The 221,670-nt window shown below is 44.9% G+C and carries 263 protein-coding genes, 6 tRNA genes, 1 pseudogene and 1 riboswitch (1 of these 271 cut by a window edge); of the genes and pseudogenes, 114 read left to right on the plus strand and 156 right to left on the minus strand.

What is annotated here, in order from left to right; translation table 11 throughout:
- A protein-coding gene (locus ACIM339_RS00595; RefSeq protein ID WP_015282670.1) for a phosphoenolpyruvate carboxykinase (GTP) crosses the window boundary here: on the plus strand, positions 1–373 show its end. Its footprint begins 1,496 nt before the window's first position; the window shows 373 of its 1,869 coding nt (coding positions 1,497–1,869); its start codon lies beyond the left edge, outside the window; it ends in the stop codon at positions 371–373.
- Between the two features lie 3 nt (positions 374–376).
- On the opposite strand, the gene ACIM339_RS00600 is transcribed toward ACIM339_RS00595, so the two are convergent.
- From ACIM339_RS00600 to ACIM339_RS00675, 16 genes are all read right to left on the minus strand, one after another.
- Positions 377–922 (minus strand): DUF308 domain-containing protein, encoded by a 546-nt coding sequence (locus ACIM339_RS00600; protein ID WP_015282671.1) that lies wholly within the window; start codon positions 920–922, stop codon positions 377–379.
- Positions 906–1,622, minus strand: a complete 717-nt coding sequence (locus tag ACIM339_RS00605; RefSeq protein ID WP_015282672.1) for a glycerophosphodiester phosphodiesterase family protein — start codon at positions 1,620–1,622, stop codon at positions 906–908. The genes ACIM339_RS00600 and ACIM339_RS00605 overlap by 17 nt, the downstream gene beginning before the upstream one ends.
- Before the next feature lie 20 nt (positions 1,623–1,642).
- Positions 1,643–1,930, minus strand: a complete 288-nt coding sequence (locus tag ACIM339_RS00610; protein WP_015282673.1) for a ferritin family protein — start codon at positions 1,928–1,930, stop codon at positions 1,643–1,645.
- A gap of 64 nt (positions 1,931–1,994) precedes the next feature.
- On the minus strand, positions 1,995–2,636 hold the full coding sequence (locus ACIM339_RS00615; protein WP_015282674.1) for a peroxiredoxin: 642 nt from the start codon (positions 2,634–2,636) through the stop codon (positions 1,995–1,997).
- A gap of 25 nt (positions 2,637–2,661) precedes the next feature.
- The gene (locus ACIM339_RS00620) at positions 2,662–2,862 is read right to left on the minus strand and encodes a FaeA/PapI family transcriptional regulator (protein WP_015282675.1); all 201 of its coding nucleotides are present in this window, start codon (positions 2,860–2,862) and stop codon (positions 2,662–2,664) included.
- On the minus strand, positions 2,852–3,358 hold the full coding sequence (locus ACIM339_RS00625; RefSeq protein WP_015282676.1) for an HdeD family acid-resistance protein: 507 nt from the start codon (positions 3,356–3,358) through the stop codon (positions 2,852–2,854). The genes ACIM339_RS00620 and ACIM339_RS00625 overlap by 11 nt, the downstream gene beginning before the upstream one ends.
- A complete protein-coding gene (locus ACIM339_RS00630) occupies positions 3,359–3,706 on the minus strand; it encodes a class II SORL domain-containing protein (protein ID WP_015282677.1) in 348 nt (115 codons plus the stop codon).
- Between the two features lie 15 nt (positions 3,707–3,721).
- Positions 3,722–4,237 (minus strand): ferritin, encoded by a 516-nt coding sequence (locus ACIM339_RS00635; protein ID WP_015282678.1) that lies wholly within the window; start codon positions 4,235–4,237, stop codon positions 3,722–3,724.
- A gap of 13 nt (positions 4,238–4,250) precedes the next feature.
- The gene (locus ACIM339_RS07725; RefSeq protein WP_015282679.1) at positions 4,251–4,847 is read right to left on the minus strand and encodes a rhodanese-like domain-containing protein; all 597 of its coding nucleotides are present in this window, start codon (positions 4,845–4,847) and stop codon (positions 4,251–4,253) included.
- Positions 4,848–4,856: 9 nt separating this feature from the next.
- Entirely contained in the window at positions 4,857–5,363 is a 507-nt protein-coding gene (locus ACIM339_RS00645; RefSeq protein ID WP_015282680.1) for a rubrerythrin family protein, read from the minus strand.
- Between the two features lie 5 nt (positions 5,364–5,368).
- Complete coding sequence (gene katG, locus ACIM339_RS00650) at positions 5,369–7,582, minus strand: catalase/peroxidase HPI (protein ID WP_015282681.1); 2,214 nt, start codon at positions 7,580–7,582, stop codon at positions 5,369–5,371.
- Positions 7,583–7,592: 10 nt separating this feature from the next.
- Positions 7,593–8,081: a ferritin family protein gene (locus ACIM339_RS00655; protein ID WP_015282682.1), complete on the minus strand. Its 489-nt coding sequence runs from the start codon at positions 8,079–8,081 to the stop codon at positions 7,593–7,595.
- Complete coding sequence (gene bcp, locus ACIM339_RS00660) at positions 8,078–8,530, minus strand: thioredoxin-dependent thiol peroxidase (protein ID WP_015282683.1); 453 nt, start codon at positions 8,528–8,530, stop codon at positions 8,078–8,080. Before bcp ends, ACIM339_RS00655 begins: the two co-directional genes overlap by 4 nt.
- On the minus strand, positions 8,527–9,714 hold the full coding sequence (locus tag ACIM339_RS00665) for an FprA family A-type flavoprotein (protein WP_015282684.1): 1,188 nt from the start codon (positions 9,712–9,714) through the stop codon (positions 8,527–8,529). The genes bcp and ACIM339_RS00665 overlap by 4 nt, the downstream gene beginning before the upstream one ends.
- Positions 9,715–9,716: 2 nt before the next feature.
- The gene (gene rd, locus ACIM339_RS00670) at positions 9,717–9,875 is read right to left on the minus strand and encodes a rubredoxin (RefSeq protein ID WP_015282685.1); all 159 of its coding nucleotides are present in this window, start codon (positions 9,873–9,875) and stop codon (positions 9,717–9,719) included.
- Between the two features lie 139 nt (positions 9,876–10,014).
- Entirely contained in the window at positions 10,015–10,524 is a 510-nt protein-coding gene (locus ACIM339_RS00675) for a flavin reductase family protein (RefSeq protein ID WP_015282687.1), read from the minus strand.
- 101 nt (positions 10,525–10,625) lie between these two features.
- Between ACIM339_RS00675 and ACIM339_RS00680 the strand changes: the two genes are divergently transcribed.
- Positions 10,626–11,048, plus strand: a complete 423-nt coding sequence (locus ACIM339_RS00680) for an Lrp/AsnC family transcriptional regulator (RefSeq protein WP_015282688.1) — start codon at positions 10,626–10,628, stop codon at positions 11,046–11,048.
- Positions 11,015–11,785, plus strand: coding sequence for a DNA/RNA nuclease SfsA (gene sfsA / locus ACIM339_RS00685; protein WP_015282689.1), 771 nt, complete (start codon positions 11,015–11,017; stop codon positions 11,783–11,785). Before ACIM339_RS00680 ends, sfsA begins: the two co-directional genes overlap by 34 nt.
- On the opposite strand, the gene ACIM339_RS00690 is transcribed toward sfsA, so the two are convergent.
- Genes ACIM339_RS00690 through ACIM339_RS07860 form a run of 3 tightly spaced genes read right to left on the minus strand, consistent with a single transcriptional unit; the run spans position 11,723 to position 12,671 of the window.
- Positions 11,723–12,058, minus strand: a complete 336-nt coding sequence (locus ACIM339_RS00690; protein ID WP_015282690.1) for a hypothetical protein — start codon at positions 12,056–12,058, stop codon at positions 11,723–11,725. The two genes, sfsA and ACIM339_RS00690, sit on opposite strands and share 63 nt — an antisense overlap.
- A 26-nt stretch (positions 12,059–12,084) precedes the next feature.
- Positions 12,085–12,534, minus strand: coding sequence for an 8-oxo-dGTP diphosphatase (locus tag ACIM339_RS00695; protein ID WP_015282691.1), 450 nt, complete (start codon positions 12,532–12,534; stop codon positions 12,085–12,087).
- Positions 12,531–12,671, minus strand: coding sequence for a hypothetical protein (locus ACIM339_RS07860; RefSeq protein WP_162007664.1), 141 nt, complete (start codon positions 12,669–12,671; stop codon positions 12,531–12,533). Before ACIM339_RS07860 ends, ACIM339_RS00695 begins: the two co-directional genes overlap by 4 nt.
- Positions 12,672–12,785: 114 nt before the next feature.
- Here ACIM339_RS07860 and ftsZ point away from each other — a divergent pair, with 114 nt between their 5' ends.
- From ftsZ to ACIM339_RS07865, 8 genes are read left to right on the plus strand one after another with little or no spacing between them, the layout of a single operon-like run.
- On the plus strand, positions 12,786–13,880 hold the full coding sequence (ftsZ, locus tag ACIM339_RS00700; RefSeq protein ID WP_015282692.1) for a cell division protein FtsZ: 1,095 nt from the start codon (positions 12,786–12,788) through the stop codon (positions 13,878–13,880).
- A 5-nt stretch (positions 13,881–13,885) separates the two neighbouring features.
- Positions 13,886–14,107 (plus strand): protein translocase SEC61 complex subunit gamma, encoded by a 222-nt coding sequence (locus ACIM339_RS00705; protein WP_048103651.1) that lies wholly within the window; start codon positions 13,886–13,888, stop codon positions 14,105–14,107.
- 9 nt (positions 14,108–14,116) lie between these two features.
- Positions 14,117–14,950, plus strand: a complete 834-nt coding sequence (locus ACIM339_RS00710; protein WP_015282694.1) for a transcription elongation factor Spt5 — start codon at positions 14,117–14,119, stop codon at positions 14,948–14,950.
- Positions 14,951–14,952: 2 nt separating this feature from the next.
- Positions 14,953–15,429 carry a 50S ribosomal protein L11 gene (locus ACIM339_RS00715; protein WP_015282695.1) on the plus strand — a complete coding sequence of 159 codons (477 nt, stop codon included), beginning with the start codon at positions 14,953–14,955 and terminating at the stop codon, positions 15,427–15,429.
- Between the two features lie 38 nt (positions 15,430–15,467).
- Positions 15,468–16,109: a 50S ribosomal protein L1 gene (locus tag ACIM339_RS00720; protein WP_015282696.1), complete on the plus strand. Its 642-nt coding sequence runs from the start codon at positions 15,468–15,470 to the stop codon at positions 16,107–16,109.
- A gap of 5 nt (positions 16,110–16,114) precedes the next feature.
- Positions 16,115–17,113 (plus strand): 50S ribosomal protein L10, encoded by a 999-nt coding sequence (locus ACIM339_RS00725; RefSeq protein ID WP_015282697.1) that lies wholly within the window; start codon positions 16,115–16,117, stop codon positions 17,111–17,113.
- Positions 17,114–17,132: 19 nt separating this feature from the next.
- A complete protein-coding gene (gene rpl12p / locus ACIM339_RS00730; RefSeq protein ID WP_015282698.1) occupies positions 17,133–17,450 on the plus strand; it encodes a 50S ribosomal protein P1 in 318 nt (105 codons plus the stop codon).
- Between the two features lie 11 nt (positions 17,451–17,461).
- Positions 17,462–17,614 carry a hypothetical protein gene (locus ACIM339_RS07865; protein WP_015282699.1) on the plus strand — a complete coding sequence of 51 codons (153 nt, stop codon included), beginning with the start codon at positions 17,462–17,464 and terminating at the stop codon, positions 17,612–17,614.
- Here ACIM339_RS07865 and ACIM339_RS00735 read toward each other — a convergent pair.
- From ACIM339_RS00735 to ACIM339_RS00755, 5 genes are all read right to left on the minus strand, one after another.
- Positions 17,611–18,066 carry a DUF1947 domain-containing protein gene (locus ACIM339_RS00735; RefSeq protein WP_015282700.1) on the minus strand — a complete coding sequence of 152 codons (456 nt, stop codon included), beginning with the start codon at positions 18,064–18,066 and terminating at the stop codon, positions 17,611–17,613. The genes ACIM339_RS07865 and ACIM339_RS00735 overlap by 4 nt on opposite strands.
- A complete protein-coding gene (locus ACIM339_RS00740; RefSeq protein WP_015282701.1) occupies positions 18,017–19,807 on the minus strand; it encodes a tetratricopeptide repeat protein in 1,791 nt (596 codons plus the stop codon). Before ACIM339_RS00740 ends, ACIM339_RS00735 begins: the two co-directional genes overlap by 50 nt.
- Positions 19,808–19,897: 90 nt before the next feature.
- Positions 19,898–20,575: a hypothetical protein gene (locus tag ACIM339_RS00745; RefSeq protein ID WP_015282702.1), complete on the minus strand. Its 678-nt coding sequence runs from the start codon at positions 20,573–20,575 to the stop codon at positions 19,898–19,900.
- A 35-nt stretch (positions 20,576–20,610) separates the two neighbouring features.
- The gene (locus tag ACIM339_RS00750; protein ID WP_015282703.1) at positions 20,611–23,010 is read right to left on the minus strand and encodes an AAA family ATPase; all 2,400 of its coding nucleotides are present in this window, start codon (positions 23,008–23,010) and stop codon (positions 20,611–20,613) included.
- Positions 23,007–24,266, minus strand: coding sequence for a DNA repair exonuclease (locus tag ACIM339_RS00755; protein ID WP_015282704.1), 1,260 nt, complete (start codon positions 24,264–24,266; stop codon positions 23,007–23,009). Before ACIM339_RS00755 ends, ACIM339_RS00750 begins: the two co-directional genes overlap by 4 nt.
- 124 nt (positions 24,267–24,390) lie before the next feature.
- On the opposite strand from ACIM339_RS00755, the gene purH reads away from it, so the two are divergent.
- From purH to ACIM339_RS00770, 3 genes are read left to right on the plus strand one after another with little or no spacing between them, the layout of a single operon-like run.
- Complete coding sequence (purH, locus tag ACIM339_RS00760) at positions 24,391–25,863, plus strand: bifunctional phosphoribosylaminoimidazolecarboxamide formyltransferase/IMP cyclohydrolase (protein ID WP_015282705.1); 1,473 nt, start codon at positions 24,391–24,393, stop codon at positions 25,861–25,863.
- Between the two features lie 9 nt (positions 25,864–25,872).
- Positions 25,873–27,033 (plus strand): aconitase X catalytic domain-containing protein, encoded by a 1,161-nt coding sequence (locus tag ACIM339_RS00765; protein WP_015282706.1) that lies wholly within the window; start codon positions 25,873–25,875, stop codon positions 27,031–27,033.
- A complete protein-coding gene (locus tag ACIM339_RS00770) occupies positions 27,030–27,392 on the plus strand; it encodes an aconitase X swivel domain-containing protein (protein ID WP_015282707.1) in 363 nt (120 codons plus the stop codon). Before ACIM339_RS00765 ends, ACIM339_RS00770 begins: the two co-directional genes overlap by 4 nt.
- Here ACIM339_RS00770 and ACIM339_RS00775 read toward each other — a convergent pair whose 3' ends face one another.
- Positions 27,393–30,410 carry a DUF835 domain-containing protein gene (locus tag ACIM339_RS00775; RefSeq protein WP_015282708.1) on the minus strand — a complete coding sequence of 1,006 codons (3,018 nt, stop codon included), beginning with the start codon at positions 30,408–30,410 and terminating at the stop codon, positions 27,393–27,395.
- Between the two features lie 81 nt (positions 30,411–30,491).
- On the opposite strand from ACIM339_RS00775, the gene asnS reads away from it, so the two are divergent.
- A complete protein-coding gene (gene asnS / locus ACIM339_RS00780; protein WP_015282709.1) occupies positions 30,492–31,784 on the plus strand; it encodes an asparagine--tRNA ligase in 1,293 nt (430 codons plus the stop codon).
- A 29-nt stretch (positions 31,785–31,813) separates the two neighbouring features.
- On the opposite strand, the gene ACIM339_RS00785 is transcribed toward asnS, so the two are convergent.
- Genes ACIM339_RS00785 through ACIM339_RS00800 form a run of 4 tightly spaced genes read right to left on the minus strand, consistent with a single transcriptional unit; the run spans position 31,814 to position 37,826 of the window.
- Entirely contained in the window at positions 31,814–32,890 is a 1,077-nt protein-coding gene (locus tag ACIM339_RS00785) for an ABC transporter ATP-binding protein (protein WP_015282710.1), read from the minus strand.
- Positions 32,883–33,932: an ABC transporter ATP-binding protein gene (locus tag ACIM339_RS00790; RefSeq protein WP_015282711.1), complete on the minus strand. Its 1,050-nt coding sequence runs from the start codon at positions 33,930–33,932 to the stop codon at positions 32,883–32,885. The genes ACIM339_RS00785 and ACIM339_RS00790 overlap by 8 nt, the downstream gene beginning before the upstream one ends.
- A gap of 5 nt (positions 33,933–33,937) precedes the next feature.
- On the minus strand, positions 33,938–36,391 hold the full coding sequence (locus tag ACIM339_RS00795; RefSeq protein ID WP_015282712.1) for an ABC transporter permease: 2,454 nt from the start codon (positions 36,389–36,391) through the stop codon (positions 33,938–33,940).
- Positions 36,392–36,404: 13 nt separating this feature from the next.
- The gene (locus ACIM339_RS00800) at positions 36,405–37,826 is read right to left on the minus strand and encodes an ABC transporter permease (RefSeq protein WP_015282713.1); all 1,422 of its coding nucleotides are present in this window, start codon (positions 37,824–37,826) and stop codon (positions 36,405–36,407) included.
- Between the two features lie 108 nt (positions 37,827–37,934).
- Between ACIM339_RS00800 and ACIM339_RS07870 the strand changes: the two genes are divergently transcribed.
- Positions 37,935–38,105, plus strand: a complete 171-nt coding sequence (locus ACIM339_RS07870) for a hypothetical protein (protein WP_162007657.1) — start codon at positions 37,935–37,937, stop codon at positions 38,103–38,105.
- Positions 38,105–38,452 (plus strand): hypothetical protein, encoded by a 348-nt coding sequence (locus ACIM339_RS00805; protein ID WP_015282715.1) that lies wholly within the window; start codon positions 38,105–38,107, stop codon positions 38,450–38,452. Before ACIM339_RS07870 ends, ACIM339_RS00805 begins: the two co-directional genes overlap by 1 nt.
- A gap of 6 nt (positions 38,453–38,458) precedes the next feature.
- Here the strand turns inward: ACIM339_RS00805 and ACIM339_RS00810 are convergent, their stop codons facing one another.
- Positions 38,459–38,974, minus strand: coding sequence for a hypothetical protein (locus tag ACIM339_RS00810; RefSeq protein WP_015282716.1), 516 nt, complete (start codon positions 38,972–38,974; stop codon positions 38,459–38,461).
- A gap of 102 nt (positions 38,975–39,076) precedes the next feature.
- Here ACIM339_RS00810 and ACIM339_RS00815 point away from each other — a divergent pair, with 102 nt between their 5' ends.
- Positions 39,077–39,418: a hypothetical protein gene (locus ACIM339_RS00815; protein ID WP_015282717.1), complete on the plus strand. Its 342-nt coding sequence runs from the start codon at positions 39,077–39,079 to the stop codon at positions 39,416–39,418.
- On the opposite strand, the gene hpt is transcribed toward ACIM339_RS00815, so the two are convergent.
- Entirely contained in the window at positions 39,415–39,972 is a 558-nt protein-coding gene (gene hpt / locus ACIM339_RS00820) for a hypoxanthine/guanine phosphoribosyltransferase (RefSeq protein WP_015282718.1), read from the minus strand. The genes ACIM339_RS00815 and hpt overlap by 4 nt on opposite strands.
- Complete coding sequence (locus tag ACIM339_RS00825) at positions 39,969–40,625, minus strand: phosphoribosyltransferase (protein WP_015282719.1); 657 nt, start codon at positions 40,623–40,625, stop codon at positions 39,969–39,971. The genes hpt and ACIM339_RS00825 overlap by 4 nt, the downstream gene beginning before the upstream one ends.
- Positions 40,626–40,722: 97 nt before the next feature.
- Between ACIM339_RS00825 and ACIM339_RS00830 the strand changes: the two genes are divergently transcribed.
- Together ACIM339_RS00830 and ACIM339_RS00835 are read left to right on the plus strand one after the other, a co-directional pair.
- Positions 40,723–41,799 carry a VIT1/CCC1 transporter family protein gene (locus tag ACIM339_RS00830; protein ID WP_083872005.1) on the plus strand — a complete coding sequence of 359 codons (1,077 nt, stop codon included), beginning with the start codon at positions 40,723–40,725 and terminating at the stop codon, positions 41,797–41,799.
- A gap of 42 nt (positions 41,800–41,841) precedes the next feature.
- A tRNA-Ile gene (locus tag ACIM339_RS00835) sits at positions 41,842–41,960 on the plus strand.
- A 55-nt stretch (positions 41,961–42,015) separates the two neighbouring features.
- Here the strand turns inward: ACIM339_RS00835 and ACIM339_RS00840 are convergent.
- From ACIM339_RS00840 to ACIM339_RS07800, 6 genes are all read right to left on the minus strand, one after another.
- On the minus strand, positions 42,016–42,873 hold the full coding sequence (locus tag ACIM339_RS00840; RefSeq protein ID WP_162007665.1) for a tyrosine-type recombinase/integrase: 858 nt from the start codon (positions 42,871–42,873) through the stop codon (positions 42,016–42,018).
- Positions 42,870–43,280: a hypothetical protein gene (locus ACIM339_RS00845; RefSeq protein WP_015282722.1), complete on the minus strand. Its 411-nt coding sequence runs from the start codon at positions 43,278–43,280 to the stop codon at positions 42,870–42,872. Before ACIM339_RS00845 ends, ACIM339_RS00840 begins: the two co-directional genes overlap by 4 nt.
- Before the next feature lie 94 nt (positions 43,281–43,374).
- Positions 43,375–43,560 carry a hypothetical protein gene (locus tag ACIM339_RS00850; RefSeq protein ID WP_015282724.1) on the minus strand — a complete coding sequence of 62 codons (186 nt, stop codon included), beginning with the start codon at positions 43,558–43,560 and terminating at the stop codon, positions 43,375–43,377.
- Positions 43,557–43,733, minus strand: a complete 177-nt coding sequence (locus ACIM339_RS07875) for a hypothetical protein (protein WP_015282725.1) — start codon at positions 43,731–43,733, stop codon at positions 43,557–43,559. Before ACIM339_RS07875 ends, ACIM339_RS00850 begins: the two co-directional genes overlap by 4 nt.
- Positions 43,730–43,936, minus strand: coding sequence for a hypothetical protein (locus tag ACIM339_RS00855; RefSeq protein WP_015282726.1), 207 nt, complete (start codon positions 43,934–43,936; stop codon positions 43,730–43,732). Before ACIM339_RS00855 ends, ACIM339_RS07875 begins: the two co-directional genes overlap by 4 nt.
- Positions 43,926–44,078, minus strand: a complete 153-nt coding sequence (locus ACIM339_RS07800; protein WP_015282727.1) for an AbrB/MazE/SpoVT family DNA-binding domain-containing protein — start codon at positions 44,076–44,078, stop codon at positions 43,926–43,928. Before ACIM339_RS07800 ends, ACIM339_RS00855 begins: the two co-directional genes overlap by 11 nt.
- A gap of 285 nt (positions 44,079–44,363) precedes the next feature.
- On the opposite strand from ACIM339_RS07800, the gene ACIM339_RS00860 reads away from it, so the two are divergent.
- From ACIM339_RS00860 to ACIM339_RS00870, 3 genes are all read left to right on the plus strand, one after another.
- A complete protein-coding gene (locus ACIM339_RS00860; RefSeq protein ID WP_337954330.1) occupies positions 44,364–44,753 on the plus strand; it encodes a PadR family transcriptional regulator in 390 nt (129 codons plus the stop codon).
- Positions 44,754–44,879: 126 nt separating this feature from the next.
- Complete coding sequence (locus tag ACIM339_RS00865) at positions 44,880–45,704, plus strand: hypothetical protein (protein ID WP_162007666.1); 825 nt, start codon at positions 44,880–44,882, stop codon at positions 45,702–45,704.
- Positions 45,701–45,889 (plus strand): hypothetical protein, encoded by a 189-nt coding sequence (locus ACIM339_RS00870; protein ID WP_015282730.1) that lies wholly within the window; start codon positions 45,701–45,703, stop codon positions 45,887–45,889. Before ACIM339_RS00865 ends, ACIM339_RS00870 begins: the two co-directional genes overlap by 4 nt.
- 174 nt (positions 45,890–46,063) lie before the next feature.
- Here ACIM339_RS00870 and ACIM339_RS00875 read toward each other — a convergent pair whose 3' ends face one another.
- The 28 genes from ACIM339_RS00875 to ACIM339_RS07805 all read right to left on the minus strand — a co-directional run bounded on the left by ACIM339_RS00875 (position 46,064) and on the right by ACIM339_RS07805 (position 61,599).
- A complete protein-coding gene (locus ACIM339_RS00875) occupies positions 46,064–46,654 on the minus strand; it encodes a recombinase family protein (protein WP_015282731.1) in 591 nt (196 codons plus the stop codon).
- A gap of 9 nt (positions 46,655–46,663) precedes the next feature.
- Complete coding sequence (locus ACIM339_RS00880; protein ID WP_048103655.1) at positions 46,664–46,990, minus strand: hypothetical protein; 327 nt, start codon at positions 46,988–46,990, stop codon at positions 46,664–46,666.
- 23 nt (positions 46,991–47,013) lie between these two features.
- Positions 47,014–48,108 carry a hypothetical protein gene (locus tag ACIM339_RS00885; RefSeq protein WP_015282733.1) on the minus strand — a complete coding sequence of 365 codons (1,095 nt, stop codon included), beginning with the start codon at positions 48,106–48,108 and terminating at the stop codon, positions 47,014–47,016.
- On the minus strand, positions 48,105–48,467 hold the full coding sequence (locus ACIM339_RS00890) for a hypothetical protein (protein WP_015282734.1): 363 nt from the start codon (positions 48,465–48,467) through the stop codon (positions 48,105–48,107). The genes ACIM339_RS00885 and ACIM339_RS00890 overlap by 4 nt, the downstream gene beginning before the upstream one ends.
- Positions 48,445–49,272: a hypothetical protein gene (locus ACIM339_RS00895; RefSeq protein WP_015282735.1), complete on the minus strand. Its 828-nt coding sequence runs from the start codon at positions 49,270–49,272 to the stop codon at positions 48,445–48,447. The genes ACIM339_RS00890 and ACIM339_RS00895 overlap by 23 nt, the downstream gene beginning before the upstream one ends.
- The gene (locus ACIM339_RS00900; RefSeq protein ID WP_015282736.1) at positions 49,265–49,639 is read right to left on the minus strand and encodes a hypothetical protein; all 375 of its coding nucleotides are present in this window, start codon (positions 49,637–49,639) and stop codon (positions 49,265–49,267) included. The genes ACIM339_RS00895 and ACIM339_RS00900 overlap by 8 nt, the downstream gene beginning before the upstream one ends.
- Positions 49,636–50,271, minus strand: coding sequence for a hypothetical protein (locus tag ACIM339_RS00905; protein WP_015282737.1), 636 nt, complete (start codon positions 50,269–50,271; stop codon positions 49,636–49,638). The genes ACIM339_RS00900 and ACIM339_RS00905 overlap by 4 nt, the downstream gene beginning before the upstream one ends.
- A 3-nt stretch (positions 50,272–50,274) precedes the next feature.
- The gene (locus ACIM339_RS00910) at positions 50,275–50,622 is read right to left on the minus strand and encodes a hypothetical protein (RefSeq protein WP_015282738.1); all 348 of its coding nucleotides are present in this window, start codon (positions 50,620–50,622) and stop codon (positions 50,275–50,277) included.
- Positions 50,623–50,628: 6 nt separating this feature from the next.
- Positions 50,629–50,790, minus strand: a complete 162-nt coding sequence (locus tag ACIM339_RS07880; protein ID WP_015282739.1) for a hypothetical protein — start codon at positions 50,788–50,790, stop codon at positions 50,629–50,631.
- A gap of 2 nt (positions 50,791–50,792) precedes the next feature.
- Complete coding sequence (locus ACIM339_RS07885; RefSeq protein ID WP_015282740.1) at positions 50,793–50,930, minus strand: hypothetical protein; 138 nt, start codon at positions 50,928–50,930, stop codon at positions 50,793–50,795.
- The gene (locus tag ACIM339_RS00915; RefSeq protein ID WP_015282741.1) at positions 50,927–51,214 is read right to left on the minus strand and encodes a hypothetical protein; all 288 of its coding nucleotides are present in this window, start codon (positions 51,212–51,214) and stop codon (positions 50,927–50,929) included. Before ACIM339_RS00915 ends, ACIM339_RS07885 begins: the two co-directional genes overlap by 4 nt.
- Positions 51,207–52,514: a hypothetical protein gene (locus ACIM339_RS00920; protein WP_015282742.1), complete on the minus strand. Its 1,308-nt coding sequence runs from the start codon at positions 52,512–52,514 to the stop codon at positions 51,207–51,209. The genes ACIM339_RS00915 and ACIM339_RS00920 overlap by 8 nt, the downstream gene beginning before the upstream one ends.
- Positions 52,511–54,031, minus strand: a complete 1,521-nt coding sequence (locus tag ACIM339_RS00925) for a hypothetical protein (RefSeq protein WP_015282743.1) — start codon at positions 54,029–54,031, stop codon at positions 52,511–52,513. Before ACIM339_RS00925 ends, ACIM339_RS00920 begins: the two co-directional genes overlap by 4 nt.
- Positions 54,016–54,312, minus strand: a complete 297-nt coding sequence (locus ACIM339_RS00930; RefSeq protein WP_015282744.1) for a hypothetical protein — start codon at positions 54,310–54,312, stop codon at positions 54,016–54,018. The genes ACIM339_RS00925 and ACIM339_RS00930 overlap by 16 nt, the downstream gene beginning before the upstream one ends.
- Complete coding sequence (locus ACIM339_RS00935) at positions 54,313–54,564, minus strand: hypothetical protein (RefSeq protein ID WP_015282745.1); 252 nt, start codon at positions 54,562–54,564, stop codon at positions 54,313–54,315.
- A gap of 63 nt (positions 54,565–54,627) precedes the next feature.
- Positions 54,628–56,502, minus strand: a complete 1,875-nt coding sequence (locus ACIM339_RS00940) for a hypothetical protein (RefSeq protein WP_015282746.1) — start codon at positions 56,500–56,502, stop codon at positions 54,628–54,630.
- A gap of 10 nt (positions 56,503–56,512) precedes the next feature.
- The gene (locus tag ACIM339_RS00945) at positions 56,513–57,250 is read right to left on the minus strand and encodes a hypothetical protein (RefSeq protein ID WP_015282747.1); all 738 of its coding nucleotides are present in this window, start codon (positions 57,248–57,250) and stop codon (positions 56,513–56,515) included.
- Positions 57,251–57,341: 91 nt separating this feature from the next.
- Positions 57,342–57,596, minus strand: a complete 255-nt coding sequence (locus ACIM339_RS00950) for a hypothetical protein (RefSeq protein ID WP_015282748.1) — start codon at positions 57,594–57,596, stop codon at positions 57,342–57,344.
- A complete protein-coding gene (locus tag ACIM339_RS00955) occupies positions 57,590–57,820 on the minus strand; it encodes a hypothetical protein (protein WP_015282749.1) in 231 nt (76 codons plus the stop codon). Before ACIM339_RS00955 ends, ACIM339_RS00950 begins: the two co-directional genes overlap by 7 nt.
- Complete coding sequence (locus ACIM339_RS00960) at positions 57,817–58,743, minus strand: winged helix-turn-helix domain-containing protein (RefSeq protein ID WP_048103657.1); 927 nt, start codon at positions 58,741–58,743, stop codon at positions 57,817–57,819. Before ACIM339_RS00960 ends, ACIM339_RS00955 begins: the two co-directional genes overlap by 4 nt.
- 87 nt (positions 58,744–58,830) lie before the next feature.
- Positions 58,831–59,139 (minus strand): hypothetical protein, encoded by a 309-nt coding sequence (locus ACIM339_RS00965; protein WP_015282751.1) that lies wholly within the window; start codon positions 59,137–59,139, stop codon positions 58,831–58,833.
- A gap of 173 nt (positions 59,140–59,312) precedes the next feature.
- Entirely contained in the window at positions 59,313–59,522 is a 210-nt protein-coding gene (locus tag ACIM339_RS00970) for a hypothetical protein (protein WP_015282753.1), read from the minus strand.
- Between the two features lie 14 nt (positions 59,523–59,536).
- The gene (locus ACIM339_RS00975; protein ID WP_162007665.1) at positions 59,537–60,394 is read right to left on the minus strand and encodes a tyrosine-type recombinase/integrase; all 858 of its coding nucleotides are present in this window, start codon (positions 60,392–60,394) and stop codon (positions 59,537–59,539) included.
- Positions 60,391–60,801 (minus strand): hypothetical protein, encoded by a 411-nt coding sequence (locus ACIM339_RS00980; RefSeq protein WP_015282722.1) that lies wholly within the window; start codon positions 60,799–60,801, stop codon positions 60,391–60,393. The genes ACIM339_RS00975 and ACIM339_RS00980 overlap by 4 nt, the downstream gene beginning before the upstream one ends.
- Positions 60,802–60,895: 94 nt before the next feature.
- Entirely contained in the window at positions 60,896–61,081 is a 186-nt protein-coding gene (locus ACIM339_RS00985; protein ID WP_015282754.1) for a hypothetical protein, read from the minus strand.
- Positions 61,078–61,254 carry a hypothetical protein gene (locus tag ACIM339_RS07890; protein WP_015282725.1) on the minus strand — a complete coding sequence of 59 codons (177 nt, stop codon included), beginning with the start codon at positions 61,252–61,254 and terminating at the stop codon, positions 61,078–61,080. Before ACIM339_RS07890 ends, ACIM339_RS00985 begins: the two co-directional genes overlap by 4 nt.
- On the minus strand, positions 61,251–61,457 hold the full coding sequence (locus tag ACIM339_RS00990; RefSeq protein WP_015282726.1) for a hypothetical protein: 207 nt from the start codon (positions 61,455–61,457) through the stop codon (positions 61,251–61,253). Before ACIM339_RS00990 ends, ACIM339_RS07890 begins: the two co-directional genes overlap by 4 nt.
- Positions 61,447–61,599: an AbrB/MazE/SpoVT family DNA-binding domain-containing protein gene (locus ACIM339_RS07805; protein WP_015282727.1), complete on the minus strand. Its 153-nt coding sequence runs from the start codon at positions 61,597–61,599 to the stop codon at positions 61,447–61,449. Before ACIM339_RS07805 ends, ACIM339_RS00990 begins: the two co-directional genes overlap by 11 nt.
- Positions 61,600–61,884: 285 nt before the next feature.
- On the opposite strand from ACIM339_RS07805, the gene ACIM339_RS00995 reads away from it, so the two are divergent.
- The 3 genes from ACIM339_RS00995 (at position 61,885) to ACIM339_RS01005 (ending at position 63,410) form a co-directional block, all read left to right on the plus strand.
- Positions 61,885–62,274 (plus strand): PadR family transcriptional regulator, encoded by a 390-nt coding sequence (locus ACIM339_RS00995; RefSeq protein ID WP_337954330.1) that lies wholly within the window; start codon positions 61,885–61,887, stop codon positions 62,272–62,274.
- 126 nt (positions 62,275–62,400) lie between these two features.
- Positions 62,401–63,225, plus strand: coding sequence for a hypothetical protein (locus tag ACIM339_RS01000; RefSeq protein WP_162007666.1), 825 nt, complete (start codon positions 62,401–62,403; stop codon positions 63,223–63,225).
- A complete protein-coding gene (locus tag ACIM339_RS01005; RefSeq protein WP_015282730.1) occupies positions 63,222–63,410 on the plus strand; it encodes a hypothetical protein in 189 nt (62 codons plus the stop codon). Before ACIM339_RS01000 ends, ACIM339_RS01005 begins: the two co-directional genes overlap by 4 nt.
- 174 nt (positions 63,411–63,584) lie before the next feature.
- Here the strand turns inward: ACIM339_RS01005 and ACIM339_RS01010 are convergent, their stop codons facing one another.
- From ACIM339_RS01010 to ACIM339_RS01100, 21 genes are all read right to left on the minus strand, one after another.
- Positions 63,585–64,175, minus strand: coding sequence for a recombinase family protein (locus ACIM339_RS01010; protein ID WP_015282731.1), 591 nt, complete (start codon positions 64,173–64,175; stop codon positions 63,585–63,587).
- Positions 64,176–64,184: 9 nt separating this feature from the next.
- Positions 64,185–64,511 (minus strand): hypothetical protein, encoded by a 327-nt coding sequence (locus ACIM339_RS01015; protein WP_048103655.1) that lies wholly within the window; start codon positions 64,509–64,511, stop codon positions 64,185–64,187.
- A 23-nt stretch (positions 64,512–64,534) separates the two neighbouring features.
- Positions 64,535–65,629, minus strand: coding sequence for a hypothetical protein (locus ACIM339_RS01020; protein WP_015282733.1), 1,095 nt, complete (start codon positions 65,627–65,629; stop codon positions 64,535–64,537).
- Positions 65,626–65,988: a hypothetical protein gene (locus ACIM339_RS01025; protein ID WP_015282734.1), complete on the minus strand. Its 363-nt coding sequence runs from the start codon at positions 65,986–65,988 to the stop codon at positions 65,626–65,628. The genes ACIM339_RS01020 and ACIM339_RS01025 overlap by 4 nt, the downstream gene beginning before the upstream one ends.
- Positions 65,966–66,793, minus strand: coding sequence for a hypothetical protein (locus ACIM339_RS01030; RefSeq protein WP_015282735.1), 828 nt, complete (start codon positions 66,791–66,793; stop codon positions 65,966–65,968). The genes ACIM339_RS01025 and ACIM339_RS01030 overlap by 23 nt, the downstream gene beginning before the upstream one ends.
- Positions 66,786–67,160, minus strand: coding sequence for a hypothetical protein (locus tag ACIM339_RS01035; RefSeq protein WP_015282736.1), 375 nt, complete (start codon positions 67,158–67,160; stop codon positions 66,786–66,788). Before ACIM339_RS01035 ends, ACIM339_RS01030 begins: the two co-directional genes overlap by 8 nt.
- Positions 67,157–67,792, minus strand: coding sequence for a hypothetical protein (locus ACIM339_RS01040; RefSeq protein ID WP_015282737.1), 636 nt, complete (start codon positions 67,790–67,792; stop codon positions 67,157–67,159). The genes ACIM339_RS01035 and ACIM339_RS01040 overlap by 4 nt, the downstream gene beginning before the upstream one ends.
- A 3-nt stretch (positions 67,793–67,795) precedes the next feature.
- Positions 67,796–68,143: a hypothetical protein gene (locus ACIM339_RS01045; protein WP_015282738.1), complete on the minus strand. Its 348-nt coding sequence runs from the start codon at positions 68,141–68,143 to the stop codon at positions 67,796–67,798.
- Between the two features lie 6 nt (positions 68,144–68,149).
- Complete coding sequence (locus ACIM339_RS07895) at positions 68,150–68,311, minus strand: hypothetical protein (protein WP_015282739.1); 162 nt, start codon at positions 68,309–68,311, stop codon at positions 68,150–68,152.
- A gap of 2 nt (positions 68,312–68,313) precedes the next feature.
- Entirely contained in the window at positions 68,314–68,451 is a 138-nt protein-coding gene (locus ACIM339_RS07900; RefSeq protein ID WP_015282740.1) for a hypothetical protein, read from the minus strand.
- Positions 68,448–68,735, minus strand: coding sequence for a hypothetical protein (locus ACIM339_RS01050; RefSeq protein ID WP_015282741.1), 288 nt, complete (start codon positions 68,733–68,735; stop codon positions 68,448–68,450). The genes ACIM339_RS07900 and ACIM339_RS01050 overlap by 4 nt, the downstream gene beginning before the upstream one ends.
- Entirely contained in the window at positions 68,728–70,035 is a 1,308-nt protein-coding gene (locus ACIM339_RS01055) for a hypothetical protein (RefSeq protein ID WP_015282742.1), read from the minus strand. The genes ACIM339_RS01050 and ACIM339_RS01055 overlap by 8 nt, the downstream gene beginning before the upstream one ends.
- A complete protein-coding gene (locus ACIM339_RS01060) occupies positions 70,032–71,552 on the minus strand; it encodes a hypothetical protein (protein WP_015282743.1) in 1,521 nt (506 codons plus the stop codon). The genes ACIM339_RS01055 and ACIM339_RS01060 overlap by 4 nt, the downstream gene beginning before the upstream one ends.
- Positions 71,537–71,833, minus strand: coding sequence for a hypothetical protein (locus ACIM339_RS01065; protein WP_015282744.1), 297 nt, complete (start codon positions 71,831–71,833; stop codon positions 71,537–71,539). The genes ACIM339_RS01060 and ACIM339_RS01065 overlap by 16 nt, the downstream gene beginning before the upstream one ends.
- A complete protein-coding gene (locus ACIM339_RS01070) occupies positions 71,834–72,085 on the minus strand; it encodes a hypothetical protein (protein WP_015282745.1) in 252 nt (83 codons plus the stop codon).
- Between the two features lie 28 nt (positions 72,086–72,113).
- Positions 72,114–74,024 carry a hypothetical protein gene (locus ACIM339_RS01075; protein WP_015282755.1) on the minus strand — a complete coding sequence of 637 codons (1,911 nt, stop codon included), beginning with the start codon at positions 74,022–74,024 and terminating at the stop codon, positions 72,114–72,116.
- A gap of 10 nt (positions 74,025–74,034) precedes the next feature.
- Positions 74,035–74,772: a hypothetical protein gene (locus ACIM339_RS01080; protein ID WP_015282747.1), complete on the minus strand. Its 738-nt coding sequence runs from the start codon at positions 74,770–74,772 to the stop codon at positions 74,035–74,037.
- A gap of 91 nt (positions 74,773–74,863) precedes the next feature.
- Positions 74,864–75,118 carry a hypothetical protein gene (locus ACIM339_RS01085; RefSeq protein ID WP_015282748.1) on the minus strand — a complete coding sequence of 85 codons (255 nt, stop codon included), beginning with the start codon at positions 75,116–75,118 and terminating at the stop codon, positions 74,864–74,866.
- Positions 75,112–75,342, minus strand: a complete 231-nt coding sequence (locus tag ACIM339_RS01090; protein WP_015282749.1) for a hypothetical protein — start codon at positions 75,340–75,342, stop codon at positions 75,112–75,114. The genes ACIM339_RS01085 and ACIM339_RS01090 overlap by 7 nt, the downstream gene beginning before the upstream one ends.
- Entirely contained in the window at positions 75,339–76,265 is a 927-nt protein-coding gene (locus ACIM339_RS01095) for a winged helix-turn-helix domain-containing protein (protein ID WP_048103658.1), read from the minus strand. Before ACIM339_RS01095 ends, ACIM339_RS01090 begins: the two co-directional genes overlap by 4 nt.
- An 87-nt stretch (positions 76,266–76,352) precedes the next feature.
- The gene (locus ACIM339_RS01100; RefSeq protein ID WP_015282751.1) at positions 76,353–76,661 is read right to left on the minus strand and encodes a hypothetical protein; all 309 of its coding nucleotides are present in this window, start codon (positions 76,659–76,661) and stop codon (positions 76,353–76,355) included.
- Between the two features lie 390 nt (positions 76,662–77,051).
- Between ACIM339_RS01100 and ACIM339_RS01105 the strand changes: the two genes are divergently transcribed.
- Genes ACIM339_RS01105 through ACIM339_RS01130 form a run of 6 tightly spaced genes read left to right on the plus strand, consistent with a single transcriptional unit; the run spans position 77,052 to position 81,738 of the window.
- Positions 77,052–77,564, plus strand: coding sequence for a nicotinamide-nucleotide adenylyltransferase (locus ACIM339_RS01105; RefSeq protein ID WP_015282757.1), 513 nt, complete (start codon positions 77,052–77,054; stop codon positions 77,562–77,564).
- Positions 77,561–78,043 (plus strand): CinA family protein, encoded by a 483-nt coding sequence (locus ACIM339_RS01110; RefSeq protein WP_015282758.1) that lies wholly within the window; start codon positions 77,561–77,563, stop codon positions 78,041–78,043. The genes ACIM339_RS01105 and ACIM339_RS01110 overlap by 4 nt, the downstream gene beginning before the upstream one ends.
- A 20-nt stretch (positions 78,044–78,063) precedes the next feature.
- On the plus strand, positions 78,064–78,963 hold the full coding sequence (locus ACIM339_RS01115) for a dihydroorotate dehydrogenase (RefSeq protein ID WP_015282759.1): 900 nt from the start codon (positions 78,064–78,066) through the stop codon (positions 78,961–78,963).
- Positions 78,964–79,719 carry a dihydroorotate dehydrogenase electron transfer subunit gene (locus ACIM339_RS01120; RefSeq protein ID WP_015282760.1) on the plus strand — a complete coding sequence of 252 codons (756 nt, stop codon included), beginning with the start codon at positions 78,964–78,966 and terminating at the stop codon, positions 79,717–79,719. It abuts the gene before it with no gap.
- Entirely contained in the window at positions 79,716–80,411 is a 696-nt protein-coding gene (locus tag ACIM339_RS01125; protein WP_015282761.1) for an ABC transporter ATP-binding protein, read from the plus strand. The genes ACIM339_RS01120 and ACIM339_RS01125 overlap by 4 nt, the downstream gene beginning before the upstream one ends.
- On the plus strand, positions 80,389–81,738 hold the full coding sequence (locus ACIM339_RS01130) for a hypothetical protein (protein WP_015282762.1): 1,350 nt from the start codon (positions 80,389–80,391) through the stop codon (positions 81,736–81,738). The genes ACIM339_RS01125 and ACIM339_RS01130 overlap by 23 nt, the downstream gene beginning before the upstream one ends.
- Here the strand turns inward: ACIM339_RS01130 and ACIM339_RS01135 are convergent.
- Positions 81,735–82,319, minus strand: coding sequence for a hypothetical protein (locus tag ACIM339_RS01135; RefSeq protein WP_015282763.1), 585 nt, complete (start codon positions 82,317–82,319; stop codon positions 81,735–81,737). The two genes, ACIM339_RS01130 and ACIM339_RS01135, sit on opposite strands and share 4 nt — an antisense overlap.
- Positions 82,320–82,424: 105 nt before the next feature.
- On the opposite strand from ACIM339_RS01135, the gene ACIM339_RS01140 reads away from it, so the two are divergent.
- Genes ACIM339_RS01140 through ACIM339_RS01155 form a run of 4 tightly spaced genes read left to right on the plus strand, consistent with a single transcriptional unit; the run spans position 82,425 to position 85,012 of the window.
- Complete coding sequence (locus ACIM339_RS01140; protein ID WP_015282764.1) at positions 82,425–82,889, plus strand: NifB/NifX family molybdenum-iron cluster-binding protein; 465 nt, start codon at positions 82,425–82,427, stop codon at positions 82,887–82,889.
- Positions 82,890–82,902: 13 nt separating this feature from the next.
- Positions 82,903–83,763 (plus strand): P-loop NTPase, encoded by an 861-nt coding sequence (locus ACIM339_RS01145; protein ID WP_015282765.1) that lies wholly within the window; start codon positions 82,903–82,905, stop codon positions 83,761–83,763.
- Positions 83,764–84,645: a P-loop NTPase gene (locus ACIM339_RS01150; RefSeq protein WP_015282766.1), complete on the plus strand. Its 882-nt coding sequence runs from the start codon at positions 83,764–83,766 to the stop codon at positions 84,643–84,645.
- A complete protein-coding gene (locus tag ACIM339_RS01155) occupies positions 84,638–85,012 on the plus strand; it encodes a type II toxin-antitoxin system antitoxin SocA domain-containing protein (RefSeq protein ID WP_015282767.1) in 375 nt (124 codons plus the stop codon). Before ACIM339_RS01150 ends, ACIM339_RS01155 begins: the two co-directional genes overlap by 8 nt.
- Here the strand turns inward: ACIM339_RS01155 and ACIM339_RS01160 are convergent.
- A complete protein-coding gene (locus tag ACIM339_RS01160; protein ID WP_048103940.1) occupies positions 85,009–85,776 on the minus strand; it encodes an exodeoxyribonuclease III in 768 nt (255 codons plus the stop codon). The genes ACIM339_RS01155 and ACIM339_RS01160 overlap by 4 nt on opposite strands.
- A gap of 57 nt (positions 85,777–85,833) precedes the next feature.
- Between ACIM339_RS01160 and ACIM339_RS01165 the strand changes: the two genes are divergently transcribed.
- Positions 85,834–86,838, plus strand: coding sequence for an archaeosine biosynthesis radical SAM protein RaSEA (locus ACIM339_RS01165; RefSeq protein ID WP_015282769.1), 1,005 nt, complete (start codon positions 85,834–85,836; stop codon positions 86,836–86,838).
- Here the strand turns inward: ACIM339_RS01165 and gyrA are convergent.
- Both gyrA and gyrB read right to left on the minus strand, forming a co-directional pair.
- A complete protein-coding gene (gyrA, locus tag ACIM339_RS01170; RefSeq protein ID WP_015282770.1) occupies positions 86,835–89,204 on the minus strand; it encodes a DNA gyrase subunit A in 2,370 nt (789 codons plus the stop codon). The genes ACIM339_RS01165 and gyrA overlap by 4 nt on opposite strands.
- A 9-nt stretch (positions 89,205–89,213) precedes the next feature.
- Positions 89,214–91,145, minus strand: a complete 1,932-nt coding sequence (gene gyrB / locus ACIM339_RS01175; RefSeq protein WP_015282771.1) for a DNA topoisomerase (ATP-hydrolyzing) subunit B — start codon at positions 91,143–91,145, stop codon at positions 89,214–89,216.
- Positions 91,146–91,275: 130 nt separating this feature from the next.
- Between gyrB and ACIM339_RS01180 the strand changes: the two genes are divergently transcribed.
- From ACIM339_RS01180 to ACIM339_RS01200, 5 genes are read left to right on the plus strand one after another with little or no spacing between them, the layout of a single operon-like run.
- Entirely contained in the window at positions 91,276–91,644 is a 369-nt protein-coding gene (locus ACIM339_RS01180; RefSeq protein WP_015282772.1) for a PadR family transcriptional regulator, read from the plus strand.
- The gene (locus ACIM339_RS01185; protein WP_015282773.1) at positions 91,641–92,630 is read left to right on the plus strand and encodes a DUF1648 domain-containing protein; all 990 of its coding nucleotides are present in this window, start codon (positions 91,641–91,643) and stop codon (positions 92,628–92,630) included. The genes ACIM339_RS01180 and ACIM339_RS01185 overlap by 4 nt, the downstream gene beginning before the upstream one ends.
- Entirely contained in the window at positions 92,627–93,103 is a 477-nt protein-coding gene (locus tag ACIM339_RS01190; protein WP_015282774.1) for a hypothetical protein, read from the plus strand. The genes ACIM339_RS01185 and ACIM339_RS01190 overlap by 4 nt, the downstream gene beginning before the upstream one ends.
- The gene (locus ACIM339_RS01195) at positions 93,093–94,010 is read left to right on the plus strand and encodes an ABC transporter ATP-binding protein (RefSeq protein WP_015282775.1); all 918 of its coding nucleotides are present in this window, start codon (positions 93,093–93,095) and stop codon (positions 94,008–94,010) included. Before ACIM339_RS01190 ends, ACIM339_RS01195 begins: the two co-directional genes overlap by 11 nt.
- Positions 94,003–94,812 carry an ABC transporter permease gene (locus tag ACIM339_RS01200; RefSeq protein ID WP_015282776.1) on the plus strand — a complete coding sequence of 270 codons (810 nt, stop codon included), beginning with the start codon at positions 94,003–94,005 and terminating at the stop codon, positions 94,810–94,812. Before ACIM339_RS01195 ends, ACIM339_RS01200 begins: the two co-directional genes overlap by 8 nt.
- Position 94,813: 1 nt before the next feature.
- Here ACIM339_RS01200 and ACIM339_RS01205 read toward each other — a convergent pair whose 3' ends face one another.
- Entirely contained in the window at positions 94,814–96,583 is a 1,770-nt protein-coding gene (locus tag ACIM339_RS01205) for an ATP-dependent DNA ligase (RefSeq protein WP_015282777.1), read from the minus strand.
- Positions 96,584–96,656: 73 nt separating this feature from the next.
- Here ACIM339_RS01205 and ACIM339_RS01210 point away from each other — a divergent pair, with 73 nt between their 5' ends.
- Positions 96,657–97,271 (plus strand): isoprenylcysteine carboxylmethyltransferase family protein, encoded by a 615-nt coding sequence (locus tag ACIM339_RS01210; protein WP_015282778.1) that lies wholly within the window; start codon positions 96,657–96,659, stop codon positions 97,269–97,271.
- Here the strand turns inward: ACIM339_RS01210 and ACIM339_RS01215 are convergent.
- From ACIM339_RS01215 to ACIM339_RS01240, 6 genes are read right to left on the minus strand one after another with little or no spacing between them, the layout of a single operon-like run.
- Positions 97,170–98,951: a proton-conducting transporter membrane subunit gene (locus tag ACIM339_RS01215; protein ID WP_015282779.1), complete on the minus strand. Its 1,782-nt coding sequence runs from the start codon at positions 98,949–98,951 to the stop codon at positions 97,170–97,172. The two genes, ACIM339_RS01210 and ACIM339_RS01215, sit on opposite strands and share 102 nt — an antisense overlap.
- Complete coding sequence (locus ACIM339_RS01220; protein WP_015282780.1) at positions 98,948–99,520, minus strand: NADH-quinone oxidoreductase subunit B family protein; 573 nt, start codon at positions 99,518–99,520, stop codon at positions 98,948–98,950. The genes ACIM339_RS01215 and ACIM339_RS01220 overlap by 4 nt, the downstream gene beginning before the upstream one ends.
- The gene (locus ACIM339_RS01225; RefSeq protein WP_015282781.1) at positions 99,520–100,770 is read right to left on the minus strand and encodes a Ni,Fe-hydrogenase III large subunit; all 1,251 of its coding nucleotides are present in this window, start codon (positions 100,768–100,770) and stop codon (positions 99,520–99,522) included. Before ACIM339_RS01225 ends, ACIM339_RS01220 begins: the two co-directional genes overlap by 1 nt.
- Entirely contained in the window at positions 100,767–102,113 is a 1,347-nt protein-coding gene (locus ACIM339_RS01230) for a proton-conducting transporter membrane subunit (protein ID WP_015282782.1), read from the minus strand. The genes ACIM339_RS01225 and ACIM339_RS01230 overlap by 4 nt, the downstream gene beginning before the upstream one ends.
- Positions 102,114–102,119: 6 nt before the next feature.
- Positions 102,120–102,746: a hydrogenase 4 membrane component (E) gene (locus ACIM339_RS01235; RefSeq protein WP_015282783.1), complete on the minus strand. Its 627-nt coding sequence runs from the start codon at positions 102,744–102,746 to the stop codon at positions 102,120–102,122.
- Positions 102,743–103,702: a respiratory chain complex I subunit 1 family protein gene (locus tag ACIM339_RS01240; RefSeq protein WP_015282784.1), complete on the minus strand. Its 960-nt coding sequence runs from the start codon at positions 103,700–103,702 to the stop codon at positions 102,743–102,745. The genes ACIM339_RS01235 and ACIM339_RS01240 overlap by 4 nt, the downstream gene beginning before the upstream one ends.
- 16 nt (positions 103,703–103,718) lie before the next feature.
- Positions 103,719–103,779: riboswitch (Fluoride riboswitch) on the minus strand.
- Positions 103,780–103,857: 78 nt separating this feature from the next.
- Here ACIM339_RS01240 and ACIM339_RS01245 point away from each other — a divergent pair.
- Together ACIM339_RS01245 and ACIM339_RS01250 are read left to right on the plus strand one after the other, a co-directional pair.
- Complete coding sequence (locus ACIM339_RS01245) at positions 103,858–105,666, plus strand: aldehyde ferredoxin oxidoreductase family protein (RefSeq protein WP_015282785.1); 1,809 nt, start codon at positions 103,858–103,860, stop codon at positions 105,664–105,666.
- 4 nt (positions 105,667–105,670) lie between these two features.
- Positions 105,671–106,012 carry a DUF3783 domain-containing protein gene (locus ACIM339_RS01250; protein ID WP_015282786.1) on the plus strand — a complete coding sequence of 114 codons (342 nt, stop codon included), beginning with the start codon at positions 105,671–105,673 and terminating at the stop codon, positions 106,010–106,012.
- On the opposite strand, the gene ACIM339_RS01255 is transcribed toward ACIM339_RS01250, so the two are convergent.
- A complete protein-coding gene (locus ACIM339_RS01255; RefSeq protein WP_015282787.1) occupies positions 106,005–106,787 on the minus strand; it encodes an MBL fold metallo-hydrolase in 783 nt (260 codons plus the stop codon). The two genes, ACIM339_RS01250 and ACIM339_RS01255, sit on opposite strands and share 8 nt — an antisense overlap.
- A gap of 78 nt (positions 106,788–106,865) precedes the next feature.
- Here ACIM339_RS01255 and ACIM339_RS01260 point away from each other — a divergent pair, with 78 nt between their 5' ends.
- The gene (locus ACIM339_RS01260) at positions 106,866–108,077 is read left to right on the plus strand and encodes an amidohydrolase family protein (protein ID WP_015282788.1); all 1,212 of its coding nucleotides are present in this window, start codon (positions 106,866–106,868) and stop codon (positions 108,075–108,077) included.
- On the opposite strand, the gene fdhF is transcribed toward ACIM339_RS01260, so the two are convergent.
- From fdhF to ACIM339_RS01280, 4 genes are read right to left on the minus strand one after another with little or no spacing between them, the layout of a single operon-like run.
- Entirely contained in the window at positions 108,074–110,692 is a 2,619-nt protein-coding gene (gene fdhF / locus ACIM339_RS01265; protein WP_015282789.1) for a formate dehydrogenase subunit alpha, read from the minus strand. The two genes, ACIM339_RS01260 and fdhF, sit on opposite strands and share 4 nt — an antisense overlap.
- A complete protein-coding gene (locus ACIM339_RS01270) occupies positions 110,689–111,903 on the minus strand; it encodes an NADH-quinone oxidoreductase subunit F (RefSeq protein ID WP_015282790.1) in 1,215 nt (404 codons plus the stop codon). The genes fdhF and ACIM339_RS01270 overlap by 4 nt, the downstream gene beginning before the upstream one ends.
- Positions 111,900–112,349, minus strand: a complete 450-nt coding sequence (locus ACIM339_RS01275) for an NAD(P)H-dependent oxidoreductase subunit E (RefSeq protein WP_015282791.1) — start codon at positions 112,347–112,349, stop codon at positions 111,900–111,902. Before ACIM339_RS01275 ends, ACIM339_RS01270 begins: the two co-directional genes overlap by 4 nt.
- 20 nt (positions 112,350–112,369) lie before the next feature.
- The gene (locus tag ACIM339_RS01280) at positions 112,370–112,909 is read right to left on the minus strand and encodes an NTP transferase domain-containing protein (protein WP_015282792.1); all 540 of its coding nucleotides are present in this window, start codon (positions 112,907–112,909) and stop codon (positions 112,370–112,372) included.
- A gap of 75 nt (positions 112,910–112,984) precedes the next feature.
- Here ACIM339_RS01280 and ACIM339_RS01285 point away from each other — a divergent pair, with 75 nt between their 5' ends.
- Positions 112,985–113,596: a hypothetical protein gene (locus ACIM339_RS01285; protein WP_337954331.1), complete on the plus strand. Its 612-nt coding sequence runs from the start codon at positions 112,985–112,987 to the stop codon at positions 113,594–113,596.
- On the opposite strand, the gene ACIM339_RS01290 is transcribed toward ACIM339_RS01285, so the two are convergent.
- Complete coding sequence (locus ACIM339_RS01290; protein WP_048103946.1) at positions 113,597–114,817, minus strand: translation initiation factor IF-2 subunit gamma; 1,221 nt, start codon at positions 114,815–114,817, stop codon at positions 113,597–113,599.
- A gap of 5 nt (positions 114,818–114,822) precedes the next feature.
- Entirely contained in the window at positions 114,823–115,212 is a 390-nt protein-coding gene (locus ACIM339_RS01295; RefSeq protein WP_015282795.1) for a 30S ribosomal protein S6e, read from the minus strand.
- A 94-nt stretch (positions 115,213–115,306) separates the two neighbouring features.
- On the opposite strand from ACIM339_RS01295, the gene ACIM339_RS01300 reads away from it, so the two are divergent.
- Positions 115,307–115,501 carry a hypothetical protein gene (locus ACIM339_RS01300; RefSeq protein ID WP_015282796.1) on the plus strand — a complete coding sequence of 65 codons (195 nt, stop codon included), beginning with the start codon at positions 115,307–115,309 and terminating at the stop codon, positions 115,499–115,501.
- A 121-nt stretch (positions 115,502–115,622) separates the two neighbouring features.
- Here the strand turns inward: ACIM339_RS01300 and ACIM339_RS01305 are convergent, their stop codons facing one another.
- From ACIM339_RS01305 to ACIM339_RS01315, 3 genes are read right to left on the minus strand one after another with little or no spacing between them, the layout of a single operon-like run.
- Positions 115,623–116,018 (minus strand): hypothetical protein, encoded by a 396-nt coding sequence (locus ACIM339_RS01305; protein WP_015282797.1) that lies wholly within the window; start codon positions 116,016–116,018, stop codon positions 115,623–115,625.
- Between the two features lie 33 nt (positions 116,019–116,051).
- Complete coding sequence (locus ACIM339_RS01310) at positions 116,052–116,780, minus strand: ATPase domain-containing protein (protein WP_015282798.1); 729 nt, start codon at positions 116,778–116,780, stop codon at positions 116,052–116,054.
- Positions 116,777–117,526 carry an RAD55 family ATPase gene (locus ACIM339_RS01315; protein ID WP_015282799.1) on the minus strand — a complete coding sequence of 250 codons (750 nt, stop codon included), beginning with the start codon at positions 117,524–117,526 and terminating at the stop codon, positions 116,777–116,779. The genes ACIM339_RS01310 and ACIM339_RS01315 overlap by 4 nt, the downstream gene beginning before the upstream one ends.
- A 164-nt stretch (positions 117,527–117,690) precedes the next feature.
- On the opposite strand from ACIM339_RS01315, the gene ACIM339_RS01320 reads away from it, so the two are divergent.
- The 3 genes from ACIM339_RS01320 to pheT are packed head-to-tail and all read left to right on the plus strand — an operon-like array spanning position 117,691 to position 120,261.
- The gene (locus tag ACIM339_RS01320) at positions 117,691–118,098 is read left to right on the plus strand and encodes a nucleic acid-binding protein (protein ID WP_015282800.1); all 408 of its coding nucleotides are present in this window, start codon (positions 117,691–117,693) and stop codon (positions 118,096–118,098) included.
- Positions 118,099–118,142: 44 nt separating this feature from the next.
- Positions 118,143–118,610 (plus strand): TIGR00725 family protein, encoded by a 468-nt coding sequence (locus ACIM339_RS01325; RefSeq protein WP_015282801.1) that lies wholly within the window; start codon positions 118,143–118,145, stop codon positions 118,608–118,610.
- 31 nt (positions 118,611–118,641) lie between these two features.
- A complete protein-coding gene (gene pheT, locus ACIM339_RS01330; protein ID WP_015282802.1) occupies positions 118,642–120,261 on the plus strand; it encodes a phenylalanine--tRNA ligase subunit beta in 1,620 nt (539 codons plus the stop codon).
- A 5-nt stretch (positions 120,262–120,266) separates the two neighbouring features.
- Here the strand turns inward: pheT and ACIM339_RS01335 are convergent, their stop codons facing one another.
- Positions 120,267–124,532, minus strand: a complete 4,266-nt coding sequence (locus ACIM339_RS01335) for an ABC transporter substrate-binding protein (RefSeq protein WP_337954332.1) — start codon at positions 124,530–124,532, stop codon at positions 120,267–120,269.
- Positions 124,533–124,716: 184 nt separating this feature from the next.
- On the opposite strand from ACIM339_RS01335, the gene ACIM339_RS01340 reads away from it, so the two are divergent.
- Positions 124,717–125,844: a glycosyltransferase family 4 protein gene (locus ACIM339_RS01340; protein WP_015282804.1), complete on the plus strand. Its 1,128-nt coding sequence runs from the start codon at positions 124,717–124,719 to the stop codon at positions 125,842–125,844.
- Here ACIM339_RS01340 and pyrG read toward each other — a convergent pair.
- Positions 125,839–127,437, minus strand: a complete 1,599-nt coding sequence (gene pyrG, locus ACIM339_RS01345; RefSeq protein ID WP_015282805.1) for a glutamine hydrolyzing CTP synthase — start codon at positions 127,435–127,437, stop codon at positions 125,839–125,841. The two genes, ACIM339_RS01340 and pyrG, sit on opposite strands and share 6 nt — an antisense overlap.
- Before the next feature lie 82 nt (positions 127,438–127,519).
- Between pyrG and ACIM339_RS01350 the strand changes: the two genes are divergently transcribed.
- Positions 127,520–128,251 carry a proteasome assembly chaperone family protein gene (locus tag ACIM339_RS01350; RefSeq protein WP_015282806.1) on the plus strand — a complete coding sequence of 244 codons (732 nt, stop codon included), beginning with the start codon at positions 127,520–127,522 and terminating at the stop codon, positions 128,249–128,251.
- On the opposite strand, the gene rtcA is transcribed toward ACIM339_RS01350, so the two are convergent.
- The 4 genes from rtcA to ACIM339_RS01370 all read right to left on the minus strand — a co-directional run bounded on the left by rtcA (position 128,242) and on the right by ACIM339_RS01370 (position 132,569).
- Positions 128,242–129,216, minus strand: a complete 975-nt coding sequence (rtcA, locus tag ACIM339_RS01355; RefSeq protein ID WP_048103668.1) for an RNA 3'-terminal phosphate cyclase — start codon at positions 129,214–129,216, stop codon at positions 128,242–128,244. The two genes, ACIM339_RS01350 and rtcA, sit on opposite strands and share 10 nt — an antisense overlap.
- 4 nt (positions 129,217–129,220) lie before the next feature.
- A complete protein-coding gene (locus ACIM339_RS01360) occupies positions 129,221–130,093 on the minus strand; it encodes a rhomboid family intramembrane serine protease (RefSeq protein WP_015282808.1) in 873 nt (290 codons plus the stop codon).
- A gap of 24 nt (positions 130,094–130,117) precedes the next feature.
- Positions 130,118–131,398 (minus strand): phosphomethylpyrimidine synthase ThiC, encoded by a 1,281-nt coding sequence (thiC, locus tag ACIM339_RS01365; RefSeq protein WP_201764063.1) that lies wholly within the window; start codon positions 131,396–131,398, stop codon positions 130,118–130,120.
- Positions 131,399–131,459: 61 nt separating this feature from the next.
- Positions 131,460–132,569, minus strand: a complete 1,110-nt coding sequence (locus ACIM339_RS01370; RefSeq protein WP_048103949.1) for a pitrilysin family protein — start codon at positions 132,567–132,569, stop codon at positions 131,460–131,462.
- A gap of 59 nt (positions 132,570–132,628) precedes the next feature.
- On the opposite strand from ACIM339_RS01370, the gene mptA reads away from it, so the two are divergent.
- The 7 genes from mptA to ACIM339_RS01405 all read left to right on the plus strand — a co-directional run bounded on the left by mptA (position 132,629) and on the right by ACIM339_RS01405 (position 141,113).
- A complete protein-coding gene (mptA, locus tag ACIM339_RS01375; protein ID WP_015282811.1) occupies positions 132,629–133,501 on the plus strand; it encodes a GTP cyclohydrolase MptA in 873 nt (290 codons plus the stop codon).
- On the plus strand, positions 133,498–134,166 hold the full coding sequence (locus ACIM339_RS01380; RefSeq protein WP_015282812.1) for an MTAP family purine nucleoside phosphorylase: 669 nt from the start codon (positions 133,498–133,500) through the stop codon (positions 134,164–134,166). Before mptA ends, ACIM339_RS01380 begins: the two co-directional genes overlap by 4 nt.
- 61 nt (positions 134,167–134,227) lie before the next feature.
- Positions 134,228–138,235 (plus strand): Ig-like domain-containing protein, encoded by a 4,008-nt coding sequence (locus tag ACIM339_RS01385; RefSeq protein ID WP_015282813.1) that lies wholly within the window; start codon positions 134,228–134,230, stop codon positions 138,233–138,235.
- 58 nt (positions 138,236–138,293) lie between these two features.
- Positions 138,294–138,413, plus strand: a tRNA-Pro gene (locus ACIM339_RS01390).
- 44 nt (positions 138,414–138,457) lie between these two features.
- On the plus strand, positions 138,458–139,519 hold the full coding sequence (locus ACIM339_RS01395) for a radical SAM protein (RefSeq protein ID WP_015282814.1): 1,062 nt from the start codon (positions 138,458–138,460) through the stop codon (positions 139,517–139,519).
- A 35-nt stretch (positions 139,520–139,554) separates the two neighbouring features.
- On the plus strand, positions 139,555–140,370 hold the full coding sequence (locus ACIM339_RS01400) for a UbiA family prenyltransferase (RefSeq protein ID WP_015282815.1): 816 nt from the start codon (positions 139,555–139,557) through the stop codon (positions 140,368–140,370).
- A gap of 8 nt (positions 140,371–140,378) precedes the next feature.
- Positions 140,379–141,113, plus strand: coding sequence for a geranylgeranylglyceryl/heptaprenylglyceryl phosphate synthase (locus tag ACIM339_RS01405; protein ID WP_015282816.1), 735 nt, complete (start codon positions 140,379–140,381; stop codon positions 141,111–141,113).
- Here ACIM339_RS01405 and ACIM339_RS01410 read toward each other — a convergent pair.
- Positions 141,103–141,366: a hypothetical protein gene (locus ACIM339_RS01410; RefSeq protein ID WP_015282817.1), complete on the minus strand. Its 264-nt coding sequence runs from the start codon at positions 141,364–141,366 to the stop codon at positions 141,103–141,105. The genes ACIM339_RS01405 and ACIM339_RS01410 overlap by 11 nt on opposite strands.
- Before the next feature lie 49 nt (positions 141,367–141,415).
- Here ACIM339_RS01410 and ACIM339_RS01415 point away from each other — a divergent pair.
- From ACIM339_RS01415 to ACIM339_RS01450, 8 genes are all read left to right on the plus strand, one after another.
- Positions 141,416–141,500: transfer RNA gene (locus ACIM339_RS01415), tRNA-Leu, on the plus strand.
- 5 nt (positions 141,501–141,505) lie between these two features.
- On the plus strand, positions 141,506–142,372 hold the full coding sequence (locus ACIM339_RS01420) for an ATP-binding protein (protein WP_015282818.1): 867 nt from the start codon (positions 141,506–141,508) through the stop codon (positions 142,370–142,372).
- Between the two features lie 15 nt (positions 142,373–142,387).
- A complete protein-coding gene (locus tag ACIM339_RS01425) occupies positions 142,388–143,626 on the plus strand; it encodes a UbiD family decarboxylase (protein ID WP_015282819.1) in 1,239 nt (412 codons plus the stop codon).
- Between the two features lie 53 nt (positions 143,627–143,679).
- Positions 143,680–143,970 (plus strand): 50S ribosomal protein L21e, encoded by a 291-nt coding sequence (locus ACIM339_RS01430; protein WP_015282820.1) that lies wholly within the window; start codon positions 143,680–143,682, stop codon positions 143,968–143,970.
- Complete coding sequence (locus ACIM339_RS01435) at positions 143,970–144,284, plus strand: RNA polymerase Rpb4 family protein (protein ID WP_015282821.1); 315 nt, start codon at positions 143,970–143,972, stop codon at positions 144,282–144,284. Before ACIM339_RS01430 ends, ACIM339_RS01435 begins: the two co-directional genes overlap by 1 nt.
- 12 nt (positions 144,285–144,296) lie before the next feature.
- On the plus strand, positions 144,297–144,845 hold the full coding sequence (locus ACIM339_RS01440; protein WP_015282822.1) for a DUF655 domain-containing protein: 549 nt from the start codon (positions 144,297–144,299) through the stop codon (positions 144,843–144,845).
- Between the two features lie 187 nt (positions 144,846–145,032).
- On the plus strand, positions 145,033–145,749 hold the full coding sequence (gene rsmA / locus ACIM339_RS01445; RefSeq protein ID WP_015282823.1) for a 16S rRNA (adenine(1518)-N(6)/adenine(1519)-N(6))-dimethyltransferase RsmA: 717 nt from the start codon (positions 145,033–145,035) through the stop codon (positions 145,747–145,749).
- Positions 145,727–146,806 carry an ATP-NAD kinase family protein gene (locus ACIM339_RS01450; protein WP_015282824.1) on the plus strand — a complete coding sequence of 360 codons (1,080 nt, stop codon included), beginning with the start codon at positions 145,727–145,729 and terminating at the stop codon, positions 146,804–146,806. The genes rsmA and ACIM339_RS01450 overlap by 23 nt, the downstream gene beginning before the upstream one ends.
- Here the strand turns inward: ACIM339_RS01450 and sepF are convergent, their stop codons facing one another.
- On the minus strand, positions 146,807–147,178 hold the full coding sequence (gene sepF, locus ACIM339_RS01455; protein WP_015282825.1) for a cell division protein SepF: 372 nt from the start codon (positions 147,176–147,178) through the stop codon (positions 146,807–146,809). It lies immediately after the preceding gene.
- A 56-nt stretch (positions 147,179–147,234) separates the two neighbouring features.
- Entirely contained in the window at positions 147,235–148,449 is a 1,215-nt protein-coding gene (locus ACIM339_RS01460) for a tRNA (N(6)-L-threonylcarbamoyladenosine(37)-C(2))-methylthiotransferase (protein WP_162007667.1), read from the minus strand.
- A gap of 72 nt (positions 148,450–148,521) precedes the next feature.
- Between ACIM339_RS01460 and ACIM339_RS01465 the strand changes: the two genes are divergently transcribed.
- From ACIM339_RS01465 to ACIM339_RS08035, 7 genes are all read left to right on the plus strand, one after another.
- Positions 148,522–149,103, plus strand: a complete 582-nt coding sequence (locus ACIM339_RS01465) for an L-threonylcarbamoyladenylate synthase (RefSeq protein ID WP_337954333.1) — start codon at positions 148,522–148,524, stop codon at positions 149,101–149,103.
- Positions 149,093–149,956: a type II methionyl aminopeptidase gene (gene map, locus ACIM339_RS01470; protein ID WP_015282828.1), complete on the plus strand. Its 864-nt coding sequence runs from the start codon at positions 149,093–149,095 to the stop codon at positions 149,954–149,956. Before ACIM339_RS01465 ends, map begins: the two co-directional genes overlap by 11 nt.
- A gap of 42 nt (positions 149,957–149,998) precedes the next feature.
- On the plus strand, positions 149,999–150,973 hold the full coding sequence (locus ACIM339_RS01475) for a hypothetical protein (RefSeq protein WP_015282829.1): 975 nt from the start codon (positions 149,999–150,001) through the stop codon (positions 150,971–150,973).
- Positions 150,974–152,473 (plus strand): ATP-binding protein, encoded by a 1,500-nt coding sequence (locus ACIM339_RS01480; RefSeq protein WP_015282830.1) that lies wholly within the window; start codon positions 150,974–150,976, stop codon positions 152,471–152,473.
- 43 nt (positions 152,474–152,516) lie between these two features.
- Positions 152,517–152,637 (plus strand) — tRNA-Ile (locus tag ACIM339_RS01485).
- A 2-nt stretch (positions 152,638–152,639) separates the two neighbouring features.
- A tRNA-Lys gene (locus tag ACIM339_RS01490) sits at positions 152,640–152,713 on the plus strand.
- 150 nt (positions 152,714–152,863) lie between these two features.
- Positions 152,864–153,229, plus strand: coding sequence for a hypothetical protein (locus ACIM339_RS08035; protein ID WP_337954334.1), 366 nt, complete (start codon positions 152,864–152,866; stop codon positions 153,227–153,229).
- Positions 153,230–153,583: 354 nt separating this feature from the next.
- Here the strand turns inward: ACIM339_RS08035 and ACIM339_RS08095 are convergent.
- A pseudogene (locus ACIM339_RS08095) lies at positions 153,584–154,453 on the minus strand (clostripain-related cysteine peptidase); the annotation flags it as partial.
- 99 nt (positions 154,454–154,552) lie between these two features.
- Here ACIM339_RS08095 and ACIM339_RS01510 point away from each other — a divergent pair.
- From ACIM339_RS01510 to ACIM339_RS01535, 6 genes are read left to right on the plus strand one after another with little or no spacing between them, the layout of a single operon-like run.
- The gene (locus ACIM339_RS01510) at positions 154,553–154,960 is read left to right on the plus strand and encodes a hypothetical protein (RefSeq protein WP_015282831.1); all 408 of its coding nucleotides are present in this window, start codon (positions 154,553–154,555) and stop codon (positions 154,958–154,960) included.
- A 51-nt stretch (positions 154,961–155,011) separates the two neighbouring features.
- Entirely contained in the window at positions 155,012–155,701 is a 690-nt protein-coding gene (gene ribB, locus ACIM339_RS01515; protein ID WP_015282832.1) for a 3,4-dihydroxy-2-butanone-4-phosphate synthase, read from the plus strand.
- Positions 155,689–156,138 (plus strand): adenylyltransferase/cytidyltransferase family protein, encoded by a 450-nt coding sequence (locus ACIM339_RS01520; RefSeq protein WP_015282833.1) that lies wholly within the window; start codon positions 155,689–155,691, stop codon positions 156,136–156,138. Before ribB ends, ACIM339_RS01520 begins: the two co-directional genes overlap by 13 nt.
- Positions 156,116–156,604 carry a riboflavin synthase gene (ribC, locus tag ACIM339_RS01525; RefSeq protein WP_015282834.1) on the plus strand — a complete coding sequence of 163 codons (489 nt, stop codon included), beginning with the start codon at positions 156,116–156,118 and terminating at the stop codon, positions 156,602–156,604. Before ACIM339_RS01520 ends, ribC begins: the two co-directional genes overlap by 23 nt.
- A gap of 12 nt (positions 156,605–156,616) precedes the next feature.
- Positions 156,617–157,036: a 6,7-dimethyl-8-ribityllumazine synthase gene (ribH, locus tag ACIM339_RS01530; RefSeq protein ID WP_015282835.1), complete on the plus strand. Its 420-nt coding sequence runs from the start codon at positions 156,617–156,619 to the stop codon at positions 157,034–157,036.
- 39 nt (positions 157,037–157,075) lie between these two features.
- A complete protein-coding gene (locus ACIM339_RS01535) occupies positions 157,076–157,336 on the plus strand; it encodes a hypothetical protein (protein ID WP_015282836.1) in 261 nt (86 codons plus the stop codon).
- Here the strand turns inward: ACIM339_RS01535 and ACIM339_RS01540 are convergent.
- The 3 genes from ACIM339_RS01540 to ACIM339_RS01550 all read right to left on the minus strand — a co-directional run bounded on the left by ACIM339_RS01540 (position 157,333) and on the right by ACIM339_RS01550 (position 160,519).
- On the minus strand, positions 157,333–158,421 hold the full coding sequence (locus ACIM339_RS01540) for a DNA topoisomerase IV subunit A (protein WP_015282837.1): 1,089 nt from the start codon (positions 158,419–158,421) through the stop codon (positions 157,333–157,335). The genes ACIM339_RS01535 and ACIM339_RS01540 overlap by 4 nt on opposite strands.
- Positions 158,418–160,358 carry a DNA topoisomerase VI subunit B gene (locus ACIM339_RS01545; RefSeq protein WP_015282838.1) on the minus strand — a complete coding sequence of 647 codons (1,941 nt, stop codon included), beginning with the start codon at positions 160,356–160,358 and terminating at the stop codon, positions 158,418–158,420. Before ACIM339_RS01545 ends, ACIM339_RS01540 begins: the two co-directional genes overlap by 4 nt.
- A gap of 88 nt (positions 160,359–160,446) precedes the next feature.
- Positions 160,447–160,519: transfer RNA gene (locus ACIM339_RS01550), tRNA-Val, on the minus strand.
- A 77-nt stretch (positions 160,520–160,596) separates the two neighbouring features.
- On the opposite strand from ACIM339_RS01550, the gene ACIM339_RS01555 reads away from it, so the two are divergent.
- From ACIM339_RS01555 to ACIM339_RS01565, 3 genes are read left to right on the plus strand one after another with little or no spacing between them, the layout of a single operon-like run.
- Positions 160,597–161,685 (plus strand): ATP-binding protein, encoded by a 1,089-nt coding sequence (locus tag ACIM339_RS01555; RefSeq protein ID WP_015282839.1) that lies wholly within the window; start codon positions 160,597–160,599, stop codon positions 161,683–161,685.
- 34 nt (positions 161,686–161,719) lie between these two features.
- Entirely contained in the window at positions 161,720–162,970 is a 1,251-nt protein-coding gene (locus ACIM339_RS01560; RefSeq protein ID WP_015282840.1) for an Nre family DNA repair protein, read from the plus strand.
- Complete coding sequence (locus tag ACIM339_RS01565) at positions 162,957–163,688, plus strand: radical SAM protein (RefSeq protein ID WP_015282841.1); 732 nt, start codon at positions 162,957–162,959, stop codon at positions 163,686–163,688. The genes ACIM339_RS01560 and ACIM339_RS01565 overlap by 14 nt, the downstream gene beginning before the upstream one ends.
- Here the strand turns inward: ACIM339_RS01565 and ACIM339_RS01570 are convergent, their stop codons facing one another.
- The gene (locus ACIM339_RS01570; RefSeq protein WP_015282842.1) at positions 163,689–164,693 is read right to left on the minus strand and encodes a sugar phosphate nucleotidyltransferase; all 1,005 of its coding nucleotides are present in this window, start codon (positions 164,691–164,693) and stop codon (positions 163,689–163,691) included.
- 1 nt (position 164,694) lies between these two features.
- Positions 164,695–165,633 carry a radical SAM protein gene (locus tag ACIM339_RS01575; protein WP_015282843.1) on the minus strand — a complete coding sequence of 313 codons (939 nt, stop codon included), beginning with the start codon at positions 165,631–165,633 and terminating at the stop codon, positions 164,695–164,697.
- Between the two features lie 40 nt (positions 165,634–165,673).
- On the opposite strand from ACIM339_RS01575, the gene ACIM339_RS01580 reads away from it, so the two are divergent.
- The 4 genes from ACIM339_RS01580 to ACIM339_RS01595 are packed head-to-tail and all read left to right on the plus strand — an operon-like array spanning position 165,674 to position 169,676.
- Positions 165,674–166,336, plus strand: a complete 663-nt coding sequence (locus tag ACIM339_RS01580; RefSeq protein ID WP_015282844.1) for an HAD-IA family hydrolase — start codon at positions 165,674–165,676, stop codon at positions 166,334–166,336.
- 34 nt (positions 166,337–166,370) lie between these two features.
- Entirely contained in the window at positions 166,371–167,237 is an 867-nt protein-coding gene (locus ACIM339_RS01585; RefSeq protein WP_015282845.1) for a CBS domain-containing protein, read from the plus strand.
- Positions 167,230–168,903, plus strand: a complete 1,674-nt coding sequence (gene glyS, locus ACIM339_RS01590) for a glycine--tRNA ligase (protein WP_015282846.1) — start codon at positions 167,230–167,232, stop codon at positions 168,901–168,903. Before ACIM339_RS01585 ends, glyS begins: the two co-directional genes overlap by 8 nt.
- Positions 168,904–168,935: 32 nt before the next feature.
- On the plus strand, positions 168,936–169,676 hold the full coding sequence (locus ACIM339_RS01595) for an asparagine synthase C-terminal domain-containing protein (protein ID WP_052309849.1): 741 nt from the start codon (positions 168,936–168,938) through the stop codon (positions 169,674–169,676).
- On the opposite strand, the gene ACIM339_RS01600 is transcribed toward ACIM339_RS01595, so the two are convergent.
- Together ACIM339_RS01600 and ACIM339_RS01605 are read right to left on the minus strand one after the other, a co-directional pair.
- Positions 169,671–170,624, minus strand: coding sequence for an NAD-dependent epimerase/dehydratase family protein (locus ACIM339_RS01600; protein ID WP_015282847.1), 954 nt, complete (start codon positions 170,622–170,624; stop codon positions 169,671–169,673). The two genes, ACIM339_RS01595 and ACIM339_RS01600, sit on opposite strands and share 6 nt — an antisense overlap.
- A 256-nt stretch (positions 170,625–170,880) precedes the next feature.
- Positions 170,881–172,059 carry an aminotransferase class I/II-fold pyridoxal phosphate-dependent enzyme gene (locus ACIM339_RS01605; protein ID WP_048103958.1) on the minus strand — a complete coding sequence of 393 codons (1,179 nt, stop codon included), beginning with the start codon at positions 172,057–172,059 and terminating at the stop codon, positions 170,881–170,883.
- A gap of 59 nt (positions 172,060–172,118) precedes the next feature.
- Here ACIM339_RS01605 and ACIM339_RS01610 point away from each other — a divergent pair, with 59 nt between their 5' ends.
- On the plus strand, positions 172,119–172,760 hold the full coding sequence (locus ACIM339_RS01610) for an HAD family hydrolase (RefSeq protein WP_015282849.1): 642 nt from the start codon (positions 172,119–172,121) through the stop codon (positions 172,758–172,760).
- Positions 172,761–172,780: 20 nt separating this feature from the next.
- Positions 172,781–172,957: a hypothetical protein gene (locus ACIM339_RS07960; RefSeq protein ID WP_015282850.1), complete on the plus strand. Its 177-nt coding sequence runs from the start codon at positions 172,781–172,783 to the stop codon at positions 172,955–172,957.
- Here ACIM339_RS07960 and proS read toward each other — a convergent pair.
- Positions 172,951–174,351, minus strand: a complete 1,401-nt coding sequence (gene proS, locus ACIM339_RS01620; protein WP_015282851.1) for a proline--tRNA ligase — start codon at positions 174,349–174,351, stop codon at positions 172,951–172,953. The two genes, ACIM339_RS07960 and proS, sit on opposite strands and share 7 nt — an antisense overlap.
- 75 nt (positions 174,352–174,426) lie before the next feature.
- On the opposite strand from proS, the gene ACIM339_RS01625 reads away from it, so the two are divergent.
- On the plus strand, positions 174,427–175,632 hold the full coding sequence (locus ACIM339_RS01625) for a serpin family protein (protein WP_015282852.1): 1,206 nt from the start codon (positions 174,427–174,429) through the stop codon (positions 175,630–175,632).
- Here the strand turns inward: ACIM339_RS01625 and ACIM339_RS01630 are convergent.
- From ACIM339_RS01630 to ACIM339_RS01645, 4 genes are read right to left on the minus strand one after another with little or no spacing between them, the layout of a single operon-like run.
- Positions 175,624–176,199 carry a ZPR1 zinc finger domain-containing protein gene (locus tag ACIM339_RS01630; RefSeq protein WP_015282853.1) on the minus strand — a complete coding sequence of 192 codons (576 nt, stop codon included), beginning with the start codon at positions 176,197–176,199 and terminating at the stop codon, positions 175,624–175,626. The two genes, ACIM339_RS01625 and ACIM339_RS01630, sit on opposite strands and share 9 nt — an antisense overlap.
- Complete coding sequence (gene fni / locus ACIM339_RS01635; RefSeq protein WP_015282854.1) at positions 176,181–177,194, minus strand: type 2 isopentenyl-diphosphate Delta-isomerase; 1,014 nt, start codon at positions 177,192–177,194, stop codon at positions 176,181–176,183. The genes ACIM339_RS01630 and fni overlap by 19 nt, the downstream gene beginning before the upstream one ends.
- Positions 177,191–177,925 (minus strand): isopentenyl phosphate kinase, encoded by a 735-nt coding sequence (locus ACIM339_RS01640; protein WP_015282855.1) that lies wholly within the window; start codon positions 177,923–177,925, stop codon positions 177,191–177,193. The genes fni and ACIM339_RS01640 overlap by 4 nt, the downstream gene beginning before the upstream one ends.
- A 35-nt stretch (positions 177,926–177,960) precedes the next feature.
- Positions 177,961–178,926: a TIGR00341 family protein gene (locus ACIM339_RS01645; protein WP_015282856.1), complete on the minus strand. Its 966-nt coding sequence runs from the start codon at positions 178,924–178,926 to the stop codon at positions 177,961–177,963.
- A gap of 181 nt (positions 178,927–179,107) precedes the next feature.
- On the opposite strand from ACIM339_RS01645, the gene ACIM339_RS01650 reads away from it, so the two are divergent.
- Genes ACIM339_RS01650 through hutH form a run of 4 tightly spaced genes read left to right on the plus strand, consistent with a single transcriptional unit; the run spans position 179,108 to position 183,948 of the window.
- Entirely contained in the window at positions 179,108–180,478 is a 1,371-nt protein-coding gene (locus ACIM339_RS01650) for a TldD/PmbA family protein (RefSeq protein ID WP_015282857.1), read from the plus strand.
- The gene (locus ACIM339_RS01655; RefSeq protein WP_015282858.1) at positions 180,475–181,806 is read left to right on the plus strand and encodes a TldD/PmbA family protein; all 1,332 of its coding nucleotides are present in this window, start codon (positions 180,475–180,477) and stop codon (positions 181,804–181,806) included. Before ACIM339_RS01650 ends, ACIM339_RS01655 begins: the two co-directional genes overlap by 4 nt.
- Positions 181,803–182,417, plus strand: coding sequence for a hypothetical protein (locus ACIM339_RS01660; RefSeq protein WP_015282859.1), 615 nt, complete (start codon positions 181,803–181,805; stop codon positions 182,415–182,417). Before ACIM339_RS01655 ends, ACIM339_RS01660 begins: the two co-directional genes overlap by 4 nt.
- 31 nt (positions 182,418–182,448) lie before the next feature.
- Complete coding sequence (hutH, locus tag ACIM339_RS01665; RefSeq protein WP_015282860.1) at positions 182,449–183,948, plus strand: histidine ammonia-lyase; 1,500 nt, start codon at positions 182,449–182,451, stop codon at positions 183,946–183,948.
- Here the strand turns inward: hutH and ACIM339_RS01670 are convergent.
- On the minus strand, positions 183,932–184,609 hold the full coding sequence (locus tag ACIM339_RS01670) for a helix-turn-helix domain-containing protein (protein WP_015282861.1): 678 nt from the start codon (positions 184,607–184,609) through the stop codon (positions 183,932–183,934). The two genes, hutH and ACIM339_RS01670, sit on opposite strands and share 17 nt — an antisense overlap.
- A 75-nt stretch (positions 184,610–184,684) precedes the next feature.
- On the opposite strand from ACIM339_RS01670, the gene ACIM339_RS01675 reads away from it, so the two are divergent.
- Genes ACIM339_RS01675 through ACIM339_RS01710 form a run of 8 tightly spaced genes read left to right on the plus strand, consistent with a single transcriptional unit; the run spans position 184,685 to position 191,688 of the window.
- Positions 184,685–185,869 (plus strand): MFS transporter, encoded by a 1,185-nt coding sequence (locus ACIM339_RS01675; protein ID WP_015282862.1) that lies wholly within the window; start codon positions 184,685–184,687, stop codon positions 185,867–185,869.
- A 45-nt stretch (positions 185,870–185,914) separates the two neighbouring features.
- On the plus strand, positions 185,915–186,661 hold the full coding sequence (locus tag ACIM339_RS01680) for an ATPase domain-containing protein (RefSeq protein WP_337954354.1): 747 nt from the start codon (positions 185,915–185,917) through the stop codon (positions 186,659–186,661).
- Between the two features lies 1 nt (position 186,662).
- A complete protein-coding gene (locus ACIM339_RS01685; protein ID WP_015282864.1) occupies positions 186,663–187,238 on the plus strand; it encodes a hypothetical protein in 576 nt (191 codons plus the stop codon).
- On the plus strand, positions 187,235–187,978 hold the full coding sequence (locus ACIM339_RS01690; protein WP_015282865.1) for an ATPase domain-containing protein: 744 nt from the start codon (positions 187,235–187,237) through the stop codon (positions 187,976–187,978). The genes ACIM339_RS01685 and ACIM339_RS01690 overlap by 4 nt, the downstream gene beginning before the upstream one ends.
- 4 nt (positions 187,979–187,982) lie before the next feature.
- Positions 187,983–189,068 (plus strand): DUF763 domain-containing protein, encoded by a 1,086-nt coding sequence (locus tag ACIM339_RS01695; protein ID WP_015282866.1) that lies wholly within the window; start codon positions 187,983–187,985, stop codon positions 189,066–189,068.
- A gap of 39 nt (positions 189,069–189,107) precedes the next feature.
- Positions 189,108–189,953 (plus strand): transketolase, encoded by an 846-nt coding sequence (locus tag ACIM339_RS01700; RefSeq protein ID WP_015282867.1) that lies wholly within the window; start codon positions 189,108–189,110, stop codon positions 189,951–189,953.
- Positions 189,950–190,891, plus strand: coding sequence for a transketolase family protein (locus ACIM339_RS01705; RefSeq protein ID WP_015282868.1), 942 nt, complete (start codon positions 189,950–189,952; stop codon positions 190,889–190,891). The genes ACIM339_RS01700 and ACIM339_RS01705 overlap by 4 nt, the downstream gene beginning before the upstream one ends.
- The gene (locus ACIM339_RS01710) at positions 190,888–191,688 is read left to right on the plus strand and encodes a transaldolase family protein (RefSeq protein WP_015282869.1); all 801 of its coding nucleotides are present in this window, start codon (positions 190,888–190,890) and stop codon (positions 191,686–191,688) included. The genes ACIM339_RS01705 and ACIM339_RS01710 overlap by 4 nt, the downstream gene beginning before the upstream one ends.
- A 3-nt stretch (positions 191,689–191,691) precedes the next feature.
- Here ACIM339_RS01710 and ACIM339_RS01715 read toward each other — a convergent pair whose 3' ends face one another.
- Genes ACIM339_RS01715 through ACIM339_RS08060 form a run of 6 tightly spaced genes read right to left on the minus strand, consistent with a single transcriptional unit; the run spans position 191,692 to position 196,181 of the window.
- Positions 191,692–193,224, minus strand: coding sequence for a polysaccharide biosynthesis C-terminal domain-containing protein (locus tag ACIM339_RS01715; protein WP_015282870.1), 1,533 nt, complete (start codon positions 193,222–193,224; stop codon positions 191,692–191,694).
- A complete protein-coding gene (locus tag ACIM339_RS01720; RefSeq protein WP_015282871.1) occupies positions 193,221–193,994 on the minus strand; it encodes an S-methyl-5'-thioadenosine phosphorylase in 774 nt (257 codons plus the stop codon). The genes ACIM339_RS01715 and ACIM339_RS01720 overlap by 4 nt, the downstream gene beginning before the upstream one ends.
- Positions 193,995–194,047: 53 nt before the next feature.
- Positions 194,048–195,364, minus strand: coding sequence for a sodium:proton antiporter (locus tag ACIM339_RS01725; protein WP_015282872.1), 1,317 nt, complete (start codon positions 195,362–195,364; stop codon positions 194,048–194,050).
- A 55-nt stretch (positions 195,365–195,419) separates the two neighbouring features.
- Entirely contained in the window at positions 195,420–195,674 is a 255-nt protein-coding gene (locus tag ACIM339_RS08050; protein WP_337954336.1) for a hypothetical protein, read from the minus strand.
- A 5-nt stretch (positions 195,675–195,679) separates the two neighbouring features.
- Complete coding sequence (locus ACIM339_RS08055; protein ID WP_337954337.1) at positions 195,680–195,895, minus strand: hypothetical protein; 216 nt, start codon at positions 195,893–195,895, stop codon at positions 195,680–195,682.
- Positions 195,896–195,950: 55 nt separating this feature from the next.
- The gene (locus tag ACIM339_RS08060) at positions 195,951–196,181 is read right to left on the minus strand and encodes a hypothetical protein (protein ID WP_337954338.1); all 231 of its coding nucleotides are present in this window, start codon (positions 196,179–196,181) and stop codon (positions 195,951–195,953) included.
- Between the two features lie 81 nt (positions 196,182–196,262).
- On the opposite strand from ACIM339_RS08060, the gene ACIM339_RS01735 reads away from it, so the two are divergent.
- On the plus strand, positions 196,263–196,811 hold the full coding sequence (locus ACIM339_RS01735; RefSeq protein WP_015282873.1) for a UbiX family flavin prenyltransferase: 549 nt from the start codon (positions 196,263–196,265) through the stop codon (positions 196,809–196,811).
- On the opposite strand, the gene gcvPB is transcribed toward ACIM339_RS01735, so the two are convergent.
- Both gcvPB and gcvPA read right to left on the minus strand, forming a co-directional pair.
- On the minus strand, positions 196,805–198,244 hold the full coding sequence (gene gcvPB, locus ACIM339_RS01740) for an aminomethyl-transferring glycine dehydrogenase subunit GcvPB (protein WP_015282874.1): 1,440 nt from the start codon (positions 198,242–198,244) through the stop codon (positions 196,805–196,807). The genes ACIM339_RS01735 and gcvPB overlap by 7 nt on opposite strands.
- A complete protein-coding gene (gcvPA, locus tag ACIM339_RS01745; protein WP_015282875.1) occupies positions 198,245–199,564 on the minus strand; it encodes an aminomethyl-transferring glycine dehydrogenase subunit GcvPA in 1,320 nt (439 codons plus the stop codon).
- 81 nt (positions 199,565–199,645) lie between these two features.
- Here gcvPA and ACIM339_RS01750 point away from each other — a divergent pair, with 81 nt between their 5' ends.
- The gene (locus ACIM339_RS01750; protein ID WP_337954339.1) at positions 199,646–200,854 is read left to right on the plus strand and encodes an MFS transporter; all 1,209 of its coding nucleotides are present in this window, start codon (positions 199,646–199,648) and stop codon (positions 200,852–200,854) included.
- Here the strand turns inward: ACIM339_RS01750 and ACIM339_RS01755 are convergent.
- Together ACIM339_RS01755 and ACIM339_RS01760 are read right to left on the minus strand one after the other, a co-directional pair.
- Complete coding sequence (locus ACIM339_RS01755; RefSeq protein ID WP_015282877.1) at positions 200,835–201,608, minus strand: carbon-nitrogen hydrolase family protein; 774 nt, start codon at positions 201,606–201,608, stop codon at positions 200,835–200,837. The genes ACIM339_RS01750 and ACIM339_RS01755 overlap by 20 nt on opposite strands.
- Positions 201,605–201,991: a thioesterase family protein gene (locus tag ACIM339_RS01760; protein ID WP_015282878.1), complete on the minus strand. Its 387-nt coding sequence runs from the start codon at positions 201,989–201,991 to the stop codon at positions 201,605–201,607. The genes ACIM339_RS01755 and ACIM339_RS01760 overlap by 4 nt, the downstream gene beginning before the upstream one ends.
- Positions 201,992–202,065: 74 nt before the next feature.
- On the opposite strand from ACIM339_RS01760, the gene ACIM339_RS01765 reads away from it, so the two are divergent.
- Complete coding sequence (locus ACIM339_RS01765; protein WP_015282879.1) at positions 202,066–203,292, plus strand: aconitase/3-isopropylmalate dehydratase large subunit family protein; 1,227 nt, start codon at positions 202,066–202,068, stop codon at positions 203,290–203,292.
- An 8-nt stretch (positions 203,293–203,300) separates the two neighbouring features.
- Here the strand turns inward: ACIM339_RS01765 and ACIM339_RS01770 are convergent, their stop codons facing one another.
- From ACIM339_RS01770 to ACIM339_RS01800, 7 genes are all read right to left on the minus strand, one after another.
- On the minus strand, positions 203,301–203,804 hold the full coding sequence (locus ACIM339_RS01770) for an Lrp/AsnC family transcriptional regulator (RefSeq protein ID WP_015282880.1): 504 nt from the start codon (positions 203,802–203,804) through the stop codon (positions 203,301–203,303).
- Positions 203,805–203,859: 55 nt separating this feature from the next.
- Positions 203,860–205,662, minus strand: coding sequence for a ribosome rescue protein RqcH (gene rqcH, locus ACIM339_RS01775; protein ID WP_337954340.1), 1,803 nt, complete (start codon positions 205,660–205,662; stop codon positions 203,860–203,862).
- A 307-nt stretch (positions 205,663–205,969) separates the two neighbouring features.
- A complete protein-coding gene (locus ACIM339_RS01780; RefSeq protein ID WP_015282882.1) occupies positions 205,970–206,398 on the minus strand; it encodes a hypothetical protein in 429 nt (142 codons plus the stop codon).
- 10 nt (positions 206,399–206,408) lie between these two features.
- Complete coding sequence (locus tag ACIM339_RS01785; RefSeq protein ID WP_015282883.1) at positions 206,409–207,284, minus strand: caspase family protein; 876 nt, start codon at positions 207,282–207,284, stop codon at positions 206,409–206,411.
- Positions 207,253–208,236: a hypothetical protein gene (locus ACIM339_RS01790; protein WP_015282884.1), complete on the minus strand. Its 984-nt coding sequence runs from the start codon at positions 208,234–208,236 to the stop codon at positions 207,253–207,255. The genes ACIM339_RS01785 and ACIM339_RS01790 overlap by 32 nt, the downstream gene beginning before the upstream one ends.
- Before the next feature lie 10 nt (positions 208,237–208,246).
- A complete protein-coding gene (locus ACIM339_RS01795) occupies positions 208,247–208,843 on the minus strand; it encodes a caspase family protein (RefSeq protein ID WP_015282885.1) in 597 nt (198 codons plus the stop codon).
- A gap of 59 nt (positions 208,844–208,902) precedes the next feature.
- Positions 208,903–210,105: a thrombospondin type 3 repeat-containing protein gene (locus ACIM339_RS01800; RefSeq protein ID WP_015282886.1), complete on the minus strand. Its 1,203-nt coding sequence runs from the start codon at positions 210,103–210,105 to the stop codon at positions 208,903–208,905.
- A 178-nt stretch (positions 210,106–210,283) separates the two neighbouring features.
- Between ACIM339_RS01800 and ACIM339_RS01805 the strand changes: the two genes are divergently transcribed.
- Positions 210,284–211,414, plus strand: a complete 1,131-nt coding sequence (locus ACIM339_RS01805) for an NAD(P)/FAD-dependent oxidoreductase (protein ID WP_048103960.1) — start codon at positions 210,284–210,286, stop codon at positions 211,412–211,414.
- Here the strand turns inward: ACIM339_RS01805 and xerA are convergent.
- A complete protein-coding gene (gene xerA / locus ACIM339_RS01810; protein ID WP_015282888.1) occupies positions 211,377–212,231 on the minus strand; it encodes a site-specific tyrosine recombinase/integron integrase in 855 nt (284 codons plus the stop codon). The genes ACIM339_RS01805 and xerA overlap by 38 nt on opposite strands.
- Before the next feature lie 108 nt (positions 212,232–212,339).
- Here xerA and ACIM339_RS01815 point away from each other — a divergent pair, with 108 nt between their 5' ends.
- Genes ACIM339_RS01815 through queC form a run of 3 tightly spaced genes read left to right on the plus strand, consistent with a single transcriptional unit; the run spans position 212,340 to position 214,118 of the window.
- Positions 212,340–212,915, plus strand: coding sequence for a hypothetical protein (locus ACIM339_RS01815; RefSeq protein WP_015282889.1), 576 nt, complete (start codon positions 212,340–212,342; stop codon positions 212,913–212,915).
- A 22-nt stretch (positions 212,916–212,937) separates the two neighbouring features.
- Positions 212,938–213,414 carry a 6-pyruvoyl tetrahydropterin synthase family protein gene (locus ACIM339_RS01820; RefSeq protein WP_015282890.1) on the plus strand — a complete coding sequence of 159 codons (477 nt, stop codon included), beginning with the start codon at positions 212,938–212,940 and terminating at the stop codon, positions 213,412–213,414.
- Entirely contained in the window at positions 213,411–214,118 is a 708-nt protein-coding gene (gene queC / locus ACIM339_RS01825) for a 7-cyano-7-deazaguanine synthase QueC (protein ID WP_015282891.1), read from the plus strand. The genes ACIM339_RS01820 and queC overlap by 4 nt, the downstream gene beginning before the upstream one ends.
- A 92-nt stretch (positions 214,119–214,210) precedes the next feature.
- On the opposite strand, the gene ACIM339_RS01830 is transcribed toward queC, so the two are convergent.
- Genes ACIM339_RS01830 through ACIM339_RS01855 form a run of 7 tightly spaced genes read right to left on the minus strand, consistent with a single transcriptional unit; the run spans position 214,211 to position 219,486 of the window.
- Positions 214,211–214,774, minus strand: a complete 564-nt coding sequence (locus ACIM339_RS01830) for an XTP/dITP diphosphatase (RefSeq protein ID WP_015282893.1) — start codon at positions 214,772–214,774, stop codon at positions 214,211–214,213.
- A complete protein-coding gene (locus ACIM339_RS01835) occupies positions 214,767–216,359 on the minus strand; it encodes a bifunctional N(6)-L-threonylcarbamoyladenine synthase/serine/threonine protein kinase (protein WP_015282894.1) in 1,593 nt (530 codons plus the stop codon). Before ACIM339_RS01835 ends, ACIM339_RS01830 begins: the two co-directional genes overlap by 8 nt.
- Positions 216,360–216,363: 4 nt before the next feature.
- Complete coding sequence (locus ACIM339_RS01840; RefSeq protein WP_048103688.1) at positions 216,364–218,142, minus strand: ATPase domain-containing protein; 1,779 nt, start codon at positions 218,140–218,142, stop codon at positions 216,364–216,366.
- A gap of 2 nt (positions 218,143–218,144) precedes the next feature.
- Positions 218,145–218,363, minus strand: a complete 219-nt coding sequence (locus ACIM339_RS01845) for an LSM domain-containing protein (protein ID WP_015282896.1) — start codon at positions 218,361–218,363, stop codon at positions 218,145–218,147.
- A 44-nt stretch (positions 218,364–218,407) separates the two neighbouring features.
- A complete protein-coding gene (locus tag ACIM339_RS07965; RefSeq protein ID WP_015282897.1) occupies positions 218,408–218,581 on the minus strand; it encodes a hypothetical protein in 174 nt (57 codons plus the stop codon).
- Positions 218,582–218,602: 21 nt separating this feature from the next.
- Entirely contained in the window at positions 218,603–219,208 is a 606-nt protein-coding gene (locus tag ACIM339_RS01850) for an METTL5 family protein (RefSeq protein ID WP_015282898.1), read from the minus strand.
- Positions 219,205–219,486: a hypothetical protein gene (locus tag ACIM339_RS01855; RefSeq protein ID WP_048103962.1), complete on the minus strand. Its 282-nt coding sequence runs from the start codon at positions 219,484–219,486 to the stop codon at positions 219,205–219,207. The genes ACIM339_RS01850 and ACIM339_RS01855 overlap by 4 nt, the downstream gene beginning before the upstream one ends.
- An 83-nt stretch (positions 219,487–219,569) precedes the next feature.
- Here ACIM339_RS01855 and ACIM339_RS01860 point away from each other — a divergent pair, with 83 nt between their 5' ends.
- Genes ACIM339_RS01860 through ACIM339_RS01875 form a run of 4 tightly spaced genes read left to right on the plus strand, consistent with a single transcriptional unit; the run spans position 219,570 to position 221,660 of the window.
- Complete coding sequence (locus ACIM339_RS01860; protein WP_015282900.1) at positions 219,570–220,397, plus strand: radical SAM protein; 828 nt, start codon at positions 219,570–219,572, stop codon at positions 220,395–220,397.
- A 50-nt stretch (positions 220,398–220,447) separates the two neighbouring features.
- Positions 220,448–220,750 carry an Lrp/AsnC family transcriptional regulator gene (locus tag ACIM339_RS01865; protein WP_015282901.1) on the plus strand — a complete coding sequence of 101 codons (303 nt, stop codon included), beginning with the start codon at positions 220,448–220,450 and terminating at the stop codon, positions 220,748–220,750.
- A 10-nt stretch (positions 220,751–220,760) separates the two neighbouring features.
- Positions 220,761–221,033 carry a UPF0147 family protein gene (locus ACIM339_RS01870; RefSeq protein ID WP_015282902.1) on the plus strand — a complete coding sequence of 91 codons (273 nt, stop codon included), beginning with the start codon at positions 220,761–220,763 and terminating at the stop codon, positions 221,031–221,033.
- Positions 221,034–221,045: 12 nt separating this feature from the next.
- Positions 221,046–221,660, plus strand: a complete 615-nt coding sequence (locus tag ACIM339_RS01875; protein ID WP_015282903.1) for a MarC family protein — start codon at positions 221,046–221,048, stop codon at positions 221,658–221,660.
- Positions 221,661–221,670: the final 10 nt, after the last annotated feature.

Below are 221,670 nucleotides of genomic sequence, written 5' to 3' on the forward strand. Positions count from 1 at the left end.
GAAAGACAAGAATGGAAACTATCTCAACAGCAAACTTGACAAAAAAATCTGGCTCAAGTGGATGGACCTTCGCGTGCACGGCGAGGTGGATGCCATTGAGACACCCATAGGATACATACCACACTACGAGGACCTGGAAAGGTTGTTCAAGGAGATATTTGGAAGAGATTACACAAGGGAAGAGTACGAGGAGCAGTTCAAGATTCGCGTGCCCGAACTTCTTAGCAAGATACACCGCATAAGAGAGATCTACGGAAGCATGGACAACATACCAGATGAGCTATTCCAGGAACTGGATGCTGAGGAGAAGAGGCTCATGGAGGCAAAAGAAAAATACGGAGAGTACATCTCTCCATTCAAATTTCTCTCCTGATTTTTAAATGCTCCAATTTCCCCTTCTTATTTTGAGACCGATTACCAAGAAGAGAATTCCATCCACAAACAGAACCAAACCCAGAAACAATCCTATGAAAAACTGGGAAGTTTCCTGCCACCCAACCACTATCCAGAGATCAAGCATAAGACATAGAATGCCCACAAGTATGGCTGCCGACTCCCCCTTCTGAGACCTTATACTCCTTGCCAGCATAAAATTGGTAATAGCAGCCGACAGGAAGAAGAGAGCAGCTATGGCAGTCAATATCTTCAACCCCAGAACAGGGGAGAGTAAACTAATGAGTCCAAGGAACAGCAGAATAAGGGATTTAGTAATGAGAACCTTACTCTCTCCAAGAGTCGTGAAGTAGAGAAAGCCAAAAATCAAACCTGCAGATACAAGGACAAATCCAACGAGGTATATCACTGCCCTAGAGAACAGCCAGGGAAATCCCATGCCAAGCACACCTATGATCAGTAAAAAGATACCTCCGAGTGTGTGGGAATTAAGCCTTTCTTCTATCCGATAATCAAGCTTTGAGACCATGGGTCCTCTCCCTCAATTTAAGCATTTTTTCGACTTCGTCCGTTATGACCATCTCGTACAGCCCTTCAAACACCTCAAGATCCTCAGGTGAATTCGGGGTCCAGAACCCTATTCTAACACCAAAAAGCCTGTAGAAGCGAATGAGAGCCCGGGAGCCAGCCTTTCCAAAACTGGATAATTGGTAAGGTAGATTGAGATAATGGGGCTTGAGGGAGTATATCCACCGGGGAATGGTGTACAGCTTGTTTACGTCTCCTATGAGAATCCCTATCCTGGCCTCTTTACTGAGTTTTCTCAACCTCTTCAATGCCTTTATATTGAACGATGAGAATAGGGTACGCTCCATTGCATCATACTCCTCAACTATTTTTAGGGCTCCCTCAACGGAGCTCTCATCCTTAATCTCCACATTTATTATGGCATACCCCGGGAGTTTCTCATACACCTCCCTCAGAAGGGGTATAGGCTCTCCCTGAATATTGTACCTACCAATCTCTTCCTGAGTAGATTTTTTTACATCAACGTTGACACCTGCCGTTTTTCTCAGGTTTCTATCATGGGATACCTGTATTTCTCCATCCTTTGTGAGCCAGATATCCAGTTCAACTCCATCTGCACCATACTCTATGGCCTTCATAAATGCAAGAAGTGTGTTTGGAGGATACTTTGCAGAGTAGCCTCTGTGACCCAGAATAATCATACACGATTCACCAAAACTGATTATCTCATTTCTTCAACCTCTTCCGCCCCATGCTGAATGGCATCTTCAACTTCTAGATCAAGATCCTTCAAGAGACGTAGAAACTCTCCAAAATGTTCCTTTTCTTCCTGGGCAATGTCCAAGAACACCTTCTTAACAAGCTCGCTCTTAGCCAAAGAGGCCATCTGCTCGTAGAGATTTATGGCATCCAGCTCGGCAATAATACCTATTCTAACAAGTTCCACATCGGGCTGCTCCTTACCCAGAGCCTCCAGTTTCTCAAGATCAAACGGAATTTTAGACAACATTTCACATCCCCTCATAGATATGCACAAACTCACATATAATACTTTCCAAAAAAATAAAAAAAGTTTAGAGGCTCTTGTGGCAGAGCCACCAGTCGTAGCACTCTATCTCGCCCTTCTTCTTTCTCTCCTCTCTGTCCTTTATGGCATCGGTCGTACCTGCAGGCGGAATGATAACATGGTCCTTTATGAGCTCATTCTCAGGCCACTTGTGCGGGAGAGCCACGCCGTTCTTGTCGCTCACCTGCAGAGCTTTCAAGGCACGAAGAATCTCGTCCCAGTCTCTGCCAACCTCTGCAGGATAATACACTATTGCCCTTATTGTACCCTTTGGGTCCACAATGAACACTGCTCTTGCAGTATTGCTTGCTCCGGAAGGAATCATCCCCAGCTTTTCTGCAAGTACACCGCGGTCATCAGCGATTATGGGAAACTCTATCTCCACTCCGAGATTCTCTTTTATCCACTCTGCCCATTTCAGATGCGCAAACACCTGATCAATGCTCAGCCCTATTACCTCTGCACCGAGTTCCCTGAATTTCTCCAATCGTATCTGCATACCATAGAATTCGGTTGTGCACACAGGTGTGAAATCACCCGGGTGCGAGAACAGAACGAACCACTTCCCTGCGAATGCATCAGGCAGCTTCATTGTGCCATGTGTCGTTTTCACTTCCACTTCCGGGAATTTTTCTCCTATCACTACCATTTTTCATCACCTCCTTTGCGCGTGATTACGATGGTGCGTAATAGCACCTTTTAGGGCTCGTAATCTTGCCCTCTTTCTTCAATTTCTTTATTATCTTATCCACTTCCTTCTTATCCACTCCAAGCATGTCCGCTATCTCCTGTGTCTTCAGAGGCTTGCCCGCATCTTTCATCACTTTTAGCACCTCTTCCTCACTCACCATATTCATCACATCCTCATTCTCCATACGCGCTCAACACGAGCATCATTATTCCATCAAGGAATAGTTCAATCCCTATAAACAGTCCAATCAGCCAAGATGAGTTCCCGGGCCAGCCTGCGAATATCAGTATACCAAGTATGAAGGAGATTATCCCTGTGAATAGGGGAGCCCACCAGCCCCTGTACTGGGTTCTGGCTGCAAAGGCCACAATCACTGTAACGATACCCATCAGCAGGAACCATAGCCCAACAATGAACGTCATTGCAGATAGCGAGCTCTGTGGGTACACAAACATAAGTATGCCGAATATCAACAGTACAATACCCACAAGGAAATTCACCCAGCCTCCCTTGAAACCGGCCACTAGGAATATTATTCCACCCAGTACAAGTAGTCCGGCCAGAAGATACAGAACCACCCCTGTGGCAAATTCTGGTGCCAGCATTCCAATTAAACCGAGTATGATTAGGATTATGCCGCCGATTTGGTAGCTTTTCTTGTCCACCGTGACGGTTTCCATTTACTCCACCGACACTTCGTTCTGCCACAGCCCGTGTATGTTGCAGTAGCTCAGAGCCATCAGCTTGCCCTTCTTTCCTGTCTTGAAGTAGAATTTCGCCTTTGGCTCGCTAAGCGGATCGCCATGGTTTGTGAATGCAACCCTGCCAACCAGTATGGGGAACTGCCCGTCCTCCGGCTGGAAATACAATTCAATCCACGCTATGTGGTGCTCAGGCGTGTTTGGATGTGCAATCTCCTTTCCCACGCTCACTTCTACCTCTATCTCCTCGCCGTTCTTCTTGTATTCAATCACGGGCACATGCTTCTCTCCTTTCCAGTCTCCACTCTTTATGGTCTCACTCAACATTTTCAATCACCTCCTTTATTTTTCCTCATTCACGAGAGGAACGTAACTTCTTTTTGCCAATTCGCGGTCAAGCATCAACAAACCCTGACCTTTATCGCCAATCATCTTGAGCATCTGAATGATTTCCTCATCGTTCGCCTCTTCCTCAACCTGCTCGTCCACGTACCACTGCAGAAGATTGAATGTAGCACGATCTTTCTTCTTCTCCGCAAGGTCCACTAAGTTGTTTATGCACTCGGTTATGTGTCTCTCGTGCTTCAGCGTCTCCTCAAACGCATGCAATGGAGAATTCCACTCGTGCGGGGGCTCATTTATGGAGTAGAGCTTCACTCTCCCTCCTCTTTCAATCAAATACCGATAGAATTTCATTGCGTGGTCCATCTCCTCCTGGTACTGCACGTACATCCAGTTTGCGAATCCTCTCAGCCCGATGGACTCAAAGTATCCGGACATGGAGAGGTACAGGTACGCCGAGTACATCTCCTCATTTATCTGCTTGTTTATCGCCTCTTCTATATCCTTATCTATCATCTTTTTCACCTCCTTACCTCAATATCTCGTAAAATTCCTCGTACGGCATCTGTACGAGGTGCGCGGGCATCGTCATGAATGCCCTCTTAAAGTCCTCCTCAAGATGGGATTTATCGTGTATCTCCTTTGATTCCCAGTATGTGAGGATTACATATTTTTCGGGATTTATTTCTAAATCTCTCATCTCCCCCGGAAGCCCGGAGCCAATCGCTGACACGCCGCTAATCTTAAGAAGCTGAGAGCCCAGAAATCCCGGATATCTCTCAGTCTTCTTGCATAGTTCTTTTACTCTCTCTTCAAATTCCTTTTCGTGGCCAGGGCGCACCACAACGAAGTTCATTGCGCACATCACATCCTTTCCTTCCCACTGATATTCTCGCAGTTCATCCTCTGGAATAATCTCTGCTTCCACGCCCATCTTCTCAAGTTTTTCCCTCGCGATCTCAGCCCTGAATTCTGTGTTGCAGTAGAGTTTGAGTTTTTTCTCCTTGCATATCTTCCTTAGGAAAGATTCGTACATCTCAAGGTGCATTATGGGGATGTTTATCGCGCCCTTGATATGGTTCTTCACGAACTCGTGCTGGCTCCGAACATCCACTATTATCTCCATACCTTCACCTCAGAACTTCACGAATTTTTCGCGGGGCGCGTTGCACACGGGACATTTCTCAGGCGGGTCCTCTCCGACGTATGTGTACCCGCACACTGGGCAGATGTATATGCTCTTCTCCTCCATATCCTCCTTGTTCTCCGCCCTTTCCTTTGCCTCACCGTATAATTTTGCGTGTATCTTCTCCGCCTCAATTGCGTAGTGGAACGACATCTCTGCGCCCTTCTCCCCGAAATACTTGGCTAGTTCCAGGTATGCAGGGTACATGTCATCCACCTCAAAACTCTCGCCATCAATTGCGCTCTGCAAATTCTCAGGCGTGCTCTTTATGTATCCCAGATTCCTCGCATGGTTCTTTGCGTGCACGAATTCCGCATAAGCTATCGCCCTGAATAAACGAGCGATGTTCTTCTTTCCCTCTTTCTCTGCAACTTCCGCGAAGATTGAGTATTTCATGTGCGCCATGCTCTCTCCCGCGAAAGCCTCTTCCAAACTCTTCTTAACCATTTTTCTCATAATTTTCACCTCCTTTTTTTACCCATATCTGACATTCCCAATTTCAAATCAAACCTATCTATGTTCATAACTTTATTCCACGCCCTTATGAAATCATGAACAAATTTTTCTTTTGCATCATCGCTGGCGTAAACTTCTGCAATTGCCCTTAGCTCGTCATGATGCCCGAATATTAAATCAACCCTCGTTGCTTTAAATTTCATCTCCCCGCTTTTTCTATCGTAGCCTCCAAAGAGATAACGATGTTCATCCTCTTGTCTCCACTCAATTCCCATATCAAGGAGATTCACGAAGAAATCGTTTGTGAGCACTTCTGGAGAATCTGTGAGAACCCCATATTTTTGATATCTGTAAACAGCTCCGAGTACCCTTAAGCCACCAACAAGAACAACCATTTCAGGCACTGTGAGTGTTAAAAGCTGAGCTTTATCCACCAGGAAGTACTCTGGAGTTGTGTAAATATCGCTTTCATCAAATTCTGCAGGATTTTTGAAGTAGTTCCTGAAGCCATCTGCGAAGGGCTCTATCTCCTTGTAGAATTCCACTTCAACCTGCTCCTGCGTGACATCAACCCTGCCCGGAGTGAATGGAACTCTCACATTGAAACCTGCTTTTCTGGCCGCTTCCTCTATTGCTGCATTCCCTCCGAGAATTATCAGATCTGCAATTGAAACTCTCTTGTTACTTCCCTTTCTCTCCTGCTCCTCATTGAACTCCTGCTGAATATTCTCATAGATGCCAATTATTCTTTTCAAATCCTCTGGATGGTTAACATCCCACTCGTTCATGGGGTAAAGTCTTATTCTCGCCCCGTTTGCTCCGCCTCTTCTGTCAGAATTTCTGTATGTGGAGGCAGATGCCCATGCCGTGTAGACAAGTTGAGAAATGCTCAGACCGGAAGAGATAATCCGTCTCTTCAACTCCTCAATATTCTTCTCGTCAATCAGATCGTAATCCCTTTCGGGAAGAGGATCCTGCCAGACAAACTCCTCTTCGGGAACATAAGGCCCCACATAACATGTTTTCGGCCCCATATCCCTGTGGGTGAGTTTGAACCATGCCCTTGCAAAAGCCTTCTCAAACTCCTGGGGATTTTCAAGAAATCTTCTGGCTATTTTGGAATATATTGGATCATATCTCAACGCCAGATCCGCAGTTAACATTCTTGGTCTGTGCTTTTTGTTCGGGTCATGCGCATCTGGAATTATCTCCGGAGCATCCTTGGCAACCCATTGTGGTTTTCCATCAGGACTCTTTTCAAGTTCCCATTCATAATTGAACATGAATCTCAGATACTGTATACCGAACTTTGTTGGAGTTGTGGACCATGTGAGTTCAAATCCAGATGTGTATGTATCAGAACCCTTGCCACTTCCGTAGCTGAATTCCCAACCAAGCCCCCCAGATTCCAGGGGAGAGGAACTGGGATCAGGCCCAAGATATTTGCTTGACCCAGCACCGTGACATTTTCCAAATGCATGGCCTCCGGCTATTAAAGCAACCGTTTCTTCATCATTCATTCCCATTCTGCTAAAAGCAACCCTTATATCCTTTGCAGATTCCACCGGATCAGGATTGCCCCCGGACCCCGCAGGATTTACATAAATCAACCCCATTTCTGTTGCCGCGTACGGCTTCCTAAGCTTACCCTTCTCAAATCTCTTATCTCCGGTGAGCATCTCTTCTTCTTTTCCCCAGTCCGGGCTCTCATCTGGTTCAAAGATATCCTCACGACCGAGGGAAAAACCTAAAGTTTTCACACCCATATCCTCAAGGGCAACTGTACCTGCAAGAATGATCAAATCCGCCCAGGAAAGCTTTCTTCCGTATTTCTTTTTTATGGGCCAGAGGAGCCTTATGGCCTTATCAAGACCAATATTATCAGGCCAGTTAATCCTCAGAGGAAAGCGAATGCTGCCGTTCCTTGCTCCTCCTCTACCATCGTAAATTCTGTAACTTCCCGAACTGTGCCAGGCAAGACGGACAAAAAGCGGGCCGTAATGTCCGAAATCTGGGGGCCACCAATCCTGCGGAGTTTTCATAAGTTTCTTTAAATCTTCAATAACCGCATCAACATCAAGGTCCTTAACCTCTCTGATGTAATCAAAGTCCATCCCATAGGGATGCTGAGCAGGGCAGTTCTGCCGCAGGATTTTTAAATTCAACCTGTTTGGCCACCAGTCCGTTATCCATCTTTTTCTATATTCTATTTTTTTCATCCTCTTCACCTCAGGGGCCCGCATGCATCATTGGCCAATACTCATCGTAATTTTCAAAATTTTTCAAATTCTCCAATTCTTTGGCAAGGATGTCGTAATGACCCTGCTCCATGTTCGCAAGAATCTGCAGCATTTTTCTGCTCTCATCATCTTCAACTTTGTTTTTAAGGCTCTCGTAGAAATCCTTCGCTGCAAGCTCCGCATTCATCGCATCTTCAATTATCTCGCTGAGCAATCTTTCCTCCGAGGGATCCACCTCTGGCAGAGGCACTGGAGTTTTCTCAGGAACTTCTATTTCCTCATCGGGAAACTTTTGCCTGTAAAACGCTTCCAGATAAGCACGATGCTTGTCCTCCTCTCCCGCCAGAAAGTTCAGGCGGTCTTTCAAAAGTGCGTTCTTGACCCTACTCGCAAGAGTGCGATAAAGCTCTCCACTGTCAATCTCGCTCTTTATTGCAGCGAGCAGCAGGGTTTTTAAATTATACTCTTCTAAATTCATTTTGCCACCTCCTTTAATGTTTTCAATACCTCTTCAACATGACCGGCAACGCGCACCTTCTTCCATTCCTTCACGATATTGCCCTCGAGGTCTATCAGGAAAGTGCTTCTAATCGTGCCGTAATATTCCCTACCATAATTTTTCTTCTTGCCCCACGCGCCGTATTTCTCTATGACCTCATGGCTCTCGTCGCTGAGTAGCAGGATATTTAGTTCGTGCTTGTTTATAAATTTTTCGTGGGATTTGGGCGAGTCCTTGCTTATGCCGATTATAACCGCGTTCAACTTTTCAAATTCCTCCTTATTCTCTGTGAATTCCTTCGCCTCTCTAGTGCATCCGGATGTGTTGTCCTTGGGATAAAAATAAAGAACCACCCACTTTCCTCGGAAATCACGGAGGCAATGCTCCTCTCCCCGATAATCCGGAAGGCAGAAGTCCGGCGCCTTCATTTCAGCACCCCCAGTTCCCTATGCTTCTCGGCAATATTCTTCGCAAATTCATCTATCTTCTCATAATCCTCTTCCTTTGGCAAACCTTTGATTAGGAGTGGATCAAGCAATTCAACCTTCAACGCGCCAAGATTCGCCTTGAGTATGTCCACCGTTCTCCCGCCCCAGCCATAGGAGCCCATTATTCCAATGAACTTGGCCTTGGGTTTTAGAGCATTTATCAAGTAGGCAGCGTAAACAGCATTTGGGTGCGGTCCGGATAGCATCGTTGGTGTTGCCAGAACTATTGTGGTGACATCCACCATATCCATGGCAAACTCTCCCATATCCACAGTTATCAAATTCCTTATCTTTACCTCAACCCCCAATTTGTTGAGCTGATGGGCCAGATAATTTACCATTAATTTTGTGCTGCCATGCATTGATACATAGCCTATGAGAACCTCGTTCTTTGTTTCAGGGGAGATCCATTCCTTGTAGGCATCAATTATGAACTTTGGATCGCTGTATGCGGGTCCGTGGCTCGGTGCAATTATCTTCGGGTCCAAATCCTCAATTTTCTTTATGTTCCTCGCTATTATGTGGCGGAATGGCATCATTATCTCCGCGTAGTATCTCTTCGCCTCATGATAGATGCGGTCGTACTGCTCCGCAAAGGTGTGTGTCGTCGCCGCGTGAGAGCCGAAGAAATCACAGGTAAAGGCAATGCGCTCCTCAACGAGGAATGTGGTCATAGTTTCCGGCCAGTGAACCCATGGCGTCATGTAGAACTTAAGTGTTCTGTCCCCAAGGGAGAGTTCATCACCCTCATTTATTACGAGGAAAACATCATCTTTTAGATGAAGGAGATCCTCCTCAAAGCCCTTGCACTTTGCGTTGGTTACAACCTTCGCATCGGGATACCTTTCAAGAAGCATGGGTATTGAGCCGGAATGATCCTGCTCGGCATGATTGGACACTATGTAGTCAATCCTTTCAACACCCAGATCCCTCAAATTCAAAAGCAATTCATCAACTCTTTCGGGTTCCACTGTGTCAATAAGTACCGTTTTTTCACTGCCCTTAACAAGGTACGAGTTGTAACTCGTACCCTGCGGTGTGGGAACTATCTCATCAAATAGAGTACGTTCCCAGTCAATCGCTCCAACATTGTAAACCCTGTCACTTATCTTTCTCACTGGCATATTCAATCCACCTTCTCAAACATGTCCTTACTTGCTCCACAAACGGGACAGACCCAGTCCTCTGGCAAATCCTCAAAGGGTGTTCCAGCTGGAACATCACTATCGGGATCTCCCACTGCCGGATCATATATGTATCCACACACCATACATCTCCATCTCATTTTTTCACCTCCTTTTCAAATATCTCTCCCATCCATCCCTCATCCAAAGGTACGGGGTGGTAGTCTCGGGCCGGAAAACCGGCCCTCACCGACTGCCCCAAAATATGAGAGATGGGTGTGTCAGCGTGACCCTTCATTCTCACTTGCCTCCTATGTAGGTGGCCGCCTTTTCAGGTGTTTTACCCTTCACCACATTGTGGTAATAATCGTAGGTCATGGGACGCCCCTCCCCCAGTTTCTCCGCGTCCACAACTTCTCCCACAAATAGGGTGTGAGTTCCAACATCAATTGAGTCAACAACCCTGGCCTCTATGTATCCAAGGGAATGATCAAGCACGATTGGAGCACCTGTAACTCCTATCTTGTACCTTGTGTTGTCAAACTTACTTACATCCCTTCCACTTCTGAATCCAAACAGACCTATGAATTTGAATGGAGCCTCTGTGGAGAGTATTGAGACTGAGAACACACCACTGGACTCAATAAACTCATGCGTGAGATTTTCTTTATTTATGCTTATTGCGATTCTTGCAGGTTTTGATGTTATCTGAAAGGCAGTGTTGGCTATCTGCCCGTTCAATTTTCCATCTTTAACTGAGGAAATCACATACATTCCATAGCTCAATTCATGGAGCACCTTCCTATCCATATGGTAGGTAATAGGTTCGAATTATATAAGAGTTTCGTTTGAATTTCAAATCAATTACTTTGAGAAAACTTTAATAAGGAGTTTCCATTTATGTACAAATAATGGATAAAAAAGATTTAAAAATCATAGAATTACTTCAAGAAAATTCAAGAATTTCGTACACAGAGATGGCTAGAATACTTGGAGTTACAGAGACAACAATACGCAAGAGAATTGCAGATATGGAGAAAAAAGGCATAATAAAAAAATATACCATCGAAGTGAACCCTGAGAAATTGGGATACAAGAACGTCACTATTTTGGGTATGGATGTTGAGCCAAAGTACCTTCTCGAGGCGGCTAAAAAACTGGCCGAGATTGAGGAGGCAAAATGGGTTGCCACATCCACAGGGGACCATATGATAATGGCTGAGATATGGACAAAGAACGGAGAAGAACTATTCAATCTCATAACAAAGAAGATCTCAAAAATCAGAGGCGTGAAGGATCTATGCCCTGCGATAATAATGGAAAGGATAAAGTAATTCTAGAAATTGAAGGCGATAATGAGGGCATATTCGTTGAAAGGCCCAATAGGTTCATTTCAATAGTTGAGATAAACGGGCAGAAGGAATATGCGCATGTTCACGATCCCGGCAGACTCAGGGAACTCCTCTACCCAGGCAATGAAGTTCTTCTGAAAAAATATGAAGGGGGTATAAGGAAAACAAAGTGGGAGATACTGGCAGCAAAGAAAGATTCCAAATGGATTTTCGTGAACTCAAAATTTCATCGTCAGATATCAGAGATAATACTGAAAAATGAAAGATTATCTCCCATCGGTGTGATAGAAGACCTGCATCCCGAGGTCAAGGTTGGAAAAAGCAGAATAGATTTTCTTGCCATAAGAGATGGAAAAAAAGTATGGATAGAGATCAAGGGATGCACCCTTGAGAGGAATGGTGTAGCTTTGTTTCCTGATGCCCCAACCGAGCGTGGAAAAAGGCATGTGGAAGAACTGCTCAATATGAAAAAAATGGGAGATGATGCGGTAATTATCTTCTTGATTTTTGTAAATGCCTCCTGTTTCAGACCAAACTACGAGACGGATGAAAAATTCTCCCGTGCACTATACAAAGCTATGGAGCACGGTGTATCTGTTTATCCGCTCCTCCTGAATTACGATGGGAGGGCCATAAAATTTGAAAAACCACTTCAACTATGCAGAGAGCAGGAGATAGAAACTGAAAATGAGGGGGATCACTCCAAGAACTATAACTAGCCAGTTCACCTTCACATATCTATCCACCATTTTTCTGCTTTCAAACTCCATTTTGTAGGTGGAGTACTCTATCTCATTGGGTTGAGGACTCATAATCATACCGTTGTATGGATTGCCCCTTCCTGCATGGGATACCCCAGAGATAAGATAGGATATTCCAAAGAAGAACAGTGAAAATATGAACGCCAGGGCAGGGTCATGTAGGGCCAGTAAAATGAGAGCAAGGGTAAGAATTAACCATATCGCATCCACAACAATCAATACCCGAGGCATACGTATACTATCGTTAAGAAATTATTTTAATTTTTCCAGGCATTCAAACTGAATTTCTGCATAATCTCGCCATCAAACCAGAACTCAGCTTCAAATTTAAGACCGTTCAAAACCACTGGAAGCCAGTATTTATCATCCTCCCACATTTCTTCGTAGGGAATTGAATTTAAAGGGAACCACTTGGGTATGGATTCATCGCTCTCCTGCGGCTCACCCTCTATTGATGCCCTGAAAACGTAAACGAGCCAGTCCTCTCCATTCACATCGTAAAATTTTATTATACCTGCCCTCTCCACCTGAGTTATGGATGCTCCCATTTCCTCCCTGGCTTCTCTCACTGCGCACTCCTCAGGACTTTCATTTCTCTCCAATTTACCGCCCAGACCATTCCATTTTCCCTTCCCGTGACCTCTTTTTTTGTAGTGCAATAGAATCCTTCCATCCCGGATAATGTGGACTATAACCGCTTTGATCATCCCAATACCCTCCTATGCAGACAGGAATCTTCAATCTCAGCATACCTATAGGCAATGGACCTGCCTATTTTAGAGGCTGCACCTGTGATAAGGACCCTCTTTCCCTTGAGAGACAGGATCTCCTCTATTTTCTTCACATGAGAATATAATCTGGAATCTTACTTAAAATTTGCCAGAAACCCAAATTGCGAAGGGCAAAATTTATATTAGCCCTTGCTTTAATCCTCACAGGGATTTAAAAAGGTGATTTTATGAAGTCGCTGGTTAAGGAGGTACTCTCAAAGGTCGATGAGAGGGTTGCAGTGCGTGAAGAGCCAACAATAACCAGTCCCGATGATGAGGAACTTCTGAATTTGTTACAAAAATTGAAAACAAATATAAAGGTCGTTGGTTGTGGAGGAGCCGGAAGCAATACCATAAACCGCATTATGGAAGAGGGAATTGTTGATGTTGAACTCATAGCTGCAAATACGGACGCTCAACATTTGCTTATAACGCATGCGAATCGCAAAATTCTTCTGGGCAGGCGCATAACCAGGGGTCTGGGAGCAGGTGCGTTGCCTCAGGTTGGTGAGGAGGCTGCAAGGGAAGTGGAGGATAGAATCCGTGAGATTCTTCAGGGCGCAGACATCGTTTTCATAACCTGCGGCTTGGGTGGAGGAACGGGTACTGGAAGCGCCCCAGTTGTGGCTCAAATTGCCAAAGAAATAGGCGCACTCACAATTGCAATATGCACCCTACCATTCACCGCCGAGGGAAGAATGAGATTTGAAAATGCTATGTGGGGGCTTGAAAAATTAAAACAGTACGTGGATACCGTTATAACCATTCCAAACGACAAGTTGCTTCAACTGGTGCCCAGATTACCCCTGAACCTTGCCTTTAAGGTTGCCGATGAAATATTGATGCGTTCAATCAAGGGTCTGGCTGAGATGATAACCAAGCCAGGCCTGGTGAATCTGGACTTCAACGATCTCAAGACCATAATGAAGGGTGGCGGTGTTGCAATGATCGGGCTCGGAGAGAGCGACTCCGAGAACAGGGCAGAGGATGCAATAAAGGAGGCACTGAACTCCCCACTCATTGAGGCTGATATAAGCGAAGCAACGGGAGCACTAATAAATGTGGTGGGCGGAGAGAACATGACCGTGAAGGAGGCGGAAAGCGTGGCCGAATACGTGCAGTCCCACATAAGCAAGGGTGCAAGGATCATCTGGGGTGCCTCCATAGATCCTGCGTTGGGTAACACATTGCGTGTTATGGTGGTAATAACGGGAGTGAAATCACCATACATACAGGGCCTTGAGGCCATAGAAAAAAATAAAGAGGTTGACGTTATAAGGTGAAACCCATGGGCATCATTGAAAAAAGTGAAGAGGTTCAGAAGAGCATAGAACACTGGCTGTCTGGGTTCGGCAAGGGCAAGTACTCCAGAATTCTCAAGATGTCCAGAAAGCCCACAAGGGACGAGTACGGAAAGGTTCTGGCCATAACGGGACTGGGCATACTCTTCATTGGAGGAGTCGGATTTGCCCTTTATTACATTTTCCAGATCTGGCTTCACATACCCTGAGGGATTGAAATGATTGAGGTTAGCATAAATACTGAGCTTTTCAGGATCCCTGCAGGAAGGATTGCTGAGATAGTCCTCGTGATCTCCAACAAGGGGGAGAAGAAGGAGAAGGTGACACTTAAAGTAGTATCGGATCTGCATATGCAAGATCCCTCGCTAGAATGGGGCTTGCACATAACGGGCGTGGGAAAAGAGGAAGTAAAACTCCTGATCACCAAGGAGGAAAACAAGGAACTTGAGTACGAAATTGCCATACCCGGGAACAAAAGAAAGGAAATTTACGCAAACATCATAGTGCCCAGAGCCGCTGAGATAGGGGATTCTGGCACCTTCAAATTCCAAGTGCTCTCCCAGGATGGCTCGTGGAGTAGGGAGGTTAAGATAAACGTTGAATCCGCAATTGTTGCCGTTAAGACAACCATAGGCCAGGAGATTAAGGTTGCAAGGGATATTGGATTGAAGGCCCGAATTCATAAATGGGATGATATCTTTGCGGTCCTTGCCCCGTACAACCTTAAGGGCTATGTGTTTGTGGAAACTTCACGTCCGGATAAGGTCCTATCCCTCATAAGGGGAATCAAGGATGCAAAGGGTGTTGTTAGGGGAGAGATGCATCTTGAAGAAATCAAGCACTATCTAACACCCACACCCACGATTCGTCACATATCTGTGGGAGATATCGTTGAACTTGTGGAAGGCCCATTCAAGGGCGAACATGCCAAGGTGATACAGATTGACGAGGCAAAGAATGAAATAACAGTTGAGCTTTTCGAGGCCATGGTGCCAATACCAATAACCGTGAAAGCTGAGGCTGTGCGCCTATTGGAAAAGGAAGGTGAGTAAAAATGGGACAGGTAATTGAAGTTCTGGTTGAAGGCGGTAAGGCGTCTCCCGGACCCCCGCTGGGCCCTGCGCTGGGACCCATGGGTGTTAACATAGCTCAGGTTATAAAGGCAATAAACGAGAAAACAAAGGACTATGCAGGAATGCAGGTTCCTGTGAAAATTGAGGTGGACCCAAAGACCAAGGAATTTACAATAACCATAGGAACACCACCCACATCCGCCCTAATAAAAAAGGAGCTGGGCATAGAAAAAGGTTCGGGAAATGCGAGAACCGAGAAGGTTGGTGATTTGAGTTTGGAGCAGGTAGTTAAAATAGCGAGGATGAAGAAAGATAATTCGCTCTCCTATGATATTAAGGGTGTGGTACTTGAAGTTCTCGGCACATGTGTTTCCATGGGTGTAACCGTGGAAGGCAAGGACCCCAGAGATGTGCAAAAGCTTATAAAGAATAACGAAATCACCCTACCTAACTTGTAGGAGAGCCGTGGGCTCGCTTACTACAAGGAGGTGTTCATTTGCGTGAAAACATAGTTGGCGCTGTAAAAGAGGCCATTGAGAAGTCGAAGGAAAGGAAATTTGTTGAGAGTGTAGACTTGGCGATAAATTTAAAGGATGTTGATCTGAGCATTCCCAAGAACAGGATAAACGAGGAGGTAATTCTCCCACATGGGAGGGGGAAGGAGATCAAAATAGGGGTTTTTGCATCTGGAGAAACCGCACTTAAAGCCAAAGGCTGTGCAGATCTTGTAATCCCTCCAGAGGAGATTGATAAACTTGCAGAAGATAAGAGAAAGGCGAGGAAAATTGCAAATCAGTATGATTTCTTCCTTGCAGAAGCCCCTCTGATGGGAAAGATCGGTAAGAGTTTGGGTATAATTCTAGGTCCCCGTGGCAAGATGCCAAAACCCATTCCTCCTGGAGGAGATCCGTGTCCAATGGTTGAAAGGCTAAAGCACACCGTTAGAATGCGTTCAAAGGATAAGAGAACATTCCATGTGCCGGTTGGGACAAAGAATATGGATGTTGAGAAGATTGCAGACAACATTGAAGAGGTCATAAAGAGGCTTGAAATGAAACTTGAAAGGGGATTGCAGAACATCGACTCCGTGTACGTGAAGACCACCATGGGTCCGGCCGTGAAAATCAAGTTGAGGTGATTTAGATGGCTCACGTTGCACCTTGGAAATATAAGTTCGTGGACCAGTTGGTTCAACTGATGGACAAGTACCCTGTCGTGGGGATAGTCAACATAAACAACATCCCAGCTGCACAGATGCAGAAAATGAGAAGAGATCTGAAGGACAAGGCCGTTTTTATAGTGGGCAAGAACAGGCTCATAAAACTTGCCCTGGAGAAATCTGGAAAGAAGAACATAAAAGAACTGGCCAATTACATAGAGGGGCAAACCGGTATAATATTCACGGATATGAACGCTTTCAAACTGGCAAAATTGCTTGAAAAGACCGAGACAAAGGCTCCCGCCAAGGGCGGAGAGATTGCACCCGAAGATATCATCGTTCACGAGGGTGAAACTCCATTCAAGCCAGGTCCGATGATAAGCGAGTTCCAGAAGGTTGGATTACCCGCAGCGGTTCAGAAGGGAAAGATAGTTATACGCAAGGACACAGTACTGGTGAAGAAGGGAGAAGTTATAAGCAGGGACGTGGCTCAGGTACTTACAAAATTGGAAATCTTCCCCATGACTGTGGGCCTGGACTTGAAGGCTGCATACGAGGATGAAATGGTATTCTCCAAGGAAGTGCTTCACGTTGACACAACGAAGGTCTACGGAGATATTGTCAACGCCATACAGTACGCCACAAATCTGTCTGTAAACGCAGCGTATCCAACAAAACTAACAATGCCAATGATCATAGGAAAGGCTGCAAGAGATGCTTTGAATCTGGCGATAAATGGAGGTATAGTGAACAAATTCACGGCAGAGCACATACTGAGAAAAGCGTATATGGAAATGCTTTCACTTGCATCTGTGCTTGGCGATGGTCTGGATGATGAATTGAAAAACTTAATATCCAATAGGCCTTCTCCCCCTCCAGATAAGGAGGAAAAAGAGAAGAAGAAAGAGGAAGAAAAGAAGGAAGAGGAAGAAGAAAATAAAGAGGAAGAGGCAATAGCGGGCCTTGGAGCCCTGTTCGGATAAGTAGAAAGGAGGTATGAAAATGGAATATGTGTATAGTGCCTTGATCCTGCATTCGCTGGGAAAGGAGATAAATGAAGAAGCAATAGCCAACATAATAAAGGCAGCCGGTGTAGAGCCAGACATGGCAAGGATTAAAGCCCTTGTCTCAGCGCTTAGCGATATAGATATAGACGAGGCGATAAAGAACGCGGCATTTGTACCAGTGGCAGCAGCACCTGCAGCTGCAGCACCCAGTGAGGAAAAAGATGAGAAGAAAGAGGAAGAAAAGAAGGAAGAGGAAGAAGAGGAAAAGAAGGAAGAAGAGGCTATCGCAGGACTCGGCGCACTCTTCGGATAAACGGTGAGTGAATGCAGAAGATCCTCACCTACACCCTTCTTTACTTTATACCAGCGGCTCTGATAGCCTACGGTATATGGCAGAACCTACTGGCACTGATAATAGGGTTAGGATGGATAGGCTCATCCTTCGTGATATTTGAGATATCCAAGGACAAGGACTAATCCATTATTTTGAATATTTTATCACCGTAATAATGAATGTTCTTCACGGCAATTCCGCTTTTTTCTCTGACCATGGAATCTCCGTTGATTAGAGCAATACCAACCGCAATGGGTTTTTTGTATTTTTCATCACGAATGTAAACTGCATCACCCTCCTTGATCCCGAGATCCGCGTCCACTATACCCGCTGCAAAAATATTGGCCCCATTCAGGACATGTCTCACCGCGCCCATGTCCACTGTCACATAATTCTCAGAAGGTGTATTTTCCAATAGAAGAAGTACTGTTGGAAAATACTTATTTTCATACAGAAAATACGCTGGCATACCATTCACCAGGATAATCTCATAATCTCCCTCAACAACCTCATATGTTCCATCCACCCATACGTTCATGGCAAGATTATTTTTTATTTCCCTTACCTTCTTCTTTCTTAGATGATACCTTTTCATTCGTGCTCACCTCCTCAAGCCTTTCAAGGGCCATCTCCGATCCCATACCCGCCGATATCTCAAAACACCTCTTGGCTTCCCTCATCTTCCCAAGTGCAAGATACGCCTCCCCCATAAAGTAATAGGCCTCACGACTTCTTATTCCCTTGAAGATATCTATGGCTTTATCGTATTTTTCCGTATCTAACAGCAAGGCCCCAATTCTCAATTGGAAATCAACATCATTTGGATCCATTTCAAAATGTTCATCTTCCAGTACGTATTTTATGAATTTTCTCTCCCTTTCAAAAACGGACCCATTTATGTTCTTTATAACCTCATAGGCATCCTTAAATTTGCCCATACTCTCCAGAGAGAGACATTTGTAATACGCTACCTCTGCCCTTCCCTTCATATTCAAAATTTCATCGTACCTGCCAAGTTTGAACAGAATTCTCGCCTTAATGCTTTCATCCCCATACCGTAGCGCCTCTTCATACCTGCCCATCTTTATGTAGATTCTTGCTCTATCCTCAGCATTGCCCCTGTTCAAAGCGATTTCGTAGTACTTAACAGACTCTGTAGGGTATCCAAGGAAATCGTATATGTCCCCGATAAGTTCCGGGGCTTTCACAAGGGTTGTATCCCTCTCCATGGCAATTTTCAGAGATTCTATTGCCTCCTCGTACCTTTCAAGTTTGTAAAGTGCAAGTCCCCTCCAGTACCATGTCTCTCCGTAATCCGGATCCAGATCTATGGCATTTTCAAGGCACTCCAAGGCCTCCTCATATTTGCCAAGTTCACAGAGGGCATGGCCCTTGGCATGCCAGGCGTAATCAAATTTTGGATTTATGCTGAGAGCCTTCTCATGGAATGGTATGGAATACTTATGCATATGCATTCTGTCCAGCGCGTTGCCTATGTTATTCCAAGCAATTTCGTAATTTGGATTCACGCTCACGGATTTCATAAAATATGGAATAGATTCCATGTAATGTTTAAGGTTGTAGAGGGCATTGCCCATGTTGTTCCAAGCAATCTCATCCCTTGAATCTATCCTCAGAGCGTGCCAGTAATCCGCCACCGCAGCACTGAGCTGTCCCATGGCGTGGTGTGTGTATCCCCTGTTGTACCATGCCTCCTTATAAGAGGGTTCAATCTCCAATGCACGATCGTAGCATTTTAGAGCCTCTTCGTATAGGCCCAGGGTAAACAGGAGAAATCCCTTGTTGTTCCAGGCCTCAACATTTTCGGGATTCTCTTCCAGGGCTCTATCGTAGAATTCAAGAGCCTTCTCCTTTTCTCCCCTGCCGAAGTAAATGTTGCCAAGAACAACAAAATGTAAGTCCTTCGCTCCTTTTTTCATCAACTCTCTCAAAACCTTTTCGGCAAGGTTATAGTCCTCGGCGTTCACAAGGGCAACGGCAGATAGGTATTGAAAATTCTCATTTTTGAATTTCTTCAACCCTGCTCTAATAACCCTCCTAGCCCTTTTTAAATTACCCATGCGCACATAGAGATTGGCCAGAGAGAGATAAACCTCAGGAAAGGATGGGTTCAAAGATAGAACCTTGAGATAAGAACTTCTTGCCCTTTTATACTCCCCGACGGCATAGTAGGCATTACCCAGATAAAACCATATTTCATAGTTATCTGGATTTTTCTTCAGAGCAATTTCAAGATGAGATATGGCCTCCCTGTAATAGCCCTCCATCATCAACTCCAATGCCCTGTCAATTTCTACATCCTCTCCACTTTTCACAAATCCACCAATGCTTTTCTTCTAATAATATTTTCCATAAACAAAAACATAAAGAGCGGTGAAGACTCAAATATACAAAAAATTGGAAAATTACTTCTGTGCGTGTCTCATTCCCCAAACCTGGCCCTTACGCATGATTTGTATTCCTATTATGAACAGCATATACAGGGAAGAGAGAAGCAAACTCAGATACAGTCCCGGTCCCATAAGATACCTTTCAAACAGTCCGAGGGGAGATTCCTTTACAGCAGATATTGAAAGGGTCGCATTTTCAACGTGGATGGTCACGTTGTATATACCCCGGGGAAGTGATAGGTTGAATTTGTACAGAGTTGAATTTCCTCTCACAGTTCCCTTGACACTGCCTCTCTGGAAGACCGTGCCCGAATCTATGTTCTTAACCACGTAACTTAGATTTTCCTGAGTTTTACCGTTGTATGTGGCTTTGACTTTGAATACAGCGCTCATGTTTGAGGTGGAATAGGGCTCAATAACTGCCTTTAAAGACTCATTTTCAAAATTGCCCTGAGGTACGGCTCCAACATGGTAGGAAAAGGCAAGAAAGAACAAAAGCACACCCAAAATGATGGCAGGTACCCCGTATATCGCACGTTCCTTGGTTCTCCACACCTTCAAAACCTTGAAAATGAGGAAAACTAAAATGGGAGATAATATGGTCAAAATCCAAACGTTCATAGAACCAAATACAACTGCCGTGGAGATTATGAATCCCGCTATGAGTCTGCCATATTTTACCGAGAAATCCATGATGCAGATTAAGTCCAAATGGTATTTAAACTATCCTAAACCCTTCTTATACGCGAGATCCCGTTAACCTTCTCAACATGAAAAACTACATCTGCAAGGTTCATGAGTTCCTTCTCATGGCTCACAATTATCACCTGATCCGTTTCCATTTTATCAAACACATCCTTCAACTTGTAAAGCTGGTCCTTACTGAATCCATCGGTGGGCTCATCCAGTATGAGAAGGTTGGATCTCAGACCCAGAGTCTTCTTCACCATGGTGTTAAGGGCAAGACGATATGCAAGGGCTATGGATGTCCTCTCTCCACCACTTAGAGTGCTTAGAGGCATATCAAACCTCTGGTACCTTATAACTGGTCTAAATTTCTCATCTATCCATGGCTCATAATCGCTCTCCCCTAAAAGTTCGTAAAACCACTCTTCAAAGAGGGATCTAAATTCCTCATTTATGGCAAGAAGCCGCAAGTTCTCAATATCCTTGAGTGCCTCAACAAAATCGCGCCTGAGCCACTCTCCAAATTCTCCCCTAATTCTAAGAAGTTCAAAATCCCTTTCCAGCTCCTCAACAGTCCTTTCCCTTCTCTTGATATCTTCTTTCAACTCCACAACAAACCTCTCCTTTTCCGAGATCTTGGATTTTAGAGAACTTACCCTCTCCCCCGCAGATCTGTAACTCTCCCCTATGCTTCTGTACAGATTTTCATCATAACCCAGAGATTCAATCTCCTCCTGCATCTTCTGAATTTCCCTCTCCAAGGAGGTTATCTTTTCCTCATGCTCACTCATCCTCTTCCTAAGAATTTCCTCGCGCTCAATGCCCTTCTTCAGAGCAGTGTATTCGTTCCAGAGAGCACGAAGGGATTCAACATTCTTTGAAACTCCCTTCAGTTCTATAGAAACTCTTTCCAACTCCTCCCTGCTAAATTGAGGTATGGAACCGCGCATCTTTTCGATTTCTTCCCTGGCCCTTTCTGCCTCCACCAGCTCCATTTTAACGTTCCTGATCCTCTCTCCAAGAGCCGCCAGTTCTCTCTGCAAACTCCTAAGTTCCTCCATTCTCTTTCTTATATCCCTCTGCTCCTTCTTCAACAGGGCCTCTTTTCTCGCCAGGGATGATAGAGTTCTTTTCAGATCTTCAATTTTATCCATGGTCTCTTTTATCAGTTTATTCTTGTGCTCCTCAGTAAGGGGTCTTTTGCATTTCGGGCATACCCCTCCAAGGGATTTTATACTCTCAAGTTCCTCTTCAAGTTCTCCAATCTTTGAAGTTATTGATTGTATCCTGCCCCTAACTGTTGTTCGCTCATCCTCTATTTCCTTATACCTTTCCTCAAGTTCATCAATCTCTGAAATCATCTCCCTCAATCGGCTCTCCCTTTTGGAGAGTTCTGAGATCTCATTTTTCAGGTCTTCAATTTTAGATACCTTCTCCTTCAACGATCTGATACGCTCCATCACCGCCGTGTACTTCACCTCAAGATCCTTGAGTCTCTTGAATTTCTCCTCCAGATCTGCTTTTTTGCTCTCGTATTCTTCATACTCCAGGGCCTTGTTCTCAATTTCCCTTAAACGGGATTTCATTCTTTCAATATCCTCAAGTTCACCTCTCTCGCTTTTCAGAGTATCCCTCAGAGCGTTCAGATTTGCCTCCAAGGATCCAATTCTAACACGCAGAGACTCGTATTTCTTGCGTAGATTCTGAACATTCTCCCACTCCCTTTTCTTCTCCTCCAGTATCTTAATTGCCTCACCATATTCTTCCTTCAATTTCAAAATTTCATCTTCAATGGCCTTAATATCCTCCATCTTTTTCTCAATATCCTCCCTTATACGAGATATTTCCTCAAGTTTGGCCTTTGAGGTGCGTCCATCCATCTGAAGTGTTCTTCCAACCTCCTCCGCGTTATCAACCGCAACTTTGTATTCGTCAAGTTTGAATATCTTGCGTATAACTTCCAGGCGGTCCTCATCACCACCCTCAAGAATCTCCTTCATTGTTTCCTGAGGGGTGTAAATGGCATATTTCACCACCGGCAGGGATTTTCTCCGGGTGCTCTCCACATCCACACCCATAAGACGTAGAACGTAGTTGCGCACCTGGGTGGAGGTCAGTTTGATTTTGCCTTCGGGGGTCAACACGTAGGATTCGGGGTTTACTATTTTGTCTCCCTTTTTCTCAAGGGCACGGTGAATCGTATACGTCTCTCCTTCATGCTCAAACACAACTTCCACGTAACCTCTGGGAGCACCCTTCCTTAGAAGCCGCTCGTAAAATTCCTTGGTTGAATTTCCAAAAAGTGCGAAATCTATAGACATGAGTAACGTGGTCTTACCACTACCTATATCCCCCTCAAATAGAGTTATGCCCTCACCGAGCTCAATGTCCTGATCAACGTAACTTCTTATGTTTGAAAGATGTACCTTTCTTATGATCATGCACCCACCCCATAATCAAAAATCGTTTTACCTGATTTTCTCTTCTCCTCTTCCTCCCTCTCCTCCTCACCACGCTTCTGATTCAAATGGTCCACGACCTCGTAGATCTCAGTGACCAGCCTCTCATAGTAATCATTCTTGTGCATACCCTCAGGCTGTCTCTCTCTGAGAATTTCAAATACCCGTCTCGTGGTTTGCAACCCGTACTTTGAAATCCTTTTGAATACCTCATTCTCAATCTCCTCGGCAGTTTCAGCCACAACATTTAATCTCCTTCTCTCAGCACTACTCAGAGCATAGGTGTTTATAAGAAGATCAAGGGCCCTTTCCTTTATGCGTTCCCTTATGCTGTGAAAATCTATATCTCCAACGGCTCCACTTCTAAGCTTCCCCCTTATCTTCAGAATAATCACCTGCCCATCAAAATCCCCATTGGCAAACTCTTTCAGTTTTTCTTCCAGTTCCCCGGCGCTGAGGCCATCTGCGTTGATTACCTTCTTGTATATCTTACAAACCTCAATAGGTACAAATCTGGGCTTGAAATCTTCAACTATGAAAAAACCACGCTCTTTGAGCATATCAAGATCGTTGTAGGTGGCTCCGAAAAGGGCTCCTGGATAAATAAGAGGACTGCCCTCAATATCACTTTTTATTATTTCGTGAAGATGCCCCGCGGCATAGTAGTCGAAACCGGAGGGTAGCATGGATTTGGGAAGGGCGTATTTATCTGGAATGTAAGAGGGTTTCACCTCGCTTATTGTTGTGTGAAATACAAATATTTTAGGACTTGAAAGGTTTTCAAGATATTCCCTATCAATGTGCTCAAAGTACTCAATTTCCTGGGCAGAACTCAGACCGGACATGCCCACAATGCTGACGCCTGTTTCATCCCTCACAGGATTAAGTCTCAGTTTCCCATTCACAACCTCATAATTCACCACCTTCCTGAACAGTCCAGTTGAAGCAAGGACATCCATAAGAGAGGTGCTCCCGGCAGAAAAGTCATGAGAGCCGTACACCGTGTAAATCCTTATTCCACTCTCAACAGCCTTTTTCATTATTTCAACTGCACGCTGAACTATGCCCATATCCGGAATCGGGTTGTGAAAAAGGTCTCCGGCAATTATTATAAAATCAACCTGCTCCTCAATGCTTTTCATTATGGCCTTCTCAAAGGCACGCACATTCAAATCTCTAAGCACAGGATTCTTACTGAATGCTCCGAGATGGGCATCCGCCATGTGAGCAAACTTCATAGTTCATAAGATATGGCAAGCATATTTAAGGTTATTCACGGAGTAATGTTTTTATTTGCCGAGCAAAAAATTAAAACACCAGGAGCATCGCAAAGGTTATTACCAAATTTCTCATGCTTTAAGCATGCGAGCACTCATAAGCGTATCGGATAAAACTGGGCTTGAGGATTTTGCCATAAAACTCGTGTCTTTGGGTTATGAGATTATATCTACAGGAGGCACCTATGAATTCCTGAGGGAGCATGGCATCCCTGCAATCAAAGTGGAAGAAATAACGGGATTTGGAGAGATGCTCGGAGGACGTGTAAAAACATTGCATCCTGCCATCCATGCTGCAATTCTGGCCAAGAAGAAAGAGGATCTTGAAAAATACGGAATCAAGGGAATTGATATGGTGGTGGTGAACCTCTATCCATTTGAAAAATACAGGAATGCGGAAGAGGAGGATATGATTGAGAACATTGATATAGGAGGTGTGGCTCTCCTCCGCGCTGGTGCGAAAAATTATGAGCGTGTTATTGTGGTTTCATCTCCAAATCAATACGACGAGGTGATAGATCTTCTAAAAGAGGAAAAATTCACACTGGAGAGGAGAAGAGAGTATGCGCTGGAGGCTTTTGCAAGAACTGCAAGTTACGATGCTATGATATACAATGCTCTCTGGAACAAATTCAAGGATGGGCTACCGGAGCATTTCATTTACGCTGCAAAAAAGGATATGGTGCTCAGATACGGGGAAAATCCGCATCAGATGGGCGCGTTTTACATGGATGGCTCCGTTGAATGGAAACAGCTGCACGGCAAGAAATTATCCTTCAACAACATAAGGGATATGAACGCTGCGTGGAACATGGTTATGCAGTTTGAAAAACCTGCTGTGGCGATAATAAAACACGCCAATCCCTGCGGTGCTGCTCTTGGAAAGAATATTAAAGAGGCGTATCTAAAGGCACTGGCAGGCGATCCCATATCGGCATATGGAAGCATAGTTGCATCCAACAGAACGGTGGATGTGGATGCGGCAGAGGAGATGAGAAAACTATTCATTGAAGTGCTCATAGCCCCTGAGTTCGAGCCAGATGCCCTGAAAATTTTAGAAAGAAAGAAAAACATAAGAATAATAAAAATGAGAAAATGGATGAAGGATGGGTACGACATAAAGAGGGTTGATGGAGGGGTGCTCGTGCAAGAATGGGATACGAAGAGATTGGAAAGGGCTGAATGCGTGTCCAACCGGATGCCAACGGAGGAGGAGATGAGGGGTCTGCTTTTTGCCTGGACAATGGTTCGCTTTGTTAAGAGCAACGCCATAGTTTTCGCCAAAGATGAAATGCTCGTGGGAGTTGGGGCAGGGCAGATGAGCAGGGTGGATGCCGTGAAGATAGCGGCTATGAAAGCGGGTGAGAGAGCAAGAGGAGCAGTTATGGCCTCAGATGCGTTTTTCCCGTTCAGGGATGCCATTGATGTTGCCTACGAAGCAGGCGTGACGGCCATAATCCAACCGGGAGGTTCAAAGAGAGACAAAGAGGTTATAGAGGCGGTTAATGAGCACAATATGGCAATGCTCTTCACGGGATTCAGGGTGTTCCTTCACTGAGGTGGGTATATGTATCTTACAAAATATGAGGAGAAAATCCTAGATGGAGAACTGGGAGAAGGTTACGCAAAGATGATGAAAATTCTCGTTAAAATAGGAGAGATCTACGGTGCAGACGGGCTGATTCCCATAAAATCCGCTCAAATCTCAGGTGTGTCCTACAACACCATAGGTGAACACGGGCTTTACTTTCTTAAGTCCCTAGAGGGGGTGAAGGTGAGAGTCCCAGCAACCCTCAATCCTCTGGCCTTTGATGAAAGATATATTGATCTCCTAAAGGTCGATTCTCACATTTACAAAAGGCAGATGGAGATAATAAAGGCCTATGTTGATATGGGCATAAAGCCCACTGCAACTTGCACCCCCTATTACTATGACAACGTTCCAAAATTAGGAGAGCATATAGCCTGGGCCGAGAGTTCCGCTGTGATATACGCCAACTCCATAATAGGCGCAAGAACAAACAGAGAAGGGGCAGTTACAGCATTGGCGGCAGCAATCATCGGGAAAACCCCAAACTATGGATTGCATTTGGACGAGAACAGAAGGGCAACCCATATTGTTGATGTGAAATTCAAGCCCGAGGGTGAGGACTATCCCCTGATAGGGCTGTTCATCGGAGAGAGCGTAAACGGCATTCCCTACCTCAGATTTGCAGGCACAAACGATGATTTCAAACTTATGGGAGCGGCCATGGCAGCATCTGGAAGCATATCAATGTATCACATTGAAAATTTCACTCCAGAATTCAAAAATGCCCTGAGCGATGAGGTCGAGCGAATAGAGGTGGAAAGAGAGGATCTTGATAGAATGAAAAGGGAAGTGGATGTGGAACTTGTGGCCATCGGATGCCCCCATGTATCCCCTTCAGAACTGCGCAGAATTGCAGAATTTGTAAAGGGCAAAAAAAAGAAGAAGAACGTTCAACTCTGGATATTTGTGGCAAGAAGTGTGTGGAATAGACACGAGGATTTAGTTAAATTTATCGAGGAATTTGGGGGCAAGGTAATGGTTGATACCTGCGTGGTTGTGAGCAACGCTGGAAAGATCTACAAAAAAATAGGTACAACATCAGGCAAGGCCGCATTTTATCTGAGCAAGGAAAAATTCGGAGGTGCAAGGGTTATGGTTGCAGACCTATACACACTGCTCAGGAGCGTGGTAGAATGATTCTCAGAGGACGTACAATTCTGGAGGGGAATGTTGAAGGTACTGTGGTAAAATTTGATAAGCCTATCGTGATTTTAGGAGACGTAAACGAGAAAGAAGGTACGATCTTGGGCAAGGAAATCAAGGGAAAGATAGTTGTGTTTCCCAGAGGTGCGGGAAGCACGGTGGGTTCTTACACCATATACGGATTGAAATACTATGGCAACGAGCCCCTTTCATTCATACTCCAAGAAGCAGAGACAATTGTGGCTGCAGGGGCCATTATGGCGAATATACCCACTTTGGACAGGATAGACACTTCAAAAATAAAAGATGGAGATAGGGTCAGAGTTTCTGGAAACATAGTGGAAATCCTGTGACTATCTTATCTCTCCGTCCACATATTTCATTATCTTCTCAAGTTCAAAGCTTTCAATTTCTTCTATGTTGAAAAACATATACGCATTTTTCTCCTTCAACTTCTCCTTTATCCTACGGAGAACTTCCATAAGAGAATCCAGAGGGTTTATGGCCAGAAGCAAATCAAAGCAATCTGCCAGAATTAATTTCCCGCCCTTCTCTATAAATCTAATGATCTCACTTTCAAGTTTATCAATCTCCTTTGGCTTTATACTTTTTCCAAAGGGAACGTAAGAGATCCACAGAGTTTGCACGTTTTTCAGGTCGTACTCCTTTTTGACCTCCTCAGGATTGTCCTTCGTAATGAGCAATTTCTTCTCGCTCAAAATCTCTTCTGGAACACTGTCTATCATTTTTCGCAGATCCCCTATTACCAGATAGAGGTTGCCTCTCTTCATCCTTTTCTCTTTCATCTTCACACGTATGGGTGCACCACAAAGAGGGCAGAACTCATCTTCTTGGGATAATTCCGCACCACAGAATGGGCAGTATTCCCTACCCTTTACCTTCTTTGATTTGAAAGCCGTGGAATAGACATAGTCAATTATCTTTCTGGCCATATTAAGCGGTATTCCGGATATTTCTGCCAACTCTTCGGGTTTGGTCTCCATAAGTTCGTATATGCTCCCGAATCCCAACTTAAACAACAGTTCTGCACGGGACTCATCAATTCCAGGTATGCTCTTAAAAGCCTTGATGACCCATTTCTTGAACAGAGGGTTTATCCCGATGATTATACGATATCCCATAATGGGCCATTCAACAACGTATCCATACTCAGGAATGTAGTACTCGACATTTCTGGCTAGGCACTGTTGCTTGATTTCGTCTTCGTACCCCTTTACCATCTTTATTACATCAGAGTTACCATAAATGTTCACATCAACCAAATCATCAAAATCCATCTCTATATCCTTCCGCATGCTGTTTATCCGCCGCACAATCTCTTTAACCAGCCGGATTCTCCTAGTTGATGCATCTCTCTCGGTGTAAACATACAGTTCCCCATATTTTGATTTTAACTCCTCGTAACCCTCAGGCACCTTTTTCAGGTATCTCACCATCTTTGGGGTGATCTTTATCAGAAAACCCTCCACCCCAAGAGTGTAACCCCCTTTTTCCATGGCATCCATAACTTCCTTCACGTTCTTTCTCCGGAGCAGAAACGATATCTTAGGAGCCCAAGCACGGTATGCTGCACTTATCTCCTCAATATTGGGCTCTATCTCAATTTCCATCTCTTCCCATTCCCTTACAGCGGTCAGGGCAATAATATTCTCAACCCTGAAAATATAGGGTCTAAGATCGTTTATATCGCCTGCATACTCAGACACGAAAACAACTTTCTTAAGGGGCTCTCTCAGGGGTATGTTATTTCTCTCTCTGTATTCCCTGAGAAGGGTTATCACATCCCTCAAAACCTCAACACTCTCAATTTCAGGGTAATCCTCAAAGGATAGAATGATTTGATCAATGCCCAATTTCTCCATCAAAGATGCTGCAAATTTAGGAAGATATGGATAGAGCAGCGTCAGGATATCCTTAATCAATTTCCTGGCCAGTGGATCCTTTCTTTTGAGAGGCACATAAAAATGTGAGATGTCGTGGAGCACATAATTGTAGAATCTGTCAAAGGACTCTTCGATTTTGCCCTTCTCGACCAGTTGTACAATGCTTCTCTTAACCTCTTCGTTCTTCCACAGGGCCCAGTAATCAACATCGGTGTACTCATCACTCTGGCCGTAAATTTCAACGTATCTCACAATATTTTCAACCACCGATTTCAATTTTCTGACCTTCCTCAAATCTTCCTCGTTTATCTTTCCACGCCTCTTCATCAAAAGCACACATTCCTCATCCTCATCTGGTTCATTCATTAAATCATGTGAGAGCAATATGCTGCGGTTAAAGAAATAGCCCCGAGAGAGCCTCAACATACCTTCAATGGCCTTTTGCACCCCCACTCTGCGAATATGCACAAAACTCAGGTCCACAGGATGATGTAATTCATGTACGTATGCACCGACCGCAACAAGTTCAGGTCTGAGCATGAATTTTCTCTCCATTATGCCTCCACACACAGGACAGTCCATGATCTTCTCACCGTACTCAATGTGGCCACAATTTGAGCAGTGTAGCACAGGCAATTTATAAGAACCGCTTGGGGAGGATAACTGAATCTTCACCTCCTCATCCTCTGCAAATAAAACTGGAATTTTCCCCTCCACAAGCACGCTTCCACATTTGGGACACACATGGATGGGCTCAACTCTTTTAAAGGAATAAATAAGCGAATAGGATGGAATTTTGGATTTGAGATGAAGTTCCTCCACATCACCCTTACGTATTATTCTGGAGTTTCCATCACCAAGAATGACATGGGATTTGAAATTGATTTTTTCCAATGTACCCTTTTCTACCTTTTTTATCTTATCCTCTGGAACTTCAAGTTTCTCAATCAAAATATCTCTGAGATGGCCAGGTGCAAGCCATTTCTCATCGGGAAAGGACACAAGAATTAAATCTTCTCCCCCAATAAAAACTCCAACCGCTTCCTCTCCGGATTCAATTTCCCCGATAAAATAGGTCCTCTTGGCAATTCTGATTTTCACGAGATTTATCTTGATTTCCCTTTCAATTATCTTTACCTCATGCGCTTTATAGTACTCATCACACTTCTCACAGTAATAGTTATTCAAATAATGAACCTTCAATTTTTCCATGGTGTAAAGTTCCTTTATTAGGAGGGAAATCTCATCAGTGTATCTGTCTGCATAAATTAACCTAGCATATGGAGCCTTTTCTCTCAACCTTTTAAGATAATTCTCACCTGAGTGAACCACAAAGATTATGGGTTTCTCTTTTCCAAGAATTTCGTAAAACCTGTGGATAAAATTGAAGTGGATAATTTCATCTAATACAGAATAGGATAGTGTATCGTATATTGGATACGAATACAAGCCTCGATTTTTTTCCACGTGAGTATATTCCTATTCCACGATATATATTTATTGGCTCCAGAAAGATAAGTTATAAATAAATAACCCTCATGCAAGTTTATGTTTCACAAGGTGGAAGAGGTACTTTCAGATGATTTCATAGGAAAGGAGGTTAGCCTTCGGGGCTGGATTTACAGGAAGAGGCGCATGGGAAAGATCATTTTCGTGGTTCTCCGAGACTCTTCAGACATAATCCAGTGTGTTGTTGAGAAGAAAAAGATAGGTTCAGAAAAGTTCAAGGAACTTGATAAGGTTGGGGTGGAATCTTCCATAATACTCAGCGGTTCTGTAAGAAAGGAGGCCAGAGCTCCAACAGGATACGAAATTGATGTGAACACCATTGATATCATTGGGCCTTCATACATGTTTCCCATAACCAAGGACAAGAGCGATGATTTCCTCCTTGACAACAGACATCTCTGGCTAAGGAGCAGGGAGATGAACGCCATCCTTAAAATTAGGCACACCGTTTTTGGAGCCATTCATGATTACTTCAGGGAAACAGGGTATTATGAGGTACAGGGCCCCATATTCGTCACTGGTGCTGTGGAAGGGGGATCCACCCTATTTGAGGTTCCTTATTTTGGCAGAAAGGCATACCTCACACAGAGCGCGCAATTCTACCTTGAAACTTTCATATTCTCCCTCGAAAAGGTATATACCATTGCTCCCAGTTTTCGTGCGGAGAAGAGCAGAACGAGGAGACACCTCACAGAGTACTGGCATGCAGAGGCAGAGGCAGCATGGTACCACAACGATGATATGATGAAGGATGAAGAGGAACTCATAGTGCAAATAATTCAGAGAGTTTTGGACGAACGTAGAAGGGAACTTGAATTTCTAAACAGAGACATAAAAATCCTAGAAAACATAGAGAAACCTTTCATTCGTATGAAGTACGGGGAACTCATCGAATTTGCCCAGAATGAAGGAATTGATATTGAGTATGGCGATGATCTTGGAGCGGATGAAGAAACTGCAATAACAGTGAAGTTTGACAAACCTATTTTTGTAACCCACTACCCAGCATCAATAAAACCATTCTATCACAGACCGGATCCTGAAAATCCAGAGGTTGTTCTGTGCCATGACATGCTCGCTCCAGAGGGATACGGAGAGATCATAGGTGGAGGTGAGAGAATCTACAAACTGGATGTGCTTATTCAAAGGATGGAAGAAGAGGGGCTCAATCCTGAGAACTACTACTGGTACGTGGATCTTAGAAAATACGGAAGCGTACCCCATGCGGGATTCGGTCTGGGTGTGGATAGGCTTGTGTGGTGGCTTGCAGGATTATCACACATAAAATACGCCATACCGTATCCCAGAACAATAAGAAGGACAAAACCATAAAAGAAAAAATGATTGGCGTGTAACGCCATTTACTCTGTTTCTTCTTCTATCTTCCCAATTTCATTTGTTTTTTCCAGTTCTGTATCAAATCCCTCGGAGGCAAGTTTCTCTGCAAAATGGCAAGCTACAAAGTGTCCTGGCTCAATCTCCACAAGAGGAGGTTCCTTCACATCGCACAGGCCTTTCTGCGCGTATGGGCAGCGAGGCCAGAATCTGCACCCCGGAGGCAGGTTTATGGGACTTGGAATCTCTCCCTTGATTTCCACACGGCCATGCTTGTGATCTGGATCTGGCACAGGAACAGCAGAAATCAGTGCCTTTGTATATGGATGCATGGGGTTGAAGACCACATCGTCCGAGTTGGCCATTTCAACTATCTTGCCGAGGTACATCACAGCCATCTTATCTGACATGTACCTGGAGACTGCAATATCGTGTGTTATGAACAAGAATGGTATACCGTACCTCTCTCTCAGATCGAGCATAAGGTTCATCACGCCTGCACGGATAGAAACATCGAGCATGGACACGGGCTCATCAGCCACTATGAACTTTGGTCTGAGTACCAGGGCCCTGGCAATGGCAACGCGCTGTCTCTGACCTCCGCTCAACTCGTGAGGAAACCTGTCAAGGTATTCCTCCGCAGGTCTCAATTCTGCATCTTCCAGAGCCTTAATCACCATTTCCACCCTATCATCGTAGGTATCTCCAATACCATGTATAAGCAAGGGTTCCATAACAGTCTTCTGCACAGTAAAGCGAGGATTCAGAGATTCGTAGGGGTCCTGGAATATCATCTGCACGTTTCTCCTGTAATTTTTCAGCTGCTTACCTTTCAGTTTTGCAATATCCTCTCCCTCGAAGAGGATGTTTCCCTCAGTTGGATCCTCAAGTCTTGTGAGAAGTCTGCCCGTGGTGGTCTTACCGCATCCGGATTCTCCCACAAGACCCAGAATTTCTCCACGATGAATATCAAAGTTTATTCCATCAACGGCCTTAACGTATATGGGCTCACCCCAGAACTTGAACATTCCTGCATGCAGTTCAAAGTACTTCTTGAGGTTCCTCACACGGATAATCACTTCACCGTTATTCTCTTCACTCATTTCTCTCACCCCCGCCCAATTCACCATAAAGCTCCTCTGCAAAGTGACACTTGGAATAGTGTCCGGGAGCAACTTCAATCACTGGTGGTTCCTTCTCAAGGCATATATCCTTAGCATAGGGACAGCGAGGTGCAAACCTGCAGCCCTTGGGTGGATTCGCAAGATCAGGTGGAGAACCGGGTATGGCCTTGAGCCTCTTCTTCTCACCCCTTATATTGGGGAACGCATTGAGCAATGCCTCCATGTACGGGTGTGCGGTTTCCTTGAATACCTGCCTTGTAGAACCCGTCTCAACGAGGTGCCCGGCATACATAACAGCCATTTTGTGGGCCATTTCTGCAACCACACTGACATCGTGGGTTATCAGTATCATGGCCACATTTTCCTCCTTCTGCAGCCGGGCCATCTCACCCAGAATCTTATCCTGAGTAACCACATCCAGAGCCGTGGTAGGCTCATCCGCTATTATCAAATCAGGATTCAGAGCAAGGGCCATGGCAATCATAGCCCTCTGTTTCATACCTCCGCTGTACTCATGGGGATAGTTGTCAATTCTATCAACGGGTATACCAACCAATTTGTATAGTTCCTCAACCCTCTTTCTCGCTTCCTGTTCACTCACATTCTTATGGGTGAGAATCGCCTCAATTATCTGATCTCCAACCTTGAAAACAGGGTTAAAGGCATTCATGGCTCCCTGGAATATCATCGAGATTCTGTTCCATCTGTACTTTCTCATCTCAGGATGATACTCAACAATTTTTCTATATCCGGAGAATTTCTTGCTTGGCACTGTACCCACTTGAACCAGATCCTTCCTGTCAAATATTACCTTACTGCCCTCTTTTATGTATGCATTGCTGGCAAGAAGCTGGGTTATTCCGTAGCCAGTCGTGGTCTTACCACATCCGGATTCTCCCACAAGACCCATGGTTTCTCCCTTTTCAAGTTTGAAACTGACACCATCCACAGCGTAGACCCAGCCAGCCTGAATCTTGTAGTGTATCGAAAGGTTCCTAACATCCAACAGTGTTCTCGCCATTTTTATCACCTCTTCCTCAAGCGCGGGTTAAGGATCTCGTCAAACGCCCTGCCAACCAAGTAGAAGCCCAGAGATATGAGTGTTATGGCCAGACCTGGAGGCAAGAGCCACCACCATGCGTACATAACTGCACCCGCCGTTTGGATACTGTAAAGCATCTGTCCCCAAGAAATAGCCTTTGGATCTCCTAGACCAAGGAAGCTCAGTGATGCCTCAGATATAATCGCTCCTGCCACACCGAGGGTCATATAGAGGAACGAGAAAGGAAGTACATTGGGGAATATATGGGAGAGCATGATCCTCGTGTTGCTCGCTCCAGCCACCTTGGCGGCATCCACAAAGGGTCTTGCTTTGAGGGACAGGGTCTGAGCACGTATAACCCTAGCAACTCCGGACCAGCCGAGGGCGGAGATCACCAGGATTATGTTCCATATACTGGGCCCCAGAATGGATGTGAGTATGAGCAATATGGGCAGCACAGGCAATGTAAGCATTATGTCCACAAATCTCATCAGCAGAGTATCTATCAACCCGCCCTTGTAGCCAGAATAGACGCCGTAGAGCGTACCTATCATCACCGAAAAGAATGCGGATAAGATACCAACTATGAATGCAACTCTAGCACCATAGACAAGCCAGGTCCATATATCGTGACCCTTATCATCTGTACCCAGGATGTACCAGTTTCCGCTGGGATAATGGCCAGGGGGCAGAGGCAGAACGCTCTCGCCCTTCAGAATAACCAGTCCCACAGTCTTGGTATCATTGCAATAATAAACCCCATATATATCAAGGGCTGCGGCAGAGGATGAGTACTTGGATCCAGATAGGGTACCCAAATAGGTATAGTAGGTCAACTTGCTTCCAGGTGGATAGGGGAACACTGAAATCTTTCCTGTCTGATTGTTGTAGTACGTAAACTTACCAACACTTAGATATCCCGCCCTTTCGTACTGATTTAGATCAAGAAGGTATAGATCATTATTGCTCGTCAGAAGGAACAGTTCAGAGTTCTCGGGAACATAGTCTATTCTCACTATGGCAGAATCGAGTGGTATGACCCCATTCTTTGTATGGTTGAACGGATACATGTAGAAGGAGTTATCCGAAACACCCTTCTTGAACCTGTAAAGGTAACCCGTGTGCTCGCTCTTCACATAGGTGGATGCGTACACCGTATAATTACCACCAGCATAACTCACAAAGGGAGCAGCCGTGGCAACACCCTTTCCAAGATCCATTGTCCAGGCGTTTTCAATCGTGACATGCCCGGCAGAATCACCCAGAGTATTCATAACATAGATCTTTGGAACACCATTTTCCTGAACAGGGAGGAATATGTAATTCCTACCAAGATCAGGACTGCCCGCATAGAATGATGGTGGCGCCGTTAGGGCAAAATTGAACTCCGTGACCACGATCTTTGGCATGGGCATGATGGGTAGCGTACCAGGAGTCAGGAATGGCATGGGGAAGGTGTGAAGATCAAAACCCTTGTAAACCAGAGTCTTCGTCTGAAGAGGTACAACAAAAACGTTCTGATCCTTCCCCAGATTGGCATTGTAAAGCTGATCATTGAAGAACAGGAAAGGCTTAAAGATTATGCTATCCGTATAGGTGGCGTTGAACACCTTCCTGAAAGATTGCTGGGCTGATGGCATGTAAGAGTCATTGGAGTAAGTATAGTAGTACCAGTAAAGATCAACATTGTGAGCATTTCCGACCGCTATAAATCTGGATGGTACAACCACAGGGGACTTGGAGTACTCAACAGGCACAGTTGTATCTCCTGATGAGGTAACATCCACCGTGAGCCAGGTGGGCTCATAATTGAGAGTTTTAACCAGCATTCTGTGATAGTTGGGATCCTTAAAATTGTACAAATCATAGACGACTAAATGGTGCTGGGTGATGAAAACCAACTCTCCATCCCAGTTTGGATCCTGACCAGTACCGCTGTAATGGTACTGCAGATCAGACGTAGATGGCGAGAGAAATGCCATATCCTGCACAGTCTCAGTGGCAGAAATTCCCGGTATACTCCTCAGAGACAGTGTGAATTTCAAAGGAGTTGTCTCCCATGGTGTTTTTTCAGGCTCTCCAACCCTCTTCGGATTCTGAACAAACACACCCTGAATTGTCCGTCCGTGATTTATTATTATCCAATCCCCTGCTTCCGGAGAAGCGGTATTTAACTGAGTATAACCAACCACCAGTCCGTTTATCTGATCGGTTGTATTGAATGCATAGAGATAGGTTCTTAGAGCATCTTCAGTTGGTGCCTCAAATTGAGGGGTGTATGGAGTAAGTACGGGAGCGAATATGGCCATAATGGCAAATATGAGGATTAAGGATAATCCCACTATACCGTATTTGCTCTGGCTGTATAGTTTCCATCCCTGCTTCAAACTTCTTTTCATGTGCCTTCGCATTTCATCCCATTTTGAAACTTCTACCATCCATCACACCTCCTTATTGAAGCCTCACCCTTGGATCAAGTATACCGTAGAGTATATCGGCGAGAATGTTCCCCAATATGACCAGCAGAGATATTATAAACAACGTTGCACCTGCAAGGAAGAAGTCCTGTCTCATCAGAGCCTGAAGATAGGTGTAACCCACACCGTAATAGGAGAATATCTGCTCCAGTATAACAGCACCACCTATTGCATAGGCAAGAGAGAGAACGAAGGATGTCACTATGGGCAACTCCGCGTTCCTCCTAGCATGCTTATTTCTGACAACCTTCTCAGGCAGACCCTTCGCCTTGGCTGTAAGGATGTAATCCTCCCCCATTGTTTCAAGCATCGAAGTTCTCTGCAGAAGAATCACTCCAGCAATACCCAGAAGCACTATAACCGTTAGAGGTAGGATAAGATGCCATCCATAATCAACAACCACATAAAACGGGTTTCCAGGGCAAATTCCAAGTACGGCGCAGGTAGAACCCGGGCCGGTATCCCCCTGACTTGCAAACTTACCTATTGGCGTCCAGCCCAGGGTGTAGGAGAATATCCACAGGAATATTAAACCCAACCAGAAGGAAGGCATGTTGTAGAAGAATAAACTGGCACCAACAACCGCTCCTTCGGCTGCACCACCTCTTCTCCAAGCAATATACGTTCCCAGAGGCACACCTATGCCGTAGGTTATCAGCGTTCCAAGACCAAACCATAGAAGTGTTCTGGGCACCCTCTGTGCGAGGATCGTGGAGACGTTTTCATTGTAAATTATGGATTTTCCAAAGTTAAAGGTGAACATATCCTTGAGGAAAAACACGTACCTTTCATAGAGAGGTTTGTCCACAACATACAGGTTGAAAACCTTTAAATTCTGTGGAAGCTGCGCATTTTTACCTGGCACCTCAAACAGCACATACACATATTTTTTTGGCAGCACACCAACGGTCTGTATCGATCTACCCAGATTGCTTTGATAAGAGTGCCAGTAGTACTTATACTCTGCAGGAACCCTTTCAGTAGAGGATGTTTTCAGATAAACCTGATTCAAATGTATCTCCGTTGGAGAGCTAACAACGTAAATTCCCGTATTCTTTAAATCCATATTGAGGGTAAAAGACACAGCCCTCGGATGCCGGTTGTAGACCAGCATTGTGTAATAATAGGTGTTGTTTGGATCAGAATTCGGAATCTCTGAGTTCGGAACCAACTTAAAATTTTGAGCTGTAAGAGTGTCAATGTACTTATCCGCAAGTCCAAAAGATACAGCCATATTGGCAACATCCGACGCTTTCAGATTAGGATTTGCATAGAACGGATCAGTCGGGTCGCCAGGCATGGCCTCAAAGAGAGCCCATATAAGACTGGTCACCACGAATACTGTAATCGCTGCTTGAATCAATCTTTTCACCAAGTAAGGACCTAAACCTGCCATTATCGACCACCTACCAGTGGCGGTACAATGTTAATCTTACATTTAAACTTTACTCACTTATTTGAGGGAAATTTTTTATATTACCTCGCGATAGCGGGCTTAGGTGATATGATGGAGGAAATCCTCTGCAACATAGAATTTTTGGAGGAAAACGGCGTTTTTATAGCAAAACTACAGAGTCCTCTGGGAGGGCTGAGGGAGTACAGGGGAGTATCCTTTGAAGAGGTACTGGATCAGGTGATGATAGAACTTCAGCAGGAATTTGAAGGTGTCCTCTGATGTTTTCCCAAGAAGACAGGGAGAAGTTCATAAAATCCGTGGACGAGTACGATTCAGAGTGGATATGGATAGACGTTGTTACCACAATGGGCCCCACAAAATTTGAAAGATACTTCAAGGAGATATTCAAGGGAGATTTTCTTCACCACTGGTCACCCACATACCCGGAGGGATATCTGGAAATAAGGAGCGAGAGAAATATAGTGGTGCACTGGATACTTGGAGAGAAAAATGAGATCATAGCAATATCTCCCCTAGATGATGTGGACTTTGATAAGATAGACGATACCCTCTCAGCCACGATAATACAAAATAGCGTGATAAGAATTTTTTCGGAAAAGTATTGAAAAGATTTAGAATTTCAATGTGTATTCTACCCTGTTTTCCTCAAGGGCTTTCTTTACCTCTCTTATCCCTCCATGCTTCTCAAAAAGTGCCTTCACCATTCCATCTATGAATGGATAGTAGCTCTTCTTGATCTTCGATATCAGAAGCCAGTAGGACTTGGAAGTTATGGTTTTGAAGCCAACGTGGAATATGGGCAAATACTTCCTTATGGCAAGAACCATGGTTTGCATGGTCTTCTTTGGAGGATACCTGCCAATTAGGCCCTTGAAACTGACATTCATGTGCTCCCCAAAGTACTTTCCCATATCCTCAACTTCATTCTCTTCGAGAATCTCAACCGCCGCATCTAAAATTCTTGCAAAATAGAATCCGGGATAGTTCTCTCCTGCCTTGATGTCAGATTCTTTCATAAAAATTACTCTATCTTTATTGACCCTATCCCTCAAAGCGTTTAGACCTTCAATACCCTTCTTTTTGGAAATATAATCCAGCACCATTTTTATGGACGTTCCCTGCACCATTTAAACCACCAAATATATTTTTGGATTAATGAACTTAGAAGTATTTAAATTTTACTTCCCCATGCAGAAATCTACTTATCAAATGATTTCATATATGAAATTATGGTGAAAAATGTTGAGGAGATTTTGAAGGAGAGCGAGAAGATCATGCCATCAGAGGACATGGTTATAGAGGTTATGAGGGACATCATGAAGGATCAGGTCAAGGAATACATAAAGGAGAGAATAGACAAGAATCCTAAGGTAAAAGATGAAATTCATGAGGCAATGATGATGTACCTAAATGCAAAAATAAAGGAACTGGAGGCAACCGCACTTTTGACAAAGGCACTCGGAGAACTTGGAGTGGTATCATTACCCCCAGAAATGAAAAAGGAGTTTGTGGCCAACCTGTACAAGATGTTTCAAAAAGAGATAGATGAAATTTTGGAAAAAACGCTCTAATCCAAAACCTTCACCCTTCCATCCACTATTTCTATGTTCACTATGGTTTTTATTTTATACCCTATTTTCCTCTCCAGGGCTCCTAGGTCCTTGTTCTTGTTCACCACGACCACTATATCACTTATCTCTGCACCTATTCTCCTTATCCCGTTAACAACAGCAGTTATTGTACCCCCCGTGCTGAGGACATCATCCACAAGGAGCACTCTATCCTCAGAGGTTATGGAATTTATGTAAAGTTTACCCCTGGAATAGCCGGTATGCTGCTCTACTTCAACCTCTCCCGGCAAGCCGTATGGACGTTTTCTTATCACCGTCATAGGTTTTGTGAGTTCCATGCTAAGAGCCACACCGATAGGTAAACCCATGGCCTCCACTGCAACAATCTTATCAAAATTATCAATGTCTATAACCTTTATTATCTCATTCACAGCATCCTTGAGAACTGCAGGGTCTATCTCTGGAATCCCATCTGTCAGGGGATGAATGAAATAGGGATAATTGCCCTTCATTATGACAGGAGCATTTCTCAAAGATTCCTTTAGAAGTTTCATTTTATCAACTCCCAGTATCCATCGTTTTTCTCCACAACTCCCCTATTTTTCAGATCTCTGAGCACTTCCCGAATCACGCTCTTCTTCACATTGATTTGAAACTGCTCTTTCAGGGCTTCTTTCACCTCATCAACACTCTTTGGCTCATACAGGGTCTTAGGAATAAGGTTTCTCATATCCTCATAAACGTTCCAGGGAAAGATGAACCAAGTCCACCTGTCCTCGGGTACCTCCTCAGAGTAGTAATCCGGCACGTACTTTGAATGGGTTATATGCAAGAGCGTTGCACTTCTTATTTCTTCCGGATTGTGGGTTGCAATGTGATCCACTGCTAGTCTCAAACTCTGCCCGGTATCCGTTATATCGTCCACCACAAGCACTTTTTTGCCCTCAATGCTTATCTGCAATCCCTGGGCAAGTCGAGCCTTGCCATCAGGAGTGGCGGTCAATCCCCAGTGCTCGGTTTTAACAGCGTAGAGTTCCTTTATATTGAGATAATCTGCCATTAACCTTGCGGGCACAAGACCACCGCGGGCAAGACCTATTACAATTTCAGGGGTATAACCGCTCTTTAGAACCCTTTTAACTATGTCCTTTGACCATCTCTCAATGTCCTTCCAAGAAACCAGCTGACATCTGAATTTCTCAACCATCAGTTTCACCTGCCTTGTAATCTCCTTGAATATTATAAAAATTACGCTTCGCTCAAAAATTAAAAATTTAAATAGGCTCAGATATATGCCTGAGAGGATGAAAAGCATAGATCTCGCAAAGAGGTTCTACGCAAGCGAAATGAAAGATTCCCAGATATACGAATATCTCAGCAGAATAGAAAAGAGAGAGGATATAAAAAAGAAGCTTCACGGACTATCCAACATAGAAAAGAGGCATGCGGAGTTCTGGAAAAGATTTGTAGAGAGCAGGGGAGGAAATGTGCCAAGGATCAAAATAGGTGCCTGGAAAAGGTTTACAATGAAGGTAGCAAGGTACTTGCTCGGTTCTGTATACCTCGTATCCCTCTTTGAAGCAACCGAATCTGCAACCATTGCCACCTATTACGATTTTTACAAAAATGAAAAATTGAGTGAGAATGAGCGTAGAGAACTTGGAAAAATCATTCTTGACGAAATAGAACACGAAAAAATATTTGAAAATGAGAAAAAAGTTCTGCATGCAGAGAACATAAGGGACCTCGTTCTGGGAATGAACGACGGACTGGTGGAACTTCTTGGAGCTGTAACAGGATTATCCGCCGTTTATGTAAACAACCCCTTTCTCGTTGGATTGAGTGGCCTGATCGTCGGAGTGGCCGGTGCTCTATCCATGGCAATTGGTACCTACGTATCGGTGCGTTCACAGAGACAGGTGAACGAGGGTATAAGAAAGCGTCTGAGTATAGTTTTTGCACTATCTAAGGACCGTGCAAGGGAGGAGATAAAGGAGAGACTTGAAGACATGGGACTCTCTGGAAGCGTATCTGATGAGGCGGCAGATTATATCGTAGAGAACGGAGAACCTGAGAACATCATACCTGAGGAGGATTCCAACGAGAGAAGGGCAGCCATTTACACTGGATTTGCCTACATAACTGGGGTGTTCTTTCCTGTCGTGCCATATTTCATAGCCCCAAACTCCCTCATAGCACTTCCTTTCTCCATACTATTTGCAGCGATTGCATTGAGCCTTGTCTCCATGATCATCTCCGTAATGTCAGGCATATCCGTGAAAAAGAAGGTTACCGAAATGGTGGTGCTTGGTCTCGGAGCAGCCGCCCTGTCCTACATATTCGGGTACATAATCAACATATTCTTCGGAGCCTCCATATAGGCAAAAAAGTTTTAAATAGAGAAAAATAATACACACCCGCACGGGGCCGTAGCTTAGCATGGTTGGAGCACCCGGCTGATAGAGCCCCTTTGGAAAAGGTGCTTTACCCCCAAAGGGCTGCAGAGACCGGGAGGTCGCCGGTTCAAATCCGGTCGGCCCCATTTCTTATTTTACCGGTCCCATCCAAATTTGAACTTTTCACATATATCACCTCCTCTATTTTTCCTTTATTTCGTGGGTTTCTACATCATATCCTCCAAATAGGTTATCCTTCTCGTAAATCTGAGATAGAGTTATTGAGCTCAGTAATGACTTGAGATAAATCTGAGTGGTGGATAGCTTTGCATGGCCCAAATACTGCCTTATTGCCTCAAGATCCACACCCTTTAAATAAAGATCCACGGCCCTCCAATGTCGGCAACTGTGAGGATGCAATGGCTTACCCAAGGCCTTCGCTATGGTCCAGAAAATAGTCCCTATGGTCTTTATGTGGATCCTCCCTTGGGATGTGGTGAAAAGTGCATATTTGTCAGATGGAATCCTGTAATATTTGATATAATCATAGGTTAATTTCCATACCTCCTTTGGCATTGGAATTTTCCTAGATACATTCATCTTACTGTCTCTTATGCTGATCCACCTTTCATTAACATCTCCTACATTTAAATTAGCAATCTCGGATCTCCTCAAGGCTAAAAACGCATACCTTACAATTAACTGGTTTCTCCTGGTAATCCCTGGATTAGGCCATTTGAAGTTTAATATGAATTCCATATCTTCCTCCGATGGAATATATATCTCCCTTACGCTACGGGTGGCCCAGGTTTTAAGCTTTATATCCTTACCCAGAAATCTCATATATGCGTTTATCGCCTTTATGTCATGGTTTAATGCAACTTTACCCCTTTGCATCTCCTGATCCATTAGCCATAATGTGAGATCAGTTTTTGAGATGTTGTTAAGATCTATCTGCTGAAAAATCCTCCTCAGTCTACGATCATAATCGTCTATCGTTGCTCGCCGATATCTCTCGTTATACATCCACATCAGAAATTCATCACGGTTATAACTCACTCCCTCACCCCAACATCAGGGCCCGGGGAGTACTTCAGCTCCCCAAGGCCAGACATCCCATCCTCTTCCAGCATCTCAAAAAGATAAGATCTTCCTTCATCGGTTATTCGGTACACCCAGATTACACGCCCGTGATTGCTTGGAACCCCTGACTTCACCACACCAACCTCTTTGAGATAACCTTTCCTTTTCAGTGCCCCGATCACGGCACCCAGCACCTTCTTGTTCACTCCAGGAGGGCAGTACTCTCGTAGGTCATCAGCCGTGATTGTTTCCTTTTCAGATGCGAGTTTCAAGGCAATGATTTTCAGCTGCTCATAAACTGGACGGCCCTCAAAATAGCGTGGCAAAACAAAAGATGCAAACGGATCCTTGTAATCGTCCAGCCGCAGCTGCCCACGCATCATTACTCGTCACCATTAATCTTTTTGCGCATCTCAAAGCACTCTTCAAGCGTTCTGCCGCGGCAGTACTCATCCAAAAACTCCTTCTCTCTCAGCTTCATTCCCCGCTCACCCCTACATCTATCCACTCGCCTGTGAGTGGGTGTAGCATCTTCACATTGCGAAAACGGAGATGCCCGAATCTTCGCCTGAACTCTGTGAGAAAATCCTCGCCAACAACATCAACCTCAGTCCAATAGCCATCTTTTCCGTAACTATTCCAGATTTCACATTTGTATATCATTCCCCGCTCACCTCCGCAAACTCACTCAAAAATTTCTGACCAGATCCAGTTAGATGATCCGTGTAATCAAATGCGATTACTCCCCCACATCTTTTACATCTGTATTCCTTAAATCCCCCGTGAAAACCAATATATTCCCAGTCATTTGCTCCGCAATAGGGGCACTCTCTCATTCACTCACCTCCGCAAACTCGTTCAGCTTCGCCCTGTCGAACACGCCAAGCCGTTCAAGCCTCAGAATCGTGAGCCTCACTATTGTGTGCACGGTCTCATATTCCACATACATCAGATCCGGGCGATGATCCACCTCGTTCACGAAAATGTCATCTATGATCCGCTGCACTATTCCCTCAGGTACGGTAACATCAGGGAGCATCCGCCGCCACCTCCTGCGCTGTGTGGATCACATCTTTGATCTCTATCTTCACAATGTCTCCTGGCTCAATGTTCAAAATCTCTCTCACGTGCTTTGGTATTGCTATCCTCCCTAACTCCTGCACCTTTAACACCAACTCCATTCCTATCACCTTATATTTTACAATTATAAGTAATACTTTTAAAGTATTTAAAAGTTTTTATTTTGCAATTATAAGTTATAAAATTAAATCCTAAATATTATAGTTACATAATTATCAGTTGTGAGTAGTAAGTCATCTTTAAATGAAAAGCATGCGGCAACAATCTTAAAAGAACTATTAAATTCAGATAAGCCAATTTATATCTCATCTCTTCAATCTTTAATTAAAAATTATTATGCTCTACAAAATACCGTTAATAAACTTGCAAACGAAGGTTATATTGAAATGATAGAAACACAATACAAGGGTAGATCTGCAAAAATGGTAAAGCTCACAAAGAAGGGCCGTATTATAGCGGAGAAACTGAAAGAGATTGATGAGATGGCTTCCATGCCTGAAGACGAGCTTGAAGCACAAAGAAAGAGGTTGCACTGGATTGTGGATATCAACACCTACACGGACCACATAACCGCATACGACATTCACGGTGGAAAGAAGGAAATCTTCAACATCTGGCTCAAGCCAAATGGCAAATATCTTACTTTGTATTGCGATTTGTGCCATTCTGATTCCTGCTTTCACATTGATTGGGCCCTCCAGGACCCGGTGATAGGTCCCGAGATAAGAGAGATTGCCAAAAAGAAGGGCCTCAAGATAAAGAATGATGGAGAATAGTATGAGGTGGCTTGAATGGGACTATTTAAAAAAATCGGGAAAAGTATGGGCCGGGCCATAGTCAAGACTGGCAAGGCCACGGCTGCAGCCATAAAGAAGAAAAATCTTCAGAAGCAGGTAAAGCGGATGATTTTAGAGAGATATACCACCAGAGATCTTAAAAAGATGATAAAGGATTATGATCTTGAAGGACCAGAAATGCCCGAAAGAGGATATTACAAAAAGGAAGATTATGTGAACTATGTATACAAACTTTTCAAGTTGAAAGAGGTTATTGAAGATGCAAAAGATAGAAAAATACCAATCAAAGACATTATGGACTATTACATTGAAGAAATGGAGAAAATAGAGGAAGAGGCCCAGATCTCACCGCAGGAGAGTAAAGTTTCAGAGGAGGAAGAAGGAGTTGAGGAAATTGAGTATGAGCCTGAGCAATATGTAGCTCCTGAAAGGGGACAGTACAGGCCTCCACCCACAAGTGAAAAAGTTGAATGGAAATTTGAAGATCCTGATGAAACATTCTTTTATGGACTGTTAAGGGATATTGAGGAGGATTATGCTCCTACTGCTGCAGATACTTCTTTTGTAGATGAAATGGCATTTAAGGAGCATCTAAAAGCATATCTCATATGGAAATACAAAGGACATAGGATTACTTTCCAGCCAAAATCTGTGGATCTAATTATTGATGATAAGTTTGGATTGGAACTGAAATTTGCATATAATCGTTCAACTTTATCAAAGGGATATGAAGAAGTAAAAAGATATAAAAGAAAAGTCAAATATCTGGCAATTGTAATCTTGGATCCTGGGAAATTACCAAGGGATTACTTTAATGAAGTCATTGAAGATTACAAAGATATGGGCGCAGAGGTTATTGTAATAAGAGGAGGTAAAAAAAGAGATTTTAGAAAAAAGAAAGAGATCTGGGCTGCTCAGAGAATAAAATGACCCCCAAGGAACTTTTAGGCTGGATCCTTTTCTCTCTCCTCTTCTGGGGCTTTGGCATATTTGGGGTCTGGCTCTATCTGCACGGAATAGCTGCAGCGCTTGCTCTGGCCATTGCCGCCTTTGCTGGGTGGGCCGTTTACATTTTCATCTTCTTGGTTTTGCCTTTCCTTCAACTTCAAAGTTGAATATCTATATATACATATTACATGGTAAGAGAAAAATCTTCCCCACCACACACCCCACAGCGATAATATAAGAATTTGAAAAGTTGTGTAAAATACGGGATTTGTGAGATAAAAACAGTCATGAACCGTCCGTTTGCTGACAAAAACCCCGGAAAAAGGGCGGAAATTTTTTTCTTATGATTTCCGGTAATACAGGATAGATCTTATTGCACTATCTGGGATTCCTAACTTCTCAGAAATCTCTCTCCTGGAGAATCCTCTTTGTGCCAATCTTCTCACCTTCTCTGCAATCTCATCTGGATACTTGGCCCTTCTCCCTATGTGTTTACCTTCTTTCTTTGCCCTCTCTAGTCCAAGCTTCGTTCTCTCTCCTATACTCTCCCTCTCGTATTGTGCAAACGCAATAAGGATATTTGCAACGAATCTCCCTGCCGAGGTACTCATATCCAAACCTTCTACCACGGAGGAGATCTTGGGACCTACCCGCTCAAGTATTTTCTGAAAATCTATGATTGAACGGGTCAATCTGTCCAGGCGCCATACTAAAAGAATGTCCGCTCCGCCCTCCTCTAAAAAAGTTAAAGCACGCTGGAGCTGCTCTCTGTTCTCTGCACTCTTGCCGCTCTTTGCCTCTTTGAATTCCAAAACCACATCCCAGCCCTTCGCCTTCGCATACGCTCTGCATGCCTCTATCTGTGCCTCTATGCTGTAGCCCTTCCGCTTCTGCTCCTCCGTGCTCACCCTGGCGTAGATGATCGCTTTCATTGGTTCTCACTACGGGTGCGATAGCATCCATGTATACGCAGCCATTCCAAAGAAAAATGCAATGCCAATAAGATGAATTATAATCAGCATTTTCTCTCCTTTTTTCATGAGGCTACCCTCCTTTTTATTTTTTCCTTTCTCTTGTAGATGGCATAATTTACTATCATCAGAAATGTCAAAATCACTCCACCAGTCATCCACCATATCCACATTTTCTCTGTGGATGATGCCGTCAGGGCCGACGCTATATACTGCCCCAAACCAACCGCCTCTATTACTATTATAGCCCCAAATATCCCGAATATAGTACTTATTTTCCATTTCAAATTTTTCCATCCCATATATTCATCACCTCCATTCTATTTATTTTTTTCTACTTCTTCATCCAAGAGCCCAACCAACTTCTTCCAATTCTTGTGTTTTGCCCGTATGCTCCTCTCGCTTAGATTTATGCCCTCTCTCTCCAGGATCAGCTTTATCTCTTTCGTACCCAAACCTTTTTCATATAACCGCCCTATGCGCTCAAGAATGTACCTCTCCTTCTCGCTCTTCACCATCATTAATAATGTATCTTCCTTGGCTCTCTTCGCAGCTTCTAAAAGCCACTGTGGTGGATTGGTCTCATGTATGAATATTTTTGTTCCTTTGCCTGGGACCGGGGCAAATACAAGCCCTTCGTTGATGTTCAGACTTGTACAGATTTTCAAAATCTCCTGCCACCCTTTCGGTAAGTACTGCATTGTATTTGCAAGAAGTTCTGCCGTGGTCCATCGGAACATCTTTATGTCTGCTGTATCTCTCAGCGTGCTCTCAAGTGAACCAGTACGTATCACATTATAGATCACCCATGTGCTCAAGTGCCTGGAGCGCAGGGCTTGAAGGTTCATCTCCACATTCGCATTGCTAAGTGCTTTTTTAGACATGAGCGCCGGGGCTAACTCATTGTAAAGCACGATTTTCTTTCTTCCATCCAGTGGTGGCAAACTGTAATATTTCTTTATGATTATCCTCTCCCCAAGCTCTGGCTTCATCTTTATAATTTGCTCACCAAGTCCATCAACATCTCCATACACGTACATCATTGCATCAGGCATCTTCTCAAGCGCCTGAAGGGATAGGGTCCAGGCGGTAATTGTTTTGCCAGAATGACGGTTCCCGATAATGGCTAAAAGCTGCGGATACTTCAAAAATGCACGCATCAACTCCCCTGGAGATTTTGGAATTATGACAAGGTGTCTATCAGATACTACCCGGTACTTGAACCCATATTTCTCCCTGAATACAACACCAAACAGAACTGCTTTTCTACGATCCAAATCCCCTCGGCGGTAGCCCTCTTCAGATAATAGTATTGCCTTCTTCAGAAAAGGGGAAATATCCTCAGGTAGAAGACGACTCTCACGAAGCCAAAAATCGTATTCTCTCATTTTTTGTGCTACATATGTATAGCTCATACCTTCTCCCCCTCCATGGCTCGTACATCATTCTCTTTTAGCGTGTTGATAACCTGAGCATATGGATCCGTCGGGCGGAGGTCTTCCAGTACCGTCTTCTTGGCCTTGTTCTTTATGATACCCAGGTATTTCTTGAAAGTTCTGAGATCCTTTAGATTCGCATCCTCTGGGATCTCTACTTCAAAGAATTTTGCAACTTCGAGGAGATCGTCTATGTCTCCAGACGGTATGCAGAATTCACTTGTCGGCAGAGAATTCAACTTCTTTATCTCTGTCTGAAACACTATGATGTAATTCTCCAGTAACGCCTCATGCCATTGCTGGTATACGCTCCCTTTACTCCTCTCCACTTCCGCCATCTCCAAGCCACCTCTTTGCTACTGTTAGCATCACCAAAATAAAAATTAGCACACCTACATACCATGGCCAGCTTCGCCCAGCCAAGGGATACCTGTGTATTTGCTCATAATCATATTCTGCAGGATAGCCCTGAAATTGAAAGTGTGCAAGATCTACACTCATTCCATTACGCCATCCGTATTGATCAACAACATCAACGATGAGTATTCCAGTCTTCCAAGATGCAGGTACATTAATTGTTAAATTTGTTACGTTTGTAAATACATCAACAAGGTTCTCCTGTATGCCATCCCACACATAGATTTCAAGCCGGAATGTGGTATTTGGATCTATCTGTCCTGTTTGATTTAAAACCTTGCTCTTGAATATAATCTTTGAGCCATCATTTGAAAAGGTTAATTCGTATGGCAAAGGTGCAGGAACTACTGCAAAATCTTCTTTTATAATCATTGATTTTATGCCATTGTAATCTGTATAAAGTGTGATGTTATAATGCCCTTCAGCCATCGCTGGAAGGTATATTGTATTTTGTCTGCCTGGAGGAATCTGTATTGTTGTCTTATAGGTGTAGTTCACATTGATTCCATTTATCATTATGTATAGCTGTAGATTTCCATAAATCGGTTTGTTGTCATGGAATGGGATGGCAATCACATGAATTGGAGCGCTGACATTCATAATGTACATTGGAGAAACATTGGCACGAAACACCACATAGGACCCGCTGGAGGCATGAATTTGAGGCGAAAAACCTAGGGTTACAGCTAAAAAAATGAGAAGTATTAGGGTGGTTCTCTTACTCATTCTCAATTTTCTCCACCTCGCTGATTTTTGTGACCTCAAGGATGTATATCTTTCCACCAATTTTTATGAGTAAGTTGTTCTGAGGAATGTATGTGAACGTGTACTCTTTTTCCTGCATTCCTTGAAATGCCTCAGCCATCAATGCAAGAAAACTCTTTCTCTGTAAATTCTCATATTTTATTTGCATTGCAAGAATGTACATCAGCCACAGGAAAATCACAGCTCCTATGTAGTTTGGTAAAGAGCCTTGCAAATCTCCAGATATGAGCACGTTCACCACTTCGGCTATTGATACAAATGCAATTGCCATAAGTAATAATGTTGTCCACTTCGATTTCATCAAATACTCCAGAAACTTCTCATTCACTCTTCACCACCTCTACCATGTCTTGCTTTTTCAAGATCTATTAACTCATCTAATGTGAGTGTCGTTTCTTTACGCTCTTTCTCGGCCCTGTACTTCTTTAGTTCTTCGATAAGACTCTCTGCTACACGTTGCCACATTATTTCCTGATTTACCTCTAGATTCTTTGTCTGATACACAACATAAGATCCTTGTGGCGTTCTAGATACCTCTGCTATTACAGTCCACCTTAATCCCCTATTAACTACTTTCTTTTTACTCATTAGATATGTTAATCCATTCACAAGCTTGAAATAGCGTAATCCTCCCTCTTCCCAAGTTCTTACATACAATTTCCGTTCCTTTGTGCTTGGTATCTCAATCACTGGTACTGTGAGCCATCCAACCCAAGCATCGATAAATACGAAGATCAAAAACCACCACATCTGAAAATTAATAGGAGTATGAAGAAATTGGAGTATGAGTAACCATAACTCAAAGTATAAAGCTGAAATTTGCTCTGGCCATAGTAAAACTAGCCAAGATGTTGTTATTAGCAGAGCTATTAAGAAAATGTAGTACCACCAAGAGGTCTTGATTAGCTTTTTCGGTTTTTCTTTGGGTTTTGGCTTGAAAAACCGTGAAATTCTGCCCATTGCTCACCACCCCATGAAAAGCTTTGATATTGCCGCACCAATAATCGCCACTATTAGAATCATTATAATTGCTATCTTGCGTTTTTTGTTCTCTCCAAAGAATGATGTCTTCACTTCTGTTGATTTTGCGGGTATATATCCGACCTTTTTGGCAAATTCATCAAGCTTCTCTGACATTTCCCTTAACTCTTCAGTACTGATTCCTTTTGTCTTCGCCCCTGGAAAATATTTCCAGATCTTCTTAATATACTTCGCCCTCTTCCTCTCATCTTCTTCCTTTCTCTTCTCTTTCTCCTCTATTGCCCGCAGAACTGCATTAACTATCTTCTCAATCTCTACATCTTCAGCCATGACTTATCACCTCCTTAATATCTCCTCTAAAATCGTACCGATCTCTACCTTCAAATCTTCAAAAAATTGTGAAAACTTTATTCTTGAGGGTAAATAGTGCCTTACTGAAAACTTCCTAACTTCCTTGCCACTCTGAACCTTCACCAGTATCTTGATCTCATCTCCCACGACTAATCACCTTCTCCATGCTCACTATGTATCTTCCTTATCTCTTCCAGCAAGGCATCTATTGCCTCCTCTAACGTCGCCCTGCGTAAAACCTTGCCATCCCTGATGTAATACTCTCCGTTTATCTCTAAAACTTTCATAGCTCCATCTCCTTGTACGCCTGCGTGTAAATATCTGCCTCTTCCCGAAGCTGTTTCCTTTCTCTCCTGCTTAGATCCTTCCGCTTTGATGCTGCTCTCGCTCTGTTTGCCGCCAGCACCGTTGCCTGCTTGATCGTCCTCTTCTCTTTTCTCGTCTTTGCCCTCCTGAACATTCTTCTTAAAATGCTCACTGATCTCCTTGCTTTGCTTGGGCTCTCAAGACTTATTATTTCTGCAAGCTTCTTGTGCTTCGCAGGCTTGTAAAATAAACCCTTTCTACTCATGTCTACCACCTCCTGATATTACCATCAAAAATACCAAAACACCCGCGGCTATGATATAGTATTTATAATGCTCCCAGGTGTTTGAAATCGTTTCAAATCCTGCACCACCAAAATTGTACGGTACCCAATTTGCAGGCCTGTCAGTGCTGATGAAGTATGCATATATTACATTATCACTCTCATAATAGCCTCCCCACATCACTATCGTGTTTCCATTTGCACTCTGGAATGCAACAATTTTCATGGGCACTGGTGTAGATCTTATTGATTTATACTGGGAATCATAGAGATCGTATGCATGACTCATATCATTTCTGTAGTTTCCAACAAGTTTGTTTTCCTCATCGAAAATATATACCTCGTTATTGTTTCCAACAACATACGTATAGTTTCCAAAGTGTTTTACAGCATTGAACTGCTCTGTGTCGTTGTACTGCAGGTAAAATATATCTGCACTCAAATCAGACGTTAAAATCTCCAGGAAAGCTTTTATAATGCCATTCGTGCCTATACTGTGCCCAACCAGATATGCCTTTCCAGCACTGAAATCCATCCCAATAAAATGCATTCCATATGTCGTACCTGTGAAACTTTTTATTTTACTGAAATTTTCATCGTACATATCGATGCTCTTTCCTGCGAGATTGATGTAATATGTTGAGTTGTAAAATGCAATGCCGTTTATTCTCTCTGTGAAATTCAATTTTTGTATGAATGCACCAGTCTGCATGTTTACTTCGTACACATAACTCTCAACCTGTGACTCTAAATCTTCATTATAACCCGAGATTGCAACCACGAGATTGTTTCCAAATACAACATGCATTGCATCAATTGCCGTTTGATAGCCACCTCCATACAGCTCTTTTGAAAGTGTTACAGTTTTTATGATGCCAAAATTCCTGTTTGTCTGCCAGATTGTGAAATTGTATATGTCAAAATTCCCATCTGCTGGTAGCGGGCAGGTTATTACCGGATTATTTCCACCTCCCGAGTTAATGTGTGTTTTCACCTGATATCCCGCTATGTAAAAGCTACCATTTTTATAAGTGAAATCAACACCTATGTAGTTTAGCCCTATGTCAAATTTGCGCTTGAACTCATGTGTTGTTGTATTGTACTCGTATATCGATGTGTCAAAAAGAATGTAGATGCTGTTTCCAACTGTTACAACTTCTGAAAATCTGCCCTCATCTGTGTGCACAATCGCATAGGTATCTGTGTTTGCACCGTATGCTGGTGCACCAGCGGGTATTGCTATAATCATCAGAATAAACAATGTAAATGCTGCTCTCTTCATAGTATCCCCCCAGGAGGTTTGAAGGTGAAATAATTACTCAACTGTGCCTGGAGCCAGTCAAATCGTACAAATGATATCGCAACCAACACAAGCCCTATTATTCTGAATAGTGGACTGCGTGACGATAGTAAGAAGAGAAGTCCTATGAGTAAGAGTATTAGATGTGTCGTGTCTTCCCATGGCCACATGAACCACGGGGCGTAGATGGTATATCCTCCACCAGAGGCTTTATCAACGAAATACTGAACTCTCGTTATGTTCCAGTTGCCATCCTTATCCTCTGATATTATGTTCAAATTTATGTTTCCATAATAATTGAGCTGTACTCCCCAGTCTGCAGATCCTCCATTCTTGATTACGAATGGCTTGAAATACGCAACTATAAGATTGGTTGCAGGATCTGGCATCTGATACATATTGTTTCCAAACCATGCTATTACCCAGACCTTGATCTGCGAAGAGTTGTCATCAAACGCCTTTATGTAAAAATGCACCTCAGCACCCTGTTTGAACAATCCGGTACGTGTTACGGTAACTCTTGGTGGATGTACATCGGGCTTGTTGTTATAAACTGTCCATGAGTATGAGCTTAACAATGAGTCTCCATATAATGATGTTATGATCCACACGTAAATTCCTGAAGAGTCATTTTGTGTGAAATTGTACCTGAATGTCTTTGTTACTCCGCTCCATTCTCCAAAATCCTTTATGAGTTTTCCTTCACTGTTTGTAACTTTGCCTTTTTCTACCTCAATTGGAGGAGTTGTGCCTCCATACCACAATGAAACATCCCATTTGCCCTCACTAAGAGATATTTCTATTGAAGTGTAAGGTTGCTCTCCCTCTTTCCATACAGCTGCATCATGCACATTCTTTACACTTGCAACTCCTGATGTGAAGTAACCGTATATCGTTGCAACTTTTTTGTATCCACTAGATGTAACATAGACATAAACATCAATTCCAAATATGCCTGGATAAAACTCAGATGACGATGTTAAAAAACTTGTATTGGAATAATAACCCTGTGCATTCTCAGCAGATCCAGCAGGGGCTGGGGATAGCTGTGACCATCCTGCCGTGATGTTGTAATAATGCACTGTTTTGTTTTCATCTTTCCATAGATCACCAACCCAACTTTTTTCTTGATAGAATATAAATCTTGCATTATGACCGATATCCACCTGATTAGCATACACGTGACCATAATTGAGAAAGAAACTTACACCTACACGCTGATTGTTGTATCCCGCCCAGATTGAGGCAAGGAAATGATACGGCTCATTGACAACCCCACTTTCATATGCATCATTATCTATGAATGTGATGAAGTCCTCTATGTAATCCGTGCCAGCAATATATTTGTAACACGGCTTATAGATGTTATATGTTCCTGGAGTTGGACCCGTGGTTCCGCCGCCATCGATCATTGCATCTGCATTGAAAGAAAAAAGAGGAAGTAGGGAGGTAAGTGTGAGCAGCGAGATTATTGCCAGAATTTTCAGAGCCTTTGCCATTTTTCGTTCCCTCCTTTTCGGTTCGTTTTCTTTCTTGTCTTCTTTTTCCGTTCCACAAGCTTGGGCTCTTTTCCTTCTTTCCAGAGTAATGCAAACCCAACTGCTATTATGAATAACGCAAAGAGATTCGCCGCTATCGCACCTTTAACCCAGTCGCCATTGAACACGTTTACAACCCAGAAATGCAGATAAATGTCCGTTCCAAATGGAAGAATGTAAACTCCAAATCCGAAGAGTATGAATCCAGCAAACGTTAAAATTGCACCTGCTGCCTTGCCCATTTATCCACCTCCTTCAAGATAACGTGCCATTCCTTTCAGCACCTGGGCAAATCCAGATTTAACGTCCACGCCAAAACCTTGCAGGGCAAAAATTGCAAGTAACACTATTATTATCCAGCCCCAAAACGGTATCGCTGCGAGAAACGGCACAAATCTCACAACGAGAAGCTTCATTATCACTGAAACCACGAAGGCTATGAAAAATGCGATCGCAATAAAAATGGTAAAGGCTATGAAGTCCAAAGTAACCACCCCGATATGCCACCCAGAACGGCGGTCGTTAGAAGCAAGAAAGAATAAAGAACGGAAAGCATTTCACCGCCTCCGCCCGACAAGCAGTAGTACGACTACAGCGGCAGCCAGGAGCATCCAGACACGCACAGCATAGCCACCGATTGTTATCTTCGTGTTCAGAATGTTCCAGATTGCGCTTGCATTTCCAGTTGGCATGCCTGCTCCACCTGTGCCGTTCGTTGTACCGTTATTTCCACCCGTACCGTTGTCTCCTCCGCCACCACTGTTATTGCTACTGCTGTTGGATATCACGTTGCTCGTATCTGGTGCGGTAAACGCTGTCGAAGTGTATGCAATATGCCATGTTCCGTCGCTGTTCATGTATGAATATATTATGTTCACCGTGTTGTCATATATCCAGAATGTTGATTTATAAATGCCTGCTGTAGATAATGTGTTGGAATTTGTCTGAACGGGAGTAGAATAGCCAGTCCAGTTCAGGCCGTCATCGCTTTCGAGCCAGAAATTTGCGCGTGGAGTGCCGCCACTGGTGCCAACCTGGCAGAACGTGGCAAGCATGTAATATTTGTTCCCTGCCTTCCTGACTTCCAGATGCCAGAACTGATATGTCGTGTTGTCGTAAGTCACTGTTACAGGTGCACTGGTGCCCACTTTTGTCCAGTGAATTCCATCTGTGGAGGTGTAATATGCAATTACCCGTTGGCCGTTTACATCTGATTGTCCCCACATTCTAAAAACGCCGTTATCGTATATTATCGATTGAGACAGGAGTGAATCAGTTGTCAGAACTAGTTGAGGCTGACTCCAGTGATGAGCGTCTTCACTTGTAATGAGGTAGATGTAAGTTCCATTGGAAGAAGAACCTCTAAAATACAGGTAAAACTGGCCGTTGGCGTATAGTAAATTAGGGTCTGAAAGATAGTTCATGTTCAATTCCGATGGTGTCACGAGCGGATTAGACACGCCGTCCTCTGTCCAGTGTACTAAGTCGTTTGAAAATGCTATGCTCGGATTCTCATACTGATTTTCTGTGTTGGGATATGGTGTGATTGCCATCACGTAGTGGTAACCGGCTGGGCTGTTGTCTGGGAAATACACCACGGAAGGATGTACGAACTGCGTTTGACCGGCAATCGTGGCTGATATTTCTGTTCCGGCACCGATAGTGAAGGGAGAACCAGATATCCAAGATACTGATAATGCATTAGTAGTTTCTCCGCCGTTTCCTCCGCCGCTGGATTGCCCGCCTATTTGGTTCTGCACATCTGTAATTTCATCGCTGGTCAGTACACGATTATACGCCGCTATAAAAGAATAATCCACATCTGATTGGTCGTATGTTCCCGGTGAACAGCCGATATAGAAGGAATAGAGCCCGCTTGTCGCAATAGCGCTGAGATTATTTCTCTCATTGCCGTTCACGGATACGGAGAAGTAGGTGGAAGTTTGTTTTAGAACAATAAAGTATTCTGTATTCACGTTCACTGTTATGTTTGTGTTGTAGCCGGTTGAACCATATCTTACATATAGATTGTTGTCAGTGTAAAAATAGACGGATATTATTATTCCAGATGAGTTTTTGATTTGGAGTGCTGAAATGGTGCTGCCAAGGGATGATGGAAGAGTCGGTATGGAAACATCAAGTATTATTGTGTAATCGGTGGAAAGCGTAGCATTTGTTACCACACGTTGACCAGTATCGAAATGAATGCTATTATTGTTCCATGTGGGCGTTCCCTCAATTTGCCCGTTGTTTCCGTTTCCACTTGCATCGATTATCTCGGTTCCATTCTGCTGCGAACTGCCCTTGTAGAAGTCGTACTCGAAAAGTATATCGCTCTGCGTGATTGCTGCGTGTGCTCCGCCTGCACCGAAGATTGCAAACGCCGAGAACACAAAAAATGAGATGATGAGTAATGCTCCAATCTTGTTCATTGCCACCACCTCAGAGCCAGTGCTGCACAATGTACGCAAAGATCAGAAGCAAGATTCCAAACGCTGCTGAGAATTTCGCAACATCCTCATGTGTCTTCTCCTTCGCAATGTAGATAACTGCACCAACTATCAGCATGAATATCCCAACACCCACAAGCAGCGTGTTCAGAGTCGCATTGTAGAGCGTGATGTTGTTCACATCCATGTTGAAATATGCATAACCCCAGGAGATCACAAAAAGCACGAATCCAAGCAAAACTGCGTACTTTGCCACATCATGGTGCTTTTTGGCACCGAAGAAATAGAGTGGAATACCTACAGCAAGCAAGAATAACGACGTGTACAGCAGATATGAGTTGAACTGCAAATACTGCTTTATGTCTACCGTTCCGCCTCCGCCTGATGTGCTCTCAATTGTGATGTATACCTCTTCACTCTTGTTCGTCTCGTTACCGTTTACAACCGCCGTGACATAATAGTAATATGTGTGCCCTACCGTAACATTCGTGTCTATGTATGTCGTGTTTGTTGTGTTCGCATAATAACTCTCATTCCCTGACGAGTTGCCCCTATATATCTTGTATAATGTTGCATTCGTTACCGGGTTCCATGATAGCGTTACGTTCCCGTTGCTGTATGTTGCTGTTAAGCCTTCTGGAGCCAAGGCATGCACTGCTGGAGAAAACATAAATGCTGCAATCACTAACGCAAGAGCAATAAAAATAAAGCTGAGTATGCTCTTACGCATCCCATCCCTTCTGACATGTGTTCGCATACAGCATGATTATTATGTTTCTCCTTTAAATAAACTTGAAAGTTGAAGGAAACAAGCAGAGCCTTTAAAATACTATGAGAATTTGCAATCTCGATTTTTGACCCCCTCCTCTGCTCTTGTTGGCCCTTGGATAGTCATAGCTCACTATGCCTGAGATGATTAACTTCTCTCTCCTCGTCAGCGGCTCTCCTTTTAGAGCTTCTGCAATTTTGTAAATATCATCTAAACTTATCGTCTCCCGAAGGGTTATCGTTGCAGATAACCTCATCGCTTCCTCAATGATTTTGCGTATCTGTCCGCGCTTGAGCTCTCTCACCATTCTGTGTACACCTCATACATTTTATCTTTCATAGCTCGAATGAATGCCTCAATATCTCCATCCGCTTCCAGCCAGATAAAACGCTTGCCTAACTCTCTTAATGTGCCATACTGTAGAAATTTGACTCTTGTCTTCGTATCATATGCAATGTTTACAATGTCCTCAACCTTTAATTTGTATGACGCAACCGATACCTTCCCATTCCAGAATAAAAGAATCTTCATGCGTATCCCTCCACCTCCTCTAAAATTTCTTCGCTCCTGGATTCCAGGTCCTGCGAAGATTTCTTAACATACTTCTCAGGGTGCAAAATCGCATCTACCACGCTCTTGCTTACCTCCATCGCTACTGTTTCAGCCACTGCCTTTGAAATCTCTACCGCCAGCCCTGGAAATTGTTTTACCTCCTGCTCTATCTCCCTGATCTTCCTCGGCATCTCAAGGTATGTTATCACATCTTCCACATCGTAAAAATGCAACGTGCCCGGCTCTGGCGTGCTGTCTATCGCTCCATGCTCTGTCACCACTACCTGCTTCTTTGATACTTCTTCAGCTACAGGATCTCCCAGGATCTCCCATTTTGGTTTGCCTATCTGTACAGGATCCCCTAACTCATATCCTGCTGCTTCTTCCAGGAGACGCTTTACATTCAGCACCGTCTCAAGCGCCTTGTATGCCGCTCGCCATGGGTCCGGGTCCTCTACTCCAAATCTTATGATTATGTGCTTCGTCGTCTTCTCAACATTCACATTTCCAATCCAGGTGTATTTCCTCACCCATCCCTTTAACGCAACCTCATGATCATACCAGAAATCTGCATCCTTCTTTATCGCCATCTTGAACTGAACATTATGCACCCCTCGCACCCTCGGCATCTTCGCACCTGCCTCACCCCCTGTGATGCTTTTGTAAACTTCCTCCTTCCCCTTCTCTGTGAGCCTGTAATACTTAACATGCTTGAGCGTGAGAGATTGTTGAAATGCCGTTTTCTCTATGTCTAATTCTATTAATCCCATCTCTATCAATTTTTTTATCCTTTGCGAAATTGCACCTTTAGATAATCCTACCTTAAATGCTATTTCTCCAGCATTCATACCTTGCTGGATCATTTTTAAAATCTCATAATTGGAAATTTTTTTACTGGGCATCTTATGCAACACCCCCCATCAATGCCCATGCCCCAAGTTTAGAATAATCTAAACTTCTTCTAAACTTCGAGTTAAAAAAAGAGAAAATCAAGCCTTCACCCCCAGCATCTCAAGCAAGAATGCAATCCTCTGCGGTGTGATCTGATACAATCTCAGATCTATGATATCTTCCCTTGTTAAAATGAAATAAAGCCCTCTCAGATCATCCATTCGTTCTGTGTTAAAAATAGCCCCTGTTATTGTTTTCTCTGTGATTAGTTCTTCTGCGGTCTTGAAATCATCTGTTCTGGAAACTCTCCATACAGCTACGATATACCTGGGTAGATCTGGGAATCCAACAGGGTTCTGGAAAAACGCACGGATCTTCTCCAGTATAACCCTGTTGTCCAGGATCATATTATCCTCGCCTCACCCTCTCCAAATAGTTTAAGAAACTCTACCGCTTCTTGTGGCCCACCATAGAACTTAATGATCTTGTCCCTTACCTCTATGTAAATTACCAATTCTTTCAACCTCCTCACCTTCCAGCATCTTCAAAATAACTACCCAGGGTTTTCTGTTCACCATTATCATATCTCTCCCTCCAAAAGAGCCAATAATTCTCCTTCTGTAGGGATTTTTGCATAACCTTTCTCTGCCCATTCCTCTAAGAGTTTCCTAAGATCTTCATCTCTAAAAATTGTATTTGGGTAAATCCGTTTGTAGTGCCTTAAAATTCTCTCAATCCGGTCGGCCCCATTTCTTATTTTACCGGTCCCATCCAAATTTGAACTTTTCACATATATCACCTCCTCTATTTTTCCTTTATTTCGTGGGTTTCTACATCATATCCTCCAAATAGGTTATCCTTCTCGTAAATCTGAGATAGAGTTATTGAGCTCAGTAATGACTTGAGATAAATCTGAGTGGTGGATAGCTTTGCATGGCCCAAATACTGCCTTATTGCCTCAAGATCCACACCCTTTAAATAAAGATCCACGGCCCTCCAATGTCGGCAACTGTGAGGATGCAATGGCTTACCCAAGGCCTTCGCTATGGTCCAGAAAATAGTCCCTATGGTCTTTATGTGGATCCTCCCTTGGGATGTGGTGAAAAGTGCATATTTGTCAGATGGAATCCTGTAATATTTGATATAATCATAGGTTAATTTCCATACCTCCTTTGGCATTGGAATTTTCCTAGATACATTCATCTTACTGTCTCTTATGCTGATCCACCTTTCATTAACATCTCCTACATTTAAATTAGCAATCTCGGATCTCCTCAAGGCTAAAAACGCATACCTTACAATTAACTGGTTTCTCCTGGTAATCCCTGGATTAGGCCATTTGAAGTTTAATATGAATTCCATATCTTCCTCCGATGGAATATATATCTCCCTTACGCTACGGGTGGCCCAGGTTTTAAGCTTTATATCCTTACCCAGAAATCTCATATATGCGTTTATCGCCTTTATGTCATGGTTTAATGCAACTTTACCCCTTTGCATCTCCTGATCCATTAGCCATAATGTGAGATCAGTTTTTGAGATGTTGTTAAGATCTATCTGCTGAAAAATCCTCCTCAGTCTACGATCATAATCGTCTATCGTTGCTCGCCGATATCTCTCGTTATACATCCACATCAGAAATTCATCACGGTTATAACTCACTCCCTCACCCCAACATCAGGGCCCGGGGAGTACTTCAGCTCCCCAAGGCCAGACATCCCATCCTCTTCCAGCATCTCAAAAAGATAAGATCTTCCTTCATCGGTTATTCGGTACACCCAGATTACACGCCCGTGATTGCTTGGAACCCCTGACTTCACCACACCAACCTCTTTGAGATAACCTTTCCTTTTCAGTGCCCCGATCACGGCACCCAGCACCTTCTTGTTCACTCCAGGAGGGCAGTACTCTCGTAGGTCATCAGCCGTGATTGTTTCCTTTTCAGATGCGAGTTTCAAGGCAATGATTTTCAGCTGCTCATAAACTGGACGGCCCTCAAAATAGCGTGGCAAAACAAAAGATGCAAACGGATCCTTGTAATCGTCCAGCCGCAGCTGCCCACGCATCATTACTCGTCACCATTAATCTTTTTGCGCATCTCAAAGCACTCTTCAAGCGTTCTGCCGCGGCAGTACTCATCCAAAAACTCCTTCTCTCTCAGCTTCATTCCCCGCTCACCCCTGCATCTATCCACTCGCCTGTGAGTGGGTGTAGCATCTTCACATTGCGAAAACGGAGATGCCCGAATCTTCGCCTGAACTCTGTGAGAAAATCCTCGCCAACAACATCAACCTCAGTCCAATAGCCATCTTTTCCGTAACTATTCCAGATTTCACATTTGTATATCATTCCCCGCTCACCTCCGCAAACTCACTCAAAAATTTCTGACCAGATCCAGTTAGATGATCCGTGTAATCAAATGCGATTACTCCCCCACATCTTTTACATCTGTATTCCTTAAATCCCCCGTGAAAACCAATATATTCCCAGTCATTTGCTCCGCAATAGGGGCACTCTCTCACTCACTCACCTCCGCAAACTCGTTCAGCTTCGCCCTGTCGAACACGCCAAGCCGTTCAAGCCTCAGAATCGTGAGCCTCACTATTGTGTGCACGGTCTCATATTCCACATACATCAGATCCGGGCGATGATCCACCTCGTTCACGAAAATGTCATCTATGATCCGCTGCACTATTCCCTCAGGTACGGTAACATCAGGGAGCATCCGCCGCCACCTCCTGCGCTGTGTGGATCACATCTTTGATCTCTATCTTCACAATGTCTCCTGGCTCAATGTTCAAAATCTCTCTCACGTGCTTTGGTATTGCTATCCTCCCTAACTCCTGCACCTTTAACACCAACTCCATTCCTATCACCTTATATTTTACAATTATAAGTAATACTTTTAAAGTATTTAAAAGTTTTTATTTTGCAATTATAAGTTATAAAATTAAATCCTAAATATTATAGTTACATAATTATCAGTTGTGAGTAGTAAGTCATCTTTAAATGAAAAGCATGCGGCAACAATCTTAAAAGAACTATTAAATTCAGATAAGCCAATTTATATCTCATCTCTTCAATCTTTAATTAAAAATTATTATGCTCTACAAAATACCGTTAATAAACTTGCAAACGAAGGTTATATTGAAATGATAGAAACACAATACAAGGGTAGATCTGCAAAAATGGTAAAGCTCACAAAGAAGGGCCGTATTATAGCGGAGAAACTGAAAGAGATTGATGAGATGGCTTCCATGCCTGAAGACGAGCTTGAAGCACAAAGAAAGAGGTTGCACTGGATTGTGGATATCAACACCTACACGGACCACATAACCGCATACGACATTCACGGTGGAAAGAAGGAAATCTTCAACATCTGGCTCAAGCCAAATGGCAAATATCTTACTTTGTATTGCGATTTGTGCCATTCTGATTCCTGCTTTCACATTGATTGGGCCCTCCAGGACCCGGTGATAGGTCCCGAGATAAGAGAGATTGCCAAAAAGAAGGGCCTCAAGATAAAGAATGATGGAGAATAGTATGAGGTGGCTTGAATGGGACTATTTAAAAAAATCGGGAAAAGTATGGGCCGGGCCATAGTCAAGACTGGCAAGGCCACGGCTGCAGCCATAAAGAAGAAAAATCTTCAGAAGCAGGTAAAGCGGATGATTTTAGAGAGATATACCACCAGAGATCTTAAAAAGATGATAAAGGATTATGATCTTGAAGGACCAGAAATGCCCGAAAGAGGATATTACAAAAAGGAAGATTATGTGAACTATGTATACAAACTTTTCAAGTTGAAAGAGGTTATTGAAGATGCAAAAGATAGAAAAATACCAATCAAAGACATTATGGACTATTACATTGAAGAAATGGAGAAAATAGAGGAAGAGGCCCAGATCTCACCGCAGGAGAGTAAAGTTTCAGAGGAGGAAGAAGGAGTTGAGGAAATTGAGTATGAGCCTGAGCAATATGTAGCTCCTGAAAGGGGACAGTACAGGCCTCCACCCACAAGTGAAAAAGTTGAATGGAAATTTGAAGATCCTGATGAAACATTCTTTTATGGACTGTTAAGGGATATTGAGGAGGATTATGCTCCTACTGCTGCAGATACTTCTTTTGTAGATGAAATGGCATTTAAGGAGCATCTAAAAGCATATCTCATATGGAAATACAAAGGACATAGGATTACTTTCCAGCCAAAATCTGTGGATCTAATTATTGATGATAAGTTTGGATTGGAACTGAAATTTGCATATAATCGTTCAACTTTATCAAAGGGATATGAAGAAGTAAAAAGATATAAAAGAAAAGTCAAATATCTGGCAATTGTAATCTTGGATCCTGGGAAATTACCAAGGGATTACTTTAATGAAGTCATTGAAGATTACAAAGATATGGGCGCAGAGGTTATTGTAATAAGAGGAGGTAAAAAAAGAGATTTTAGAAAAAAGAAAGAGATCTGGGCTGCTCAGAGAATAAAATGACCCCCAAGGAACTTTTAGGCTGGATCCTTTTCTCTCTCCTCTTCTGGGGCTTTGGCATATTTGGGGTCTGGCTCTATCTGCACGGAATAGCTGCAGCGCTTGCTCTGGCCATTGCCGCCTTTGCTGGGTGGGCCGTTTACATTTTCATCTTCTTGGTTTTGCCTTTCCTTCAACTTCAAAGTTGAATATCTATATATACATATTACATGGTAAGAGAAAAATCTTCCCCACCACACACCCCACAGCGATAATATAAGAATTTGAAAAGTTGTGTAAAATACGGGATTTGTGAGATAAAAACAGTCATGAACCGTCCGTTTGCTGACAAAAACCCCGGAAAAAGGGCGGAAATTTTTTTCTTATGATTTCCGGTAATACAGGATAGATCTTATTGCACTATCTGGGATTCCTAACTTCTCAGAAATCTCTCTCCTGGAGAATCCTCTTTGTGCCAATCTTCTCACCTTCTCTGCAATCTCATCTGGATACTTGGCCCTTCTCCCTATGTGTTTACCTTCTTTCTTTGCCCTCTCTAGTCCAAGCTTCGTTCTCTCTCCTATACTCTCCCTCTCGTATTGTGCAAACGCAATAAGGATATTTGCAACGAATCTCCCTGCCGAGGTACTCATATCCAAACCTTCTACCACGGAGGAGATCTTGGGACCTACCCGCTCAAGTATTTTCTGAAAATCTATGATTGAACGGGTCAATCTGTCCAGGCGCCATACTAAAAGAATGTCCGCTCCGCCCTCCTCTAAAAAAGTTAAAGCACGCTGGAGCTGCTCTCTGTTCTCTGCACTCTTGCCGCTCTTTGCCTCTTTGAATTCCAAAACCACATCCCAGCCCTTCGCCTTCGCATACGCTCTGCATGCCTCTATCTGTGCCTCTATGCTGTAGCCCTTCCGCTTCTGCTCCTCCGTGCTCACCCTGGCGTAGATGATCGCTTTCATTGGTTCTCACTACGGGTGCGATAGCATCCATGTATACGCAGCCATTCCAAAGAAAAATGCAATGCCAATAAGATGAATTATAATCAGCATTTTCTCTCCTTTTTTCATGAGGCTACCCTCCTTTTTATTTTTTCCTTTCTCTTGTAGATGGCATAATTTACTATCATCAGAAATGTCAAAATCACTCCACCAGTCATCCACCATATCCACATTTTCTCTGTGGATGATGCCGTCAGGGCCGACGCTATATACTGCCCCAAACCAACCGCCTCTATTACTATTATAGCCCCAAATATCCCGAATATAGTACTTATTTTCCATTTCAAATTTTTCCATCCCATATATTCATCACCTCCATTCTATTTATTTTTTTCTACTTCTTCATCCAAGAGCCCAACCAACTTCTTCCAATTCTTGTGTTTTGCCCGTATGCTCCTCTCGCTTAGATTTATGCCCTCTCTCTCCAGGATCAGCTTTATCTCTTTCGTACCCAAACCTTTTTCATATAACCGCCCTATGCGCTCAAGAATGTACCTCTCCTTCTCGCTCTTCACCATCATTAATAATGTATCTTCCTTGGCTCTCTTCGCAGCTTCTAAAAGCCACTGTGGTGGATTGGTCTCATGTATGAATATTTTTGTTCCTTTGCCTGGGACCGGGGCAAATACAAGCCCTTCGTTGATGTTCAGACTTGTACAGATTTTCAAAATCTCCTGCCACCCTTTCGGTAAGTACTGCATTGTATTTGCAAGAAGTTCTGCCGTGGTCCATCGGAACATCTTTATGTCTGCTGTATCTCTCAGCGTGCTCTCAAGTGAACCAGTACGTATCACATTATAGATCACCCATGTGCTCAAGTGCCTGGAGCGCAGGGCTTGAAGGTTCATCTCCACATTCGCATTGCTAAGTGCTTTTTTAGACATGAGCGCCGGGGCTAACTCATTGTAAAGCACGATTTTCTTTCTTCCATCCAGTGGTGGCAAACTGTAATATTTCTTTATGATTATCCTCTCCCCAAGCTCTGGCTTCATCTTTATAATTTGCTCACCAAGTCCATCAACATCTCCATACACGTACATCATTGCATCAGGCATCTTCTCAAGCGCCTGAAGGGATAGGGTCCAGGCGGTAATTGTTTTGCCAGAATGACGGTTCCCGATAATGGCTAAAAGCTGCGGATACTTCAAAAATGCACGCATCAACTCCCCTGGAGATTTTGGAATTATGACAAGGTGTCTATCAGATACTACCCGGTACTTGAACCCATATTTCTCCCTGAATACAACACCAAACAGAACTGCTTTTCTACGATCCAAATCCCCTCGGCGGTAGCCCTCTTCAGATAATAGTATTGCCTTCTTCAGAAAAGGGGAAATATCCTCAGGTAGAAGACGACTCTCACGAAGCCAAAAATCGTATTCTCTCATTTTTTGTGCTACATATGTATAGCTCATACCTTCTCCCCCTCCATGGCTCGTACATCATTCTCTTTTAGCGTGTTGATAACCTGAGCATATGGATCCGTCGGGCGGAGGTCTTCCAGTACCGTCTTCTTGGCCTTGTTCTTTATGATACCCAGGTATTTCTTGAAAGTTCTGAGATCCTTTAGATTCGCATCCTCTGGGATCTCTACTTCAAAGAATTTTGCAACTTCGAGGAGATCGTCTATGTCTCCAGACGGTATGCAGAATTCACTTGTCGGCAGAGAATTCAACTTCTTTATCTCTGTCTGAAACACTATGATGTAATTCTCCAGTAACGCCTCATGCCATTGCTGGTATACGCTCCCTTTACTCCTCTCCACTTCCGCCATCTCCAAGCCACCTCTTTGCTACTGTTAGCATCACCAAAATAAAAATTAGCACACCTACATACCATGGCCAGCTTCGCCCAGCCAAGGGATACCTGTGTATTTGCTCATAATCATATTCTGCAGGATAGCCCTGAAATTGAAAGTGTGCAAGATCTACACTCATTCCATTACGCCATCCGTATTGATCAACAACATCAACGATGAGTATTCCAGTCTTCCAAGATGCAGGTACATTAATTGTTAAATTTGTTACGTTTGTAAATACATCAACAAGGTTCTCCTGTATGCCATCCCACACATAGATTTCAAGCCGGAATGTGGTATTTGGATCTATCTGTCCTGTTTGATTTAAAACCTTGCTCTTGAATATAATCTTTGAGCCATCATTTGAAAAGGTTAATTCGTATGGCAAAGGTGCAGGAACTACTGCAAAATCTTCTTTTATAATCATTGATTTTATGCCATTGTAATCTGTATAAAGTGTGATGTTATAATGCCCTTCAGCCATCGCTGGAAGGTATATTGTATTTTGTCTGCCTGGAGGAATCTGTATTGTTGTCTTATAGGTGTAGTTCACATTGATTCCATTTATCATTATGTATAGCTGTAGATTTCCATAAATCGGTTTGTTGTCATGGAATGGGATGGCAATCACATGAATTGGAGCGCTGACATTCATAATGTACATTGGAGAAACATTGGCACGAAACACCACATAGGACCCGCTGGAGGCATGAATTTGAGGCGAAAAACCTAGGGTTACAGCTAAAAAAATGAGAAGTATTAGGGTGGTTCTCTTACTCATTCTCAATTTTCTCCACCTCGCTGATTTTTGTGACCTCAAGGATGTATATCTTTCCACCAATTTTTATGAGTAAGTTGTTCTGAGGAATGTATGTGAACGTGTACTCTTTTTCCTGCATTCCTTGAAATGCCTCAGCCATCAATGCAAGAAAACTCTTTCTCTGTAAATTCTCATATTTTATTTGCATTGCAAGAATGTACATCAGCCACAGGAAAATCACAGCTCCTATGTAGTTTGGTAAAGAGCCTTGCAAATCTCCAGATATGAGCACGTTCACCACTTCGGCTATTGATACAAATGCAATTGCCATAAGTAATAATGTTGTCCACTTCGATTTCATCAAATACTCCAGAAACTTCTCATTCACTCTTCACCACCTCTACCATGTCTTGCTTTTTCAAGATCTATTAACTCATCTAATGTGAGTGTCGTTTCTTTACGCTCTTTCTCGGCCCTGTACTTCTTTAGTTCTTCGATAAGACTCTCTGCTACACGTTGCCACATTATTTCCTGATTTACCTCTAGATTCTTTGTCTGATACACAACATAAGATCCTTGTGGCGTTCTAGATACCTCTGCTATTACAGTCCACCTTAATCCCCTATTAACTACTTTCTTTTTACTCATTAGATATGTTAATCCATTCACAAGCTTGAAATAGCGTAATCCTCCCTCTTCCCAAGTTCTTACATACAATTTCCGTTCCTTTGTGCTTGGTATCTCAATCACTGGTACTGTGAGCCATCCAACCCAAGCATCGATAAATACGAAGATCAAAAACCACCACATCTGAAAATTAATAGGAGTATGAAGAAATTGGAGTATGAGTAACCATAACTCAAAGTATAAAGCTGAAATTTGCTCTGGCCATAGTAAAACTAGCCAAGATGTTGTTATTAGCAGAGCTATTAAGAAAATGTAGTACCACCAAGAGGTCTTGATTAGCTTTTTCGGTTTTTCTTTGGGTTTTGGCTTGAAAAACCGTGAAATTCTGCCCATTGCTCACCACCCCATGAAAAGCTTTGATATTGCCGCACCAATAATCGCCACTATTAGAATCATTATAATTGCTATCTTGCGTTTTTTGTTCTCTCCAAAGAATGATGTCTTCACTTCTGTTGATTTTGCGGGTATATATCCGACCTTTTTGGCAAATTCATCAAGCTTCTCTGACATTTCCCTTAACTCTTCAGTACTGATTCCTTTTGTCTTCGCCCCTGGAAAATATTTCCAGATCTTCTTAATATACTTCGCCCTCTTCCTCTCATCTTCTTCCTTTCTCTTCTCTTTCTCCTCTATTGCCCGCAGAACTGCATTAACTATCTTCTCAATCTCTACATCTTCAGCCATGACTTATCACCTCCTTAATATCTCCTCTAAAATCGTACCGATCTCTACCTTCAAATCTTCAAAAAATTGTGAAAACTTTATTCTTGAGGGTAAATAGTGCCTTACTGAAAACTTCCTAACTTCCTTGCCACTCTGAACCTTCACCAGTATCTTGATCTCATCTCCCACGACTAATCACCTTCTCCATGCTCACTATGTATCTTCCTTATCTCTTCCAGCAAGGCATCTATTGCCTCCTCTAACGTCGCCCTGCGTAAAACCTTGCCATCCCTGATGTAATACTCTCCGTTTATCTCTAAAACTTTCATAGCTCCATCTCCTTGTACGCCTGCGTGTAAATATCTGCCTCTTCCCGAAGCTGTTTCCTTTCTCTCCTGCTTAGATCCTTCCGCTTTGATGCTGCTCTCGCTCTGTTTGCCGCCAGCACCGTTGCCTGCTTGATCGTCCTCTTCTCTTTTCTCGTCTTTGCCCTCCTGAACATTCTTCTTAAAATGCTCACTGATCTCCTTGCTTTGCTTGGGCTCTCAAGACTTATTATTTCTGCAAGCTTCTTGTGCTTCGCAGGCTTGTAAAATAAACCCTTTCTACTCATGTCTACCACCTCCTGATATTACCATCAAAAATACCAAAACACCCGCGGCTATGATATAGTATTTATAATGCTCCCAGGTGTTTGAAATCGTTTCAAATCCTGCACCACCAAAATTGTACGGTACCCAATTTGCAGGCCTGTCAGTGCTGATGAAGTATGCATATATTACATTATCACTCTCATAATAGCCTCCCCACATCACTATCGTGTTTCCATTTGCACTCTGGAATGCAACAATTTTCATGGGCACTGGTGTAGATCTTATTGATTTATACTGGGAATCATAGAGATCGTATGCATGACTCATATCATTTCTGTAGTTTCCAACAAGTTTGTTTTCCTCATCGAAAATATATACCTCGTTATTGTTTCCAACAACATACGTATAGTTTCCAAAGTGTTTTACAGCATTGAACTGCTCTGTGTCGTTGTACTGCAGGTAAAATATATCTGCACTCAAATCAGACGTTAAAATCTCCAGGAAAGCTTTTATAATGCCATTCGTGCCTATACTGTGCCCAACCAGATATGCCTTTCCAGCACTGAAATCCATCCCAATAAAATGCATTCCATATGTCGTACCTGTGAAACTTTTTATTTTACTGAAATTTTCATCGTACATATCGATGCTCTTTCCTGCGAGATTGATGTAATATGTTGAGTTGTAAAATGCAATGCCGTTTATTCTCTCTGTGAAATTCAATTTTTGTATGAATGCACCAGTCTGCATGTTTACTTCGTACACATAACTCTCAACCTGTGACTCTAAATCTTCATTATAACCCGAGATTGCAACCACGAGATTGTTTCCAAATACAACATGCATTGCATCAATTGCCGTTTGATAGCCACCTCCATACAGCTCTTTTGAAAGTGTTACAGTTTTTATGATGCCAAAATTCCTGTTTGTCTGCCAGATTGTGAAATTGTATATGTCAAAATTCCCATCTGCTGGTAGCGGGCAGGTTATTACCGGATTATTTCCACCTCCCGAGTTAATGTGTGTTTTCACCTGATATCCCGCTATGTAAAAGCTACCATTTTTATAAGTGAAATCAACACCTATGTAGTTTAGCCCTATGTCAAATTTGCGCTTGAACTCATGTGTTGTTGTATTGTACTCGTATATCGATGTGTCAAAAAGAATGTAGATGCTGTTTCCAACTGTTACAACTTCTGAAAATCTGCCCTCATCTGTGTGCACAATCGCATAGGTATCTGTGTTTGCACCGTATGCTGGTGCACCAGCGGGTATTGCTATAATCATCAGAATAAACAATGTAAATGCTGCTCTCTTCATAGTATCCCCCCAGGAGGTTTGAAGGTGAAATAATTACTCAACTGTGCCTGGAGCCAGTCAAATCGTACAAATGATATCGCAACCAACACAAGCCCTATTATTCTGAATAGTGGACTGCGTGACGATAGTAAGAAGAGAAGTCCTATGAGTAAGAGTATTAGATGTGTCGTGTCTTCCCATGGCCACATGAACCACGGGGCGTAGATGGTATATCCTCCACCAGAGGCTTTATCAACGAAATACTGAACTCTCGTTATGTTCCAGTTGCCATCCTTATCCTCTGATATTATGTTCAAATTTATGTTTCCATAATAATTGAGCTGTACTCCCCAGTCTGCAGATCCTCCATTCTTGATTACGAATGGCTTGAAATACGCAACTATAAGATTGGTTGCAGGATCTGGCATCTGATACATATTGTTTCCAAACCATGCTATTACCCAGACCTTGATCTGCGAAGAGTTGTCATCAAACGCCTTTATGTAAAAATGCACCTCAGCACCCTGTTTGAACAATCCGGTACGTGTTACGGTAACTCTTGGTGGATGTACATCGGGCTTGTTGTTATAAACTGTCCATGAGTATGAGCTTAACAATGAGTCTCCATATAATGATGTTATGATCCACACGTAAATTCCTGAAGAGTCATTTTGTGTGAAATTGTACCTGAATGTCTTTGTTACTCCGCTCCATTCTCCAAAATCCTTTATGAGTTTTCCTTCACTGTTTGTAACTTTGCCTTTTTCTACCTCAATTGGAGGAGTTGTGCCTCCATACCACAATGAAACATCCCATTTGCCCTCACTAAGAGATATTTCTATTGAAGTGTAAGGTTGCTCTCCCTCTTTCCATACAGCTGCATCATGCACATTCTTTACACTTGCAACTCCTGATGTGAAGTAACCGTATATCGTTGCAACTTTTTTGTATCCACTAGATGTAACATAGACATAAACATCAATTCCAAATATGCCTGGATAAAACTCAGATGACGATGTTAAAAAACTTGTATTGGAATAATAACCCTGTGCATTCTCAGCAGATCCAGCAGGGGCTGGGGATAGCTGTGACCATCCTGCCGTGATGTTGTAATAATGCACTGTTTTGTTTTCATCTTTCCATAGATCACCAACCCAACTTTTTTCTTGATAGAATATAAATCTTGCATTATGACCGATATCCACCTGATTAGCATACACGTGACCATAATTGAGAAAGAAACTTACACCTACACGCTGATTGTTGTATCCCGCCCAGATTGAGGCAAGGAAATGATACGGCTCATTGACAACCCCACTTTCATATGCATCATTATCTATGAATGTGATGAAGTCCTCTATGTAATCCGTGCCAGCAATATATTTGTAACACGGCTTATAGATGTTATATGTTCCTGGAGTTGGACCCGTGGTTCCGCCGCCATCGATCATTGCATCTGCATTGAAAGAAAAAAGAGGAAGTAGGGAGGTAAGTGTGAGCAGCGAGATTATTGCCAGAATTTTCAGAGCCTTTGCCATTTTTCGTTCCCTCCTTTTCGGTTCGTTTTCTTTCTTGTCTTCTTTTTCCGTTCCACAAGCTTGGGCTCTTTTCCTTCTTTCCAGAGTAATGCAAACCCAACTGCTATTATGAATAACGCAAAGAGATTCGCCGCTATCGCACCTTTAACCCAGTCGCCATTGAACACGTTTACAACCCAGAAATGCAGATAAATGTCCGTTCCAAATGGAAGAATGTAAACTCCAAATCCGAAGAGTATGAATCCAGCAAACGTTAAAATTGCACCTGCTGCCTTGCCCATTTATCCACCTCCTTCAAGATAACGTGCCATTCCTTTCAGCACCTGGGCAAATCCAGATTTAACGTCCACGCCAAAACCTTGCAGGGCAAAAATTGCAAGTAACACTATTATTATCCAGCCCCAAAACGGTATCGCTGCGAGAAACGGCACAAATCTCACAACGAGAAGCTTCATTATCACTGAAACCACGAAGGCTATGAAAAATGCGATCGCAATAAAAATGGTAAAGGCTATGAAGTCCAAAGTAACCACCCCGATATGCCACCCAGAACGGCGGTCGTTAGAAGCAAGAAAGAATAAAGAACGGAAAGCATTTCACCGCCTCCGCCCGACAAGCAGTAGTACGACTACAGCGGCAGCCAGGAGCATCCAGACACGCACAGCATAGCCACCGATTGTTATCTTCGTGTTCAGAATGTTCCAGATTGCGCTTGCTATTTCCAGTTGGCATGCCTGCTCCACCTGTGCCGTTCGTTGTACCGTTATTTCCACCCGTACCGTTGTCTCCTCCGCCACCACTGTTATTGCTACTGCTGTTGGATATCACGTTGCTCGTATCTGGTGCGGTAAACGCTGTCGAAGTGTATGCAATATGCCATGTTCCGTCGCTGTTCATGTATGAATATATTATGTTCACCGTGTTGTCATATATCCAGAATGTTGATTTATAAATGCCTGCTGTAGATAATGTGTTGGAATTTGTCTGAACGGGAGTAGAATAGCCAGTCCAGTTCAGGCCGTCATCGCTTTCGAGCCAGAAATTTGCGCGTGGAGTGCCGCCACTGGTGCCAACCTGGCAGAACGTGGCAAGCATGTAATATTTGTTCCCTGCCTTCCTGACTTCCAGATGCCAGAACTGATATGTCGTGTTGTCGTAAGTCACTGTTACAGGTGCACTGGTGCCCACTTTTGTCCAGTGAATTCCATCTGTGGAGGTGTAATATGCAATTACCCGTTGGCCGTTTACATCTGATTGTCCCCACATTCTAAAAACGCCGTTATCGTATATTATCGATTGAGACAGGAGTGAATCAGTTGTCAGAACTAGTTGAGGCTGACTCCAGTGATGAGCGTCTTCACTTGTAATGAGGTAGATGTAAGTTCCATTGGAAGAAGAACCTCTAAAATACAGGTAAAACTGGCCGTTGGCGTATAGTAAATTAGGGTCTGAAAGATAGTTCATGTTCAATTCCGATGGTGTCACGAGCGGATTAGACACGCCGTCCTCTGTCCAGTGTACTAAGTCGTTTGAAAATGCTATGCTCGGATTCTCATACTGATTTTCTGTGTTGGGATATGGTGTGATTGCCATCACGTAGTGGTAACCGGCTGGGCTGTTGTCTGGGAAATACACCACGGAAGGATGTACGAACTGCGTTTGACCGGCAATCGTGGCTGATATTTCTGTTCCGGCACCGATAGTGAAGGGAGAACCAGATATCCAAGATACTGATAATGCATTAGTAGTTTCTCCGCCGTTTCCTCCGCCGCTGGATTGCCCGCCTATTTGGTTCTGCACATCTGTAATTTCATCGCTGGTCAGTACACGATTATACGCCGCTATAAAAGAATAATCCACATCTGATTGGTCGTATGTTCCCGGTGAACAGCCGATATAGAAGGAATAGAGCCCGCTTGTCGCAATAGCGCTGAGATTATTTCTCTCATTGCCGTTCACGGATACGGAGAAGTAGGTGGAAGTTTGTTTTAGAACAATAAAGTATTCTGTATTCACGTTCACTGTTATGTTTGTGTTGTAGCCGGTTGAACCATATCTTACATATAGATTGTTGTCAGTGTAAAAATAGACGGATATTATTATTCCAGATGAGTTTTTGATTTGGAGTGCTGAAATGGTGCTGCCAAGGGATGATGGAAGAGTCGGTATGGAAACATCAAGTATTATTGTGTAATCGGTGGAAAGCGTAGCATTTGTTACCACACGTTGACCAGTATCGAAATGAATGCTATTATTGTTCCATGTGGGCGTTCCCTCAATTTGCCCGTTGTTTCCGTTTCCACTTGCATCGATTATCTCGGTTCCATTCTGCTGCGAACTGCCCTTGTAGAAGTCGTACTCGAAAAGTATATCGCTCTGCGTGATTGCTGCGTGTGCTCCGCCTGCACCGAAGATTGCAAACGCCGAGAACACAAAAAATGAGATGATGAGTAATGCTCCAATCTTGTTCATTGCCACCACCTCAGAGCCAGTGCTGCACAATGTACGCAAAGATCAGAAGCAAGATTCCAAACGCTGCTGAGAATTTCGCAACATCCTCATGTGTCTTCTCCTTCGCAATGTAGATAACTGCACCAACTATCAGCATGAATATCCCAACACCCACAAGCAGCGTGTTCAGAGTCGCATTGTAGAGCGTGATGTTGTTCACATCCATGTTGAAATATGCATAACCCCAGGAGATCACAAAAAGCACGAATCCAAGCAAAACTGCGTACTTTGCCACATCATGGTGCTTTTTGGCACCGAAGAAATAGAGTGGAATACCTACAGCAAGCAAGAATAACGACGTGTACAGCAGATATGAGTTGAACTGCAAATACTGCTTTATGTCTACCGTTCCGCCTCCGCCTGATGTGCTCTCAATTGTGATGTATACCTCTTCACTCTTGTTCGTCTCGTTACCGTTTACAACCGCCGTGACATAATAGTAATATGTGTGCCCTACCGTAACATTCGTGTCTATGTATGTCGTGTTTGTTGTGTTCGCATAATAACTCTCATTCCCTGACGAGTTGCCCCTATATATCTTGTATAATGTTGCATTCGTTACCGGGTTCCATGATAGCGTTACGTTCCCGTTGCTGTATGTTGCTGTTAAGCCTTCTGGAGCCAAGGCATGCACTGCTGGAGAAAACATAAATGCTGCAATCACTAACGCAAGAGCAATAAAAATAAAGCTGAGTATGCTCTTACGCATCCCATCCCTTCTGACATGTGTTCGCATACAGCATGATTATTATGTTTCTCCTTTAAATAAACTTGAAAGTTGAAGGAAACAAGCAGAGCCTTTAAAATACTATGAGAATTTGCAATCTCGATTTTTGACCCCCTCCTCTGCTCTTGTTGGCCCTTGGATAGTCATAGCTCACTATGCCTGAGATGATTAACTTCTCTCTCCTCGTCAGCGGCTCTCCTTTTAGAGCTTCTGCAATTTTGTAAATATCATCTAAACTTATCGTCTCCCGAAGGGTTATCGTTGCAGATAACCTCATCGCTTCCTCAATGATTTTGCGTATCTGTCCGCGCTTGAGCTCTCTCACCATTCTGTGTACACCTCATACATTTTATCTTTCATAGCTCGAATGAATGCCTCAATATCTCCATCCGCTTCCAGCCAGATAAAACGCTTGCCTAACTCTCTTAATGTGCCATACTGTAGAAATTTGACTCTTGTCTTCGTATCATATGCAATGTTTACAATGTCCTCAACCTTTAATTTGTATGACGCAACCGATACCTTCCCATTCCAGAATAAAAGAATCTTCATGCGTATCCCTCCACCTCCTCTAAAATTTCTTCGCTCCTGGATTCCAGGTCCTGCGAAGATTTCTTAACATACTTCTCAGGGTGCAAAATCGCATCTACCACGCTCTTGCTTACCTCCATCGCTACTGTTTCAGCCACTGCCTTTGAAATCTCTACCGCCAGCCCTGGAAATTGTTTTACCTCCTGCTCTATCTCCCTGATCTTCCTCGGCATCTCAAGGTATGTTATCACATCTTCCACATCGTAAAAATGCAACGTGCCCGGCTCTGGCGTGCTGTCTATCGCTCCATGCTCTGTCACCACTACCTGCTTCTTTGATACTTCTTCAGCTACAGGATCTCCCAGGATCTCCCATTTTGGTTTGCCTATCTGTACAGGATCCCCTAACTCATATCCTGCTGCTTCTTCCAGGAGACGCTTTACATTCAGCACCGTCTCAAGCGCCTTGTATGCCGCTCGCCATGGGTCCGGGTCCTCTACTCCAAATCTTATGATTATGTGCTTCGTCGTCTTCTCAACATTCACATTTCCAATCCAGGTGTATTTCCTCACCCATCCCTTTAACGCAACCTCATGATCATACCAGAAATCTGCATCCTTCTTTATCGCCATCTTGAACTGAACATTATGCACCCCTCGCACCCTCGGCATCTTCGCACCTGCCTCACCCCCTGTGATGCTTTTGTAAACTCCCTCCTTCCCCTTCTCTGTGAGCCTGTAATACTTAACATGCTTGAGCGTGAGAGATTGTTGAAATGCCGTTTTCTCTATGTCTAATTCTATTAATCCCATCTCTATCAATTTTTTTATCCTTTGCGAAATTGCACCTTTAGATAATCCTACCTTAAATGCTATTTCTCCAGCATTCATACCTTGCTGGATCATTTTTAAAATCTCATAATTGGAAATTTTTTTACTGGGCATCTTATGCAACACCCCCCATCAATGCCCATGCCCCAAGTTTAGAATAATCTAAACTTCTTCTAAACTTCGAGTTAAAAAAAGAGAAAATCAAGCCTTCACCCCCAGCATCTCAAGCAAGAATGCAATCCTCTGCGGTGTGATCTGATACAATCTCAGATCTATGATATCTTCCCTTGTTAAAATGAAATAAAGCCCTCTCAGATCATCCATTCGTTCTGTGTTAAAAATAGCCCCTGTTATTGTTTTCTCTGTGATTAGTTCTTCTGCGGTCTTGAAATCATCTGTTCTGGAAACTCTCCATACAGCTACGATATACCTGGGTAGATCTGGGAATCCAACAGGGTTCTGGAAAAACGCACGGATCTTCTCCAGTATAACCCTGTTGTCCAGGATCATATTATCCTCGCCTCACCCTCTCCAAATAGTTTAAGAAACTCTACCGCTTCTTGTGGCCCACCATAGAACTTAATGATCTTGTCCCTTACCTCTATGTAAATTACCAATTCTTTCAACCTCCTCACCTTCCAGCATCTTCAAAATAACTACCCAGGGTTTTCTGTTCACCATTATCATATCTCTCCCTCCAAAAGAGCCAATAATTCTCCTTCTGTAGGGATTTTTGCATAACCTTTCTCTGCCCATTCCTCTAAGAGTTTCCTAAGATCTTCATCTCTAAAAATTGTATTTGGGTAAATCCGTTTGTAGTGCCTTAAAATTCTCTCAATCCGGTCGGCCCCACTTCCAATTTTCCAAAATATTTATCTCAAATAAGGAAATTAGCAAATCATGCGCGCGCTAATAATCGGAAGATTTCAGCCCTTTCATCTTGGACATCTTGAAGTCATAAAATACATAATCACAAAGTACACAGATGTTATTGTGGGCATAGGCAGTGCCCAGTACTCTCACACGCTGGAAAATCCATTCACTGCGGGAGAGAGACATCTTATGATCTCCAGAAGTTTGGAATCTGAGGGAATACACAATTACTACCTTGTTCCCATTGAGGATCTGCATCGCAACTCAATATGGGTAGCTCACGTGGAGAGTATCGCACCTCCCTTTGATGTGGTATTTGCAAACAACCCCCTCATAAAGAGATTATTTGAAGAGAGGGGATACAAGATAGAGGCACCACCCTTCTATGACAGAAAAAGATACTCTGCCAGAGAGATCAGAAGGAGAATAATCCATGGAGAGCCATGGGAGCACCTCGTACCAAAGTCTGTGGCAGAAACGATAAAGGAAATAGACGGAGTGGGAAGATTGCGCGAACTTGCAAAGAGTGATGAAGAATGAATGCTGCAGAGCTTGGAAATTTGTTGCAAAGATGGGGCTTCAAACTTGCAACTGCAGAATCTTGCACCGGAGGGCTCCTTACCAGCAAACTCACAGATGTGCCCGGATCTTCAAACTACTTCGTTGGGGGAGTGATAGCGTACAGCAACCAGGTAAAAATCAAAATTCTGAACGTGAAAAAAGAGACCATAGAAAAATACGGAGCCGTGAGCAAAGAATGTGCTGAGGAAATGGTGAAAGGCGTAACGGAAATATTTGGAGTGGATGTCGGCATATCCACCACAGGCATTGCGGGTCCCACAGGAGGTACAGAGGAAAAACCTGTCGGGCTTGTGTACATGGGCTTTAAGATACTAGATGATGTGTGGGTTGAGAGATACGTCTTCAAGGGAAGCAGGATTGAGATAAAGACACAGATCGCAGAAAAGGCCATTGAAATTCTGCAGATGAAATTGAATCCTCGAAATGATTTAATATAAATTAACCCTTAATCTTCCATATGCTTGAAACGAGCGTGGGAACACTAAGATTTAAAAATCCATTGATTCTCGCATCTGGGATACTTGATGAAAGTGGCGACACGATGCTGCGTATCGCAAAAATTGGCGCAGGGGGGATTGTGACAAAATCAGTAGGAATGGAGCCAAGAAAGGGATATGAGAACCCTGTGGTTTACGAACTTCCATATGGACTTCTGAACGCCATGGGCCTTCCAAACCCGGGCATAGAAAATTTCAGAGATGAAATTGCCAAGGCAAAGAATGGAGGTGTGCCCATTATTGGAAGCGTATTTGGGGCTACAGTTGAAGATTTTGTTTACCTTGGGAAGAAAATGCAGGAATACGGTGCTGATGCCCTGGAACTGAATCTATCCTGCCCCCATGCAAAGGGGTACGGTATGGAGGTGGGCACCGACTTGGAACTTGTAAGCGAGATAGTGGAGGAGCTGAAAAAAAATCTGAAAATTCCCGTGTGGGCAAAATTAACACCCAACACCGAGTCCATAGTAAAAATAGCAAAGGCTGCCGAGAATGCCGATGCTCTGGTTCTCATAAACACCGTAAAGGCAATGGCCATTGATGTTGATGCAAAGATGCCCGTACTTAAAAATATCTTCGGAGGTTTATCCGGACCTGCAATAAAACCGATTGGAGTACGTGCAGTTTACGAAGTGGCGGCTGAGATTGAAAAGCCCATAGTTGGAGTTGGAGGTATAACCAATGGTAGAGACGCTCTGGAATACATAATGGCCGGAGCCTCTGCCGTGGAAATAGGCACAGCCATATACCTCAGAGGTATTGAAGTTTTCAAGAGTGTGGCGCGTGAAATTGAGGATTGGATGAGAAAAAATGGATATGAAAGGATAGAGGAACTTGTTGGTTTGGCTCAGGTGAGATAGATGTACAGGGTGGCAAAAATTGAAAATATAGTGGACGAAACGCCAACCATAAAAACATTCTTTCTAACGGACGATTCATATCCCGAACCCGGGCAATTCTACATGCTCTGGATTCCTGGAGTGGATGAGTTTCCCATGAGCATATCCTACACTGGCAAAATAAAGGGATTCACGGTGAAGAGAATTGGTGCAGGCACCACCGCCATGCACTCTTTAAAAGAAGGGGATAAACTCTGGCTCAGGGGACCCTACGGGCATGGATTTAAAATTGAAAGAGGTAGGGCACTGGTGGTTGGTGGCGGCTCGGGAATGGCAACACTCGCCCCGCTAATTGAAAAACTTGAAGATCCAGATGTTGTGATAGCTGCGAGAACGAAAAATGAGTTGCTCTTCACAGATAGGTTCAGCGAAGCGAATGTGCACCTGGCCACAGATGATGGCAGTGCGGGTTATAGGGGATTTGCCACGGAACTGGCAGAAAAACTGCTCCAAAAGGAAGATTACAAAATCATATACACCTGCGGCCCAGAGCAAATGATGGTGGGAATGATTGAACTGGCGAAAAGATACAGCGTGGATATTCAGGCCTCCCTGGAAAGACTTATGAAGTGTGGAATAGGCATTTGCGATTCATGCAGCGTTAACGGATACAGGGTATGTGTTGATGGCCCTGTGTTCCAAAGGGATGTTTTGCTTTCCATGTCCGATCTGGGAAAGTACAAGAGGGATGAATCTGGAAGAAGGGTTCCACTATGATCGTCGTGAAAAATCTGCACAAGTGGTACGGCAAGAAGCACGTACTGAAGGGATTGAACCTAAACATTAAAAATGGAGAGATCTTCGGACTTCTGGGACCGAATGGAGCTGGCAAAACCACCCTAATAAAGATCCTCACGGGCCAGACAAAGGGAAGGGGATACGTGAGGGTTGCAGGTGTAGATCCCATAAAAGACCCCATAAAGGTAAGAGAGATCTCGGGCATTGTGCCTGAAAACGAGAGCGTACCAAATTACCTAACGGTGGAAGAGTACCTTTACTTCATATCAAATCTCAGAAGTATGGAAAAATCAGTGGTAAACTCAACAATTAAAAAATTCGAATTGGAAAACTACAGGAAGGTTGTATGCAGGGATCTCTCAAAGGGAACAAAGCAAAGACTGATGATAGCAGCGGCCTTTATGCACAGACCAAAGATACTCTTTCTTGATGAGCCGTTCATCAACCTGGACCCCATATATCAGAGAAAGATGAGAGAGCTCATCGTGGATTATTCAAAGAAAGGAAACACCGTGTTTATGGCCACCCACATAATTGAGGTTGCAGAGAAGATGTGCGATAGGATAGGCATAATAAAGGATGGGAAGATAATAAAAATTCTTGAGAGAGGAGAGAGTGTTGAGGATATATTTCTGAGGGAATTTGAAAATGCTCCGATTTTATCTGATTGAAGAGTATCGCAGGCATGCCTCAATAGCGAAAAAATACTCACTGCTTGTATTTCCAATCTACATAGCATTTTTTGTTGCAATTGGTGCTTCATTCATAGATGATGTTTTCGCCATATTCCCCTACAGAAGATTCATACTCATAACAATGCTGAGCACGTTCATCTACGGGCTGGGTGTGAGTTCATTTGAATTTCTGGGCAGGGGACAGGAAAAAGCATCTCTGAGCAGCGTATGTGCCCACCTCCCCCTCTCTTACAGAAAAAACTACCTTTATATCTTTTTGAGGGATATAATTTACTACACCATTCTATTTCTTCTACCCACCTATATTGGGCTCCTCGTCTCCACTCCATTCTCAAAAATTGGGATAGCAAGGATAACCATATTCACAATATCCATTCTGCTCTCAATGCTTCTTGGATATTCCGCGGGGTATCTCACATTTGCAATATGGCACAGAAATAGGAAAATCTACTACGGTACAATGGGATTCATACTTGCATACCTCATTCTCGCCATGCTTCAAATAATTCCATTCCCTCCCGCAATGTTTCAGATTACAAAACAGGTTTACGGGCTTTTTGTGTCCCTCATCACCTTCCTCGCACTAAGCATAATGGCCTATGTTCTCACACCCACTGAAATTAAGGATACAAAAAGAACAAGGACCCTGGCACTTCAGACGTACCACAGGGTATTCAAAAATATTATAGTAGCCAAGGAAATGGAGGACGTGATCCGTGGAGGTATAGTGGTCAAATCTCTGTTCACATACTTTTTCCCAATGCTTCTTCTCCTAATTTTCGTGAGGATAATAAATATGAGTATGGGCAGGGAAGTTTACAACCCGATGAGCATGTCCGTAATGCTCTCCATATTCTCAGCAGTAATCTACAGCTGGCTCACCATACTGGAAGATTTTGAATACTATGCCATTCTTCCAATCAAGCCATCAGACATTGTTAAAACCCACATAAAGGTGTACCTGCTCCTGATCACGCTCATATCCATCCCGATCATAATTGCATTCAATATAAACTCCATGGATCTCCTACCCTGGAGCCTTGGACTCTTCTACCTAAACAGCCTCTATCTTCTCTCCATAACCGCATACATTGCCGGTCCAAAGATCACGAGTTTGCTATTCAACCCGGGCATAGTCATAAGGTTCAGCATATACAGCATAGTGCCGGGAATGATTCTGGTAATTGCAACCTTTGAAAAAACCCTTTACTCAACGGTTGCCGTCCTAATAACCGCAGGGGTAATGATGGCAATAACAATAGTAAACTTCAAAAGAATTGAAAAAAAGTGGATTTATTTTTAGAGTTTCTCCTTTTCGCTCAATTTGTTAAACACAAAGTACAGAACAAACACTGAGAGTATGAGAACCGTTATTACTATGTACCCTCCGTACTCGGTCCAGAAACTTTTTTCATTTGCCCCGGGATGACTATCTGCAAATCCTGGGAATGTACCTTTCTCCAATTCCACGATATTTGAGTAGCCATCATGATCAGAATCAATGTTCGCAGTTTTGTTCATCGCCATATTCACAACCTCAAAGATATTATTTTTGAACTCCTCGTAGGTAGCAGTTTCCATCGCCTTCACAAAATCAAGTCCGTAGGGGTTCAGCCCCTTTAGAGACTTATCAAAAAATATGTACTTGGACCGATCAGGATGCTGCTCCCAATTATATCCGTTTATTCTACCCTCAAGATATGGAAGAATTGAAGTGCTCCACATCTTCCCAGTGATATCAGCAACTTTACCATCGGAAAATATAAGGGTTATCGTAGGAAACGGACTTTTTTCGTTTCCCGTCTTGGCAGGACCCGCTCCAAAGGCAGCACCCATTGAAGCAAGCAGCAAGAACAACACTGCAATTGATATCAACTTCCTCATATGAAGGGTGAAAAGGTGCTCACTATTTAAAATTTTTCGGAATTGCACAAAAATATCCAATAAGGTTTATAAACTTCTCCCATATCTCCCTTTCGGTGAGCCGAAATGAAAATATGTGTAGCGTCAGAATCAAGAGGCGGACTTGAAGACACGGTAAGCATGCAGTTCGGTAGATGCCCGACCTTCACATTGGTTGAGGTGGAGGGCAATGAAATAAAGAATGTTTACGTTATTCCAAATCCCGGAGCATCTGCAGCAAGTGGGGCGGGAATGCTTGCAGGTCAAGCTGTTGTCAATGAAGGATGTAAGGTCATAATCGCAGGTGCCATAGGACCAAACTCTGCCCAGGTCCTATCCATGGGCGGTGTGGATATGCGCACATCAAACCCCATACCCATAGGAGAGGCTATAAAACTCTATCTCTCTGGACAGTTACCTCCAGCCCAGATGATGGGAGGACCGGGCATGGGCCCAGGAGGAGGAATGGGTCGGGGCCGTGGTATGGGCCGCGGTCGCGGCATGGGCAGAGGAAGAGGAATGGGAGGAGGATACGGTAGAGGCGGCTGGTAAAGGGGCGAAAAATATGAAACTCACCGTGACCGGCGGCAAGGGAGGCACGGGGAAGAGTACCGTGGCCACAAACCTTGCCCTTCTGCTCTCCAAGAAGCATCATGTGGTTTTCGTGGATGCAGACGTTGAATGTCCCAACGATTACATACTTCTCTCCGCAAAACTGGAGAACGAGGAGAAGGTACACCTTTTCAAACCAAAATTTGACTACAAAAAGTGCACAAAGTGCGGCATATGCGTTGAAAACTGTGCAGAGAACGCACTATTGCAGTTCAAGGAGGGATATCCATTCCTGATGCCATCCCTGTGCTCAGGATGCCGCACATGCCAGTTGATGTGTCCGGAAGAAGGTGCGATTCTTGATGATGAGCGGCTCGTTGGATACACGTACCACACAAAAATAAGCGAGAATCTTGAACTTCTAACTGGTATGCTGGAGGAGGGGGAAGAGAGATCGTATCCCACGGTGCTTGCCGTGCGCCAGAGGGCCATGAAGATCCCTGCAGATATTTACCTGTTTGACACCATGCCGGGTACAGGAAACCATGTCGCTGCGGCAATTGAAGACTCAAACATCGTTATAACAGTCACAGAACCCACACCTCTGGGCAAGCACGATTTGGAGATGATTCTGAAACTCCTCAGAAAACTCGGATTGAAGGCATGGGTTGTTGTGAACCGCAGCGATATGGGAAATGTGAGCCAAGAGGATATACTCAAAAAATACGATGCGGAAATAATAGCAGAAATACCCATGATGGAAGAAATAGTAAAGAGTTACGTTTCAGGTGTGCCTGTGGTTGAAAAATACCCAGAAAGCGAGGCTGCAAAAATTTTTGAAAATATAGCAAAGCGCGTTGAGGAGGTGCTCTGAATGGAAATCGTGATAGCAAGTGGGAAGGGGGGCGTTGGAAAGAGCACCCTTACAGGATCACTGATCTCCTTGCTCAGCAGGGATTTTAAAATAGCATCTGTGGATGCGGATGCGGAGGCTCCCAATCTGAACATAGTGCTTCATGTGGATAAGTGGGACAATGAAAGAGAAGTGATATCTGCGAAAACCGCCACCATAACGGATAAGTGCATAAACTGCGGTCTCTGCGATAACATTTGCATATATGAGGCCATATACATTCAGAATGGTATGCACAGAATAAAGGAATACCTGTGTGAGGGATGCGCTGCCTGCAAAGCGGTTTGTCCCGTTGAGGATGCCATAACAATAAGCGATGCTGTATCCGGATGGATCAGAACCGCAAACACACCCTATGGACCACTTGTATCTGCAGAACTTGACGTTGGAAAACCCAACAGTGGAAAACTAGTTACTGAGGAGAAGAATATAGCCAAACAGTGGGTTAAAGAGGGAAAGGCTGAGCATATCATCGTAGATTCTGCCGCAGGAATAGGATGTCAGGTCATAGCCTCCTTGAGCGGGGCAAACAAAGCAATACTCATAGCCGAACCAACTCCTTCAAGTTTAAGCGATTTAAAGCGCGTGTTCTGGCTCACCCAGCATTTTAGAATAGAATCATATCTGGTTATAAACAAAGATGGGATAAATCCAGGGTTCAAGGGACTTGAGAATTTTGCAGAGGAGAATGATGTCCCCATTCTGGGACGTATACCCTACGATTCAAGCATTCCAAAATCCTTAAGTGCAATGAGACCACTGGTTGAGTTCATGCCAGACTCGCCTGCAAGTAAGGAGATCATGCGCATTGCCGAAGAGGTGAGGGGGTGGCTCAATGATTGAAAAGGACATAATTGCCTATCTTCTGAAGGAGTGCGGCGGACTGCATCCCTTTCACCTGAGTCGTATAATCGCACTCCTTGATATGGAATATCTTAAAGAGAAAGGTAAAAAATTGACCACCCTGGATTATCAGAAGAGCCAATACGGAATTTACAGCGAGAAACTGCCAAAACTCATAGAGGAACTTCCCGTTGAGAAGGTGAAGGCACAGCCATACGGATACCTTGTGCTAAAGGAAGATGTGCCTCTGAACCTTCCTGATGATGTGCGGGAGAAAATAGAGAAAGTTCTGGATGAGGTTTGCGATTTGAGCGATTCTGAACTTAACGCAAAGGTTTTGACCTCCCCATATTACGAGAAACTCTAAATTTCCAGTATCATCGCTATGGGTGCATGGTCCGATCCGTAGACATCGCTCATGATCCAAGATTTCTTCACATGGGGAACCAGATCTTTGCTCACAACAAAGTAATCCACACGCCATCCTATGTTGCGGGCACGGGCGTTGAACCTGTAGGTCCACCAGGTATAGTGCCCTCCTTCCTTGGTAAACATCCTGAATGTGTCCACATAACCATCATTTAAAAACTCATCCATCCATGCACGTTCCTCAGGGGTGAATCCAGCGTTCTTCTCATTCTGCTTTGGATTCGCTAAGTCAATTTCCTTGTGGGCAACGTTGAAATCCCCACAGAGCACCACAGGCTTGCTTCTCCGCAGTTCATTTAGATAGGCGTGGATCTTCCTGTCAAATTCTATCTTGAAATCCAAGCGGGTGAGGCCATGCTGGGAATTTGGAAAATACGCATTCACAAGGTAGAACCTCTCGTACTCCGCAGTTATAACCCTGCCCTCAGAGTCAAATCTCTCGTCCCCGATGCCAAAACTCACACTCTCAGGCTCGATCTTAGTGAACAATGCAGTTCCCGCATAGCCCTTCCTCCTTGCAGGATTGAAAAATTTGCGGTATCCCTCGTAATAGCGTACCTCCAATGGGATGTCATCCTCCCTGGCCTTTATCTCCTGAAGGGCAAGAATATCGGGGTTGTACTTCTCAAGAAACTTCAGAAAACCGTTGCGCACTGCAGCACGAATCCCGTTCACATTCCAGGACATAAGCAGGAGCTCCATGGACATGGATAATCTTCCCGTAAATAAGTTTTTATGCCTTCTCCCAATCATCATTCAATGGAAGATCTGCAGAAAATGATAAGGGAGATAAGGAAAAAAGCAAAAAGAAGGGAGAAAAGTGGGTTGATCGCTTCCTGGACCGAGAAAGATAGATTGAATGGAAAGGTGGTGGATTCCTTCGTTATCATACTTCGAACCCGTGGATGCCGCTGGGCCTATCACTCTGGATGCTCCATGTGCGGCTACTTCAACGATACAAACCCGAGGATGAAGGAGGAAGACCTGCTCAAGCAGGTGGAGGAGGCTAAAAATAAGTACAATGGTGAACCGCTCGTAAAGGTATTTACCTCCGGCTCATTTCTGGACGATTGGGAGGTCCCTCCAAATGCGCAAAATGCACTGTACGATGCTTTCTCATCAGCAAAAAGAATCATAGTGGAGAGCAGGCCGGAATATGTGACGGAAGAGAGGGTAAGGGAGGTAGGAGAGAGGAGAAACGTAATGGTTGCCCTTGGACTGGAGAGTGCAAACAACGAAACTCTTGAGAGAAGAATAAACAAGGGATTCACCGTTGAGGATTATGTACGCGCTGCTGAACTTCTCAGGAAGCACGAGGTGCCCGTGAAAACATACGTGCTTCTAAAGCCTCCGTTCATGACCGAGAGGCAGGCCATTGAGGAGGCCATATATTCCGTTGAATTTGCATCAAGATACTCGGAAATCGTGTCGGTGAACCCCATGAATATTCAAAATTACACGCTTGTTGAGTATCTTTGGAGAAGGGGAGAGTACCGCGCCCCCTGGCTCTGGAGCGTTGTGGAGGTTCTGAAGAGAACCTCCAGTTTGGGGGTAGATGTTGTTTCATACCCCACCGCGGGTGGCAAGGTGCGTGGTGCTCACAACTGCGGGAAATGCGATGCCAGGGTGCTTGAAGCCATAGAGAATTACTCTCTCACCCAGGACATTTCCCACCTTGAAAATCTAAACTGCACATGCAGGGAACGGTGGAAGAAAATAGTGGAGTACGAGGACTATCTCTGGGATTACACGTATAACTCCTAGGAGATCTTGGCCGCATTTACAACCTCATCCCCGTTTTCCAGCTTTATGAGTCTCACTCCACGGGCCGTCCTTCCTAGAACGGACATTTGGGAAACTGGTATTCTTATGCTCTTGCCCTCCCTTGTGAGAAGCAGAATCTCCTCCGTGTCTCCCACAAGCATGCTCTTAACCACGAACGCTCCCCTTGTGTTTATGTTTTTCACTCCGTAGCCCCCTCGTTTTATCAGGCGGTACTCATTCACATTTGTTCTCTTTCCATATCCGCTGCTGAGAATCGTTAGCACAAAATGTCCATTCAAGGTGGTGCCTGCTGATATAACTTCATCTCCTTCCCTGAGCATTATACCCCTTACGCCCCGGGCGGTGCGACCCATGGAACGGACGTCATCCTCCCTGAACCTTATGGCCATTCCAAACTTTGTGAATAGAAATACATCCTCACTGCCGCTGGTGATGAGCACATCTACAAGTTCATCATCCTCATCGAAGGTTATGGCCCTTATGCCCAAACTTCTGGGATGTGAGAAGTACTCAAGGGGTGTGCGCTTCACCACGCCATTCTTGGTTACGAAAAATAGGTATCCATGGAAATCGGACACCGATAGCATCCTGACTACCTCGCTTCCCAGTTTTGGAAGGACGTTGATTATAGCCCTGCCTCTGCTCCTCCGAGAGCCCTCCGGCACGTTGTAGGCCTTGAGCCAGTAAACACGTCCATTTCTGGTGAAGAACAGGAGGTAATCGTGCAAATTGGCCTTCACTATGTCCCTGGGCAAATCTCCCTCTCCGTAATTTATGATCAATCCCTTGCCTCCACGCCCCTGGGGACGGTACTCTTCAGGGCTCATTCTCCTGATGTATCCCTTCTCCGTCAATATGATTATAGCAGGTTTGTTGGGTATCAAATCCTCAATATCCCTACGCTCTATGGCTTCCCTCAAGATCTCGGTTTTTCTCTCATCCCCGTAGTTCTTCTTTATCTCCAGGAGTTCGTCCCTTATAACTCCGTACCTCTTTTCCTCGTGGGCAAGCAGGTCCTCCATTCGGGCTATATCCTCCTCAAGTTTTCTGTTCTCCTCTCTAAGCGCCGCTATCTCCATACTCGTGAGTTTCTGCAATCTCATCTCAAGAATAGCCTTTGCCTGCAAATCGGAGAATCCCATGGAAATAAGATTCTCCATAGCTTCCTTCACGTTTCTGGATGCCTTTATGGTTGCTATCACCTCATCGATCATTTCAAGGGCCCTCACGAGACCCTCTATTATGTGCTTCCTCTCCCTTGCCCTTTTCAACTGGTAATTCAATTTTCTCACAAGCACATCCATCCTGTGCTTCAGATACTCTTGCAGCAATTCCTTGAGATTGAGCACCCTGGGGACTCCATTCACAAGGACGAGATTGATTATGCCGTAGGTAACCTCAAGATCCGTGTGCTCCAGAAGCTGGTTGACCACTATTTCTGGATTTGTATCCCTCTTCACCTTTATTACGATCCTTATGCCGTCCCTATCACTTTCATCCTTCAGATCCGATATGCCTCGAATCTTATCCTCCCGCACCAGAGATGCTATTTTCTTGAGAAGATTGCTCTTGTTAACCTCATAGGGAATCTCGCGAACTATGATTTTATCCCCCTCTATCTCATACTTGGCCCTTATCCTTATTTTACCCTTGCCCTTGGTATAGGCATCCACAAGGCCACCGTATCCTATAATCTGCCCACCTGTGGGAAAATCTGGGCCGCTGACATAATTTAGCAACTCACCAACATCCGCATCGGGATTGTCAATAAGGTACACGAGAGCATCAACGACCTCGCCGAGATTGTGGGGTGGCATATTTGTGGCCATTCCAACGGCTATGCCCGAGGAACCGTTTATTAGGAGATTTGGAATCCTTGCGGGAAGAACAACTGGCTCCTTGAGCGATCCATCAAAATTTGGCATGAAATCAACGGTGTCCATATCAATGTCCCTAAGCATTTCCTCTGCGATTCTGGATAATCTTGCCTCAGTGTATCGCATAGCCGCAGGGGCATCGCCGTCAATGCTCCCGAAGTTGCCCTGGCCATCCACGAGAACATAACGCATTGAGAAATCCTGGGCCATCCTTGCAAGGGTATTGTATATAGCCTGATCCCCGTGGGGGTGGTACTTACCCATAACCTCTCCCACTATCCTGGCGCTCTTCTTGTAGGGTTTGTTGTGCATCAAACCCAGCTCGTACATCCCGTAGAGAATGCGTCGGTGCACGGGCTTCAGACCGTCACGCACATCAGGAATGGCACGGGATACTATGACACTCATGGCGTAATCCATATAGGAGTTCTTCATCTCCTCATCAATTGAAACTTCAAAAATACGCATCATACCACCTCATATATCAATGTTCATTACCTCCCTGGCATGCTCAATTATGAACTCCCTCCTTGGTTCAACAGCCTCCCCCATAAGAATGGAAAACAGCCGGTCTGCCTCGGCAGCATCTTCTATCGTAACACGAATTAGCCTTCTCTTTTCGGGATCCATTGTTGTTTCCCACAACTGCTGGGGATTCATCTCTCCAAGACCCTTGAACCTCTGCACGGAGGCGTTGGGATACTTTTTCAGCATCTCCTCCTTCTCCTCATCGCTGTATACATAGTAAATCTCCTTACCCCTCTGTATGCGGTAAAGAGGTGCCTGGGCAATGTAAACATGCCCCCTCTCTATGAGCTCGGGCATATAACGGTAGAAGAAGGTCAGAAGGAGAGTGCGTATGTGTGCACCGTCCACATCTGCATCGGTCATAATGATGATTTTATGATACCGAAGTTTTGAGTAATCAAAATCCTCACGCACACCCGTGCCTATGGCCGATATCAGGGCACGGATCTCATTGTTCTTAAAAACCTTATCTATGCGTGCCTTCTCCACGTTGAGGATCTTTCCCCGCAGAGGCAAAATAGCCTGGAAGTGCCTGTCCCGGGCCTGTTTCGCCGAGCCACCTGCCGAATCACCCTCCACTATGAAGAGTTCAGCCTCCTCAGGATCCTCGGATGTGCAATCTGCCAGCTTACCCGGAAGATCTAGGGACTCAAGATAATTCTTCCTCCTTGCAAGTTCCCGTGCCTTTCTGGCTGCAATTCTAGCCCTGGCCGCTGCTATGGCCTTAGTAACTATGTTTGTGGCCACATCCGGATGCTCCTCAAAGTAAGTGCTCAGAATCCTGTTGACTACGGAGAACACCACCCCCTTGACCTCGCTGTTGCCCAGCTTTGCCTTGGTTTGCCCCTCAAACTGTGGATTTGGATGCTTTACATGTATAACTGCAGTAAGTCCTTCACGCACATCTTCACCCTGAAGGCTCATGTCCTTTAGCATACCCTTTCCCTTGGCGAAATCGTTTATGGCCTTGGTTAAAGCGCTTCTGAATCCAGAAACATGGGTTCCTCCCTCCACGGTATTTATGGTATTCACAAAGGCGATGAGGTTCTCCGATGTGCTATCGTTGTACTGCAATGCGAATTCCACAATTATGCCATCCTGCTCATCCATGCCATAAATAACATCTTTATGAAGGGAATTGTAGCCCTCATTTAGAAATTTGACAAACTCCACAATTCCGCCTTCGTAATGGAAAACCTCATGCTTTCCTGTACGCTCGTCCTCAAGTTCTATTTCAACTCCCCTGTTTAAAAACGCCAGATCCCTCAGTTTTTTCTTCACAATGCCGTACTTGAACTCCGTGGTTTCGAAGATCTCAGGATCGGGCTTGAATCTCACATATGTGCCCCTGGGATATTTGAAGTGCTCCTCATGGCCAGCCTCATACCATCTTACCTGGCCGTTCACAAACTCGCCCACAACATGCACATCGCACTGGGGCTTACCCCTCACATACCATTGAAAATAGATCTTTTCATCCCTTTTCACATATACCTTTAACCACTCGGAGAGGAAATTCACCACATGGATGCCAACCCCATGCAACCCTCCTGTGATACGATAGGCCTTTTTATCGAATTTTGCACCTGCATGAAGCACGGTCATCACGATCTCAAGGGCGCTCTTTCCCTTCTCAGGATGTATGTCCACAGGAATTCCACGGCCATCATCCTCAACGCTCACACTTCCATCCCCGTGTAGAATAACGCTTATCCTCTTGCAGTATCCCGCCAGGGCCTCGTCAATACTGTTGTCCACAACCTCGTAAATCAGATGGTGCAAGCCACGCTCATCTGTGCTCCCTATATACATTCCAGGCCTCTTTCGAACAGCCTGAGAGTCCTCCAAAATTTGAATTGCCTTTGCATCATACTTACTCATTTTATCCACCACTGAAACTATGATTTCCATATAGCAACAAGGTATAAAATTCCTTTCCTGTGCAACAAGATGCTTTGATTTCACACCAAAAAATTAATATATCATCGTTATATACATAACATCGTTAGGTATGGTGATTCCCGTGGAGGCCCCCAGAGAGAAGATAAACAGGGAGATGCGCTCCGGGCTCTATGCCCTGCTCATCCTGAAAGCCATAGATGATCTGGGCGAGAGTTACGGGTATGAGATCGTAAAGCACATTGAAAATAGGAGCGGGGGAATGATAAAAATAAAGGATGCAACAATTTACCCCATACTGCGATACTTTTCCAAGAAAGGCATTCTGGAATCCTTCTGGACTGAGCCATCCTTGGGCATTCCTCGCAAATACTACAGGTTGACTCCACAGGGCAAAAAATTGCTAGGGGAACTTCTTGAGGATTATGAAAGACTGAGAAAGCAAGCAGATGCCCTACTTTATGGAGGTGAGAAAAAATGAATGTGGTGATCACATTTATAAATACGGTGTATTTAATTCTTGCACTTTTGCAACTATTCCTCGCACCTAGACTCGGGCCAAACCCATACTTTGGACTGAAAATAGGATACACATTTTCAAGCAGGGAGGTCTGGGAAAAGAGCAACCGCTTTGTGGGGGCTTTAACTCTTCTCCACGCCATCTCGCTCACTCCCTTTTCATTCCTGAGTTTTTCCTATTTCATCTATTATCTCATCGCGTTTATCGTACCTATACTCTTCATTTCCATAGCAGGCGTGGTATACGCAGCACATAAACTTGAGGAATTGAATGTGATCGAGAAGGAATCCACCGAGCCAATTAAGCCATTTGAAGCAGGATTCCTGCGGAAGCACCTGGGCCTCATTCTGTTTTTCATCTTGCTATTCATAATGCTCGTAACTTACAATTCTCTACCAGAAACCATAGCGGTGCATTTCAATTTGAAAGGTAAACCAGATGGCTGGGCGAGCAAGGAAGATTTCTTCCTCCTCTACACAATCTTTGCGCTGATTTACCTTTCATTCGTTTATCTCATAATTTACCTGGGCAAGAGGTATCCCATAATAGTGCACTCCGGAAAGATGAAAATCGGCCGGGATACGGTTTTCAAGAGTTCAATACTTGCGATGAACCTTACCATTCTGATTTTAATTTTCGTATACATCGGAATATACATAACAAATGTCAGGCATTCAAGCACCATAATAAATTTGGTGGTGATTTTATCCATTCTCCTGGCATTTGTACCCATAGGCTACATAATTTACAGATGGAAAAAATTCAAAAAAGGAGGAAACAATATGAAAATGCTCAAATGCCCCAAATGCGGGTATGTGTTCAAGGCGCCCAAAATGGATAGAAAGAGCATTGGCTACGGATTCACTTTTCCCGGGCTTGGAGTTATAAAATGTCCAAAATGTGGATATATCGCACCGAGGAGAGAGTTTGAGGAGGTGAAAGAATGAAGAAAGGAACGAGTTTGGTGGTAATAGGCGCGATTCTAATAATCGCGGCCATAGGCATATATGCACTCACAACAGCAAACATTGGTCTTGAGGTTACGCAGATTGAGCCACACGGCGAAAAAATTATCGAGTACAATCTTACCGCAGGTAACTACACGCTTATAATAAAAACAAGTGGGAAAATACACTACTCATTTTACAACTCCACCGGTATTATTATTCAGGGAAATACAACCAGCGATGCAGTGAAAAACTTGAATCTTTCCAAGGGCTCATACACTCTTAAAATAGAGAACTTATCGAACAATACTACTGCCGTAACATTGGGTCTGAAATCACAGGGGTCCCTGATGTCCCTCGGTCTGCAGGTGCTTGGAAGTGGAGGCATCTGCCTCACAGGAATAATAATCGTATTTGTGGGAGTGTGGCTCATACTGAGAGAGAAGAGGAAAGGTGAAACGAATGTACCTTGAAGCCATAAACCTGACCAAAAAATACGGTAATTTCTATGCACTGAAAAACCTGAATCTGAGAGTTGAGGGTGGAAAATGCATTGGCTATCTAGGCCCCAATGGTGCAGGCAAGACAACCACACTAAAGCTGTTCACAAATCTTCTGCGACCAACATCTGGAGAGACAATAATAGACGGGTACAGCGTGCAGAGGAACATGAAAAAAGCGCTGAAAGATGTGGGCACGCTGATTGAAACTCCGGGGTTCTATCCATATCTCACACCCGTTGAGATTCTATCCATGATATGCGATATCCGCGGTGCAGACAAGGGAGAAATAAAGCACACCCTTGAAACGGTTAAACTCTACCGATGGAGAAACAAGCGTGTTGGCAAGTTTTCAAAGGGGATGAAACAGCGTTTGGCTATGGCCACTGCCCTAGTTACAAATCCTTCCATACTCATACTTGATGAGCCAACAACGGGGATGGACCCACAGGGAATGGCAGAAATAAGAAACATAATAAAATCCCTGAAAAGGGAGGGAAAACTGATTTTCATGTCCTCACATCTCTTACCGGAGGTTACGGAGGTCTGCGATGAGGTGGCAATGATAAATCGTGGAACTTTGCGACTCTACGACTCAATTGATAGGGTGACAAAAAAATTCTCGTCCAACTCCGTGGTTATTGAGCTGATGGAGCCTGTTAAGAACCCCCGAGAAATAGAGGATATACGGAATGTGAAAGCCGTGATGATGATAACCCCTCAAAAATTGAGAATACACTTCACAGGCAATGCTGCTGAGCAGTACGAGATACTCAGAGAGATGATTTCAAGAGGTTACAAAGTGATAAGTTACAGAAGTGAAACACTGGCGCTCGAGAAGGCATATCTCAAATTGATAGGAGGTGAGAGGAATGAATGACCTGCTCCAAATGCTCACAATAACAAGGTATCAGTTCAAAAATTACATACGCTCAAAAAGGTTGCTGACCCTATTCATGATAACCCTTGCAATAGCCATCCTGTATTTGGTGGTTGTACAGATTTACATAAATCCAGAATATATGGAGATAAAGGTCTTCACAAAGAACTGGGTTTCTCCAATAACCTATCTAATTATCTTGGCCGCCCTGTTCTTCGGAGGAGATGCCATTGCAGGTGAGTATCAATCAAAAACCGGCTATTTTCTGCTTCCAAATCCCATAAGGAGGGAATCAATACTGTGGGGAAAGTACATTGCATCCTTTATGGCATCTGCAATAGTTATGCTAACCTACTGGATAATACTCATTGCTGATGTTTACTACTACTATGGAAAACTTCCAGATGCACTATGGTACTCTTTTGCCCTTTCATTCCTGTTCTTACTGAGCCTGCTAGCCCTTACCTACCTGTTTTCATCCATGCTAAAAACAGGCACCGTGGCCATAGTTCTTGTGGCGATCATATATTTCTTCGTGTTCAGCATAGTGGACACCATCTCAATGCTGACCGGCCATGAGCCCTGGTACTCAATAACCTATGGAGCCTCAATACTCACCCTGGTATTTCAGGGTAATTACATCGGAGATTATCCAACGAAACAGATAATTCAGGCAGGACCACATTTCACAGTTACGATATTCAACCCCACAATTGCAGAGGGAATTGAGATTATGGTGGCATACTTCATAATCTCAGCAATACTTGCAACGGTAATCTTTCACTACAGAGAAATGAAATGAATTACCCCATTTTCTTTATCTGATTTCTGTACATTTCCACCAGTTCCTTGGTGGTCGTGGCCTCCTCCGGACTCTTATCATCCCTCCATCTACCCGTGAAGCGTGGGAACCTTATGGCAAGACCCGAACCCTTCTCCACAACATCCCTGGCACATGTGTGAGTGGGACTGAGAGTTATCTCTGCGCCTATAACCTCAAGCACTACCTTGGGTACGAACCAGTAATCTGCATCCATCTTACTCCAAACTCGGGGATGTCTCTTCTCAATCTTCAACTCTTCAAATTTCTTTGGAAGGTGGGCAAGTTGTTCATCTGTGAATCCACTTCCCAACTTGCATACAGTCTCAAACCTATCCTTTTCGGGATTGTAGGCAGCCATGAGCAAAGCGCCGTAGGTGCCCTTTCTACGTCCCTTACCCGCAAACGCACCAACGACCACAAGATCAACGGTATCTCCCATCTCCACCTTGTAATCCTTCTTGTACTTTATCCAAAGAAACTCCCTCGCCCCTGCACGGTATATGCTTTCCTCTCCTACATTCTTCGCCACAAGTCCCTCACAGCCATCCTCTATGGCGTGGTTGAAGAAATCCTTTATTTCGGAAATATCAGAGGATACAATACGGTGTGCAAATTTAACACGGTCAGTGGGCTGAATTACTCTCTCAAGAATTTTTCTGCGCTCGGGATACGGTTTCTGCGTGAGATCCTCTCCATCAAGATAGAGCACATCAAAGAGAAAGAGCACAACAGGGTAATCCTCCATCGCCTTCTCAATACCGTATTTCCTTCCGCGCCTGTGAGATACTACCTGAAATGGGAGCAATTCCCCTGTGTTTATATCCACAGGGACAGCTTCTCCATCAAATATACCCTCCTCACCCTTAAAGGCCTCCTTAAGTGCTTCCACAACATCCGGAAACTGTGAGGTGAGATTCTCAAGTCTGCGGGAGTAAAGCCAGATTTTCTTCCCCACATGACCCTGAATGCGCATCCCGTCGTATTTATACTCAAAAGCGGCGCGACCTCCCATCTTTGCGAGAATCTCTTCCAGAGAGGGCAATCGCTCGGCAAGCATCGCGCGAATGGGTATGCCCAGCTGAATTTTTATTCCCTTAACCCCTTCAATGCCCTCAACGGCAAGTTTTTTGGCTATGAACCCAAGATCTGGATGTATGTTGTAAGCCCTCTCAACGAAACTTCTCAGTTCCTTACTCCCGCCAAAGGCTATGGACAGGGCATCAAGAATTGTCATATCCGCAATGCCAAGTCTCAACTTACCCTCCACAGTGCGCACTATATACCTGGCTTCAAGGGGACTTGCAAGGTTCAGAAGTTCGGCGAGAAGCTGGATCTTGCGATCCTGGGAACCCTCACCTTCAGCCCGTGCTATTTTTTCAAAATTTTCATATACCTTCTCAACCGTGAGTTTTTTCTCCTCCTCAAAGGAGAAGAGCGTGGTCTGTCTTTTCTTCTTTATGGCCTCCTCTGCAACGATGCCCAAATCACCGTACCTTCTAAGCATATCTTTCATGGCATTTTCCCTTATTCCCGTGGACTTGGATATGGCCTTTATCGCAAGTTTTTCCGCAAGTCCCAGTTCCACACCAAGATAATCGGCATAGAGCTTTCCCTGGGTCAGATATATGACCCTATCAATTATCTCAGGAGGCGTGGATTGGAAAAGCTGAACGAGGTAATCTGTCATCTCAAGACGTTTTGTTGTGCCCTCTACCTTCTCGTAGGTCTCGGCTATGAGCCTGTATTCCATATTTGCATCTATATCTTCGTGATTTAAGAATTTATCGCAAAAATATTTACCTCTTTATGCAATACTTCGCACCATGGGCTTTGCCTGGAAATTCGGATTCTGGTTCTCCTCGTGGGTGAGCATAATCGTCATAGGTTATTTCTCCCCTCCCCTGCTCAACCTTGGACCTTTCAAATATGTTTTAATTGGGCTGGGCACATTTCTCATACTCTACGGTCTGCTTCTCAACGCCATAGCTGGACGCACCCTGAAAAAATACGGTCATTTTGAAATAAGAAAGGGGATAAAAAAGCCAGATAAACTGGTTACCGTGGGCATTTACTCCTGCATGCGCCATCCTGCCCAGTTCGGCTCAATACTCTTCGGCATAGGCATATCCCTCCTCACGATCAAAACCCTTGCAGTTCTGTACGCAGGATGGATTTCATTCTTCACACTTTACTTCATACTTGCGATTGAAGAGCGAGAGACCTTGATGGAGTTTGATGAGGAGTACTGCGAATTCTTGAAGAGAAGAAAACCCTTCTCCTTCTCTCTCAAATGCCTGAAAAAGGGGATTGAGTACCTGAAAAAAAGGGAGCACAATTCAGATAACTGTGAGAATAATGTAGAAAAGAAGGGCGAGAAGTATGTAAAGCACGTATCTTCTATCGTTTCCGGGCATCAGGGCACGCTGAAACCTCCGTGATGCAGTAATCGTAACATTTGCCAAAAACTGGTATGTGCTTACAAACACGTCCCCATAGTTCATCCTTCTATCAGTTCTGAAGAGCCATTTTTGGGTTAGCAGTAGTATTGAAGAATGCCCTCTGGTGGGATACTCCTCATTTTTCAGCCCACCACTCCAAGGCTTCACAACGCGGGATTTCTTCATTGGAACTCGCATGAGTATGTAGACCGATAGAAACACTATCACAATGAACAGGAAGAGAAACGTTGGAGAGAGCACACCAAATCCTTTACCGGACACTATGAGATAGCCCCTGGGAATTCCAAACAATCCACCCAGAAATTTATTCACAGACACATTCGTTATGAGTTCTATTGCGGGAGAGGCTGCTTTGAAAACCATTTGTGGGAGAAGGCCAATAAGAAGGAGAGTAAAGGACCCAAGAGCAAGGCCAATGTCAGAGAGTTCCCATCCAACCCGTTCCCTTCTCTCAACCCCGTGCACGATGAACTTGCTCATCGCAATGGTGCTTATTCCTGCAGTCAGGGCTATCAGAGCACCAACAGATACGGTGAGCACCCTGAGCCATAAATCTGAAAAATAAAAGGATTGGAACATGGATTCTATGGCGCTCCACTCTGCGATAAATCCGGGAAGCGGAGGAACGCCAGCCAGGGATATTGCAGCCAGATACCCGGCAATTGCTCCTACGGGCGTTAATTTGTACCTTCCTCCCAGAAACTCACCACTCCTCTCCAGTTTTCCTGCCACCATAAAGAGAAGAGATTTTGCCATTGTATGGGCAAATGCAAAGAACATAACGCTTAGAAGCATGAATGCGGCTACCAGATGCTGACCTCCTTGAAAAGTTATTATGAATGCGCCAACGAGCGCTATGAGAACACCATCATTTTCCACCGTACTGTAAGCGGGCAGTTTCTTTACATGGTCGCATATTGCAGCGTAGAACACTCCGATGAGAGAGCTCAAACCCCCTAAAATCAGGAGAACTGCCCCTATCCAGAAATCTGGAACTGCCACACCCAAAAACCTGATAAGTCCGTACAGACCCATCAGAGTCATTACAGCACTCAGCTGGGCAGACATATTCGCCGGGGCTCTTGCATGGGCCTCCGGAAGCCAGATGTGGACAGGTACTGCAGCCATCTTTATTATAAACCCAAGAGCCATCAGAAAATACACAGCATCCCACGTGTTAGAGCCCCACGTTTCAAACACCACACTTCCAGCCTGGAAGGAGGCAATGGCAAATGAGGAAAATATAAAGATAAAACTCAATTCCCCGAATGCAATGAACATATAAGCGGCCCTACGAGAGTTTTTGTGAGAGTAGAGTGAGAGAAACGATGCAACTGTCATACCCTCCCACCCAACAAGGAAAGTTATGGCATCTCTAGCAAGTAAGATTAGAAGCATCATACCCGTTGTGAATGCGAATGAGGATGCCAGCAATCCATCTTCAATCTCGTATTTTAAGGAGAAGAGAGATATGGTAAGCCAAGCAAGGGACGACAGCAAGATGAAATAAAACTGGATTGCTCCAACATCCATATCCCAGTAGAGCAGGAAAAGGGTGAAGGCTGATACAGATGCAACTATTCCATAGGATAACCTCCTAAATCTGATGCCAATAACTCCTGCTATAAGATAAAGGAGCACGAGAATTAAGGGATTCATTCTTTCCACCTCCCTGCAATACCAAGAAGCACCTTTAAAATTTCAATGGGCTGAGGAGGACAGCCAGATAACCTTGCACCCACAGGCACTATATCCTCAACCTTTTTACCAAGGGCCCCATTTGCGCATGCTCCAACAGATACCACCATTTTCGGTTCTGGCATGAGTTCGTAGGCCTCCCTAAGCACCGGGACCATTTCTTCCGTGGGTGTTCCAAGAACGAGCATTACGTCAGCATGCTTTGGTGTAGGCGTGAAGAAAAATCCAAGACGGTGAATATCGTAATGGGGCGAGGTGAGGAGAGATACCTCCCGATTGCAGGCGGAACACGAGCCAACATCCATCACAAATAAATGAAGGGATCTTCCCAGATTGATTTCGGAAAAAATTTCAATTTTCTCGTCATTTTCCGCCATATCACACAGGCCACATTCCAAACAGGAGAGCTCATTCATACCAAAGGGACACTTACCTGTATCCACAGGCCTGATGGATCTGGGAGCATCGAACTCACCGTAGGGGAACTCTGTGGTCAAAACACCCTTTTTCAGACCTCTCAGCATCCACATCAGAGCCACCTCCCATGGGAACCGGCATCCGCAAAGTAGGCACCGAAACTGTCAAGGGCAAATGGAAAATCTGTGAAAACATTGCCCACAATACCCACGGAAAATGCATGGTAGAGGGGGAGAGATGCAGGTCTTAGCATGAATTCTCTAACTATCCCGTCCTCCACACTCACGGCCATAAAAGCATCACCTGGAGGTGCCTCCACAACACCGTACTTGAATCCATCTCTCGGTTCAATCCTGCATTTACCCCACTCGGCACTCTCCAGATACGACAGGGATTCTTCTACCTCCTGTACACGAACCATGAGCCGGGCAAGCGCGTCTCCATCACCCTCCAATTTCGGATGGTGCCATCCATAGATTTCTCTGAAAATTCCTATTTTTCTTGCATCCCTTGCAATTCCAGCTGCACGGGCAGGGATACCTCCAAGATCATTTTTAAGAGCATCATCACGATTCAAAGTGCATGTTGTGTGAAGCCTGTCCACAAATATGCGAGAATCAAGCAGTTCCTCACTCAAATCTGTGAATTCCTGATGGATATTCCCAATTCTCCTGTGAAAATTCGGATACTCTCCAGGGCCATGCCTGAGAAATCCCATCCCGTACCTGTGGCCCAGCACTCTCTGGTTTATGCGAAGAAGCTCCTCCGTCATTGCGGCCAGATGTGCACTTGCAACCTTCTGAGAAGCATCTCCAGCAAGTTTGTGCATGACCCATATGTGGTTGTGCACCCTCTCCAGCTCCATGGCCATGGTCATATAATTCACACATCCCTCATCAGGCTCGGAGGATAATACCGAAAAGAGAGATGCATAGGATACCGAGAACTGCCCCACAAATCTCTCAACATAAACGAGTGCCTCTGAAACTTTTTTGTTTATTACCAATGCACCCAAATTTCTCCTTTTGAAGACCAAATAGGGAGCAAGGGCATTTATTCTCTCACCACAAGTGCTAATTTTAAACGCCCCTGCCTCTCCGAGGCCTCCTGCGGCAGGCCCATAAATCAGGGTCTTGGAACATGGAAGGGAATCGGAAACTGAATAATTACCCGTGTACGCCCTGGTTATGGGCCTCCTTACATACAATTCCTCAGGAATGGAATTCCATACCGTAAAACGAATCTCGCCTGTATCGTAACTCAACCAAACGTAGAGGTTCTGTTCATTTCCCTCAAATATGGAGATAAGTGCCCACTTCCCATTCACATCAATGGGATTCACCATTTCAAAATCCCCACTCACATTGACCACCCCTCAATCCAGAAGTAGAGTATGAAAGAGATGGCAATTATGGCCAGGGCCCCTGCAAAGGGCACCACAGAATGTGCCAGATCCACCTCAATGCCATCATTTTCCCTGGTGAAGAGAATACGGAGAGCATGGTAATTGAGGGAGAGGAAAGATAAAATTATACCACCGAGAAGGACGACAAATGCGTATATGTGGGATGATAATCCCATAACTATACCAAACTCCCCAAAAAACATGGGAAATGGCGGAGCGCCCGTGACAGTCATGGCACCAACAACCGTTGAAAAGGCAATCAGTGGGGAGGCCCCGAGATTTTTTATACCCCCAATCTCCTGATAACCCATCCTCTTAAGCACTCCTGCAATGAAGAATAGAACGGACTTCCCAAGGGCATGGGCAACGAAGAGGATGAGCACATAATACATAACACCGGGAGAGAAATAGCTCAAGGCTATGCCAACTGTCGCAATGCCCATAACATCCATACTGGAGTATGCGAGCAGTCTTTTGAGACGCACTTGGGATAGCATTAGAAATGCGGCAATCCAGAGTGTGAGAATACCTATTGCAAGGGTGAGGTAAAACAGGAAAATGGAGTGCAGAACATTGAAAATCCTATAATAGACAATCAATGCTGATGGTAAGAGTGAGCCTGAGAGCATGGCACTCACAGGTGATGGGGCTGTGCCATGGGCGTCCGGAAGCCAGGTGTGGACCGGAAATAGTCCTGCCTTGGCCCCAAAACCCAACAGTGCCAGAACTCCAATGAGTTTAACCGCAGTGTTTACATGGGCATCAACCCAGATGAACCCTCCCGTGGCCCAGCCAAACAGGACAACGGATAGAAGAGCCATCCCAAGACCTGCAGATGCTATCAGAATGTATCTCCAGGCACTCTCCACATGGCTCTTGCCCCTTTCCACAAGTATCAGTGCAGCGCTCACAATTGTGGAGGCTTCAAGCCAGAACCACGCGTAGCCTATATTTGGCGAGGAAACTGCCAGAACCATTGTAAGGGCAAACAGGGCAAGCAGTGCCCAGTAATAATGCTCAGGAAGGTAAAACCTCCTTATATCCTTCAGACAAACCAATGAATGGAGCACAGCGAGAAGATATGTGAGGGAGATCACAAGTATCATACCAAGAGATAATGTATCCAAATAAAAGCAGGAGCATTGAATTGCACCATTTGAAAAAATAATCAGGGAGAACGCAAACACCAAACCTGCACCCACAACATTGGCAATCATTCCCACAATTTTCTTTGGTATTAGGGATAGAAGAACGGTTAAAGAGAGGGGGATGATTATTCCATAAACAAAATACCCTATCATTTTAACTCACCCCGAAAGTTCGTCAATTTCAAGTGGTCCATATTCCTTCTCAGCCCCAAGTATCACTGCCAGAAGCACCGCGCCTATTATATCCAGAAGCACTCCAACCTCAAGCAGAAAACTCATGGGTGCGAGAATCAAACCCATATAGAGAAGCGCGTTTTCCTCCACAATATAACCGGAGATCTGGGCTATGGCATTTTTACGCATAACAATTATGAGAAGTCCGAGAAGAAGGAGAACAAATGGTATGGCGGCATTCCATGTTCCCAGAGTTGTGTAGATGGCCCTATAAAACAGAAGTCCCGTCAGAGCAAGAATTATCCCAACCACAAGAGTGTGTTTTGCCTTTGTTTCAAGTTCCCTATGCTTCCACACAGGATCCCTTTTCAAATCCTTTATGAGTATCTCCGGTACAACATAACCTCGAAAGATGAATGTCAGGGCAGAGAGAGCAATAATTGCGTAATCTCCAAGATAAACACCAAACGCGAGAATCAGAAATCCGAGAAGTATAGATTGCGCCTGAAGATGCCTAATCAAACTGTGTATGAAATTTTCTGATATTATAACAAAGCCGTAGAGGAGTATAAGCACACCGATAAAATCAATAATTGAGGTGAAGAGAATCATTTGGGCACACCTCCCACAAGGAACAATGATATGACTGCAAGAAGTGCCATCAGATAGGAGAAGGTGAGATAATCAATGATCTTAAAAAGCCGGATTTTAGCCACGCTCATCTCCACAACAACCATCGCGAATATGACAATGAGCATCTTCACGAAAAGGAGAGCCGTTCCCCATATGACGTTCCATGGGGTGAGGGAAAGAGGAATCAGCCATGGTATTGCAAAAACGTTGATGAACACAGAAAAGAGAATGAACTGTTTCATATATGCACCCCATGACTTAAGGGCATAGAGGGGGCCTGTGTATTCAAGCCCCATTCCCTGTCCAATCATCCCGAGTTCACCCATTCCATGACTCTCAATTGGCAGTTTTCCGGTGTCAAAAAGAAGGAGGAGAAAGAATGCAGCTATGAGCAGTATGTGTGTCGTGGAGAGCATCCAAGAGGGGCTGTTTCTCAAAACCTCGTTTGTGACAAATGGATTGTTTGTACCTGTTATGAGAGCAACACCAAAAAACACTGTTATTAGCACGGGCTCTGCAAAGGCACCAAAATTCACGCCTCTCGTAGACCCTATGCCCGTATAATACGACCCGGTTTTTTCAGCACCTATTATCGAGAAAAATGAGGCAAATCCAAATATGAAGGCACCTCCCAAAAAGTCCACGGTTGGAGCAAACCAGGAGGGTGTGCCGAATACTATGGGTACCACCCAGGGAAGGATGAGGTACGCGGTGAAAGCTAAAATAGGAGCAACTGTAAATAGTGAACCTGCATCCTCGGGTATGAGGGTCTCCTTTCTGAAGAACTTTGCCAGATCATAGTATGGCTGAAATATGCTCATACCCCTTCTAGATTCAAATCTTGCCTCCACTCTTTTCATTATACCGACCATTAGAGGAGAGAGCAGAAGAACCACAAACATCTGAACTGCTCCGATTATTATCTGGGGGATCATTGGCGTTCACCTCTTCTCACGAAAAGGCGTCATCAGCCATGCTGGCACTTGGGGTGGACGCCATCACCCGAGCACAGGTGCATCTGCTTCCCATATTTATAGGTTTGCATTGACCTGCAAAAATATTTAATATCTGGCAATCATCTCAAAACCCGATGATTACCGGAAAAATTCTTCGGATCAATCTTGACACTCAAAGTGTGGGAGAGGAAGTATTACCAGAGGAGGTGCTGAAAAAATACCCTGGAGGAAAGGCCCTGGGATACTACATCTTCGCAAGAGAGGTCCCTCCGAACATAGAGCCTTTTTACAGAGAGAACAAGATTCTATTCGTCCCGGGACTTCTCAGCGGTCTGGCCCCAGGAGCAAGCAAGGTGGCTGTAATATCAAAATCTCCTGAAACGAATCTGATACACGACAGCTATGCAGGAGATAGATTCGGTCCATTTCTGCACCGGTGGGGCTACGCTGCCATGATAATAGAGGGAAGAGCAAAAAGCCCGGTTTACATCACTGTGGGCGATAACGTGGACATACTCCCTGCAGATTTTCTTTGGGGTAAGGGAGTATACGAAGTATCCGATGAAATATGGAAAAGACATGGGGATGGGGCCATTGCAGCCATAGGTCCCGCAGGAGAGAATCTGGTTCGATTTGCAAACATAATGTTTGACACAGAGCGCTCAGCTGGAAGGGGGGGTCTCGGAGCCGTCATGGGTTCAAAAAATCTCAAGGCGATTTTCATCAAACCCATGGGCGTTGAGAATATGAAAATTGAAATTTCAAAAAGGGATGAATGGGACAAAACTCGCTCAGAACTCTATCAAAAACTTGATGAAAGTGCCTCTCCCTCACTGAAGATATATGGAACAACAAACTCACTTGTGCTCTCCGGAAAGAGGGGAATGAGCCCTGCCTACAACTTCTCAAAGCCCTACATTCCCGAGGAACTGGCAAGAAAACTCGGAGGCGATGAGGCGAAAAAATACGAGATAGAGCCGGAGAGATTTGTGCACGGCAAATCCTGCCCCGTAAAATGTGCAAGATACATAGAGTTGGAGTATAACGGGAAAAAATTCAGAGTGAAACCGGAGTACGAGAGCATCGGTATGCTTGGCGCAGCCACAGGGGTTTTTAATTTCCCAGATGTGGCATATCTCATTCACCTTGCCAATGATCTGGGTCTGGATGCAATTGCCGCTGGCAACACCATAGGATGGTTGTTTGAACTGGTTGAACGTGGCCTCGTGGGAAGCGATGAAATAGGCGTACCTGTCAAAGGATTCGGCGATGCCCAGGCGGAAGAGAATCTGCTTCGGATGATAGCCTATCGCAGAGGATTCGGAGCCATCCTCGCGGAGGGAGTGAAAAGAGCCGGAGAGATACTGAACAGGGGGCAGAGACACGCTGTTCATGTAAAGGGCTTGGAATCTCCAGCGTGGGATCCCCGCGGGTTGCGCACCTATGGGCTCAGCTATGCAACCGCAGATGTTGGTGCATCCCATCTTAGGGGCTGGCCATATCCACGCAGTTTGCCCAATGACGGCCCTGCCAAGGAACTCGTTGCAAACCTGATTCAATCAAGGGATAAGGACGCACTCTTCGATACCCTGGGCCTATGCAAGTTTGTACCGTGGGAAAAGGAGGACATAGAGAGCATACTCTCAACCCTTCAATTTTCGGGCGATTTGAAAAACGTTGGATGGAGAACAGAGTGCATATCCAGAGTTTACGCCATTGCATCAGGCTTGATTCCCGAAAAAGATGACACAATTCCACCGAGGTGGTGGGAAAAAGAAGAAGATGGACCTGCAAGGGGAAATGCGGCTTTCATGAATCATGAGGATTTCATAGAGGCACGCAGGGAATTCTACCGTCTCAGAGGCTGGGATGAGAATGGAGTACCAAAAAAGGAGACACTTAAGATCCTTGGAATTGAGGAGTTTTCATCATTTTTAAGGTGATAAAATGCTCCTGCTCATAGGTTTTGAAAGTGAAGAGATAGAAAAGATCAAGGGAATTTTCGAGGACGTGATCACCGTCTCAAGGGATATGGAAGACGTAAAACTCAGGGAAATAATAGAACAAAGGAAGGAGGGAAGTGGAGAGATCCTGGGGCAGCAGAGAATAGTCATAATGCACGATATACCAAAGGAAAAAATCGGTTCAACAATAAAGGGCATAAGGTCCATAATCGGGGAACACATAATATTTGCCACCTCCACGCCCACCTCCCTCCAATGGAAAATAGCGGACCTTGTGGAAGAACTCCTGGAGGAGGACAGATACTTCAGGTCCCGCTCTAAATGATCTCAATATCCCTTCCTATTTCAACAACCATCCCATCATCTGCTGCTATGGTCCTTACACCAGTTTCCTTCCATATCCAGTCAGCCTGAAAATCAGGGTTTTCCTCAATCATCTTTAGTCCAAAATGGGTCAAAATTGCGATTTCCGGCTTGATTGCCGCAACCAGTTTGGCGGCTTCCTTTGTGCTCAGATGATATGGTATCTTTGCCCCCAGGGGCCTGGTAACAGGAAGTATCAAAACCCTTGCATTCCTATGGGTTCTGGCAAGAGAATCGCTGTAATCGGTATCCGCCAAATAGGAAACTATCCCATGGGAAGTTTCTATCTTGAAGCCTATTGTGGTTGGATCATTATGATACGACTTTGTGGCCCGAATCTTTATACCCCTGTACCTCACTACATTGCCCGGAGAGAGAGAAGCGACCTTTTCCACGAGGCCCATATGGTACTTGGAAATGGCGGGATCGTAGATATCATATCCCTCAATCACGCTCTTTGACCCCACAAGAAGTCCCTTTTTCTTGGTACCCCCATTGGTTATTGCCTCAATAAGCACCTCCGCATCTGTGTAATGATCCGTGTGGGCATGGGATACGGCAATGATATCCGTTTTCGTAGGATTGACCTTGAACCTGTGCATTTGAACAAGTGCACCGGGTCCGGGGTCAATGTGGATTTTTATACCATCATCTAAGTAAACCCCTCCAGTGGCTCGAATCTGGTATATGGTGGTGAACCGCCCGCCGCCAGTTCCTAGAAAAGTTATTCTGGTCACTATGCAGGCTAATACTCTAATAGGATTTAATTTTTGGTGTGGACAAAAACATATTTAGTATGCAAATGATTACAGAGTATGAGCATTCTCATACGCGATGCGTGGATTATCACTCAGAATGCGCGCAGGGAGATAATTAAAGGGGACGTTTATATTGAAGATAACAGGATCTCCGATGTTGGAAGGATCAACCTGGAAGCAGACATTATAATCGATGGAAAAAATAAGATAGTTATGCCCGGGCTGATAAACACGCACACCCACATACCAATGACCGATCTCAGAGGGCTTGCTGACGATGTTGATCTGGAGGAATTCCTAAAGAGGATGTGGGCCCTGGAATCCAAGAGAACAAGAGAGGATCTTCGTCATGGTGCTGCACTTGGCATAGATGAGATGCTCCGCACGGGAACAACCACCTTTGTTGATATGTACTCCGATGAGGATGTGGTGGCGGAGGTTGCCAGAGAGAAGGGAATACGTGCATTTCTGGGCTGGGCAGTTGTGGATGAGGATATTACCACCCAGATGGGTTCTCCACTAAAAAACGCTGAAAATTTTGTACAGGAGTATGCCAAGGACGATTTGATAACTCCCATGGTTGCTCCCCATGGTGTGTACACATGCTCTGAAGAGACCCTACTTAAAGCAAAGGAAATTGCCGATAGATACGATACGCTCATAACAATGCATGTTGCTGAAACAAGAAAGGAGGTCTATGAGCACCGCAAAAAAACTGGATTCAGGCCAGTGGAATATCTCGATAAAATTGGATTTCTCTCCCCCCGTCTGATAGCAGTGCATCTTGTGTGGCTAACCCTCAACGAAATAAGAATGCTTGCAAGAAATGGGGTTAAAGCATCCCACAATCCAACGAGCAACATGAAACTTGGAAATGGTGGCTCAATGCCCCTTGTGGAGATGATTAATGAAGGAATAACAATAACCCTCGGGACAGATAGTACCGTGAGCAACAACAACCTTGACATGTTTGAGGTTATGAAATTCGCCGCACTCCTGCACAAGAATGAGAGATGGAATGCCAGCGTGACAAACGCGCAGATGATTCTTGATTTCGCCACGGTAAATGCTGCCAAGTCACTGGGATTAAATACAGGGAGTGTAGAAGCAGGAAAATTGGCCGATATTGTGATTCTGGATGCATCAGAGCCCAACGCCAGACCACTTAGAAAGGAGACCCTGGTGAGCAATGTTGTTTATTCGATTTCTGGGCTCAATGTTGAATACACAATAGTGAACGGAAAAATAGTGTGGAAAAAAGAGAACTAGCACTTTTTCAATCTCACCGCCGCAACCTTCAGTTCTGGAATCTTCGCCTCCGGGTCCAGCGCATCTGTGGTGAGGATATTCGCAGCGCTCTCTGCAAAGTGGAATGGAATGAAGACAACGCCCTTCTTTATCCCCGAAATCTTCGCCTTGACCCTTATTGCACCGCGCCGGGATTCTACCTCCACGCAATCACCGTTATTTATTCTGAGAGATTTTGCATCCTCTGGATTTATTTCCACGAAAGCCTCTGGCATCAGAACGTTGAATCCCTCTATCTTCCTCGTGAGTGTGCCGGTGTGGAAGTGCTCGTACGTCCTTCCTGTGGTTAGAACGAACGGATACTCATCATCCGTTTCCTCGGCTGGGGGCCTGTGGTCGTAAGGTGAGAATTTTGCAAGGCCGTTGGCTCTCGGAAATCTGGAGACATGTAGAATTTTGGTGCCTGGATGCTCCTCGCTTGGACAGGGCCATTGAATTCCGATGTTTTCAATTCTTTCGTAGGTTATGCCCCCGTACTGCGGTACCACACTTCTTATCTCTTCAAAAATATCCCGTGGCGAGGAATAATTCCAATTCGCACCCATTCTCTTCGCAATCTCCGTGATTATCCACCAGTCCGGCTTCGCCTCGCCCGGAGGTTCTACAACCTTCTTCAGCAATTGCACCCTTCTCTCCGTGTTGGTGAAAGTGCCCTCCTTCTCCAAGGACGCGGTTGCGGGAAGCACCACGTCCGCAAGCTGCGCCGTCTCGCTCATAAACAAATCCTGCACCACGAGGAACTCCAAGCTTTTTAGGGCTTTTAGCACATGCTTCTGGTCCGGGTCGCTCACCGCCGGGTTCTCGCCCATTATGTACATCGCCCTTATTTCTTTCCCTGCAGCATGCATCATCTCAATAACGGTCAATCCCGGATCTCTGGGAATCTTCACACCCCACGCCCGTTCAAACCTCTCAACATCCCTTGATTTCAGATTCACGTACCCCGGAAGGAGATTTGGCAGCGCACCCATGTCTCCTGCGCCTTGCACATTGTTCTGACCACGAAGAGGATTCACGCCGGTGCCTTCCTTTCCAACATTCCCGGTGAGAAGAGCGAGATTTGCAAGGGAAGCGACATTAGCCGTGCCAGACGTGTGCTGCGTTATGCCCATCGCGTAGATTATGGAGGAGCGGTGCGTTGCGTATAAAATTGCGGCGCGAATTATCTCCTCTGCTGGCACACCTGTGATGCGCTCCACATACTCAGGGGTGTACTTCTCAACCACCCTCTTCAGATTTTCAAAGCCCTCCGTTCTGTTCTTGACGAATTCCTCATCAAATAGGCCATAATGGATTATGACATGCATCATCCCGTTGAGCAACGCAACATCCGTGCCGGGACGATGCGAGAGCCTCACAGTTGCGTACCTTTTAAGTTCAATGTCCCGCGGGTCCGCCACTATCAGTTTGGCTCCATTCTTCACAGCTCTCTTTATCATCGTGCCGATCACAGGATGCGCATGCGTGGTGTTTGAGCCAATAACAAAGAAAACCTCCGCCTTGCTGAGGTCTTCAATGCTGTTGGTCATTGCCCCTGCGCCGAATACCTTCATCAGGCCCGTGACGGTGGAAGCATGGCACAATCTTGCGCAATGGTCCACGTTGTTAGTACCGATCACGGAGCGCATAAATTTCTGGAACAGGTAATTCTCTTCGTTGGTGCATTTTGCAGAGGATAGTCCGGCTATGCTGTTTGCTCCGTACTTCTCTCTGATTTCTTTAAATCTCTTTGCTATGTAATCCAGCACCTCGTCCCAAGTTACCTCAACGAATCTTCCATTCCTCTTTATCATCGGATTCTTCAATCTCTCCTCACTGTGCACAAACTCCCAGCCAAAACGGCCCTTGATGCAATCATCACCGCGATTCACTCCCTCAGGATTTCCCCGGGCGTATATGATGCGATTATCCCACACATAATAATCAATCATGCATCCAACACCGCAGTAAGGGCAAACTGTGGTTATTTTCTCGTTCCCCATATCCCATGTTTTCTCTTTCAGCGCACCCGTGGGGCATGCATCAATGCACGCGCCGCAGAAGGCACAGCCAGCGTCCTGCAATGATTGCCCGTATCCAGCGAGAATTCTTATCTCAGCACCCCTTCCTTCGCGAATAAGAACGTTATTCGCTTTGATTTCAGAGCAAGCCTGAACGCATCTGAAGCACGACACGCACGCATCCGGATTGAAGGATATGAAAGGATTTTCAGGCCATTCTTCCCTCTTTTTCTCTCCTTTGGCCACAATGCCGTATCTCTGCATCAACTCCCCCAAGTCGCCACCTGCCTCGTGCTCCTCGGCGAGCATCTCAAGTATGGTTCTACGAGCATCCTCTACCTCTGGAGCATGCGTCTCAATGACCATTCCCTCCGCAACCCTGGTGGCGCATGCTCGCGGATAGGAGATGCGATTGTTCATTGTCACTTTCACCACGCAGAGCCCGCAAGAGCCAATGGGATGCCCATCCTCCATAATGCACAGAGTTGGAATATCCACTCCGTTATCGCGAGCAACTTGCAGTATGGTTTTCTCACCCTGAAGATAAATCTCACGACCGTTGAGCGTGATTTTCATTTAATCACCTCCATGAGCTCCTCGCTAAAATAGCGCATAGCCGATTCGTAGGCGAGCATTGCGCTGGTGCCAAGGGGACATAGCGAGGCGATTTTCATTGCACGCGCAGTCATATTTAATTTCTCAATGTCCTCCTTCGTGCCCTCTCCTCTCACAATCTTTTCAATTATTCCCCTCATTCTCCTCGTTCCGTAGCGGCAGGGGAAACACTGCCCGCAGGACTCGTGCTCAAAGAATCTTGCAATGTTCAGAAGAACATTCCAGAGATTTACCTCGTGGTTGAACACGATGATATCACCAGTGCCGAGGGATATGCCACGCTGCCTCGCATCCTCAAAGCAGAGTTTCATGCCCAGAAAAGAGGAATCAACTATGAATCCCGCCGCACCTCCCCCTAGCATTATCCCCTTGAGTTCTCCATCCACGCCTCCTGCCCTTTCAATCATCTCACCCAGAGTTATCTTTCCTAGTATTTCCTCGTAAACCCCTGCATTTTTGATGAATCCACTCACACTGAAGAGTTTGGGTCCTGAGCAGTACTTCGTGCCCATCTTCGCATAATTCTCCGCTCCAATGTTGATTATAATCGGAATGTTTGCAAGGGTTTCCACATTGTTGATCAGGGTTGGCTTGCCCCAGAGCCCTCTCTGAGCGGGATACGGCGGCTTGATTCTCGGAAATCCTCTCTTTCCCTCAATGCTCTCCATGAGCGCGGTTTCCTCGCCGCAAACATAGGATCCTGCGCCTAAAACGAGTTCAATGTCAAAGGAGAAGTTGGAGCCGTATATGTTCTCGCCAAGCATGCCGTTGCGCCGGAGCTCATCCAGTATTCTCTCTATCTTCCTAGCCAGATCCCGATACTCGTACCGTATGTAGAAAAATCCTCTTGATGCGCCTATGGCGTACGCGGAGATGATCATGCCCTCTATTATCTGGTACGGATTTTGCTCCATAAGAACTCTATCTTTGAATGTGCCCGGCTCGCCTTCATCTGCGTTGGCGATTATGTACTTTGGCGTTGCACCAACCTGCGAGACGAATCTCATCTTCAGCCCCGTGGGAAACGCCGCGCCTCCACGACCTACGAGAGAGGATTTATCAATCATATCTACTATCTCACTCTGCTTCATCTCAAGCGCGCTGCGCAGCGCTGAGAATCCGTCGTCCGCCATGTATGATTTCAGATCCGGAAGGTTGCGCAGGAGCATCATTCTTCATACCTCCTCAGAATCTCAATCGCCTTCTCAGGGGTCAAATTTCCGTAAGAATGCTCGTCCACAAGCATCGCTGACGGACCGTCGCAGCGGCCGATGCACTCCACTACCTCAAGGCGAAATTTTCCATCGCTCGTTGTTTCACCATTTTTTATCCCGTATCTCTCCTCTATTGCCTTTATTATCTCCTCCGAGCCCTTCAGATTGCAAACTATGCCGTTGCAGACCCGAATAACATGCTTAGCAGGCGTGAAGCGGAAGAATGAATAAAATGAGACTACATCGTATATTTCGCCGGGCTTCTTTCCCATTTCCTCAGCTATGAGCTCCATTGCCTCCTCCGGAATGTAGCCGAACTCGTCCTGAACATCGTGCAGAATTGCCAGAAGTTTTGCATCCCTTTGAGAATGCTTTTGAATAATTTCCCTGATAATCTGTTGCATGGCATGATATTGGAATCTTTTTATTTATCTTTTGCCGCAAGAATTCTCCTTAGCAGTTCCATATCCCTCCTAGTGTTCACATTGAAAAACGTTTCCTCGGGCATTTTTTCTGCGGGGACAAAGTTTACATAGGGACAGTTTTGCAGTCCGAGGGTCAAACTCCTGGCACCTTCCAAGCATTTGATAGCAGAGCGTGCATAGTATGCGTGCAGAGGTTCAAGATAATCGTTGCTCCACCTCGGAACCACGCTCGTGTGCCCATAATTTTTCAAGAGGAGTTTCACCGCCTCCATTCTCACCAGTGGCATATCTCCGCCAAATAAAAGAAATGAATCATCCATTTTTAGGAGTGAAACAACGGATTCTATGATCCATGAGGACTCATCGTGCAGAACGGGAACATCCAAGTCCAGGGGGATTTTTGAGTAAACAACCACATCCAATCCCATGTTTTGCAGGTTATCCACCACAAGATCTATGAGTCTCTTCCCATAAATAACCTTCATAGTGTGCTTTCCGGGAAGTCTCCTTGAGAGCCCAACAAGAACGTATGCACGCACATGGTTGCAATACCCTCTCCCCTATTATTATTTTCCTTGCGTGAATATGCAAGGACAAAACCTATTTATAGGGTGTTGCAAATCACATCTCAGATTTTCATGGGTAAGAAGATTGTGGAGAAGCCTCTCAAGGACCTCATAATCGAAATCTTGGGCAAGGATGGAAGGTCAATAAACGACCTTTCCAAGGAGCTGGAAAAGAGGGGAATAAAAAAGCACAGATTGATTCTAACGGGCTATCTCCAGGCCATGGCTGATTTAGGAATTCTGAAAGAGAGGTATATCAAGCCAGCAAAGGTTTACAGCGTGCAGCAGAACAGTAGGAGAACCATCTACGAAATAGTTGGAAACAAGGTAAAGGAGATAAACGAGGAAGAGGCCCCGGATATAGCACTTTACATTCTGTACAAACTTTTCAACAGGCCGATTTTTATGAGGGAGATTGAGAAATGCAATGTGGGCATACCCCAGTACAGGGAAAAAATTGTGGGTGCGGAGAGGAAAAGGGCACTTGAGATCCTCTTATCACAGGGATTTCATGTCCCCAGAAACAATTCCGCATACCTCCCTACAAAAGATTTCAACAGCGAATTCATCCAAGTACTGAGCGAATTGGTTATAGATGGATACGACTTGAAACATCTTGTCAACAGAGAGAAAAAACAAACAAAATTGGATTACGACTGATCACTTTATTATTCCGTAACCTATAAGACGCCATCTGTTCATTATTCTTCTTCCAATGGCTATTCTCTGCCCCTTTTCTGCCACCGCCGGGTACTTTAGTCTTATTTCAATTTCATCTCCACGGGCACTTGTCACAAGCCCAACGGTTGCAAGGGTTCCAATGTTGAGCATGAGAAGTTCGTTGGTCTTTATCCTCTCAACCTTTCTCTCCTCCCTGGAACCCACAACACGCTCCAAGAGGTGCACATCCATTGTTATTGTTTCAAGTACCGGAGGCAATGTTCCCGGTTTCCCGGCCATTCGTCCTATGAGTCCATCATTCTTGGTTATGGAGGGATCAAGTTTTGTACCTATGCCAACAAGTCCCCCCGGCTTGATCTCATCCCATGCGCCACCACCAGCCATGAGGGATACGATCTCTGTACGAATCGGTTCCCAGCCAACCTTGTTTCCCTTCATAACGTAGAAGCCAGGAAGGATCTCTATCTCATCACCAACCCTGAACTTACCTTGGATGAGAGAGCCACCTATTACCCCTCCCACCAGGTCTTTGGGCCTTGTTCCAGGCTTGTTGACATCAAAACTCCTGGCGATGTAGAGCCTCGGTGGCTTGGATGGGTCAAATTTTGGTGTGGGGATATGCTTCTCTATGGCCTCTATGAGCACATCAATATTTGCATCATGGTGTGCACTTACCGGTATTATGGGTGCATCCTCAGCAACCGTACCCTTAACGAATTCCTTTATTTCCCTATAATTCTCCCTTGCACGGGAGTCATCAACAAGATCAATCTTGTTCTGCACGATTATTATATTCTTCACACCCACTATGTCCAAGGCCATTAGATGCTCCTTGGTCTGTGGTTGTGGACATTTCTGATTGGCGGCTATAACCAACAGGGCACCATTCATTATGGCAGCTCCGCTTAGCATGGTTGCCATAAGCGTTTCATGGCCGGGCGCATCAACGAAGGAAACCACGCGAAGCAAATCTGCTCCATCTGGGCACTTGCTGGGGGAGGATACGTAGCATCGAGGTGGTTCCACACCTCTGCATTTGTAAAAGGCAGCATCTGCATAGCCAAGTTTTATTGTGATACCCCTCCGCATCTCCTCGCTGTGCGTATCCGTCCACTTACCGGTGATGGCCTTAGTCAGTGTAGTCTTGCCATGATCCACATGCCCAACCATTCCGATATTGACCTCTGGCTGCCTTGGCATTCGGCTCATGCTTCACCTTCCTTTATTGCCTCTTCTATTGGTTTGGGACCGTACTGCACGATTTTCATATTTATCTGCACAATATCCGCGGATATGGTATTACCTCGCACCATCTTCTTCTTTCTCATACCAGGACGAGTGGGGTGGAATCCTATACCTCCCTTTAAAAGCAATTTCTTCCGGCGAGCTCCCTGGAGGTTCTTTCTCATTGGAAATCCGTCCTTATCCGTACCTCCTGTTATCACGAGTTTGTAACCGGGCAAATCAACAAAAACCCCATCAATTTCCTGACCAATACGCTTCCCTATCAGGGAATTGGCCTTTGTCCCGCTAATTTCCTTCTGATACGATTTTCCCGTCTTGGTGTCATTTATCACTACCTTGAAATTTGCCATTTAGCCTCACCTATCGTGCATAATGGGAACTTTTATTTTAAAGTTATTGTGTGATAAGGCAAAGGTTATTATATTTGAAAAATTTTGAAGGAGTATGGCACAGAAAACATGTGATGTTGTTGGGTGTGATGAGGAGGCTGTAAAAACAGTGGCACGCAAAAAGGCAGAAAAGGTATTCTCGCTGAAGGGAGGAAAGAGCACCAAGGTGCATCTCTGCAAGGCTCATTACAAGGAATTTAAGAAGAAAACCAAGAAAGATAGGGAATTGGAGAGAATTGGATGGGTGTGATTCTTATTTTTGGCTTACTGAAATATGCTCTCATGTGCGGTCACTGAGGTATCATACGGCAGCCACAATCTGGAATGTGTTTGAAGGATTTAGAAGGAAAGAGGGAATTGTAGAGCATATGTCACTTCTTGTACCTGAATACGTATCTAACAGGCACACGCAATCTCTTCCCTGTCCAGTAGGGACATCTCGTGCATCTAAATCCTATTATAACCCTGGAGCCATCAAGCGTGGAATTTGAAATTTTAACCATCTTTGACCCGCAAACAGGACAATTTTCAAAACTTTCAACCTCCTTATCCGTGAGTCTGTACCTTATCTCAATTCCCACATGACCGCTGTTGAGGGCTATAATTCTCATTCTTCTTCCACTCAACCTGTAATTTTTATTTTTTCTTTCAAGGTGCCTCATAACCTCCCTGTGAAGTTCCGCCTGTGACTCAACCACGCCCCTCATATGAAGGATTTTCAATATGATTTTCTCAACTTCCTCCTCTTCAGGTATCTCATAGGCCATTGGAAGATTATAAATTTGAAGGTATATAAAACTTCATCTTAAAACAAACACGCCATCCTCTGTAATATACATTCTCTTGGCCCTGGCATCGTAACCTGAGCCACGCATTTTCAGAACCTTAACATATCTTTCCTCACCTGCTGATGTTGATCTCTTTTCAAGTTGAATCACCCCGGAACTCAGGAGAATTTCGGCCCTAAGGTCCATCTTATCAGATGCTGTTATAAGTGTTGTTGCCCCCGTACCCTGTAAAAAGGAGAACAGCCTGTGGATACTGAGCAGCATCCTAGCCTCATCCACGGAGAAATTCTTGAATACCGTGAGAGAATCAAGAACTATCCTATCTATCTTGCCCTTCTTCAACTCACCACCTATTTTTATTATGAGCCCCTCAACACTGAGCCCTCCTTTTTCCATTTTTTCCTTCTCTTCATAGGCAGACCTTATTTCACCCTTGGCGGTGATATCCTTTATTGTAGGAGCCTTTGAGTAAAGTGATTCCATGGGTACTGCATCCATAACACGCAATCTGCTGAGATTCCATCCAAATCCAAGCATTATACGCTGCAGAACCACGGATGGATGCCTGTCAACCGAGACCAAAAGACAGTTTTCTCCATTGTTTAGACCCTCAAGGAGAAAGCGCGATGCAAGAACGGTTTTCCCCGTGCCCGTATCCCCTATGAGGAGATATGTGTTTCCCGGTAGAAGGCCCCCCTCCAGCATTTTATCAAGACCTGCAACTCCAAACTTAACCCTCATTTCTTACCCCTCCTGGTAAATTTCACATAGAATTTATCCTCTACCGAGAAACCATTCTTGGTGAGAACCAGCGGGATTTTATCTATGGCATACCCTACAGTACTCTTCTCAATCGTCAACTCAAACTCCCGATTAACGGAGTTTATGAAAAACACAGAGTCCATCACTGGCTTAGAGGAGATGAGCTTATCGTAACTCTCGGCGGTGACCAAAATGGCACTTCTTGAACTCTCCTCAAGAAAATTCAGAAAGGTGTGAACACCGGAATCAGGGTTTATACCCCTCATGTAAAAATATCGAAGTGATGTTATGGAATCAACAACGATTCTGTCAAACTTCACGCGGTCAAACACATTTTTCAAGGTTGCTCGGAGAGAGAGAACATCCGCCTCAAAAACCTTCTTTCCCTTCTCCGTATCCCTCATTTTTGAGGGCCTCGTTATGGGTGTTACCTCTCTAACGGGCTTCACCTCCGCCTTCCCGGAAACAATGGGTACCGCATCAAAGATGTAAACCTCATCAAGGAACAGGTCAAAATCCTCAAAATTCTTCTTAACCACCCATGTAGGTTGATCGAGAGATATGTAGAGCACATTCTCGCCTCTCCTTGCTCCGGCGGCAAGGTACTGCATCGCAAAAATCGTTTTCCCTGAACCGGGGGGCCCGTAAATCATATTGAGAGATTCGTCCCTTATTCCCGGTATGAACGTATCCAGGTTGTTCACTCCCAAAGGCACTGTTTTCATTCTGTTTTGCAAATTGAAAACAGATATTTAATAACTTCTCCCATCTTTGCCGTGACAAGGCATGGCAATACAAAAAATTCAAAATTTTGTACGAAGTTTTTTATACAAGCACCATTTAGTGTGGCTGAGCCCAAGGGGCTCTAAGGAAAAAGGAAGTGTAGAAAATGGAAGAATTAACCAAAATAAAGGACTTGAACCCAAATGCCAAGAGAGTGAATGTTTTGGCAAAGGTTCTGCATAAGGGAGAGCCAAAGGAGATAAATACCAAGTATGGAGAAACCAAGCATGTGACCGAAGCTATTGTGGGAGATGAGACAGGCACCATAATCATGTCCCTCTGGAACGAGCAGGCAGACCTTGTGGATGAGGGAGAGACCATATACGTGGACAACGGATACATATCCCTCGTGCGTGGTCACATGCGCCTGAATGTTGGAAAGTATGGGAGCATAAAAAAGAGCGAAGAGGAGATTGGAGAGGTAAATGAGAGCTTGGATATGAGTGCCGAAGAGCATGAGAGACAGTTCAATAACAGAAGGTACAATAACCGGAGAAACTACAACAGATGGTAAATCCATCTGCAAACCCTTTTATTTTACCTCTTCTTTATGTTTTTATGTTGCCTGTTATCGGGGTGATAGGCGGTTCATCCTGCAATGAGGAGATATGTGATCTCGCCTACAGGGTCGGATTTCTTGTTGCCAAAAACAACTGTGTTCTGGCCTCAGGTGGGCTTGGAGGGGTAATGCTCCATGCCTCCAGAGGTGCAAAGGATGCAGGTGGATTGACCATGGGAATACTCCCATGGGGAAAGGAAGAGGCAAATGAGTACGTAGATATTGCAATACCCACCCACTACGGCCTTGCAAGAAATCATATTCTCGTTAGGGCAAGCGATGTGCTGATAGCCATCGACGGATATATAGGGACCCTGAGCGAAATCTCCTTTGCCCTCAACGAGGGAAAAACCGTTGTGGCCCTGAAATCCTGGAAAATTGATGAAGACAAAATAACGAGGGGAAAATACATTGAGGCGAGGAACCCTGAAGAAGCGGTGAAACTTGCCCTGAGGGAAATAAGGTAAAGTTTTTTTACAACCCTACATTTTACTCCCTATGCCCGTTATAAGATTGGAGAGAGGAGAACTCAGAAGATTTGGAATAGATGAAGAGCGTTTGATCAAAGAGGTTTCCATGCTCGGAGCGGATTTGAAAGATTACGATTCCAACGAAATAAGGGTGGAATTCTTTCCAGATAGGCCGGATCTTTACACCGTGGAAGGTGTGGTGCGTGCATTAAGGGGGTTCTGGGGCATTGAGAGGGGCGCTCCAAAATACTCCTCCAAACGCTCGGATGTGAAATTGTTTGTTGATGAGAAAATGAGAGAGATAAGACCCTACATCGTGGGTGCTGTGATAAAAAATGTGTCCGTGGATGACCTTATGATCAAGAGCATGATGGATTTTCAGGAGAAGTTGCACATCACCGTTGGAAGAAAAAGGAAAAAACTGGCCATAGGATTGCATGATTTTGACAAGGTGAAGCCACCCTTCAGGTACGTTCCGAAGGCAAAAGATTTCAAATTCAGGCCTCTGGGCTTCAAGAGAGAGATGACCCTTGAAGAGATTCTGAAAGAACATCCAAAGGGAATAGAATACGCACACATCCTGGATGGATTGGATGAATATCCGATAATCTTGGACTCAGAGAACCATGTTCTTTCGTTTCCCCCCATAATAAATGGAACACTTACCCAGATCACCGAGGAAACGGAAAATATCTTCATAGACATCACGGGCACGGATATGAACACCCTGCTCTCAGTGCTCAACATTATCACTTGCTCCCTTGCGGACAGAGGAGCATCCGTGGAATCTGTAGAGATCATATACCCAGAGCATTCATTTTACACACCCAAATTGGAATACTCAAAAATAAGGGTCAGTAAGGATTACGCAAAAAAAATTCTGGGCATTGATCTGGGAGATGACCAAATAAAGGAAGCGCTTGAAAAAATGAGATACGATGTTGAGATCTCAGGAAACAACATTGAGGCTACAGTTCCACCGTACAGAATGGACATACTTCACCCAGTTGACGTGGTGGAGGACATAGCCAAGGGCTACGGTTACACCAACTTTGAACTATCCCTGCCCACAAAGGAGAAGATCGGCAGCACAAGAAGCGAATTAAGGGAGAAAATACAGAGAATTATGAACGGACTGGGTTTCTTCGAAGTTACAACCCTCACGATAACCTCTCCAAGGATGCAGTACGATATGATGCTGATACCCCCTGAGAGTTTCGTGGAAATCGAGAACCCAATAACGGAGGAAGGCACCATTCTGAGAAGTTGGCTCATACCCTCCCTTATGGAAATACTCAGAAAGAATAGGCACAGGGATTTACCCCAGAAAATATTCGAGATAGGATACGTGGTAAAAGAGAGAAAAGAACTTCACCTGGCTTTTCTCCACATAGATTCTGAGGCCAGTTTCACGCTGTCCAAATCCTACACAGAGGCAATTTTGAGAGACTTGGAAATGGGTAAGTACGAGATCAAAGAGCACGATCACGGAAGTTTCATAGGTGGAAGGTGCGCATCAATACTCGTTGACAGAGAGGAAATAGGGTTTTTTGGAGAACTTCATCCACAGGTACTTGAAAACTTCCAACTTGGATATCCAGTCATTGCAATGGAAATAAATCTTTCAAAAATAAAAGAAAAGTTGTAAGAGGATTACTCCTCTGTGTTTTCCTCCTCTTCGGAGGTCTCTTCCTCTATCTCTTCTTCGGGCTCTTCTTCGGACTCTTCTTCACTGATTTCTTCGGGCTCTTCCTCTGTTTCTTCGGTCTCTTCCTCAGTAACCGCTGACTTTGCACCGCTCTTCTTGCCTGCCACGTACATCACTATTGCAATGATTAGCATTATGATAAACAGTGCAAGCCACACGTACTGCATTGTAACCGCGTTGTTCTTCTCACTCTTCAGATTCGCTATTGTTTCATTTGCATTCTTGAGATTCTGGTTGAGCGTGTTCACCTTGTTCTGCAGATTCTGTATCTCATTGCTCTGCTGGGAGATCTGCTGATTGAGCTTGTTGATCTCCTGGGCTATCTCAAGGGTGTTGTTGTACTTGCCCGCCACCTCAACGCCGAAGTAGAGTTTGGCTCCGTTCTTTGCAGATACCTCGAATATGTAGTGGGCTGGAAGCATGAGATCCGGTGCAGTATAGTTGAACATCACAATACCCATAGCATTTGTTGTGAGTGTGGCCTTTGCAACACTACCTGCAGGTGCAGAGAGCGTTACCGGCACACCGGAAAGTGGCTTACCCTCGATACCGCCAACCAACTGCACTCTTATTGTACCCGTACCCTTGTAAGGTATTATTCCTGTGGTTGAACCACCTGCAAGGACCTTGAAGCAGTCGAACACCGCAAGTTTTGACATCTCAGATGTCTTGCTGAGGAATGGTATGTAGTACTCATAGTTGAGGTTCATTGCATGGGTTGGAGAGGAGAGCATAAGCGATACCGTCACTATACTATCCGCAATTGTAGGCTGTATGGTTATGTTGAACTGGGCAATACCCTGAGAGTTGGTCACTGCACTCGTACTGTTCTTGTAAGTACCAAGGCTCCAACTTGCGGATACGGTAACTCCTGCAAGAGGTCCGTTCATATCCACAACCTTAACGGTCATCATTGTGGTGTTGAGCGTATCGCTGAGATAGAACTCATTGACCATTATGCTGGAAATACCCATTATGGGTGCCCTCTGGAGTATGAAGCCATCCTTTACTCCGAACAGGTACGGGAAGTCAAATCCAAGACCTGTGTATATTGCATTGGACCCATAGCCATAGGCATCAATCCATCCACTTACGTATATGGGTGCATCTGCCCTCAGCACACTCGCGTTTAGAGTGTATGAGAACTGACCATTGGCATCCGTGTAGCCCCCTATGACACTCTGGGCAGCCCACCATACGTATGTACCGGCGTTGTTGGCCCAGTCAGCACCCATACCGTAATCTGTACCAAACACGGCCATGAACGCAAGCACGTTGGCTGCAGGTGTGCCATTGGCATAGTAAACGGTCATTGTAACCTGCACCTGATCGCCATTCTTGGCGGTGATCTTGTTGAGTTGCATATCCATTGCGTACATTCCAGTCCAAGCACCAATGTATGGATCGAATCCTGTGGCGTTACCCACATAAACCTGAACACTGTCGTAGGCCATGTAGGTATCCAGAGTGTAAGCCTTTATTATCACAGGTATGTTGGCATTCTCGGTTGCAGTAAGAGTGAAGGTTGCCTCACCATTGCTGTCAGTGGTCTTCTGGGTTGCATCCCACTGCACACCCCACGCAGGATTCAACTGCTGTCCATACCAGTTGGGATCCGTTGCATTGGAATAGTAGGCAGCCACAAGCACCTTATGGTTGGCAACAGGGTTGCCATTGATATCCACAACCTTAACGGTTATCTGGCTACTCTGACCCTTGGTGATTCCATAACTGCTCACATGGGTTATTTCAACCTTGTACCAGTCGCTTCCATGGCTCTGGATTGGTATGAAGAGCGCGGCTGTCTGAAGGTTCTGCAGGATCGTGTTGTTCACATTTATCTTAGCCTTTATTATATCAACCATGTTGATGTTCCTCACATTTGACGGTGCCGTGTAATTGAAGGTTACTATACCATTGCTGTTTGTAATACCATATCCCGGGCTGATTGAACCGGCAGTTTCCTCGGGCAAGAGCGTTACGTTCACACCGGAGAGTGGATGTCCGTAAAGATCGGTTACCTTTGCAGTTATGGTTGCGCTCGCACCAGGAGTGAGTATATCCTTATTTGAACTCAATGAAAGTTTAGCCACATTCTTGGGCAGATAGACCATAACCTCATGGGATCCTGTGAAGTTATAACTGTGCCCATTCATCTTAACTGAGAACGAGTAGGTCAGGGTTATGGGCATATTGTACTGCTGGAACTTTAGAGGCACACTGAACATGAATCCTCCGGAAGCGCCTGTGGTTCCGTTGGCCCACACACCATTGGATGCATGGATTGCAACATCGACACCCTTTATTGGCAGACCATTTGCATCTGTCACGTAGAATGCACCATTTATGCTCTGCCCAGCATAGGCAACGTTAGGCACGTACATGTGCGGCACCACACCGGTAAGACCGGTTCCGGTCACGTTTGTTGTGGGCCCGCTTGGTACCTGGCCACCGCCACCGCCGGATGCCTTAGGTGGATGCAGCACACCGAGGCTGAATCCATTCCATATGGTACCGTAGGCGGCAACCCATCCCTGCCACATATCCTTCCTGTAAGCCATGATGTTCTTTCTGTAGTACAGGGTATCGTATGGCAAATCGTGCACAAGTATACCTTCCACTTCCTTGACCTTGTTGATCCTATCCTGGGTGTTCATATCAACTTCTATTTCCTTGAGCAACTTATCAACCTTGGGGTTGCTGTATCCAGGAGTGTTGTCTCCCACAGGTGCAGCATTCCAACTGGCGAAGAAGTCCGGCAGGTAGGTCTCAGGGAATGCACCAACAGCCCAGCCAAGGATGTACATATCAAAACTGACCTGCACGAATGCCTTGCTGACTATCGTATCGAAATCAGTCGGGATACTCTGTACATTGAGTTTGACCTTCTGGAGATTGCTCTGTATCATTATACCTGCTTCGGCTCTGATTGGGTCATAATCCTTTGGAGGCGTGAGTATGGTTTCCTTTATTGGACTTCCATCGGGCATATGTCTCCAGCCATCGGATCCGACCTTGTAACCTGCCTTGTCAAGTACCTGCTGGGCAGCATTCAGATCGAAGGGTGGTGGAATTGCGGATGTGTTGACATACGCACCGGATGTGATGGATATTGGCACGGTACCCTTGGTACCATAACCCTGCATAAGAGTTGTAACGATGTAGTCCTTATCAATACAGTAAGCAACCGCCTGCCTGAAGGCCAGATCATTCATGGGCGCCTTCCTCATGTTGAAGGCGAGATAGAAGAATCCCTGATCATCCACAATTTTTGAACCTATATTTGGATCGGTCTTCAACTGGTTGTAATAACCTGGCGGTATGGACCAGTCAATGTACTGCACATCTCCCCTCTTCAGGGCGAGCACCGCAGTATCAAGGGTGTTGTAAATTCTGAATGTTATTGTCTTGACGTACTGGGGATACCAGGGCCACTCCTTACCTCTCCATGGGGTGTACATACCCTTGCCCCAGTAATGGGGATACACTTCAATCTTGACGTAGTTACCTGGCTTCCATTCAACAAACTTGAATGGGCCTGTACCCATCGTAGCTCCGGGAGCACTCCAACTTGTATCCAGAGTCATATCATTGCTTCCACCGGGACCCGCTGCAACGAGATGGTTCTTCCAGATATGCTCAGGTATCAGAGTGTTACCCAGAGTAATCTGATAGAACAGAGGATAAGGGGTATACAGATGGAACACGACCGTATACTTATCCTTTGCAACAACACCAACGTAGGAGGTCCCGTTTCCATCCCAGCGAGGCCACTTGGCAGTTGGCCAGATGAGGCACTGCAGGCTGGTCTTGTACAGAGAGTTCCAGGCAAGTGTCTGGTAACTGAAAACAACATCCTTTGCGGTCAGAGGTGTGCCATCCTGGAATGTCACATTATGCCTCAACTCCACCGTTATGTTCAAACCATCAGGAGTGGTTGCCATAGCGCTCTTTGCAATCACGGGGTAAGGAATCAGGTCAGGCGTGTAAGAGTACAAACTCTCAAATGCCCACCCAAGTGCATCTGACTTCCAAACAGTGTTTGTTGTTGGATCAAATATATCCAGGTTTGAAATATCATTCTGGAAAGCAACTATGAGGTTACCGTTGGTATCTGCCCTTGTCTGTGGGACAGCAGCACTGGCTCCCCACGAAAGTACTGAAAAGCCACTGAGCACCATCACTGTTAGCACTATTGTCACTAACAACATTTTTTTCATACTTCTTTCGTTCATCTTTTCATCCTCCCTAACTTTCTACACTCCACCTATTGGATTATAGAGGAGTGCACTGGTCAGCCCCTCTATGGAAATTTTCCTATATAAATTTTTTGAAAATCCGGAATTTAAATGTTTCTCTGGGAAATATTAAAACCTTTAAACCCATGCGTCCTAGATGAAATTCGTCCATGTCACAGATATTGCTCTGCCCCACATTGGAGGCGTGGAATTGGTGGTTGCAAGGTACTCCACCATGCAGAGAGGAGATGGGCATGAAAGCCACGTGATAACAACAACCCTACCCGGAACACGAAAATTTGATAAAATTGACGGTGTAGCATACCACAGGTTATCAAAAATTGGAATGTCCACAGCAATTCTGCACAAAATAAAGAAGATAGAGCCAGATTTGATACACACCCACTCCTACATCGCCGCTCCCGTACTTTCGTATCTGCACAAAATAGACCCAAGTGTCCCCATAATAAGGCACATTCACGACGTGTACATAGGAAAATACGAAGAGTATTCTGGCTGGGAGGGTTCAAAACTCTACGAGAATTTTGAAAAGTACATAATCAAACTACCCTACACCGCCTACATCACCCCCAGTCAGTACACGAAGGGTAAACTTGTGGAAATTGGAATAGAGAAGGATAGAATCCACGTGGTGCATCCGGGAGTTGATATAGACAAATTCGGAAGGAGCGATGGGAGATATGCGAGAAAGAAGCACAAAATCCCTGAAAACGCCAAAATAATAGGATTTGTTGGAAGATTGAGCACCGGGAAGGGGCCCCAGTACCTCATAGAGTCTGCCAAAGGTTTGAAAAACACATACATAATTTTAGTCGGGCCCAACCCGAATCCAAGGACCTCGGGAATACTTGGAATAGAGGATGTGCTCCGCAAAATGGTGAAAAAATATGGGATGGAAGACCGCGTTATATTTGCCGGCAAGGTTCAGGATTTTGAAATACCCCTTTATTACGATTCCTTCGACGTATTCTGTCTGCCCAGCATATCCGAGGGATTTGGGATGAGCATAGCCGAGGCACTGGCAGCAGGCAAACCTGTTGTTTCTTTCAGAACAACGGCGATACCGGAGATAGTAAAACACGGACACAACGGATTGCTGGCAGAGCCAAAAAACGTGGAGGATCTGAGGGAGAAACTGCAAACCCTCCTTGAAGATGAGGACCTTTACCAGAAATTAAAAAAGAACTCGAGGGACTCAGTTAAGATTTACACCTGGGAAAACTCCTACAAAAAATTGATGGAAGTGTACAAACTGTACTTATGACCTTTTCTTGTACTCCAAAGCCGCCTTAGCAAGTGCCAGATGCAGTGGTGAGGGCTTTAGGGGTCTCGATTTGAACTCAGGATGGAACTGGGAGCCCATAAAAAACGGGTGTCCTTTCAACTCGAATATCTCCATTCTTATCCCGCTCTCATCTCTGCCGCTGAAATGCAGTCCGTGCTTTTCAAATTCTTCAATGTAATCGGGATTGACTTCGTACCTGTGACGATGCCTTTCGTATATTTCAGTTGTTCCGTAAATGCTGTGGGCCATGCTTCCCTTTTCGATAATTATCTTCTGGGCACCCAAACGCATAGTACCCCCAAGTTTATCCACACCCCTCTGCTCAGGAAGCAAATCTATCACCGGGTACTCCGTCCTTGCAAGTTCAGTGCTATTCGCATCTTCATAGCCGAGCACATGTCTTGCAAATTCTATTGTGGCAAGCTGGAAACCGAAGCACACACCCAGAAAAGGTATCCCGTTTTCCCTCGCATACTGGGCAGCCATAACCTTTCCCTCCGTACCCCTGGGTCCAAATCCTCCCGGTATAAGGATACCATCCACTCCATCAAGAAGTTTGGTGCCTTCATCCTCCAAATCCTCACTATCTATCCACTTTAGATTTATCTTTAAGCGAAGGAATGAGGCTACATGGGTGAAGGATTCTTTATGACTGATGTAGGAATCCTTTAAATGGACATACTTGCCAACTATTGCAATGGTTATCTCATCCCTTGGGTTGAAAAGCCTATCAAGGTATTTCTTCCATTCCTTCCATCTCGGTGTTCGGCCCCTGATCTGCATCTTTCCGAGTATGTACTCACCAACACCCTGCTCCTCAAAAATAAGGGGCACTTCATATATGGAGCGTGCATCCGGAGCACTTATAACCGCCTCATAGGGCACATCGCAGAATAGGGATATTTTCCGCCTCGTCTCCTCACTAAGCGGTTCCCTGGACCTTCCAACGATCATATCTGGCTGGATACCCAAGGAGCGCAACTCCTTCACGCTGTGCTGGGTGGGCTTCGTTTTTTGCTCACCAACAACACTAACCACCGGAACAAGGGTTGTATGGACGAAGAACACATTCCTCTCCCCCTCCTCCATCCGAAGCTGTCTCATGGCTTCAAGGAATGGCATACTCTCAATATCCCCAACCGTACCTCCAACCTCTATCAGTACAACATCTGCCATGGTTTGCATTGCAATTTTCTTTATTCTTCTCTTTATTTCCTCAGTTATGTGGGGAATTATTTGAACCGTGCTGCCAAGGTACTCCCCCTTCCGCTCCCTCTCAATAACGGTGAGGTAAACCTTGCCTGTGGTGATATTATGATCCGATGTTAAATTTGTATCCAAAAAACGCTCGTAATTCCCCAGATCAAGATCAACCTCGCCCCCGTCATCCAGCACGAAAACCTCTCCGTGCTGATAGGGATTCATCGTGCCAGCATCGTAGTTCAAATAAGGGTCTATCTTTATGGCAGTGACCTTCAAACCCCGCGCCTGAAGAATCTTGCCCAGAGAACTGGTTGTTATACCCTTCCCAAGCCCAGAGATCACTCCGCCCGTCACAACAATGTACTTCATGTAAATCCCAAATACCCTCTCCCTATGTTAATGTTGCGATTTGGCAGCAAAATATTTTATCCAATTCTTCATATACACATCCATGGACCTGCAGATCTACGAACTTAAGAAAATCAATCTTCGGGATGGAATAGTGATTGATGGCTTTCCCTCAGTTGGGCTTGTGAGTTCAATCGTTGCAAATTACGTGATTGATGCCCTAAATTTGGAGCAGATTGCAATCGTGGATAGCACATACTTTCCATCTGTGGCCCTTATTAGAGATGGAGTTCCCCTGAGCCCTGTTAGGATTTACGGCGGCGAGGTCAAGGAAGACCTAAAAATAGCTGTCTTCATATCCGAATTTCAAATACCAACTTCAATTCTCAAACCCCTGGCCACTCTGATGCTTGACTGGGCAGATGAGCAGAAAATATCCACCGTGATAACTCCCGAGGGGCTCATACAGGAGGAGAGGAAGGAGAATGTGGATGTCTACGCAGTTACAAGCACATCCTATGCGCGTAAGAAATTGCCTGATAACGTTTTGAATTTTGAGGAGGGAGTAATAACGGGCGTGAGCGGTGTGCTCCTCACAGAGGGAAAGAAGAGAGGGACGGATGTTATTGCCCTGCTTGCAGAGGCACACCCCAATTATCCGGATGCCAGGGCAGCCGCAAAAATCGTGGAAGTTCTAAACGAGATAATGGGAACGATCAAAATAGATCCCAAACCCCTTTACGAGGAGGCTGAAAAAATAGAGAAGAACCTCTCACACATAAGGGAGCAGGCAGAGAGGGTGAAAAAGGTGCCCAAGGACTACATTTACGCATGAATGCATATGGTATTTTCCTTTATTTCCACCCTTCCACCAAACTGCTGCACCACCCAGGCATTTGTGTGTATGTGTCCCGTTATTTCCCTGACCACATACGCGGCTTCCCCGGCTAAAAATCCAAATGGAATGAGATGGTCCCCCATATTCACATCAACGGTGGCTTTTGATTGCATCTCCCTATGAAATTTTTCAAGGGCTGAGTATGCAACCCTCTCCGCCGGCAAGCCTCTTCTGCAAAGATGATCTCCCGCAATGATCGTGTTTTTGTATCTTGCCAAAAGCACCAGACCGCATCCCGTGCTTGGTCCACTCGCTATATCTTCCACCATTTTGAAGCCCTTAAGTTTTTCTCTCATTCTCTCAACCACATGCATTGGCAAATTCCTCATGTTCAAATGGGCCTCTTTTTCCACAAAAGCGCCTCTTTCAAGGATATGCAGTGGCTTCAGCTTAGATGGTTCAACAAGAACCTCAACAACTCCCCCACCTCTGGGATAGTAGCCACGCTCCATTACATTGATCTCCACACTTGCGCCCATCTCATTCATAAAGGGCTGAAGAACAAAGCGATAGTAATCAATGGGTGGAGAGAAGGGCACATCGGTGCCTCCCCTTAACCTGAGAATTATGGGCGAATCTGCAAAAATTGCGGGGAAGAGTGTTGTTTGAAGAATGAGTGTGATGCTTCCAGCCGTGCCCACATCCACCTCGTAGGTGCCTCCCCTCAATGCTCCGGGAGAAAATTTTATTCTTGTAGATCCAACCCTTGCCCCTTCAACCCTGGCACTGCTCATTCGGGCAAGCAATTTTATGCCCCACAGATGCTGCGGTCTCAATCCCGGATTCCTTCTCTTTGCCCTTATGTTGTAAATCTCAACCTCCACACCTGTGATCGCTGACAACGCCACAGCTGTACGAAGAATCTGGCCACCCCCCTCACCATAGGAACCATCAATTATCATAGAATCACCTGAAAACCTTAAACCTTCTCCCACCGGCCTTGACATACTTCCCATCCATTTGCGCATCCCCGTACTTTTTGCGGAAAAACTCAAGAATCCAAGAGTTGCGTACTATCTCGTCCTGCTCCTCTCTTATCCTACTGCATACCCTTTTCAGATCATCAGTATCTGCCAGTTTATCAAAAAGAGCGTAATCAACCTTTCTTGAGTTTGTACCGGAACCCACCGTTCGCAAAGATATGCGATTTCTAATGGCATAGGCAAAAACAGCGCCCGTAACGGCTCCTATAACATGGGCACCATGGGCAACATTGTCGTTCACCCAGAAAAGCGTGGCTATAAACTCCACAGCCATAAAGGCTAAAACAGCGTATTTTACCTTAACTCTGGGCATAAGAATGGGGCCAAGAAACATCGTAATTTCATCATTGGGATAGAGAATCAGAAAAGCACCCATTATGCCAAATATGGCTCCAGAGGCCCCTATGAGGAAGGAGTTGATATGGTAGAAGTAAAGAAATGAGGAATAACCAATGTTGGCAACCACACCAGAAACGAGAAATATGGATGTAAATCTGAAACTTCCAATTCTGCGCTCAAAGGGATATCCCACAAGAAAGAAGATGAGAATGTTGAAAAATATGTGACCGGGATTCAAACTATGAACGTATATGGCGGTGAACGTTCCAACATCAAACACTCCGGATTTGCAGGCGAATTCCATGAAATATGAGAGAATGTTGCCTGTGGAATAGGCATAGAGTTCAATCAGGTAAACCAGCACGAAGGATATGGAGAGAAACATGACTGCATTTTTGCGAAATGCAAGAAGCGTGAACACGATTATTACTGCAAGGGTCAATATTTCCAGAAGCACGTGCCTTTATCTCATACCTGCTTATTATTCTTTCTCCTCAAGGTACTGCCTGAGCAATTTTATGGCACACAGCTCACCGCACATGGTGCACACCTGAGGACTGTTTGGATACCTTTCCTTGCGAATCTTTATGGCATTCTCCTTATCTATGCTCAGATTCAGCTGCTCATCCCATCTAAGTTTGCCGCGGGCCACGGACATGCGATAATCCCAATCATATTCATCCTCAAATCTTGTTAAATTCACAGCATGCGCTGCTATTCTCGTTGCTATAACACCCAGTTTGACTTCCTCTTCGTTGGGCAGTGCGAGATGCTCCGCAGGGGTCACATAGCAAAGGAAATCTGCGCCTGCTCTGGCCGCAATAGCTCCTCCTATGGCTGCGGTTATGTGATCGTAGCCGGATGCGATATCCGTTACGAGTGGACCAAGGACATAGAAGGGTGCGTTATCCGTGGCAACTTTTGCCATCTTCACATTCGCCTCAATCTGGTCAATTGGAATGTGCCCAGGACCTTCAACCATAGCCTGCACTCCATATTCTCTTGCCTTCTTCACCAGTTTTCCGATGGTGTAGAGTTCGTGAATCTGCAGAAAATCTGTGGCATCCGGCAATCCGCCGGGACGCAGTCCATCTCCCAAGCTTATTGTGGCATCGTATTCCGCCAGAAGTTCAAGGAGATAATCGTAGTTCTCGTAGAATGGGTTCTCCCTTCCATGATGAAGGATCCATGCAGCGTGGAAGGTCCCTCCTCGTGAAACTGTTCCAACCACACGGGGATTCTTTTTCATCTTCTCAACAGCCTCTCTTGTCACACCAACATGAATTGTCAGGAAATCCACACCGTCCTTGAGGTGGGTCTCAACGGCACGGAACATATCGTCTTCGGTCATTTCCACTATGGCTTTTTTCTTCTCAAGCATATCCCATGCCGCCTGATATATGGGCACCGTGCCTATTACAATGGGCACAGCACCCATTATTTTTCTGCGAATCTCATTCAAATTGCCCCCCGTGCTTAGGTCCATGATGGTATCCGCCCCGTACTTCTTCGCAATCTTAGCCTTGCGAATCTCGGCATCAACATCCACAATGTCCATTGATGTACCAATATTGGCATTGACCTTCACGCGAAGTCCTGAGCCAACGCCAACGGGCTCCACATCGTGATTTGAATTTTTTAAAATCACAACATAACCCCTGGCAACATTTCTCCTTATCTTTTCCGCATCAACCCCTTCCTTCTTCGCCACATATTTCATCTCATCGGTTATTATTCCATTCTTCGCATCCCTCATCTGCATGGATGTCACCGATAGTGCATAGTGGCCACATAGATAAGTGTTTCTCATCAAATTTGGGCAATCATCTAACCACTACGCTCCTTAGATTCTCCATATCCAGCAAAGTTGATGCGTAATCCCTCAAATCCTTAATTTCCAAATCTTCCAAACGCTCCCAAATTCCCTCAAAACCTCCAAAATTCAATTGAGGATCCACGCCTAAGAGGTGCATTAAAGAATTCACACTCCCGGCCCTCTCCAGAATTTCAAGCTTTGCAATCTTTTTTGCAGTTTCAAGATCCTCGGGCGATATGCGCAGATTTTCAAGAAATTTCGCGAATTTTTCTACAATTCTCCCATAATCCCTATCGTTGGCCCCAATGTAGAGGAAAAATCCTCCACTTCCATACCACTCACAGCGAGATTCAACCATATACGCATCCCTGTGAAAGGCATGCCAGAATTTGGATGTTGGATAGTTTCCAAGAATGAACGAAAGCAAGAATGCCCTTAGATCATACACTTCAAATGGGAAGGCAAAAACCATCTCGGCATTTTCTATTCCTCTTTCAAGTACAATCTCCCTATCCAGATAATTTATACTCCTCCTCACTGGAATTTCCCCTCCCCGAGGTATATCAATCTCCACATCAAGGGGTGAGGAAATCAGAAGCACCGCATTTGAGGAGGAATAATATTTGGCATGCCATTCTTTCAGCTCCTCAATTCCCAATCCCTCCAAACTCTCCACGGTTCCCATACTCTTTCTGAAATCCCATTGAAAAATCAGATTTTTTGCCCACTGGTATGCAAGCTCCCAGGGTGTGAAATCGCTTTCCTTAACAATAGCAGGCATTATCTTGCTTTTCTTCTCCTCTCTCACCTTATCCTCCGGAAAGGATGGCTTGAAGACAATGGATAGTAGGAGATCCAAAATTTCTTCCGCATTCTCAGAGAGGGAGTTGAAAAAGAATATGGTCCTGTCCGGCAAGGTCTCCCCATTCAGCATTACCCCGAACCTTCCACTTTCATTATCCGGTTCTGGATGCATTTCATTTCCTAGAAATATAGCATGCTCAAGGAAATGAGATAGGCCTTCCATACCCGGCGGCTCATGGCTCCAGCCCACATTTACACTGAGCAATGCCTTGAAGATTCCGGTGCGGGTGGTTTTGATGTGATAAATTTTCATACACCCTATGATGAACGGGCTCATAAAAATCTTTTTATCCTCGAGCACAATCTTCGAGTATGTATCCCGATGTTCAGGGCCTGAAGCCGGAGAAGAGGTACAAGATCACCCGTGTTGGAGTAAAGAACGTTGTAAAACCCATATTCGTTAGGAGAGATGATCAAACAATAACCCTGGTCACAACAATTGACATATTCGTGGATTTACCTCCTTCTAAAAAGGGCTCAGATATGTCCAGAAACATAGAGGTTATTTCAGAAATCGTGGAGGAGAGCATTGCAAAGCCATGCACCGGCATAGAGAACCTGGCCAGCAGGATGGTGAAGAAGGTAAAAGAGAAGCATGAGTACTCCACATACGCCGAGGTGAATCTGCAGGCAGAGTATTTCCTTGAAAGGCACACTCCCCTCGGAAGGAAGACAATTGAGAGATACAGACTCATTGGAAGGGCAACAATGGATGATGAAGGAATTAAAAAAATGATTGGGGTGGAAGTTGTAGGTATGACCGCATGCCCATGCGCTATGGAAACAGTGCGTGCAATTTTAAAGGAGAAATATGGAGAAAATATCCCACAGAATATTCCCGTTCCCACTCATAATCAGAGGAACATCGCCACGGTTATGCTGGAAGTTCCGGAGGGGTATGAGATTGAGGCAAACGATCTCATAGACATCATAGAAGGCTCAATGTCCTCACCCACCTACGAAATTCTAAAGAGAAGAGATGAGGGGGAGGTTGTGATAAAAGCCCATGAGAACCCCCGGTTCGTGGAGGATGTGGTTCGTGAAATTCTCCACAGAATTCTCAAAAGATATAGAGAACTGCCGGATGAGACCATGATAATAGTTAGAAGCGAAAGTGAGGAGAGCATACACAAACACAATGCCTTCGCAGAACGCATAACCACGTTAGGGGAGTTGAGAGAATGATTGGGATCATCGGGGGCAGCGGGCTATACGGGGGAATTAGTGGGCTGGAAGGAAAAAAGGTGGAGGTTAACACTCCCTACGGGGATGTGAAGGTTATACTCGGAGAAAACTTCGTGTTTGTGTCCCGCCATGGAAATCCCCCAAAACCACCGCACAGGGTGAACTACCATGCAAACATAATGGCATTCAAAAAATTGAATGTGGAGAAAATTCTCGCAATAAGTTCCGTGGGATCCCTAAGAGATGATATTCCACCCGGGACCCTGATGCTACCAGATGACCTCCTGGATTTCACAGGCAGGGTTTGGACCTACCACAATGATAGCCCCGTGCACATTAATATGTACGAGCCATTTTGCCCGGAGTTGAGGAATGAAGTTTCAAAAATAGAAGGTGTGAAGATAGGAGGTACATACGCCACAATGAAGGGCCCTCAGTTTGAAACTAGAGCCGAGGAAAGAATGCTCAAGATTTTGGGTGCGGATGTGGTTGGTATGACCGTGGCTCCGGAGTCAAAACTTGCCAAGGAATTGGAAATATGCTACCAGCCTCTCTGCATTGTTGTTAATTACGTGGGAGGCGAAACCTCCCATGAGGGAACTTTAAAAAGTATGGCCATCTACGAAGCGAAAATAGAAAACATTCTCGAAAGAATTTTAAAATAACCTTTGCACAGTTACGAAAAAAATATTAATAATAATTATCATACACCCGTGGGTGCTACATATGAAAAAAGCGCTGGTAGTATTAATAATGATAGGGATTTTATTGCTAAGCAGTGTTTCAGTGATGGCCAGTGTGACGCAGGCCCAGTCCACACATCAGAAACTCTTCAAACCCATAGATGAGCCACTTGCGTTGCAGTGGCATTATCTCAATCCTCAGGATGCCAAGAGGATGATCGAGAGAGCAAAGCAGATAGAAAACTTCGAAAGCATACAGGTGGTTGATGGACATTTTACCGGGTTCAAACCCTCAACACCAAGAGCGATAGATTCTGCAATTGGAAAAATGCAGGTAGTCACCGCGGTGGCTGCTCCAAGAAGTTTGCCAACCCATGTTGATCTATCCAAAGATCCAAGATTTCCCGCTGTGGGTAATCAGGGTCAGCAGGGTTCCTGTGCAGCATGGGCTGTCACATACTACAATGAAGGCTGGCTTCAGGCATACGTGCATAACTGGACCGATGCCCATACGGGTTACAACAAGCATCATCTAATGAGCCCGGCATGGACCTACAACAAGGTCAATGGTGGAACCGATCAGGGTTCGGGCTTTGTAACAAATATGCTCGTTCTTTGGAAACTTGGTGGTGCATCCATGTACACCATGCCCTACAACGACCACGATTATACCTCCTGGGGAGACGAAGCGGCATGGAGGGAAGCCCCCCAGTACAGAATCGCCGATGGTTATATGATAGATGTTGAAAATGTCACAAACACCTCCGCAGGAACACAGACACCACCCACTCCCCAGCAGGTTGAAAATCTCACAAATACAATAAAGACCCTTATCTCAGAGGGTTATCCTGTGAATTTTGCAATTGATGCTGATGAATACACCAACATTTTCAACAACGGAGGGAATTTCATAATTTCCTACAGTGAATACGATGCCAACGGCACTCCAAACCATGCCCAGACAATAGTGGGTTATAACGATTCAATAACAGACAATGGAGATAAAGGGGCATTCAAGGTTGTGAACTCCTGGGGCACCGGTTGGGGCGCAAGTGGGTATTACTGGATAACCTACAAGGCACTGTACAAAATACTTATGATGGGTCAGGGCTGGCCAGACTTGTACTTCATGGTTCCAAGGCATCACTATGAGCCAAAATTGCTGGCCGTATGGACCCTTGATCCAAACCACAGAGGTACGAGGATAACTCCCATAGATCTTGGAATTGGATCACCTTCCCATCCCATACAGATAGAGAATTCCGTGTTTGGAAACATAACCTCCTACAACGGAGGAGACCTGCCGTTCCCCACATTTCTGGCTGTGGATCTTACCGATTTCATGGGAAATGTGAGTATGAATTCCACCAACGAGTTCTTCCTCTACGCACACAGGTGGAGCAAGGAGATGGTCATAACATCGTTCCACATAGAATATTACAAGAACGTGTATATCCCGGGTGAGCCCTACGAAGTTTCTCCCAACTCCCCGGATGTACCTGCAACCCAGAGCAGTAGCCAAGCTGCAATAGTGAGGGCGTATCTCAGACCAATTCAATCCTTCCATGCGATAAAAATAAACTCAAATGCAGATTTCACTCCAGCAAATGGGGTTATTGGTGGAAATGGAACACAGAGTAATCCCTACGTGATAGCATGGTGGGATATAAACGCGAATGGCTCAAAATATGCCATATATATCGGAAATACAACGGCCTACTTCGTCATAGCCCATAGCTACATACACAACGCATCCAGTGCTGGCATATATCTGTACAACACAACAAACGGGTATATTATGGAGAATAAACTGTACGATAATTACTATGGCATAAAGTTCACCGAATCCTACGAAAATACCCTTGCATCAAACCAGTTTATGAACAACACCCATCCGATGTACATATCCTACTCCTCAAATCCACAGTACTACAAACAGACCATTTATCCAAATAACACGGTTATGGGCAAACCTATGTACTACATTACAGGTAAGGATATCACCTTAAAGAACCTGGATGTTGGATACATTGGAATCTATCAGTCAACAAACATAACCCTCACAAACATAACCCTGAATGGAACAGACGAAATATTCATAGAGGATTCCTCCCACGTAAGTCTCCTGCACAGCCTCATAAAAAATGCCAGATGGGGTGTTTCCATAAGGTACTCCAAGGATGTGACCATATTTGCAAATTATTTCAACTACAACGAGTATGGTGTTCAGGCCTACAAGACAAGCTACAGCACCATAAACAACAACACATTCACAGGAAACTACTACGGAGTCAAACTGGTTTACTCTCACAACATAACTGTGTATCACAACAACTTTGTATCAAATATGCACCAGGCCTACGATAACCAGAACAATACCTGGTCCCTTGCGCCACCCATTGGTGGTAACTTCTGGAGCGATTATAACGGAACAGATGCAGATCATAATGGATTCGGAGATACTCCTTACACAATTCCCGGAGGAAGTGCCAAGGATTACTATCCGCTTATGAAAGCCTGGGATAACGTACCTCCAAAGGTCACAATCAGTAATCCTCCCAATGGTAAGATCTTTGGAACATCATCGGTAACCGTATACTGGAACGGCACAGATAACATAGGAATAGCGTATTATGAGGTTAGAATTGACAGCAGCCAGTGGGTCAAGGTCTCAAATACTACAACCCATTACACGTTCCAGAATCTACAGGATGGGAAGCACACGGCCTATGTTGTGGCCTATGATTTCTCAGATAACAATGCAACAGCAGAGGTGACCTTTGATGTTGATACCACTCCTCCAACGATCACCATAGTATCTCCCGCACAGAATTCATACGTGAATACGAGCAACGTTATAGTGAAATGGACCTACAAGGATCAGAATCAGGTAGGATTCATGGTGGCCGTTGATAACAACCTGCCCCAGTCCGTGGGAAGTGCAACCCAGTTCACAGCCAATGGACTCAGGGACGGCTCTCACAAGGTAACTGTTATAGGAATAGATGCTGCAGGAAATAAGAATACCGCGGTGGTAAGTTTCACAATAGACACAATCAAGCCCACAGTGATGTGGAACATGAGCATTTCAAATGGTGCCTGGATAAATCAAAAATCCCTTACACTAAGGTGGATAGCCAGCGATAATGTGGCGGTTAACTACACGGAGATCCTCGTTGACAATGGCAACTGGATAAATGTGGGAAATGTTATGTCCTACACCCTTACAAACCTGACGGATGGTTCCCACACCGTGTTGCTTAGAGTTTACGATATGGCTGGAAATTACAACGAAACATCATTCAGTTTCAATATAGATACGATCGCACCAAATGTTACAATAATAAGCCCTGAGAGCAATGCAATTACAAACGAAAGCACCGTGAACGTACAGTGGAAGGGTTCTGACAATATCGGAATCGCATATTACGAGATAAAAGTGGATAACGGCCAGTGGAAGAAGGTTGGCAACGTAACCTCATACACACTTAATCTGCAGGATGGACAGCACACAATATACATCAAAGCCGTGGACAAGGCGGGCAACTACAAGGTTACCGAGGTAAAGGTCACGGTGGATACCCAACCTCCAACCGTTCAGATAACAACCCCATCAGCCAACTCCAACATAACTGCAAAGTACGTGGTAGTTTCGTGGAGTGGAAGCGACAACATAGGAATCGCCTATTATGAAGTGAAGATTGACAATGGCACATGGACAAAGGTTGGACTCAACACGAGTTACAATTTCACCTCCCTTAAAGAGGGGTCCCACACTGTTTACGTGAAGGCCGTGGATAAGGCAGGCAACAGTCAGACCACTTCAGTAACGTTCAACGTCAAGCCAGCTTCCTCGGGATTAAACTTCGGTGGACCAACAGGAGTTATCATTGGAATATCCATACTGATCATAATCATAATAATAGTGATCATAGCAATCGCAGTAACGAAGAGCAAGGCAAAATCAAAGAGAGAGCCAGCGACAAAAGAGGATAGAGAAGAAATTGAAGAAAAAACAGAAGAGAACGAAGAAGAGGTAACGGAGGAATAAACTCTCTCCACTTTTTTTCTAAAACTTTATTACCTTTTTTGTAATTTCCCTTCTTGCTGGGGCCGTGGGGTAGCTTGGCATCCTTCCGGCTTCGGGTGTGAAGGGGCACCAAGGTTCCCCTTTCAAAACCCCTCCTCCGGAAGAGCCGGAGACTCGAGTTCAAATCTCGGCGGCCCCACTGAACCAACATTTTTTTATAAAATACACATTCTACCCACAACTATGATAATCCTCCCCAACGGATCTGCAACGAACAAGCCAGTGGTACAGGGATGCAAACTCTGCGAAGAAGGAGCAAAGATGGTTCTTTTCGTGACAGGCATATGCCATGCTGGCTGCTTCTACTGCCCATTGAGCACGGGAAAAATGAACAGAGATGTTATATTCGCTGACGAGATGCCAGTGCACAGCGACGAGGATGTTCTTTTAGAAGCACGCCTTATTGATGCAAAAGGCACAGGAATCACCGGCGGGGATCCCATGGAAGTGGTGGATCGCGTGGTGCATTGCATTCATCTCCTCAAGGAGAATTTCGGCAAGGAGCATCACATACATCTCTACACGGCCTCGGGGAGCAAAGAAAAGATAGAGAAACTGGCATTCGCAGGTCTGGATGAGATTCGCTTTCATCCCCCACCGCAATTATGGGACAGGTTGCAAGGTTCAATTTATGAAAAGCGTATTGATTGGGCTATAAACACAGGTATAGATGTGGGCATTGAAGTTCCCGTGCTTCCTGACATGCGCGAAGCTTTGATATCCCTTGTTAAATTTGCCAACGATAAAGGAATCTTCGTGAATCTCAACGAACTTGAGTTTTCAGAGACTAATTATCTCGAACTCAATGCCCGGGGCTATGTACCAAAAAACGATGTATCCTCAGCCGTAAAGGGGAGTGAGGAACTCGCCTATGAAATCGTGAGGATGGACTGGGACATCGTGGTGCATTACTGCTCCTCTTCATTCAAGGATGGTGTGCAGATGCGCCGCCGCCTGATGCGTAGAGCAAGAAACATAAAGAGAGATTATGAAGAATTAACAGAGGATGCCACACTTATTCTCGGCATAATTGAAGGTGAAAATCTAGAAGAGATTTACCGCTTCCTTCGGGAGAATTTTGAAGTGCCGGAAAATCTAATGGAGATCAATCAGAAAAGAAATAGATTGGAAATCTCGCCATACATCCTTGAGGAAATTGCTCCCGATATTCCCTGGGATGCCTACGAGGTGGAGGAGTATCCCACATGGGATCGCCTGCAGGTAGAAAAAATAAAGCTGAATTGAGAAAGCCTTATAATCCATAACCCCTATTTTCCCCCGTGAATGCCTACATAAGATTGATGCGCCCGATCAACTGCGTCATGGCCTCCGTGGCAATAATAATGGTGGCCATAATACTGAAGGGTACCGGATTTATTAATTACTGGCGAGAAATCGGGCTAGGCATGCTGGTGCTTTTCTTTTCAGTAGCCGGAGGGAATGCCTTGAACGATTACTATGACAGGGAGGTTGACCTGATCAACCATCCTGAGAGGCCAATACCATCCGGTAGAATATCACCAAAGAATGCACTTTATTTCGGAACTTTTATGTTTGCCCTCGCCCTGGTTTTTTCTGCCCTTATCAATCTCTGGACCCTGTTGATAGCAATTCTGGCCGAGATTTCCATGTATCTCTACGAATCCAAACTCAAGAACCAGGGGTTGAGCGGGAACGTGACAATAAGCATTCTGGTTGGACTCATATTCGTATTTGGAGGGGCTATTTTCAGGGACGTTGTGAGAATCACCATATTCGCACTGATGGCATTTTCCTCCAATCTCGGAAGAGAGATAGTGAAGGATGTTGAGGATATGGAGGGAGACATAAACAGATACACGCTTCCAAAAAAGGTTGGCAGAAGAACAGCCTCTTTCATGGCTCTTGTATTCTTCGTCCTTGCAGTACTTCTCAGCCCTCTGCCATACATCTGTCTAGGCATGAGTTTGTATTACCTCATCACCGTGCTTATATCAGACGCAATTTTCATATATGCAGCAATCATACAATTCAGGGACCCTCATAAAGGGCAGAAAAATGCCAAACTGGCAATGATAGTTGGACTGATTGCATACATGCTTGGAGGTTTGACGTAGGTGAGAAGATGAATGTGCTTGATTACATAATGAACAGAATAGGCGAAAAGATGCATATGACCCTTATAGACCCGGCAGAGCAGAGCCCGGATGAGGCGGCAAGAATTGCCCACGAGGCCTACGAAGGGGGTACAGACGCAATAATGATAGGAGGATCAACACACATAAAACCCGAGGACGTGGACAAAACAGTAATAAGAATAAAGGAAAAGGTGCCTCTACCTGTGATCCTCTTCCCAGGGGGGGCGCACATGATATCCAGGTACGCCGACGCAATATACTTTATGAGCCTTCTGAATTCCACAAGCATAGAATTCCTGGTAAGGCAACAGGTACTTGGAGCACCAATAATAAAGAAACTTGGCATAGAACCAATTCCCATGGGATACATAATCGTGGAGCCAGGAATGACCGTTGGAAAGGTGGGAAAGGCAGAACTGATAAAAAGAGATCGCCCAGAGGATGCTGCAGCATACGCCCTCGCCGCCCAGTACTTCGGCATGAAACTCGTTTACCTGGAGGCGGGGAGTGGTGCTCCGGAACCAGTTCCTCCTTCCATGATAAGGGCTGTAAAGGAGACCATAGACATACCCCTCATAGTTGGGGGAGGAATAAGAAAAGAGGAGGATGCGAGAAAAATAGTCAGTGCTGGTGCTGACATAATAGTCACGGGCACCCTGGTTGAAGAGGTTGAAGATATAAAGGGGGCCATATCCAGAATAGTCAGGGCTATTAAACTCTGATTCTTCCCATAATTTTTTTGGTCTTCTTCACGGTGCCTGAGGTGGCATAGGTAACGAAGCCATTCTTCCATAGTAGGCGTAGGATTTCGTCCTTGTACCAGTGCCTGCACCTGAGAATCGCAAAATTCTCATCGTAATACACAATTTTTGCCTTTTCATCTATTTTCCTTATATCGTTTATGAACCTTCTGAGCCTCGCATCATTTCTGAGCAGGATGTACCTTCTTCTCCCAACCCTATCCTTCACAACCACGGCCCAAGTAGGAAAAGGATTTATATAATTTCTTCCCTTCTCTCGCTGGGCGGGGGTTCTCGAGCTTGGCCAAAGGGGCCGGACTTAAGATCCGGTGGCGCAGGCCTTCGTGGGTTCAAATCCCACCCCCCGCATTATTATGCGCTGCAAGATATGTGGAGGAGATGCGGAAGTTTATGCATTCGGCATGCCCCTGTGTCGTGAGGATTTCAACCGCCTTTTTGAGAGGAGAGTAGAGAAGGTTATGAAAAGATACAACACAGGGGGAAAGATCGCACTGGCACTGAGTGGCGGAAAGGATAGTATGGTTCTGCTGCACTATTTTGCCAAGAAGGATTATGATTTTTTCGGATACTTCATAAATCTTGGCATAGGTGAGTATTCGCAGAGAATGGAGAAAATCGTGCGAGATGCTGCAAAAATGTATGGCGTGGACCTAATAATTACAAATTTGCAGGAGGAATACGGGTTTGGGATCTCAGATATTCGTCGCAAGCCCTGCTCCGCCTGCGGCACGGTGAAGAGGTACCTCATGAATCGGGTGCCCCGGGAGAATGGAGCAAGCGTCGTGGCCACGGGCCATAATATGGACGATTTTCTTGATTTCTTCTTCAAGAACACCCTCTCGAAAAATTATATGTGGAATAGGAATATGGTACCCTATCTTCCAGCGGAGCATCCCAAACTTCTGCCCAAAATCAGGCCCCTTTACCTCTTGGGAGATAGGGAAATTGAAATTTATGCAAGAATGAACGATGTCCCTTACTCTCCAGAGAAGTGCCCGCTGGCAAAGTTCTCAGGCTGGAAGGATATTTTCTACGATATAGAAACGAGGAAGAAGAATTTCAGGTATCAGATGATCCTCAGTGTGTGGCGTATGGCAGAATTTTTCCCCAAGGAGGAAAGAGAACTGCAGGAGTGCAGTGTTTGTGGCGAGCCCAGCAGCGGAGAGGTGTGTGCCTTCTGCAAGTTGCGTGCAAGATATGGCAAGGATTATAAGATTTAAATGCATCATACCATTATGCTTGGAGACTACATTGAGCTGTTTGGAGATGTGCTAATATTCAAGGGATTGTCCCTAGATGAAGTGGCTGAAAAAATGAAGGAGGAGAGAAAAAAAATTCTTCTGTTTGAGGATGTGAACGGCTACGATGCCGTGGCAAATCTCTGGAGTGAGAGGTGGAGATTTGAAGTAATCTTCAATATAGAACTCATACCACTAATGCTTGAAAGCATCGCGAACCCGAAGAATTATGAAATTGGGGATTTTGATATGCAAAGTGAGGATTTCTCGCTTTTGGACTTTCCATTCCCAAAATATTACCCTGGGGATGGTGGAAGGTACATAACCTCTGCCATAGTTTTTTCTGAACATAACGGCAAGAGAAACGCCTCGTTCCACAGGATGATGATTCTTGATGAAAAGCGCGTAGCCATAAGGCTTGTGGAGAGAGACCTTTACAGGATGCATAGGGATGCCGTGGAGCATGGGGAGGAATTGAAAATTGCCGTGAGCATAGGAAACGAACCGAATGTGCTTTTAGCGGCAGCCACATCCGTGGACTACGATAAAGATGAGATGGAGATAGCATCCGCCATAAAGAGCATCGCAACGGGAAAGAGAGAGAAGATGATGCGGTTGCCTGGAGGCATACTTGTACCCCACAACTCCGAGATCGTGCTTGAAGGCAGAATAACAGATGAATATGTGAACGAGGGGCCATTCGTGGATATCACTGGCACCTACGACATGGTGCGCAAGCAGCCTGTGGTGGTGTTTGATAAATTCTACCACCGTGGCGCTCCAATCTTCCATCTCCTTTTATCAGGGGGGTACGAGCATTATAACCTCATGGGCATACCCCGCGAGCCCACAATATACAGGGAAATAAAGAATTCAGGTGTAGATGTTTTAGATGTTTACCTCACACCCGGAGGGTGCTCATGGCTTCATGCGGTTGTGAAAATAAGGAAGAGGTGCGAGGAGGATGGAAAAAGAGCCATAGAAGCTGCTTTTAAAGGGCACAGAAGTTTAAAGCACGTGGTGATTGTAGACGAGGACATAGATATAAGAAATCCTGAGGATGTTGAATTTGCCATAGCCACCAGGTTTCAGGGGGATAAGGATTTGCTCATATTCGAGAATGTGCGCGGAAGCTCTCTGGATCCCAGTGCATATGGAAAGAATCATATGACCACGAAAATTGGTGTGGATGCTACGATGCCTATAAACGGCAGGGAGAAGTTCATAAGAGTTTGAGGAAAACTTATATATGGCATATCTTTTATACCCAACTCAATAGGGTGATAAAGATGAAGATGTCACACGGTCCAAGGGCAAGGTCGCGCAAAAAGTTGAGGAAGAAAGTTAGAGAGAGAGGTATGGCTCCAATTCGCAGGTACCTTGCTAAATTTGAGATAGGAGAAAAGGCAGCCATAGTTATAGATCCCTCTGTGCATCATGGTTTTCCCCATCACAGGTTCCACGGTTATACGGGAGAGATTGTAGGCCTCCAGGGCCGTGCCTACAAGGTTAGGATAAGAGATGGAGGCAAGTACAAGACGCTTATCGTGCATCCCGTGCATCTCAGGAAGGTGAAGTAATGGTAAAATACCTCACCCTTTCTGAGGTGAAGAAACTACTTACTGAAGAAAACGAGAAGAGGGATTTAAATTCTCTTCAAAAATCTGCTCTGGCACATGCAGAAACTTTTGCAAAGTTGAGCCCAGAGGATGCCCGAAAACTTGTGGAAGAACTCATGCAATTGGATTTTGTTGACGAAAAGCATGCTGTCAAAATAGCGGATATACTGCCCATTCATCCAGATCAGGTAAGGGTCCTTTACACAAAGGAGAAAATTGTTCTTCCTCCAGAGGATGTGAAGAAGATTCTGGATATTGTGGCCCGATACAGATAAGGGGGGTTTGATTTGGAAGATTATGCATACATTCTGGATTATTTACCACAGGGTAGGCCCGAGGAAAAGAGCTTCAAGCGCACTCCTCTGGCCATAGCAGTGGGTGAGAGTGAATTCAAATTATTCGAACTCATTCCCAAGCCAAACGTTTCAATAATAATTGGGGAGAGAGTCTATATAGGTAAGGATATGACGAAGAGGGAAAAGATAGAGCATGTGAAAAGACGCATTGCCTATACCGAGTTGACCCACGCGGCAGAGAGCGAACTGCCATACGTGCTTGAGGAAATTGTGAAAAACAGAGAGCAAGATTTCATCAAATTTTTCAACGAGGCACATCCCATAACAACACGCCTGCATATGCTCGAACTCCTCCCGGGATTGGGCAAGAAAACGATGTGGGCCATATTGGAAGAGAGAAAGAAGGGTCCATTCAAGGATTTTGAGGATCTGCGCAATCGCGTTAAATTAACTCATCATCCTGTGAAGCTCATAGTGAATCGCATAATCTACGAGTTGCAGCACAGGCACGAGAAGTACAAGATCTTCGTGGCCAGATGATTACAACCCAATAAGGTATCCATGGGCGATTCTATTCTCCATTCCTTTGGGAACATCTTCATCGTTTCTTGCTTCAAACATTAAATTTATTATTTTCCTGGGCTTGAGGCAAAGAGATCATACATTTAAAACACTAAAAAATGTTTTTACCGCTTCTTTTTAATACCCCAAACCCATAACGATTAAAATGCCCCGCTACAGTCAGAATTTCCTCATAAACGGAAGGATTGCGGATTTCATTGTGGAACATGCAAACCTCACACCTCAAGATATAGTGCTTGAAATAGGCCCAGGCAGGGGCATTCTCACTGAGCGTTTGCTCAAAAAGAGCAGGGTTGTTGCAGTTGAAATAGATCCAGAACTCTACGATGCACTGAATCTTATATTTTCAGATGAGATAAAATCTGGAAAATTGCAGATTATCCTAGGAGATGCTCTAAAGGTCAACTTCCCTGCATTCACAAAGGTCATAGCCAACATTCCTTACCACATCTCCTCACCTCTAATATTCAAAATATTAGAATACGAATTTGAAGAGGGAATAATAATGGTGCAGAAAGAGTTTGCAGAGCGTCTTGTTGCCAGGAAGGGAAGTAAAAAGTACGGCAGGCTGAGCGTCATGATGTACTACCACGGAAGTGCAGAGATTCTGAAGGTGGTGAAAAGGGGCAATTTCAGGCCAGTGCCCAAGGTTGATTCGGCAGTGGTGCGCATAAAAAAGGAGAACAGGTTCTGTGCAGATCCACAAATTCTGGACTGTGTAGTTAAAAAAATATTCAGCCAGAGAAGAAAAAAGATAAAGAATATTCTGGGAGACGTGCCCTATGGAGAGATGCGAGCAGAGGAACTAAGCCCGGAGGAAATATGCGAGGTGGCAAATTATGCGCATAGGTTTTGTGATTAATCCCATAGCGGGAATGGGTGGCAGGGTTGCCCTCAAGGGTACGGATGGAGTGGTTGAGGAAGCAATCAGAAGAGGGGCAAAAAAAATCGCGCCAATGAAAGCGGAATTATTTCTAAAAAATCTAAAAAGCAATCCAGAGTTTCTGGCTCCATCGAGGGAGATGGGCGAGTTTGCATTGAAAACACACAAATTCGTGTACAGGGTGATTTACAAAGCCCCAGAAAAAACCAGCGCCAAAGATACAAAAAATACCGTCAGAATTTTTCTTGAGCAAAAAGTGGATCTTATAGTTTTCGTGGGAGGAGATGGCACAGCGAGGGATGTTGCAAGCGTTGTGGATAAAAAAGTTCCAATAATTGGAGTTCCCTCAGGAGTTAAGATGTACTCTTCAGTATTCGCAGTATCACCTCGGGATGCAGCGAGATTGGTTGATCTATTTGAAGAGGGCATGACCAAATTGAAAGATGCAGAAATTCTTGACATTGATGAGCATGCGTACAGAAACAATGTTCTATCCATAAGATTATTCGGATACGCCAAGGTACCCTATGTACCGGAACTTGTGCAGAACAGCAAAAGTGAGTACTACGGAGAAGAGGAGGACGAGGACAAAAAAAGCATAGCAGAATTCATCATAGAGAATATGGAAAAAGATACCCTCTACCTGCTGGGTGCCGGCACTACTGTGGCAAAAATTGCAGAGGTTATGGGACTTAAGAAAACCATTCTGGGCGTGGACGCGCTCTACAATGGGAAGATTATAGCTATGGATCTTGGCGAAATGGAGATCCTCAAACTTCTGGATAAATATCCCAAGGCAAAAATTATAATCACTCCAATTGGCTCCCAGGGATTCATCTTCGGAAGGGGAAACCAGCAGTTCAGCGAGAGAGTCCTTGAAAGAATAGGAAAGGAGAACATAATTACCATAGCCACCCCTACGAAAATGAAGGACCTGAAGAAACTCAGGATGGATCTGGAAAACAAGTCAAAATTCACAGGCTACTACAAAGTTCTTGTGGGCTATGGAAAATATAAATTGGTAAAGGTGGAATGATTATCCAGTACCTCGAATCTTCTGCCTGCTTATTTTTATTCCTCCAGGGGTAATCATAAGGTAGTTCTTGCCAATGCCTGCAACGTCTCCGCCAACATCCTTGGCAATGCTCTTCAGCTCGCTTATTATGCGGCGTAGAGTTAGATCATCGTTGGCTATGGAAGCATAATCCAGAATAAGGATATCCCCATTATAAACAAAATCAGACAGATGCCTCAAATCCTCGTACCTGTAAATCTCAGCCACCCTGACCATTGGACCGGTAGTGGATATATCGATCCCAGTATCGTACTCATTCAAATCAATATACTTTCTCGGCTCTGGAGCCCCGAATCCCTCTGGTTTTAACTTCCTCTTTAGAAAACTCGGCATTTTAAACCACCTCTATATTGGGGTAAGAATTTCAAGTAATAAAAATTTTTCCGTAATTAATTTAACCTCTCGACAATTTTACCCTTCAGATGGGCCTTCTCAAAACCCGAGATTTTCAGAAGGTAGAATCCGCCAATTTCAGCATCTTTAACTACTATCGGAAGATAATTTGAACTTCGGGCAAGGAAATTGCCCCTCTTGCCCCTTGATGGTACTACCACTTCCATTTCCCTATCCACATAGGATTTCATCCTCTCCTCCATATTTCTGAGATGTAAATCCGTTACTCTCTGGCTCCACTCCTTCACCTTGTTCGTACTCGGTCTCTTCCACCCGTACGCGGGGGTTTTTGGCCTCGGAGAGAAGCGGGTTATGTTGAGGATATCAGGCTTAAGTCTCTGGATCATATCCAGCGTGTTTGCAAACGTCTCGTCGGTCTCTCCCGGAAAGCCCACGATAACATCTGTGGATATCGTAATATCAGGAATTTTTTTGCGAAACTCCCCAATTATTCTTTCAAAATCCTCGGCAGTGTAACCCCGATTCATTCTCCTCAGAATTCTATCATCTCCGCTCTGCACGGGGATGTGAAGAAATTTGTAAACCTTAGAAGATTTGTAAGATTCAATGAGTTCGTCTATAATTTCAAGGGTTTCCCTAGGTTCCATCATACCTATGCGCACATAAAATCTACCATCCAAGGAGGTTATGAGATTTACCAGTTCTGCAAGATTGGTGCCAATATCCCTCCCGTAGGCTGCGGTGTCCTGTGCGCTGAGGCGTATTTCCACCGCACCCATATTTAGGGCATCCTTAACTCTGGATATTATCCATTCCACAGGCCTGCTCTTTATGTGTCCCCGGGCAATCTTGGTTATGCAGTATGTGCATTTACCTAGGCAACCGTTGGCTATGGGTATGGTGGCCACCGCATCCCAGAGAAAAACCTGATCCATAGGAGATTTTCTCAGGTCCAGCATCTCATGGGCACGTTCAAATTCCCAAGTGGTTATTGGGATTAAACCATCCTCCAGAAGTTCCCTGCGGGCGGAGGGAAGACATCCATAAACAACAATATCCTTCCCGTATCTTCTCAGCTCCTTTATTCTCCTCAGCATCCTGTTCTCAGTGTGCTCTATGACAACGCATGTGCCTATCACAATTTTATCCGCATCCTCGGGCCTGGATACTATCTCTCCCATGGCTTGTGCAAGCATATGGGTCTCCGCTATGTTCTGCGAACATCCGTAGGCCTCTACGTACACTTTCACAGAGATGCAATGGAGTATGGGATAAAAAACTTCCGTGGTCAAGTTTTTAATACTGCAATTCATTATTTCATCGTGATACTACCCTGCAGGAAGGAAAGTGTGGATAGAATAGCCGAGCATGCTAGGCAGGAGCCAGTAGTTATGCCCACGGATACCCTCTATGGGCTGTGCATGAGCATATACGGAGATGTGAATAAGATTTACAGGCTCAAAGGGAGAAGTTTTAAGAAGAAGATTCCCGTGGGAGTTGCCAGAGTTGAGATGATGCGTGAGGTTGCTGAATTGACGCCACAGGCCGAGAAACTGGTGAGGGCATTCATGCCGGGACCCTTGACCCTCGTTCTCAAGAATAAGGGTATAGATTGGCTCGACGATACCGTGGCTGTGCGCATACCTGCCCATACCCTGACAATTTACCTCATGGAGAAGATCGGCCCCATAACGCTCACAAGCGCCAATTTGAGTGGAGAGAATGCACCCGAGAGTATTGAGGATACGATGAAACTGGATGTGCAGTACCGTGTAGATTGCGGAAAACTCATGGGTAAACCATCCACCATAGTGAGCCTTGTGGATGGGGTTAAGTTGATAAGGGAGGGTGCAATACCTTTTTCGGCAATCCTAAAAGTTCTCGGTGAGAAGTATGAACATTAAAAAATATATTGAGGCGGGGAAGATAGGAAAGGAGGCACGGGAGTACGGCAAAGAGCTGATAAGGGAGGGCATTTCCTATTATGAGGTTGCAGAGAAAGTGGAGAGATACATAAGGGATGCTGGTGCAAAGCCCGCATTTCCCGTCAATTTATCCGTGAACTTCATGGCTGCCCACTACTCACCTGTGAGGGGAGATAATAAATATTTCAAAAAGGGAGATCTGGTGAAACTTGATCTGGGAGCACATATAGACGGGCACATATCCGACACTGCAGTCACCGTGGAAGTCGGTACAAATAAATGGGAAGAGCTGATAGAGGCTTCGGCCGAGGCCCTGAAAAACGCAATAAAGAGCATAAGGCCCGGGATAAGGGTATCTGAAATAGGAAGGATCATAGAGGAAACCATAAGTTTCTACGGTTACAGACCAATAAAAAACCTCACAGGCCATGGCTTGGATGTTTACGATTTACATCATGGCCTGAGCATACCCAACTACGATGATGGAAGCACTGCTACCCTGAACCCGGGGATGGCCTTTGCCATAGAACCTTTTGCCACAAATGGACGTGGATATGTGCGTAACGGGCCTGGGGGAAACATATACATATTCCAGAAAACCTCGAAATTGAAAGAGCCCTATGCGAGCATGTTTGAGGAGTTTCGTACATTGCCCTTCGCAGCAAGATGGTGCGAGAAATACGAAAATTACGAGGGCATCCTTAAAAAAGGTTCATTCCTTGGCGTACTGTATCATTTTCCAATTCTGCAGGAGAGAAAAAAGGCGATGGTTGCCCAGACCGAGCATACAATACTCCTCACATCAGACCAGGTGATAGTAACAACGAGATGATTCGGCAAAAAGGTTATAAACACCAAAGTTCATCGTTGGCACATGCTTGAAATACTCTCAAGGATTGGCATAAGAAATGAACCAGAAGATTATGGAGAGCCCGCAATAAAGGGTGCAACCCCTGTAAAATTCTCGGCCAAGAACTTTCATCCCTTAAAAGAGGTAAGGCACATAAAAATAGGATTTGTGGATGGGGGCAACAATGCGATTTACCTCGCTCCAGGTCAGTCCATACACCTTGTCCGCCTGTACTATTCCATATTTGAAGGTGTGAAGAAAATTGAATTCGGGAGGTACACATTCATAGTTGATGTGAATTTCATGGTTGAAGATGATAAATATGTGGTGAAGATATACAGCGTTGAATCCTCATCCCTTCTTCCCCAGGAGATCGTGCTCGGTGCAAATGAAATAGATGAGAGAGACAAGATAAAGGCAATAGGCGCATACATAAGGAGGATTGGCGAATGGATCCTGCTTGGCAGAATAATGGAGAAATGCGATATCCTCGTCAGAGACGGTTCGCTTCAAACCGGAGCCACCAGGGAGTACGAGTACGCCAACAGAGTATTTAAAGATAAAACCATCGTGGGATTCTCAAAAACCTGCTCCCTCCTCACCACCAGGGGATACTCGCTCATGGCCTCAATCCATCATCTATCAAAAAAGATGAACATTCAGGCCCCATGGTACTATCATCCCATAGCCAGGGGCATAACCACAATAAAGGGGGATATGTTCGCCGTTAAACTGCATCCCTTCAGCGATTACGTTTTCCGTGTGGAGGTTTATCCTGAGGAAGAAGCTCCATTAGCCCTGGGAGCTCTGGTACCCATGGCAAACGACCCCACATTCCTGGGATATCCCTACGGACTCATTGATGCGGATATAAACGCGAGAATTGGAGATGATGAGGCAAAAATGTATTCACAGATCCTTTACAACTATGCGGACGAATTCACGCGTATGCAGGCAAATGCGCTCAACGCGCACGATATAATTAGCGAGGTGAAGTAGATGGTTGGACAGATCATTGGAGGAAGTTATGGAGAAATATGGATCAGACAAAAGCATGGAGAGAGGATAGAACTTGGAGATCTTCTCGTTGCTGACGATATCCTGCTTCAGGTTGTAGACCTGGAGTATGGAAGTCTGCTTGAGCACAGGGATCTGGCAAGAATGAGCGGCATGCAACTTGAGGGCTACGGCTCAACTGAAATCCACGAGAAGGAGGTGAGAAACTACATTCTCGTGAGAGCCAAGCCTGTGTTTGATTTGAAAAAGAGAAGCATACCAAAGCACCTGCCAGAATTTTTCCACGTGCTTAGAAGGGCTTCCGAGAACGATTTTAAATTCTTAGATATGCCCAAAAATCCACTCTATTTGGGAAGGATAAGAAGTGGCTCAAAGGTGCTCAATGTACCCGTTTATGTTGACGGAAAAAGTGTGCTCACCCACCACATTCTCATCCCCGCAACCACTGGACGGGGAAAGAGCAATCTCGTGAAGGTTATCCTCTGGAATTTGGTGGGCAAGGGTTACGCCGGCATACTGGTTCTGGACGCTCACAACGAGTACTACTCCTACACGAGCGGAGGAAAGAGGTACGGACTGAGAGAGCATCCTGAAGCGAGAGAAAATGTCGTTTACTACTCAATAAATCCACCTCTGGGTGAGAGGGCCCTGAGAATCAGTATAAAGTTGGTAAAACCCTGGCACCTAAGGGAGATTGTGGAGTTTACTCCTGCACAGGAGGATGCACTCTATCTGCTTTACCAGAGGGGTGGAAGGGAGTGGGTAGAATTCCTTTTCTCTGATGAGAGAATCGAGGGTATGAGCGATACAACGAGGGCCGTTTTGCAAAGAAAGGTAAAGGTGGCCCTTGAAATAGATGTTAACGAGAATGGTGAAATGTACGAGAGGGGAAAGATATTCTCAATAAGGGAGGGAGAGAGCACTATAAAGGACATATGCGACTATCTTGAGCAAGGAAAAATAGTGATTATTGACACATCCTCACTCTCTCAGAACCTCGAACTTCTGATCTCAGGAATGATAATGAACGAAGTGTTCACAAGGTACAAGCGCTACAAGGAGGGAGGAGAAATAGAGGATAAGCCCGTGATCTCCGTGATAATCGAGGAGGCCCCACGTGTTTTGGGTGAGGGAAAGAGCAACATATTTGGCACCATAGCAAGGGAGGGAAGGAAATTCAAGATAGGTATTGTTGCAATCACTCAGTTGTCCTCAGTAATACCACGCGAGATCTTGGCAAATATGAACACGAAGATTATTCTTGGCAATGAAATGGCTTCAGAGAGGAAGGCCATAATAGGTTCTGCAGCCCAAGATTTAAGCAAGGACGATAAGATGATAGCCTCACTGGACAAGGGTGAGGCTATAGTGAGCAGCATATTCACAAAATTCGCAGTGCCAATAAAAATTGATAGATTCGAAGATATAGTTGACAGGGAGAGAAAGAGTAAAAACAGGAGAAACATAGTGTTCTTCGGATAAAGCGAAAATTTTAAAATCATGTATGATTTATGCCCCTTGCCTTGGGGCTGTAGCTTAGCCAGGTTAGAGCGCCCGGCTCATAAAAGCCCCTTTGAAAAGCGGCTTTACCCGTAAAGGGGCATTGAGAAACCGGGCGGTCGCAGGTTCGAATCCTGCCAGCCCCACTGGGCCAGTAGCTTAGCTAGGTAGAGCGCGGGACTCTTAATCCCGTGGTCGGGGGTTCGAATCCCTCCTGGCCCGCTTCTTCCAGAGTATTACCGTAATAACAGATACTATCATAATGCCTGCCCATAGTACCGTGTAGGGGAAAAAGAGGGGGGAGAATGAATTTATGGAAACGCAGAATGTATCGTTGCCCCTCAGGGATTCTGGCCTTATAAAGTATGTATCGTGGAAGGAACCATAGGTAACCTTAAAAATCATCGGGCTCTGGAAATTTATCTCAGTGGGATAATGCAGGAAGAACACAACTCCTGTGCCATTCTGCACGGCGCTGTAACTCCTGTTGTTTATTTCAAGCACTATTTTTGCCCCATTTGCAACATAGCCATTTATGTAAAAAACCACCTTGACCTTCACAATTTTCGTGCAGTTCACGGAAAATGTCCTTACCCACGCAACGTAGCCCCCATCGTAGCCATAAAGGTAAACATGGTAGGCTCCATAGGTGAGGTTAAGCGTAAAATTTCCGTATGGGGGGAGAATTGTATGATTGTAAACACCGCCTCCAGATACAACATATATTTCCACAAATGAAGTATTGGCCTCGTATGATATTTGCAGTTTGCTTCCGTTAAGGGAGTATCTTGCCGTGCCATTCTCTCTCCCGACCACATAGGGATTAAAGAGCAAATCCAGGAATCTGGGCCAGTAGGTATGTCTGGCAAAATCCAGACTGCGATAGGATTCCGCCACACTAAAAGTGGGAAAATATATGCCAATTCCGTGGGATTCGTTCGCCCAAATCCCATTCACAGGATGCGGGCAGTTCCATACCCTGTAATAGGAGATGTTATCAAGCCATCGCATTGTATCCTCTGCGAATTTATCAATCTTGTAATCGGGAATCTTGGCAAGATTTTTCGCAAAACTGTAAAGATCCATATCAGAGTAAAGTTCATACCTCTCGGCATTTCGGGAGGCATTAAGAATCTCGGCATAATAGTAGGGGGTTACAGAAAGCATGCTCTTAAGATCATCATTGAATACCCCTATGAACGATTCAAATCGTGTCATATTAACAGCAACCATTGTCGTGGATAGTCCCTTCCTTGAGAAGTACTCCTCTGACCATCTGTACATCGCATCCACCACATTTCTGGCCGCTTGAGATGGTGTTTCGTTGCTCATATTCTCCAGAATCATGCCGTAGGGCCAGCCACTTGCAGGCTCATCCTTTTCCGAAGCGATAACGTAATGTGTGAGATTCCTGAGGGCGTAAAAATTCTCCATGATCCCCATTCTACAGGCATCAAAACCTATCACATCCAGCATTCTGTTTCTTTCTCTCTCAACATAACCTATCGCATCCCTCATCTCCCCAAGAGTGAGCCAATCACCATGATCCTCACATACACCACCGTAAAAATGGCCATGATCCCAAAGATCAAGAAAATAATGCTTGGCAGGATAATGGTCCATTGTCCAGTTCAGAAAATATAGGAGTGTTTGGGGGGAACCCATATCCACCTCCCCCAGTTTCTCCATAACCTTTATCTGCCCACGCTGAATGTAATAAATGGCCGAATCCCCGTATTTTATAGAGTCGTACATGACCACGATATTCAGATTCGCATTTGAACCCACAGACATCATCGCTCCAAGGTTGTCCAGAGCAAATGAGTGAAGAGAGTTATCTGCATCCATATAAACCATAAAGGTCCAGTTGGGCAGGTGGTTCTCCTGGGAATGGGAGAAATTCGGAGTAAGGGATAATAGCACGAGAAGGAGTAATACCATGGCAAGGATGCGAAACTTCATTGATTGACATAAGTGAAATTCTATATTTATTACTTCTCCCCAAAATTGATGAAAATCATTTTATAGGTGGAATGGCATCTACTTCACGAGGGGACAAATATGGAAGATTTTGAAAACCAAAATAAGGGTAGTGAACAGTACTATACCCAGCCATTGCCACCGGAAGCACAGAGTATAAAGGACCTTGTGAGAATAACAGGAATCATAGCACTTATCTTCGGAATAATAAATCTCATATGGGGCATACCAGGACTCATCGTGCTAGTTGGCATTACAGGAATAATCTTTGGAATCGTGGATCTGCTGATATGGAGCAATTGCAAGAAAATAAACGAACTTGTGGATCAGCGTAAATACAGGGAGGCAAAGGATAAGACATTGATATGGATGGTGTTGGGCTTCATATTTGGTGGTCTGGTGCCAGGAATTCTGCTCCTCCTGGCTTACATCAAATACGACAATTTAATCCGGGTATCAGAGCAGACAATTCCGCCGCCACCACAGTAATATTTCTCCTTTTACTTATTTTTGAGTTATAAACGACACATTTTTAATAAAATGAGTTATGCTGTACCTGTGATAGAGAGAGCGATAAATGCACTGAAAAAGGGCGGGTTCGTTCTGATTTACGATGAGGATGGGCGTGAGGAGGAGACGGATATAGTTGTTGCGTCTCAATTCATCACTCCCGCAAAGGTGAGATTTATGCGCCGTCAGGGTGGAGGCCTTATATGCACAACCCTGCCCAGAGAATACGCGGATATTCTTGGACTCCCCTACCTGCATGAGATCTTTGAAAAAAGCGGATTTGAAATATTCAAGTATCTCACCCCCAGGGTGAAATACGATAAGATGCCTTCATTTTCCATAACAATCAACCATAGAGAGAACTTCACAGGAATTCCTGACAAGGATAGGGCTAAGACAATCAGGGAATTCGCCCTATTTCTGGAAAAACTCAAATTTATGGGCAATCCCATTGAGGAGTTTGGCAAGGAGTTCATATCCCCAGGACATGTGCACTTGCTCATAGCATCCAGCCTCCGGGAAAGACATGGCCACACGGAGCTATCAACCACTCTGATGCAGATTGCTGGACTCATTCCCTCAGCGACCATAGTTGAAACATTGGGAGACGATGACAACTCTCTGAGCAAGAGGGATGCAAAAAAATTTGCAGAGGAACACAATATACCTTTCATAGAGGGCAAAGATATTCTGGAGGCCTGGGAGAGATGGTCAGAGTGATGGCTTCAGGCGTGTTCGATATCCTGCACCCCGGACATGTGCTGTTCCTGCAAGAGGCGAAGAAATTGGGAGACGAACTCGTAGTTGTGGTCGCCAGGGACTCCACGGCAAAAAAGTTCAAGCACAAACCAATTATGCCAGAGGAGGTTCGCAGATTTCTGGTTGAGTCCCTGAAACCTGTTGATCGTGCTGTTCTTGGCCATGAGGACGATATGTACAAGACCGTGGAGGAGATAAAACCGGATATAATCGTTCTTGGCTACGATCAGAAATTCAGCGAGGAGGAAATAGAAGAGGAGTGCTGGAAGAGGGGACTTGATGTAAAAGTGGTAAGGCTGAAAAAGTACGGGGATAGCGATTTGAACGGAACGAGAAAGATAATATACAAAATCGTTGAGAGGAGCGATGAACTCTATGCGAAAAATAGGAATCGTTGATACCACATTTGCCCGATACGATATGGGCTCCGCAGCGGAGGATGAACTTCGCAAAATGGGAACAGGATTCAAGATAATAAGACGCACTGTTCCTGGAGTGAAGGATCTTCCAGTGGCTGCAAAGAAACTCATAGAGGAGGACGGATGTGAAATTGTCATAGCCCTTGGGATGCCAGGACCAAAACCCATTGACAAGCAGTGCGCCCACGAGGCCTCTCTGGGGCTGATTTACGCTCAATTGATGACAAACACACACATAATTGAGGTGTTCGTGCACGAGGATGAGGCAAAGGACGAAAGGGAACTGGCCTGGCTTGCTGAACGCCGTGCCAGGGAGCACGCCCAAAATGCCTACTGGATGCTTTTCAATCCCGAGAAATTGAGGAAGATGGCCGGCACAGGCCAGAGGCAGGGGTTTGAAGATGCAGGCCCAATTAAAGGTGCAAAATCTGGAATGAGACATTAGGAGGTGAAAGAAGTGGAAAAAATAAATCTGGGAATTGTTGTGAGCGAGTACAACTACGATATAACCATGATGATGCTTGAAAGGGCCAAGGAGCACGCGGAATTCTTGGGAGCGGAGGTGAAATACATCCTGAAGGCTCCCGGGACATTCGATATTCCTCTTCTGGTAAGAAAATTGCTTGAAAAAGAAGATGTGGATGCCGTTATCACACTTGGAGCTGTGATAGAAGGGGAAACAGAGCATGACGAGATAGTGATGCAGAACGCGGCAAGAAAAATTGAGGATCTTAGTGTGGAGTTTGGCAAGCCTGTGACCCTTGGCATATCCGGTCCGGGAGAGTCCAGACTCCAGGCAGAGGCAAGGATAGAGAAGGCAAGAGATGCCGTGGAGGCAGCTGTAAAACTCGTTAAGCGTCTCAGGGAAGTTGGATGAGAAAAATTTATATTCCTTTTTTCCATATTATTCGTTGAGATGAAGGTGCGGGATCTGAACTTGCTTCAGGACATTGTTCAGCATTGGGATGGTGAGATTGTAGTGGATGCCTATGATTTGCAAGGCACATCTGGAATAGCAGTGCTTTCCCTTGTAAAGGAGAACAGAATCGAGAAATCAATAAAATTTGAAGGAAATCCATCAGAACTTATCCTGCTTTTCACAGAAATTCTAAGAAAGAACATAAACAAGGTGGTGAGAGAACAAAGGGATGAAATTGTGGATTTCAAGGGCAGTTAACTCATTACACCCAACTCGGTGAGCTTCTCAGGTAGATAGGTATCCGTAACATAGTCCAGGCCGTACTTTGCCAGGCTCTGCTGCTCGGCCTTCTTCTTTATTTTGAGCATCAATTTTATCTCCTCGGTCCAGAAGGGCGTCTGAAACCTTGGATCTTTCAACTCCGATTCCAGAGCTGCTATGTCACGGTCATTCAATTTATCCGTGGGAAGATCATAATTCAGAATGTCGCTGGCGGTTATCCCCACAAACTCCGCGGTGGGGGTGGCAAGATACTCGCTTATATGCGCCGTCTTTATCGCTCCGTAGGCAATGGAGGCGAATATCCTAAAGGACCATGGATCTCCATCTGTAAAGATCACCACGGGCAATCCAAGTTCCTCATTCATCCTCTTCAGCAATCTTCTCGTGCTCCTTGCTGGCTGGCCCTTAATGTGCACCAAAATTGCACGGGCCTTCTCATCGAAGCCGTTCTCAACAAGACGATCGAACATACCACCTGTTTCTATGCCTATGACAAAATCGGCATCCACATCCACGAATCTTAATTTGTCATTCTCCACATTGTAGGGTATTAAATATCCGCTGTCGCCAACATCATCACGGCAATTAATTCGCATGGGCTTTCCCTTACGGTTTATCTCCTCAATCGTTATATTCCCAATTATGCTGGCACCATCCTCCTCGGGGCGAAGTTTGAAATCCTCCCGCATGAAACCCGTTATGACCTCAAGGTCCTCTGCGAGTTTGTTGCTCTCATCCTGTGAGTGGAACTTCGCCAAGCCCCATCCTTCAGATATGTAGTACATCTCCCTCAGTGTGGAGGATTTCTTATCCCTGATCATCTCCTTGATGAATTCCATAACGTAGAGGGTGCGGAGGAGCATGTAAGCACCATCCAGTTTCTTAGCGCTCCTGGTAATTTTTGCCCCTCCATACTTCCACACCCCGTATCTTGAGTTGAAAACTATGTTATTCCTGTTCCTGGCTGCAAGTTTCATCTTTGGAATTTCTCCTCTGGCAAGATCCTCGTATATCTCCTCGGCAATGCGATAAAGCCTTTCCAGGGCCTCCTGACTACTCATTCTCTCACCTCTTCCTCAAATTCATCCTCTAGATCCTCCTCTTCAACATCATCTTCTTCAACGATTTCCTCAATCTCGCTTAACTTTATGTTCCAGTCTCCTGGCAAGGGCTCAGCACCTATCACAATATTTGGATTTATGCCATCCACATAGTAATTTGTCTCCCCGTACCTATCGGCATCCTCCAGCACAAAGTAGAGATGTCTGTATGATACGGGTGCGATGTTCACCTCCCATTTCACATAATCTTCCTCCGCAATTCCATCGGTATCTACAAGATTTCCCAGTGGATAGTCCCCATAAAGGGTGAAGTGCAAAGCCCTAGAAGTGTAGTTGGCCACCTTAACATTCACCCTTATCCTTGCATCCTCCTTCACAATCTCCTCGTCTATCCAGACAACATTCATTATCTTTGATATCACAGGCTCCAGTTTAGGCACGGGCTTCTCCACAATTTCCGCGCTTTTTCTGGCTATCTCAGGCAGGATCTTTGTGACGAGGAAGAACTTCTCGGTCATCTTGCTCTTGCGTTGCTTTTTCACATTGTACAGGCGAAGCTGCCTGCCGAGAGCCTTTAGGGCGAGTTCAATCTCCTCCCTTATCTCGGGTACCTCGGCTATGGCCTCCTTGGCCTCTGATGTGAATGGAACCCGCGTGGATGCCACATGCACGAGAATTATGGCAGGTCCGACGGGAATGCCCTGCCCACCCCTCTGCTCAAGTCCATATCTACGCCAGTCCACGCTGCCTATGGCCTTGGTTATCACATCGGCACCCTGCTGGTAGAGTAGGGGAACCCTGTTTGCAAATCTCAATATTCGTACGGGCTGATCTTTTGGCAACTCTCCCCCATAAACCATACCCGCCTCCACAATGAAGGGATTTCCGCTGTAAACCTTGGGTTCCCTTGTCACTGGCTGGGCGTAGAAACTCGGTCTGAGGGATCCAAGAACATTTTTAAGGCCTTTCTTTATGAGCGTCTCGCCTATGGGTGAGAGGCAATCTGTGGGCGGAGCCATGAGCTTTACCTTACGAAATGCATCAAGAAGTCTCTTGGCTTCCTCTATGCTTAGCTCCTGGGGCCTCATCTCCCCGTAAAGATATGCCTTCTTGCATATCTCCTCCGCAACCTTTGGACTCACCCTGCTGAATTCGGTGGTTAGAAATGATGTAAGGCGATAGGCCTTGGTGTTCCTGGCCATGTTGAGCAATTCTCCCAATTCAATACCATGGGGATGCGGTTTTATCTCCCTTGTTGGAGGTGGCAACTTATCCGTGGCACGCTTAAAAATTGTCCTCTTTCCATCAGGCTCCACGAAAGTTATCTGGGCGTGGGGATTGACAATTGCAGTTTGCTGCAGATATTCATAAACGCTCTGCTTGCCACGAACATATCTCGCCCTTATAACAACTTCTATCCTCGTTCCATGCTCCCTATCCCATAGGAGGGGGCTCTCCTTTATTATGCGAGGGGCATTTTTCTTGGTATCTATGGACAGGATCACCTCGTAGGCAACCTCCTCCTCCGAAATCTTGGAGACCACACGGGCTGGCTTGCCGGTTGTGAGTTGACCGTAGAGCACAACGGCGCTTATGCCTATGCCCTGCTGCCCCCTTGATTGCCTTATGGCATGAAATCTTGAGCCGTAAAGGAGCTTGCCGAAAACGAGGGGTATGTTTCTGCGTATTATTCCGGGCCCATTATCCTCCACAACTATCCTGTATTCATCTCTTCCCATCTGATCAATTTCCACATAAATATCAGGAAGAATCTGCGCTTCCTCGCAGGCATCTAAAGCGTTATCAACAGCCTCCTTCACGCTCACAACAAGAGCCTTGGTCAAGGAGTCAAAGCCCAGAATCTGCTTGTTCTTCTCAAAAAATTCGGCTACGCTTATTTCTCTCTGCTTCCTCGCCATTTTGTGTGCAATACCCATAGCGCATCCCATTGCCAATATGCATACACATTTAAATTATTTCTCCACAACAAACAGGAAAAATCTGGATATGGGGCAAAGCCTCCAGTGGGCCCGCCCGGGTTCGAACCGGGGACCTTCGCCTTGTAAGGGCGACGTCATAACCACTAGACCACGGGCCCCTATAAGGCAATAGGAAAAGCCTTTATAATCTTTTCTGAGGGGCAATTTTAAAAAGGATGAGTACAATCACTGTACAATGCCCTTGAAACTAACAGTACCCCAGAAAATACTGGTTCATCTTTACGCTTACGGAAAGTACGGGGATAGGTACGAGTACCCTGTGGAGATGACCCAACAGGGAATTGCAAATGGCATTGGCATATCCGTGACCCACGTGCCCAGAAACATAAAAAAACTCATTGAAGAAGGGCTCGTTGAATCTAAGAAGGGGCATGTTAAGGGCAAGAAAAAGAGGGTCAGCATTTACTTTTTAACCTCCAGAGGAATCATAAGGGCCCAGGAGATCATAAAAAATCTGGATAAAGAGAAAATTGAGGCTCAGGGAAAATACATGAGCATAGGGGAGGTGAGGGAACTAACGGGAAAAAGCACGATGGAGATAATAAGGGCCATTGAAAGGGGAGAGAAAATAAGACTGGGGACGGATAAAAGAGTTGTATTCTTCGAGGAGGATTTTAAATACGAGAGATTTGTGGATAGGGAAGAAGAACTCCGGATAATGAAGGAATGGTACAGCAATGGCAGGGTTCTGAGCATCGTGGGTCCTAGAGGCATAGGAAAAACAGCACTGGTTAAGGAATTCATAAATCGTGCGGATATATACATCGGGATTGTGTGGCTCAAACTCTACGACGGTAGAACCTGGAAATCCATAAGGGAGTTATTCCAGCATCTCTTTGGAAGGGACAAAGTTCTGGATTGCCTTAGGAACTCTCCCATTCTTCTAATTTTCGACAATTACCACATGGTGGACGATGATTTTGTGGAGGCCATGCGAGCACTTATAGATGAGGACATAGGTGAGAGCAGGATAATCGTAACCATGCCTTCAGCCACACCCTTCTACAACAGATTCTACTCATTGAGGGATGTTCAGGATGGAAAGGTTGTTGAGATAAACCTGGGAGCCCTTGACTATGAGGATGCGAGGAAGCTCCTTCCAGATGTAAGGGAGGATTCCTTCAAACGCATATATCAGCTGACCAACGGAAATACCAGGCTTCTGGTTATGCTTGCAAAGGGCACATTGAGAGCGGGCAGCAGCGTGCCCCTGACTGCGGAGACTATACACATGCTAAACTACCTTGCAGAGCAGAAAAATTGAAAAGTTTTAAATTTGACCGTTTAGATTTCTCCATGTGAAGAAGAGAGAGAACCTTGTGGAACAACTTGCAAAAAAAGGGATATGTGCAGTGTGTAAGGGCACAAAGATGCTCTGTGGCAAGAGTGAGTGCCCGCTTCTGGTAAGATACTACTCCATGCTCAAAACAAAAAAGAATCTGAAAAAGGATATCTACGGCTCTTCTCCCCCAGGAGTGTTCGTCGGAAGGTACGGGTATCCAAAGGTCAACGTTGGGCCACTTGTACCTCCCGAAATAGGAGATACGGAATACATGGATATGCCCCAATTCTGGATAGATATGAGCGTTAAGGAATTTGCAGAGATGAGAACATCCCTAGTGAGGGGCATGAAAAAGATTAATGTGAACGAAGCAAAGGATCCATCCTATTTTCTCCTGTCTCTGCAGGAACTTAGCATGGCCGATAGGCATGTGGATTCCGAAGTTTCGTTTGAGAAGGTACCTCAGGGACGCGTGTTGGTGGGAAGCGAGGTGCAGCCCTTCGGTCCTGCGGGAAAATTGAAGAGATTGGAGCACGACAATGTGAAGGTGAACTCAAAATTGGAGAGGGTTTACTACGATGAGATTCCGGCTAAAGATGCAGTTATAGAACTCTACAAAGAGGGACTGAATGTTTCTCTGATTCAGAGAGCTTTCAGCATGGGCACAATGGGTATAGAGAGAAAAATCGTGCCCACCAGATGGAGCATAACGGCGGTGGATGATACCCTCTCAAAGGAACTCGTGAATAAGGTCAAAGGGTTCCCCATAATAGAGCAACCTCTTGCTTTCAAATCCTACAAAATGGGAAACCTATTCCTCGTTATTTTCCTGCCCCGCCCCTGGAGTTACGAACTTGTGGAAGCGTGGTATCCAGGAACCCTTTGGAACCCCTATGGAAAAAGGACGTTCATGGTATCAAGCCACGAATTCTATGGGGGAAGAAGGAAGTATGCGGAGATTGGAGGTTGCTACTACGCCGCACGCCTTGCAGTATCCGAGAAATTGGTTGAGATGAAAAGGCAGGCCGAGGTCATAGTTCTGCGTGAGGCACAGCCGGATTACATCATGCCTGTTGGAGTGTGGCATGTGCGTGAAAATGTGAGAAATGCAATGCGCAGCGAGCCCTTAAAATTCGATACGGAGATGGAAGCGGTGAATTACGCCCTATCCCAGTTCCACATACGGAGGGATGCATGGTTTAAGGGTTCCACCCTCCTGCAGAGATTTGCATACCAGAGGAGGCTTGAGGACTTTGAAGTACATTGAGATCCATGTAAAGCATGCCCTTTCAAAATCAAAACTCAAAAACACAGATTACGCCCTCAATCCGTACAGGGGGTGTGAGCACAGGTGTGTGTACTGCTACGCCCCATACGTGCTCCACATACCCCTTGAAGAGTGGAACAGCACGGTTTACGTTAAGAGGAACCTGCCCACAGTACTGGATAAGGAATTAAGGAGAAAAAAGGGACATGTTGAGGTGGGCACAGTCACCGATGCCTATCAACCGGCGGAGCGAAGGTACGAAATAACGAGAATGTCCCTTGAGGTTCTAAAAAAGCACAATGCCAACATATCCATACTCACAAAATCCTCGCTTATACTTAGAGATAAAGACATCCTGGAAAATATGAACGCGGAAATAGGGGTGACCATAACAACTCCCGTTGATGCTCTGCGAAAGAAAATTGAGCCCTACGCATCGCCTGTGGACGAGAGAATGCAGGTTCTTGAGGAGTTCGCAGGGAGAAACATAACCTACGCCTTCATAGGGCCAATATTTCCCAGACTTCTGATTCCTTACCTCAAGGAATTACTGGCCCTTCTTAGAAAAATCGGTGTTGATTATGTTATCTTTGACAGATTCAGGATGAAAAAGGGAATGCATGTACCGGATTTTTTAATGTACGGAGAGGATGATCTGAAAATAAAAATAAACAGGATTGCAAAAAACTCTGGGTTGAAATACTATTTCGGGTGGTGATCATCGGTCGTATTGGTCCTCAACGCGCACAGTATCCTCAGGATGGGGCGTGGAATACTCGTAGAGAAGCATGTTCTCCGCTGCAACTATCCTGTGCTTCTTTCCCGGAGGTATGCGCAGAACGTCTCCTTCACGCACAACATGTTTCTCCCCCTCTATCTCTATGTACCCGCTTCCGTACTTGATGTGCATTGTCTCATCCTTCCTTGGATGGTAATGCAGGGATGTACTGTACCCCTTGCGAAGGTAGAGTTCCTTCACCATGTACTTGTCCGTGAGAATGACAACCTTCTCGTAGCCCCAAGGCTTGTCCTCACGGTTCTTGTACTCGGCACGTACCCTTTCAAGATCCTTCAGACTATCCACACTCTGCCAGAAAACATTGTCCTCCCTGAAAACGTAGGCACGGCGCATTTCGGCAAGAAGAGGAAACACCGTACGCTCAACCGCCTTATCCGTATACTCCCTCTCAAAATAGGGATAGGCCTCCTTCTTTATGTAGTACAATCCAGCGTTTATGTAATAATCAAGAAGGGGTTTTTCCCTGAAGGATAGGATCAGATCGTCCTTGAAATCTATAACCCCATAGGGAGAGCGCATTCTCGTAACCGCTATGGTGAGCAGTGCATTTTCATTGCGCTCTGCACTCTCAATCATCTCTCTTATGTTGAAATCAGCCACCACGTCCCCGTTCCTGACCACAGAGTCATCATCCATGTTTGAAAAAGCATTTGCAAGGGCCCATAGCGTACCGCGGGGCTCATCCTCCACAAGGTAATGAATGCGCATGCCTTTCCACTCCTCGCCATACCTCTCCCTTATTCGATCCCACAGATACCCCACAAGGAGATAAACCTCATCCACACCCGCATACTTCAAATCAAGAATCTGCTTATCCAGAATCGTGTAATTTTCCTTTATCTCTACGAGAGGTTTTGGCACGTAATCAGTTATGGGCTTCAGTCTCTTTCCGTATCCTCCGGCAAGTATCACACCTACAACCATACTATCGCCTCATGTATCCCTTTATCGTGCTCCATGCATATTTTCCAAGGTTAAAAACATTGTTGAAATTTGAGGTCTCAGCATGGAGATAGAGCATGCAACTTCTTTTACACGCATACATTGTTTTCCTTGCCCTTTTAGCCTCATCTGAAAGGAGTATACTCTCCAGATCCTTCTCCAGCAAATTACCAACCTTCCAGCCAATCACGCTGCACGGATAAACTATATCCCCATTTGCCTCTATCATCACGGAAAATGACTTGCAGGTATAGGTCCTTAACAGGCTATCTATGAAAGCGTCGCTCGTTACAATCGTGCTTCCAAACTCCTTTTTCAGTTTCAGGAGTTCATCGTGTATTTCCCTCTTGTCAGGGCTCAAATTTTCGGCCCCTGGAAGGTAAACCGCTGGCATGAGAAGTATCCTTGCACCTGCCTCATGGGCCCTTTCAACCTTCCAGCGTATGGCCTTCACATCGTTCCTCGTAACCACGGTTTGCACCGTTATTTTTATGCGCGATGTATACCTAGGAAGTTCGTCAAAGAGGTACAGATTGTTGTGACCCTCATCAATGGATATGTGGAGAAAATCAAGGTACTTGGCAAACTCCTCAAGGGGCAATTTGTGAAGAAGGGTACCGTTTGTGGTCATGAACAGGTAGAATGAGCGGTCATGGGCGTACTTCACTATGTCCAGAATGTCCCTGCGCAATGTTGGCTCTCCACCCTCAAGGCTCAAAACTGTAACCGTGCTATCGGCAAGTCTGTCAATTATCCTGAAAATATCCTTCGTGGGCAAATCGGGAGTTCTATCACGCCAAACATTGCAGAATGGACACTGCATATTGCATCTGTGGGTAACCTTGAATGATCCGTACACGGGCCTGTCGTAATCAAGATAGGATTTCAGGAACCATTTTATCGCCCTCAAATTGCGATTCACCTTGGGAGATAAATTTTAATGTATAAGGTATTTTTCCTCTATGCTCATTGTAAGTTTTGACTGCTACGGTACCATAATTGATTGGGAGAGGGGAATAGTTAACACCATAAGAAAGGTCTTCCCAAATTCGCATCTTAGCTATGCACAAATCCTGAATATGTACGCGGAAATAGAGTCAAAACTGGAGAAACACTACAGACCCTACAGAGAGATACTGAGGGATGTTATGATTGAATTTGCAAATTCGCTGAACAGGGAGATTTCCTCAGAAGAGGAACTTGCCCTGGTGAAAAGTTTACCCAAATGGCCTGCATTTGATGATTCAAGGAATGCGCTTAGGAGGATAAAGAACCTGGCAAAAATAGCAATAATATCCAACGTGGACAATGATCTCATCGCCAAGACCATTGAAAACCTGGGGGTGAAATTTGATTTTGTCATAACAGCAGAGATGGTGGGCGCGTACAAGCCCTCACTCAGTGTCTTTAAATATGCCCAGAGGGTCTTCAACGTTACAAGAAACGAATGGCTCCATGCGGCACAGAGCGTTTACCACGACATTGCCCCATGCAGGAAACTGGGAATAAAAACGGCACTCATAAAGCGCAGGGGTCACGGAGCCACCCCAAAGGCAAAAGGTGATGGAGATCTCTCCTTCAACGATCTCTCGGAGTTGGCTGATTTTTTAGAGCGTCTCAAATAAGTTTATGTACGAGTAATTTTTTAGGTAGGTGGTGATGGGTTTGAAAGAAAAGGTCAGGGACATTATGTCAAGAAATCCAGTATGTGTCAAGGCACCTGGAACTAAGAAGGATGTGCTTCGCACCCTGGTGAGGTACAACATAACGGGCGTGCCCGTCGTGAATGAGGAGGGAAAACTTCTTGGTATAGTTTCCCGCAGAGACATATTTGAAAATCCGGGGGAGGAGCAGGTTGCGCTTCTTATGAGGAGGGATGTGCCCACCGTTAGTGAGGATGACACCATTGAATACGCTGCATCGGTCATGCTGAGATACGGAAGGAGGCACATAGTTGTTGTTGATGAGGAGAGAAATGTAATAGGAATACTCACACCCCAGGACTTCCTCAGTGTTGTGGAAGAGCGCAGAATATCAGAACCCGTGGAGAAATACATCACCAAGCCATGTTTCCCCCTGCACAAATGCACCCCACTGCCCGTTGTGTTCTGCGCCATGAGCCTTTCCTCACTTCCCGCTTTCCCCGTGGTGGACGACGACGGGAAACTCATAGGAATAGTCACCGACAGGGATCTGTTTGAGAAGGCCGAGGTTGATAAGAGCGTGGCAATTTCGGAACTGGGACTCGGGGACGATGAAGATTCCTGGAACTGGGAAGGATTAAGAAATGTGATCAAACTCTTCTACATGGAGGAGAAGGTCAATCTTCCAAAGATTCCGGTTGAAGAGGTCATGATCAAGAACCCCGTATCCATATTCTCAAAATCTCCCGCATGGGAGGCAGCAAGAATAATGCGCAAAAACAATTTCTCCCAGCTACCTGTGAGAAATACGCACGATGACCTGATCGCCATGATCTTCGACAGTGATCTGGTTGCATCCCTCGTGGGTGTGAATTATGAGTGATGTGCGAGTTAGCATAATGGAAATTGCCAAGCGGAGGGGTTTTTACTGGAAGGCCTACGAGATATACGGAGGACTGAGCGGCTTCTACGATTATGGACCCCTTGGAGCACTCATCAAGGAGAACCTGCTCCGCCTGTGGAGGAAGGAATTTGTCATCAAGGACGGACTACTCATGCTTGATGGGCCTAATATTGGGCCAGAACTGATGTACATTGCCTCAGGTCACGCGGAGAAGTTCACGGATTATATGGTTACTTGCAAGAAATGCGGCCATTCGTTCAGGGCGGACGAACTTTTGAAAGGAATAGTTGAAAACCCGGAAAAACTTGACGAGAAGGGGCTGAAGAGAGCGATAAAGGAGAACAACGTGCGCTGCCCCGATTGCGGTGGAGAGCTAACTGACCCTGAAAGATTTCACCTGATGTTCCCCACAAAGGTGGGACTGGATAAAAACGCCTTTTTACGCCCAGAAACCGCACAGGGGATATTTGTGAATTTCTCCATAATGTATCGTCTCAACAGAGAAAAATTGCCATTTGGAGTTGCCCAGATCGGAAAGGGGTTTAGGAACGAAATAAGCCCGCGTCAGGGACTCTTGAGGTTGAGAGAGTTCAACATGGCCGAAATTGAACTTTTTGTTGACCCATACGAAATCACATTGCCTGGAGAAATAGATGATGTTGAGATTTCACTTCTCACCAGAGATGGAGAGAATTTAAGAGTTAAGGTTAAAGAAGCCATTGAAAAACAGATTATGAGCCCATACATTGCGTACTATATGGGGAAAATTTTGAATTTTCTCAATAAACTGGGTATAGATCTCAAGCGTGTTAGATTCAGGCAGCATTTCAAAGAGGAACTTGCCCACTACGCCAGGGATACCTGGGATTGCGAGATTCTCCTCTCATCTGGATGGACTGAGGTAATAGGCATTGCCGATCGCGGAGATTACGATTTGCGCAGGCATATGACCTACTCAGGAAGGGATTTGACAGCCCTGCGCAGATTCAAAGAGCCAAAAAAGATAAAAATAAAAAAACTCAGGCCCAGAATGGAGATCCTGGGCCCCATGTTCAAGGGCGAGGCAAAGAAGATCGCTGAGATCATAGAGGAAATGGAGTTCACCGACGGAAACCTGGAAGTGGATCTCAACGGAAGAAGGGTAAAAATACCGCAGGATGCCTACGAGGTCGTGATCGAAGAGGAGACGATAGGTGGTGAGAGGTTCATTCCCAACGTTATTGAACCCTCATTTGGAATTGATAGGCTTATTTACTCCCTTCTTGAGCATGCCTACTACGAGCGGGAGGATTCTGGATACAAGGTGCTGAGACTCAAACCCATAATTGCACCTCTCAAGGTCGGTGTCTTTCCCCTTATGGCAAAGGACAACCTGGACGATGTGGCAAGGGAGATACTTACAATTTTGAGAAGTGGCGGCATAAACTCCTACTACGACGATTCGGGCTCCATAGGACGAAGATACGCCCGCGCAGACGAAATAGGGGTGCCCTTCTGCATAACCGTGGACTATCAAACATTGAAGGACAGGACAGTGACGGTCAGAGAAAGGGATAGTGCAGAGCAGAAGAGAATCCCCATAGAAAAACTGCCAGAGATCATAAAGCAGCTTGTTGAGGAGCAGGTGAAATTCTCGGAGATATGAATTTATAAATATCGCCTCGCCTTTTCAAATTTATGGAAGATTTTGCCAGGGTTCTGGCTTCACTTCTTGGAGACGTGGAGTGCAGGGAGAATTCGGCCATAGCGTTCTCAGGTGGGTTGGACAGCGGCATACTGGCGTATATTTTAAAAGACTGCAAACCGAATCTTTACACCGTTGGAGTTGAGGGTTCCAAAGACTTTGAAAATGCAAAAACCGCTGCAAATGTCCTTAACATGCCTCTGAAATTGATTGAAATTGATGAGTATGATCTCATTGAAGGCATATTATTTCTGAAGAGAATTGAGCCAGATATAAGTGCCGTGGAAATTTCATTCGAACTGCCACTTTACTTCGTATGCACAAATGCTGATGAGCGCATTATTTACACAGGTCAGGGAAGTGATGAGTTGTTTGGAGGTTACCACAAATACCTGGAGCATGGGGAACTGATGAAGGATGATATAAAAACTCTGCTGGAAAAAACCAGACCAAGGGAGATAAGGATGGCCACGTTGCTGAGCAAGGAACTCATAACTCCATATCTGGATTCGCGAATCATAGAGTTCTCCGAAAACATACCCATGGATATGAAAATAAGAAACGGCACGAGAAAATGGATACTCAGAGAAGCCGCAAAAATTCTAGGTGTGCCCAAGGAGATAGTGGAGAGGGAGAAAAAGGCGGCACAGTACGGCTCAGGTATATGGAAAATGATGAAGATGATGGCAAAAAAGAGAGGTGAGAGTGTGGAGGAATTAGTAAAATCCCTATAATTCCACTCCCATCTTTTTGCTCAGGTTCTCAATTATATCCTTAACCATTGCCTCCATATCATAATCGGGCTTCCAGTTCCATTCCTCCCTTGCAGTAGAATCGTCCAGACTTCTTGGCCAAGAATCTGCTATCTTCTGCCTGTAATCGGGCCTGTATTCTACCTCAAAATCAGGGACGTACTTTCTTATCTCCTCCACTAAATCCTTGGGGGCAAAGCTCATGGCCTGCACATTGAAATCTGTGCGATGCCTTAGATTCTCACTTGGAGCGTCTGCCAGCATGGTAATGGCCTTGATTGCATCTGGCATGTACATCATTGGAAGCACAGTATCCTCCCTAAGGAAGCATACATACTTCTCCCCCCTCAGGGCATAATGGAAAATTTCAACTGCATAATCGGTTGTGCCTCCACCGGGCATAGCGTTCCAGCTTATTATTCCTGGATAGCGCACACCGCGAACATCAAGCCCGTACTTCTCCCAGTAATAGAGACCCAGAAGTTCCCCTGTGACCTTGCTTATACCATACATTGTCCTTGGTCTGAGAACCGTGTCATTGGGTGTGTTATCCTTCGGAGTCTCGGGTCCGAAGGCAGCTATGGAGCTGGGAACCATTATGCGCTCGAGGGAATACTCTCTGCCTGCCTCAAGAATATTATACAGGCCTATTATATTGACCTTGAATGCCAGTTGCGGATTCTGCTCTCCCTTGGCAGATAGGATGGCCGCGAGGTGGTAAATCGTGTCTATATCCTCTTTCTCTATCACCCTGTCAAGCATTTTTCTATCCATTATGTCAAGTTTTACAAAGGGGCTAAGATCTTCCAGATTTTCAGGTTCCCTTATATCCGCCACAATAACATTATCTCTGCCATACTTTTTCCTGAGAAATGGAACCAGAGAGGAGCCAATTTGCCCTAAGCCACCGGTCACGAGAATCCTTCTCATTTTTATTCACCGATGGGGTATAGATCAATTAGAATTAAACATTTCGTCTTTTCCACAGGGCAAGCAGGAATACTGCAAATAAGAAGATTGAGCAGGGTTCTTAAGAGGCTTGTAATCCGTATTGTTTCCATCCTGATCGAAAATCTAACTATACTGACCCATATATATCCGGCGTGGAATGTATGAGAAAATTAGCACAGAAATCAGAAGAATGGCAAATTTTTTCACATAAAAAAATGAAAAAAGGCATATTAATTTATATCAACCCAAGTTTCTTACCGGCACGCTCGTAGGCGTTGAGAGCGTAATCAAGATCCTCCTTCGTGTGGCCTGCACTCACCTGATTTCTTATTCTCTCCAATCCCCTTGGAACCATCGGGAACACTATGGGTAGAGCAAACACGCCATCCTCGAAGAGCATATGAGCGAGATCCTTGGCCTTCTTGGAATCGCGCACCATCACCGGTACAATGGGTGTCTGGCTCTTCCAGGTGTCAAATCCCAGACTCTCAAGTTCCTTCTTGAAGTAGTTGCGATTGTCCCACAGGCGCTGCACGCGATCCTTCTCCTGCATCACAATTTCCAGGGATTTTATGTTTGCCGCGGTAACCGCAGGTGGGTAAGCAGCACTGAGAAGCCACGTGCGTGCGGTGTTGTAAACGTATTCAATAACATATTCCTCTCCCGCCAGCATACCTCCCATGGAGCCAAGAGCCTTTGAGAATGTACCCATCTGAAAATCAATCTTCTTCTGCACTCCGAAATGGTGTCCTATGCCACGACCCTCTCCAAGAACACCCTCGCCGTGGGAATCATCCACGTAGGTCATGGCCCCATACTCATCCGCGAGCTTCACAATCTCATCCATGGGAGCTATATCTCCATCCATGCTGAACACTCCATCTGTCACAACTAAAATGTGCTCATACTTGTCATGCACCTGCCTCAACTTATCCTCCAGGTCTCCCATGTCAAGGTGCTTGTATATCACCTTATCCGCTCTGGATAGGCGTATGCCATCAATTATGCTCCCGTGATTGAGTTCATCGCTCACAACCACATCTCCCTTACCCACAATTTTGGCAAGGGTTCCAGCATTGGTTGCAAATCCCGTCTGAAACGCCAGACCCGCAGCAGTCTCCTTGAACTCGGCGATTTTTTTGTGCAGTTTTTCCTGCAAATCGGTATAGCCGGCAATGCTCCAGTCACTTCCAGCACCCCAGCCGTACTTCTCTATGGCTTCCTTGGCAGCCTCCTTGAGCCTTGGATCATTGGCCAGATCAAGATAATTGTTTGAGGCAAGCATCACGGCCTCTTTTCCTTCAACAACCACCCTGTGCGTGGATGGCCCAAAAAGACGCAAAAGTTCCCAGGTCTCACCACGCTCTTTCATCTCCTCCAGCATTTTTTTGAGATGCAAAGTTTTCTCACTCATAATATCACCCGTAATGAAAAAGGCAACAAGAAATAAAAACCTTCTCCCCATGCTCAAGTATGCCATGCCTCATCTTTGATGTGGATGATACCCTCGTGGAATACGTGGACTTTGATATGAGAGAGTGGTACGAGTTCATAGCGAGGCCCGTGGCTGAGAGGCATGGAATTCCGTTATCCTTTGATACATGGAAGAAGATAATTGAGGGTGAGGTGAGCAGGAGATACAGTGAAAATTACGGAGTGGAGGCATCGGTCTTCTGGAGAGAGGTGGACGAAAGGAATCTGGAGTACAGAAAAGAGATGCTTTATGAGGGAAGATTGAGAGCCTACCCAGATACGGATGTTTTGAAATCCCTGGAGGGTAAGAAGTGCGCCTGGAGCGTTTCAAGTGAGGAGTGTATAAAATTTGTGCTATCAACTTTCAACCTCCTTGATTACTTTGATTTCATCATCGGAAAGGATTACAAAAACTACGCCTACATAGACGAGTTAAAACCCTCACCAAGATTCATAGAGATAATAAAAGAGAAACTGCACTGTGAGAGATGCATGGTCATAGGGGATGGAGAGAAAGAAATGCTTGCCGCCAGGAGGGCAGGTTGTGTGGCTGTACACATAAGCAGAAACGGAAGGAAGTGCAGGTACGCGGATTTAACCATAACCTCTATTAAAGAACTGCTGAATAAAAACTTTTTATAGTGCCTTATCTTCCCATTCTTATGGTTCGCTGGCTATGGATCCTCAGCTGGATGCTACTGACGATTGGTGTGGTGTTCTACTTCTCATGGTCCTTCCTGTACGATGCCTGGACGGATTTGGGGGTGTATTCCCTCAGTGTATCCCTAATAGTGTTTGGGATACTGGGTACACTTCTGGCAAAGGTTGAAAATCAGTAAGGTTTGGCAATGTAGACCATTTTATCCGTTTCTCTTCCACAAACTATGCATTTTCCTGGCTCGTGATTCTCCAGAGATATGCCTATTATTTTCTTCTCAGTGTCATCCTCCATCCTGTGCCCACATTCCTCAGAACCGCACCAGTAAACCATGGATACTTCCTCATTCTCTTTTATTTCCTCAAGAGTATCCACCCTTTTTATCCTGCCCATCATCTCCTTTTCAGCCCTATCTCGCATATCCCTCTGTATGCTCTGCAGGAGTTCTGAAATTTTATCAATATATTCCTCCCTCATCACACTCAATTTTTCCCTGGTATCTCTCCTCACAAGAACAACCTGACCCCTCTCCATATCTCTTGGACCAATTTCAAGGCGCAGAGGCACGCCTTTCAATTCCCAGTCGTAGAACTTATAGCCGGGGGTGTAATTATCCCTGTCGTCCAGATGCACACGGAAAAATCCGCGCAATTCCTCCTCTATTTTTCTGGCCTCCTCCAGCACATCCTCCTTTTTCTTTGTGACTATGGGAACGATAACTACCTGGATTGGAGCGATCTCCGGAGGCAGAACAAGGCCCCTATCATCTCCGTGGATACCCACTATCGCTCCTATAAGCCTCTCACTCATTCCAAAGGTGGTCTGATGCACGAAATCATGGGTTCCATCCTCCTTCAGATACTCTATTCCATAGGCCCTTGAGAAGTTCTGAAAATACTGATGTATGGTTGCAATCTGCAATGTGCGGCCTGAAGGCATAATGGTCTCAGCCCCAATGGAATACGCCGCTCCTGGAAACTTGTCCCAATCGGTTTTGCGAACAAGCAAATAAGGGAGTGCAAGTTTCTCCGCTATTTTTTTCCATATCTCAATGTTGTCCCTTATCTGCTCCTCGGATTCCTCCGCAGTGGCATGGGCTGTATGGGACTCAAAGAAGTGCACCTCGCGAACGCGTATGAATGTCCTAGTTTGCTTTGTCTCATACCTGAAAACATTCACAATTTGAAATATGCGTAGCGGTAGATCCGCATGGCTGCGAATCCACAGGGAGAACATTGGATACATGGCCGTCTCACTTGTGGGCCTCACTACGAGTTTGACATCCAGTGGTGTTAGGCCCCCGTGGGTAACCCAGTAAACCTCATTTTCAAAGCCCGCAATGTGCTCAGCCTCCTTCTTGAACTCCGTTTCTGGAATAAGGAGGGGAAAGTAAACCTCCTGATGCCTATGCTCTGTAAAGATCCTGCGAAAGTACTCATCTATATTTCTCATAAGTTGCCAGCCGTAGGGAAGCCAGACATGCATGCCCTTCACGGGATACCTCTTATCCACAAGCCTCGAGGCCTCTATTACCTCGTTGTACCACTCGCTGAAATTCTCCTTTGGAAACTCCATATGGCGAGAAAAGTATGGGTTTATTTAAAAATTCTCATTAAAAACATTCAAATAGGAGCAAGGGTAGTGTGAATCATGGCCCCCGAGAAATTTGCCGCTTCACTCCTAACTCTCCTATTCCTCGCTGCGGGCATAGGGGCATCAATTTTTCGTCCAGAAAACACGCAGGAATATGGACATTCTCCCCCAAGAAATGTGGAGGTTATTGCAAATATAAGCACAACCTTTGCCTTAAAATTATTCAACGAATTTAGTGGAGAAAACATCGTTTTCTCACCTCTAAGCATATGGATAGCCCTGGCCATGGCCTATGAAGGAGCGGGGGGCGAGACTGCCATGGATATGCAGAAGGTGCTGGGCTATCCTGAAAATAGAACGGTATTGCACGAGAGCATAGGGTACTTGCTTCACAATCTGTGCGACAATACCCAATACACCCTCAAAATTGCAAATTCAATATGGCCAAGCATCCAGTATCCCATAAACGAAAGTTACATTTCACTCATAAAGAAGTATTACGATGCCTACGAGCAGAATTTGAATTATGAGTATGCAGAACTGGCGAGGAAAACAATAAATTCATGGGTGGAAAATTACACAGAGGGAAAGATAAAAGAGGTGATTCCCGAGGGAGGGTTGAGCCCTTTCACCATACTTGTGCTTGTAAATGCCATATACCTCAAAGCGATATGGACGCAGAAATTTGACCCAAATAGGACATACGATGATTATTTTTACACCCCCGGTGGTAAGGTTAAGGTACCTATGATGCACACACAGGGAAATTTTGAGTATGTAGAGGATAACAGCTTTCAGGTTCTGAAACTTCCGTACAGGGGAAACAGGCTTTCAATGCTAATCATTCTACCAAAAAGCAGGAGCACAAATATTCACTTAAGCGTGGATAAAATAAGGGAATGGAGAGAGAAAATGAAAGTGCATAGAGTGAAGGTAATTCTACCCAGATTTAAGATCACCTCACACTTCAATTTGAAGAAAGTACTTCAAAGATTAGGGCTCAGAAACGCATTCACCAAGGATGTAAATTTTCAGGGCATAGGAAAAGGCGTTTACATAAACAATGTGTTTCACAAGGCATATATAAGAGTGGGTGAAAATGGTACGGAGGCGGCCGCTGCCACTGCGGTGGGCGTAGGCGCCACAGCGTACCTTCCCTACGAGTATGAATTCAGAGCGGATCATCCATTTGTGTTCCTTATTCAAGACGATGTCACCGGTGCGATCCTGTTTATGGGGGAGGTCGCAGATCCTTCATCTTAAATCCTTTAAGTCCAATGTAAACTCTCCAAGTTTTAGATTCCTGACCTCATCCTCGCTCAGTTTTCTCTTTTCCGTTTTATCGCTTATTATTGCACTGTTGCCCAGGGGATCCTGAATGATCAGTGTGGCCTCCATTCTCCCATGCCTTATGTATCCTATCTTTCTGAGAAGAGCAAGAATGTCCCCCTTCTTTTCGGGTGTGTCGTGAAGGAGTTGCACAAGGATATCAACGAAGCGATTCAAAACACCTTCAACATTGGTTATGAAAGCCTCCGATAAGGGCCCGGGTTCCAGTTTTGCACCGATCTCAGGTATTATCACGGTTCCCGATGTTGAGCGTACCACCTTTATGTAAAGGTCCCCCTCCCCCTTTATTTTCACCTTGTACTCCATGGGCTCGTGAACTTCCAGCATCATCACATCCGCGTGGCGAAATCCACAACTCTTACATACTATCGTAGTTTGAAGACATTTACCAAAATGGGGTAAATCAAGTTCTTCCGCCCTGTAAAGGAGGGTTTTCTTTCCGCATATGGGGCATGGAGAATCTATAATCGTTTCAACCATAGGGCCAGTTCACCCCTTACCACATATTCCGCATTTTTCATATCCGCTACACCTGAGAATCCTGAGAGGAATATTGCTATGCGCATCTCTTTCACTACTCTTTTCAATACTTCAATCACATCTTTATGGGACTTCATGGCTGGCTTGAGAAGTATCCTTGCAATGCCAACCACGCTGGCACCAAGGGCTAGGGCCTTGGCAGCATCAAGTCCGTTTCTTATTCCCCCACTTCCTATCAATGGCATATCCAGATCTCTTAAAATGTGGAGAGAATAGGGTGCTGGCAGTCCCCAGTCCCAGAACAACTGGCCCTCGTCACCACCACGATAGTATTCCACGGCTGCAAAACTTGTACCACTCACCCCGCTGACATCTATCGCCTTAAATCCAGCATTTTTGAAGAACTCACTAGCGATTCTGCTTATCCCTGCCCCGGTTTCCTTGGCTATAAGCGGATACCTTTTCGCAAGATTTTTCAGTTTGTCCTTCAACCCAGAAACCTTCGTATCTCCCTCAGGCTGAATGGCCTCCTGAAGGTAGTTGAAATGTATGTCCATGGCATGGGCATCTATCATCTCCATGGCCCTTCTTATCTCCTCCTCACCGTAGCCAAGGGCAAATTGAGGAGCACCCAGATTCCCTATGCGAAGTGGAACCTCGTACTTGGTAATTATGGAATATGTATCCTCCAGTTCTTTATTCTCTATGGCAGCCCTCTGGGAGCCCACCGCCATACCTATGCCCAGTTCCTCAGCCGCCTTTGCAAGGTTCTCGTTTATCACCTTCGCGATTCTGTGACCTCCTGTCATAGCATCTATTATTATTGGATAATTCAGTTTCCTCCCCAGAAAATTCACATCTAAGCGAATATCCTCAAGATCCACCCTTGGTATGGTTTCATGCTTGAGCAGTACATCGTCCCAGTAATTGTGATGGGCCACAACATCTTTATCTGCGCATATTTTTATGTGCTCCAGTTTGCGATCCTCTATCATTCCACCACCGTCCCTACAAAATCTTCATCATTTAAAACATTCTCTATCCTCTCGGGATGAAATCCATTAAGCACATATACCCTGCTGTACCTCGCAATTTTCCTCATGATGGATATTTTGTAGGCAACCCCTCCAGTAACATCATCCACCTTTATGATCGTCTCTACCTTGCTATCCCTCCTCAGCACCTCTATGAGTTCTGCTCCCTGTTCTGAGGGATCCCTATCGTATATGCCGTCCACATCTGTGAGGAATATAACCTTCTCGGGCCTGAATTCTCTGGCAAGTTGAAGCATCAGGTAATCTCCAGAGCATATGTTTATACCCTGCGAAGAATCAAGGATTATATCCCCGTAGGTAACGGGCACCAAACCCAGAGAGAGGAATCTCTCAAATATGTGGAGATCCATTTCCTCTCCGAAAATATGGAAGGAATGGGGCGCAATGGATACGGCAGGAATGTCATTCTCTATCAAAATTTCTATGATCCTCAGATTAAGATCCTCCATATCCCTTCCTATCTCTGCAAATCCCATGGTCTTTTCCTCTGAGAATCCCTCCGTTATCCCGTATTTCTTTGCCAGAGGATGACCAAAGGAACCTCCACCATGCACAATTATCAAATCCTCCTTTGGAAGATATTTGACTATCCTCTCCATCACATCTTCCCGGAACCTTCTGTAAACCCTCTTATCTGTTATCACGCTTCCCCCCATCTTCACCAGGAGCATGGAAAGAAAAAGGCTTGGGAATAAATAATCTTTTCCTAAATTGTGATGGCCAGAAGCACAAGAATTGCCAGCAGAACTGTCAAGGTGAGATAAGTCCTTCTTCTCATTTTCCTTGCCCGGGCCTTTTCGTAGTATCTGCGGGGTTCTATGCGCAGGACTATGATTGCAATGAGTCCCCCAGCCACCAGGCCAACTATGTTCTCCATACTCAAAATCAATGGTCTCAGCAGATAATCCATATACAGTGCCAGGGCTATACCGGAGACAACCATGGGAGGCAAAATGGCGGCGGCTATTGCAATACCGGCAATGCTTTCGGATAATCCCTTGGCGTAGGCGAAAACCGCGGCAAATCCAAGGAGAAGGGCCATAATGATGTATATTGGATTTGTATCGAACCTCAGAAGGATCTCCGTGGTGAGTGAGAGGTGCATGAAGGCGGAGATTGTCAGGGTTGCTATGGAAGAGGTTATGAGCACGAGGATGAGCATTATGGTGAGATTTGCTATGCTCAAAAATGCATCCTTTTCTCTTCCCACAGAGGTATTTATGACAAAACTGTAAATTGGACCCAGGAGAGGTGATAGAAGCATGGCACCTATGATAATGGGCACATTGTTGAGGAACAGGCCTATGAGGGCTATCAGACCCGCTATTATAGTGAGCAGGGTTTTCCCAAAATCAATCTTTGCATATTTTTTGGAGGATGCCAAAAGTTCTTCCACTGTTGCTCTCTCAGAGCCTGCTTTTCTCTCCTTTCTCTTGAGGGATGAGGAGATGATGAAATCCGGTGAAGATACCTCTATCACACTATCCTTATGCCTCAAATCCACAGAGTTCTCAAGTTTGGGAATTAACTTATCCAGCAGGGCATCATTCACGTATATGTCCACCCGGACCAGGTCATTCTCCAACAACTCAACATTGTAAATAAAATCCCCCGCAGCATTTCTTACCCTGTCCATTTCAGATTTCTGGGCTATGACCGTTACACGCTTCACCTTTGAATATGAAAGTGGTGAATATTAAGATTTGCGTTCCAACCAATGATATTCCAGTTTTACCCACAATTCACACTCCCAACGATTCCCCAAAAATTTTTTCACCCCACCACAAATTAAAAGGTTTTCTGCGGGAAAATAATTTATAGAATTCGGGGATATCCATCAGTCAGGTGATTGGATGGATTTAGAGGGCATAATGGCATGGGCCGAAAAGAATGTGAAGGCAGAATATGTAGAAATCAGGGGTGAAGAGTTATCAAAATTGAGCATTGAACTGAAGGATGGCGTTTTCCCAACATTCACCTCATCAAAATCCTCTGGCTTTGGAGTTAGAGTTCTCGCAAACGGAGCCTGGGGGTTCTCATCCACTAATAAATTTGAGCAACTGAAGGATGCGGTTGAGGATGCATACAGGATGGCGAAGGCCTCTGCCTTTGGCAGGCACGAAAAAATCAAACTGGCCGATATTGAAATTGTACAGGATGTTGTCCGCTCAAAGATGAAAATCAAGCCAAAAGATGTGGACATTGAGGAGAAGGTCAGAAGAATGAAAGATCTGGAAAGATGCATAAAAGAGGCTCCCGAAGTTGCATCCACCCACATTCGATACCAGGATGCTTCGGGAACAAAAATTCTCTACACCTCTGAGGGAACTAGAATTGTTTGGGATATGGACTATGTGTGGCAGTACATATGGCTCACGGGAAAAAACGAGAGGGGAATGGCAGCCGCCAGAGACGAGGTGGGCAGTATTGATAGGGGCTGGGAACTGTTTGAGGAGGAGAACAACGAGGAGATCGCAAAAAGGATACTCAAAAAATTGAGGGGACAACTAAACGGAGTACCTGCAAAACGCGGAGAGTTTCCCGTGGTTGCGGGACCCATAATAGTGGGAATAATAGCCCACGAGGCCCTTGGACATCTTGCAGAGGCCGACCTCACAATAAACTCTCCCTTCAGGGACTTGATAGGGAAGCAGATAGCACCTGAATTTGTAAGCATGAGTGATAGAATCGTGGAAAACGGGTTTGGAAACAACCTCTACGATGATGAGGGCACGAGGGTCAGGGATGTTCACATAATAAAGAACGGAGTACTCAATGAGATCATGCTTAATCGCGAGTATGCCGCAAAATTCGGAATGAGACCAAATGGCCATGCAAGGGCTGAGAACTACACTGTACCCCCAATAATCAGGATGAGAAACACCGTATTTGAGAGGGGGGATATGAGTCTTGAAGAACTTTTTGAAGGCATAAAATTCGGCTATTACCTCGTGGATTTCCGGGGTGGGCAGGCTGAGATGAATTCCTCATTTCAGGTGGGTGTACAGGAGGGCTATGTGATACGCAATGGAGAGATTGCAGAGAGCATAAGGGATACCTCCATAAGCGGCATAGCCATAGAGGCATTGAGGCAGATAACCGGAGTTGGAAAGGATTTCGGGCTTGAGATGGGGCGCTGCGGAAAGGGTCAGACTGCCTATGTAAGCAGCGGAGGACCCCATATGAGATTTGATCGTGGCATAGTGGTAGGTGGTCAGCAATGAATCTCATAAGGTATGGTGAGAAGTTCTTTGATGAGATTGAGATTGCAACCTACAGAAAGAAGGAAACCTCCGTGGACATTGAACTCAATCAGGTATCTTTATCATCCACAAGCGATAGAACCATAACCGTGATTAGGGGTATTAAGGATAAACGGGTGGGCATATACATAGTGGATAGCAACGATGAAAATGAGATAAAGCGGGGCATAGAGATGGCATCAAAGAGCGCCAGGATGAACGAGCCTGACGAGAGGTGGGTTAGCCTGCCCGGGGAGCAAAAATACGCCAATGTGAAAATTGAGGTCAGCGATGAACTAAAAAATCTGAGCCCAGATATTCTGGTAAATATGGCCAATGAAGCAATAAAGGAGATAAAAACGAGGGATGAAAACGCCATGGTGGCTGGGGGTGCCGCAGGAAGTTTTTGGTCCGAAAACAGAATAATGAACTCCCGGGGAGTGGATGTGCTTCAGGAATTCGGAGGCACGTTCTTCTACCTCTACGCCATAGGCAGAAAGGATGGTGTGGTCACCCCAGGGATCATGGAGTTTGATGTTCGCAGGGATACAAATATTTCCACTGATTCTGTGGTGAATTCCATACTTGAGAGACTTAAATACGCCTACAGGGTTGTAAAAACAGAGGATGGAACGAATGATGTTATGCTTGAGCCTCTGGCACTTGCAGAACTGATATACTTCGCCCTTTTGCCAGCCCTAAACGGTGAAAAAAAGGTAAAGGGCACTTCCCCTCTGGCAAATATGGTTAACGAGAAGATTTTGCATGAGAAGATAAACATGGTGGATGACCCATGGCACCCCCTCAGCACATCTCCAGTCATAGCGGATGATGAGGGTGTGGCCTCAAGGAAAAATGTGATGTTCCAGAACGGTGTTTTCAAGGGATTCCTCTGGGACAATTACTGGGGAAATGTTAGCGGTGAGGGAAGTACCGGGAATGGAATAAGAAGTCTGGTAACCGGCGGGATAAGCATAGGTGCTCACAACCTCGTAATAGAAGCAGGAAATATATCAAGGGAGGATTTACTCAGCGATATGAAAAATGGTCTGATTGTGTCAGGGTTCCAGGGTGCGCATTCGAGCAACCCAGATACGGGGGATTTCAGCGTGGTGGCAAATCCCGCATTCAGGGTTGAATATGGAAAAATAGTGGGCTCCACAGTGTTCATGATGTCAGGTAACATTTACAACCTTTTGAAGAACGTGAAGGATATTTCCAGCACTCAGAAAAACATAGTGATGATGGGTAATGGAACAATGCCGGATATACTGTTTGAGAATGTGAAAATCGCACCGGTGAGCAAATGATGAGAAAAATCATTCCAATAATTATGATATCCGCAATCCTTCTATCAATCTTCGCCACCATCGCCCAGGGAGAGTACCCCCATTTCAAAATAAATTCTCCAAAGATAACGGATAAGTTTGTGGACTACGATATTTCAGAGGTATACTCCAATGTAAACGAAAAGAATGTGACCATAACGATGGTTGTGTGGGGGATGATCAATGTTGTTCCAGAAAGGGGGTATCTCAAGGAATACGATGTGAATATCACAGACAATTTTGGAAACTACGTCCACTGCTTCCTCGCCACAGAAAATGGCTCAAAGGCCATGGGTTACATAATGGTGAACAGAAAACCGCATATTGTGGATTACACAATAAACACCTCTGCTCTGACGTGGAGTATCCCGAAGGGCTATTTCCAGAACTTGACGGGTAATATAACCGTGAATGCCTACGCGGGAATTGCAGATCTCTCAAAGGAAAAATTCATATTTCTGGACCACGCAGAGTACCCCACACCCCCTCAAAAAGAGGAAACTGTACCCCTTGAACTCTATCTTTTGACTGGTGCTACGATATTTGCGGTGATCGTGGCCGTTGCTCTTGCAATAAAGAGATTCAGAAAATAAAAATTTTAATCCTTCGGCGCATTCTCCAACCATGCTTGAAATAAACGGGGAGAATCTGACAGTGGAAGATGTTGTTAGGGTTGCCAGATTTGGAGAGAGAGTCAAGATTTCTGAATCTTCAATACGAAAGGTTAAGCGTTCAAGGGATGTTGTCGAGAGAATATTGAAAGAAGAGCGTGTTGTATACGGGATAAACACAGGACTTGGAGAACTCGTGAATGTGAGAATTCCCAAGAAAGATCTGAAAAATCTGCAGATAAACCTCATAAGAAGCCATTCTTCAGGTGTTGGAGACTTCCTCTCTGAGGAAGTAGTCAGAGCTGCAATGCTTATCCGAGCCAACAGTCTTTTGAAGGGGTTCTCTGGAGTTAGACTGGAGATAATTGAAACTCTGATCTCCATGCTAAACTCTGGGGTTACCCCCCTCGTTCCAAAATTCGGAAGCGTTGGTGCAAGCGGGGATCTTGCCCCCCTGGCCCATGTGGCTCTGGTCATGATCGGTGAAGGGTACGCAAAGTTCCAGGGGGAGATTATGGATGGAAAGATGGCCATGGAGAAGGCGGGAATAAAACCCGTTGAAATTCAAGAGCGTGAGGGTCTCGCACTTCTGAACGGTACCGCGATGATGGCAGCCCACGCTGCAATTGCAGTTTACGACTCATACAATATAATGAAGAACGCCCTCATAAGCGCAGCCATGAGTTTTGAGGCACTTAAGGCCACGGATGGGGCTCTGGATGAAAGGATAATGAGAGCAAGACCACACCCCGGGCAGATCAGGATCGCCAAGATACTCCGGGAGCTACTGAAAGACAGCGAGATCGTTGAAAGGGCAAGAGCAGAAAAGGTTCAAGATGCCTATACCCTGCGCTGCACGCCCCAGGTTTATGGAGCAATTCTGGATACTCTAAACCACGTCAGGGATGTTGTGGAGAGGGAGATAAATTCAGCAACGGACAATCCACTAATATTCGACGAGCCCATTTCCGGAGGAAATTTCCACGGCGAGCCCATTGCCCTAGCCATGGATTTTCTGGCAATAGCGTTGACTGACATGGGCAATATGATCGAGAGACGCATCGCCAGACTTGTGGATTCCAAGTTGAGCAATCTCCCACCGTTCCTAATTGAAAACAGCGGCACAAACTCAGGGCTGATGATACCCCAGTACACTGCAGCCGCCCTATGCAATCGCAATAAAATTCTTTCGTATCCTGCAAGCGCAGATAGCATACCAACCAGCGCCAATCAGGAGGACCACGTGAGCATGGGAATGAACTCTGCCATAAAATTGAGGGAAATTGTGGATAACGTGAAGTACATAGTTGCCATTGAGTACCTTTGCGCAAATCAGGCTCTCCACATTGGAGGCTTTTCCGCTCCAGCCATCCAGAGGGCAATGAGGGCACTTGGAGTTGAGAAATTTGAAGTGGATACCGTGTATTCCCCAATCATAGAAAGAATAAAGAGAAAAATTGACAGCGAGGAAATTGTGAGGAGCGTGGAGGAAAAAATCAACTTATCTCTCTGAGCCTCTTTTCTATCTCCTTCACCTCCAGATAGGTAACCGCCAGGGGGATCTCCTCCATGGTCGCCAGTTTGACGGCGAGTTCATCCACCTTTCCAGGCCTCACGTAGACAACAGCGCTTGGTTTTAGAGGATGAGCACGGATTGCAATCATGGGAGAGCGCCCGTAATGCACCCCTGTGAATATCAGAGCCCTATCAATGCTCCATCCGTAAACCCTGAGATAGTCAAAAGAGTTGTAATGTAGTATGGCCTTCAAACTGTCCAAGATGGTGTATCCATAAATAGGGCGTTTTGCCTCCAGTTCAGAATTCACAACCTCAGCCTCAATCATGTTAAAAAAATCATTCACGCCTATTTCGTAGGGGAATTCGCGAATATCTATTATCGCCTCCTCTCCGTAGGTGCTTGAGAGTTCCTTTATTTTTACCCCTCCCCTTGATTCGTCAATTTCAATAAGGGCATTTACAAACTTGCGAACCATAACCACACCCGGAGACTTGCGGCGGCCAGATTCATAATCGCTTATCACAGAAGAAGATATCCCCAGATATTTCGCCAGCTCCTGCTGGGATATTCCAAACATCTCCCTCCACTTACGCATGGTTGCACCAGGCCTGGGAGAGAGCACAATCTCTCCGGCAATTTTCTCTCGAAGGTCCATAATAATCCATGCACCTATGAAATTTAAATCTTCTTCACAGAAAGGATAAATAATGGCATATGCATGCACATGCAAATGAATTACCTTAAAAATCTGCACTCAGATCTACGGACGATTCTCAGGGGCAATATTGGAGTTCTGTTCACTACATGGATCTTGCTCAACTTTGGTCACAGTCTGGTCATGAGATTCAACGGTATCTACTTCTCCGCATTGGGGGCAAGCAATGTTATCCTCGGACTGATGGGCGCTCTCACCTTCGGGATGATGGCCCTGCTCCAGATTCCGGGAGGGTATCTTGCAGATGCCTTTGGGAGGAGAAAGGTCATCGTGATATTCACGAGTATAATGGCATTTTCAATGCTCATATTTGCACTGGCACCCTCCTGGCAATGGATTTTGGTCGGGATCATCATTTCAAATGTGGCCCTTCTTTACCAGCCGGCTCTTTTCTCTATGATGATGGATTCTCTGCCCTCACATCGCCGAGCGGAGGGTTTTGCAATCACAAATATCTCCATGATACCCGGCATATTTGGACCTATAATTGGGGGAGCGTTGATCTACACCTACGGTACGGTACCAGGTATGAGAATTGGATACATCGTGCTATTCATCATCTCCGTAATAGCAGCCCTCCTTCGAATAAAACTGAAGGAGACAATAAAACCAAATAAAAACAGGGAGAAATTCATTGAGAGTTTCAGAATTCTTAAAAAACTGGGAAGAGGGGCAAAGGGAGTTTTGCTCATAAATATGATTACATCCGCTGCAGGTGGCATGGTCGGATACTTCGTTGTGAAATACGCCTATGGATACACCTCCTCGCTCATCTACGGAATTGCCATGGCAATGATAACTGTTATCATTGTGCTTGTTGGCATACCGATTGGAAGGAGAGCTGATTCTCGTGGTAAAGAGAGGTTCTACATGCTGGGCGAATTAATGGCAGCAGCGGCACTTATAGTGTTCATAGTTCCCTCCACATTTGCCCTGTTCACCTACGCAATTCTCATAGGTCTATCACAAGCGTTCAGCCAGCCGGCGAGCAATGGACTAATAGCGGATTATGTGAACATAGAAAATCGGGGAAGGTACACTGGCGTTTTCCTATTCCTCTCATACATATCCGCCATGGTTTTAAGCGCCATAGGAGGATACATATACCAGATCACCCCGTGGTTGTTATTTGCATTGTCGGGGATGCTTTATCTCCTTGGAGGAATCCTGGCATTTCTTCTGCTCGTGAGAAATAGATAACCGTTTAGAAAATTAGATATAGGAATGAGAGTTTACTATTTGGTAATGATAACAGGTAGGGAGAGGTGTAAGACCGGAATCGAAGGTTTAGATAACGTGCTAAACGGGGGGATTCCGAGGGGCAATACCATACTTGTAACCGGATCTTGCGGGACAGGAAAAACCACCTTGAGTTTGGAATTCCTTGTGAGGGGCGCACTTATGGGTGAACGCTCAATGTACATATCAGTCACAGAAGTACCGGAAAAACTCATTGAAAATATGCGTACATACGAATTCTTTGACATGCGTCTTATTGAGGAAAAGAAACTCATATTCGTGGACCTCCAGGAGATATACGTCAAACTTGGACTTGAAAAACTTGAGTTCACCCTTGAGGATGTGAACATTCTCGCATCACAGATAGTGAAAATGGTAAAGGAACTCGGAATAAAGAGACTGGTGATAGATTCAATAACATCCATATGTTACCGCCTCACCTCCAAGGAGCAGATAAGAGAGTTCATACTCCAACTTGGAAAGGACCTATCCGATATGGGATGCACCACACTTCTTGTATCAGAACTTCTTCCATCCTCAGCAGGCTATTCCCAGTACGGTGTGGAGGAGGCAATTGCGGATGGCATAATATTCATGGGCAACCTTGAGAGACGCGGAGATCTGCTTCGCACAATACAGGTAATAAAGATGAGGGGCACAACCCATTCCCGCGCAAAATACGTGCTTGATTTAACTTCCATAGGGATACTTCTTGCTCCCCTCTTGAAGGGAGGCAGTGTGGAGGTGCGTTGAGATGAGTATTACTTCAAGCATAGTTGACAAACTTGACGAACTCCCACCGGCGTCATCCCTCGCCCTTTACGTTAGCGTTAACACATATTTTGATGCCCTTCGCGCCATAGTTGATATATTTGCCACAAAGCACGATCTCTATGTGTTTTACATATCCTCCACCATGCCATCCAAGAACATAGTCGGCCTACTTGAAATTCTTGGTGTTGATACGTCCCGCATATTCTTCGTTGATACCATATCCCACCTGATGGCCAATGCCGGTGAGATGAGCGATCGGTTCCTATACATTGAAAGCCCAACAATGCTTGAAAATGTTATGCTCAAGATAGATTACCTGCACAGAAAATACGGTGACAAGAAGGCAATTGTCGTTCTCGACTCTGTAAATTCAATGGCAATACACAACGATTTGAAGATCCTGAGCGAGTTCTTGCACATATTTGTAACATCCCTGAGAAGTTGGGAATCCTACATGGTCATAATATCCATGAAGGAGCAGAATACCCAAGACATTGTGAGTATGATGAATCTAATATGTGATGATGCCTTTGATGCTGGAGGGGAGGGCAGATGAACGGATATGAGACCACAAGCATAGGAATAAGCACTCTTGACCGGGCCCTCATGGGTGGTGTTCCCAGGGGATACACAATCCTGCTCTACGGCTCCCCCGGATCCGGTACGGAACTATTTGCCAAGCAGTTTGCAGCCTCTGGCGCTGCCAAGGAAAACGTGATTTACTTCACGACCATTGAAAGGGATGAAGACATAATTGCAACCATGAAAGAATTTGGCTGGGATACGAATATAAAGATCATAAACATTGGAGTGGAGTACTACCACAAGGTCCTGGAAAAAGAACTGATCATAAGCAAGTACCGGGAGGAGGGAATTCCCATAAACGAGATCTTCAAGCCTGCAAGAAAGAGAGAGGAAAAGGAGGTAAACTTCCTGACCAAGGTGACCTACGAGATTTCAAAACTCAAACCTCCATTTCGAATAGTTATAGATTCTCTGGACTTCTTCCTGAACAGGTATGATAAGACCAAGGTGATCTCCTCACTTAGAACCATAAAGGCCCATGCCCAGTACTATGGGGGTGTGGTTCTCATAACCATGCTCACCCCTGGAAGCAAGGGTACCGTGTACGGAGGAATCGAGGAGATCGTTGACGTGATACTTGAGATGGAGATGAAGAGAGGAGATGAAGGATTTGAAAAATACCTGCTGATAAAGAAGGTGCGCAACCATCCTGAGAAAGTGGGTATATTCAAATACGATGTGAATGAGCAGGGAATAGTGCTTCTGAAGTGAGGAAATGGAGAGGAGTGGATTTGCCAACTTGCCCCTTCATCCAGGCCACGCACCCAGATGGCTTTTTGGCAGGATGGTCAATTTATCTAAAGAGATTGTGAGCATCATTGCTCTGGAGTATGGCACCGAGGAGGTACTGCGTAGATTTGCTGACCCCTACTGGTTTCAGGCATTCTCCTGCGTGATCGGATTTGACTGGCACTCTTCAGGCACAACAACAGTAACCATGGGTGCTTTGAAACAGGCGTTGAGAGTGGAGGATGGCCTCGTGGTGGTAGGTGGCAAGGGCCGGATATCAAGAAGCACGCCACTGGAAATTGAAAAATTTGGATATGAGATGGGACTTTCATCCCAGAAAATTGAAGAGATAAAGTACGCAAGCAAAATGGCGGCCAAGGTTGATAATACAGTGCTTCAGGATGGCTATCCACTTTACCATCACACGATGCTTCTGGACGAGCATGGAAACTGGGTGGTTATACAGCAGGGCATGAATTCAAAGAAAAAGTACGCGAGGCGCTATCACTGGCTCCACGGAATAAACAGTTATGTAAACGAACCTCGTACGGGAATAATTGCAGATTCAATAGAGGCACAGGTACTTGATATGAGCGCAAGGGTGAGCGAGGAAGCCAGAAAAATATCCGTGGATGTGGTGCGGGATAACCCAAAAAAGATAAGGAACATGATAGCTGATGCAAGTACCAAGGGACAAAAAACGCTGGACGAGTTTTCAAATGTAAAGGTGCTAACAATGCCCTGGCACATAAATTGGAATACCCTGTTCAAAGCATACGAGATTCAACCCAAAAATTACGAAGAACTCATCGGAATTAAGGGTATAGGTCCATCCACAGTTCGCGCTCTTGCTTACATAGCAGAGATCATATACGGTGCGGAAGTTTCATGGAAAGATCCTGTAAAATACTCCTTTGCCCTGGGAGGTAAGGATGGTGTACCGAAGCCCGTGGACAGAAAGACATACGATAATAGCATAGAGATCCTGCAGATGAGCATAGAGGAGGCATCCCTGGGCAGGAAGGAGAAGTTGGAGATGCTGAGAAGGTTGAGGAGGTTTGTTCCACCTTAGGCGAAAATTATAATTAACCGAGCGGAAATACCCTAAACAATGACAAAAATTTCTGATGAGGAGATAAGGAAACTCAAGTTAAAGGCAAATGAAATTCGCACATGGAGCATAAAGATGATTTACGCCGCGCAATCGGGACATCCCGGGGGCGCGCTAAGCGCCGCGGACATTTTAGCAGTGCTGTACTTCCACGAGATGCGTGTTGATCCGAACAACCCGGAGTGGGAAGATAGGGACAGATTCGTGCTGAGCAAGGGACATGCATCCGCAGCCTATTATGCGGCCCTCGCAATGCGAGGATTCTTCCCGGAGGATGAGTTGCTAAAATTCAGGCGCGTGGATTCGTTTTTACAGGGGCATCCCTCGCTGATGGTTCCCGGAGTGGACATGTGCACCGGCTCGCTGGGGCAGGGATTGAGCGCCGCCATTGGCATGGCCCTCGCCGCAAAGATGGATGGAAAAGATTATCGGGTTTACGCGATTTTGGGCGATGGGGAGATTGAGGAGGGCAACATCTGGGAGGCCGCGATGACTGCCGCAACACGAAAATTGGACAATCTGGTTGCAATAGTGGATCGCAATAAAATACAGCTGGACGATTTCACAGATACAATGGTTGCCCTTGATCCGCTGGAGGAGAAGTGGCGCGGGTTCGGATGGAGAGTAATATCCATTAACGGTCATGATATGGTGCAGATAATCCGCGCCCTGGATGAAGCGAGAGGCACGAAGGGCAGACCCACGGTGATAATTGCGCACACCGTTAAAGGCAAGGGCGTGAGCTATATGGAGAACACTGCAAAGTACCACGGCAAGCCTCCGCAGAGCGAGGAAGAGTATGAGATGGCACTTAAAGAGCTTAATGATGAGAGGCGAAGAATATGAACTGGGAATACGAGTCTCCGAGAAAAGCTTACGGAACCACGCTGGTTGAACTTGGAAAGGAGAGAGAGGATATAGTGGTCATGGATGCTGATTTGAGCACCTCTACCAAAACGGCGATGTTCGGCAAGGAATTTCCTGATAGATTCTTCAATGTGGGGTTGCAGGAGCAGAACATGATGGGCATAGCCGCCGGTCTGGCGAGAAGTGGAAAAACGGTATTTGCATCATCATTTGCAGTTTTTGCAACCGGTCGTGCCTATGATCAGATAAGGCAGAGCATCGCGTACCCGAAGCTGAACGTGAAGATTGTTGCGACGCATGGCGGCGTGACGGTGGGAGAGGACGGAGCATCGCATCAGATGATTGAGGATATAGGCTTGATGAGAGGTCTTCCAAACATGCGTGTCATTGTGCCTGTGGATTCGAACGAGGTGCGCAGCGTAATAAGATTCGTTGCCTCGAAGCCGGGACCATTCTATGTTCGGCTCACAAGAACAGCATTGCCCAATCTCACAGATGGAGAATTTGAGTTTGGAAGGGCTCGCGTTATGAGAGATGGGGAGGATGCAACGATAATTGCCACGGGTATTGAGGTATCCTATTCTCTTCTAGCCGCAGAAATCCTCAAAAAGAATGGTCTGGATGTACGTGTAATCAACATAAGCACCATTAAGCCAATAGATGTTGATACGATAGTGAAGGCAGCAAAAGAAACAGGAATGATAATGACCGTGGAGGATCACAATATTTACAACGGTCTTGGCTCAGCGGTTGCAGAGGTGCTCGTTGAGAATTACCCAGTGCCCATGAGAAGACACGGAATGATGGATGTGTTTGGAAGAAGCGGGAAATGGAACGCCCTCCTCGAATATTACGGAATGGATGATAGGGGAATAGCAAGGGAGATGCTCTCCTTCCTGAAGGAGGTGAAAGGATGAAGATATTCATAGATACTGCAAGTTTGAAGGAGATAAAAGAGGCTATTTCCTGGGGTATAGTGGATGGTGTGACCACGAATCCATCGCTTATTCGCAAGGCGGTGGAAAACGAGGCAAGGGGGAAATCGCTTGATAGTTACATCGTGGAGATTCTCAAGGTTGCGGGTCCAGATCGCCCGGTTAGCCTGGAAGTAATGGGACTCACGGCTGAGGATATGATTCGTGAGGCAGAAATTCTTTACGATAAGTTCAACTCCGTTGCAGGCAATGTTGTCATCAAGGTTCCCATCAACACCTATAGCGGGCATTACGAGGGACTCAAGACGATAAAGGCACTGAGCGAGGAAGGAATTCCTGTTAATTGCACGCTCATAATGACTCCCGAGCAGGCGCTCCTGGCAGCGAAAGCCGGAGCTAAGTATGTTAGTCCGTTTGCAGGGCGCATTGATGACTTTCTCAGGGTTAAAAAGGGCCTCAAGCCGGGTGTGGATTTCCAGAAGGGCGATTACTATCCCTGGGATGGCACTGGTGTAGACGACAATGGAATAAGGAGTGGGTCAGACCTCGTTGAAAAAGTTGTGGTTATCCTGGACCACTACAACTATGACACGGAGGTAATCGCCTCAAGCATACGCAACACCCGACAGGTTCGAGAGGTGGCGATGATTGGTGCGCATATAGCGACCATCCCCTTCAAGGTTCTGGAATCAATGCTCTTGCATCCGAAGACTGAGGAAGGAGTGAAGAAGTTCAGTGAGGATGCGGAAAAAGCAGGTTACGAAGAGGTTTTCAAGTAAATTTTAAGTTTTATCCCTTTTTAGATCTATATTGAACATTCTGAGCACAAAATCTATTTCCTCTCTACCAAATTCTCTGAGGAGATAAAGAATTCCAACATATATCATAGCAAATAGTATGAAAGAGCCAACCACAGAGTACCACGAGAGAAGAGGCACATGAGTTTTGATGATAAATATAACAAATGCAGCCACACCTCCAGCCAGAAGATGCATTAGAATATACTTTTCATATTTTACCCCGAGGATTTTATATGCTTTGTACCTGAGAAATACAAACCCTATTAGAAAAGAGAGAAGAGTCGCCAGAGCTGCTCCGGTGCTTCTCAATCCAAAAAGGGGAATACCCATTATGGATTTGGGGATAAACAGGGTGTTGAGAACGACATTCACAGATGCTTGAATAATGCCAACCTTCATCACCTCATGGGGCCGGTTTGCAGAGGTGAGTAAGGATCCATACGGTCCATTTATAACTCCAAGATATGCATATATCATCAGGATAATTAGTGGAGTGGAATATGGGATAAGAGATGAGCGAAATATATTCAAAATCTCTGGGGCCATGGCCACTGTGAACATAACAAATGGTACGGAGATCAGGGATAGATAGCGCTCTGCCTTTGAAGTGATATTGAAAAACTGATAATGATTGCTGCTCTCATAATAGGAAGATTGAGCTGGATAAAGGAAAAATGATACGGATCCTCCCAAATATGTAACAAAAAGTGCAAGTTTCTGCACGGAGAAATAGCCTCCTACCTCCGCACTATTCCAGAAAAACTGAAGCATGGTTCTGTCTGTATAGGCCTGTATAGTGCCAACAACTCCGAGGAGGGCAAGTGGTATTGCAAAGAGAATATACTCCTTCACCAAAGAGTAATGGGGTCTTTTTACAGACATGCCGTCGCCAACGGCCCAACCAATATATATGAGAAGGTTAAAAAACACCCCCATCAAATATGCATATGTAAATAGCACACCAATGTATCCTATTGGAATCACGGAATTAATCTTGTAATACACGGCAAATATTATTATTAAAATATCCTGCACCAGAACCTGCACGAATAAAGGCACAACGGATTTTCTTGCATCAAGTTTGGTCCGGTAAGTTGTTCTAAAAATATTGGCCAAGGAAGAAAGAAGCATACCGAGAATAGCTATATACACGGCCTTCTCAAGATAAGGAGACTCAAATTTATAACCGAAAAAATTACCCATAACGTAGAATCCACCGAAGGATACAACCAGGAAGATCAATCCAAGAAATCCTTTTATGAGTATATATGCCCCCATACATTCCTCTTTCTCCTTCTTCTGGGTTACCTTCTTCACATGGGCGGAATCTACTCCCAAAGATGAGATGATACTTAATATTCCGGCTATTCCCAAGGCTGAACCATAAATACCCCAGGCATACTGGCCCACAAATCTCAGGGCAAAGAAGAGGGTGATGTAACCCAAAACTCCACCAAAAACGTTGTAAGATAAAAGAAAAAGCGACTTCCTTGCGATTCCCGTATGCTCGCTCATATCTCCGCCCCTTTCAGGGCATCCTTACAGGGGCAGTTTCGCTCATCGGGAATTCTGGGTATGCCCTCTTCCAGTATTTTCTTCACCTTTTCCTCGTTCTCCTTCATCACATGCATCACTTCCTCCGTTGTCACTGGCTTCTCAGCCCATACATCGTAATCAGTTATTGTAGATATGTTCACATAGCACATCTCTAACTCACGAGCAAGCTGCACCTCAGGAACAAGCGTCATGCCAATGATATCTGCAAATTGCTTGAACATTCTGCTCTCAGCCCTGGTTGAAAATCTGGGACCCTCTATGCACACATAGGTACCCTTATCATGCACAGGATAGCCAAGACTCCTTGCCACATCTATGAATATTTTCCGCAACTCTGGGCAGAACGGATCGGCCATACTTATGTGCACAACCTTTGGGCCATCATAGAACGTGTATTCTCGCTTCTTCGTGAAATCTATGTACTGGTCCGTTATGACTATATCCCCGGGCCTGTAATCCTCACGTAGAGAGCCCACAGCACTTATTCCTATTACACGCTCAACACCCAAAGAATAGAGGGCATAGATATTGGCCCTGTAGTTAACCTTATGTGGTGGGATGTAATGTCCCTTTCCGTGTCTTGGCAAAAAGGCAACTTCCACACCATTTATCTCACCAATCTCAACATTCCCCGAGGATGGGCCATAGGGAGTGTGTATCTTCACGCTCTTCTTTGGAGTGAAAACACCGTATACGCCAGAACCACCGATTATACCAATCTTCGGCATGGTATCACCCAGGAGAGTATATGCTCAAAAGATAAAAAAATAATGGATTTAAATCAGGATTTCTGAGGCTTTGCAGAGCCATCGCTAGCCAGAAGTTTCTTTTTGAGGAATGGAACCCACAGAGTTTCTATAATCACCGTCACAAGCACTGTTATCACCGTTGCGCTGAGAATGATCTCGCCCCAGTGAATCATCTGGGGATTGTTGTACCTCAGTCCAAGCGCCAGAGGCAAACCTGCAAGGGCTGAGGGAACCACACCTCTTGGTCCTTCAAGGGCTATGAACAATGTTTTCTTCCACTTCCACTTGGGGAGTATGAGCAGAGTGGCCACAGGCCTTGCCACAAACACTATTATGAGTGCCAGTATTGTGCCGTAAAGGAGAATGCTCGGAGTTATGACACTCAACTTCAAGCTTGCTCCGAGAAGTATGAAGATGAATATAGTACCCAGCATGGCAAGTACATCGTTAAAATGCATGTGCCACCTTATGGCATGAGATATCTCAGGACTGGTGTCATGGAAGAAGTCATCATAATTCCCAAGCAGTATTCCAATAACGGTGGCCACAAGAAATCCGGAGGCATTCAGAGCCTCACCCAGAACAAAACCACCGAAGGCCAGGGTTATGGCCAGAATCTCAACATAGGGGGATTTTCTCAGTTTTACCTTCTTTATACCCTCATATCCAGCGTACGCAATTACAACACCCAGAAATATGGACATTCCAACTTGATAGAGGAAATAGATAATTGCGGCAGGATAAAGAGTAACATATGTGGCAAGTTGCTCAACAATATGCGCGCTTGGAGCCTGGGGCATAACAAAAACCAGAGCCACAGAGGTCAGTACTATGCCCAGGGGATCGTTAAATATGGATTCCGTAACTATTACCGTCTCTATATTCTTGTCAACATGATGCTGCTTGAAAAGTGGGATCAGAGTTGCCGGATCCGTTGCAGAGATTATGGACCCGAAAAGAAAACCAACGGCAAAGGGCAGATGGAAGATCATTGAGAAGGCAAAGGCAGCAATTAAAGCGGTTATGAGAAGACCAAGAGTATCAAGTATGGCTATTGTGGTAAAGTTCTTAACAAGAAGTGAGCGCCAGAGGTGATATCCCTCTGCAAATAAAATCATAAAGAGGCCAAAAACTCTGGCATACTCAAACATCCCCAGAGCCAGTTTTCTGTCAATCAGACCGAACACCGGTCCGGCAAGTATACCGAAGATTATGAGAATAGGGATGTATGAAACGTGCGTTCTTCTACTTATGAGCAGAGCAACAATTCCCAGTATGAGCACAACCAACACCACATAGGCCACAACATCCACCGTGGAATGCAACACCAGTGATATATTGAAATTCATCTTTCATCACCTACCTAAGGTGATGACATTCCCATATATAGGTATTACTAAGGCCCTACGCACTCATGTGACCATTTTCTCCTCCATCTACCCCATTCACTCTCTCCACTACCTCCCTATGCTCCCTATCTCCCCTCTTTCCCTTGATTCTACGCAACAGTTCCTTTATCGTTTCCTCTGGTCTATAGCATATGAGTTCGTCACCGGGCATGAGTTGCACCTCACCTCTTGGAGCGCCCATGTACCTCTCCCCACCCCTCACTTTCCTTATTATTCCGAGAACCAGGACACTCTCTTCGTTTAATCTCAAATCCTTCAACTTCTTATTTGCGAGCCACGAGTTTCTTCGTATCTTCGGATGGTGTAACCCTTGGACAGGCCCAGGAGGAGCTCATAATCATAGGGGTGAATTTTTGTGAATTTTCTCAGGGTTCTTTTTATTATGTATCTCAATCCTCTGGCAATCACCTTTGATCTGGCAAAGAGAAGTAGCAAGATCAGAGCGATTGCAAGGTAAATCAAACTATCCACAATGCCCGGGTATTTTTTCCCACAAAGCTCAGGAAGAGCATGGCCATCGCAGATGTTATTCCCGCACTACCCACAAACTCAATATGAGAATTATTTTTCTCCTTACAGGATGGGACATAACATACTCAGACTCGCCGGTGGTAAACCCCACGTCCGTGTAGGCACTCTGTGCCTGAAATGTGGCTACCTCCCTGGATAATCCTGTCATCTCCAATGCAACGGCACCAAATCTAACGAAGATTATTGAGAATAGAATAACAATGAGCAGAGATATGAGCGCTATCAACCCAAATCACCCTACACACATAACAGTGAGGATAATTAAATTTTGCTGAAAGTTTATTAAGGTTTAAGATGATATGCCCCTATGCGCGTGATTATCGGCATAACAGGGGCCTCCGGAGCCATTGTGGGGATAAAACTTCTGCAAAATCTCAATGCTGAAAAGTATCTGATAATCTCAGAGAATGCAAAAAAGATAATAGAGTACGAGACCTTCTACCCTCTGGACTATGTGAAATCTCTTGCCACAAAAATTTACGATAATTCCAGTATGAATGAGGACATAGCCTCCGGAACAACCAAATTTGACGCCCTTGTGATAGCCCCATGCTCCACCAGTACCCTCTCAAAAATTGCCTCAGGCATTGCAGATAACCTTATAACCCGGGTTGCATCGGTTGCCCTGAAGGAGGGGAGAAAAATAGTTCTTGTTCCCAGGGAAACTCCCCTAAGTCCAATAGTTCTTGAAAATATGCTCAAACTCTCAAAATTGGGTGTTGTTATCCTTCCCCCCGTGCCGGCATTCTACCTCAAACCAAAAAATATTGAGGATGTGGTGAACTACATAGTTGGCAAGATCCTTGACTCTCTGGGAGCTGAGCATGGGCTCTACGAGCCCTACTCCCCTCAGTAATCCAACCTATCCTTCATCTCCACATACATTTTCCATGTAAGCACGGGTTTTCTGTTGGCTAGAACATCATCCACACGCCCTATGGCTGCATTATGTGGAGCATCCTCAAGAACTTTTGGATTTTCCTCCGATTCCCTGGCTATGCGTATCAGAACATCCGCAAATCTATCAAGATTATCCTTTGTCTCCGTCTCCGTGGGCTCGATCATCAGTGCCTCGTTCACTATGAGGGGGAAGTATATAGTTGGAGCATGTATGCCAAAATCAAGGAGCCTCTTTGCAACATCAAGGGCCCGAGCGTTTTTCGGTCTAACAACAAATTCATGCTTCCTCAAACTCTTGTGCGGAAGAATGTAATGCTCTTTTATCCGCTCCTTGAGATAGTTTGAGTTGACCACCGCACGTATCGCTGCATTTTTTAGTCCTTCTCCACCCAGATGCTTTATGTATGCCCATGCCTTGACAATGACTCCAAAGTTTCCGTAGAAGGAGCGAACCTTGCCTATGCTATGCTTCACATCGTAGTCGAGATAATATTTTGAACCGTCATAGCGAACGATGGGCACAGGAAGGAAATCCACAAGTTCTCCACGAACACCCACAGGCCCACTTCCGGGGCCACCACCACCATGAGGTGTGCTGAATGTCTTGTGCAAATTGAGATGCACTATGTCAAAGCCCATGAGTCCTGGAGAGGTTATGCCCATTATTGCGTTAAGATTTGCACCGTCGTAATAAAGCAGGGCTCCGTTTTTGTGCATTATCCTTGCTATTTCCAGAATATTCTCCTCAAATATGCCCAAGGTGTTTGGGTTAGTTACCATGAATGCTGCCGTTGTATCATCCGTGGCAGCCTCCAAGGCCTCAATGTCCACCATACCTTCCTCGTTTGAAGGAATTTCAACAACATTGAATCCCGCCATAGCGGCACTTGCTGGATTTGTTCCATGCGCTGAATCTGGAATCAGAACATTGCGCCTCTTCTCCAACTCCCCGCGCAATTCATGATAGGCACGCACAATTAGCATGCCTGTGAACTCCCCGTGAGCGCCTGCGGCAGGCTGAAGGGTAAACTCATCCATATCGGTTATCTTCTTAAGCATCTCCTGCAACTCGTACATTATCTGCAATGCCCCCTGCACGGTGCTCTCGTGCTGGTAGGGATGCAGGTATGCGAACCATCTTGCGATCTCCTCATTTAGACGAGGATTGTATTTCATTGTGCATGAGCCTAGGGGGTATGTGTTTATATCCACACCGTAGTTCATCTGCGAGAGACGGGTATAGTGCCGAACCATCTCATACTCCGGTATGTTGGGAATTCTCAGTTTCTCCCTCCGTATGCTCTCAGGTAGATCAAGGGAGATTTCCCTCTCTTTCTCACTCCGCATCTCGCACAAAAGCGGCTCGTCGTACCTTGCCTGCCTGTACATTCAGACCACCTCCTTCAACGCATATACCAGTTTATCCATATCCTTCTCCGTGTGCATTTCGGTGGTTGCAAGAAGCATCGCGTTGCCAATGCCCCTGAAGCATCTTTCGTTTATTGGATATCCTCCATGCACACCCTTTTCAAGCAATTTCTCGTTGATTCTGTGGGGATTATCGGGTAAATCCAGGAGGAACTCGTTGAAATGCAGGGAATTGAAATGTGGAGCGGAGAATCCTGCAATTTTCAACTTATCCATCAATTTTCTCGCATTATCCATATTCTTCCTTGCCAGGGCCCTTAGGCCATTAGAGCCCAGATAGGCAAGGTAAAGGGTGCTGAGCAATGCGCAGAGAGCCTCGTTGGAACATATGTTGCTGGTGGCCTTTCCCCTGCGAATGTGCTGCTCCCTGGTCTGAAGGGTCATTGTGAAGGCCCTCCTTCCATTCCTATCCCTCGTCATGCCTATTAGCCTGCCAGGCATCTTGCGCACATATTTCATCTTCGTGGCGAATATCCCCAATAGCGGGCCTCCAAAGCTTATAGGATTGCCGAGAATCTGGCCCTCTCCCACAACTATATCCGCACCATACTCTCCCGGAGGTTTGAGAATACCGAGGCTTATGGGATTCACGCCCACAATGAATACCCTGTCCCCTATGACCTCCTTAACCCTCAGTGCATTCTCATCTATCACCCCGAAGAAATTGGGATTCTCCACATAAACTGCAGATACATCATCGCTCATCATCTCCCCCAGAGAATCAAGATCAACCATGCCCCTTTCGTTGAGCGGATACTTTACTATTTTCATACCCAATCCAACTATGTAATTCTTCAGCACACTCTCCTTCTCCCAGTGCAGATTCTCTGGAACGAGAATGTTCCTTTTGCGATTTATCCTGTAGGCCATCCTTGCAGCCTCACCCAAGGATGTGGAAGCATCGTACATCGAGGAATTGGCAACCTCCATGCCGGTGAGTTCCGCCATGAGGCTTTGGTATTCAAATAGAACCTGGAGCATTCCTTGGGATACCTCCGCCTGGTAAGGGGTATAGGAGGTGAGAAATTCCCCCCTTGAAGCAAGAGCCAGTATCACAGGTGGAATGTAATGAAAGTAAACGCCTGCACCCAGAAAATTGGGCATGTGGAAGAAATCCTTGTTCCTCTCCGCAATTTCTTTTGCATACCTGTAGAGTTCATACTCTTCCATACCCTCTATATCTATGCCATCCTTTCTGGCCTCCTCTGGAATGTCCTCAAAGAGAGCCTCCCAAGAATCAAGGCCCATATACTTTAGCATCTCCTCAATATCCCTATCCATGAAAATGGGAATTGCTTAACCTACCATAAATATTTCTTTTTGTGGGGCAAAGGTAAAATAAGAGGGCTCAATAAATCCTTTGTGAGCGTTGAAGGAATGAAAAGGGTCCTGAGCAACGGCGATTTTTTGAAACTCTGGATCGGTCAGGTGGTTTCAAACATTGGAGATGAGGTTGCATTTATAGGCCTTGCGGCCCTCATAGTTTTCAGGTGGAATGGCACCGCCACGGATGTTTCCCTGTTCTTCATCTTTGCCTCTCTCCCGGTTCTCATTTTTGGACCTATCGCTGGAGTTTTTGTTGATAGGTGGAAGAGAAAAACCACCATGATCTGGGCCGATATAATTCGCAGCGTGATAGCCCTGGGCTTCATATTCTCCACCCAACTGTGGCATCTCCTAATCCTAATTTTTCTCCTCTCAACAGTGTCAAGGTTCTTCTATCCTGCCAGAAATGCACTCATACCAAACATCGTCAATGAGGAGAAACTAATTGAGGCAAATTCCCTATCTCAGATGACATACATGCTTGCAGTTGTCATAGGCCCTGGCCTGGGTGCAGCCTTGGTAGCCCTCCTTGGTTACACAACCACATTCATTTTTGATTCCGCATCCTATCTGTTTTCAGCCCTTATGATATTCCTCATAGGGCATAAGGAAAGGATTGTGAGGGGAGGAAAAAAGGCCCTTAACGAGATGGTTGAGGGATTCAAATACATGGCAAAAAATAGAATAGTTAGACTCCTCGTGACCCTATTCGGGCTAATAATGCTGGTGGTAGGTGGGCTCAATGTGATTTACACCCTCTACATAAGGGATGTTTTGCACATGAACATTGTGGGCCTGGGAATTTTGGAGACCTCATTCGGTATCGGTGCGATTATTGGTTCCATTCTCGTCGGATTCGTAGCGGGGAAAATGAAGAATGTCCACATGATCGGCGTGGGAGTGATCCTGATAGGATTTTTAATCTCTCTTATGGCAGCACTTCCATTTTTCCTCATGGCTTTGCTGGTGGCCTTTGGAATAGGGGCAATGAACTCACTGCTCTCAAGCCCATCCAATGCCATACTTCAGAAGGCCATTGAAGACAAGTACAGGGGCAAGGTCTTCGGTGCCCAGGGTGCCGTAATTCAGGGTGCGGCCCTGATCTCCATGGGTATGATGGGCCTCCTGATCTCCATTTTCGGAATTATCAATATACTCATATTCTCCGGGATATATGTCACTGCCATAGGAACATATCTGCTCCTAAACAAAAAGGCGGAAAAACTCATGGATATTGTGGATTGAAAAACTCAATTTTAGTATCCCTGAGCGTTGGCCTCAGTCTTCTTGCAATATCAATTTCATCCAAATCCACATCCACAATGCCTATGCTCTCTTCAAAATATGGGGCTTTGTAGAGCAACTTTCCCCTGGGAGAGTAGAGCATTGAGCCACCCCAGAACTCCATGGTGCGCTGCAATCCAGCCCAGTTCACATAGGTGAAGAAAACCGTGTCCTCTATGGCCCTTGCAGGGATTATGTCCTCAAACATGGCCCTAGAGGTTATGGGGCTTGCGGATATGTTCACTATTATATTCGCTCCTTGGAGTGCCTGAATCTTCGCCACCTCAGGGAAGAATGCATCGTAGCAAATCTGAACGCCGATCTTTCCAAATTTCGTATCGATCACCATGGGCTCTGAGCCTGATTTGAAGTACAGTTTCTCCTCAAATGGACCAAAATTTGGAAGATAAATCTTCCTGGCCACATCCACATCTCCATCGTGCACAATGGCTGCAGAGTTGTATATGTGATCATCCTTCTCAGGAAATCCAAATATTATGATCCTATCCTCGGATGCCTCTCTGATTTTTGAGAAGATTTCATCATCCACGCCCAGGGCACTTTCAACAATCCTATCGCGGATGAGGTATCCCGTAAGGTACAATTCTGGAAATATGTAAATATCAGCCCTATTTGAGTTTACAATTTTCAGCAATCTGCTCAAATTCTTTCGCGTATCAAATTCTGGCCTCATCTGGGCAAGGAGAATCTTCATCCCATCATCTCCCTGATGTTGGCCTCAAATTTCTCCTTGTTCACCACATACCTGTAATGCTTGCCCTCTGCAATCTTGCCCGTGGAATCCCAAGCCTCAACCTCAAATTCCAGTTTTGGCCCTTCAACTTTTATCAGTTTCGCCCATGCTTTCACATGATCTCCGATGGGTGTGGCCTTCATGTGCTTTATGCATATTCCCGTACCCACAGTTGTGTGGGCATCATCGAGATAGCCTGCCACGCACCTCAAAGCCGCAATTTCCAGGGTTTGAACAAGGGACGGAGTGGAGAAGACGAGCACATTCAGTCCTATCTGCCTCGCCGTAAGTTCCTCCGTAACCTCAATTTCGTACTCGTATTCCACATTCTCAGGTATTTCCATAGGGGGGCATGGATTTGAAGATTAAAAACATTTAACAGCAAAAGTATTATTTATTCGCCTTCCATTTTCCAACCATGCCAACCATAGTTGAGAAAATTTTACAGGCGCACACTGAGGAGAAGGTTGAGCCGGGAAAAATCGTGTGGATTGACCTTGATATCATAACTGCCAGGGAGTTCGGCGGTCCAAATGTTGTGAAGCATCTTCGCAAGCACTTCTCCGGAAATTATGTGGCAAAACCCCAGAGCACTTTCTTCACCTTTGATTTGAGCGTACCTGCCAAAACCCTGAAATATGCCCTTGCCCAGGACATTTGCAGAAAATTTGCCAAGGAGGCGGGCATAAGGGTGTTTGACATAAATCAGGGGATCGGAACACATGTGCTCATAGATAGGGGAGTTGTGAAACCAGGAATGACTGCAGTGGGCACTGATTCACATTACAACATCCTTGGTGCTGTGGGTGTCTTTGGCCAGGGAATGGGCGATAAAGACATAGCCTTCGCCTTCAAAACTGGCAAAACATGGTTTGAGGTACCGAACACCATGAAAATCGTGGTTGAGGGAAAATACTCCTGGCCAGCCGTGGCAAGGGACCTCACCTTCGCGGTTATGAGGGAACTAGGTCCAGCAGGGGCTCTGGGAAGAGCTATAGAGTATTATGGTGGGGCAATTGATGCGCTGAGCATTGATGGCCGCATAACTCTGGCATCCCAGACAACTGAAATGGGTGGAATAGTGGGATTTACACCCATGGATACAAAGTTGAAGGCATTTTACGATGCAAAGGGCATGGATTTCAAGCCCATTCAAGCGGATAAGGATGCAGAGTATGTGGAGGAGGTGCACATAGATGTGAACAATCTCGAGCCGCTCATGGCCGCACCTCCAAACCCCTGCAATGTTAAGCCATTGAGTGAGTTTGAAGGCATGGAAATTGATGGTGCGTTTATAGGCTCATGCACCAATGGCCGATATGAGGATCTCGTGGCGGCCGCAAAGGTTCTGAAAGGAAAGAAGGTGAAGGTTCCTCTCACCATAACCCCAACCACCAGAGAAATCTGGCTAAGACTGATGAGAGAAGGGATATGGGAGATATTCGCAGAGGCTGGAGCTGTGCTCACAAATCCCGGATGCGGTGGATGTGCGGAGGGTATGGCTGGACTCATTGGAGATGAAGTTTACCTAAGCACCACAAATCGTAATTACCCAGGAAAGCAGGGGCCTGGCAAATTGTACCTCGTATCTCCTGTCATAGCAGCGGCCAGCGCCGTGGCTGGAAAGGTCACCATACCAAAATAATGAGAAATTCAGAGTCCGACCCATTCGCAGGGTCTGTAAGCCTTGGAAACCACATGGGTCACCGTTGATATAACTCCCTCCATCTTTAATTTTCTATCTGTGAACTCCTGCAACTCCTTCATGCTCAAAAACAGGCATTCGCACAGCAAATCGTACTCTCCAAGAATCCTGTATAGGGTTATCAGTCTGTTCTCCTTCATGAGCTCCTCCGCAAGTTCATCGATATGCCTCTTATCCACCTTTATGTAAACGAAGGCCTTTATGCTGTTCTCAACCGCATGACAGTCCACAAGGGCCGCATAACCCTTTATTATTCCCTTCTCCTCCAAAATCTTTATTCTGCGTCTCACCGTTGCCTCGCTAACTCCCAGATTCTTGGCAAGTTCAAGATTCGATATCCTGGCATTCTCCCTTAGGGCACAGAGGATTGATAGATCAAGATCATCCACGGGCACAAGCGTTCTATCAAGCGATTTCCATCTTGCTATCAAATTGCATCTTAATGGCTCCATGATACCACCTTTCGTAAAGATAATAACGCTTTTCGTATTTAAATTTTTCAATTCATTAATCCGAGTTTATGATTTTTAAATTTTTGACCTCAACAACCCTGATTTTTCCTGGAGGAAGCAAACGAAGGGCCTCATCTACGGAAACACCAAATTCGGAGGATACCTTCTTGGCAAAATCGTTCTTCTTCAAATCTCCCGGCTCTATTATCGCGTATCTCTCACTCTTTGCAGATACCGATGATACGGGACCGCACATGAGAATCTTAACCCCCTGATACTCAATCTCACCCACAGCCAGACGCAAAGGAACCTTGTGGATGTAATTTCTCCTGCCATGTACAACCCAGGCACCGCGGGCAACGTACTCTCCGCTCTCTCCCATCTTGCTAACTTGCGAAGGATAGACCCAGTACGCGCTGAGATTTCCAAATCCCGCATTCCAGGCCTTGCTCATACTCACAGCAAACTGGGCCGCCTCGTAAAGGGTTTTCTCTCCTATCTCCTTCCCTTCGGATTTGATCACCACACTCGGAGCGCCATGGATATCGGCATGCATGTAAAGGTCCTTATCACCCAGATGCTTTTTTACAACCTCCTCATTGGTCTTGGCATCCCTTCCTGCAATCACCAGTATGTCCTCTGAGCTTATGAACCACCTGTACTTCTCAAACCAGAACCTGCGCCTAGATTTTCTTATCTCCCTCTTTTTCTTCTCTTCCATTTTCTTGACACTCTTGAGTTCCTCCTTCGCCTTTTCAAGGGCCTGCTGGGCCCCCTTTATCTTTTCCCTCATCTTCTTTGCCTTCTCGTAGTACAGGCTCGCATTTTCACCAACACTTTTGTCAACGCGGAGTTCAACAGGAACGCCTTCAATATCAAGCACCATGGTCTTTCCCCTTGCCCTGTAGGAAATCTCAGCCCCCTTAGCCTCACTCAAGGCACGCTCAACATCCCCAAAATGTGCGTATATCAGCTCACCAATCTTCCTACTTCTTTCCTCTTCCCGTGTGAATTTTTCGATGGTTTCCTCAATCTCCCTTATCCTGCGCTTTATCCTCAGAACCTCGGGGCTCTCAACAGCACGCTCGCTCTTCAGATAGTTCACAAGGGCCTCGTTGAAAGTGTCAAATCTCGCTATGGAAGACGGGTACATCTTAAGCGGAATGGGTGAGAAGAAATCCTCATAGAGAAATCCCCCTTCAAAATTGAAGAGTTCCAATATGGCCATTTTGAGATTTTCGCACTCAGATTTTTCAAGGGTTCTGGCACTCTTTTCCACATCGGCACGCAGGCATGCCTCCTCCGCGTACCTTCCGAGGTTGAATCTCCTCGCCACGGTCCTAACAACATCGTACTTTGAATTCTCAATCTCATCACACAGGAGATCGATATCCCGAAGGGGATGCAGTGCCTGTGGAGGTGGTGTGTAATTCTCGTCCCGCATAACCCTGCGATGCCTCCACTCTCTCTCCACAAAGGCCCTCTCAATTATTCCGTCCTTCACAACAACAACATTTCCATCGCCAAAAAGTTCCAGAACCAGTTGATAACCATCCTGGGTTTCAAAAACAACTATCCTATCAAAATTCAACTGGTAAAATCGGAGTATCTTCCTTCCCGAAAACCTCTTGCGCAGGAACATGACGAACATGCTCGGCTCCATGGGTGTCTCCCTGCCCTGAAAAAATATCCAGCCCCGTAGATTCACATAAAGCGGACGGGTCTCACCCTTGTAAATTTTAAAAAGAAACTCCCTCTCACCCACCTGATATATTTTCTTGAAGAATCCACCCTCTATCTTCTCTCTATTCTCCTCAATCCACGCATGAATGTCCAGGGAGAGCATTGCATCCTTCACACTGGCAAAATGGATTCATACCTAAATAATTTTAGCTCAAAACCATAAGGATGTTAAAAAGTACAAAATGCTGATAAGGCTATTCAGTTAGAGGTAAATAAAACTCTCCATCTGTCCAACTCTCCTCATCACTCCTTGCAGCACTTATCAATATTCTGTTATCACCGTAGAGATGGAAAATCATAGTGCTTGTAGAACGCTTGATTAACTATAATGAGCAATTGAACCATTCAAATCTTCTCATCAACCATATAATAAAGAGTATAAACCATATTAATATGATTGAGGATAGCCCATGTATAAGCATTTAATTTCGGGCATCCCAAACTTTCTTTATAAATAAAAGAGAGATGTAAAGATAGGGTGTAAATATCAAAAGAAGCAACCATATTATATTCATTACCATTGGAGAGGTATTATTTAGATTACTATCTACTGCGGGAGCAAACACGCCAACAGAGAAGGCATAAATAGAATAAAGAACAAAGTATACACTATACCCTATCAATAAAATACCACTTGTTTTTTCCTTGGTGTTTGTGTCTGATGCGTAAAAGCAGAAGCCCATAATATACAAAATGGATATATTTATAAACCAAAATATTAAGATGCCATTTGAAAATTCGATGATACATAACGAATAATAGGCAAAACACCAATCCAAGAAATAAATTAAAAATAAAAAAGATGCTGCAAGAGTTGCTACAATGTACCACCTATATTTTTCTGCAATCATTTTCATCCCTCTATAAGTATATTTTTTCTGGATTTGATCCGCTATGGACAATCATGGGATAAGAGTAATGCTCATCATAATACTCCCCGTTATTGTGTTCTGCATAGTCTCCTTTCTGGTACATATATGATATTGATTTGGGATCGCCTATATTACCCATACTCAATATAAAACCATTATATGTTGGGAAGAACAACTGACCATTTTCATATAACTTTTTCATTCTTCCCTGATAAATAAAGGCAAAATGCTCATAAGGAGTTTGAAGCCATATGCCAAAGACCTGAAATGCATCCTCTGTCCACGCCTCATGCGTACTATCCGCCGCACTTATCAGTATCCTGTTCTCTCCGGAGAGATGCGACTTCATTGTACCGCTGTAGCAGGCTTGATTTACAACGATCAGAACTGCGTACTTCCTATTAGCATTGTTACCAAATGTTGTGTTTATATAATTCCCAAAGTCAGAATAAGATACACTCTCTCCCTGCCATCCAGGATGGCCCTCTGATGTCTGGGCATCAGCATTGCTTCTTATTCCAAATCCTCCCGGTCCACCATGGGTAACAATTGTAATGAACAAAGAATCATGTACTGTGATCTTTGATGCTATATCATCCAGCGCATCTTTAATGTCGTATTTATTGGGAACATCCCACATCGCCTCTCCGTCAACTATGCTCTCCGTGGTTTTATCATGTCCTCTCCAGCCCCAGCTACCATCATATTTGGGATACCACCTTGATGACATAAGATATACATTGTCTGGAGAGTAGTGGTAATCGTTCACCAATTTATTGTACATTGCCTTTCCGTCGTTCCAGAAAGCTGGCACACGCGAATACCTATGCACATCATACAGAAAATACCAATCCTGGTTCTCCATTATTCCATCCCCCCACGGGCACTATATGCCAGTTGAATTGTTGATCTTCCACATAAACAATGTTGAACGGAGATATGCCTTTGTAAGAGAAATATGCATTTATATTTAACTTAATCTCAAAAATGTGCGCTTTGGTGGCATTCACATATGAGAATTCAAAATCTCCTTCAACGGAAGATTCAGGAATTTGATGCATTTCTCTATGGGGTATTGCGTATATGATGTAATTTTCCGTTATGATTCTTAATTCTTCATCTTCAGAATATTCAGCACCTCTTATGATGAAAAGTACATAGAGATATTGCTCATCGTACTTTAAAGCGAGAGTGATATTCACTGGGCCATTGGTTATAGGTGCATATGGCCCACCATTTTTCCAGGATTGATTGTAAATATTTGCGTCGTTCCATTCTTCAGGATCTACTTTTCCGTCAATAACAGGCGCCTTTTTTGCGTGGCTTGCTTTTAACGGTGATAGTGCTTCCATACTTACGATGTTTGAATCTGTTGTCTCGTATGGAAGTTTTGGATGATATGGATTGTTTGCACTCTTGTATCGGGCAAACAACTCAAATTTTCCAGTAGGTAGTTTTAAAATCTTCTTACCATTTTTCACATTCTGGAAAGAATAGAGGTTATCCGTATGCGTCCAGTTTTTCTCGGGTGAGAGAGGTAATGCAGTGCAGTTGGAAGGGGGCCTGTATAATTCCAAAGTGGTACCATTTGGGTACTGGAGGATGTATGTATATGCCACATTGGGCATAGGAATTGACTTGTTTCCTTTGTTGAATATTGTAATGGTAACATTAAAATTTGTCTGATTGACAAGAATGCGTATCTCCAGATCTCTTTTTTCATTGGGAATTTCTGATGTGGTGATTTCATAGTAGGATAGGACGCCCACCAAAAGAAGAAGAATTACTATACTTATTGCTATCATGCCCTTTTTCATTCTCCTCACCTCACAGATAGGTATGGGCAGCTAAGTATCCGTCACTACTCTCTTCATGTGGGTTATATGACTCATCACCGTACCATGAACCAGAATATCCATTATCAGGATTATCTTCTAATAGGGCATGCTGGTGAGTGGATAGCTCATTATATGCCCTATACGCCGCATAATAATAAGCTTCCTCAAAAGATACAAACCCATCTCCATTCCCATGAGAGTCTGTAGTATATGGATCTCCATCGGGGTTTGGTAAATCGCCATATCCTAATAAACCATCTCTAAATAATTCACCCCAACCATTGTCCTCCTCAACGTATTTAGTGGATGTCAATATTACTCTATTCTCTCTACTTAAATAAGAGATAATTCCTCCACTAAAACAAGGATGGAAAGCCAATACCATTCTCTTTGCCGTTATGTTGTCCACAAGTTCCGCTATTTTCTTAAACGAAATAGTTATTGTATTATGGTAATCAATTAAAAAAGAGTGTTCTGGAGGAGAAACACCATGTCCAACCCAAAACAAGAATAAAAAATCATGAGTAGTCATCTTCCTCGATAGGGTATTGAATGCTGAAGTGATATTATCTAGCGTTGTATTCATATCTACTTTCTCCCTTCCCGCATCCCCGTATCCAAGATAATATATATATTATATATATATTATATATTCTCATCTTTATAACCTATATTAACTAAGTAGTTATAAATACTATCACAAAGATTTTGATACCACTTTTTATTTAATTGGGCAGGATCTCCATATATTATAACCGCGTATCTTTTATTGTAGTTCCTTGGCTCTTGCCATCCACCATAGTATATTCCATAAACAACTTCATAATAATCACTCATCTCATCCCCATCCGAGTCCCATGCATACGCATAGGTCCCATAGTACCCAATCTCCTGCTTATCTGTTAGGCCATCATTGTCCGTATCCTCATCCCTCGGATTCGTGCCATGTTCATATTCTTCCTTATCATTCACTCCATCATTGTCCGTATCCACAAAATGAGGATCTGAAGTGACGAGAATGTGATGCCAATTATCGCCCGAGGTGCATACCCATATGTACCATCCTGCCTCTTCCAGGGAATCTGATAATCCATCTCCATCTGTATCGTCATTGCTTCCTCCACCGCCACCATGGTCTATCACAGGCGGGTTGTAATCCATAACCTGTGCATCTCCATAATCCTTCTCATCTCCCACTATATCCATATTCACATCTTCATACACGCTTATCTTCAATTCTCTGAACCTGAACTTGCTCCGCTCCCAGTTCAGCCCGAATAAAATATCTCCATCTCTCCACACCTTCACCATATCCTGCCCATCCTCAAATTTTCTCTCTCCTCGCACAGTGCCATTATAAATCCCCGTTCTACCGTGCCCCTCCCTGTAAGGCACCCTCGTATAGCCCGTTCCATTATCTATGACCTCAAACCAGTTGCTCCCTATGCCCTCGTATCTCCACACTACCCTGTACTCAACACTCCTGTTGAAATGCAGGGTGAAAAGTGGATATAAAGGTGCACCTTCCTTAACCACGCTTCTCTGATAATACTCCAGAGTACCGCGAACTTCTATTTTTCCTCTATGCACAAATCCTATAGAAAGCACATGCCACCCGTTGTGGATGCTGCTCTCCATAAATCTCTTCTCAAATCCCATCTCTCTCCATCCTTTCCCGCTCTTTATCTCCACCACGGGATAGACCCTCTCTACCAATGTTCTGTGCGTATGGATCTCTTTTATTACAGCATAATTTCTCTTTATCTTAACCATTATGTCCCCGTTGCTAAACACCTTGCCCACAAAATACCCATGCATGTCCTCTGAATTCCTTGAGTCTTTACCCATTACCCCCCACTCCGCTCAGAAGGATGAGCATTACTACACCTGCTATTATTAATCCTTTAAACATATTTATCCCCTCAACCACATGCACCTTATTTGTGGTATTTAAATGTTATGTGAAAAATACCAGGATCACATAAAGAGACCTAAAATTATTTTACAATGCTTCCTATCCAGAAGAGTGTACGATGTGATAATCGTTGGAGCAGGGCCCATCGGTCTGTTCATAGGAAAGGAGTTATCCTCCATGGGCTACGATACCCTGATTCTTGAGGAGCACAGTGAGATAGGAAATCCGTGCCACTGCTCCGGCCTGTTTTCCTGGCACATATTTGACATGGTTGGCAAGATAGGAATCCTGCACGAAGCAAAGTACGCCACCATCCACGCTCCGGATGGAAGTACCCTGAGCATCGGAGATGGAAGAACCCAGGGATATGTGGTTGACAGGGTTAAATTTGACAGGGAGATGGCAAAGAGAGCGGTTGAAAAGGGTGCAGAAATTCACCTGAAGGAGAGGGTGCTCCATGTGAATTATCCTGTAGTAAAAACAAGAAAAAACGAGTACAGGGCAAACATAATTGTTGGGGCGGATGGAATAAACAGCGTGGTTCGTAAAAAAATTGGTGTGAGGTTGCGAAAAATTCTGGGTGCAGCCCAGGTTATAGCCAGGTATCCTGTTGATAACCTAGAAAAGGTGGATATATACCTTGGTTCAAAGGTGGCACCTGGATTCTTCGCCTGGAAAATTCCACTATTTGACAATCTGGTTAAAATAGGCCTCGCAAGTTATGGAAACTCGTGGATGTATTTGAAATCTCTTCTCAAGAGAATGAATGCAAGAGCGTTATCCATCTCAGGAGGGGGAATACCCATTGGTACCGTTGAGAGAACATACAGCAAGGGTATGCTCATAGTTGGCGATGCAGCTGGCCATGTGAAGGCAACAAGCGGGGGTGGAGTGTATCCTGGACTTATGGCGGCCAGATGTGCTGTGAAAATTATTGATAAGGCACTATCCATTGGAGACTACTCATCCTCTATCCTCAGCGAATACGAAAACTGCTGGAAAAAAACCATAGGAAAGGAGTTGAAAAATGCTCTTTACCTCCACAGGATATACAGAAAAATAAGGGATGAGGACTTCAACAGGATAATAAAGGATCTGAACGAGCAGAGGATAATTGAGGTGATAAACGAGTACGGAGATATTGATTACCCCTCCCGTGTAGCGACAAGGGTCCTCAGAAGAAAACCCTCCTTGCTCAAATACCTCAGTATTCCTGCAAGACCCTATCGTAAACAGATTTGAGGGTTGCATCGTCCACATGGGTGTAAATCTGCGTGGTGGCCACACTGCTGTGCCCAAGGAACTGCTGTATGAACCTTATGTCCACACCTCTGCGAAGCATTGTGGTTGCAAGTGTGTGGCGAAGAACATGGGGGGTGACTTCCTTCTTTATACCCGCCTTCTTGGCGTATCTTTTAACAATTCTAAACACCTGGGAGCGGGATATTCTCTCACTCTTACGTGAGGAAAAAAGGTAAACCATATCATCATCCCGGGTAAGCAGATAATCCTGAAGAGCTTCAATCACGCGGGAACTAACAACAACAATCCTGTCCTTATCCCCTTTTCCAGAGCGAACGTATATTATGCGCTCATCAAAATCCACATCCTCAAATCTCAAATTGCAAAGTTCACTGACCCTGAGCCCGGAATAGGCGAGAAGTGAGATTATGGCGTAATCTCTGGGATTCTCTCTGGAGGCTTCAATCAACCTCTTTGCTTCCTCCTCCGTCAGATACTTGGGCATCTGCCTTGGCCTCTTTGGAGCGGTGAGTTTGCTGGCCGTATCCAGATCTCTGTACTTGAAATAGGCCCTTATGGCCTTCACCGCCAGATAGAGGGAGTTCTTGCTGTAATGCCTTCTTGTGGATAGGTACATCTTGTACCTGTTCAAATCCCCAAGAGTTATCTCCTCGGTCCTCTTTCCAATATGGAGAAGCATATCGCGCACAAAATGCACGTACTCCTTAACGGTGTTCTCACTCCTCTTCTCCCCCCTTAAGTACTGGGCAAATTTTTTGACCTCGCTGTCAACATAATTTCTAAATTTGTCAGACATTAGTCATACTAAGAAGACATGATATTTAAAACTTTTGCAAATAATTTCATCACACTGTGAGAATCAATCCAAAAATTAGATATAAAAAGAAGCACTAATAAAAGTGAGATGGAAAAGCTCATAGCCCAAGCACAGGTTTACTACATCGTTGGATACGGAAGGGACAGATCGTTATATGATGATAAAAAATGGATACTGGGGAGAATTTATTTAACAAACAAGAGAATTCTTTTCAAAAAACTTGACAGGTTCATAGAGGTGAAGTACGACGAAATAGTATCCCTTGCAGAGAGGGACAAATATCCACGCATATCTCCACCCATGGGCTGGTCAAGGGCAAATATTCTTGAAATAAAGCACTACGAATTTGGAGATAAGAGGCACATACTGACATCACTCATATCTGCAAGTTTTGATGTTACACTGAAACTCAGGGCCATACTCACAAAGATGATAGGAGAGAAAACTGTTGAAATTACCGAAAAACACAAGAAAATCCTCCTTCTCCTCTATACAGGAATGAAGGACAATATTCTGATCAGCTATCTCCTGGACATGGAAGTTGGGGATATCGAAAAAATAATAGAGGACCTTAAATTCATGGGACTCCTGTCTTCAGATCTGCTATTGACAGCAGAGGGAACAAAAATTGTGAACAAGATTAAAGCGGGAGAAAAATTATAAATCCATAACCGCATTGGGAAGTATGATGCTTGAAATAGATGGCTGGAAAGTTGGGCTTAAATTCTCCGCCTCCCATTTCATACCCTCTCATCACAAATGCTCCCGCATACACGGGCATGATTACGGGGTGAGAATAAGAATATTCGGAGAGACGGAGGGGGGAATTCTATACGATTTCGTGGACTTGAAGAGAGAGGTACGCAGTATATGCGATGAACTGGATCACAGGCTCCTGCTCCCAAGGGATACAAGATACATAGAGCACAAAATAATTGGAGATACTGTTGAAGTCTCGTTTGAAGGAAAAAAATATGCATTTCCAATAGACGAAATTGCCTTCCTGGACATACCCCTAATAACAGCGGAAGAACTTGCAATATACTTCTCAAAACTCATATCTAACCGGATAAACTTTCCAGAAAATGTTAAGGGTATTGAGGTGTGCGTTGATGAAGGACCTGGTCAGGGTGCATGTCACTATGTGGAGGTGAACCTATGAGAGCCGTTGTGCTACTCTCTGGCGGTTTAGATTCATCAACCGTGCTCGCAATGGCCCTTGATATGGGGTACGAAGTGCATGCATTATCCTTTGACTATGGACAGAGACATTCAAGAGAGCTGGAGAGCGCAAGGAAAATCGCAGAATATTACAACGTTCCCCACAAAATTCTCAAAATTGATCTCAGACAGATAGGAGGAAGTGCCCTGACGGATGACATTGAAGTTCCATCTAGAAGCGTGGAGGATATAGAGAAGGAAATTCCAATAACATATGTGCCCGCACGAAACACAATTTTACTTTCCTACGCCCTCGCCTATGCAGAGGTAATAGAGGCAGATGCCATATTCTACGGGGCAAATGCCATCGATTATTCAGGATATCCAGATTGCAGACCCGAATACGTGGAGGCTTTTGAAAAGTGTGCAAATCTTGGTACGAAGAGGGGAGTCACTGGAAAGCCAATAAAAATAATCGCCCCAATAATCCATATGACCAAGGCAGAAATAATAAAGAAGGGCATGGAACTTGGGGTGCCCTACGAACTAACATGGTCCTGCTACAGGGGAGGAGAGAAGGCCTGCGGGAGATGCGATTCATGCCTTCTCCGGCTGAAGGGTTTTATGGAGGCTGGCTACGAGGACCCACTTGAGTACGAGAATTACCCCGAGTTCTACCTTGAATATATCAGGAGGAAAAGATGATCATCGGAAACTGCTACATCTGCGGTGCACCTGCAACACATGTATGCAAGATGTGCGGAAGGCCCGTTTGTGAGGAGCACTACGTTGCAAGTTCAGGGCTCTGCATCAACTGTGCCAGGGGCAAATCTATCAAAAAATGAACTCACCTTTCTTATGGCCTTGCCTCTGTGAGATATCCTGTTCTTTTCATCTGTGCTCATTTCCGCGAAGGTTTTATCGTATGCCTCTGGAACGAATATGGGATCGTATCCAAATCCATTGGTACCGCGGGGTTTCTCGGCAATATAGCCATGGCAAAGGCCAACAAATTTGAAATTCTCACCGGCAATGTGCACCCCTATAACGGTCTTGAATGTGGCCCTTCTATCCCCAACTCCTTCCATCAATTTGAGAATCCCTTCGTTTCCAAGTGTGCGAAAAACATAGGCAGAATACACCCCGGGAAAATCATTGAGGGCATGTATAAACAATCCAGAATCGTCAATTATGAAATTCCCATCTATTTTATCCGCAAGGTAATTGAGAGCAAAATCAACTACCTCTTCAAGTCTATCGGCCTGAATCTCCGGGTACTCCATATTGAGCATTTCAAGCGATGGAATTATTTTTTTCATCTCCTGATACTTGTGCACGTTGTGGGTTATTATTTTAAACATACCTTCGCCTCCCCTTAATCTCTTCCACCTGCCTCAGGATCTCGGTGCCCATCAACTCACGGTAGCGAGAGAAGAAATCTTCCAGGAGATCTTTGTGGACAAAATGTGCGGCTCTGAAGGTCTCTTCAAACATCTCCAGATCAACGGCCATATCCTCCAGGGTCACATCTTGCTCAGCCATACTCCAGTCTATGATGACAATATCTCCATCTGAAAGTATCATGTTTCCTGTGGTGAAATCCCCATGGGAGAATCCTGCACTGTGAATCCTCGCGGCAGTTTCAGCCACTCTAACTATTATTTTTCTTGCATCCTCTTCGGGCATATCGTTGAGCACATCTGCCAAGGTTGCACCATCTATTTCTTCCATAACAATTTCGTAATCGTCCAGATCATAAATCACAGGACTCCTCACACCGTGCCTCTTCAACTCGTGCATCATCCTTGCCTCTTTTCTTGTACGCATTTTCCTTATTCTCCCATCAAGAGGCGCTATACGATAGCCCTTGGATGGCCTTATTTTCCTCACAACCCCGCGCTCAAAGAATTTCTCACGGGAGATTGTTGCCTCAGCCCCAGGTGCCTCAACATATTCCCTCCTGTGCCTCTTAACTTCCCAGGGAATCTGCACCGCATCCGTGCGGAATTTCTGTATTACCTGAGTTTCTCCAATATCCATTGAAACTCCATGCTTCAGAAAAAGCAAGCCCAAATAGGCGATCATTGCCCCGTTATCTGTACAAAATTCTCCAGAGGGTACGTAGAGACGGGCATCGCGCTCCTCTGCCATAACTCTAAGCATATCCTGAAGACGTTTGTTTCTTGCCACTCCTCCAGCCAAGAGAATTTCATCCTTTCGAAGATGGGTGAGTGCCCTCTCCGTTACCTCCGTGAGCATGGCAAAAACCGTTTCTTGCACACTGTAAGCAATATCCTCTTTCCTTTCCTCACCCAGTTTGTTAATTGCAGCTGTGAGAATACCTGAGAAGGCCATGTCCATACCCTTAACAGAATAGGGCAGCGGAATGTACTTTTCTCCCTGGAGGGCAAGTTTTTCCAATCTGGGCCCACCGGGGAATGGTACACCCATTTCTCTCGCAAGTTTGTCAAGCATATTTCCAACGCCAATATCCAGGGTTTCCCCAAACACCCTGTACCTCCCTGAAGCGTAGGATATAACCTGGGTGTTTCCACCGGATACGTAGAGCATAACTGGATCCTCTGCACCTGTGGTGAACCTGCCTATCTCAAGATGTGCTATGCAGTGATTCACACCCACTATGGGCACCTTTAACTTCAAACTCATTACACGGGCTGCAGTGGCCACTGTACGCAGGCAAGGACCAAGACCCGGACCCTGAGAGAATGCCACACCATCTACATCCTCAGGAGATATACCTGCAACATTGAAAGCCTCTTCAAGAATTTTTGGAAGGTACTGCACATGGTGGTTCGCCGCCTCTCTGGGGTGAATACCACCCTCTGGAGGTCTGTACATGTGGGATACATTGGCGAGAACCTTATCCTCTGTGACAATACCAACACCAACTGTGTGCGCCGTACCTTCAATCCCAAGGACTATCAAAATATCACCTTATGTGCCCGAGAGTAAACGAACCAAGGGTTATGCCACTCTTGCTGGCCGTAACCTCTATCCAGTTCCTGCTTTGCACCTCGGTTATACCATGCACGGTGAGGTATATTTTGTGCGCCTCTATCTTGAACTCTATCATACCATCCATCGTGTATCCAACCATCTGAATCTCATTCTCGCTGTGCAATCCCTTCTCAAGAAGGTAGAGTGAAACGGCATTGTCCCTCTTTCTCTTTGTTGTGAATGGCTGTAAAAACCGCAGGAGCGCCTGAGGATCGAGATAGGCCATCACCGTGGAGAGACTGCGAAATGCAAGCCTGTAGTATTTGCTCTTTTCCTTTATCTTCTTTACAATATCATCCACAGCACGCATTATACCATCCACATCGTTCTGAGAATCCAGATACACGACCCCCTCTATTTCAGTGGTATCTCCTATACTCCTGGAATACGCATCTATGTAGTACACGAGTCCCAACTTCTCGTACTGCTCGTAGGTTGGTAGAACGTAACTCATATCCTCACGAATCCCATCAACGGTGATATCCGTGAGAATCCATATGGCGGGAATACCCTTACGAAGGCCCTCCGCTATAAATGAATACACGAGCACCTCCTTGCTGCTGTAGGGAGGCCCATAAATTAGAACATTGGAGCCCATGGGAAATCCTCCGTAAAGGAGATCATCAAGACGCCTTGTACCGGTGCGAACCTTTCTCTCCCGGATTTCTATCTTAACCTCTTCCTCGGCAAGGGCAACCTCCTCCTCTGCAAGACCCTTTAATTTTGCCTCTATTTCCTTCTCCTTCATACGCAGGTACTTCTCCTTGGCCCTCAACTCCTCCTCCTTCCTTTGAATTTCCTCCTGAAGATCCTCCAATCGGCGCTTTAACATTATCTCATCCATATTTCCTATCTCATTCTTTATCATCTGAAGCTGCTTTAGTTGCGCTTCAATTTTTTTCTCCCTGTAAAGAAGATCCTCCTCCCTTCTTATAAGCTCTTCCTCCTTATACTTGAGCATCTCCTGAAGTTTTTTCATCTCGTCCTCCTTTATCTTGATTTCCGCCTTTAAATCTCCAAGTTGCTTTTCCTTATCCGCCAGTGCCCTGGAAAGCTCATCTATCTTCTCCACAAGTCCCTCCACATTACCCTCCTTGATGGTCTTTTTAAGATCTTCAACTTCCTCTGGAGACAGGGCAGTGACAGGAGTTCTCTCCAACTCAAGCATTTTCCTCTTCTTTTCAGTTTCAAGTCTTATTATCTCCTCCCTGAGTTCAATTTCTTTTTTCTTCAATTCCCTTATATCCTCAGGTAGGGGCTTCAAAGCCTCTTTTTTTAACTCTTCAATCTCATTCCTGAGAGCCTCAATCTCCTTCTCCAACTCCTCCCTCTTTGCAAATTCCACATCTAGAAGGCTCTTCAGTTTTATATTTTCCTCAATAAGTTTATCAACATCCACATTGCCAGATGAGGTTTTTTTCGCCTCCTCCACCCTGGCTTTAACTTCCCGGGCCTCCTCACCACGGCCCTTCTCCTCCATAAAACCGAAGAAACTTTCCTCATCACCCTGAAGCCATTTATCAAGCATGTTACGATCTTCCTCAATAACCTTAAGATCGTCACCCAGCAACCAACTTTTCAAAAGGATTTCATTCTTTAATTCCTCGTACTCCTTCCTGGTGTACTTCCTACCGCAGGATCTACAGGTAAGGGTTTCTTCCTCTATTATCCCCCCGCAGTGGGGACAGATAACTTCAATTTTCTCGGTCATTCTCATCCTATTAGGGACATACGAACTACGTTATTTCCCCTGAGAATCACCGTGCCCAACCTGCGGGTCATCTCCTCTGTCTTTTCCTCCGTGTCCATAAGGACCATGTTCATGTAATCATCGAAACCCACAAGTTTGCCCTCAAGCACCCTGTTGTCCTTCAAAAGCAGAGATATCCTCTTGTTCATGAAATTTTCAAGCATTTTCAAAGGCATTGTCATTTTTAATCACCTCCTACCCAATGAGCACCCCCATATAAATTTTTTTAGGTGTAATTGTATAGATCCTCTTCATCCTCATCCACATTCTCCATAAGGACCTGTAAGAGACTGCGGATGAGTTCCTTCATCTCGCTGACCTCCCTCCTCAAAGCCTTTACCTCATTTTCAAGTTTGGCAACGTCTTCAGGCTTGGGCCCTGGCTCCTTAATTGAATCCATAAATTGCCAATATGTAATCCCCTATTTAAATTCTCCTACGGATATTCTGTAAAGCACCATATCAATGTAAACCCTATCGCGCGTATGAAAGCGAAACGTCCGGGGTATTGGAAATTTGTAAATCTTCTTATGTGTTATTTTCCCCCCAAATTCCTCAACTTTCTCCTCTACGAAACTGGCCGTTACAGCATTGTGCAGGGTGTAAACCACACTGGCAACTTCCATGGCCTTTCTGAGAAATGGGAGATCTGCATGCTTTCTTTGTGAGCCGAATGGGGGGTTCTGTATCACCACGTGCACATGCATATCAAAATTTTCAACATCATCATTAACAATTTGAAAATCGCATTTGAATTTTTCAGCATTTTTCCTAAGTATCACAACAGCCTCCGGATCAATTTCCACGGCATAAACCACGCCCCCGAGAAGACAGGCACCTATGGAAAATATGCCCGTACCTGCACCAAAATCTGCTACTTTCCTTCCCCCAATATCACCAAGGGAATGGGCAAAAAAAAGGATATCTGATGCTATGGGAGCGGGAGTGAAATACTGCTCAAAAAAGGCCTTGGGATTCGTGTATTTATCCACGCCCTCAAGCAGAATTTCAAGTTTTTTCTTTTTCATTGAGTTGCCACTGCCCTTACAAGGCGATGTGCGAGTTCAGAGGCATGGGTCGCCGATATTCCCCTGTTTTTCAGTTCCTCTGCGACCTTCTTCATTGCCCTGCGCCACTTCCACGTTGATTTGCTGTACCTTGCCTCCACGAGAATTCTCACAATTTCCTTATCAACCTCTATGCCATATTTCTCCCTCAATTTCAATTGCCAGAGCGGGATCAGCACGTAGGGCACGTACACCCTATCAACGTAAGTTTGGCCTGCAACCCTGTACCTTCTACCCATCAACTTTTCCAATACCCTATTGAGATAAATAATTTTTGCCATTGCACCAAAATGCATATTTACTCCCTCGCAATTGTCGAAATGTGTACATATATTACCCTGGAAACAGATTTCCTTCGCTCTCCGTGACGGGAAAATTCTGCACACTGCACTGCAAGCACTGCAGCGGAAAGTATCTAGAGCATATGGTACCCGTTGAGACTCCAGAGAAATTGCTGAAATTTGTTAAGGATAAAGAAAAAAGTATTAACGGTTTCCTTCTGAGCGGTGGCTCCATGCCCAACGGAAAGGTGCCTCTCAGAAGGTTCAAGGATGCGGTGAGGTGGATCACTGAAAACACTGATCTTCTGGTTAACGTGCACACCGGAATAATTGACAGAGAGGACATAAACTACCTTGAAGAGATGAATCCACACCACATATCCTTTGACGTTGTGGGCTCAACGGAAACCATAAGAGAAGTTCTGGGATTAAACAGAACCGAGGAGGACTATTTCTATGCACTTGAAATGCTCGATGATTCATCACTCAATTACTCACCCCACATCATCATAGGGCTCAATTTTGGAAGGGTGGAATGGGAATACGCAACCGTGGATTTTATTGCCCATTTGAAAAGGTTCTCAAATCTCGTGCTCATAGTTCTCATTCCCACAAAGGGCACACCGATGGAGAATGTAGAGATAAGAGAGGAGGAAGCAATTGATGTGCTCAGATATGCGGCAAAAAAGATCAATCCCGGAAAAATTGTGTTGGGATGCATGCGTCCAAGAAAATTCGTAAATCTGGAACGGGAGGCAGTTGATCTGAATTTCAAGGGTATAGTTATTCCATCCCTCAAAACAATGAGGTACATGAGAGGCAAGGACATAGAGGTGAGACCTATGGAAACATGCTGCGTTTTCCCCTAAGTCGGGAAAATATAAATATGTGAAAGGATATTAAGACCGAGGTGATTTCCATGGAAGATGACTCAATAATGAGTGCTTATTACAGCAATCAGATTGTAACCGCACTTATTGGGGTTAAGGTTGACACAAAGAGTATTGAGGATTTCGCAAACGAGGCAAGGGAATTTACCAATGTGGAAGATGTTTTTCTCGTCACGGGGGAGTATGATATTATCGTGAAGGTGAAATTCCCCTCCTACGGAGAGTTAAAGGATTTCATTGTGAACAAACTCTCCAAACTTGATGGTGTTATGAAGACTGAAACCATGATGGTTGTGAACACCTACAAGGAGAGAGGAATAAAATTTGAATGAGGTGATAAATATGAGCGAAAAAGATAAACTTTACCAGGAGATAGTTGGTATGCTGGAGGAGTTGAGTGAAGATACCTCGCTCCCAAGGAATATAAGGAAGGGTATTTCAAATGCAAAGGATATTCTCACCAAGAATGGCCAGGCATTGGATGTGCGCATTGCAAGCGCCATATTCGCACTTGATGAAATCGCAAACGATCCAAACATACCCGTTCACGGTAGAACCATGGTGTATATGATAATGGGCAAACTGGAAACCCTCTCCAAGGAGATTTCGTCATAATAGGGAGAAATTATGGATTTGAATACCTTCCTTCACATTTTCATACCCCTATTTGCTGTTATAGACCCCTTCGCTGCCCTTCCACTTTACATGTCTCTTACAGCAGGACTCAGCGAGGGGCAGAGGAGGAAAATAGTAAAGGAGGCTTCCATCACAGCCATAGTTCTCCTAATATTCTTTGAATACCTGGGCATATACATCCTTGATTTCATGGGAATATCCATTGAAGCCCTTATGATTGCAGGGGGTCTTCTAATGCTCATGGTGAGTATTGAAATGGTAAAGGAGGGAGATAAGCCCAGAAGCACGAACAAGAAAACCGCACTCCACGAGGAGACTGGAGATGTGGGTATTGTACCCCTGGGAACACCCATGCTCGCCGGTCCTGGCGCCATATCCCTCGTAATAATTCTTATGGGAAAGTATCCAGGTGAGAGTGTATCAATTGCAGTATCCATAATATCCATAGTACTTCTAACCTCACTGATATTTCTGGGTGCAAATTACATTTCAAGAATAATGGGAGAGAAGGGTGCCAGGGCATTTACCCGTGTGATGGGACTTCTTGTGGCCGCTTTTGCCGTGCAGTACATTCTTGATGGAATAGCACAGTACTTTGGAATATAGCCCAGGGGAG

Source organism: Aciduliprofundum sp. MAR08-339, from assembly GCF_000327505.1.
GTDB lineage: Archaea > Thermoplasmatota > Thermoplasmata > Thermoplasmatales > Aciduliprofundaceae > Aciduliprofundum.

What these genes read in the sequence shown, in the direction of transcription:
- ACIM339_RS07725 (WP_015282679.1), bottom strand. Translation starts at nt 4,847, where the DNA reads ATGGAGATAATAGTGGATGTTCGGAGCCAGCACGAGTTCGTGAAGAAC.
- ACIM339_RS00940 (WP_015282746.1), bottom strand. Translation starts at nt 56,502, where the DNA reads ATGAACAAGATTGGAGCATTACTCATCATCTCATTTTTTGTGTTCTCG.
- ACIM339_RS01115 (WP_015282759.1), top strand. Translation starts at nt 78,064, where the DNA reads ATGCTTGAAACGAGCGTGGGAACACTAAGATTTAAAAATCCATTGATT.
- ACIM339_RS01370 (WP_048103949.1), bottom strand. Translation starts at nt 132,569, where the DNA reads ATGAAAATTTATCACATCAAAACCACCCGCACCGGAATCTTCAAGGCA.
- rsmA (WP_015282823.1), top strand. Translation starts at nt 145,033, where the DNA reads ATGCCCCGCTACAGTCAGAATTTCCTCATAAACGGAAGGATTGCGGAT.
- ACIM339_RS01220 (WP_015282780.1), bottom strand. Translation starts at nt 99,520, where the DNA reads ATGTGGATGCTGAGAGGTCTGAAAAAGGGTGTTTTGACCACAGAGTTC.
- ACIM339_RS01840 (WP_048103688.1), bottom strand. Translation starts at nt 218,142, where the DNA reads ATGACCGAGAAAATTGAAGTTATCTGTCCCCACTGCGGGGGGATAATA.
- ACIM339_RS01075 (WP_015282755.1), bottom strand. Translation starts at nt 74,024, where the DNA reads ATGAACAAGATTGGAGCATTACTCATCATCTCATTTTTTGTGTTCTCG.
- ACIM339_RS00790 (WP_015282711.1), bottom strand. Translation starts at nt 33,932, where the DNA reads ATGGCGAGAACACTGTTGGATGTTAGGAACCTTTCGATACACTACAAG.
- ACIM339_RS01705 (WP_015282868.1), top strand. Translation starts at nt 189,950, where the DNA reads ATGAACTGGGAATACGAGTCTCCGAGAAAAGCTTACGGAACCACGCTG.
- ACIM339_RS07875 (WP_015282725.1), bottom strand. Translation starts at nt 43,733, where the DNA reads ATGAGAGAGTGCCCCTATTGCGGAGCAAATGACTGGGAATATATTGGT.
- ACIM339_RS00735 (WP_015282700.1), bottom strand. Translation starts at nt 18,066, where the DNA reads ATGAAAAGGTATCATCTAAGAAAGAAGAAGGTAAGGGAAATAAAAAAT.
- ACIM339_RS01425 (WP_015282819.1), top strand. Translation starts at nt 142,388, where the DNA reads ATGCTTGGAGACTACATTGAGCTGTTTGGAGATGTGCTAATATTCAAG.
- sepF (WP_015282825.1), bottom strand. Translation starts at nt 147,178, where the DNA reads ATGCCGAGTTTTCTAAAGAGGAAGTTAAAACCAGAGGGATTCGGGGCT.
- ACIM339_RS01755 (WP_015282877.1), bottom strand. Translation starts at nt 201,608, where the DNA reads ATGAAGATTCTCCTTGCCCAGATGAGGCCAGAATTTGATACGCGAAAG.
- ACIM339_RS01325 (WP_015282801.1), top strand. Translation starts at nt 118,143, where the DNA reads ATGTTGCCTGTTATCGGGGTGATAGGCGGTTCATCCTGCAATGAGGAG.
- ACIM339_RS01605 (WP_048103958.1), bottom strand. Translation starts at nt 172,059, where the DNA reads ATGAGTGAGAAAACTTTGCATCTCAAAAAAATGCTGGAGGAGATGAAA.
- ACIM339_RS00785 (WP_015282710.1), bottom strand. Translation starts at nt 32,890, where the DNA reads ATGAGTGAAGAGAATAACGGTGAAGTGATTATCCGTGTGAGGAACCTC.
- ACIM339_RS01105 (WP_015282757.1), top strand. Translation starts at nt 77,052, where the DNA reads ATGCGCGCGCTAATAATCGGAAGATTTCAGCCCTTTCATCTTGGACAT.
- ACIM339_RS00600 (WP_015282671.1), bottom strand. Translation starts at nt 922, where the DNA reads ATGGTCTCAAAGCTTGATTATCGGATAGAAGAAAGGCTTAATTCCCAC.
- fni (WP_015282854.1), bottom strand. Translation starts at nt 177,194, where the DNA reads ATGATAGAGGATCGCAAACTGGAGCACATAAAAATATGCGCAGATAAA.
- sfsA (WP_015282689.1), top strand. Translation starts at nt 11,015, where the DNA reads ATGCCCTGCGATAATAATGGAAAGGATAAAGTAATTCTAGAAATTGAA.
- ACIM339_RS01535 (WP_015282836.1), top strand. Translation starts at nt 157,076, where the DNA reads ATGAAGGTGCGGGATCTGAACTTGCTTCAGGACATTGTTCAGCATTGG.
- ACIM339_RS01290 (WP_048103946.1), bottom strand. Translation starts at nt 114,817, where the DNA reads ATGCCAAGGCAGCCAGAGGTCAATATCGGAATGGTTGGGCATGTGGAT.
- ACIM339_RS01340 (WP_015282804.1), top strand. Translation starts at nt 124,717, where the DNA reads ATGAAATTCGTCCATGTCACAGATATTGCTCTGCCCCACATTGGAGGC.
- ACIM339_RS01420 (WP_015282818.1), top strand. Translation starts at nt 141,506, where the DNA reads ATGCGCTGCAAGATATGTGGAGGAGATGCGGAAGTTTATGCATTCGGC.
- ACIM339_RS01450 (WP_015282824.1), top strand. Translation starts at nt 145,727, where the DNA reads ATGCGCATAGGTTTTGTGATTAATCCCATAGCGGGAATGGGTGGCAGG.
- ACIM339_RS00910 (WP_015282738.1), bottom strand. Translation starts at nt 50,622, where the DNA reads ATGGCTGAAGATGTAGAGATTGAGAAGATAGTTAATGCAGTTCTGCGG.
- ACIM339_RS01090 (WP_015282749.1), bottom strand. Translation starts at nt 75,342, where the DNA reads ATGAAGATTCTTTTATTCTGGAATGGGAAGGTATCGGTTGCGTCATAC.
- ACIM339_RS01140 (WP_015282764.1), top strand. Translation starts at nt 82,425, where the DNA reads ATGAAAATATGTGTAGCGTCAGAATCAAGAGGCGGACTTGAAGACACG.
- rd (WP_015282685.1), bottom strand. Translation starts at nt 9,875, where the DNA reads ATGAGATGGAGATGTATGGTGTGTGGATACATATATGATCCGGCAGTG.
- thiC (WP_201764063.1), bottom strand. Translation starts at nt 131,398, where the DNA reads ATGCAGATGAGGGATGCGAAGAATGGAATAATAACCGATGAGATGAAA.
- rtcA (WP_048103668.1), bottom strand. Translation starts at nt 129,216, where the DNA reads ATGATAATTGATGGTTCCTATGGTGAGGGGGGTGGCCAGATTCTTCGT.
- ACIM339_RS01210 (WP_015282778.1), top strand. Translation starts at nt 96,657, where the DNA reads ATGGGCTTTGCCTGGAAATTCGGATTCTGGTTCTCCTCGTGGGTGAGC.
- ACIM339_RS00635 (WP_015282678.1), bottom strand. Translation starts at nt 4,237, where the DNA reads ATGATAGATAAGGATATAGAAGAGGCGATAAACAAGCAGATAAATGAG.
- ACIM339_RS01520 (WP_015282833.1), top strand. Translation starts at nt 155,689, where the DNA reads ATGGTCAGAGTGATGGCTTCAGGCGTGTTCGATATCCTGCACCCCGGA.
- glyS (WP_015282846.1), top strand. Translation starts at nt 167,230, where the DNA reads ATGAGTGATGTGCGAGTTAGCATAATGGAAATTGCCAAGCGGAGGGGT.
- ACIM339_RS01600 (WP_015282847.1), bottom strand. Translation starts at nt 170,624, where the DNA reads ATGAGAAGGATTCTCGTGACCGGTGGCTTAGGGCAAATTGGCTCCTCT.
- ACIM339_RS01165 (WP_015282769.1), top strand. Translation starts at nt 85,834, where the DNA reads ATGGAAGATCTGCAGAAAATGATAAGGGAGATAAGGAAAAAAGCAAAA.
- ACIM339_RS00880 (WP_048103655.1), bottom strand. Translation starts at nt 46,990, where the DNA reads ATGGAAAAATTTGAAATGGAAAATAAGTACTATATTCGGGATATTTGG.
- ACIM339_RS00985 (WP_015282754.1), bottom strand. Translation starts at nt 61,081, where the DNA reads ATGATATACAAATGTGAAATCTGGAATAGTTACGGAAAAGATGGCTAT.
- ACIM339_RS00825 (WP_015282719.1), bottom strand. Translation starts at nt 40,625, where the DNA reads ATGGTTGAGAAATTCAGATGTCAGCTGGTTTCTTGGAAGGACATTGAG.
- ACIM339_RS01385 (WP_015282813.1), top strand. Translation starts at nt 134,228, where the DNA reads ATGAAAAAAGCGCTGGTAGTATTAATAATGATAGGGATTTTATTGCTA.
- ACIM339_RS00645 (WP_015282680.1), bottom strand. Translation starts at nt 5,363, where the DNA reads ATGAGAAAAATGGTTAAGAAGAGTTTGGAAGAGGCTTTCGCGGGAGAG.
- ACIM339_RS01435 (WP_015282821.1), top strand. Translation starts at nt 143,970, where the DNA reads ATGGTAAAATACCTCACCCTTTCTGAGGTGAAGAAACTACTTACTGAA.
- ftsZ (WP_015282692.1), top strand. Translation starts at nt 12,786, where the DNA reads ATGAAGTCGCTGGTTAAGGAGGTACTCTCAAAGGTCGATGAGAGGGTT.
- ACIM339_RS01670 (WP_015282861.1), bottom strand. Translation starts at nt 184,609, where the DNA reads ATGGACCTTCGAGAGAAAATTGCCGGAGAGATTGTGCTCTCTCCCAGG.
- ACIM339_RS01120 (WP_015282760.1), top strand. Translation starts at nt 78,964, where the DNA reads ATGTACAGGGTGGCAAAAATTGAAAATATAGTGGACGAAACGCCAACC.
- ACIM339_RS00755 (WP_015282704.1), bottom strand. Translation starts at nt 24,266, where the DNA reads ATGAAGTTTGCTCACATGGCGGATGCCCATCTCGGAGCATTCAGTAAG.
- ACIM339_RS01555 (WP_015282839.1), top strand. Translation starts at nt 160,597, where the DNA reads ATGCCCTTGAAACTAACAGTACCCCAGAAAATACTGGTTCATCTTTAC.
- ACIM339_RS01185 (WP_015282773.1), top strand. Translation starts at nt 91,641, where the DNA reads ATGAATGTGGTGATCACATTTATAAATACGGTGTATTTAATTCTTGCA.
- ACIM339_RS01180 (WP_015282772.1), top strand. Translation starts at nt 91,276, where the DNA reads ATGGTGATTCCCGTGGAGGCCCCCAGAGAGAAGATAAACAGGGAGATG.
- xerA (WP_015282888.1), bottom strand. Translation starts at nt 212,231, where the DNA reads ATGTCTGACAAATTTAGAAATTATGTTGACAGCGAGGTCAAAAAATTT.
- ACIM339_RS01820 (WP_015282890.1), top strand. Translation starts at nt 212,938, where the DNA reads ATGATGCTTGAAATAGATGGCTGGAAAGTTGGGCTTAAATTCTCCGCC.
- ACIM339_RS01350 (WP_015282806.1), top strand. Translation starts at nt 127,520, where the DNA reads ATGGACCTGCAGATCTACGAACTTAAGAAAATCAATCTTCGGGATGGA.
- ACIM339_RS01135 (WP_015282763.1), bottom strand. Translation starts at nt 82,319, where the DNA reads ATGAGGAAGTTGATATCAATTGCAGTGTTGTTCTTGCTGCTTGCTTCA.
- ACIM339_RS01195 (WP_015282775.1), top strand. Translation starts at nt 93,093, where the DNA reads ATGTACCTTGAAGCCATAAACCTGACCAAAAAATACGGTAATTTCTAT.
- ACIM339_RS01815 (WP_015282889.1), top strand. Translation starts at nt 212,340, where the DNA reads ATGGAAAAGCTCATAGCCCAAGCACAGGTTTACTACATCGTTGGATAC.
- ACIM339_RS01725 (WP_015282872.1), bottom strand. Translation starts at nt 195,364, where the DNA reads ATGAATTTCAATATATCACTGGTGTTGCATTCCACGGTGGATGTTGTG.
- ACIM339_RS00710 (WP_015282694.1), top strand. Translation starts at nt 14,117, where the DNA reads ATGATTGAGGTTAGCATAAATACTGAGCTTTTCAGGATCCCTGCAGGA.
- ACIM339_RS00915 (WP_015282741.1), bottom strand. Translation starts at nt 51,214, where the DNA reads ATGAGTAGAAAGGGTTTATTTTACAAGCCTGCGAAGCACAAGAAGCTT.
- ACIM339_RS01030 (WP_015282735.1), bottom strand. Translation starts at nt 66,793, where the DNA reads ATGAGTAAGAGAACCACCCTAATACTTCTCATTTTTTTAGCTGTAACC.
- ACIM339_RS01200 (WP_015282776.1), top strand. Translation starts at nt 94,003, where the DNA reads ATGAATGACCTGCTCCAAATGCTCACAATAACAAGGTATCAGTTCAAA.
- ACIM339_RS01335 (WP_337954332.1), bottom strand. Translation starts at nt 124,532, where the DNA reads ATGTTGTTAGTGACAATAGTGCTAACAGTGATGGTGCTCAGTGGCTTT.
- ACIM339_RS01300 (WP_015282796.1), top strand. Translation starts at nt 115,307, where the DNA reads ATGGCACAGAAAACATGTGATGTTGTTGGGTGTGATGAGGAGGCTGTA.
- ACIM339_RS01155 (WP_015282767.1), top strand. Translation starts at nt 84,638, where the DNA reads ATGATTGAAAAGGACATAATTGCCTATCTTCTGAAGGAGTGCGGCGGA.
- ACIM339_RS01150 (WP_015282766.1), top strand. Translation starts at nt 83,764, where the DNA reads ATGGAAATCGTGATAGCAAGTGGGAAGGGGGGCGTTGGAAAGAGCACC.
- bcp (WP_015282683.1), bottom strand. Translation starts at nt 8,530, where the DNA reads ATGAAGGCGCCGGACTTCTGCCTTCCGGATTATCGGGGAGAGGAGCAT.
- ACIM339_RS00675 (WP_015282687.1), bottom strand. Translation starts at nt 10,524, where the DNA reads ATGGATAGGAAGGTGCTCCATGAATTGAGCTATGGAATGTATGTGATT.
- ribC (WP_015282834.1), top strand. Translation starts at nt 156,116, where the DNA reads ATGCGAAAAATAGGAATCGTTGATACCACATTTGCCCGATACGATATG.
- ACIM339_RS01050 (WP_015282741.1), bottom strand. Translation starts at nt 68,735, where the DNA reads ATGAGTAGAAAGGGTTTATTTTACAAGCCTGCGAAGCACAAGAAGCTT.
- ACIM339_RS01580 (WP_015282844.1), top strand. Translation starts at nt 165,674, where the DNA reads ATGCTCATTGTAAGTTTTGACTGCTACGGTACCATAATTGATTGGGAG.
- ACIM339_RS01800 (WP_015282886.1), bottom strand. Translation starts at nt 210,105, where the DNA reads ATGGGTAAAGACTCAAGGAATTCAGAGGACATGCATGGGTATTTTGTG.
- ACIM339_RS01040 (WP_015282737.1), bottom strand. Translation starts at nt 67,792, where the DNA reads ATGGGCAGAATTTCACGGTTTTTCAAGCCAAAACCCAAAGAAAAACCG.
- ACIM339_RS01700 (WP_015282867.1), top strand. Translation starts at nt 189,108, where the DNA reads ATGACAAAAATTTCTGATGAGGAGATAAGGAAACTCAAGTTAAAGGCA.
- ACIM339_RS00605 (WP_015282672.1), bottom strand. Translation starts at nt 1,622, where the DNA reads ATGATTATTCTGGGTCACAGAGGCTACTCTGCAAAGTATCCTCCAAAC.
- ACIM339_RS07965 (WP_015282897.1), bottom strand. Translation starts at nt 218,581, where the DNA reads ATGGATTCAATTAAGGAGCCAGGGCCCAAGCCTGAAGACGTTGCCAAA.
- ACIM339_RS00745 (WP_015282702.1), bottom strand. Translation starts at nt 20,575, where the DNA reads ATGGATTTCTCGGTAAAATATGGCAGACTCATAGCGGGATTCATAATC.
- ACIM339_RS00845 (WP_015282722.1), bottom strand. Translation starts at nt 43,280, where the DNA reads ATGATGCGTGGGCAGCTGCGGCTGGACGATTACAAGGATCCGTTTGCA.
- ACIM339_RS01595 (WP_052309849.1), top strand. Translation starts at nt 168,936, where the DNA reads ATGGAAGATTTTGCCAGGGTTCTGGCTTCACTTCTTGGAGACGTGGAG.
- ACIM339_RS07960 (WP_015282850.1), top strand. Translation starts at nt 172,781, where the DNA reads ATGGTTCGCTGGCTATGGATCCTCAGCTGGATGCTACTGACGATTGGT.
- ACIM339_RS00620 (WP_015282675.1), bottom strand. Translation starts at nt 2,862, where the DNA reads ATGGAGAATGAGGATGTGATGAATATGGTGAGTGAGGAAGAGGTGCTA.
- ACIM339_RS00920 (WP_015282742.1), bottom strand. Translation starts at nt 52,514, where the DNA reads ATGAAGAGAGCAGCATTTACATTGTTTATTCTGATGATTATAGCAATA.
- ACIM339_RS01110 (WP_015282758.1), top strand. Translation starts at nt 77,561, where the DNA reads ATGAATGCTGCAGAGCTTGGAAATTTGTTGCAAAGATGGGGCTTCAAA.
- ACIM339_RS01205 (WP_015282777.1), bottom strand. Translation starts at nt 96,583, where the DNA reads ATGGAATACAGGCTCATAGCCGAGACCTACGAGAAGGTAGAGGGCACA.
- ACIM339_RS00870 (WP_015282730.1), top strand. Translation starts at nt 45,701, where the DNA reads ATGACCCCCAAGGAACTTTTAGGCTGGATCCTTTTCTCTCTCCTCTTC.
- ACIM339_RS01215 (WP_015282779.1), bottom strand. Translation starts at nt 98,951, where the DNA reads ATGAATCCCTTAATTCTCGTGCTCCTTTATCTTATAGCAGGAGTTATT.
- ACIM339_RS01715 (WP_015282870.1), bottom strand. Translation starts at nt 193,224, where the DNA reads ATGAGCGAGCATACGGGAATCGCAAGGAAGTCGCTTTTTCTTTTATCT.
- purH (WP_015282705.1), top strand. Translation starts at nt 24,391, where the DNA reads ATGCGAGCACTCATAAGCGTATCGGATAAAACTGGGCTTGAGGATTTT.
- ACIM339_RS00960 (WP_048103657.1), bottom strand. Translation starts at nt 58,743, where the DNA reads ATGCCCAGTAAAAAAATTTCCAATTATGAGATTTTAAAAATGATCCAG.
- ACIM339_RS00980 (WP_015282722.1), bottom strand. Translation starts at nt 60,801, where the DNA reads ATGATGCGTGGGCAGCTGCGGCTGGACGATTACAAGGATCCGTTTGCA.
- ACIM339_RS01855 (WP_048103962.1), bottom strand. Translation starts at nt 219,486, where the DNA reads ATGGGTAGAAGGTACAGGGTTGCAGGCCAAACTTACGTTGATAGGGTG.
- ACIM339_RS01295 (WP_015282795.1), bottom strand. Translation starts at nt 115,212, where the DNA reads ATGGCAAATTTCAAGGTAGTGATAAATGACACCAAGACGGGAAAATCG.
- ACIM339_RS01380 (WP_015282812.1), top strand. Translation starts at nt 133,498, where the DNA reads ATGATTGGGATCATCGGGGGCAGCGGGCTATACGGGGGAATTAGTGGG.
- ACIM339_RS01405 (WP_015282816.1), top strand. Translation starts at nt 140,379, where the DNA reads ATGAATGTGCTTGATTACATAATGAACAGAATAGGCGAAAAGATGCAT.
- ACIM339_RS01845 (WP_015282896.1), bottom strand. Translation starts at nt 218,363, where the DNA reads ATGACAATGCCTTTGAAAATGCTTGAAAATTTCATGAACAAGAGGATA.
- ACIM339_RS00630 (WP_015282677.1), bottom strand. Translation starts at nt 3,706, where the DNA reads ATGTTGAGTGAGACCATAAAGAGTGGAGACTGGAAAGGAGAGAAGCAT.
- ACIM339_RS01160 (WP_048103940.1), bottom strand. Translation starts at nt 85,776, where the DNA reads ATGGAGCTCCTGCTTATGTCCTGGAATGTGAACGGGATTCGTGCTGCA.
- ACIM339_RS01270 (WP_015282790.1), bottom strand. Translation starts at nt 111,903, where the DNA reads ATGATGCTCCTGCGCAACCTTCCGGATCTGAAATCATACATGGCGGAC.
- ACIM339_RS01640 (WP_015282855.1), bottom strand. Translation starts at nt 177,925, where the DNA reads ATGCTCCTGGTGAAGATGGGGGGAAGCGTGATAACAGATAAGAGGGTT.
- ACIM339_RS00750 (WP_015282703.1), bottom strand. Translation starts at nt 23,010, where the DNA reads ATGATCATAAGAAAGGTACATCTTTCAAACATAAGAAGTTACGTTGAT.
- ACIM339_RS01000 (WP_162007666.1), top strand. Translation starts at nt 62,401, where the DNA reads ATGATTTTAGAGAGATATACCACCAGAGATCTTAAAAAGATGATAAAG.
- ACIM339_RS01765 (WP_015282879.1), top strand. Translation starts at nt 202,066, where the DNA reads ATGCCAACCATAGTTGAGAAAATTTTACAGGCGCACACTGAGGAGAAG.
- pheT (WP_015282802.1), top strand. Translation starts at nt 118,642, where the DNA reads ATGCCCGTTATAAGATTGGAGAGAGGAGAACTCAGAAGATTTGGAATA.
- ACIM339_RS01690 (WP_015282865.1), top strand. Translation starts at nt 187,235, where the DNA reads ATGAACGGATATGAGACCACAAGCATAGGAATAAGCACTCTTGACCGG.
- ACIM339_RS00885 (WP_015282733.1), bottom strand. Translation starts at nt 48,108, where the DNA reads ATGAGCTATACATATGTAGCACAAAAAATGAGAGAATACGATTTTTGG.
- ACIM339_RS00990 (WP_015282726.1), bottom strand. Translation starts at nt 61,457, where the DNA reads ATGCTCCCTGATGTTACCGTACCTGAGGGAATAGTGCAGCGGATCATA.
- ACIM339_RS01630 (WP_015282853.1), bottom strand. Translation starts at nt 176,199, where the DNA reads ATGGTTGAAACGATTATAGATTCTCCATGCCCCATATGCGGAAAGAAA.
- ACIM339_RS01010 (WP_015282731.1), bottom strand. Translation starts at nt 64,175, where the DNA reads ATGAAAGCGATCATCTACGCCAGGGTGAGCACGGAGGAGCAGAAGCGG.
- ACIM339_RS07865 (WP_015282699.1), top strand. Translation starts at nt 17,462, where the DNA reads ATGCAGAAGATCCTCACCTACACCCTTCTTTACTTTATACCAGCGGCT.
- ACIM339_RS01260 (WP_015282788.1), top strand. Translation starts at nt 106,866, where the DNA reads ATGAGCATTCTCATACGCGATGCGTGGATTATCACTCAGAATGCGCGC.
- ACIM339_RS00770 (WP_015282707.1), top strand. Translation starts at nt 27,030, where the DNA reads ATGATTCTCAGAGGACGTACAATTCTGGAGGGGAATGTTGAAGGTACT.
- ACIM339_RS00855 (WP_015282726.1), bottom strand. Translation starts at nt 43,936, where the DNA reads ATGCTCCCTGATGTTACCGTACCTGAGGGAATAGTGCAGCGGATCATA.
- ACIM339_RS00795 (WP_015282712.1), bottom strand. Translation starts at nt 36,391, where the DNA reads ATGGTAGAAGTTTCAAAATGGGATGAAATGCGAAGGCACATGAAAAGA.
- ACIM339_RS00930 (WP_015282744.1), bottom strand. Translation starts at nt 54,312, where the DNA reads ATGGGCAAGGCAGCAGGTGCAATTTTAACGTTTGCTGGATTCATACTC.
- ACIM339_RS01510 (WP_015282831.1), top strand. Translation starts at nt 154,553, where the DNA reads ATGGAAGATTTTGAAAACCAAAATAAGGGTAGTGAACAGTACTATACC.
- ACIM339_RS01015 (WP_048103655.1), bottom strand. Translation starts at nt 64,511, where the DNA reads ATGGAAAAATTTGAAATGGAAAATAAGTACTATATTCGGGATATTTGG.
- ACIM339_RS01650 (WP_015282857.1), top strand. Translation starts at nt 179,108, where the DNA reads ATGGATTTAGAGGGCATAATGGCATGGGCCGAAAAGAATGTGAAGGCA.
- ACIM339_RS00895 (WP_015282735.1), bottom strand. Translation starts at nt 49,272, where the DNA reads ATGAGTAAGAGAACCACCCTAATACTTCTCATTTTTTTAGCTGTAACC.
- ACIM339_RS07805 (WP_015282727.1), bottom strand. Translation starts at nt 61,599, where the DNA reads ATGGAGTTGGTGTTAAAGGTGCAGGAGTTAGGGAGGATAGCAATACCA.
- ACIM339_RS01545 (WP_015282838.1), bottom strand. Translation starts at nt 160,358, where the DNA reads ATGGGTATTGCACACAAAATGGCGAGGAAGCAGAGAGAAATAAGCGTA.
- ACIM339_RS00610 (WP_015282673.1), bottom strand. Translation starts at nt 1,930, where the DNA reads ATGTTGTCTAAAATTCCGTTTGATCTTGAGAAACTGGAGGCTCTGGGT.
- ACIM339_RS01785 (WP_015282883.1), bottom strand. Translation starts at nt 207,284, where the DNA reads ATGGAGAACCAGGATTGGTATTTTCTGTATGATGTGCATAGGTATTCG.
- ribB (WP_015282832.1), top strand. Translation starts at nt 155,012, where the DNA reads ATGAGTTATGCTGTACCTGTGATAGAGAGAGCGATAAATGCACTGAAA.
- ACIM339_RS01065 (WP_015282744.1), bottom strand. Translation starts at nt 71,833, where the DNA reads ATGGGCAAGGCAGCAGGTGCAATTTTAACGTTTGCTGGATTCATACTC.
- ACIM339_RS01480 (WP_015282830.1), top strand. Translation starts at nt 150,974, where the DNA reads ATGGTTGGACAGATCATTGGAGGAAGTTATGGAGAAATATGGATCAGA.
- ACIM339_RS00830 (WP_083872005.1), top strand. Translation starts at nt 40,723, where the DNA reads ATGAAAAGCATAGATCTCGCAAAGAGGTTCTACGCAAGCGAAATGAAA.
- ACIM339_RS01570 (WP_015282842.1), bottom strand. Translation starts at nt 164,693, where the DNA reads ATGGTTGTAGGTGTGATACTTGCCGGAGGATACGGAAAGAGACTGAAG.
- ACIM339_RS01475 (WP_015282829.1), top strand. Translation starts at nt 149,999, where the DNA reads ATGCTTGAAATACTCTCAAGGATTGGCATAAGAAATGAACCAGAAGAT.
- ACIM339_RS01680 (WP_337954354.1), top strand. Translation starts at nt 185,915, where the DNA reads ATGATAACAGGTAGGGAGAGGTGTAAGACCGGAATCGAAGGTTTAGAT.
- ACIM339_RS01430 (WP_015282820.1), top strand. Translation starts at nt 143,680, where the DNA reads ATGAAGATGTCACACGGTCCAAGGGCAAGGTCGCGCAAAAAGTTGAGG.
- ACIM339_RS01310 (WP_015282798.1), bottom strand. Translation starts at nt 116,780, where the DNA reads ATGAGGGTTAAGTTTGGAGTTGCAGGTCTTGATAAAATGCTGGAGGGG.
- ACIM339_RS01770 (WP_015282880.1), bottom strand. Translation starts at nt 203,804, where the DNA reads ATGGAGCCATTAAGATGCAATTTGATAGCAAGATGGAAATCGCTTGAT.
- ACIM339_RS01695 (WP_015282866.1), top strand. Translation starts at nt 187,983, where the DNA reads ATGGAGAGGAGTGGATTTGCCAACTTGCCCCTTCATCCAGGCCACGCA.
- ACIM339_RS07800 (WP_015282727.1), bottom strand. Translation starts at nt 44,078, where the DNA reads ATGGAGTTGGTGTTAAAGGTGCAGGAGTTAGGGAGGATAGCAATACCA.
- ACIM339_RS00655 (WP_015282682.1), bottom strand. Translation starts at nt 8,081, where the DNA reads ATGAATTTAGAAGAGTATAATTTAAAAACCCTGCTGCTCGCTGCAATA.
- ACIM339_RS00810 (WP_015282716.1), bottom strand. Translation starts at nt 38,974, where the DNA reads ATGGTGCAGGGAACGTCCATAAAAATGGTGCTGGATTATATTTCCAAA.
- ACIM339_RS01780 (WP_015282882.1), bottom strand. Translation starts at nt 206,398, where the DNA reads ATGATTGCAGAAAAATATAGGTGGTACATTGTAGCAACTCTTGCAGCA.
- ACIM339_RS00945 (WP_015282747.1), bottom strand. Translation starts at nt 57,250, where the DNA reads ATGCGTAAGAGCATACTCAGCTTTATTTTTATTGCTCTTGCGTTAGTG.
- ACIM339_RS00925 (WP_015282743.1), bottom strand. Translation starts at nt 54,031, where the DNA reads ATGGCAAAGGCTCTGAAAATTCTGGCAATAATCTCGCTGCTCACACTT.
- proS (WP_015282851.1), bottom strand. Translation starts at nt 174,351, where the DNA reads ATGGAGTTTCCAAAGGAGAATTTCAGCGAGTGGTACAACGAGGTAATA.
- ACIM339_RS01130 (WP_015282762.1), top strand. Translation starts at nt 80,389, where the DNA reads ATGCTCCGATTTTATCTGATTGAAGAGTATCGCAGGCATGCCTCAATA.
- ACIM339_RS00725 (WP_015282697.1), top strand. Translation starts at nt 16,115, where the DNA reads ATGGCTCACGTTGCACCTTGGAAATATAAGTTCGTGGACCAGTTGGTT.
- ACIM339_RS00690 (WP_015282690.1), bottom strand. Translation starts at nt 12,058, where the DNA reads ATGCCTCGGGTATTGATTGTTGTGGATGCGATATGGTTAATTCTTACC.
- ACIM339_RS01045 (WP_015282738.1), bottom strand. Translation starts at nt 68,143, where the DNA reads ATGGCTGAAGATGTAGAGATTGAGAAGATAGTTAATGCAGTTCTGCGG.
- ACIM339_RS01125 (WP_015282761.1), top strand. Translation starts at nt 79,716, where the DNA reads ATGATCGTCGTGAAAAATCTGCACAAGTGGTACGGCAAGAAGCACGTA.
- ACIM339_RS00875 (WP_015282731.1), bottom strand. Translation starts at nt 46,654, where the DNA reads ATGAAAGCGATCATCTACGCCAGGGTGAGCACGGAGGAGCAGAAGCGG.
- ACIM339_RS01655 (WP_015282858.1), top strand. Translation starts at nt 180,475, where the DNA reads ATGAATCTCATAAGGTATGGTGAGAAGTTCTTTGATGAGATTGAGATT.
- ACIM339_RS01305 (WP_015282797.1), bottom strand. Translation starts at nt 116,018, where the DNA reads ATGGCCTATGAGATACCTGAAGAGGAGGAAGTTGAGAAAATCATATTG.
- gyrA (WP_015282770.1), bottom strand. Translation starts at nt 89,204, where the DNA reads ATGCGTATTTTTGAAGTTTCAATTGATGAGGAGATGAAGAACTCCTAT.
- ACIM339_RS01850 (WP_015282898.1), bottom strand. Translation starts at nt 219,208, where the DNA reads ATGAAAAAGAAAAAACTTGAAATTCTGCTTGAGGGCGTGGATAAATAC.
- ACIM339_RS01790 (WP_015282884.1), bottom strand. Translation starts at nt 208,236, where the DNA reads ATGAAAAAGGGCATGATAGCAATAAGTATAGTAATTCTTCTTCTTTTG.
- ACIM339_RS01085 (WP_015282748.1), bottom strand. Translation starts at nt 75,118, where the DNA reads ATGGTGAGAGAGCTCAAGCGCGGACAGATACGCAAAATCATTGAGGAA.
- ACIM339_RS00765 (WP_015282706.1), top strand. Translation starts at nt 25,873, where the DNA reads ATGTATCTTACAAAATATGAGGAGAAAATCCTAGATGGAGAACTGGGA.
- ACIM339_RS01100 (WP_015282751.1), bottom strand. Translation starts at nt 76,661, where the DNA reads ATGATCCTGGACAACAGGGTTATACTGGAGAAGATCCGTGCGTTTTTC.
- ACIM339_RS01060 (WP_015282743.1), bottom strand. Translation starts at nt 71,552, where the DNA reads ATGGCAAAGGCTCTGAAAATTCTGGCAATAATCTCGCTGCTCACACTT.
- ACIM339_RS00955 (WP_015282749.1), bottom strand. Translation starts at nt 57,820, where the DNA reads ATGAAGATTCTTTTATTCTGGAATGGGAAGGTATCGGTTGCGTCATAC.
- ACIM339_RS01230 (WP_015282782.1), bottom strand. Translation starts at nt 102,113, where the DNA reads ATGATAGGGTATTTTGTTTATGGAATAATCATCCCCCTCTCTTTAACC.
- ACIM339_RS00800 (WP_015282713.1), bottom strand. Translation starts at nt 37,826, where the DNA reads ATGGCAGGTTTAGGTCCTTACTTGGTGAAAAGATTGATTCAAGCAGCG.
- gyrB (WP_015282771.1), bottom strand. Translation starts at nt 91,145, where the DNA reads ATGAGTAAGTATGATGCAAAGGCAATTCAAATTTTGGAGGACTCTCAG.
- ACIM339_RS01020 (WP_015282733.1), bottom strand. Translation starts at nt 65,629, where the DNA reads ATGAGCTATACATATGTAGCACAAAAAATGAGAGAATACGATTTTTGG.
- ACIM339_RS00805 (WP_015282715.1), top strand. Translation starts at nt 38,105, where the DNA reads ATGTTTTCCCAAGAAGACAGGGAGAAGTTCATAAAATCCGTGGACGAG.
- ACIM339_RS01320 (WP_015282800.1), top strand. Translation starts at nt 117,691, where the DNA reads ATGGAAGAATTAACCAAAATAAAGGACTTGAACCCAAATGCCAAGAGA.
- ACIM339_RS00850 (WP_015282724.1), bottom strand. Translation starts at nt 43,560, where the DNA reads ATGATATACAAATGTGAAATCTGGAATAGTTACGGAAAAGATGGCTAT.
- ACIM339_RS01760 (WP_015282878.1), bottom strand. Translation starts at nt 201,991, where the DNA reads ATGGAAATACCTGAGAATGTGGAATACGAGTACGAAATTGAGGTTACG.
- ACIM339_RS01540 (WP_015282837.1), bottom strand. Translation starts at nt 158,421, where the DNA reads ATGAGTAGTCAGGAGGCCCTGGAAAGGCTTTATCGCATTGCCGAGGAG.
- ACIM339_RS00665 (WP_015282684.1), bottom strand. Translation starts at nt 9,714, where the DNA reads ATGCCAGTGAGAAAGATAAGTGACAGGGTTTACAATGTTGGAGCGATT.
- ACIM339_RS00950 (WP_015282748.1), bottom strand. Translation starts at nt 57,596, where the DNA reads ATGGTGAGAGAGCTCAAGCGCGGACAGATACGCAAAATCATTGAGGAA.
- ACIM339_RS00615 (WP_015282674.1), bottom strand. Translation starts at nt 2,636, where the DNA reads ATGGTAGTGATAGGAGAAAAATTCCCGGAAGTGGAAGTGAAAACGACA.
- ACIM339_RS01235 (WP_015282783.1), bottom strand. Translation starts at nt 102,746, where the DNA reads ATGATTCTCTTCACCTCAATTATTGATTTTATCGGTGTGCTTATACTC.
- ACIM339_RS01830 (WP_015282893.1), bottom strand. Translation starts at nt 214,774, where the DNA reads ATGTTTAAAATAATAACCCACAACGTGCACAAGTATCAGGAGATGAAA.
- ACIM339_RS00705 (WP_048103651.1), top strand. Translation starts at nt 13,886, where the DNA reads ATGGGCATCATTGAAAAAAGTGAAGAGGTTCAGAAGAGCATAGAACAC.
- map (WP_015282828.1), top strand. Translation starts at nt 149,093, where the DNA reads ATGAACATTAAAAAATATATTGAGGCGGGGAAGATAGGAAAGGAGGCA.
- ACIM339_RS01585 (WP_015282845.1), top strand. Translation starts at nt 166,371, where the DNA reads ATGGGTTTGAAAGAAAAGGTCAGGGACATTATGTCAAGAAATCCAGTA.
- ACIM339_RS01710 (WP_015282869.1), top strand. Translation starts at nt 190,888, where the DNA reads ATGAAGATATTCATAGATACTGCAAGTTTGAAGGAGATAAAAGAGGCT.
- ACIM339_RS01240 (WP_015282784.1), bottom strand. Translation starts at nt 103,702, where the DNA reads ATGATCCCCCAGATAATAATCGGAGCAGTTCAGATGTTTGTGGTTCTT.
- ACIM339_RS01875 (WP_015282903.1), top strand. Translation starts at nt 221,046, where the DNA reads ATGGATTTGAATACCTTCCTTCACATTTTCATACCCCTATTTGCTGTT.
- ACIM339_RS00865 (WP_162007666.1), top strand. Translation starts at nt 44,880, where the DNA reads ATGATTTTAGAGAGATATACCACCAGAGATCTTAAAAAGATGATAAAG.
- asnS (WP_015282709.1), top strand. Translation starts at nt 30,492, where the DNA reads ATGTTTCACAAGGTGGAAGAGGTACTTTCAGATGATTTCATAGGAAAG.
- hutH (WP_015282860.1), top strand. Translation starts at nt 182,449, where the DNA reads ATGCTTGAAATAAACGGGGAGAATCTGACAGTGGAAGATGTTGTTAGG.
- ACIM339_RS01275 (WP_015282791.1), bottom strand. Translation starts at nt 112,349, where the DNA reads ATGCAACAGATTATCAGGGAAATTATTCAAAAGCATTCTCAAAGGGAT.
- ACIM339_RS01095 (WP_048103658.1), bottom strand. Translation starts at nt 76,265, where the DNA reads ATGCCCAGTAAAAAAATTTCCAATTATGAGATTTTAAAAATGATCCAG.
- katG (WP_015282681.1), bottom strand. Translation starts at nt 7,582, where the DNA reads ATGAAAAAAATAGAATATAGAAAAAGATGGATAACGGACTGGTGGCCA.
- hpt (WP_015282718.1), bottom strand. Translation starts at nt 39,972, where the DNA reads ATGAAACTTCTAAAGGAATCTTTGAGAAATGCTCCTGTCATAATGAAG.
- ACIM339_RS00860 (WP_337954330.1), top strand. Translation starts at nt 44,364, where the DNA reads ATGATAGAAACACAATACAAGGGTAGATCTGCAAAAATGGTAAAGCTC.
- ACIM339_RS01735 (WP_015282873.1), top strand. Translation starts at nt 196,263, where the DNA reads ATGCGCGTGATTATCGGCATAACAGGGGCCTCCGGAGCCATTGTGGGG.
- ACIM339_RS01145 (WP_015282765.1), top strand. Translation starts at nt 82,903, where the DNA reads ATGAAACTCACCGTGACCGGCGGCAAGGGAGGCACGGGGAAGAGTACC.
- ACIM339_RS01660 (WP_015282859.1), top strand. Translation starts at nt 181,803, where the DNA reads ATGATGAGAAAAATCATTCCAATAATTATGATATCCGCAATCCTTCTA.
- ACIM339_RS01025 (WP_015282734.1), bottom strand. Translation starts at nt 65,988, where the DNA reads ATGGCGGAAGTGGAGAGGAGTAAAGGGAGCGTATACCAGCAATGGCAT.
- ACIM339_RS00625 (WP_015282676.1), bottom strand. Translation starts at nt 3,358, where the DNA reads ATGGAAACCGTCACGGTGGACAAGAAAAGCTACCAAATCGGCGGCATA.
- fdhF (WP_015282789.1), bottom strand. Translation starts at nt 110,692, where the DNA reads ATGAAAATCACGCTCAACGGTCGTGAGATTTATCTTCAGGGTGAGAAA.
- ACIM339_RS01720 (WP_015282871.1), bottom strand. Translation starts at nt 193,994, where the DNA reads ATGCCGAAGATTGGTATAATCGGTGGTTCTGGCGTATACGGTGTTTTC.
- ACIM339_RS01865 (WP_015282901.1), top strand. Translation starts at nt 220,448, where the DNA reads ATGGAAGATGACTCAATAATGAGTGCTTATTACAGCAATCAGATTGTA.
- ACIM339_RS00890 (WP_015282734.1), bottom strand. Translation starts at nt 48,467, where the DNA reads ATGGCGGAAGTGGAGAGGAGTAAAGGGAGCGTATACCAGCAATGGCAT.
- gcvPB (WP_015282874.1), bottom strand. Translation starts at nt 198,244, where the DNA reads ATGTACAGGCAGGCAAGGTACGACGAGCCGCTTTTGTGCGAGATGCGG.
- gcvPA (WP_015282875.1), bottom strand. Translation starts at nt 199,564, where the DNA reads ATGGATAGGGATATTGAGGAGATGCTAAAGTATATGGGCCTTGATTCT.
- ACIM339_RS00905 (WP_015282737.1), bottom strand. Translation starts at nt 50,271, where the DNA reads ATGGGCAGAATTTCACGGTTTTTCAAGCCAAAACCCAAAGAAAAACCG.
- ACIM339_RS01190 (WP_015282774.1), top strand. Translation starts at nt 92,627, where the DNA reads ATGAAGAAAGGAACGAGTTTGGTGGTAATAGGCGCGATTCTAATAATC.
- ACIM339_RS00680 (WP_015282688.1), top strand. Translation starts at nt 10,626, where the DNA reads ATGGATAAAAAAGATTTAAAAATCATAGAATTACTTCAAGAAAATTCA.
- ACIM339_RS00815 (WP_015282717.1), top strand. Translation starts at nt 39,077, where the DNA reads ATGGTGAAAAATGTTGAGGAGATTTTGAAGGAGAGCGAGAAGATCATG.
- ACIM339_RS01315 (WP_015282799.1), bottom strand. Translation starts at nt 117,526, where the DNA reads ATGAAAACAGTGCCTTTGGGAGTGAACAACCTGGATACGTTCATACCG.
- pyrG (WP_015282805.1), bottom strand. Translation starts at nt 127,437, where the DNA reads ATGAAGTACATTGTTGTGACGGGCGGAGTGATCTCTGGGCTTGGGAAG.
- ACIM339_RS01625 (WP_015282852.1), top strand. Translation starts at nt 174,427, where the DNA reads ATGGCCCCCGAGAAATTTGCCGCTTCACTCCTAACTCTCCTATTCCTC.
- ACIM339_RS01685 (WP_015282864.1), top strand. Translation starts at nt 186,663, where the DNA reads ATGAGTATTACTTCAAGCATAGTTGACAAACTTGACGAACTCCCACCG.
- ACIM339_RS07885 (WP_015282740.1), bottom strand. Translation starts at nt 50,930, where the DNA reads ATGAAAGTTTTAGAGATAAACGGAGAGTATTACATCAGGGATGGCAAG.
- ACIM339_RS01005 (WP_015282730.1), top strand. Translation starts at nt 63,222, where the DNA reads ATGACCCCCAAGGAACTTTTAGGCTGGATCCTTTTCTCTCTCCTCTTC.
- ACIM339_RS00995 (WP_337954330.1), top strand. Translation starts at nt 61,885, where the DNA reads ATGATAGAAACACAATACAAGGGTAGATCTGCAAAAATGGTAAAGCTC.
- ACIM339_RS01055 (WP_015282742.1), bottom strand. Translation starts at nt 70,035, where the DNA reads ATGAAGAGAGCAGCATTTACATTGTTTATTCTGATGATTATAGCAATA.
- ACIM339_RS00695 (WP_015282691.1), bottom strand. Translation starts at nt 12,534, where the DNA reads ATGATCAAAGCGGTTATAGTCCACATTATCCGGGATGGAAGGATTCTA.
- ACIM339_RS01610 (WP_015282849.1), top strand. Translation starts at nt 172,119, where the DNA reads ATGCCATGCCTCATCTTTGATGTGGATGATACCCTCGTGGAATACGTG.
- ACIM339_RS00715 (WP_015282695.1), top strand. Translation starts at nt 14,953, where the DNA reads ATGGGACAGGTAATTGAAGTTCTGGTTGAAGGCGGTAAGGCGTCTCCC.
- ACIM339_RS01250 (WP_015282786.1), top strand. Translation starts at nt 105,671, where the DNA reads ATGCTCCTGCTCATAGGTTTTGAAAGTGAAGAGATAGAAAAGATCAAG.
- ACIM339_RS01395 (WP_015282814.1), top strand. Translation starts at nt 138,458, where the DNA reads ATGATAATCCTCCCCAACGGATCTGCAACGAACAAGCCAGTGGTACAG.
- rpl12p (WP_015282698.1), top strand. Translation starts at nt 17,133, where the DNA reads ATGGAATATGTGTATAGTGCCTTGATCCTGCATTCGCTGGGAAAGGAG.
- ACIM339_RS07870 (WP_162007657.1), top strand. Translation starts at nt 37,935, where the DNA reads ATGATGGAGGAAATCCTCTGCAACATAGAATTTTTGGAGGAAAACGGC.
- ACIM339_RS01080 (WP_015282747.1), bottom strand. Translation starts at nt 74,772, where the DNA reads ATGCGTAAGAGCATACTCAGCTTTATTTTTATTGCTCTTGCGTTAGTG.
- ACIM339_RS07900 (WP_015282740.1), bottom strand. Translation starts at nt 68,451, where the DNA reads ATGAAAGTTTTAGAGATAAACGGAGAGTATTACATCAGGGATGGCAAG.
- ACIM339_RS00965 (WP_015282751.1), bottom strand. Translation starts at nt 59,139, where the DNA reads ATGATCCTGGACAACAGGGTTATACTGGAGAAGATCCGTGCGTTTTTC.
- ACIM339_RS01870 (WP_015282902.1), top strand. Translation starts at nt 220,761, where the DNA reads ATGAGCGAAAAAGATAAACTTTACCAGGAGATAGTTGGTATGCTGGAG.
- mptA (WP_015282811.1), top strand. Translation starts at nt 132,629, where the DNA reads ATGTATCCCGATGTTCAGGGCCTGAAGCCGGAGAAGAGGTACAAGATC.
- queC (WP_015282891.1), top strand. Translation starts at nt 213,411, where the DNA reads ATGAGAGCCGTTGTGCTACTCTCTGGCGGTTTAGATTCATCAACCGTG.
- ACIM339_RS01245 (WP_015282785.1), top strand. Translation starts at nt 103,858, where the DNA reads ATGATTACCGGAAAAATTCTTCGGATCAATCTTGACACTCAAAGTGTG.
- ACIM339_RS01795 (WP_015282885.1), bottom strand. Translation starts at nt 208,843, where the DNA reads ATGAATACAACGCTAGATAATATCACTTCAGCATTCAATACCCTATCG.
- ACIM339_RS01675 (WP_015282862.1), top strand. Translation starts at nt 184,685, where the DNA reads ATGAATTACCTTAAAAATCTGCACTCAGATCTACGGACGATTCTCAGG.